The sequence below is a fragment of the Thiemannella venezuelensis genome (assembly GCF_014203605.1).
In the GTDB taxonomy this organism is placed as follows: Bacteria; Actinomycetota; Actinomycetes; order Streptosporangiales; family Streptosporangiaceae; genus Planomonospora_A; species Planomonospora_A venezuelensis.
Genome location: NZ_JACHJJ010000003.1, coordinates 1 through 230,686, shown reverse-complemented (window position 1 = coordinate 230,686; position 230,686 = coordinate 1). Strand labels below are relative to the sequence as shown.

Genomic DNA, 230,686 nt, shown 5'->3' with positions numbered 1-230,686 from the left:
CCGACGTGGAGCTGCGCAACCGCGGCCTCGACCCGGTCGAGACCCCGGAGGAGTACGACAAGGCCTGGCCCGAGGCGCTGGAGAGGGCCAAGGCGGCCGTCCAGGCCGAGCACGAGGAGGTCACCGACATCGGCGGCCTCTACGTCCTGGGCACCGAGCGGCACGAGTCGCGCCGCATCGACAACCAGCTCCGCGGCCGTTCCGGCCGTCAGGGAGACCCGGGCGAGTCGAGGTTCTACCTCTCGCTCGAGGACGACCTCATGCGCCTGTTCAACTCGGCCCGGGTCGAGATGATCATGACGCGGCTGAACATCCCGGACGACGTCCCGATCGAGTCGGGCATCGTCTCCAAGGCCATCGCCTCCGCCCAGCACCAGGTCGAGCAGCAGAACTTCGAGATCCGCAAGAACGTTCTGAAGTACGACGAGGTCATGAACCGGCAGCGCAAGGTGATCTACGCCGAGCGCCACCGGGTGCTGGAGGGCGCCGACCTGCACGAGCAGATCCGCGGCTTCGTCGGCGACGTCGTCGACGACTACGTCAAGGCCGCCACGGCCGAGGGCTTCTCCGAGGAGTGGGACCTCGACAAGCTGTGGAAGGCGCTGGGCCAGCTCTACCCGATCAGCGTCAGCATCGACGAGATCGTCAAGGAGGCGGGCGGCCGGGAGGAGCTCTCCGCCGCGCTCATCGACGAGCGGGTGAGGGCCGACGCGCTGGCCGCCTACGACCGCCGCGAGGAGGAGCTGGGCGCCGAGGCCATGCGGGAGCTGGAGCGCCGGGTCATCCTGTCGGTCCTGGACCGCAAGTGGCGCGAGCACCTCTACGAGATGGACTACCTCCAGGAGGGCATCGGCCTGCGCGCGATGGCGCAGCGCGACCCCCTGATCGAGTACCAGCGCGAGGGCTTCGACATGTTCTCCCAGATGCTCGACGGCATCAAGGAGGAGTCGGTCGGCTACCTGTTCAACCTCGAGGTCGAGGTGCAGACCAACCCGATCGTCGAGGAGAACGAGGCGGAGGAGGACGAGGCCACCGCCGAGGTGCGCTCGATCATCGCGCGCGGCCTGCGCGGCCCCCAGCGCCCCTCCGAGCTGCAGTACACCGCGCCCGGCGAGCGGGGCGAGGTGGAGCAGACGCGGGTCAGCACCCGCGAGGAGCGCGACGCCTACGGCAACGTCGAGCGCAACGCCCCGTGCCCCTGCGGCTCCGGCAAGAAGTACAAGCGCTGCCACGGAGACCCCAAGCACACCCAGGCCTGACCCGCCGCGCAGGGCCCGCACCCGTCACGGGTGCGGGCCCTGCGCGTCTCCGGCGTCAGGGCGTCGTCTCGAACTCGGTGCAGAGCCACTGCACGCCCCTGCGCTCAAGTCTGAGCGCCAGTCCGCGGTGCCGCTCGCCGCAGCGCACGAGCACGCACATCTCCACCACCCCGTCCCGGGGCTGGGACAGGTGCAGCCGTCCGGCCCGGGGCGGACGCGGGCAGTCGAAGACCTTCCCGGCGCGGACCAGCTCGGCCTGGGTCCGCTCGGTCGTGTGGCGGGACACGCTGGAGGGCGGGCGCCGGCCGGCCAGGATCTCGGCGAAGGCCTGCCCGAGTGCCCGCAGCCGCCGCTCGTCCGGGACCGCTCCCGGCGGCCCCCAGATCAGCGGCCGCCGGATGGGGGACTCGGCGGGCTCCGGCTCGCGGGCCAGGGCGAGCGTCCCCCGCACGTACGGCGGGGCGGCCTCGGCGCGGCCGGGCGGGCGCTCGTCGTCGTAGGGCGGCTCCGCCGAGGGGGAGGACACGATCCGGGGGAGCGGCACCGGCCGCAGGGGGCGTGGCATGGAGACTCCGGGTTCTCGTCTGTTGACCTGACGCATCTAGGAGTTTCCGGTCCGCCGCCCAGATACGTCCCGCGCCAACTTTCCGGGAACCGCAGCCGTTTCGTCCCTCCAGGGGGAGAAGATCCCCTGAAGCTGGAGCGGTGCCCTCCGGACGGAGCCGGGTTCCGGAACCGCTCACGCCCTCCGGCGGACAGCCGAAACGCCTCAGGCCGCGCCTGGCCCTGAGCCGGCCGTACCGGACGGCTCGCCGTCCTCGGGCCCGCGGCCCGGGGTGGCCAGGTTCAGCCTCCTGATCATCACCGTGAACAGCAGGTAGTAGACGACGAGGTAGACCAGGCCGAACCCGATGATCAGGCCGAGTCCGTGGGTGTTCGACTTGCCGGCGTTGAGGAGCATGTCGATGCCGCCCGCGGAGAAGGTGAACCCGAGCCGGGCCCCGAACTCGGCCATCAGGGCCATCGAGACGCCGGTGAGCAGGGCGTGCACCACGAACAGGGCCGGCGCGACGAAGACGAAGGCGAACTCGATCGGCTCGGTGATCCCGGTGAGGAACGCGGTGAGCCCGGCGGAGAGCATGATGCCGCCGACGGTCGCGCGCCGGTGCGGCGGGGCCGCCCGCCACATCGCGACGGCCGCTCCGAGCAGGCCGAACATCATGACGGGGAAGAAACCGGTCATGAAGATCCCCGCCCCGTCCTGGCCCGCGAAGTAGCAGTTCAGGTCGCCCGCGGCGCTCCGGGTGGCGCCGCCGTCCCCGGCCCGGCACTCGGGCAGGGTGAACCAGACGATCGTGTTGAGGAAGTGGTGCAGGCCGACCGGGATGAGCAGGCGGTTGGCCACGCCGTAGAGGCCGGCGCCCTCGGTGCCGTGGGCGGAGAGCCAGTCTCCCACGGTGACCAGCCAGTCGCCGACCGGGAGCCAGAGCAGGCCGAAGAGCACGCCGAGGAGGAGCGCGGCGACCGCGGTGGCGATCGGGACGAACCGGCGGCCGCCGAAGAAGGCGAGCCAGGCGGGGAGCCGGGTCCGGTAGTAGCGCTGCCAGAGCAGGGCCGCGGTGATGCCGATGACGATGCCGCCGAGGACGCCGGTGGGGTTCTGCGCTCCGAGGTTGAGCAGGGGAGCGGGCTGCCCGTCGGGGCCGGCGACGGTGAGCGCGACCTTCCGGTGCACCGCGGAGTCCGGTGCGGCGGCGAAGAACAGGGTCCTGGAGACCCGGTCGAAGACGAGGTAGCCGACGAGCGCGGCCAGGGCGGTGGAGCCGTCGGCCTTGCGGGCGAAGCCGATGGCCACGCCGATCGCGAACAGCAGCGGCAGGTTGTCGAAGAGCGCTCCGCCGGCGGCGGCGAAGACGCCCGCCACCCGGTCGAGGAAGGCGTTGTCGCTGCGGCCCAGCAGGTCGTCCTGGCCGAAGCGGAGCAGCAGCCCCGCCGCGGGCAGCACGGCGATGGGCATCATCAGGGAGCGCCCCACGCGCTGGAGGACCGAGAGGACGGACGACCATGCCGATGGCCCGCGTTCGACGGCTGCCGTGCCCATCCTGAACCCCCGCGTCCGTGGTGGCGTGCGGGGGGCACAGCCGGTATGTACCACTCGGGGCGCCGGACTACACGGGGCTCCGGGGCCGCGTCCCCGGAGGGAGGGGTCAGGCGGGCCTGGCGGGAGGGGGCGCCTCGCCGGACTCCGCGTCGGGCTCGGGTTCGCGGCCGGGGGTCATGATGTTCAGGCGTCTGATCAGGAAGCCGAACACGGCGTAGTAGACCACCGCGTAGACCAGGCCCATGGCGATGACGACCGGGATCCCCCGCGCGTTGGCGGCGGTGCCGTACAGGCCGAGGTCGATCAGGCCGGAGGAGAAGCTGAAGGCGAGTTTGGCGCCCAGCGCGGAGGCGACGGCGAGGGAGACGCCGGTCAGGACGATGTGCACCACGAACAGGACCGGCGCCACGAAGATGAAGGCGAACTCGATCGGCTCGGTGATCCCGGTGAGGAACGCGGTGAGCGCCGCGGAGACCATGATGGAGCCGACCGCGGTACGGCGGTGCGCCGGGGCGGCCCGCCAGATGGCGAGCGCCGCGGCGGGCAGGCCGAACATCAGGACCGGGTAGAACCCGGCCTCGAAGCCGCCGTAGCCCTGCACGCCGTTGTTGAAGCAGACCAGGTCGCCGGCGAGCCGCTTGCCGGTCTCCGTCACGCACTCGGGGACCTGGGTCCACACGACGTTGTTGACGATGTGGTGCAGGCCCAGGGGGAGCAGGGCGCGGTTGACCATGCCGTAGATCCCGGCGCCCAGGGTGCTGTTCTCCGCGAGCCAGGCGCCGAAGGCGCGGACCCAGCCGCCCAGGACCGGCCAGACGAAGCCGAAGAGCACGCCGAGCACCAGCCCGGCGAAGGCGGTGATGATCGGCACCAGGCGCCGGCCGCTGAAGAAGGCCAGGGCGGTCGGGAGCTTGGTGCGGTGGAAGCGCTGCCAGAGCAGGGCCGCGGTGATGCCGATGACGATGCCGCCGAGGACCCGGGTCGGATTCTGCGCGCCGGGGTCGAGCACCGCGGTGGGCGCGCCCGGGTTCGCCGGGTCGAAGACCTGGGTGGTGATCGACTTCTTCAGCTCGTCGTCGAACAGCGTGAAGAACATGTTCATGCTGACGGCGTGGAAGACGAGGTAGCCGACGAGCGCGGCCAGGGCGGTGGAGCCGTCGGCCTTGCGGGCGAAGCCGATGGCCACGCCGATCGCGAACAGCAGCGGCAGGTTGTCGAAGAGCGTGTCCCCGGCGGCGGCGAAGACGCCCGCCACCCGGTCGAGGAAGGCGTTGTCGCTGCGGCCCAGCAGGTCGTCCTGGCCGAGCCGGAGCAGCAGCCCCGCCGCGGGCAGGACCGCGATCGGGAGCATGAGGGAGCGGCCGAGGCGCTGGAGCACGCTCATCACGGCGGACCAGGCCGGGGCGGAGGCGGGCCGGCCCGCGTCCGCCGGGGTGGAGCTCATCGGACTTTCCTCCGGGGGGTGGGAGCTCAGAGGAGGTCAGCTGCGGCGCGCCGGCGTCTCCAGGATGGTGCGCAGCTGGTAGCGGTCGGCGCGGTAGGTGGAGATCCCGAGCTCGGCGCAGACGCCTCCGGCGAACGAGCGCTGCTGGAGCAGGAGCACGGCTCCGCCGCGCGGGAGCTTCAGCAGGTCGGCGTCGTCGGGGTCGGCGATCCCGGCGTCGATGGTGAGCTCGCCGGCGTCGAGCACCAGGCCGTAGTGGGTCTCCAGCATGGAGTACAGGGAGCGGCCGGTCAGGTCGTGCTCGCCGAGGTCGGGTGCGAGGGCGACCGGGATGTGGGAGCGCTCGATGCACATGGGCTCGTCGGCGGCGGTGCGCAGCCGCTCGATGAAGTGCACCTCGTCGCCGGGCTGGATGCCGAGCTCGCGTGCGAGGTGGGCGCTGGCCCGGACCACCCGGCGGTCCAGGTCGCGGGAGCCGGGCTCCATGCCCCGGGCGCGCATCTCGTCGCTGAACGAGGTCAGCCGGAGCGCCATCTCGATCTTGGGGCGGGCCACGAAGGTGCCCTTGCCCGCGACGCGCTGCAGACGGCCCTCGGAGACCAGGTGGTCGACCGCCTGCCGTACCGTCATCCGCGACAGCCCGAAGCGCTGGCAGAGCTCGCGCTCGGACGGGATCGCCGTGCCGATGGCCAGCTCGTGGCTCTCGATCAGGTCGAGCAGGATCTCCCGGAGCTGGAAGTACTTGGGTACCGGGCTGTCCGGATCGATCTGCGCCAAGGGGTCTCCTCCCCTCTCGATTCCACTATGTCCGATGAGCTATGGTTTGCACTGGTCTAGTCCGGACTAGACCACAGGCCGGAAAAGGGTGTCAACGTACGGACCGGCGACGGATCGATAACGGCCCGATCGCGCCTGTCCCAACCGAAGGATGAGCGCGAGATGACGACCAAGATGCGCAGCGAGATCGCCGAGCAGCCCGCTGCGCTGCAGGCCACGCTGGACGCCCTTCTCCCCAGGATCGGGGAGGTGGAACGGCTCGCGGGGCAGACGCGTCAGCTGCTGTTCATCGCCCGTGGCACCTCCGACAACGCCGCAGTCTACGGCCGTTACCTCGCCGAGGCACACGCGGGCCGCCTGTCCACCCTCGCCGCCCCCTCGATCGCCACCACCTACCGGCGCAGGCTGGACCTCGACGGCGTGCTGGCGGTCGGCCTGTCCCAGTCCGGCCGGACCGAGGAGATCGTCGAGACCCTGGCCTGGGCGAAGGACTGCGGAGCCAGGACCCTGGCGATCACCAACGGCGGCGAGCAGAGCCCGCTGGCCCAGGCCGCCGACCTCGCCCTGTGCACGCTCGCCGGCGAGGAGAAGGCCGTCCCGGCCACCAAGACCTACACCACGCAGCTCGCCGCGCTCGCCGTACTCGCCCTCGGCCTGGGCGCCGACGTCGACCCCGCCGACCTGCGGCGGGTCCCCGAGGCCGTGGAGAAGCTGGTCGGCGACCCGGGCGACCTGGACGCGGTCGTCGACGGCCTGGCCGACAAGCCGGGCGTCGTGGTCTCCGGCCGGGGCCTCGCCTTCTCCACCGCGCTGGAGACCGCGCTCAAGCTCAAGGAGGCCTGCTACCTGCACGCCATGGGCCTGTCCTACGCCGACCTGCTGCACGGCCCGATCGCCGTGGTCGACGCCGACACCCCGGCGATCCTGGTCGCGGCGGACCAGGGCCCGACCCTGGCCGGCACCGTGGCGCTCGCCGAGCGGGTCACCGGCGCCGGCGCCGCGGCCTTCACCGTCGGCGGCGGCACCGCGCTCGCCGCGGCGGGCACGGCCGCGCTGAACGGTCCGGACCTGCCGGAGTGGGTCGCCCCGCTCGGCCTCGTCGTCCCCGGGCAGCTGCTGACCGAGGCCCTCGCGCGCCGGCTGGGCATCGACCCCGACGCGCCGCGCGGCCTCAACAAGGTCACCCAGACGGACTGAGACGGTTGCGTCGTTTAGCCTGGTCATGGCCTTGGCCCCAGGACCGGCAACGCTAGGAGGGCGACATGGCGGCAGACGCCGACGCGATCATCGCGGGTCTCGGCGGTGCGGACAACATCATCGCGATCGAACCGTGCATCACCAGGCTCAGGACCGAGGTGCTCGACGCCTCCAAGGTCGACCAGGCCGCCCTCAAGGCGGCCGGAGTCCACGGCGTCATGGCCGCGGGGAACGTCGTCCAGGTGGTGGTGGGTCCCGAGGCCGACACGATCGCCAGTGACATCGAGGACGTCATCGGCTGACCGAGGCCGGGCCGCCCCCGCCGCGGCGGGGGCCGCGGAGGGGGTGTGATGACCACTGTTCTGGCTCCGGTCGCGGGGGCGGCCGTGGGCCTGGAGGCGGTGCCCGACCCGGTGTTCTCCGGAGGGCTGGTCGGCCCGGGGGCGGCGATCGACCCGGCCAGGGAGCCCGGTCGCGCGCTCTCCCCCATCGACGGGAAGATCGTCAAACTGCACCCGCACGCCTTCGTCGTCGTGGGGGACGACGGCCGGGGGATCCTCGTGCACCTCGGGATCGACACCGTGCAACTGCGGGGCGAGGGGTTCGAGCCGCTGGCCGCCGAGGGCGACCGGGTGCGCGCCGGCCAGCCCGTGGTGGCCTGGGACCCGGCCGCGGTCGAGGCGGGCGGCCGGTCGCCGGTCTGCCCGGTGGTGGCGCTGGACGCCTCCGAGGGATCCGTCACCGGGCTCGCGGAGGGAACCGTGGGCGCCGGCGACGAGTTGTTCGAGTGGAGATAGGGGGCCGGCGACCGCCGGGATTGCGCCCGGGGCGGCGGGTATGAGGTGCGTGGGCGTCGCGACCGCCCGCCTCTGCGCGGGTCCGGCGGCGGCAGGCCCGGCGGGAGCCGACCGGTCCCGCCGACCATACGAGCGACCGGCGGTCTAGACCGCCGGGCCGAGCCATTCAGGAGGACCCGTGGCAGAGCGCCAAGTCACCGTCAAGGCCGAGGTCGGCCTGCACGCCCGCCCCGCCGCGACGTTCGTGCAGACCGCGGCCAAGTCGTCCCTGGACGTCACCGTCGCCAAGGCCGGCGGGCAGCCGGTGAACGCCAAGAGCATCCTCGGGGTCCTCTCGCTCGACGTCCGCCAGGGCGACAGCGTGGTGATCAGGGCCGAGGGGGAGGGCGCCGAGGAGCTTCTCGACCGGCTCGCGGACATCGCCTCGGCTCCGTGAGCACGTTCACGGGCGTGGGGGTCAGCCCGGGCGTCGGCTTCGGAGCCGGCCACGTCGTCGTCCACGAGATCCCGGTGCCCCCGCCCGGTGCCCGGCACGGCGGGGACGCCGAGGCGGAGCGGGCCAGGGCCGCGGACGCGCTGGAGCAGGTCGCACGGGACCTGGAGCGGAGGGGAGCCCTGGCGGGAGGCGAGGGGCAGAAGGTCCTGGACGCCCAGGCCCTGATGGCCCGCGATCCCGGCCTGGCGGCAGAGGTGGCCGAGCTGGTCGGCGCGGGCGCGAGCGCCTCCCGCGCGGTCTACGAGGGGTTCGGGCGCTACCGGGAGATGCTCGCCGGGGCCGGGGGCTACCTGGGCGCGCGGGTCGCCGACCTCGACGACGTCAGGGACCGGACGATCGCCGTCCTCGACGGCCTGCCCGTGCCCGGCGTGCCGGACCGGACCGCGGAGCCGTACGTGCTCGTCGCCCGCGACCTGGCCCCGGCCGACACCGCGCTGCTCTCCCGGGACGTGGTGGCCGCCTTCGTCACGGAGGAGGGCGGGCCGACCAGCCACACCGCGATCATCGCCAGGGCGATGGGCGTGCCCGCCGTCGTGGCCTGCCCGGGCGCCACGGCCATCGCCGCGGGCACGCCGGTGCTCGTCGACGGAGCCTCCGGGCTGGTACGGCTCTCGCCGTCCGAACAGGAGGTGGAGGCCGCCCGCAGGGCCGCCGCGGCCCGCGAGGCCGTGCTCGCGGCGGGCAACGGGCTCGGGGCCACCGCGGACGGCCACCCGGTCCCGCTCCTGGCCAACATCGGGGGGCCGGGCGAGGTGGAGAGCGCGCTGGAGCACGGCGCCGAGGGCGTCGGGCTCTACCGGACCGAGTTCCTCTTCCTGGGCCGGGAGCAGGCGCCGTCGGCGCAGGAGCAGGAGGCGGCGTACGCGGAGGTGCTGAAGGCGTTCCCCGGGGGGCCGGTGGTGGTGCGGACGCTGGACGCGGGGGCGGACAAGCCGCTGGCCTTCCTGCCGGCGAAGGCGGCGGAGCCGAACCCGGCGCTGGGAGTGCGCGGATCACGGCTCTTCCAGGCGCATCCGGAGATGATGCGCGAGCAGCTGGAGGCCCTGGCGCGGGCCGCCGCCCAGGCCTCCGCCAGGGTCCAGGCGATGGCCCCGATGGTGGCGACCGCGGAGGAGGCGGCGCGGTTCGCGGCCGCCTGCCGGGAGGCCGGGCTGCCGTCCGCGGGCGTCATGGTCGAGATCCCCTCGGCCGCCCTGCGCGCCGCCGACCTGGCGGCCGAGGCCGACTTCTTCTCCGTCGGCACCAACGACCTGGCCCAGTACGCCTTCGCCGCCGACCGCCAGCTGGGCGCGCTGACCGCGCTCCAGGACGCCTGGCAGCCCGCCCTGCTCGACCTGGTCGCCATGGCCGCCGCCGGGGCCGCCGGGCAGGGCAAGCCGTGCGGGGTCTGCGGGGAGGCCGCCGGCGACCCGGTGCTCGCCTGCGTGCTGGTCGGCCTCGGCGTCACCTCGCTCTCGATGGCGGCCGCCTCGCTGCCCGCCGTACGGGCCGTGCTGGCGCGGCACACCCGGGAGCAGTGCACGCTCGCCGCCCAGGCGGCCAGGGCGGCCGTCTCCCCGGCCCCGGCGCGCGCCGCCGCCCGCTCGCACCTGCCGGGCCTGGCGGAGCTGGCCCTGTGAGGCGCCGGCCCCGAGTCCCGCGGCCGGCGCTCCGGTCGCTCCCTTCCGACACGCCGGTAACCGGAGCGTCCGGCCGCCGGCGCGGATAGCGTGGTCGGCATGGTTCGGAGCATGCGTACGGCGGGTCTTGCAGTGATCGCGGCGATGGTGGCCGCCGGGTGCGCGGCGGGATCGGGGGCGGCCACCGCGCCCGCCCCGGGGGCCACCGCGCCCACCGTGCCCACCGCGGCCTCCCGGACCCCCGGCACCTCCTCGCCCCCGGCGACGCCCGCCTCCGGGGTGGAGGCCGTGCTCGCGGGGATGAGCACCGGGGAGAAGGTCGGCCAGCTCTTCATGCCGGTCCTGTACGGCCCCGCGGCCGACACGGTCTCGGGGGAGAACCGGGCCCGCTTCGGCGTGGACACCCCGGCCGGGATGATCGCCAAGTACCGCCCCGGCGGCGTGATCCTGTTCCCCTGGGCGGAGAACGTCAAGAACGTCGGCCAGCTCGTCGCCCTGACCAACGGCCTGCAGCAGGCCTCTCCCGAGATCCCGCTGCTGATCGGCGCCGACCAGGAGAACGGCCAGGTGTCCCGGCTCGCGCCGCTGGTCACCAAGCTTCCCGGCGCCTCGGTGATCGGTTCCACCGGCGACCCGTCGCTGGCCCGCCGGGCGGCCGAGGCCACGGGCGCCGAGCTGCGGGCGCTCGGCGTCAACCTCGACTTCGCCCCGGTCGCCGACGTGAACGTCAACCCGCGCAACCCGGTGATCGGCCCGCGCGCCTACGGCTCGGACCCGAAGAAGGTCGCGCCGATGGTCGCCGCGGCGGTCCGGGGCTTCCACGACGCCGGGGTCGCCGCCACCGCCAAGCACTTCCCCGGCCACGGCGACACCAACGTGGACAGCCACTCCGGCCTCCCCGTGATCAGGCACTCCCGCTCCCAGTGGGAGAAGCTGGACGCGCCGCCGTTCGCCGCGGCCATCGGCGAGGACGTCGACATGATCATGAGCGCCCACGTGGTCATGCCCAGGCTCGACCCGTCCGGCGACCCGGCCACGCTCTCCAAGCCGATCCTGACCGGGCTGCTCCGGCAGAAGCTCGGCTTCGACGGGGTCGTCTCCACCGACGCGCTGGACATGGAGGGCGTGCGCAAGAAGTACGGCGACGGGGAGGTGGCCGTGCGGGCCGTGCTGGCCGGGGCGGACCTGCTGCTGATGCCGCCGGACTACCGCAAGGCGCACGCGGCGGTGCTGGCCGCCGTGGAGTCCGGCAGGATCTCCGCCGAGCGGCTCGACGAGTCCGTACGGCGGCTGCTGACGCTGAAGGCCGCCCGGGGCATTCTGCGGAAGGCGCCGGTCGCCGACCCCGCCGAGGCGGAGCGGACGCTGCGCTCGGCCGAGCACCGCGCACTCGCCTCCCTGATCAACCGCAGAGCCCGCTGACCCCGCTCCCGCCGCGTGGACCGGTAGCCGTACCCCGTTCCCGGCGCGGTGGGCGAGGGCCGCACCCCGCTCCCGCCGTCCGGGCGGCTGCGCCTACTCTGTAACAGGTTCCAACGAGGAGGCGAGATGCTCAAGGGTGTGCTGATCGACTGGGGTGGCGTGCTCACCACGGGCCTGCACGAGGCGATCGAGGCGTGGATCGTCGCCGAGCGCATCGACGCGATCCACTATCGCGACGTGATGCGCGAGCTGATCATGCACGCGTACGAGGGCTCGGTGAGCGGCGAGAACACGATCCACGCGCTGGAGCGGGGCGAGATCTCCGCCCTGGACTTCGAGCGCGACCTGGCCGAGCGGCTGCTCACCACGGACGGCGTGCCGCCGGTGGCCGAAGGGCTGCTGACCAGGATGTTCGCCGGGTTCCAGCCGGTCCAGCCGATGTACGACATGCTGGCCGCGGCCCGCGCCGCCGGGCTGAAGACCTGCCTGCTCTCCAACTCCTGGGCCAACGACTACCCCCGCGACAGCTGGGACGGGATCTTCGACGAGATCGTCATCTCCGGCGAGGTCGGCATGCGCAAGCCGGAGCCGCGGATCTTCGAGCACACCCTGGGCGTGGTCGGGCTCTCCGGCGCGGAGTGCGTGTTCATCGACGACATCGAGGCCAACATCACGGCCGCCCGCGCGCTGGGCATCGTCGGCGTGCACCACCGGGACCCGGAGACGACCATCACCGAGCTGGAGACCCTCCTCAGCATCCCGCTGCGGACCGCGCCCGCCCTGTGAGACCGCGGGCCGCGCCCGCCCTGTGGGATCCGGCGCCACCGCGCCGCGGGCTCCGTCCCCCGCCCGGATCCGGCTCGCCGGGCGGCGCCGTACCTCGCGACCGGGGTGCCGGGACTGGCAGACTCGGTGGATGATCGGCGCCGGACGGCGCCGCCGTCGCAGAGGACAGATCGAGGCAAGATGCGCGTCTACCTGCCGTGCACGCTCCCGGCGCTGGCCCGTGTGGCCACCGTGAAGGAGCTCGGCCCGGCCCCGCTGACCGGCTACGCGGTGACCCCCGCGCTGACCGAGTGGTACGCCTCGGGTGACACCGAGGAACTGGAGTACGTCGCCCTGACGGAGGCGGCCAGGGCATCCCTGCGGATGCTGGCCGCCGACCGGGCCGACGGGGTGGAGGTGGCCGCCCGCCGGGTGGTGATCGCCGCCGAGGTGCCGGACGACGACGTCGGCATGGGCACCGACCTGCGGGAGCGCGCGCGGGTGCGGCTCGCGCGCGCGGTCCCGATGGAGAAGATCGCCGCGGTGCACGTGGACGATCAGGCGGCGGCCGAGGACGTCGAGTCCGCCCTCGCCGCGCTGCCCGCGGCCGACGGCGGCGACGACGACGCCCGGTTCACCGTGGACGGCGCCGAGGCCCACGAACTGCTCTGGTACGCCACCCAGGAGATCCCCGACCTGGTCGGCTGAGAGGGTTGATCAGGTGCCTGAGCTGGGCTGATTAGGTAGAGTCACGGGCATATGAGACACATTGTTTGGGACTGGAACGGCACGCTCTTCCACGACATCGACGCCGTCGTGGCGGCGACCAACGCGGTCTTCGAGCCGTACGGCCTCGGCTCCTACGATGTCGACGGCTTCCGCGCGGTCTACACCCGCCCGATCTGGACGGCCTACGAGCGCATGCTCGGGCGCCCGCTGGAGGAGGGCGAGTGGGAGCGGATGGACGAGGGCTTCCACGAGCACTACCACCGGCTGATGCTGGAGTGCGGCCTCGCCGCCGACGCGGAGTCCACCCTGAGGAGCTGGGAGCGGGAGGGCGGCAGCCAGTCGCTGCTGTCCATGTGGCGGCACGAGATGCTGGTCGCCAAGATCGCCGAGTACGGCATCGACCGGCACTTCACCCGGGTCGACGGCCTGCTGAGCACCGCCTCCGGCGGGCACAAGGCGGAGTCCATGGTGGCTCACCTCGCTGAGCTGGGCGTCGCCCCGGAGAACGTGCTCGTGATCGGCGACAGCGTGGACGACGCGCACGCCGCCCGGCACGTCGGGGCCCGCGCGGTGCTCTACACCGGCGGCATGACCAGCCGCAGGGACCTGGAGGCGTTCGGGGTGCCGGTCGTGGACACCCTCGCGGACGCCCTCGACTACGCGTAATCGGATTACGTATAAATCGGATGATTTAGGCATCGGTGGCGGTCAGGGTGCGGCGGTGGCCGTACCCTGGCATCCCCGCCCAGTCCCGGAGGCCACGATCAACCGCCTCGTTCTCTGGAACGTCGACCTCACCCTGGTCGACGTGTCCATCGTCACCCGCGACGCGTACGCCGAGGCCTTCCGCCAGGTCACCGGCCGCCCCCTGGTGAAGCTCACCCAGCACAACGGCCGCCCCGACTCGGAGATCATCTTCGAGACGCTGGCGATCAACGGGATCGCCGCCGAGGACGAGCACCTGCCGAGGTTCCTGGACGCGCTGGCCACGGCCTTCGCGGCCCGCCGCGGCCGCCTGGCCAAGGAGGGCCGGGCGATGCCCGGGGCGAGGGAGGCGCTCAAGGCGGTCTCCCGGCTCGACGGCACCGTCCAGTCGGTGCTCACCGGGACGATCAAGAGCAACGCCGTGCACAAGCTGACCGCGTTCGGGCTGCACAAGCACCTGGACGTCGAGGTCGGCGGGTACGGCGAGGAGGTCTACCCCAAGGCCACCCTGCTCCAGGTGGCCCAGGGCCGGGCCAAGCGCGCGTACGGCGCCGTCTTCGACGGGAGCAACACCGTGCTCGTCGGCGACTCGGCCAGGGACGTCCAGGCCGCGAGGATCGCCGGGGCCGCGATGATCGCGGTGGCCACCGGGCGCTCCCTCCCGGCCGAACTGCACGAGGCCGGCGCCGACGTGGTCCTGCCCGACCTGTCGAACCCCTCCGAGGTGGTGGCCGCGGTGGCCGGGCTCACCTCACCCGCCCGCAAGGCCGGGTAGGGCCCCGGCCGTCAGCCGCGGGCCAGGTGCAGGCGGACCTGGGTGCCGTTCCGGCCGGTGCGGATCTCCAGCAGCTCGCAGAGCTGGCGCACCACCCACAGGCCGTGGCCGCGGTCGGCGAGCGGGTCGGGCGGCAGGTAGCCGGGGAACGGCGTGCTCAACCGCCCCGGGTCGGCGACGTCGCAGCCGATGCCGGCGGCGTCGGCCCACAGCAGGATCCGGCCGTGCCCGCCGCCGTGCTGGACGGCGTTGGCGGCGACCTCGTTGACGGCCAGCAGCAGCCGGTCGATCTGCCCGGCGGACAGACCGAGCGCCGCCGCACGGGCCGCCACCCGCTGCCGCATCCGGCCGAGGTCGGCGTCGAAGCGGATCTCCTCACCGGCCCCGGCGGGCGGCGGCAGCGGCAGGTGGTCGGAGGCGTGGGCGAACGCGGCCGGGTCGGTGTAGGCGTGGCTGTCGTGCTCGGCGGAGCCGGTCAGCAGCTTCGGATGGGTACGGCGGGCGTCGGCGACGATGCGCTCGGGCAGCGTCCGCTCGTCGTAGGGGCACACGATCCAGGCCGGGCTGCCGGCGAACGCGGCGTTGATCACCGATTCGTAGCGCGTCCACTCGGCCTCCTCCGCCGGGCTGCGCCCGTGCCAGACCGGCTCGCCGATGATGCGCACCCGCCGGTGGCGCACCTTGTGCGCGTCGACGTACCGGCCGTAGGCGGCCAGGGTCCGGCCCGGGGCGCCGTACCAGTCGTCGGCGGCGACGAACTCCACGCCTGCGGCGGCCGGGCCCAGGGCGTCCTCCAGCAGGCCGATGTTGGCCGGGGTGGTCACGGCCAGCACCCGGTCGCCGCCGGCCAGCCCGTCCCGGCAGAACCCGGTGGTGGCCGACAGGAACGCCTCGTCGCTGCCGTAGACCAGCGCGTGGTGGATCAGTTCCGGCGCCGCCGCGGCGGCCTGGCCGGTGACAGCGGTCATGCGGACGCCACCTCCGAGTCGATGACCAGGCCGCTGGTCCGGTCCCAGCCCACCATGCGGATGACCTTGTCCAGTGCCGGCGCGAGGCGGAGCACCCGGAGGCACCGCCCGTCCGGCAGGGCGGCGGCCGTACGGACCAGCACGCGAAGGCCGGCCACGTCGATGAACTCCAGCCCGCCCATGTCGACCCGGACGTCGCCGTCCTCGCCGACCGCGCTCTGCAGGGCCGCGTCCCAGGCCGCGGCGGTGTCCCGGTCGATCGCGCCGGAGACGCGCAGGACCGGTCTCCCCTCGGAGTCGAAGGCGGGCGTGACGCGCAGCGGGCCGTCCTGCAGCAACGCGTTCATCTGCACCTGCTCCGGGTGGCAGCCGGTCAGCGCGTCCAGCCGATCGGGGGGGAACACACGTGTGTCGTACTGGCAGATCGCCGCCGACATGCCCTCGTGGAACAGCGCGGTGATGCGCCGTTCGTACTCCTCCAGGCGCTCGGCACCGGCCACCCCCCGCAGGGCCCAGCCCATCTCGCCGCTGATCCGGAACCCGGAGAACCCGGCCGCCAGACTGCCGGCCACCTCGCCGCGCAGTGCGGTGATCATCGCGTCGGGGTCGAACCGGCCGGAGACCAGGTAGCCCTCCCGGGCCGGCCGCACTCCCAGCTGCCCGGCCGCCGTCACCGCCGCGACGTCGACGCCGGCCTCCTCCAACCAGTGCCGAACCCGGTCGGGCGTGGGATCGTCGGTGAGGTACAGCACCCGCTCGCCGCGCGCCAGGCCGGCGGTCACGAACGTGACCGACACCTCGCGCTGCTCGGCCTCGTGCGTGAACGCCAGGCACAGGTGGTCGCCCAACCGCACGTCCTTGACCTGGCGCATCACTCCACCTATCGCAACGTGCCGGGGGACGGTCCGGGGGATCCGGCAGGGCCCGCCTCTGTCACCCCAGTCTAGCGTCGCCGGGTCCGTTGGCCGCGGACGGGATCTCGCCGGTCGAGGACCGGAGCGCGACGAGGGAGGCCGGGGTCCACCGCACCCGCCAGGCCCGGTCGTGCCCGGCCAGGGGAGGGAGCCGTCGTAGGCCCGGTCCACCGGCCCCTCCAGCCGGGCGCGGAAGCGCACCTCGGCGCCCGCCTCGGCGCCGCCGCCGGTGATCCCGAAGTCGGCCCCCGGCAGCTTCGGGTCGGCCCGGAACCGCCGGTGCCGGCGCTCGAAAAGGATCGCATCGATGTCCGATGTTGATATTGACCATAAATTTATATCGAAAAGGATATAATTCCTGTTCATGGACCTGGTGAAGCATCTGCGCTACTTCACCGTCGTCGCGGAGGAACTGCACTTCGGCAACGCGGCCGCCCGGCTCGGCATGGCCCAGCCGCCGCTCAGCCAGCGCATCCGGCGGCTGGAGGAGGAGCTGGGCGTGCGGCTGTTCGACCGCTCCAGCCGCCAGGTGCGGCTGACCGGGGCGGGGCGGGCGATCCTGGCCGAGGCCGGGGAGATCCTCGTCCGGGTCGACCGGTTGCGCGTGCTCGCCGGGCGCGGGGAGGGCGCGGTGCTCCGGGTCGGAGTCCCGCCCGACCTGGGCTCGGCGGTGATCGCGGCGCTGATCGCCGGCTTCGAGGAGGCCGGCGACGACGTACGGCTCGCACCCGCGGAGCTGTGGAGCGCCGACCAGGCCGCCGCCCTCGCCTCCGGAGCCCTGGACGTGGGCGTGCTCCGCCACCCCGTCGCCGCCCCCGGCCTGAACCTCGGCCCGGTGCTCGTCCAGCGCCCCGGGGTCGTGCTGGCCGCGTCGGACCCGCTCGCCGCGGCGCCCTCGGTGCACCTGGCCGACCTGGCCGGACGGCGGCTGGTCCTGTTCCCCGGCGAGCCGGGGCTGCACGAGGAGACGCTCGCCGAGTGCCGCCGCCACGGGTTCGTCCCGGAGGAGGTGCACGAGGCCCAGACCCTCGGACTGGTCATGGCCGGTGCGGCCGTCGCCTTCGGGCCCCGGGTGGAGCTGCCGGGCCTACGCTGGAGGCCGCTGCTGGGCGCCCCGCTGGCCTGGCGGATCTCGACCGCCTGGCGTGGGGAGGCGAGCCCGGCGGCGGTGGCCTTCGGGGCGGTGGCCGTACGGGTGCTGAAGGAGAATGCCGGGATGACGGACGACGGCGCGGCGCCGGTGCGCCAGGTGCGGGCCAGGCCCTCCTCGGGGTTCCTGGCGTGACCGGTACGAACGGCGGGCCCGACTTCGCGGGGCTGTTCCGCGCGGCGGGCGTGACCGGTCTCCTGCACGCCGTGGACGTGGACACCGGGGCGGAGGTCTCCTGCGGCGCGGACGAGCCCGTGGTCCTGGCCTCGGTGTTCAAGATCGCTCTGATGGTGGAGTTCTTCCGCCAGGCGGACCGGGGACTGCTGGACCCGGCCGAGCGGGTCACGGTCATGGCGGACCGCCACACCCCCGGGCCCACCGGGGTGTCGGCGATGGCCGACGACGTGACGGTCTCCCTGCGCGACCTGGCCTACCTGATGATCGCGGTGAGCGACAACACCGCCGCCGACACCCTGGCCGGCCGGGTCGGCCTGGCGGCGGTCAACACCATGCTGGCCGGATTCGGCCTGGACGGGACGTGGGTGGAGCACGACTGCGCCGGGCTGTTCGCGAGCGTCGTGGCGGACTCCGGCCGGGAGGACATGCCGACGGACCCGGCGGTGATCTCCCGGCTGCGGGTCCTCGACCCCGCCCGCACCAACCGCAGCACGCCGCGCGAGACGGCCGCGCTGCTCGCCGCGATCTGGCGGGACGAGGCGGCCACGCCCGCCTCCTGCGCGTGGATGCGCCGCCTGCTGGGCCTGCAGGTCTGGCCGCACCGGCTCGCCTCGGGTTTCCCCTACGACGACGTCGCGGTCAGCGGCAAGACCGGCACGCTGCCCACGCTCCGCAACGAGGCCGGGGTCGTGGAGTACCCCGACGGCGGACGCTACGCCGTCGCGGTCTTCACCCGCTCGTACGGCACCGCCCAGAACCAGCCGCGCGCCGACGCGGTGATCGGCACCGCCGCCCGGGCCGCCGTGGAGCACCTGCGCTCTCCGGCCCTCTGACCGCGCCCTGGCCGCCTTCACCGGGCCTTCTCCGGCCGCGCCCTCCTGGCCGCGCCCCTTCTGACCAGGCGCCCTGCGACTCGGCTCGCCCGGCCGGGGCGCAGGGCGCGCGCCGGGCGGCTACGTGGGAGGCCCACACATCCCCGGCCGCCGCATGTGGGCCCCCGGGGATGACATCCGTACGGGTCCCGGCGAGGATGGGAGCATGGTTGAGGAAGGTACGCGGCTCTGGGAACCCACGCCGGAGATCATGCGGAACGCGAAGGTCGCCCGGTACATGGAGTGGCTCGGGCGGCCGGTCGACTACCAGGGTCTGTGGCAGTGGTCGGTGGACGCCCCGGCCGAGTTCTGGACCTCCGTCTGGGACTACTTCGAGGTGGCCGGAGCTCGTGGTGACGGGCCCGTCATATCTGGGACGATGCCCGGCGCCGAATGGTTCACCGGATCGACGCTGAACTACGCGGAGAACGCGCTGCGCCGTGCCGCGGCGGAGCCGGACCGGCTCGCGGTGGTCTCCCGCGACGAGTCGGGCGGGCGGCGCACGCTCACGCTCGGCGAGCTGGCCGGCGAGGTGGCGCGGGTCCGCGCGGGACTGGCCCAGCTGGGGGTGGGCAGGGGCGACCGGGTCGCCGCCTACGCCCCGAACGTGCCCGAGACGCTCGTCGCCTTCCTCGCCACCGCCTCCCTCGGGGCGATCTGGTCCTCCTGCTCCCCGGACTTCGGCGCGCCCAGCGTGATCGACCGCTTCACCCAGATCGAGCCCAAGGTGCTGATCACGGCGGACGGCTACGACTACAACGGCAGGCACTTCGACCGGGCCGAGGTGGCCGGCGACATCGCCGCCAGCCTGCCGAGCCTCGCCGCCCGGGTGCGCCTGCCCGCACAGGCGGCGGGTACGGCGGGCGCGGCCGGAGCGTCGGCGGCGGGCACGGCGGCGGGCGGGGCGGCGGACGCGCCCGCGGGCCCGCAGGACGACCCGGGCCACGCCGTCGTGGGCTGGGAGGAGCTGCGTTCGGCCGCCGAGCCCCTGGCCTTCGAGCCGGTCCCGTTCGGCCACCCGCTCTGGATCGTCTACTCCTCCGGCACCACCGGCCTGCCCAAGCCGATCGTGCACGGCCACGGCGGTGTGGTCCTGGAGCATCTCAAGGCGCTCTCCTTCCACCAGGACCTCGGCCCCGACGACGTGTTCTTCTGGTACACCACGACCGGCTGGATGATGTGGAACTACCTCATCGGCGGCCTGCTGGTCGGCTCGGCCGTGGTGCTCTACGACGGCTCGGCGACCCATCCCGGGACCGACGCGCTGTGGCGGCTGGCCGCCGAGGAGGGCGTCACCTACTTCGGCACCGGCGCGCCGTACATCGTCGCCTCGATGAAGGCGGGCCTGAAGCCCGAGGGGCTGGAGAGGCTGCGCGGCCTGGGCTCGACCGGCTCGCCGCTGCCCCCCGAGGGGTTCGCCTGGGTGCACGAGGCGCTGCCGGAGGTCCAGCTCGGCTCGTTCTCCGGCGGCACCGACGTGTGCACCGGCTTCGTCGGCGCGGTGCCGCTGCTCCCGGTCGACGCCGGGGTCATCCCGTGCCGCTGCCTGGGCGCGAAGGTGGAGTCGTTCGACCCGTCGGGCAAGGCCGTGACCGGAGAGGTGGGGGAGCTGGTGCTGACCCAGCCGATGCCCTCCATGCCGGTCATGTTCTGGAACGACCCCGACGGCTCCCGCTACCGGGAGAGCTACTTCGCCGACTACCCGGGCGTCTGGCGGCACGGCGACTGGATCAAGATCCTCCCCGACGGCGGCTGCGTGATCTACGGGCGTTCCGACTCGACGCTGAACCGCGGCGGGGTGCGGATGGGCACCAGCGAGTTCTACCGCGTGGTCGAGCGCTTCGAGGAGATCGCCGACAGCCTGGTGATCGACACCGGCCAGCTCGGCCAGGAGGGCCGCCTGCTGCTCTACGTCACCATGGCCGAGGACGCCGAACTCACCGACGACCTGGTGATGCGCCTGCGCAAGACCCTGCGGGAGGAGCTCTCGCCCCGGCACGTGCCCAACGAGATCACCGAGGTCCCCGGCATCCCGCGCACGCTGAGCGGCAAGAAGCTGGAGGTCCCGGTCCGCAAGATCCTCCTCGGCGTCCCCCCGGAGAAGGCCGCCAACCTCGACGCCATGGCCAACCCCGAGGTGCTGTACTGCTTCACCCCGGAGCCCTGACGCCGTCCCGCGCCGCCGGGTCACGGTCCGGCGGCGCGTGGCCCGGGGTACGGCCCGGCGGTTCGCGGGCGCCCGGCACGCCGCCGCGATCCCGCCAGCGGCGCTCGGCGATGACGACGGCGACCACGACGCCGAGCAGGATGCAGATCGTGTAGCCGCGGATCGGTATCGGCCCCGGGTACCAGACGCCCTCGGGCGGGCTGGGGATCGCGGCAAGCGGCAGAGCGGGCATCAGGGTCCGGTCAGGGGGAGGGGAGGTCCGCCGGGCGGATCACCGGCGGCCGGGGACGGTCATCCGCGCGGGGCGTACATGATGACCGCCACCCCCACCAGGCAGATGAGCGCGCCGATCACGTCCCACCGGTCGGGGCGGAAGCCGTCGGCGACGATTCCCCAGGCCAGGGATCCGGCGACGAACACGCCGCCGTAGGCGGCCAGGATCCGGCCGAAGTGGGCGTCGGGCTGGAAGGTGGCCACGAACCCGTAGGCGGCCAGGGCGAGGATCCCGGCGGCGATCCAGGCCGGGCCGCGGTGCTCGCGCCAGCCCTGCCAGATCAGCCAGGCGCCGCCGATCTCGAACACGGCGGACAGGGCGAACAGCACCAGCGAGCGGAGAAGCGTCATGACCGGCTATCCCAGCACAGGCCGCGAGCCGGACCAGGACCGGCCCGCGGCCGCGGCGCGGTGATGGCCGGTCAGCACCCGCAGCCGCCTCCACATCCGCAGCCGGTCCCGGAGGCGGCGGCCGTGCGGGCGGTGCGGCGCCGGTGCAGCCACCACATGCCCGCCGCGGCGGCCAGCAGCAGCCCGGCCACGGCCAGCAGGGCGTTCTCCACCAGCGCGGCGCCGGCGCCGGTCAGCAGCCCGCCCGCGATCAGCAACGGCAGCGCGCAGCAGGCCGCACACGCCGCCACCGCCAACGCGGCGGCGACCTTGCTGCGCCTCGGGGGTGCGCCGTCGCCCGGCGCACGGCCGTGATCGTGTGTCGGCCGTTCGGCGGCGGCCAGCGGCAGGGCGGGGCGGTTCTGGGGCGGCGTCATCGGGCATCTCCTTCGGCCAGCTCGGCGCTCAGCGCTCCGGGCACGTTGAGGGCGCCGGGGAGGTGCTCGGCCGCATAGGCGGCGGCCGGCAGGGCCTCGATCAGCGCCACCGCGCCGGCCTCCAGCAGGACGCGCAGCTGCTCGCGGGTGATCGTCTCCATCACACGCTCTTTCGGGCAGCAGCGGCATCGGCGGTGCCGAACACCGCGGTCACCAGCTCTCCGGCGGCCGGCGGTGCGGTCACGGCGAAGGTCATACCGCCGGGGCCGACGGTCAGGGTGAAGGTGAAAAACGAGCAGCAGGCGAACTCGGCGGCCGCCAGCCGGGCCAGCTCCGCGGCAAGGGCCTCGTCATGGGCGTAGGTCAACTGCAGCCCGCCCGCGATCGGTGTGCGCCCGGTGGCGGGGGCGAGTGCGGCCTGCCACTGGCTGACCCGCTCGCGCATCGCCTCGACGCCGCCGCCCAGGGTGCACACGATGTCCGGCCCGTCGGCCGCGACGTCGTCGGCGAGGGTCAGCGCGGCGCGGGCGACCGGGATCCGCGGGGTGGTGATCGCCGAGGCGGCGCTCAGGCACGCGCACTGCGCCTCGCAGGCCCCGGTGCGGGCCGGGGCGGCCAGGTGCTGGGCGGCGGCCTGCAACCGGGCGACCTGGCCGGTCAGCTCGGCCGTGGTGCTCTGCAGCGCGGCGACCGCTTGGCCGTCTGCTCCGGCGGCGCCGGCCTGGTGCTGCCGGAGCGCGGTGTGCTCGATCTGCTCGACCACGGCCTGCTCGGCCGCCTGCAGCCGCTCGGCCACCAGGGCGGCCAGGCGCTGCTGCACCGCGGCGCAGTCTCCGCCGTCGAACAGGTCGGCCAGCTCGGTGAGCGCCGGGCCGGCGATGCCCAGCTGCTCGGCGCCGGCCAGCAATCGCGCCCGCACCGCCGCGGCGCCGGTTGAGATGGTGGTTGAGGCGGGGGCGGGGGCGCAGCACGTGCACCCGCCACTCGTGCTCTGATCTGCCATGACGGTCTCCAGGTCGATGTCGTACTTCGACGGTAGGGCTGTACCGGGGTACAGGTTGCAAGTCCCCGTGGCCTCTGCTTCCGGAATGGCTCGTTTCCGGAAGCAGACGCCGAACGCGGCTTCCGGCCAGGAAGCGGCCCTTCGACGCCGCTTCCGGAAACACACGACCTGTCGGGCCGAGACCCGGTACGGGCTCCGCCAAGGCCCTGCTGCGGTCGCCGCCGGTGCCGCCGACGCGGCGGCCGCCACGGCGCCGGATTCTGGGGGGCCGACGACCCGAAGCTCGCGGCGCTCCTGCACGCGATCGTCGGCGGCACGCCTGCCTACGGCCGCCAGTTCGTCCGCAACGACGTCCCCCGGGGCCTGGCCGACTTCGACGACTGGGTCTGCCGTACGGTCCTCAACCCGCAGGTCCCCCTGTTTCGCGAAGCGCGGTATCTCCTCGCGGAGGAGGTCGAGGCGCGGGACCCAGGGCTCTACAACTCCGTTCTCGGCGCGATCGCCGCCGGGAACGCCACCAACGGCGGGATCGCCGCCTCCGTGGGCCGCAAGTCCGCGGAGATCGCCCATCCGCTCAATGTGCTGGTGGACTGCCAGCTGATCGTCAAGGACCACGACGTCATCCAGCGGAAGAAGCCCGTCTACCGCATCGCCGAGCCTCTCATCACCTTCTACCAGTCGGTCATGCGGCCGCGCTGGGCGGCACTCGAACTCGGCGAGGCCGAGCGGGTGTGGCGCGGGTCGCAGCCGCGTTTCCTCTCCCGGGTCGTGGGCCCGAACTTCGAGCGGATCTGCCGGGACTGGGCGATCCTCGCCGACGACTTCTTCGACGAACCCCCGGGCGAGGTCGGCTCCGCGCTCCTCGTCGACCACTCGAAGCGGGAGAACAACAAGATCGAGCTGGATGTCGTGGTGATGACGCCCGCACTTCTCGAGGAGAGGCAGCGGGTCCTCTCGATCGGTGAGGTCAAGTGGGACAAAGTGATGGGGCTGGGGCATCTGGACCGGCTCCGCCGGGCGCGCGAGCTCCTCACGGCCCAGGGGCACCGGGCGGACGATGCGGTGCTCACCTGCTACAGCGGGGCGGGCTTCGACGAGCAGCTCCAGGCCGAGGCGGGCGAGGACTCCCGCGTTCTCCTCGTGGATCTGCCCACCCTGTACGGCTGACGCCGGAGACGGGGCCGGGATGCGGAGTGTGGAGGACATTCCTCCCGGCTGACCGGGACGGTGACTCAAGAGAGCCGGGACGTTTGGTGGTTTTACTCCACTACATGATGAAAAATCCGGATTCATTCCGCAGGGTGGTCGCCGGAATCGCCCTGCTCGCCTGGCCCGCCTTCGAGTTCCTGGCCTTCTTCACCTCGCCCCCCGGGGCCGATCACACTCCCGGGATCTTCCGGGAGAACGCGACCGCCGTCCAGGTCAGCGCCCTGCTCTACATCTGGGCGACGCTCAGCCTCATCCCGGCCGTCCTGGGCATGGCGCACCTGCTGAAGTACCGCGCCCCCCGGACCGGCGCCGCGGGCGCCGCGCTCGGGCTGGTCGGCGCCGGGCACGGCCTGACCCTGTTCACCACCGACTTCTACGACCTGGCCCTGGCCCAGGTCCTGCGCGACGCCGAGGCCGAGAAGGTGATCGAGCGGGCGGGTGAGCTCTGGGGGTTCCTGTACGGCATGCTGCTGCCCGGCTTCCTGCTCCACATCGGCCTGTTCACCCTCCTCATCGGGCTCGCCGCGACCCGCCTGGCCCCGTGGTGGGTGCCGGTCGCGGCCGCGGTGGGGACGGTCGTGCCGTTCGTGACCATGGAGCAGCCGCCCGCCGTGCAGTCCACCGGCGCCCTGCTCCACCTGGCCTCCTACGGCTGGATCGCGCTCCGCGTGCTGCGGATGCCGCAGCGGGAGTGGCAGGGGGCGGAACTCACAGACCGGCCTCTCTCGCACGCATGATCGCCTGGGCCCGGTCCGCCACCTGGAGCTTGGTGAAGATCGCCGACACGTGGTTGCGCACGGTCTTCTGGCTCAGCCCGAGCCTGGCCGCGATCTGCGGGTTGGTGAGGTGCCCGGCGACCAGCCCGAGGATCTCCCGCTCCCGCCGCGTCAGCTCGGGCAGCGCCGCCCCGGGCGCGGGCCCGCCCCGCTCGCGCCCGGCGAAGTACTCCGCCATCCGGGCGGCGATGGCGGGGCCGAAGATGGCCTCGCCGTCGGCGACCGCCTGCACGGACCGGACCAGCTCCGCCTTGCGCGCGCCCTTGAGGACGTAGCCGCGCGCCCCGGCCCGCATGGCGGCGAACACCGAGTCGTCGTCGTCCGACATGCTCAGCACGATCACCCGGACGTGCGGGTGGTCGCGGACCAGCCGCTCGGTCGCCGCGATCCCGCCCATGCCGGGCATCGTCAGGTCCATCAGGACCACGTCCGGCTGCGCCCGGCCGACGAGGGCCAGCGCCTGCTCGCCGCTGGCCGCCTCGTCGGCGACCTCGACGCCCTCGACCGCCGAGAGCAGGGCCCGCAGCCCGGCGCGGAACCCGGCGTGATCGTCGACCAGCAGAACCCTGATCACGGATGCCCCCTCCGATACGCGCCGGGAGCATGATCCTGCCCGTCGGAGCGGCCCGCCGGCCGCCCCGGTGGCGCGGCCCGGTCACCGGCGCTGCCTTCCATGCGTGTCGGGAGCACGACCCGGACCCCGGTCCCGCCTCCGGCGCGCTCCTCGACCGTGCACGATCCTCCCAGCTCGGCGGCGCGCTCCCGCATCGACACCAGCCCGACCCCCTCCCGAGCCCCCTCCGCGGCGCTCCCGCCCGCCCCGGTTCCGCCCGGGCCGTCCGGATCCGCCTCCCGGCCGGCGGGCCGCATCCCGCGACCGCGGTCGAGGATCTCCACCACCAGCGCCGCCCCGGTCACCTCGACCCGCAGCTCCGCCTCGGCCGTGCCCGCGTGCCGGCGGACGTTGGCCAGAGCCTCCGCCGCGATGCGGTAGGCCGCGGCCTCGGTGGCGGCGGGCAGCGCGGGCAGCTCGTCCGGGGCGTGGACGGCGACGCGCAGGCTGGGGGCCTGCCGGATCGCGTGGGCGCGCAGCGCGCCGAGCAGCCCCAGGGCGTCGAGCGCCGGCGGGCGCAGCCCGTCCACGAGGGCCCGCACGTCGGCCGTGGCGGCCGCGGCGTCGTCGGCGATGTCGGCCAGCAGCCGCCGTACCTTCTCGTCCCCGGCCAGGTCGTAGGCGGTCTCGGCGCGCATGGTGAGCGCGGCCAGGGTGGGCCCGAGACCGTCGTGCAGGTCGTGCCGGATGCGGCGGCGCTCCTCCTCGCGGGCCATCACCAGCCGCTCCCGGGAGCGGCGCAGGTCGGCGGAGAGGCGCGCGGCGTGCACCGCCACGGCCACCTGCCGGGCCAGGTCGGTCAGGACGGCCAGGTCGCGCGGGCCGAACCTGCTCTCGCCCGTCCGCGGAGCCAGGATGAGATCGCCGACCCGCTCGCCGTCGTACACCAGCGGCAGCCGGAGCAGGCCGCCCTCGGACCGGGGCGGGCCGCCGTCCCCGGGGCCGCCGGCGCCGTGCTCCGCGGCCCACCCGCCCTCCGCGCCGCCTCCCGCGGGAAGGCCGGAGGCGTGCCGCACGCCCGCGGCCGTCTCCACCGCCGCGTACGGCAGGCGCAGCGCCTCGGCCACCGACCGCGCGACCCCGGACAGCACCGCGTCCGGCTCCTCGCTGGCCTCCAGCCGGCGGGCCAGCCGGGTGAGCGCCGCGTGCGGGTCGTCCCGCTCGCCGTACATCAGCAGGTTGACCCAGCCCTGCAGGCGCTGCCGGAGCGGGGCGAAGGCGAGGGCCACGAGCCCGGCGGCCAGCACGGAGGCCGGCAGGTCCGCGGAGGGCAGGAGCGCACCGAGGTAGCCGACGACGAGGACGTAGCCGCCGGTCACGCAGGCCGAGAGCAGCCCGTACACCAGCGTCCTGTTGATCACCAGGTCGATGTCGAACAGCCGGTGGCGCAGGATCGCGATGCAGATCGCGACGGGGATGAGCGCCGCGCCGAGCACGCCGGCGAGCTCCCAGCCCGAGTAGATCGGGGGATAGACGCGGTGCGGGTCGCCGTCGGTCAGCCCCGCCGCCAGCCGGGCGTGGGCGACCAGCAGGGCGAGCCCGACCGCGTAGGCCAGCCACTTGATCTGCGCGCGCTCCTGGCCGGTGCTGCGCCGTGCCCGCACCAGCAGGTTGAGCCCTCCCGCGGCGAAGACGGTCACCTGCACGGCCAGCGCCACCGCCTCCGCGGTCTGGGCGGGTCCCGCCAGGGCCGCGATCCCGAGCGGGTTCGGCACCCCCGGGCCGGTGCCGACCTGCTCGTTCTCCCCGGGGCGCAGGGAGCTCACCACCATGGCCGGAACGATCACCGCGGTCGCCGACCGGACGAACAACCGCCAGCGGGGCGAGGGCAGCGCGCCGCCGGGGAAGAACAGGGACACCAGGGTGAGGGCGAAGTTGGCCGGGATCCAGAGCCAGGCCTGCGGCCAGGCCATCGCCTCGGCGAAGGGCAGGGGCCCGGCGGGGAGCGGGGCACCCGGGCCCTCCGGGCCCGCCGCGTGGGTCAGCACGCCGTAGACGGCGTACTGGCCGCAGCACTCGTAGAGCGCGAAGCAGAACGCGCTGAGCGCGAGCAGCCGGCCCACCGGATGGCCCGGGCGGTGCGCCCCGATCAGCCCGCCCGCCAGCGCGCACGCCACCACGACCAGCTGGTGGCTCTGGACGATCAGGTGGTAGCCGTTGAACCGGGCCAGGACCACCGAGAGCACGACCAGGACCAGGGTCAGGGCGCATACCGCCCACGCGATGCGCGCCGCTGTGATCACTGCTCCTCCGGGTCCGGTCGCCACACCGTACCCGCACCCCCGTCCCGGCGGGCACGGGACGGTGTCCCGGGACAGGGCCGTGGGGACAGGGCCGTCGGGCGGGGGACAGGGCCGGCGGAGGCCCCGCGGAGCCGCCTACTCCGTAGGGCCGGCGCCGAACAGGGGCAGGCACGGCTCCAGGCCGTGGACCTCGAATCCCGGCGGCGTGGTCCAGTCGTCCCGGGACAGGCGCAGCCGCCGGGTCTCGGCGCGCCCGCCCCGGCGGGAGCGGACGTCGACGCCGTCGTCTCGGTAGCCGAGTTTGCGGGAGACCGCGAGGGAGGCGTGGTTGTCGGTGAACGCGCCCGAGGTCGCCGAGAGGGCGTCCAGGCCGTCGAAGGCGAGGTGGAGGACGGCGGTGCGCATCTCGGTCCCGATGCCCCGGCCGTGGAAGCGCCTGCCGAGCCAGGAGCCGCTGGAGACCTCCCGGGTGACCGCGAAGTCGGTGGCCGAGACCTCCTGGACCCCGGCGATCCGCCCGTCGCAGACCACGACGAAGGGGCAGGTCCACTCCTGCGGGGTCCAGGACGCCCACGTGCGGAAGTGGAAGCTGATCGCGCTCCAGGCCCGCCGGGCGGGCTCGGCGTCGGTCCAGGGGAACAGGAACGGCATGCTCTCCGGGTCGTGGATGCCCTCGACGGCCAGGTCCGCGAGGTCGTCCAGGTCGTCGAGCGAGGGGAGCCGCAGTTCCAGGCGCGGAGTGCTCACCCGGAGCCGGAAGACCGGAAAGTGCCGCATACCCATTGATCATGCCGACGAGGCCGGGAGGTGCGCAACGGGTTTCACCGGGTCGCTCCGGGACCGGGCCCCGGCCCGCCCCCGCCGTCCGGCACGGCTCCGGAGGTCCTCGCCGGCGGGGCCGGGGCGGCGGCTCAGATGCCCTGGGGAAGGCGGAAGAGGCGGCCGGGGTCGCGGGCGGCCTTGATGCGGGCGAGGCGGTCGGCATTGGCGCCGTAGTAGGCGCCGCGCCAGCCCCGCAGTTCCGGGTCGATGTAGTTGACGTAGGCGTGGTCGCCGAAGTGCGGGCGCATCGCGGCGTGCGCGTTCCTGGTCCACCCGGCCGCCCCGGCGCGGTGCGCGTAGTACTGCACGCTGTACAGCGCGGCCCGGTGCGGGAAGGCGGTGGCGTCCGGGCGGACGCGGCCGACCGCGCCGCCGAGGGCGTCCAGGAGCACGGTGTGGCTGCCGGGCCTGGCCACCTCGGCGACCAGCGCCCTGGCCCCGGCCTCGGAGACGGGGCGGTAGGCCAGGTGGGACTTGGCCGTGAAGCGGTCGCGCGGCAGCCGCCCGTCGCGGGTCCGGCCGGGCAGGGAGCCGCCCTGGTGGCACTGGGAGACGGAGAGGCCGGCGCAGCCCGCCATGGTCATCATGGCCTGCAGGTAGGACGTCTTCCGGACGGAGCTGGAGGAGACCGGTCCGATCCGGTCGGCCAGCCGGTCGAGCAGCCGCTCGCACTCCGCCTTCCCGCCCAGGTGGACCCCGACGAGCTGCAGGTCCGTCCCGCCCTCGCGGCTCAGGTGCAGGGTGGACCACATCTCGTCCGGCGCCGACGGCGCCCACGCCTGCCAGGCCCGTACGGCCCCGGCCGCCCTCGCCCACGGCCAGCGCAGGAAGAACACCGTGGCCTCCCGCGCGCGGTGGGTCCGGAAGCGGAACGAGACCGCCACCCCCAGGTTGCCGCCGCCCCCGCCGCGCGAGGCCCACAGCAGGTCGGGGTTGCGGTCCGCGTCGCACTCCAGCACCCGGCCGTCGGCCGTGACGATCCGTACCGACTCCATCACGTCGCAGGTCAGGCCGTACTTCCTGGCGACCACGCCGATCCCGCCGCCCAGCGCCAGCCCGCTGATCCCGACCGTGGGGCAGGAACCCGCGGGGATGCTCACCCCGTCCGCGGCCAGCCTGTCGTAGACGTCGACGAGCTTGGCCCCCGCCCCCACGGTCGCCCGGCCGGAGGAGTGGCTCACCGCGTTCATGGGGGAGACGTCGATGACCAGGCCGGTCCCGGTGGACCAGCCGGCGTAGGAGTGCCCCCCGGACCGTACGGCGGGCGGCACGCCCATCCGGCGGGCGAAGTTCACGCACTCGGCCACGTCGGACGGGTTGGCGCAGTAGGCCACGCCCGCCGGCCGTACCGCGTCGTGGGCGGGGTTGAACAGCCGGCGGGCGGCGTCGTAGGCGGCGTCGCCCGGGCGGATGAGCCTGCCGTCCAGCCCGCGTTCCAGCGCCCGCCAGTCCGACGGCCGGGGGCCGGTCCGCGCGGCCGTCCCCGTCTCCGCGGCGGCCCGGGTCCGCGCGGGAAGCCCCGCTCCCGCGGTGAGGGCGGCGATGCCGCCGATCCGCAGGAGCGTGCGCCTGTCCAGTGTCCGTCCGGCCGGAGCGGATTCCATGGTCTTCTCCCGATGGCTCTTGCAACCTGCCCGGTGAGACGTCTGCCCGAGCCGTCCGGTTGGTCACATTCGCGTCACGTCGGGAGTCCCGGTCAGGGGGCGGCGTGCTCCATGGACCGCGCCGGCGCGGCGGCGGGCGAGGGCCGGCCCCCCAGGGAGGAGACCAGGCCGCGGGTGACCCGGCGGGCGGCGAACCCGGCGCCGTGCACGAACCGCATGACCGGGCCGAAGGTGTCGGCCGCGGCCAGACCGACGGCGTACAGGCCGCTGACGGACGTCTCGAAGTTCTTCGACAGCCTCGGCGAGGTCCCGCTCCTGCGGATCGCGCGGGTGAGCCTCCCGTCGAGGATGCCGATCCGCCCGACGTCCACCACGTAGCCGGTGGCCGCGATCACGTGGTCGGTGCGGAGCGTGCCCCGCATGCCCGCACCGTCCCGCAGCGTCAGGCTCACACCGTCGCGGTGCGCCGCGGCCTCCAGGGTCCGCCCCAGGACCACCGGGACGTGCCCGTCGAAACGCCTGCGCAGCCACCACGACCCCGCCGGGCCGAGAGTCGTCCTGACGATGTGCCGGCGGGTGCCCGCGGGCAGGTGGCGCACCGTGCCCGGCAGCTCCGACCAGACCCAGGAACGCCAGCCCGTGCCCAGCCCGGAGACCGGGGCCAGGGCCCGGTCGAGGGCCGACCTGCGCCCGCCGGGCACGCTGTTCCAGCGCAGCGCGTCCCCCCGGGCCACCACCCGGGGCCGCGCTCCCTCCTCCAGCAGGAGCGCCGCGGTCTCCAGCGCGGACTGCCCGGCGCCCACCACCGTGACGTCGAGGCCGGCGAACCGCGACAGGTCGTGGTGCTCGGAGCTGTGCGTCGCCACCTCCGGGGGCAGCCCGGCGAGCGCGGCGGGCCGGTGGGCGAAGGGGAGGAACCCCAGGGCCAGGACGACCGCCCGGGCCGGGACGGTCTCGCCGGTCTCCAGCTCGACGGTGAACAGCTCGCCGTCCGCGCGGATCTTGGTCACCGGCGAGGAGTCGAGCGCGTCCCCGACGGCCTGCGACCGGAACCACCTGCCGTAGTCGACGAACGTCTCCACCGGGATGGGCTCGCCGTAGGCGCAGGGGAGCCCCCGCGGCCGGCAGTAGGCCTCCAGCCCGTAGCTCCCGCCCGGGTCGGCCAGGTTCGATGCGAACGGCTCCGACTTCAGCAGCATCCCGCGTGGCATGTGCCGCTCCCAGGCCTCCATCGGGCGGCCGTAGACGCGGGCGTCCAGCCCGGCCGCGGTGGCGTGGGCCGCCACGGAGAGGCCGTAAGGGCCCGCTCCGACAATGGCGACATCGATCATCGGCGCACGCATGAATTCTCCTTGGTCGTCAGGGGTGTCCAGAAAAGACAGGGGTGGCCCGGAAAAAGAGGATGCGGGCCCGTCGGATCGGTTCGGGCCGCGAAGCACCGCCGAAGCCTAACGCGACCCGGCCGGGGAATTCCGGTGGCGACGTGCGATGCGGGTAAAGCCTCGTTTCAGGGTCTGTCTCGTCATCGCCACAAAGGGTTTGAAGTCCTCGGCGGAGAACCAGGCGAACTCGTCGGCCTCCCGGACGGAGCGCAGCCAGCCCGCGTAGGTGAGTTCCCCGGTGCGCCGATCGTGGAATGCGGGGAAAGCGTCGTAGTTCTCGACCAGATAGGTGCGCCCGTACGCGGGCCGGCCCTCCGGCACGGCCCCGCCGGTGAGGTCGAGATGGAGCGCGCGGACGAGGTCCAGGCCGCCGTCGTCGGTGAACAGGCGGAACTGCGCCCCCAGCCGGGGGTTGAAGTCCAGCAGGTAGTAGACGTCCGCGGCGGCGTCGTGGCGGAAGTCGAGGTCGAGGACGCCCCGGTAGCCGAGGGCGGCGGCGATCCGGTGCGCCGCCGCCTCGACGCGGGGGTTGGGCAGCCACCGGCCCAGCGTCGTCAGGCCGGCGCGGGGCGGGTAGGCGCGCTCCTTGCGTCCGGCCCCGCCGAGCAGGCACGACGAGCCCGCGCCGAAGTAGCCCTGGAAGAACCAGTCGGAGCCGGGGGCGCCGGGTACGAAGCGCTGGAACAGCAGCTCGCTGCCGTGCCCGGCGGCCTGGGCGAAGATCCGCGCGGCCGCCTGCGGTGTGCGGACCGGGGCGGTGCTGCGCAGCCCGGACCCCGGCGGCAGCAGCCAGGGCTTGGCCCACTTGGCCATCAGCGGCAGCCCGAGGCCGGAGGCCGCGGCGGCGGCGTCGGCCTCGCTCCTGATCACGCGGGTCTCGGGCTGGGCGATGTCCAGGCTCGCGCACAGCTCGGCCAGCGCCGCCTTGTCGGCCAGCCGCCGGGGCAGCTCCGGGACCTGGTCGGGCAGCAGGAACGACGGGCGGAGCGCGGCGGCGTGCTCGGCGGTGAAGATGGCGCCCGCGTCGTCCATCGGGATGAGGAGCGCGCGGCGCCCGATGCGCGCCGCGATCGACTCCAGCGCGGCGACCAGCGCCTCGGGGGTCCTCGGCCCGTCCGGCCAGCGGTACATGCGGGTGAGGTGCCGGGAGCGGGCGGCCGGCGCGTGCGGTCCCTCCAGGACCGCGTGCACCTCCACTCCGGCTCGGCCCAGCGAGCGGACGGCCGCCAGCGTGCCGTGGTGGAAGAGGTTGTCGTCCAGGCGGAGCACCAGCGCCGGCGTGCCCGCGTCCATCCGGATCGGGCCCGCCCCCGTCCGGGTGGTTCCGCCGCGTGGCCCGCTGTTCTCCGCCGGTTCGGTCGCGTTCATTGAATGTGCCCGCCAGGTGCGTCAGGTGATCCGGACCTCGTTGTCGGCCGTTTATTATAGAAGTCCATTCTGCTATGGGGGTGCTATTGCGCCGGTGAGTCGCCGGGAAGTCGTCCTCCGGGGCCGGCCCTCCGTAAATTCTTGCCGATAGTGGCATTCCTCCCCGACTCGCGGCGAAAACGCGCCGTAATGCATATCCCAAGCGCAGGTCTATATCGTGGGCGGACGGCGTGTCCGGCGGGTCGCGGCCACCGGAGGGAACGGGCGGCAGGGGGATGAGAGGAAATGAGGATCGGAAAGGCTCACCTCCGCGGGCTGATCGCCGCGGCGGCCTTCCTGGGAGTGCTGGTGCTGCCCGCCACGATCACCGGCGGCGATCGGGGACCGTCGGGCCGGACCGCCTCCTTCGGCGTCTTCCTCGCCTCCGACGCGCGCGGCACCGAGCGCCTGCCCGCCTTCGAGTCCTGGCTCGGCGACCTGGAGACGACCGTCGGCCGGACCTACCTCCCCGGTGAGAACTGGCTCGCCCTGCGGGGACCGGACTTCATCCTGGACCCCTGGATCCGCTGGCGCGCGGAGAAGCCGGGACGGATCCTGGCGCTCAACGTCCCCATGATCGCGCCGAACGAGGGGAGCCTGCCCGACGCCGCGGTCGCGGCGCTCCTCGGCGCAGGCGCGAAGGGCGTGTTCGACCTCGTCTTCCGGACGCTGGCGGCCCGGCTGGTCGACGGCGGAGCCGCCGACACGATCATCGTCCTAGGCTGGGAGATGAACGGGACGACCTACTCCAGCCGCTGCGCCCCCGACCCCGGAGCGTGGAAGGCCTACTGGCGGCGGATCGTCGCCACGATGCGCGCGGTGCCCGGGCAGCGCTTCCGCTTCGACTTCGCGCCGAGCCGCGGCCCCGACGCCATCCCGTGGCCGGAGTGCTATCCCGGTGACGACGTGGTCGACATCATCGGCATGGACACCTACGACCAGCCGCCCGGGGAGACCTTCGCCGACTACGTGGGCCAGCCGTACGGCATGCGGTACCACGCGGACTTCGCGCGGGCGCACGGCAAACCGATCTCGTTCCCGGAGTGGGGGCTGTTCCGCAGGGGCGACCGCCCCGAGTACGTCCGGGGGATGCTGGAGTGGATCTCCTCCCACGACGTCGTCTACCACTCGATCTCCGACTACTGCCCGCACGGGGTCTGGCAGTGCCCCGCGAACCCGGAGTCGGCGGTGGTCTTCCGCCGCTACCTGGAGCGCCCGCCCGCGGAGCCGGGCACTCCGCCGGGGCCGGGGAGACCGGCGGCCCCGGCGGAGGAGCCGCCCTACCCGGCGGTCGCGCCGGTCGCACCCGCTCCGGCGCGGGCGACCCCGCCCATCTTCCCGATGATCCCGGACGTCAGCGCCGCCAGCCGGCCCAGCGAGACCCGGAGGTCGAAGTCCCCGGCCCGGCGGACGCCGGCCTCCCCCTCCTCCCGGGCGAGCGCGGGCTGACGGAGGCGTACGGCGACCGCCCGGGCGAGCGCGGCGGCGTCCTCCGGCGGGACGAGCGCGCCGACCTTGCGGGTGACCACCTCCGAGAGCCCCGGCACGTCGGAGGCGACCACCGCGAGGCCGCTCGCCAGCGCCTCCAGCGCCGTCAGCGGCAGCCCCTCCCAGCGGGAGGGGAGCACGACCAGGTCGGCCGCGGCGTACCAGGGGCGCACGTCGCCGACGGCGCCGGCGAACACCACCCCGGGCCCGGCCGACGCGCGCAGGGAGGGCAGGAGGTCGCCGTCGCCGACGACCGCGAGGAGGGCGTCCGGGCACTCCGCCGCGACCATGTCCCACGCCCCGGCGAGCACGTCCTGCCCCTTCTGCCGGGTGACCCGACCGGCGCACAGGGCCAGGGGAGCGTGCCCGGGGAGGCCGAGCAGCGCGCGGGCCTCCGCACGGGCCCCGGCTCCGGCCGGGCGGAACCGGCCGAGGTCCACCCCGTTGCGGACGACCGCGACCTCACCCCGCAGGCCCTGCCCGCGGGCGAGCGCCGCCTCCCCCTCACCCACGCACACGAGCAGACCGGTCCACCGGGCGGCCGCGCGCTCCCACGCCAGGGCGGCCCGCGCCGTCGCCCCCCGGGCGGCCAGCCAGGACCAGCCGTGCGGCTGGAAGAGCGTGGGGACCGCGCCGCGGAGCGCCAGCCGGCCCGCCAGCCCGGCCTTCGAGGAGTGCAGGTGGACGGCGTGCGGACAGGTCTGGCGGACCAGGGCGCGCAGCCGCCGGGCCTCGCCGGGCACGCCGGGGCCCGGCGATCTGCCCGCCTCCCACTCCAGCCAGCGGACGCCGAGCGCGGCCAGGTCGGCGGGCAGGCGCCCCCGCCCGGGGCAGGCGACGGCCACGTCCCAGCCGCGCCGCGCCTGGTCGGCCGCGGCGGCGGCCACGTAGCCCGCCACCCCGCCCTCCACGGGCTGGGCGACGTGCAGCACCGACGGGACGCCGCCACCCGCGGGGCCGCCCGTCGCGCTCTCCGCAGCACTCTCCGCGAGGGCGCTCGCGGAGCCTCCCGCAGGGCCGCTCACAGGGCGCCGCGCCCGGAGAGCGCGGGCCGAGGCCGCGTCAGGCTCCGCAGCAGCGGCAGGTCCCGGGCGGCGGGGATCGGGACCGGGGGCGCGAGGCAGGCCAGGCCGCCGATCAGGACGCCGCCCGCCGCGCCGACCGCGGCGGTGAGCACCGGCGGGGGAGTGGAGGGCGCGGCCGGGGGGAACGCCTTGGTGAAACCGACCAGGCGCACCCGGGTGGCGGCCGCATGATGGCCGGCATAGGAGATCAGGGCGTCCGCCACCGTGTTGACCTGCTCGGCGGCCGCCACCGGGTCGGCGGCGGACGCGCTCAGCTCCACCAGGGGGGCGTCGGGCGAGGCCGACGCCCGCACCCCGCGCCGGAGCCGTTCGGAGGCGGCCGCGGGAGACGCGCCGCCGCCCCCGGCCGCCGCCGCGTTGTGCGCCGCCACCGCCAGGATCTCCGGCTCCGTGGCGATCCGCGCGTAGGCCTGGGCGTAGTTCACCGCCGAGGCGGTCGCGGCCGGATCGGCGGGGACGACCGTGATGTAGGCGTCGGCGGTGTAGACGGGCCCTCTCCCCAGGGAGAAGGCCAGGCCCGCCAGAGCCCCCAGGAGCAGGGCGACCGGCAGCGGCCACCAGGGCCGGCGGCCGGCCGCCGGGCCGCTCACCGGAACTCCTTCTGCCTGGCGTGGCGCCCCGAGACCGGGGCGGTCCGCCCCAGCAGGCGCTCGTACAGGGCCTCCGTCCGGGCGGCGTGGCGGCGGATGTCGTAGTACGCGACGGCACGGGGCGGCGGGAGCCGCAGGGGGCCGGTGGCGGCGAGCGTGCGCAGCTCGGTGCGCAGATGGTCCGGGTCGGGGAGGATGCGCCGGGCCCCGGGCGCGGCGTCCGGCGGCAGCTCGTCCAGAGCGGGGCAGGCGGCGTAGAACACGGGCAGCCCGGAGGCGAGCCCCTCGATGACGGCCAGGCCGAACGTCTCCTCCTGGGACGGGGAGACGAGCACGTCCATGGCCGACAGCAGCGCCGGCACGTCCATCGACTCGCCGGTGAACACCACCCGGTGCGCCACGCCCAGTGTGCGGGCGAGCTCCTCCAGCTCCCTCCGCGCGGAGCCCTCCCCGGCCAGCAGGAGCACGGCCTCCACGAAGCCCGGCAGTGCCCGCAGCAGCACGTCGAAGCGCTTGCCGGCCTCCATCCGCCCCACGCCGCCGACCACGAACGCGCCCGGCGCGATGCCCAGCCGGGCCCGGGCCCGGCCGCCGAGCCGGGGGTCGTGGCGGAAGGCCTGGCCGTCGAGGCCGTTCGGGATCACCTCGATCCGGGAGCGCGGCACCCCCCACCCGGCGAGCCGGTCCGCCACGATCCGGGAGACCGCCACGGTCACGCCGCCCATGGATTCGGTGGCCCGGTACAGCGCGCGGACTCCGGCGCCCGCGCGGCGGCCCTCGATCCGGCCCTCTCCGATCGAGTGCTCGGTCGCGACGATTGCGGGCACGCCCGCGAGGCGCGCCGCCACCCTGCCGTACACGCAGGCCCGGTACAGGTGCGTGTGGACCACGTCGTAGCGGCCCGCCCGCATCAGGCGGGTCAGCCGGCCCACCGCGCGCAGGTCGAGGTTGCCCCGCATGCCGAGGCGGTGCACGGGGATGCCCTCCGCCTCGACGGCCTCGGCCACGGCGCCCGCCCCCGTGAGCACGGCGACCTCGCACCGGGCGGCCAGGTGCGGCAGCATCGTCCGCAACTGCTGCTCGGCGCCCCCCGCGGCGAGACCGGTGATGACGTGCAGGACCTTCATCGGGCACGCCCCCACCGCAGGTGGTGCCGGGCGCGCTTGGCCCGCAGCCGGAGCGGCCCGTCCTTGTCCCCGATGTAGGTGCGGGCCAGCGCGTGCCGCCCGCTGTGCTCGGAACGCCAGATGGCGCAGGCGTAGGAGTACCCCGCCGCGCGGACCGCGTCCACCTCCCGGGCGCCCGCCAGACCGTACGGGTAGGCGAAGCCGGTCACGTCCCGGTCGAGCACCTCCTCCAGGATCATCCGGCTCTCCTTGAGCTCGAGGTCCAGTTCGGTGTCGTCGGCCAGCTCCAGGAGCATGTGGTTGACGGTGTGCGAGGCGACCTCCATGCCCGCGCGGGCGACCTCCCGGAGCTCGTCGGCGGTCATCAGCGTCTTGCGCGGGCCGTCCCCGTCCCAGACGTTGTGGCCGCCCAGGTGCCCGGCGACCGCGAACACGGTCGCGGTGAAGCCGTACCTCGTCAGGACGGGCACCACCTCGGTGGCGAAGTCGGTGTACCCGTCGTCGAAGGTGAGCCCGACCATCCCCCGCGCCCGGCCGGACGCCTCGGCGGTGAGCAGGTCGCGCATCGACACCCCGCGCAGCCCCTGCCGCCGCAGCCAGGCCATCTGCGCGGTGAACCGGCGGGGGGAGACGGTGACGAGGAGCGGATCGCTCTCGTACTCCTGCACCGAGTGGTACATCAGGACGTACGGCATGGCTTCCGGCTTCCCGGTCATGGCCGCTCCCCTCCTGGTGTGAAGCCGATCATTCTCGCGACCTCCTTGGGTCCGGTGGCTGCCGCCACGACGACGAACACGAACCCGACCACGGCTGCGCCGAGGGTCAGGACGACGATGGCGGGAAAACCCGCGAGGAGAGGCCGGGCGGCCCAGCCGGCCCCGGCCGCCGCCGCGGCCGCGAGGGCCGGGCGGGCGAGGGCCGGCAGGACGGCGCGCACCGGCAGGGACGGCACCGGGCCGCCCCGCCGCAGGCCCGGCAGGAGCAGCGCCGCGGCGAGCGTGATGCCCGCGGCGTTGGCCGCGGTGATCCCCGCGGTTCCCCAGCGGGGCGCGGCGACGGAGGCCAGGGCGGCCGTGGCGGCCAGGCCGGCGGCCATCGCGGCCGCCGGGTACCAGGAGGGCCGCTCGGCGCAGAAGAACACCCGGCCCAGCACACCCGCCGCCGTGTGGCCGAGCAGCCCCAGGGAGTAGACGCGCACGATCAGCGCGGTCGCGGCCGTGTCCGCCTCGGTGAACGCCCCGTGCTGCAGGAGCAGCGCGACGATCTCTGGGGCGAACACGGCGACGAAGGCGGCACCGGCCAGCGCGATCGCGCCGGTCAGCGCGAGGTCGCCGGTGATCCGGCGGCGGGCCGCGCCGGCGTCCCCGGCGGCGATGCTCCGCACGAGCGCGGGGAAGGTCACCGTGGCGACGATGAGCGAGAGCGTCATCGGCACCTGCGCGATCTTCTGCGCGTAGTTCAGGTGGGAGATGGAGCCGGGCGGGAGGGAGGAGCCGAAGAAACGCTCGACGAAGACCTGCCCCTGGCGGAGCAGGGTGAACACGGCGATCGGCACGAACGGCCCCAGCAGGACCGCCGCCCCGGCCGGCCCGCGGAGGGGAGGCCCGATGTGCCGCAGGAAGGCGGGAGCCTGCACCGCCACCATGAGGGCGCTGCCGCACGCCACCCCCAGCGCGGCGCCGGTCACGCCCAGCGACCCGTGGAAGGCGACGACGGAGGCGACGATGGCCGTGTTGTAGGCGGCGTTGACCGCGGCGGGCGGGCCGAACACCTGGTGGGAGCGGAGCGCCGCACTCAGGTACCCGGCCAGCCCGAACATCAGGACGGTGACCGAGGCGATCCGCGTGCACCGCACGGCGAGCCCGGGGTCGGTGAGGCCGGGCGCCAGCGCCTGGACGAGCAGCGGCGCCCCGAGCGCCGTCGCCCCGGCGGCCAGGACGAGACCCGCCAGGACGCGCGGGAGCGTGGCGGAGACCACCTGCCGGACGTCGCCGCCCTGCTCGACCGCCCGGCTGAACACCGGGATGAGCAGGAACGCCAGCGCCCCCTCGATGAGCAGCGGCGCCACGGTCTCCGGAACGGTCCACGCCACCAGGAAGGCGTCCGTGCCCGGGGTCGCGCCGAAGAACCGCGCGAGCAGCAGGTCGCGGCCGAACCCGAGGGCGGCGCCGAGCGCGACGAGCGCCGCTGTGACGGCGGCGGCGCGCAGGAACGGGCCCTGGCGGGTGCTCCGGTGGGCGCCTTTGCGGGCGCCCCGCCGGGGGATGCGGTGGGCGCCCTGGTGCGAGGTCCGGCGAGGGCCCCGCATGAGGGCCCGGCGCGGGCGGACCGGCGACGCGGCCAGGGTCATCGGGAGCTCCCGGAGGAGGCGGGGGCGAGGGGGCCGTCATCGGAGGCGGGAACGGATCCGGCCGCGGAGGCGGGCGCGCCCGCGGCGGGGGAGCCGTCCGTGGCGGCCCACCACAGGGCGGTCCCCAGCATCACGGACATGACCAGCGTCGACGGGCCGCCGATGTCGGAGTAGGCGAAGTCGGTGAGCTGCCAGGTGAGGAAGCCCACCGCGACCAGGCCCACCGGGGTGGGGCCCGCCGCGACCGGGCCCGCCGGGACGGGGCCCGCCGCGCGGCCGCGGGAGGACCGGGCGCGCCGGATCGACCAGATCGTCACGCACCCGAAGAAGAGGCAGAAGGCGGTGATGCCCGCGAGTCCCTGCTCGCTGAGCACCAGGAGGTACATGTTGTGCGGGGAGAGCAGCGGCTGCCGCCGGAAGCCGTTGACCGGGTCGGCGGTGTCGCTGCCCGACGACAGGTGGACGGGGGCGCGGGAGTCGCGCAGGGCGGGGAACATCCTCGGACCGGCTCCGGTGACGGGGTGGTCCCGCCAGATCCCGGCGGCTGTCTCCCACAGGCCGTAGCGGTCGCGCACGGACCGGTCCGGGTCGGTGAACGACGAGCCGATCGAGGAGAACCGCTGCGTGAGGGTGTGCGATCCGGCGGGGCCCGGTCCGGAGACCGGTCCGAGGGCCGCGGCGGCGGCCAGCAGCGCGCAGGCGGCCGCGGCGAGCAGACCGGCGCGCGCCGCGGTCCGGGGGGCGCGCACGGCCGTCATGGCGAGCGCGGCGCACAGCACCGCCAGCCAGGTGCCCCGGCTCAGCGAGAAGACCAGCGCCGGCACCAGCAGGGCCGCGGCGGCCAGGGCCGCCGCCCGCCGCCGGCCGCGCAGGGCGAGGCCGAGTGCGAGCAGGACGATCAGCCCGTAGCCGGTGACTGTCGCCATGCCCATGACGCCGGTGGCGCCGAAGGTCCCGACCGCCCGGACGTTCTCCCCCGCGTAGGAGGCGCCCGTCCCGGTGAGGGCCTGCCAAGAGCCGACCGCCGCCTGGAGCAGGGCGGCCCCGGCGACCGCGCCGCCCACCAGCCGCAGGTCCGTCCGGTCCCGCAGCGCCGCGACGACGGCCAGCGGGATCAGCACGAAGACCTGGAGGTAGCGGGCCAGCCCGGGCAGGCCCGCCATGACGTCCTGCGAGGCGAGGGTGGCCACCACGGCGGCGGCCGCCACCGGGACGGTCACCCACACCCGTCCCGGCAGCCGCCGCCCGGAGGCGAGGAGCGCCAGCGCGGCCGTCGCCACCAGGGCGACCGAGGCGAGGTCGGCGGGGGTCACGTCGGAGGCGGTGGTCAGGTCGTCGCGTTCCTGGGGGACGCAGACGAGGAGCACCGTCGCGGCGGCGAACGCGCTCGGTCCCCGCGAGAGCAGGGGCGAGGCCCGGTGCGCGGTCACCGGGACGCCCGCACGGCTAGCTCCCACCGGGGCGGAGCACGGATCCGGCGGTACGGATGATGATCTTTATGTCGGACCGGAGGGACCAGGTGTCGATGTAGTGGTTGTCGAACCTCACGCGGTCCTCGATGGAGGTGTCCCCGCGCAGCCCGTGGATCTGGGCCCAGCCGGTGAGCCCCGCGGGGACGCGGTGGCGGCTGCCGTAGTGGGGCACGGCGGCGGAGAAGCGGTCGACGAAGAAGGGCCGCTCGGGCCGGGGCCCGACGATGCTCATGTCGCCCCGGAGGATGTTCCAGAGCTGGGGCAGTTCGTCGAGCGAGGTCCTGCGTAGCAGCCTGCCGGCCGTTCCGACGCGCCGGTCGTCGGCGATGCTCCAGCGGGTGGCGGACTCGTGCGAGTCGGAGGGCTTGAGGGTGCGCAGCTTGAGCAGTTCGAACCAGCGGCCGCCGAGCCCCACCCGGTGCTGCCGAAACAGCACGCCGGGCCCGCCCTCGCGGCGTACGGCCAGCGCGCAGACCGCCAGCACCGGGGCGGCAGCCAGCAGGCCGGCCAGGGCCAGGACGACGTCCATGAGCCGCTTCAGCGGCCAGGTCGGCCGGGACTGCGGAGCGGGCCGCATCCGCAGCACGGGGAAGCCCATGACGTGCTCGGACAGGGGGAGGAAGTCGGTGAGGGGGTCCCCCGGCTCCGGGGCGAGGAAGACCTCGCAGCCGAGGCTCCCGGCGACGCGGGCCACCGGGCAGGCCGCCGGCCCGGCGGCGGGGGAGGAGGTGATGACCACCGCGCGGACACGGTGGATCAGCAGGGTCTCGGCCAGCCGCCCGGTCCCGCCGAGCACCGGCAGGAACGCGGGCTCCCCGCCCGGCCGAGCGCCGGCGGAACCGGCCGGCGCGGGTTCCGCGTCCGCCCGGTCGTCGAGGAGGCCGATCGGCGCCAGCCCGTACTCCGGATGGTCCAGCATGGCCGCCGCGAGCCGCCGGCCGTGGCCGCCGGTCCCGACCAGGAGCGTGGGCCTGGCACCGCGTCCCAGCCACCGGCTCCGGGCGGCCGCACGGCCGGCGCCCCTGGCTCCGCAGGCGAGGACGGTGTAGAGCAGGCCGGCCGCGATCCAGCCGTGCAGCCCGCCTGCGGGCGGCACCCCCGCGCCGAGGGCCGTGGCGAGCGCCGCCGCGGCCGTCCCGCCCCCGGCCAGCGCCGGGAGATCGTCCAGGGCGGAGGCGGCGAGCCGCGGGCGGTACAGGCCGAGCACCCCGTTCAGCGCGGCCAGCACGACCGCCGACGCGGCGACGGCGGCGCCGTCCCCGCCGGTGAGGGCCACGGCGGCGGCCATGCAGGCGAGGTCGGCGCCGAGCAGGCCCGGAGAGGGGACGGACCGCAGGCCGCCCGGCGCCCGGCGCACGGTCCTCACCGCAGGCGCGCTCTCCCACGGGCTGCGGGCCCGCCTCGCGCTGGGGAGGACCACGGTCGTGGCGCCGCCCGCTCCCGTGCCGTCCGTGCCGTGGGAGGTGCGGCGGTCCCTGCTATCCCTGACGGTCGTGGTCATCGGACTCTCCATAGGTGAGCGCTGCTTTCGCGATCAACCCGAGTACGGTCAAGATTCCCCCATGTCGGCGATTCTCGTTGAGGCCGGGAATTGACCGGCGACCTCGCAAGAGGATCTTTTCCATCCCTGCTGGACGACTTTTTCAATAACGGGCCCTGTCGCTTCCACCGGTACGAAAGGGCTGGTCCCGGAGACTTTCCGATGCTAGCGAGGGCGGGTGCGGTAATCCTGGATCCCAGCAGGTGGTGGCAGGTCGCCGTAGGCGGGCGGGTATGACCTGTTTTTTTGCACGGGCATACCGGAACGGCCGCGGAACAAAGCGCGATCCCGGCGGGCGCAAGATTTCCCCCGGTATCGGAAAGCGGGCGGCGGTGTTCCGGGAGGCGCGGGGCGGGGCGGCGGCGGGGGCGGGGAGGGCGGGCCCGCCCCCGGTATGGTGACGGGCCGTCACATTGACGTTCCCCGGCTTTTCGGGTGGTATCAGGAGCGGTGCCGTATCCCGGTCAACGAGGACCGAACGGACGGCTGCTGGAGGTGCTGTGCCGCGGGGTCTGCCTGGAGGGCGGAGTTTCCACGACGAGGGGGTCCTGGTGTTCGACGGCCGCGAATCCCTTGTGTGGGATGCTTGTCCCACCGCCCCCTCCTGGCGAGGACCCACCGTCTGTGACCATGAAACCCCCGGTTCCCCGCGGGTGACGGCGGGCCGTCACGGGTCACACGACGATCCACGGCGGCTTGCCGAAGATTTGCCCGCCCGCGACGGGCTCGCCGTGCCGCCGATGACGCCCGGTGCGCGAGGCCGGGGCATCACCTTCTCCCCCGCGGGCACTACAGCCTGATGTAGGGCCCGGACAAAATGAGCACAACCCCTCACAAAGGAGTGAGAGCGACATGCCGCTCGACGAGGCCAAGGACGAGCTGCTGAGAGGTGCCGCGCAGATGTGCGCGCACACACCGGGCAGCGACCACAGGAACGCCGAGGAGGTGCTCGCCTTCCTCCGGCTCTACTACCGGCATGTCGCGCCAGAGGACCTGCTGGACCGCGACCCGGTCGACGTGTACGGTCCGGCCACGGCCCAGCGGCAGCTCGCCGAGAACCGCCCCCAGGGCCGGGCCCTGGTGCGGGCCTACACGCCCACCCTGGAGGAGCACGGCTGGGACCCCGGCGGCTCGGTCGTCGAGGTGGTCACCGACGACATGTCCTTCCTGGTCGACTCGGTGACGATGGAGCTCGACCGCCACGGCATCGGCGTCCACCTGGTGATCCACCCGCAGATGAGGGTGCGCCGGGACATGACCGGCAAGCTGCTCGGCCGGGACCAGGAGGACGTCACCGGCCAGATGATCGTCGAGTCCTGGATGCACTTCGAGATCGACCGCCAGTCCGACCCGGCCGTGCTCAGGCAGCTGGAGAGCGACCTCCGGCGGGTCCTGTCGGACGTGCGCTACACCGTCGAGGACTTCGTCAAGATGCGGGCCCTGGCCGTACAGACCGCGGAGGACGTCTCGGTCAACCCGCCCCCGCTGGACCTGGCCGGGGTGGAGGACAGCCTGGAGCTGATGCGCTGGCTGGCCGACGGGCACTTCACCTTCATCGGCTACCGCGAGTACCGCCTGGAGCGGGGAGAGCACGGCGACGAGCTGCACGCGGTGCCCGGGACCGGGCTGGGCATCCTCCGCCACGACAAGGTGGGCTCCGGCAGCTTCGCCGCGCTCCCGCCGGAGGTGCGCGCCAAGGCCCGCGAGAAGCAGAACATGCTGATCATCACCAAGGCCAACAGCCGCGCCACGGTGCACCGCCCCGCCTACCTGGACTACGTGGGCGTGAAGCTCTTCGACGCCGAGGGCGAGGTCGTCGGCGAACGGCGCTTCCTGGGGCTGTTCACCCACGCGGCCTACAACGAGTCGATCTCCCGCATCCCGGTGCTCCGCCGCAAGCTGGCTGCGGTCCTCGACCGGGCCGGGATCGCCCCCGACAGCCACGACGGCAAGGACCTCGTCGAGATCCTGGAGACCTTCCCCCGGGACGAGCTCTTCCAGACCTCGGTGGAGCAGCTCCAGCCGATCGCGCTCGGGGTGCTCCGGCTCCGCGAGCGCAAGCAGGTCAAGGTCTTCCTCCGCCCGGACGACTACGGCCGCTACATCTCGTGCCTGATCTACCTGCCGCGCGACCGCTACACCACCAAGGTCCGCGTCAAGATGCAGGAGATCCTCCTCAAGGCGCTGAAGGGCAAGTCGTCCGAGTACAGCGCGATGATCGGCGAGTCGGCGCTGGCCCGGCTCCAGGTGGTCGTGCGCGGCGAGCGGGGCAGGCCGCTGACGGCCGACGGAGTGGACCCGGAGGAGCTGGAGGGCAGGCTCGCCGCCACCACCCGCTCGTGGGAGGACGACCTGGCCGCGGCCATCACGGAGCTGAGCTCGGAGGAGGAGGCGCCCCGGCTCATCCGCCGGTACGCCACCGCGTTCCCCGAGGGCTACAAGGCCGACTTCCCGCCCCGGATGGCGGTCGCGGACCTGCGCCGCCTGGACGCGCTCGCCCGGTCGTCCGAGGAGATCGGGATGAACCTCTACGAGCCGTACGACGCGCCGGAGGGGGAGCGCCGGTTCAAGCTCTACCGGCTCGGCGGCCAGGTCTCGCTCTCGCACGTGCTCCCGCTGCTGCAGCGGATGGGCGTCGAGGTGGTCGACGAGCGCCCCTACGAGATCGACCGCGACGACAACCCGGAGACCAAGGACTCCTGGATCTACGACTTCGGCCTGCGCTACACCCCCTCGGGGGAGGTGGACAGGGACGAGTTCAAGCGGCTCTTCCAGGACGCGTTCGACGCGCTGTGGCGCGGCCGGGTGGAGAGCGACGGCTTCAACGGGCTCGTCCTGGCCGCCGGCCTGACCTGGGAGCAGGCCGAGATCCTGCGGGTCTACGCCAAGTACCTGCGCCAGGCCGGGACCACCTTCAGCCAGGACTACATCGAGCGCGTGCTGCTGGGCAACGTACGGCTGGCGCGGCTGCTGGTGCACCTGTTCGAGGCCAGGCTGGACCCGCGCCGTTCTGAGGAGGTCCGGGCGGAGCTGGCCGACGCGCTGCACGAGGAGATCCTCGGCGCGCTGGACGACGTCGCCTCCCTGGACGAGGACCGCATCCTCCGGGCCTACCTGGAGATGATCAACGCCACGCTGCGGACCAACTACTTCCAGACCACGGAGTCGGGCAAGGCGTCGTCCGGTGCGGGGGCGGCGGGCGGGGAGCGCAAGCCGTACATCTCGCTGAAGCTGGACTCGCCCTCGATCAGCGTGCTGCCGCTGCCCCGGCCCCGGTTCGAGGTCTTCGTCTACTCGCCGCGGGTCGAGGGCGTGCACCTGCGCTTCGGCAAGGTCGCCCGGGGCGGGCTGCGCTGGTCGGACCGGATGGAGGACTTCCGGACCGAGATCCTCGGGCTGGTGAAGGCGCAGATGGTGAAGAACACCGTCATCGTCCCCACCGGCTCCAAGGGCGGCTTCGTCGTGAAGAACCCGCCGAAGTCGGGCACGCGGGAGGACGTGCTGGCGGAGGGGATCGCCTGCTACCGGATGTTCATCTGCGGCCTGCTCGACATCACCGACAACCTCGTCGACGGCAAGGTGGTCCCGCCCGCCGACGTGGTCAGGCACGACGAGGACGACACCTACCTGGTGGTCGCCGCCGACAAGGGCACCGCGACCTTCTCCGACATCGCCAACGGCGTGGCCAAGGAGTACGGGTTCTGGCTGGGCGACGCCTTCGCCTCCGGCGGCTCGATCGGCTACGACCACAAGGCCATGGGCATCACCGCCAGGGGCGCCTGGGAGTCGGTCAAGTACCACTTCCGCACGATGGGCGTGGACATCCAGAGCACCGACTTCACCGTGGCCGGCATCGGCGACATGTCGGGCGACGTGTTCGGCAACGGCATGCTGCTCTCCCAGCACATCCGGCTGGTCGCGGCCTTCGACCACCGGCACGTCTTCATCGACCCCGACCCGGACGCGGCACGGAGCTACGCCGAGCGGGCCCGGCTGTTCGCGCTCCCGCGCAGTTCGTGGGAGGACTACTCGGCGGAGCTGATCTCCGCGGGCGGCGGGGTCTGGCCGCGCACCGCCAAGTCGATCCCGGTCTCGCCGCAGGTCCGCGCCGTGCTCGGCATCCCCGGCGGGATCACCGCGATGGCCCCCAACGACCTGATCAGCGCCATCCTCAGGGCCCCGGTGGACCTGCTGTGGAACGGCGGCATCGGCACCTACGCCAAGGCCTCGGTCGAGTCGCACGCCGACGTCGGCGACAAGGCCAACGACGGCCTGCGGGTCAACGCCGCCGAACTGCGCTGCAAGGTGATCGGCGAGGGCGGGAACCTGGGCTTCACCCAGCTCGCCCGGATCGAGTTCGCGCTGAACGGCGGGCTGGTCAACACCGACTTCATCGACAACTCGGCGGGCGTGGACACCTCCGACCACGAGGTGAACATCAAGATCCTGCTGGACCGGGTGGTGCGCGAGGGCGAGCTCACCGACAAGCAGCGCAACCAGCTCTTCCTCGACATGACGGACGAGGTGGCCCGGCTGGTCCTGCGGGACAACTACGACCAGAACGTGGTGCTGGCCGCGGCCCGCGCGCAGGCCCCGGAGATGCTGCACATCCACTCGCGCTACCTGCGCAGGCTGGAGCGGGCCGGGCTGGTCAACCGGGAGCTGGAGTTCCTGCCCTCGGACAAGACCCTCGCCGAGCGCCGGCAGGCCGGACTCGGGCTGACCGCGCCGGAGTTCTCGGTGCTGCTGGCCTACACCAAGCTGGTGGTGGACGCCGAGATCCTGGCCTCCGACCTGCCCGACGACCCCTACCTGGCCTCCTGGCTGGTGTCGTACTTCCCGTCGCCGCTGCGCGAGCGCTTCCGCGCCGCGATGGACGACCACCCGCTCCGCCGGGAGATCATCACCACCTGCGTGGTCAACGACCTGGTCAACTCCAGCGGCACCACCTTCATGTTCCGCGCCGGCGAGGAGAGCGGCGCCTCGACCCCGGACATCGCCCGCGCCTACCTCGTCGCCCGCGAGGTCTTCGACCTGCCGAGCTTCTGGCTGGCCGTCGAGGGGCTCGACAACAAGGTGGACACCGCCACCCAGATCGCCATGGAGCTGGAGGCCCGCAAGCTGTGCGAGCGCGCGGCCCGCTGGCTGCTCGGCAACCGACGGCCCCCGCTGGACCTCGCCTCCACGGTGAGCTTCTTCGCCAAGGGCATGAACGGCCTGCTGCAGCACCTGCCCAAGCTGCTCACCGGCTCCGACCTGCTGGCCTTCGAGGAGCGCCGGGACGTCTTCGTCGCCCGCGGGGTGCCCGGGGAACTGGCCGAGCGGGTCGCCGCCATGGTCCCGGCCTACTCGACGTTCGACCTGGTGGAGATCGCCCACGGCACCGGCCGCCCGGTGAACGAGGCGGCCGAGGTCTACTTCGACCTGGCCGACCGGCTCCAGCTCGCCGCGCTGCGCGAGCGGGTCATCGCACTGCCCCGGGACAACCGGTGGAACTCCATGGCCCGGGCCGCCCTCCGCGACGACCTCTACGCCGCGCACGCCGCGCTCACCCGTGACGTCCTGGTGCACAGCGAGCCCGGGCTGGCCCCGGAGGAGCGGCTCGCCCGCTGGGCCGACGCCAACTGGGCGGCCGTCGCGCGGGCCCGGCAGACGCTCTCGGAGATCTGGGAGAGCGACAACTTCGACCTGGCGACGCTCTCGGTGGCGCTGCGCGCGGTCCGCACCCTCGTGGCCTCCACCAGCCTCCCCCACGGGGAGGACTGATCCCGCTGCCCGCCGTACACCCGGCGGCCTTCGAGGAAGGCCGCCGGGTCGGCGATCCTACGGGGACCTTGGTACGGTCGCGCGGTGATCGTTTGGTGAGAAGCCGGCGCCGGACCGACCCCCCGGGCGCTGACTTCTCACCAAACGATCTCGGAGTGCTTCATCCGGAGGGCGAAGAACCGAGACTGGAGATGCTCGCCCGGCGCTACGCGGGCAACCCCGCCGTCATCGGCGCCGACCTGCACAACGAGCCGCACGCCGAGGGCACCAACCCCAACGCCACCGGCGCCTGCTGGGGCTGCGGCGACCCGGCCCCGGCTTCGGACCCGGCCGGTCGCGTACGGCGCGGCCGCCCGGGACACGCTTCACGGGTTGTCGATATGTCCCATATCCGCCATCAATTTTCTTATATATGATCTTTTATTACTAAACTTCCGCCCCGTGAATCACCGGAACCCCCCCACCGGCGCCGCGGTCTTCGTCGATCGCACGGGCAGACGCAGACGGCTCCTGAACGTCATCGGGATCGCATCCGGGACGCTGGTGTTCGGCTCGGCGGCGATCGTGGTGGGCGGCTTGTTCACCGGCACGCCGCTGCCGGCGGGCGGCTGGCCGGAAGACGGCCCCGCGGCGCCGGTGCCCGCCGCCACCGGGGCCGGGCAGGGAAGGCCCGCGAAGTCCTCGCCGAGCGCGGAGGCCACCGCGGCGCCGGCCTCGCGGCGTCCGGCTCCGGCCCCCTCCCGCACCTCCGTGCCGGCCTCCTCCCGTACCTCCGGGTCCGCGACCTCCCCGCGGCCCCGGGTGACGCCCCGGCCGTCGTCCCCGAAGGCCCCGCTCGCGCCCTCCCGGGTCCCCTCCGCCGCGCCCACCCCGTCACAGGAGCCGGCGGTACCGGAGCAACCGGTCGAACCGCCCCCGTCCGGGCAGCCGGCCGGGCCGGCGGCGTCCGGGCAGCCGACCGGGCGACCGGCCCCGACCGCGACGCCGCCCGGTCAGGACGCCGGAGGGAACCCGGCGACGAAGGGATGAGCGGGAAGGAGACCCCGGCGGTACGCGAGCGGCCTCCGCGCTCCGCAGCCGCGGCGGGAACCGCAGCGGCCGTCCGCCCGCGGAGAGGGACGCGCCCTCCGCGGAGGAGCCCGGACCCCGGGCGGCGTGCTGCCGTCCGGCGGCGGCGCCGGCTCCGGACCGACCCGCGAGGGCACTGGCTCGTGGTCGCGGCCGGCGCCGTGCTGACGGCGGGAGCACTGCTCCTCAACGGTTACACCACGAACGCGGTGGGCGAGACGCGTGCCGCGCCCGTCCCCGCCGACCGGCCCTCGGCGGAGCTCGACCGGGTACGGCGCGGCGGACCCGTGATCAACCTCACCGGCGGCGAGCCGGACAGCGTCCGCCTCCCGGCCCGTACGGTGGCCCTCACCTTCGACGACGGCCCGGATCCGCGGTGGACGCCGGAACTGCTCGCCGTGCTCGCCAAGCACGGTGCCAAGGCCACCTTCTTCGCCGTCGGCGCCCGGATCGCGGAGAACCCCGAGCTGACCCGGAGGATCATCGCCGGGGGGCACGAGATCGGCAACCACACCTACGCGCACGCCGATCCCGCCGCCGTGCCGGACTGGCGGCTCCGGCTGGAGCTGTCGCTGACCCAGAAGGCGCTGGCCGGCGCCGCGGGCGTGCACACCCGCCTGGTCCGCCCGCCGTACTTCTCCTCGCCGGCCGCCCTCACCGGCGCCCAGCTGCGGGCGATGCGTGTCATGGCGGAGGAGGGCTACCTCGTCGTGCTCACCGACCTGGACACCGAGGACTGGGCCAGGCCCGGCACCGGGCGGATCGTGCGATCGGCCCTCCCCCGCCGGGGCAGAGGAGCGGTGGTCATGATGCACGACTCCGGCGGCGACCGCGGCCAGACGGTCGCCGCGGTCGACCGGCTGCTCACCCGGCTCACCGCGCAGGGGTACCGGGCGGTGACGCTCACCTCCGCCATCGGCATGCCCTCCGCCCACACTCCGGCCGGTGACATGGAGCGCTTCGTCGGCACCGGGCTGGGGCTCGCCCAGCGCGCGGCGGGCGCCTTCGCCACGGCGATGGTGTGGGTCATGGCCGCCGCGGGGGCGCTCACCCTGCTGCGGCTGATGCTCTTCCTCGTCCTGGCCAGGATGCACGCCCGGCACGCAAGGGCCGGCAGGAGGCACGCCGGGCACACGCCGGCCTGGCCCGTACCGCCTCCCGTCACCGTGATCGTCCCCGCCTACAACGAGGAGGCCGGCATCGAGGCGACCGTGCGCTCGCTGGTGAGGACCGGCCACCCCGGCGGACTGGAGGTGATCGTCGTCGACGACGGCTCCTCCGACCGCACCGCCGCCATCACCGCCTCCCTCGGCCTGCCCGGAGTGCGGGTGATCCGCCGGGAGAACGGCGGCAAGCCCGCCGCGCTCAACACCGGCATCGCCTGCGCCTCGCACGACATCCTGGTCATGGTGGACGGCGACACCGTCTTCGAGCCCGCCACCATCGGCCACCTGGTCCGGCCGCTCGCGGACCCGGCCGTGGGAGCGGTCAGCGGCAACACGAAGGTGGGCAACCGCCGCGGTGTGATCGGACGCTGGCAGCACATCGAGTACGTCATCGGCTTCAACCTCGACCGCCGCGCCTTCGACATGCTGGGCTGCATGCCCACCGTGCCCGGGGCGATCGGGGCGTTCCGGCGCTCGGCGCTGCGGGAGGCCGGGGGAGTCAGCGCCGACACCCTGGCCGAGGACACCGACCTGACCATGGCGATCCGCCGGGCCGGCTGGCAGGTGGTCTACGAGGAGGGCGCGCTGGCCTGGACCGAGGCGCCGACCTCGCTCGGGCAGCTCTGGCGGCAGCGCTACCGGTGGTGCTACGGCACGCTGCAGGCGATGTGGAAGCACCGCCACGCGATCGCGGAGGGCCCGTTCGGCCGCCGGTGCCTGGGCTACCTGGCGCTCTTCCAGGTACTGCTGCCGCTGCTGGCGCCGGTCGTGGACATCATGGCCGCCTACCACGTGGCGGTGGGGGACCCGCTGCCGGTGGTGGCGGTATGGGCGGGATTCGTGCTGCTGCAGGCGTTCAGCGGCTGGTACGCGCTGCGGCTGGACCGGGAACGGGCCTCGGTGCTGTGGGCCCTGCCCCTGCAGCAGTTCGTCTACCGGCAGCTGATGTACCTGGTGGTCATCCAGTCGGTGGCGACCGCCGTGCTCGGGGTGCGCCTGGGCTGGCAGACGATCCGCAGGGAGGGCACCTTCGCGGCGCGCGGCTGAGAACCGTCCGTCCCGCACGCGGTGAGCGCGACGGGCGTCAGGAGCTGGTGACCTTGGTGATGCCGCCGGCGTAGCCGATGATCCGGGCGAGCTCGCGGCTGGTCTTCGGCGGGACCGTGCTCACGTACTGCTGCGTCTCCACGGTGCGGACCTCCTCCAGCGGGGCGGCGTCGGGCTCCCGGCCCTCGGGCACCTTCGCCCTGAGCTCCCCGCAGGGGTAGACCTTGGCCGTCCAGGTCGTCGTCCTGATCAGGGAGTACATGATCAGGGCGCCGCCGTCCGCGGTGCGCAGCGCGTGCACCGGGTAGCCGGCCGCGGCGAAGATCGAGCCGTAGCCGAGGCAGCCGCCCTTCTCCGCCGCGCGGGTGGCGGTGATCTCGGTCGCGTGCGCGGTGGTGTGCGGGCCTTCGGCGATCAGCCCGGCGGCGAACCCCGCCGAGCCCTCCTCCGCCGTGGTCGCGTGGAGCGGCGCCATCAGCCGCGGGCTGATCTGCACGCCGGGGTCGTCCTCGCCCAGGGCGGTGGCGTAGCCCTCGGCGTCCAGCGCGATCTCGGGGAGCGCGGAGTCCAGCAGGGAGAGGGAGCTGATCCGCCAGTCCTTCCCGCCCTGCCCGGTCACCGTCAGCACCGCGGAGCGGCTCTCCCCGTCGCCGTCGCGGCGGTCCACGACGGCGGCGAACCAGAGGGGGCCCCGCTCCAGCCGGGGGACCAGCAGCCGCGGCTCACCCCAGGTGTGGCCGGGCAGGTCCTCGCCGGACCTGCCCAGGGCGGCCTGGAGCAGGGCGAGGTGCCCGTCGGCGGCCTGCCTGAGCAGGTGGTTGCGGTCGGCGGGCAGCCGGGGGGAGGCGGAGCCCAGGACCTCGTCGGCGGACAGGACGTCCTTCAGCGCCGCGGCGGCCTCGGCGAGGGTGACCTGCGGGCGGGCGGCGGCCGGGACGGGGGTCGAACCGGCGGCCGCGGGGCTCCGCTCCGGGGCCGCGCCGTCCCCGGAGGAGCAGGCCGCGGCCGCGGCGGTCAGGGCGAGCGCGAGCGCGAGCAGACCCCGTCGCCCGTTTCCTCGCACCCTCGCCTCCCGATGGCCTCTCTCCCGGCGGTGCCCGCCGCGGCGCCAAGCCTAGCCACGGCGCGGGCCCGAGCCGTACACAACGGGGTGTGGCGGTCGCGTACCCTTTACAGACGTGGCACTCAACGATCCGGCAGAAGAGATCAACGAGCTTACCGGCACGCTGAACAGCATTCAGGACGTGCTGGACCTCGACGCCGTACGCAAGCAGATCGAGGAGCTGGAGGACCAGGCGGCCGCGCCCGACCTCTGGAACGACCAGGAGCGGGCCCAGAAGGTCACCAGCAAGCTCTCCTATCTGCAGGGCGAGGTCAACAGGATCGAGACCCTCGGGCAGCGGCTGGAGGACCTGTCCGTCCTCTACGAGCTCGCCGAGGCCGAGGACGATCCCGACACCCGCGAGGAGGCCGACCGGGAGCTGGCGGCCCTCAGGGGCGACATCGGCGCCCTGGAGGTCCGCACCCTGCTCTCGGGCGAGTACGACGCCCGGGAGGCGGTCGTCACGATCCAGTCCCAGGCCGGCGGCGTGGACGCCGCGGACTGGGCGCAGATGCTCCAGCGGATGTACATCCGCTGGGCCGAGCGCAAGGGCTACCCGACGGAGATCTACGAGACCTCCTACGCCGAGGAGGCCGGGATCAAGTCGACGACCTTCACGGTCAAGGCCCCCTACGCCTACGGCACCCTCCGCGGCGAGCACGGCACCCACCGGCTGGTCCGGATCAGCCCGTTCGACAACCAGGGCCGCCGCCAGACCTCCTTCGCGGGCGTGGACGTGGTCCCCGTCGTCGAGACGACCGACCACATCGACATCAACGAGGACGACCTGCGGGTCGACGTCTACCGGTCCTCGGGTCCCGGCGGCCAGGGCGTCAACACCACCGACTCGGCGGTCCGCCTCACCCACCTGCCCACCGGCATCGTGGTCTCCTGCCAGAACGAGCGCTCCCAGCTGCAGAACAAGGCGACCGCCATGGCGGTCCTGCAGTCCAAGCTGCTGGAGCGCAAGCGGCAGGAGGAGGCGGCGGCGCTGAGCGAGATCCGGGGTGAGGCCACCACCTCGTGGGGCACCCAGATCCGCAACTACGTGCTGCACCCGTACCAGATCGTGAAGGACCTGCGGACGGGCACCGAAGCGGGCAACCCGAGCGCGGTGCTGGACGGCGACCTCGACGAGTTCATCGAGGCCGAGATCCGCTGGACCCGCCGCCAGGAGGCGGGCGAGGGCGCCTGAAACCTTCCGGGGGCCCGCTCAGGTCCCCGTGAGGTGCTTGAGGGCCAGCGTGAGGAAGAACAGCGTGATAAGCGCCAGGGAGACGAGGGCGGGAGTCATCCCGCCCAGGCCGCCGTGGTGCATGCGGTCGCGGTTGGCCCGGCACAGGGGGCAGCGGCCCTCCGCGACGGGGTGCGCGCACCGCGCGCAGACCAGATCATCACAGCTCATCGTGTCCTCGCCTTCGGATTCGTAACCACTTTATGCGGTCGTTACCGGGCGCCGAATCGTTTTGTTTCCGTTATGGACCTTCCATGCCAGTCTTCCCCCTAGACTGGGCTCCGGCCAACCGGAACGTCGATCGAGGTAAAGATCGGCGCCCCCCGGCCGGCGAGAGGCGGGAAGTGGTCCTCTGCCACCACCGCGACCGTCCTAACCCCTAGACTGACATGCCGTGATGCGCCCGTGATCCATTTTGATAATGTCACCAAGGTCTACGCGAACCAGAACCGGCCCGCGTTGGACCACGTCAGCGTCGACGTCGACAAGGGCGAGTTCGTGTTTCTCGTCGGCCCCTCGGGGTCCGGGAAGTCGACCTTCCTCCGCCTGGTCCTCAAGGAGGAGCGCCCCAACTCGGGCGCGATCCATGTGGCCGGCAAGGATCTCGCCCGACTGTCCAACTTCAAGGTGCCGCACCTGCGTCGCCGGATCGGCTGCGTGTTCCAGGACTTCCGGCTCCTGCCGAACAAGAACGTCTACGAGAACGTGGCGTTCGCCCTGGAGGTCATCGGCAAGCCCCGGCGGTTCATCCGCAAGGTCGTGCCCGAGGTCGTCGAGCTCGTCGGCCTGGAGGGCAAGGCCCACCGGATGCCCGACGAGCTGTCCGGAGGCGAGCAGCAGCGGGTCGCGATGGCCCGCGCGTTCGTCAACCGGCCGATGATCCTGCTGGCCGACGAGCCGACCGGGAACATCGACCCGGCGACGAGCATCGGCATCATGAAGGTGCTCGACCGGATCAACCGGACGGGCACCACCGTCGTCATGGCCACGCACGACGCGGCCATCGTCGACTCCATGCGCAAGCGCGTAGTGGAACTGGAGGACGGAAAGATCGTCCGAGACCAGTCGCGTGGCGTGTACGGCCAGGCGTACTGAACCGGGATCGGCGAGAGCGACAGGAAGAACATGCGGGCAAACTTCATCTTCTCCGAGGTCTGGATCGGCCTCCGCCGTAACCTCACGATGACCATCGCGGTCATCGTGACGGTGGCGATCGGCATGGCGCTGCTGGGTATCGGTCTGATGGTCAGCTCTCAGATCTCCGGCATGAAGGACTACTGGGCGGACAAGGTCGAGGTCTCGGTCTTCCTGTGCAAGAAGAACGACCCGTTCCCCAAGTGCAAGGGCAGCGGCGGCGTCGACCAGGAGGAGCAGGCCGCGCTCAGGGCGCAGATCGAGGGCATGGAGCAGGTCGAGAAGGTCGAGTTCGAGGACGCGGCCAAGGCCTACGAGAACTTCAAGGTGCAGTACGCCAGCAACACCGTGCTGCTCGCGGCGATCCAGGTCGACGACATGCCCGAGTCGTTCCGGGTCAAGCTCAAGGATCCCGACACCTACGGTGCGGTGATCGAGTCCCTGGAGGGCGCCGCGGGGGTCTCCAACGTGGTCAACCAGAAGAAGCTCCTGGAGAACTTCTTCGGGCTGATGGAGAAGATCCGCGGGTTCGCCCTGGTGATCGCCGGCTTCCTGGTGATCGCCGCCACCCTGCTGATCGGCAACACGGTCCGGCTCTCGGCCTACAACCGGAGGCGTGAGACGGGCATCATGCGGCTGGTCGGCGCCTCGAACCTCTACATCCAGCTCCCGTTCGTGATGGAGGGCGTCATCGCCGGCCTGATCGGCGGCGTGATGGCGGCGGTCCTGCTGATCGTCACCAAGGTGTTCCTCTTCGACGGGATGCAGGGATACCTGGGCAACAGCCAGCTCACCTGGGAGACCGTCGCCTCGGTGATCAGTTTCACCATGGCCATCGGCGTCTTCATCTGTGTGCTCGCCTCGTTCGTCACGCTCCGCCGTTACCTGCGGGTGTGAGGCGTCCCGGTAGGCTCGAAGCATGCCACGTGAGACCGGGCGGAAGGTCATCGCCCAGAACAAGCGTGCCCGGCACGACTACCACATCGAGGACACCTACGAGGCCGGCCTCGTGCTGCAGGGCACGGAGGTCAAGTCGCTGCGACTGGGCCGCGCCTCGCTCGTCGACGGGTACGCCACGGTCAAGGACGGCGAGGCGTGGTTGATCAACATCCACATCCCCGAGTACACCATGGGGACGTGGACCAACCACGCGGCGCGGCGCACGCGCAAGCTGCTCCTGCACCGTAAGGAGATCGACAAGCTGGTCGCCAAGACCAAGGAGGGCGGCCTCACCCTGGTCCCGCTCTCGCTCTACTTCAAGGACGGCAAGGCCAAGGTCGAACTGGGCCTCGCCAAGGGGAAGAAGGACTGGGACAAGCGGCAGACGCTGGCCGAGAAGCAGGCCAAGCGGGAGATGGCCCGCGAGCTCAGGCATCGGAACAGGTGACCGTGACGGGGAGGGCTCGCCGCGCCGCCGCGGCGGCGCTCACGCTGGTGGCGACGGCCCCCATGCTGTCGGCGTGCTTCGAGGAGCCCTCGGCGCACGAGGCGGTCCGCGACTTCCTGGTGGGCTGGCAGACCGGTGACTACACCATGGCGGCCCGGCGCACCGACGGCGACGCGCAGAAGGTGCGCCAGTCCCTGGAGGACGCCAAGGTCCACCTCGACGCGGCCTCGTTCCGGTTCGCGCTCAAGGGGATCCGCCGTACGGGGGAGCAGGCGCAGGCCGACTTCGCCGCCGAGGTCGACCTCGGGGAGAACAACCCCCTGTGGGAGTACGACGGCAGGCTCCCGCTCCACCTGGTGGACGGGGAGTGGAAGGTGCGCTGGTCGCCCGGCGTGCTCCACCCCGAACTGCGCGAGGGCCAGCGTTTCGCGGTGAAGGTCGAACCCGAGGACCGCTACCCGATCGAGGCGCAGGACCGCGACCCGCTGCAGGAGCTCGCCAACCTGCACGTGGCCAGCGTCATCCCGGCCAGGCTGAACGACCCGGAGAAGGTCTGCGAGCAGCTGTCCAAGGTGACGGGCTTCCCGAAGGACCGGCTGCTGAGCCGGATCATGTCGGCCGTGCCCAACATGCAGGTGCCGCTGATCACCTTCGGCCGGACCCGGTTCGCCCAGCTCCGCCCGGAGCTGGAGGCCATCGAGGGCATCCAGTTCTCGATCCGCGAGCAGCCGGTCGCGCCCGCCTCGCCCAAGCAGATCGTCGGCACGGTCACCGCGGTCACGCCGGAGATCGAGCTGCTGCTCGGCGGCCCGCAGCGGGCCGGGGACACGTTCGGCAGGGACGGCCTGCAGAAGGCCTACCAGGAGTACCTGACCGGTTCGACCGAGACCAGCGTGGTCACCGTGGACCTCAAGACGCTGGAGACGGCGGCGGAGCTCGCCAAGTGGCGGCCGGGCCGTACGGCCGCGCCGGTGCGCACCACGCTCGACCGGCGCGTCCAGCAGGCCGCCGACTCCGCGCTGGCCACGGGCGCGCGCGGCATGCTGGTCGCGGTCCAGGGCTCGACCGGTGAGGTGCGGGCCGTGAGCAGCACCAGGGAGTACCACCAGGAGACGGACGTGCTCGCCGGGAAGTTCCCCGCGGGGACCACCTTCTCGATCATGGCGGTCGAGGGGCTGCTCAAGGCCCAGGTGGATCTCAAGCAGAAGATCGCCTGCCCGGCCGACCGGACCGTCGGCGGGTCCCGCTTCCGCCAGGTGGGGCCGCCGGCGGGGAGCGAGCCGACCCTCCGGGGCAACTTCGCCAGTGCCTGCGTGACCGCGCTGGCCTCCCTGGCCCGCCTGGTCGGTCCGGCCGAGCTGAGCGCCGGCGCGGAGAAGTTCGGCATCGGGGCGCCGTGGACGCTGCCGCTGAAGTCCTTCAGCGGCTCGATGCAGCCGCTGAACAACGACGCGGCCACCGCACGGGCGATCGCCGGGCAGAACGTCTCGGTCAGCCCGCTGTCCATGGCGCTGGTCGCCGGGGCGGTCTCCTCCGGCACCTGGCGCCCGCCGGTCCTGGTCATCGATCCGAAGACCCCGGACCTGTCGGCCGAGGCCGAGCAGCCGAGCAAACCGGTCCCCCCGGTCACGCTCGACGAGAAGACCGTCACCACCCTGCGCTCCCTCATGCGGACCGGCGTGACCTCCGGCTCCGCCCGGGCCGCGGCGGCCCCGGGTGATCCGGTGCACGGAATCACCGCCGCCGTGTCGCGGGAGGGCAAGCAGCTCTCCTGGTTCGTGGGCTGGCAGGGGGACGTGGCGGTGGCCGTGCTCGTGGAGGGCAGCGATCCGGGCGCCGGAGCGGCCGTCGCGGGCCGGTTCTTCCAGAACCTGCGGGCCGGGGTCTGATCGGGGACGCGACCCCGAGGTGACGCTGTGAAAAATTCTCATCACCCGGAGCAACCATGCGGCGCCTCTTCTGCGTCTTTCCAAGTGACTGAGCACCGCTCGGGGGGTTGCGGACTCAGTCGCCGTGATGAGATCAGGGCTTCATCTCGGGGGAGGCCCTGCCGTCCGGACCGGCTCGACCCTGCCGGTCGGCCCCGGGGACGCGTGCGACACGCCGCGTCCCCGGGGTTTCGGCATGTTCCGGTCCGTTGCCGGATTCTTTGCCTCCTGGACCTCTCCGCGGGAATGGAGTTGGCGCCGGAGCCGTTGTAACCGGTATCTTCGGATCGCCGGTCCTCCTCGCGGGGGGCGGGTTGACAACTCAACAGGGGGGTGACTGGTTTCGACTTTGGCTTTGCAAGTCAGGAGAAGCGGGTCGAGGACTGCGGACATAACCTCGTTAACACTGTGACCGCGACCAATAAGTGCCAATAAGACGCACTCCGAGGTCAGCCAGGGCAACCTGGCCCTCGCCGCCTAAGCAGCGAGAAACCTCTGCCGGCCCGGGAGCGCCTCCGGCCCGGATCCGGCATCGCTAGGAGGCTCAACCGCGAGACCCGGCCACGGGGTCGAGCGGGAAATCCAACAGTGGCTGAGCCCGTCGGCGTCTTGCCTGCGTGAACGCCGGGGCTGAGAAAAACACAGCAGGCTGCACCCGGAGAAGCCCTGTCTTGGAGTTGAAGGACGCGGGTTCGATTCCCGCCACCTCCACCCCCGTCCCGTGTTCGAAACGCGCGGGACAGATCGCCGAAGGGGCGGTCGAGCGGCACCTTGGCCGCCCGGCCGCCCCTTCGGCGTTGCTGCGGGCCCTCTCCCGCCGGTACGGCTGCGCCGTTACTCCAGCACGCTGGTGTCGAGGGCGAAGGAGAGCGGCGCGGGCAGGTCGAGGGGCTTGCCGAACTCGGTCTTGGCGGTATGGGTGTAGTGACCGTTCTCGGGCTCCCAGTGCACGGAGACCTCGCGGAACTCGCGGTCGACAAGGAGGTAGATGGGGATGGCGGCCTCGGCGTAGGCCTTCAGCTTCTCCACCCGGTCGACCTCCGGCTCGCTGGAGGTGACCTCGACCAGCATCACGACTCCGGCGGGATCCGCCCACTCCGGCTGCCCCCGGAAGTTTCCCCTGGGCGCCACGGTGCCGTCGGGGATAGCGCGACCGGCACGGTAGGCGGGGATGACCAGACCGCGGGCGCCTTGAGTGCGGAGGTCTGGATAGTGCGCCCGAACCTGGGCGTCGATCTCGGTGACGTCCTCGTCGTGGTCGCCGCCTGCGGGGGGAGTCACGATGATTCTTCCGTTGATCAGCTCCACGCGGAGATGCTCGGGAGCCGCACGGTCGAGAACCTCGAAGTCCTCGATCGTCACCTCGGCTTGAGTGGCGGACATATCCCCACTATAAGAGGGCCCCGCCTCGCGTGACGGCCTCTCGGAACGCCGGATGCTCGAGAAGGCGACCGCCCGGGGACGCTGGACGTCACTAGGCCGGTTGTGTCCGAAAACCGCTGCTCCTCGTACGGCGTGTGCTGATTTACTGATCGATATGACGACTCTTCATGACAAGGCGGTTCTGTTCGGTTCGCTGCACACGGGCGGCGAGCCGCTGGTCCTCGCCAACGCGTGGGACGTCGCCAGCGCGCTGCTGGTGGAGGAGGCGGGCGCGAAGGCGGTCGCGACCACCAGCGCCGGGGTGGCGTGGAGCCTCGGCGCGCCCGACGGAGACCGGCTCGACCGGGACCGGGCGCTCGGCCTCGTGGCCGGGGTCGCCGCCGCCGTGGACGTCCCCGTCACCGCCGACATCGAGAGCGGCTTCGGGGAGAAGCCCGAGGACGTCGCCGACACCGTCCGGGGCGTGCTGGAGGCGGGCGCGGTGGGCGTGAACATCGAGGACACGGTCCGCGGCGCGTCCCGGGGGCTGCGGCCGGTGGAGGAGCAGGCCGCCCGGCTCGCCGCGGCCCGCGCGGCCGCCGACGCGGCGGGGATCCCGCTCTACATCAACGCCCGGGTGGACGTCTACGGGCACCCGGGCGGCGACCCGGAGACCCGGCTCCGGGCGGCTCTGGACCGGGCCGCCGCCTACCTCGCCGCCGGGGCCAGCGGCATCTTCGTGCCTTTCGTCACCGACCCCGGGACGGTGGAGGCGCTGGTCCAGGGGGTGGGCGCGCCGCTGAACATCCTGGCCGGGCCGGGCGCCCCGGCCGTCGGGGAGCTGGCCGCCCTCGGTGTCGCCCGGGTCAGCACGGGCTCCTCCGTCGCGGTGGCCGCCTACGCCGTCGCCCGGCAGGCCGCCCGGGAGCTGTACGGCGCCGGCACCTACGGGGCCCTGTCCGGAGAGCTGACGTTCGGCGAGCTCAACGCCCTCATGTCCGACCGCGGCCAGTGAGCCGGTCCGGAGATCCTGTCGCAGATCGCAAGGACCGCGAGGCCGGACTACGTGACGACGGTGTTCGCCTGCCGGATCGTCGGCGGCGAGCCGGTGGCCGACGGGAGGGAGGCGGCCCGCACCGGGCTCCGGGCACCTGGTTCGGGCCGGCCTGACGGTCGGTCCCAAAGTTCGCTATAGTGCAAAATGCAATATAGCGAAAGGTATCACGATGGCGCGACGTCCCGATCTGGTCGGCCTCACCGTGCTGGCCATGCTCTCGGTGCGCGCCAGCCATCCCTACGAACTCCACCGCTTCATCGTCGATACGCACAAGGACTACGTGACGGGGTTACCCAGGAGCCTCTACCACGCGGTCGAGAAGCTCGCAGGCGAGGAGCTGATCGTGCCGGTCGAGACCGGCAGACAGGGCCGCCGGCCGGAGCGCACGGTCTACGAGATCACCGAAGAGGGTCGCGGGGAACTGTCGACCAGACTCCGCGCTCTCCTTGAGAATCCCGTCCCCGACCGCCGGACGTTCACCGCGGCCATCTCCCTCATCGGTGCCCTGCCGGTGCCCGAAGCGCTGCGAGCCCTGCGCACCAGAGCTGCGACGCTCGAAGGACTGCTGGCCGGGATGGACGCTCACCTGCGCGCCCTGGAGGACGGCGGCCTGCCTGACGTCCTGATGATCGAGGTCGACTACGAGCGTGCGATGAAGGGGACCGAACTGGCCTGGGTCCGGCGCATCATCGCCCGCCTGGAATCGGGAGAGCTCGACTGGCCGGGCACCGTCAGACAGGACCTGCTCTCGCAGGTGCTCGGCGAACCATGAGAAAGCGGCTGCCGGGGTGCGCCAACACCCCGGCAGCCGGACATCCGAACAAGGCGCCTGCCCTGTCTGGACCTGCAATCCCCAGGATAGGCGCCCCGACCAGAAGGAATCGCGCCATGTCCGTGCACACGGAGATCACCGGCCTGCTCACCCGCCTCGCCGAGGCGTGGAACGCGGGCGACGCCACCGCCTACGCCGCCCTCTTCACCGAGGACGCCGACTACATCACCTTCAACGGCATGCACAGCGAGGGGCGGGCGGCCATCGAGTCCTCGCACCGCCGGCTCTTCGACGGCCTGCTCAAAGGCTCCACCATGTCCGCCCCGGACGGCCGGGCCAAGGTCAAGCCGCTGGCCGACGGGGCGGTCCTGGTGGTCTCGGCAGGAGGCACCGAGCTGGCAGGCGAGCATCGTGCCTCGATCGTCTCCTTCACCGCAGTCGGCACACCCGAGGGCTGGCGGTTCGCCTCCTTCCAGAACACCAGGACGTCCCTCCCCGGCACCGGGGCGGCGCGGTGAGCGGGAAGAAACTGATCACCGAGGTCGCCGGGATCGTCGAGGCACCGCCCGCCGCGGTCTTCGACGACCTGGCCGGGGCGCTGCTGCCCGACGGGCGGCGCACCGGCCGGTTCACCGTCGAGGATCTGCCCGGTCATACCTCCGCCGTGGAGGTCGCCGGCCATACCATCTCCTTCCAGGGTGGCTGGTGGTACCGGGGTGAGTGGAGCGTCGAACCGCACTCTGAGGGCGCGCTGCTCGTGCACCGGGTCTTCAACGTCGCGCAGGGGACGCGGTGGGGTGTACTGCTGGCCAACCGCTTCTTCATCGGCTTCGCCGGCCGTACACGGCAGGGGTTCGCCGAGAGCCTCGTGCGGACGGGACGGCGCCTGCGGTGCGCGACCCGTCTGGTCCAGTGAGCTGGTCCTGAGTTGGAGCGCTGGTCCGGAGATCCTCGACAGGATCTCCGGACCAGCTCACTAGCCGCAGCTGGGCAGGCCGCATCTTCGGGGTCTCTCCTCGGTGGCATCTTCCGTCCGAGGCTCAGGGGGCGTTCTGGTCGGGGCCGTGGAGCGGTGGACGGCAGCGAGGAGGCCGCTGTTCAGAAGAGGAAAGTGTGTATCATATATGTTACGTCGAGTGGGGGGTGGGATCGATGTCCGGTCTCTTCTGGGAGGACCTGCAGCGGGATCTGGAGGATCCGGAGTTCCTGCGCGAGTACGTCGCCGAGACGGTCAAGATCACGGCGATTGACGAGATCGTCAATGCGCTTGAGGAGGCCCGGGTGTCGGCCGGGCTGTCCAAGGCCGACCTGGCCCGGGCGATCGGGGCCGAGCCGGCGACCGTGCGGAGGCTGTTCTCCTCGGGCAATGCCAACCCGACTCTCGGTACGCTCGCGGTGCTGGCCGCCGCGCTGGGGCTGCGCATCTCGATGGAGCCGCTGGCGGAGGCGGATCGGCAGGCTGTCACCGAGCCTCTCCGCTCGGGTTGTACGGCGGAGCAGGGGATCCGCCGGGTCGCCGAGATGCGCGGTGGCCGACGCTGGACGTCGATACCGGCATAGTGAGACTCAAGCGATCGAGCGTGGGTTGCGGGATAGGTATTCCTCGCCGAGGCGGCGCACCGCGGCATAGTCGGCGGGAGACAGGGCTGTGCGGTAAGGCTTGTCGAGCCCGGTGATCACGACGAGGAGCGGCCTGTCCGTCTCTTTTGCCTCGTAGTCCAGCAGGCAGTACAGGCGGTAATGATGACGGCCCTTCCCTCCTGCGGGCTTGGGCCCGTCGAGGCGAACTTCGAAGTAACCCGACACGTCGCCGTGCATGGCCTCCCAGTAGCCGCCCCCGGAAAAACGTGATGGCGGCGCCGTCGCGACGGCCACCAGAACCGCGGTGGACTTGGCGCGCACGCCGGTGGGGCATGCGGCGAGGAACTGCCTGGCGGGGATCGCTCCGGTGGGGTCGTCGTCGGAGTGCCTGTGGAAGAAAGTGACATCGTGAGGGTCGTCACGATGTGGGCGGGTACGCGGCGGCAGGGGAGTCACGTTAAGTGACTATATCGTTACGATGCGACCGAATATCGGGTTCTAGACATACCCAGAACCTCTTTCGGGCTGGATGACGGTTCGAAAACCTGAAATGCAGTGGTATGGCCCCTCTTCTGGGTGATGGCGTCAAGGTACACCGCGTCACCTGAGCGCCGTGTCTTCCACGGGGCCGGCTCTGGATCCCCGATCAGGGGGCGTTCTCGCCGGGGCCGTGGAGGTGGTGGAGGGCGGCGGCCAGGAGCGCCGCGGCGGCCCCGCCGACCAGGGGGGCGGACAGGAACAGCCAGAGCTGTTCGAGCCGTTCCCCGCCCGCCAGGAGGGCGGGACCGAGGGAGCGGGCGGGGTTGACCGAGGTGCCGGTGAGCGGGATGCCCACCAGGTGGACCGCGGCCAGCGCCAGGCCGACGGCCGGCGCGGCGGCCAGGCCGAGGGCCACGCGCTCGGTCACCAGCAGGTAGGTCAGCACGAGCGTCATGGTGAGCAGCGCCTCGACGAGGAACGCCCCGGTGCTGTTCACCGTCATGCCGAAGCCGTTAGAGCCCAGCGCCTTCGTCTGGTCGGTGATCTCCCCGAGGCTCAGGGTCAGCTTGAGCACGGACGCCCCCGCGACGCCGCCGAGCAGCTGGGAGAGGACGTAGCCGCCGGCCTCCCCCGCGGACATGCGCCCGGCGACCAGCATGCCCAGCGTCACCCCCGGGTTGACGTGGCAGCCGGAGACCGGCCCGATGCCGGCGGCGAGGGCCAGCAGCACCAGGCCGAAGGCGAGGGCCACCCCGACGGCACCGATCTTGTCGATGCCGAACACGGCGCTGCCCACGGCGAGGTAGACCAGGATGAACGTGCCGGCGAACTCGGCCGCGTATCGCTTCATGTGTCACCGCTTTTGGGACGGAGTGTCGATCGGTCGCCGGGGGGTTCGCGCGGGGAGGCCGGAGCTCACCCCGACGGGTTGGTGGGAAGCTCGCCCAGGGGGACGGTGACGGTGGTGGTGGAGCCGTCGGGACGCAGGAGCTCCACGGTGGCCTGCCCGCCGGGATCGAGGGAGGCCAGCAGCTCGGACAGGGCCTGGGTGGTCGGGACCCGGGTGCCGTCGACCGAGACGATCACGTCGCCGGGCTCGACGCCCGCCTTCTCCGCGCCGCCGCCCCGGGTCACCCCCACGACGCCGACCCCCGCGGGCCTGCCGTCGGGACCGGCCACCGTCTGCACGGTGACGCCGAGGGCGGCCCGGCGGGTGTTGGTGACCCGGCCGGTCTTGACGATCTGGCCGGCGATGTCGGTCGCGGTGTTGGAGGGGATCGCGAAGCCGATGCCGGGAGCCGCGCCGCCGCCCAGTTCGGGGACGGTGGCGGCGAGGGTCGGGATGCCGATGACCCGGCCCGAGAGATCGACCAGCGCGCCGCCGCTGTTGCCCGGGTTGATCGCGGCGGAGGTCTGGATGGCGCCGGTGATCGTGGCGCCCGGGGAACCGGCCTCCGCGGGCTCGGTCACCGTACGGCCCAGGGCCGAGACGATGCCGTTGGTCACGCTGCTGCCCAGGCCGAGGGGGTTGCCCATGGCCAGCACGATCTGGCCCACCCGCAGCTTGCCGGAGTCGCCGAACGTCGCGGGCCGCAGGCCCGACGGGTCGTCCACCTTGATCACGGCCAGGTCGCCGAGCGGGAAGGACTCGACCAGCCTGGCGCGGCGGGGAGCGCCGCCGGTGGCCAGGGTGACCTGGAAGTCGGTGGCCCGGCCCACCACGTGGGCGTTGGTCACGATGTGGCCGGAGGTGTCGTAGATGACACCGGAGCCCAGGCCGGTGCTGGTGTTGATCTGCACGATGGACGGCAGCACCGCGGAGATGACCCTCTCGTAGGCGGATTCCAGGGCGAGAGGGTCGTTCTCCGTGACGGGGGCGGGGGTGGTGGCGCCGGACGAGGCGGCGGCCGTACGGGACGTGTCCGGGCCCGCGACCGGGCTGCAGCCGGCCAGCGCCAGGACGGCGGCGGCGAGCAGCGTGAGAGGTGCCGGTGGTCTCTCCATGCGGGGAGACCTTCCCCGCTCATGGCGAAAGATACGTCTCGCGGAGGCCGGTGCGGCTCAGCTTGCCGGTGGGGGTGCGGGGGAGCTGCTCGCGGTACTCGACGACCCGGGGGTGCTTGAGCCGGGCGAGCCGGCCGGAGCAGTGCTCCAGCAGGGCGGCGGTGAGGTCCGGGCCGGGCTCGGCGCCCGGCGCGGGCTGGACGAGGGCGACGACCCGGTGGCCCCACTCGTCGTCCGGCACGCCGATCACCGCGACGTCGGCGACCGCGGGGTGCTCCAGGAGCACGGCCTCGATCTCGGCGGGGTAGATGTTCACCCCGCCGGAGATGATCAGGTCGGTACGGCGGTCGCAGAGGAACAGGTAACCGTCGGAGTCGAGGTAGCCGATGTCGCCGGGGGTGTAGAGCCGCCCGCGCATCGACGCGGCGGTCTTGGACGGGTCCCGGTGGTACTCGAAGCGGTTGATGCCGCCGATGTAGACCAGGCCGGGTTCCCCGGGCGGCAGTTCCTCGCCGTCGTCGCCGACGATGGTGAACTCCAGGCCGTCGATCGCCCGGCCCACCGTGCCGGGCCGGGCCAGCCACTCGGCGGAGGAGACCATCGTGGCCACGGCGGCCTCGGTCGAGCCGTAGTACTCCCAGAGCACCGGGCCGAGCCAGTCGATCATCGCCTGCTTGGTGGCGGGCGGGCAGGGCGCGGCGCCGTGGTAGAGGTGCGTCAGGGAGGACAGATCGTACTTTTTCTGGATCTCTTCGGGGAGCGCCAGCAGCCGGTGGAACATCGTCGGGACCATGAACGCGTTGTTCACCCGGTACCGCTCGACGAGCTCCAGGACCCCCTCGGCGTCGAACCGCTCGGTCGTCACCACCGCGTGGCCGTACTGCAGCGCCATCATGGCCTGGCCGTACGGGGCGGAGTGGTAGAGCTGGGAGAGCACCAGGTGCACGCCGTCCGGCGGGAGCGCGAAGTGCCGCCAGCTCTTGCGCATCAGGATCGGGTAGAGGTCCTCGGGGCTGAGCTCGATCAGCCGGCGGCGCACGCCCTTGGGCCTGCCGGTGGTGCCCGAGGTGTAGAGCATCATCGACCCGGCCCGGCGGCCGGGGGGCGGGGTGGCGGGGTGGTCCGCGGCGAGGGCGCCGACCTCCTCGAACCCGCCGGGCACGGCCCTGCCGTAGCGGGCGGAGCTGACCACCGCGCGCGCCTCGCAGTCGGCGATGATGTAGCCGATCTCCTCGGCGGTGTAGTGCCAGTTGACCGGGACGTGGTAGGCGCCGATCTGGTAGGTCGCGAGCATCATCGTGACCGCGTCGACACCGTTGGGCAGGACCGTCACCACGGTGTCGCCGGGGGTGACGCCCCGGGCGAGCAGGCCGTGGGAGACCCGGTTGACGCGGTCGTGCAACTCGCCGTAGGTCAGCGTGGCGCCGCTCGCGCCGGTGGTGAGGCCCTCGACGACGGCGGTGCGTCCGGGGTCGGCGGCGGCGATCTCGTAGAAGCCCCTCATGAGCGCGACCATACAGAACGACATTCTGTTCAGGGAAGGGGGGTATGCCGCGACCTGCGATAATGCCTCGGACCTGGAAGGAGTCCGAAGAGATGAGGTACACCGATCGCCGGGGTTCGCATAGCCTGACAGCCATGGCGGACGTCGGCGGCAACCCCTCCGGGCGCTCTGGTGACGGGCATGTTCCCTCCTACGACGCGCCCACGGCACCCATTCCCGTCGTCTCCGCCGAAGACGGCACGGTGATCACCCCCCGCGTGCCCCGCCGCTTCCCCGTCGGGGACGGTGAGGAGACCGTCCTCGTGCGCCGGCTCCCGTCCCCCGGCGGGCCGTCCGCGAAGGAGCCGGCCGCGGAAGAACCGGCCGCGCAGGAATCTCCCGTGGAGGAATCCTCCCCGGAGGAGCCTCCCGCGGAGGAGCCCCCCGCGGAGGAGCAGGTCGCGGACGGGTCGCCCGCGGATGAACCGGCCGCGGACGAGGCGACTGCGGACGAGGCGGCGGCGGAGGAGCAGGCCGCGGACGAGGCGGCTGCGACGTCCGCCGGGCGGACCGAGGCCTCTCCCGCTCCGGCCGGCGGTACGGCGGGAGGCCCGCCCGACGACGAGACCACTGGACCGTTCCGCCTCGGCGCCCCGCCGGTCCCGGCGGCGCCCCGGAGGCAGGGGCTCGGCGCCAGGCTGCTGACCCGGATCGGCGACATCCCGGTCAGGGCGGTCTACAGCGTCGGCGCCGCGCTCGGCACCGCCCTGGCGGTCTTCCTGATCTTCTCCCTGTTCTCCGGGGACACCCCCGCCGATCCCGTGCAGGTGCGGAGCACCGCCCCCGCCTCGCCGGGCACGCCGACGCCGGTCGCCGCCGAGATCACGCTGCCCGCGCTGCCCCGGGCGACCCCGCTCAAGGCGCTGCCCGGTACGGCGAGTCCGGTGCTCGGCACCGTGACCGACGCCAAGGCCGCGATCTCCTACGCGAAGCTGGGCGCGCCGTGGACGACCGCGGCGATGCCGCCGTTCTCCGCGGGGCAGCGGGCGGGCGGGACGCGCCTGCCGCGGGCGATGGCGGTCTCGGCCCTGCTGCCGGGGGAGAAGCCGAGGGCCGAGCTGGAGACCGACGCCGACTTCAAGAAGGCGGCGCTGACCGCGGTGGAGTGGACCGTCCGCCATCACCACCCGGCGGGCGCCGAGGTCGTCTGGACCGCCTCGCAGAAGCTCGCGACCGGCAAGGGCTGGGTGCTCGGCTACAAGGTCACCTATCTGGTGGGTGACAAGACCCGCACCTCGCAGGCGGCGCTCGCGCTGCTGGACATCGGCCAGCGCAAGCCGGCCATGTTCTTCGTGACCGTGCCGGACACCCGCAAGCAGCTCTGGGCGGACATCGCCCCCCTGATCGCGAGCGCCCGCGCGTTGTAACGGAAACACCTTCTAGAATATGGTTCTGCCACTGAACCGTTTCTGGAGGCTGTCATGGCGATCGGGTTGAGCGAGGAGCACGAGGCGCTCCGCGAGTCGGTGAGCGGCTGGGCCGAGCGCAACATTCCGTCCGAGGTCGTACGCGCCGCCATCGCGGCCGAGGGCGAGCAGCGGCCCGGCTTCTGGCCGGGCCTGGCCGAGCAGGGCCTGCTCGGCCTGCACATCCCCGAGGAGCACGGCGGCAGCGGGTACGGCCTGCTGGAGACGGCCGTCGCGGTCGAGGCGCTCGGCGAGCGGGTCGCCCCCGGCCCCTACGTCCCGACGGTGCTCGCCAGCGCCGCGATCCTGGCCTCCGACGGGAAGGCCCACGCCGAGCTGCTGCCCGGTCTCGCCGACGGCACGCTGACCGGCGCGGTCGCGCTCTCCGGCACGATCACCGGCACCCGGGGCGAGGACGGCGCCCTGACGGTCACCGGCACCGCCGAGACCGTGCTCGGCGGCGCGCTCGCCGACGTCCTGGTGCTCCCGGTGAGCACCGACCGGGGCGAGGAGTGGGTCGCGGTGGACGCCTCCGCGGCGACCGTGACCCCGGTCAAGTCGCTGGACATCACCCGCGGCGTCGCCAAGGTCGAGCTCGACGCGGCCGCCGTACCGGCCGGGCGGATCCTGGACGGCCTGCAGGGCCCGGCCGTGCTGAACCTGGCCGCGGTCATCCTGGGCGCCGAGGCCTCGGGCGTCGCCTCCTGGTGCGTGACCGCCGCCGCCGAGTACGCCAAGGTGCGCGTGCAGTTCGGCCGCCCGATCGGCCAGTTCCAGGGCGTCAAGCACAAGGCCTCGCGCATGCTCGTCGCGCTGGAGCAGGCCCGCGCCACGGTCTGGGACGCGACCCGGGCGGAAGGGCGGGAGCTGGACTACGCCGCGGCGATCGCGGGCGTGGTCGCGCCGGACGCCGCCGTGCAGTGCGCCAAGGACGCCGTCCAGATCTTCGGCGGCATCGGCTACACCTACGAGCACGACGCGCACCTGTACTACCGCCGCGCGCTCACCCTGCGCGCCCTGCTCGGTCCGGGCTCCGAGTGGGCGGAGTCCGTGGCCTCGCTCGCGCTGGACGGCGTCAGCCGGGAGATGGAGATCGACCTCCCCGAGGACGCCGCCGCGCTGCGCGAGTCGATCCGCGAGGAGGTCGCCGGGATCGCGAAGCTCTCGGGCCAGGAGCAGAAGCGGGCGCTGGCCGCCGGCGGGTTCGTCATGCCGCACCTGCCCCGGCCGTGGGGCCGCGACGCCAAGCCGCTGGAGCAGGTGCTCATCTTCCAGGAGCTCAAGGCCGCCAAGGTCAAGCTCCCCCAGATGATCATCGGCGCCTGGGTGGTGCCGTCGATCGCCATGTACGGCACGGCCGAGCAGCAGGAGCGCTTCCTGCCCAAGACGCTCAGCGGCGAGATGATGTGGTGCCAGCTCTTCTCCGAGCCGGGCGCCGGCTCCGACCTCGCCGCGCTGCAGATGAAGGCGGAGAAGGTCGAGGGCGGCTGGAAGCTCAACGGCCAGAAGATCTGGACCTCGGTGGCGCACGTCGCCGAGTGGGGCATCTGCATCGCCCGCAACTCCTCCGAGGGGTCCAAGCACGAGGGCATCACCTACTTCCTGGTGGACATGAAGGCGCCCGGCGTCACCGTCCGGCCGCTGACCGAGATGACCGGTGAGAACCTGTTCAACGAGGTCTTCCTCGACGACGTGTTCGTCCCGGACGAGCTGGTCGTCGGCGAGGTCGGCGAGGGCTGGAAGGTGGCCCGCAACACCCTGTCCAACGAGCGCGTCTCGCTCTCGTCGGGCTCGGGGGGGACCGGCGCCTCCGTTCCCGACCTGCTCGGCCTGGCCGGGCGGCTCGGTCGCGAGCTGACCCCGGCCGAGCGCCAGGAGCTGGCCCGGGTGGTCTGCGAGGGGCACTCGATCAACGCCCTCGGCCTGCGGGTGACGCTGAAGCAGCTGACCGGGGGCGAGCCCGGTGCGGACGCCTCGGTCCGCAAGCTGCTCTCCACCTCGCACGCCCAGCACGTCTCCGAGTGCGCGGTCGGGCTGCTCGGCGTCTCCGCCGTGGTCGCGGCCGACATGAAGCTCGGCGACCCGGGCTACTGGAACCGCGCCGTGCTGGCCACCCGCGCGATGACGATCTACGGCGGCACCACCGAGGTGCAGCTCAACATCATCGGCGAGCGCATGCTCGGCCTGCCCCGCGACCCCGAGCCGGGCAAGTAGCCCCGTAGGAGGCGGCAGCCCCGGGCCTCCCCCGGGGCTGCCGTAGTGTCTGGCGGTATGCGGACAGAACGGGCCAGAGCGCTGGCGCCCGCCGTACTGGGGCTGCTGCTCGGCGTGCTGGCCCTCGGGCCCGCGCTGGGGCCGGGGTTCGTGCTCCGCTACGACATGGTGTTCGTGCCGGACCCGCCGCTCACCCTCCCCGGGCAGGGCTTCCCCCGGGCGGTCCCCAGCGACCTGGTGGTCGCGCTGCTCTCGGCGGTCCTGCCCGAGCAGGCGGTGCAGAAGGCGATCCTGCTCGGCGTCTTCGTGCTGGCCGCGTCCGGGGCGGCCGCGCTCGTGCCCTCGGACCGGCTCGGCCCGCGCCTGGCCGCGGCGGCCTTCTACGCCTGGAACGCCTACCTGGCCCAGCGGCTCCTGCTCGGCCAGTGGGCGCTGCTGCTGGGCGTCGCCGGGCTGCCCTGGGCGGTGCGGGCGGCGGCGCTCGGCGGGCGGCTCCGGCTCGTGGCCGCCCTGCTCCCCGCCGCCGCCGGCGGCTTCCAGGCGATGCTGGTCTCCGTACCGGCCGTGCTCGCCACCGCCGCGACGGCGCCCCTCCCAGCGCCCCTCCCTGCGGCGCGCGTCCGCCGGGTGGGGGAGGCGGCGCTGATCCTGGGCGGGCTGAGCCTGCCCTGGCTGGTCCCCGCGCTGCTCAGCGCGGCCACGACCGATCCCGCCGGGGTGGACGCGTTCGCGGCCCGGGCCGACGGCCCGTTCGGCGTGCTCGGCAGCCTGCTCGGGCTGGGCGGGATCTGGAACGCGCACGCGACGGTGCCCGGGCAGGACTCCTGGTGGTCGGCCGGCGTCCGGCTGGTGCTCGCCGCGGTCGCGGTCCGGGGGTTCGTACGGCTCCGCGCCGGGGCGCGGGGGGCTCCGCCGTACTGGACCGGGCTGGCCGCGGCGGCGGGGGCGGGACTGGCGGTGGCGTGCCTGGGGCCCTTCGCGCCGGGGCCGCTGAAGGCGCTGATCGGCTGGTGGCCGGGGTTCGGCCCGCTCCGTGACGGCCAGCTCCACCTGGCCTCCTTCGCCCTCCTCCAGGCCGTGGGGCTGGGCGGTGTCGCAGCGGGGCCGGTGCCCGGTCCCGGCGCCGGCCCGGCTCCGTCCGCCGGCGGCCCGGCCTCGCGGGCCGTCGCGGCGGTCGCGGTGGCCGTGCCGGTGCTCGTGCTGCCCTCCTTCGCCCTGGGGGCGTTCGGCAGGCTCGCGGCGGTGGACTACCCGGACGAGTGGCGGCGGGTCCAGGCGATCGTGAACGCCGATCCGGCCCCGGGCGCGCTGCTCTCGCTGCCGTGGGGGGCGCACCGGGCCTTCGGGTGGAACGGCGGGCGGGTGATCCTCGATCCGGCGAGCAAGATGTTCGCGCGCAGGACGGTCTGGAACGACGAACTGCTCGTCGGGCTGCCGGACGGGGGCCGGATCACGGTCGCGGCGGAGGATCCGCTGGTCACGGAGGTGGAGACGGCGCTGGAAGGGCGGCCGGAGGACCGGGTCCGGGCGCTGGCGGCGCTCGGGGTGCGCTACGTCCTCGTGCATTCGGGTGATAACGCGTTCCACGGCGGCGCCACCGTGTTCCAGGGGGAGGAGCTGCGCCTCCTGCGCCTCGGCCACCCTCGCTGAGCTGGAGTTTCCCCAGTTCATCGCGGTACCCGACGGTAACTTACTTTGTCACGTTTTTACTAAGCCTATGGCTTATGAGGTGGATCACGTTCTACTCTCGGCACACTGTCCGAATCCAGGAGGGAGAGTCCAGTGATACGAGTGCTCGCAGCACTGGCCGTCGGGGCGGTTCTTGCGGTCGGCGCCTCCGTGGCAGTAGTCAACGTGGCCGCGCCCACGCCGGAGCCTCCCAACCGGCCGCTGTACAACTACGGCGACAAGTGATCCGGGGGGTCGGCTGACGGCCCCCCGGATGCTCCTCCACCGGTCGTGCCCGGCCGGATCTCGCTGATCGGCACCACCGAACACCACTGAACAGCACGGGGCAGGCTCCGCCATGCCCTGATCCAGGCATGCGCCGCCGTCGAAGCGAAGGAGAGATCGTGGCCTTAACCGGTGGGAAGGCGGACGCCGCACCGCACACGCCGGCCCCCCGGCCCCGGCTGAGCGTCGAGGCCGCGGGCGTGTCCGAGGCCCCGCTGCGCGGGGTCCGGGTGGCGGTGCTGAACTTCCGGGAGCCGCGGCAGTCGGTGGCGGGCGGCGCGGAGGAGTACGCCTGGCAGGTCAGCCGCTACCTCCTCGCCCAGGGCGCCACGGTGGACTTCGTGACCAGCAGGGAGCCGGGCCAGGCCGCCTCCGAGCGCCTCGACGGCATCGCGCTGCACCGGATGGGCAACCGCTACCTCGTCTACCTGCTGGTCCCGCTCTGGCTGCTCTTCCGCCGCCGCTCGTTCGACGTCGTCATCGACTCGATGAACGGCATCCCGTTCTTCTCCCCGCTCGTCGTGCGGCGCCGTACCCCGGTCATCTGCCTCGTGCACCACGTGCACGACCGCCAGTTCTACGCGTTCTTCCCCGCCTGGCTGGCCAGGATCGGCTGCTTCGTCGAGGGGCCGGTGGCCCGCCTGCTCTACCGCCGGTGCACGACGGTCACGGTCTCCGAGTCGTCCAGGAACGACCTGCGCGCCCGCCTGCGCTGGCTGGCGCCGATCCAGGTCGTGCCCAACGGCGGCTCCGCGGCCCGCCCGGTGGCCCGGCAGGCCGCCGACGGCGACCCCGCCGTGGTCTACCTGGGCCGGCTGGTCGGCCACAAGCGGGTCGAGCGGGTGATCGCGCTCGCCGCCGACCTGCGCGAGCGCCGTCCCGGCCTGCACGTGCACGTCGTCGGCCGGGGCCCGGAGTCGGAGTTCCTGGCCGCGTTCGCCGCGGGGTCCGGCGTCGCCGACCGCGTCCACCTGCACGGCTTCCTCTCCGAGCCGGAGAAGAACGCCGTGCTCGGCTCCGCCCTGCTGAACGTCACCGCCTCGGAGTTCGAGGGCTGGGGGCTGACGGTGATCGAGGCGGCGGCCTTCGGCGTGCCCACGGTCGCCTACGACGTGGCGGGGCTGCGCGACTCGGTCCGGGACGGGGTGACGGGCTGGCTGGTCCGCGAGGGCGAGTCGTTGTCGTGCACGGTGGACCGGGCGATCGGGGAACTGGCCGATCCGGTGCGGCGGGCGGAGATCCAGCAGGCCTGCCGGTCCTGGGCGGGTGAGTTCACGTGGGGACGAACCGGCGCTACGATAACCGGACTAATCACCGCAGAACTCACTGCGGTCGACCGTCGCCGCCAGCCCGCGAGCGCCTGTGGCTCGCTGACCCGGACCCCCGACCTCCGTCTCGCCGTGGGTGAGACCGACCCCACTTGAGCCTCGTTTTGACCCCTGACCGCACGGATACCGCCTCCACCCGGCTGCGGCATCGGCTGCGTCTGCTCGCTGGGTGCCTGCTGCTCGGGGCGATCGCGTTCAACACCTCGCCCGGCCAGGTCATCTCCGAGACCAAGGTCGACATGGCGCTCAACCCGCTGGGCTTCCTGTCCCGGGCGGCCCACCTCTGGGACGGGGCGTTCTTCGGTCACCTGCAGAACCAGGCGCACGGCTACTTCTTCCCGATGGGGCCGTTCTACGCCCTGTTCGAGGCGCTGGACATGCCCCCGTGGAGCGTCCAGCGGCTGTGGATGACGGCGGTGCTGTGCGCCGCCTTCGTCGGTGTGGAACGCCTGGCCCGCGCGATGGGCATCGGCACACCCGCCACCCGGCTCCTGGCCGGTCTCGCCTACGCGCTGGCGCCGCACGCGATCGCGCTGATCGGGATCAACTCCTCGGAGTTCCAGCCGAGCGCGGTGCTGCCGTGGATCCTGCTCCCGCTCGTGCGCGGTACCCGGGGGGACGCCGGCCCGCGCAGGGCGGCGGCGCTGTCGGCGCTGGCCTTCGTGTTCGCCGGCGGCATCAACGCGGTGGCCGAGCTGGCGGTGCTGGTCGTCCCCCTGCTGTACCTGCTCACCCGGAGGAAGGGACCGCGCAGGCGGAGGCTGCTGGCCTGGTGGCTCGGCTGCGTCGGAGCGGTCTCGATGTGGTGGCTGGCCCCGCTGCTCGTGATGGGCCAGTACATCTTCTCCTTCCTGCCGTTCATCGAGACCGCGAGCGCCACCACGCAGGTCACCTCGCTGCTCAACATCCTGCGCGGCACGTCGACCTGGATCTCGTTCCTGGCGGTGGACGGCCGCGCGTGGCTGCCCGCCGCGTTCGAGCAGGCGGCCGATCCCCGGCTGATCGCGGCGACCGCGCTCGCCGCAGGGCTCGGCGCCGCCGGCATCGCCGCCCGCGCCACCCCCGAGCGGGCCTTCCTCGCCGTCAGCGCCCTGGCCGGGATCGCGATCGTCTCCTTCGGCCACGCCGACGCGCTGGCCCACCCCTGGACCGAGCAGGTGCGGGCGCTGCTGGACGGCCCGCTCGCCCCCTTCCGCAACCTGCACAAGTTCGACGCCCTGGTACGGCTCCCGCTCGCGCTCGGCCTGGCCGCGCTCCCGCTGGCGGCGCCGGTCCGGCTGCGCAGGCCCGTCCTGGCCGCGGCCTCCGGCGCGGTCCTCCTCACCGCGACGCCGGTGGCCTTCGCCGGGGTCACGCCCACCGGGGGCTTCACCGAGCTGCCCGGCTACTGGCGGGAGGCGGCGGCCTGGCTCAACGAGCACACCGGCGACGGGATGGTGCTCGCCGCGCCCGGCTCGCGCCGCGGCGAGTACACGTGGGGGCGTCCGATGGACGAGCCCATGCAGTCGCTGCTGACCGTGCGCTGGGCCGCCCACAGCAACGTGCCGTGGGGCTCGCCCGGCCTCGCGCGCCTGCTGCAGGCGGTGGACGAGCGCTTCGCCGCCGGCCGGGGCTCGCCGGGCCTCACCTCCGCGCTGCGCCGCATCGGCGTCACCTACCTGCTCGTCCGCAACGACCTCGCCCGTGAGACGCTCGGCACGGCCTGGCCCGCGCGGGTGCACGAGACCCTCGACGAGTCCACCGGCCTGCGCCGGGTCGCCGCCTTCGGCCCGGAGGTCGGGTCCGCCTCCAGCCCCGCCGCCTCCGGCTGGTTCGACCAGCCGTATCCCGCCCTGGAGATCTACGCCGTCCCCGATCCCGCGCCGCAGGCCGCCACCGTCCCCCGGGAGGGCACGCTCCGGGTGACCGGGGCGCCGGAGGCCGTGCTCGCCCTGGCGGAGGAAGGGCTGCTGACCGACGACCGGGCCACCCTGCTCGGCGACGAGCCGGAGGCCGACGTCGTCTCACCCCGCAACACGGTGGTGACGGACACGCTGCGCCGCCGCGAGCTCGTCTTCGGCGACGTGCGCCGCTCCGCCTCGAACACGCTCACCGAGGACCAGCGCCTGGAGCGCGGCGCGCCCTCCGACCTGACCGACCCCGCCTGGGAACGCGCCACCGCGACGGCCGACTACTCCGGCATCCTGGACGTCGTCGCCTCCTCCGCGGAGTCGTCCGTCACGGCGCCGGCGGATCGGCGCGACCCCGGGCGGCAGCCGTACGCGGCGCTCGACGGCGATCTGCGCACGAGCTGGCGCTCCGACGGCTGGAGCGGCGCGGTCGGCCAGTGGCTGGAGGTGCGCTTCGTCGAGAGCATCGAGGTGCCGCGGATCACGGTGGCGTTCGAGCAGTCGGCCGGACCGCCGGTGTCGGAGGTCTCCTTGGAGACGGCGGCGGGAACGCGGCGGGTCGCGGTGAGCGAGACGATCGCTCCGCAGTCCGTCGCCCCGCCGGCGGGCAAGAGCTCCTGGCTGAGAATCCGGGTGACCAAGCTGGCGGGCGGCGCGAGGACGGCGTTCGGCAACCGCGTCGGGATCGCCGAGGTGACCGTCCCCGGGGTGAAGGCGGCCCGCCGGATCGTGGTCCCCGCCCAGGGCGAGTCCGACCCCGGCGCGGTGCTGCTCACCCGCCAGGGGACCGCGCCCGCCTGCGTGCACGGATCCCGGACGTGGACCTGCTCGCCGTACCTGGAGATCCAGGGGGAGGACGGGTTCGGGTTCGACCGCGAGTTCACCGTCAGGACCGGCGGAGCGCGCCTCATCACGGGGCGGGCCACGCTGACCGACCCGGTCTCGGCCCGGCGGCTCACCACCCTGCCGCGCGTCTTCCCGAAGATCGCGGCTTCCTCCACGGCCACCGACCATCCGGCGGTGATCGGCCGTTCGGCGATGGACGGCGACCTGGGCACGCTCTGGTACGCCAACACCGCCGACCCGAACCCCACCCTGACCGTCGAGCTCGGAAGGAGGACGACGGTCTCCCGGCTCCAGGTGATCTTCCCCGACTCCTACCTGGGCCAGCCGCCGGTCAGGGTGACCGTGCGGGGCGGCGGCCGTACCGTGCGGGGGTGGATCGGCCCGGACGACCGGATCGCCTTCACCCCCCTGCGGACCGACCGGCTGGAGATCACCTTCACCGCCTCCGCCTCGCGGCCGATCGAGGTGGCGGAGATCGGCATCCCGGGGGTCGAGCCGCTCGCTTCACTGGACTCGTACCCGCTCCGGCTGCCCTGCGGGTACGGGCCTTCGCTCGTCGTGAACGGCAACACCGTCCCCACCGAGATCGTGGACGGCACGCTGGGGGACGTGGTCGGCGGCCGCCCGCTCGGCTACCGCTCCTGCGAGCCGGTCGAGCTGGCGGCCGGCGCGGCACGGGTGGGCGCCGGCTTCCTCGACGCCTTCCGGATCGAGTCGATGCTGCTGCGCCCGCCGGCGGATCCGGCCGCCGGAGCGCGCGCCCTCCCGGCCCGCGCCGAGACGTGGGGGCCGGCGGAACGGCGGGTGCGGATCGCCACGTCGGAGCCCTCCTACCTGGTGGTCAACGAGAACCACAACCGCGGCTGGAAGGCCTACCTGAACGGCCGGGAGCTGATCCCGGCCCGGCTGGACGGCTGGCGGCAGGCCTGGGAGGTGCCGGCGGTGACGGGCCTCGTGACCTTGCGGTACGAGCCCGACTCCATGTACCGGGCGGCGCTGCTCGGCGGACTCGCCCTGGTGCTCCTGGTGGCTGCCGCGGCCTGCGTCCCCGCCCGCCGCACGGCGCGGCGCCCGGCGGGTACGGCTCCGGCCGCGATCCGCGCTGCCTGGGTCTGGCCGCTCGCCCCGGTGGCGGGGCTGTGGACCGGAGGTTTCGCAGGAGCCGCGATCGTGTGCGGGGCGCTGGCCCTGTACGCCTGGCTGGAGGCGGTCGCCCAGGCCCGGCACGCGCGCGGCGGCCTGCTCCCCGGCCTGGCGGGCGCGGTGACCGCGCCGTGGTCGTTCGCGGTCCCGCTCGGTCTGGCCGGGCTGGTGCCCCTGGCGGGCCGGACGCTCGGCCTTCCCGCGGGAAGCGCATCCGCCGAGATCGTCGTCCAGGTACTCTGCCTCGTCGCGGTCGCCGGGTTGCTGGCGGCGGTCCCCGGACGCGGGAGCACCCCCGCGGAGCCGGAGACCCCCGTCCTCGAACGGCGGCGGGAGATGGCGGCGGTGGCCCCGTGACCAGGCTCCGGATCCCCTGGGCGGCCGCCCTGGCGGCGGGCGTCTTCTTCCTCACCTTCGCGGGGCTGCTCCGCTTCCAGGTCTACGAGAGCGTCCTGGTGCTGCCGCTGGAGCAGAAGCGGACCCACCGCATGGCCACGGCGGCGGGCGCCTACTTCGACACCGGCACGCTCGTCTCCCGGACCGGCGTCCCGCTCGTGTCCACGACGACGCTCAGCGGTGACACCGCCGCGGGAGACGAGAACACCGCGGTGTGGGTGGAGTTCACCTCGCTCGCCACCGCCGAGGGCAGGCGGATCGACTACCACGAGCGGCGGACCGCCTTCGACCGCAGGACCGGGACGGCGGTCGGCTGCTGCGGGCAGTACGTCGACGAGAACCGCCACGCGTGGCAGTCGGGCCTGGCGTTCCGGCTGCCCTTCCGCGCCGAGCCGCGTGCCTATCCGATGTACGACACGGTGCTGCGCCGGGCGGCCCTCCTCCGGTTCGAGCGGGAGGAGGAGGTCGAGGGCGTCCGGACCTACCGCTACGGCTACACCGCGGGCCCGATCAAGGTCGAGGACGTGGCCGGGGAGTTCCCCGGGCGGGTCCTGGGACTGCCCGAGCGACGCACCGTCGGCGTCTCCCGGTACGCCGAGGTGACCCGCACGCTCTGGGTGGAGCCGGAGAGCGGCCTGACGGTGAAGACCGAGGAGCGGCACCGGCAGGTCCTGCGCACCGTCGACGGCGTGGAGCGCATGGTGAGCCTCCGGGCCGACCTGGTCATGTCCCGCGAGGACGTCGTGGTCAGGGCCGCCGAGGCACGGAGCTTCGCCCGGTGGGCGCTCGTCGTCCGGGACGTGATGCCGGGGGCGTTCCTCGTGCTGGGAGCCGCGCTGTGCCTGCTCGCCGTAAGGCAGCGCAGGGCGGGATCCGGGGGGCGGACGACGCCGGTGCCGGAGCCGGAGATGGAGATGGAGATGGAGGCCGTGTGAACGGCGGGCCGGTCGAGATCGAGCTGAGGCTGCCCAGGTGGACCGCGCACCCCGTCCTCAGGCGGAGCGGGGTCGTCGTCGCGGGGGTCGCCCTGATCGCCCTGGTGACCGTGCTCAAGGCCGTCGCGCTGGGGGAGTCGTACTTCTTCGAGGACGATCTGATCTTCACGGCGTTCGCCGCCGAGCGGCCGCTGGACTGGGACTTCCTCACCCGCGTGCACATCGGGCACCTGATGCCCGGCGGGTACGCCCTCGTGTGGGTGATCACGAGGATCCACGCCCACGGCTGGATGCTGGCGTCGGTCATGATCCTGCTGCTCCACGTGGGCGCGGGCCTTGCGTTCTTCCGGCTGATGCTGCTGCTGTTCGGGCGGCGCTGGCTGGTGCTCGTCCCGCTGGCCGTGTCGCTCTTCGCCCCCGCGACGATCCAGACGGTCACGTGGATGGCGGCGGCGATCAACATCGTCCCGCTTCAGATCGCGCTCTGCATGGCGCTGTGCTCGATGGTACGGCTGGCCGCGGGCCGGGGGGTCCGGCACGGGTTCGCCACTCTGGCCTGGACGCTGGCGGGTCTGGTCTTCTTCGAGAAGGCCGTGTTCATACCGGTGGTGCTCTTCGCGGTGACGGCCTGGTTCCTGATCGACAGGGGCTGGCTGACGGGCATCGGCGAGGCGCTGCGCCGCTTCTGGTGGCTCTGGGCGGCGCATCTGCTCCTTCTCGCGGGTTACAGCGCGTTCTACCTTTCGCTGCTGGGCGCCTCGGGGTCGATGGGGCTCGGGCTCCCCGGGCCCTCGGCGGCGGCCGACTACGGATTCTGGTTCCTCGTCCAGGCCGTTCCGCTGCTGGTCACCGGCAGTCCGGTCGGCTGGGCCGCCGGGGAGCCGATCGGGCCCGTGGTGGAGCCGTCGTTCGTCACGGTGGTGCTGGCGTGGGTGGTCATCGCCGCGGTGGTCGCGGTGACGATCCGCCACCGGCGGAGGGTCTGGCGGGCATGGGCGCTCGCCGCCGGGTTCGTGGTGTTCGCCGACGGGCTGATCACACTGCTGGCCCGGGCACGGGTCTACCCGGAGCACGCGTTCGAGAGCCGGTACATCGCCGACTCGGTCCCGGTCACGGCGCTCTGCCTGGCATTGGCCCTCATCCCGATGAGGGGGGAGGGCCTGCCGTGGCGGCGCCCTCCGTTCGCGGGGCACCAGGTGGTGGCCGCGGCGGCCGCCGCCTGCTACGTGGTCTCCGGGACAGGTTCGGCCGCGGCCTTCGTCGGGCTGGTCGGGGACGAGATCCCTCGCGGGTACTTCGCGAACGCCCGCACGGAGGTGGCGCGGCTGCGCGGAACCGCCCAGGTCTATCCGACCCTGGTCCCCGACCGGATCCTGTTCCCCTGGCACGGGGTGGAGATGCGGCTCAGTTCCTTCCTGGTGGCGCCCGGGGTGGAGGAGCGGGACCGGGAGGCGCTCCGGCGGCCGGGGCCGGCCTACCGGGGCGTCACCTTCGACGAGGAGGGACGGCTCCGGCCGTTGAGGATCTTCGGCGGGTTCGCGGTGCCCGAGGAGGGGTCCCGGTGCTTCCCCCTGGACGGCGGCCGGGCGCTCACCGTCGGCCTGCGCGCCGAAGGGCCGGGGAACGTGGTGAGGATCGACTACGAGGTCCGCGAGCCCGTCGGCGTCACCGTGCGGACCGGTTCGGCGGACACCCGGCTGGTCCTGGCTCCGGGACACCGGCAGGTGTTCTTCCCGGTCCCGGTCTACCGGGGGGACATGCGCGTCACGGTGGACCAGGGGGCGGTCCGGCCCTGCCTGCGGGCCGTCACGCTCGGCGTGGTCCTGCCGGAGGAGGTCAGCGGCGGCGCAGGATGAGCAGGAGGTTCCAGCTCACGATCTCGCGCACCCCCGGGACGCGGATGACCCAGGTGGCCCAGCGGGGGTGGTAGCGGGGCAGGGCGGCCAGGATCTCGACGTCCGGCCGCCGCCGCGCCCAGCGCAGCGCCGCTCCCACGGAGACGGGGTAGAGGCTGGTGCCGTACACGTTCTTGGGGGGCTTGCCGTACCGGCGGGTGTAGCGGGCGGCGGCCCGGTGGCCGCCGAGGTAGTGCCAGGGGGAGGTCTCGTGGCCGCCCCACGGGGAGAGCCAGTTGGTGAAGGACAGGTAGACCACGCCGCCGGGCCTGGTGACGCGGACCATCTCGTCGGCCATCCGCCACGGGTCCGGCACGTGCTCCAGGACGTTGGAGGAGAAGCAGACGTCCACCGACCCGGTGGACAGCGGGATGTCCAGGGCGCTGCCGAGCACCGCGCCCTCCGGGGCCGCGCCCTGGCGGGCCATCATCTCCCCGGCGTCGCAGTCCACGCAGACGGGCCGGGCGCCCACCGCCCGCAGCACGTCGGTGAAGTAGCCGGGGCCGCCGCCGACGTCCGCGACGAGCGCTCCGTCCAGCTCGGCGTGGACGGCGAGCTGGGCGACGGTGTCCCGGGCGAGCATGCCGTAGAAGAAGTCCGGGTCGCTCTGCTCCTTGCGGAAGGCGCCGAGCAGCCGGACCGACCGGGCCAGGGTGGCGCGGAACGGTGCCTGCGGAGTCTCCAAATGCTGCTCCTCGCCGCGATGAACGAATCGGGTGCGCCGGAGCATAACACCGTATTGCGGGCGATCTCGCCAGGCTCATAGGGTGATCTGCCGCATCATGGGAGATCAGAGGGGACCGCAGGTGGGGGCCACACAGGTTGAACGCTCGGAACCGCCGACACTGCGGATCACGTTGCCCGGCTGGGCCTCGGGTCTCCGGGAGCCGGTGGTGCGGGGAGCGGTACTGCTGATCGGGGCCTCGCTCGTCCTGCGCGTGCTGATCCTGCGGGACTCCTACTTCGTCGAGGACGACCTGCTCTTCGTCGGGAACGCCTACGAGAGCGATCTCTCCCTCGATTTCGTGACGCGCATCCACAAGGGGCACTTCATGCCCGGCGCGCTCGCGCTGACCTGGGTGCTCTCCCGCATCGCCCCGTACGACTGGCTGCTGGTGGCGACCGTCACGTTCCTCGCCCAGGCCCTGCTCGGGGTTCTGGCGCTGCGGCTGCTGCGGCTGCTGTTCGGCACCCGCCCGGCGATCCTGCTGCCGCTGGCGGTGCTGCTGTTCAGCCCGCTGACGATCCCGCCGTTCGGCTGGTGGGCGTCCGCGCTCAACGCGATCCCGCTCCAGCTCGCGATGGTGCTGGCGTTGACCGCCCAGATCCGGTTCGCGCGCGGTGAGGGGAGCCGGTACGGCCGGCACGCGATGGCGTGGTCCGTGACGGGCATGGCCTTCAGCACCAAGGGCGTCTTCGTCGTCTTCCTGCTCTTCGCGGTGACCACCGCCTTCCTGGGCGACCGGGAGGCCGGCTGGGTCCGGTCGATGATCGGGGAGCTCGGGCGGAACCGGCGGCTCTGGGGGGCGTACCTGGCGCTGATGGCCGCCTACACGGCGCTCTACCTCGCGCGCCGGGACACCGCGCCGGGGGAGGGCGCGGTGGTTCCCAAACCGGATGTGGCGGTGGACCTGGTCGGGCTCATGCTGGGCCGTACCTTTCCCACCGGGGCGGTCGGCGGCCCGCTGACCTGGAGCCCGGTCACGCCGACCGGCGGGATGTCCGGCCCGTCGGACGTCATGGTCGCGGTCTCCTGGCTGGTGCTGGCGGTCCTGGTGGCGGCCACGGTCGCCTACCGGCGCCGGGCGCTGAGGGCGTGGTCGATCCTGGCCGCCTACCTGGTCTTCGCCGACGCGGTCCCCACGGTCATCGCCCGGGGCAGCTTCACCGCGATGATCGGCGCCGAGACCCGCTACGTGGCCGACGCCGTGGTCGTCCTGGCGGTCGTCCTCGGGCTGGCGCTCATGCCGCTGCGGGGGGAGGCGGATCCCTACCGCCGCCCCCTGCCGCCCAGATCCTCGCTGGTCCTTACTGCCGGGCTGGCCGCCGGAGCCTATCTGGCGGCGTCACTGGCCTCGATCGAGGCCTACCGGGCCACCCTCAGTGGCGACCGGGTCCGCGCCTACCTGAACACGGTCGCCGCGGAGCTCGCCCGGGTGCCGGACGACGCCGTGATCTACCCGACCCCGGTGCCCGAGGACATCGTGCTGGCGGTGAACGGAGACCGGCGGCTCAGCACCCGCCTGCTCGCCCCGCTGGCACGTCCCGGGACACGGATCAGGATGGCCCACCCCGAGCCCAGCCACGAAGCCAGGGTCTTCAACGAGGACGGCCGGCTGGTGCGGATGAGCGTCTTCGGATTCTTCCAGCCGGCGCCGCAGGGCGAGCGCTGCATCCCGTCGGTGAACGGCGTGGTCACCCTGCCCGGCGTGGCGGCCTCCGGCGGGAAGCGGGACGGGGCGGGCGCGCTGTCCTACACGGCCGGACGAGCGGTCTCGGCGACCGTCGAGATCGGCGCGGAGAGGATCATGCTCAACCTGAGGGAGACGCAGAGCGGCCTGGTCCACTTCCCGGTGCGGGGCACCGGGCCGGACCTCCGGATCGTCATCGACGACCCGGCCGCGCAGGTCTGCCTGACGGGCGTGGCGCTGGGGGTCGCGGCCCCCGAGGGGTGGCGGCCCTCCTGACTCAGCGCCGCACCCAGGAGTTCACCCGCTGGAGGGGGTTCTCCAGCAGCAGGTAGGTCACGGTGGCGAGCGCGAGGGTGATCAGGGCGATGGGCACCAGGTTGCCGAGGAAGCCGCCGGAGAACGACTCCTGGCCGGTGAAGCCGTACCAGCCGTAGATCGCTACGAACTGCCAGAGGAACACGCCGTAGGAGACCTTGCCGAGGAAGCGCATCACCCGGTTGCCCAGCAGCCGCCGGACGGGGGAGTCTCCCGGCGGCAGCAGCGCGGCCGGGGCGAGCAGGCAGAAGGCCACCGCGGTGTAGAGCACCAGCTCGGACAGGTCCGCCCAGACGCCGTCGACGCCGAGGAACCGGGAGCCGGTCACCGGGGAGGCCGCGACGGCGTAGGCCATGGCGGCCACGAGCCACCAGGAGCCGGGGGAGGCGGCGACCCCGCGGCCGAAGCGTCCCGCGGGACCGTCCGGCCGGGCGCGCGCCCACGCCATGACCACGGCCAGGGCCATTCCGGCGGCGAAGTAGCCCGCCGCGCGCGGCGGCCAGAGGCTGAGCAGCGGCTGGTGCCGCGGGTAGTGGATCAGCAGCGTCCAGGCGTACGAGACCGCCGCGAACGCAGCCAGCCCCGCCAGGAGCCGTACGGCCCGCCGGTCGACGTCGTCGCCGGCCCGCCGGGCGAAGGCCGCCAGGGCGGCGGCGATCACCGGGAGCAGGACGTAGAACGCCGCCTCCACCGCCAGGCTCCACATCTGGGCCAGCCCCCGCGGGGCCAGGCCGGTCCACCAGGGGTCGAAGGCGTAGTTCTGGCCCAGGAGCAGGAGTGTGAGCCAGGTCCAGGCGTCGGAGATGTGGTCCCGCGACCACAGGAGCATGGCGACGACGACGACCAGCCAGTAACCGGGAAGGATGCGTACGGCCCGCCGCCACAGGTAGGCGGGGATCCGGGGGGACGGCCCCCCGGTCAGCGCCGCGGCCGCGAAGGGGCGGTAGAGCAGCACCCCGGAGAGGGCGAAGAAGATCGGCACGGCCACGTCCCCGCGGGAGAGCAGCGCCCCGGCGAACCCCTCCTGCATCATGGCGCCGGACTCGGCGGCCACGTGGAAGGCGAGCACCAGGAACGAGGCGACCGCCCGGACGCCGTCGAGGGCGTCCAGATGGCCGTCGGCCACCGGAGATTCTTCTCCGATGACCGGTGTCGGCCTAGAACTTGTTTCGGTCACTTTTCCGCATCCCTGAGTGACGTGGGTGATCGGCATCACTAACATACTGGCCAGTAGAACGTGATTTAAGTACATTTCACCCCCCATGACACCTGCTTAGCGGGAAGCTCCTCAGGAGGATCAATGCGCCGAGTAGTCGGAGTTGTTCTCTTAGCCGCCGGGGCCTTCCTCATCGTTCTGGCGCCGCTCGTGCGGTTCCAGATCGGTGGCAGCCTCATCGCGGCGCCCGCCGCGCAGTACGGGGTCAGCAAGCTGCAGGCCGAGGGCGCCCAGTACTTCAGCGCCAAGGACCTCAAGGTGATGACCGGCAACCTCGGCATCACGGTCACCACCCGCGGAGACGTCAGCCAGGCCGAGGGCGACCGGGTCGTCTGGGACGAGTTCACCGTCACCAACGACATCACGAACAACAACCCGGGCATCTCGATCACCGAGCGGCGCAGCGCCTTCAACAAGTTCACCGGCGAGGGCATCACCTGCTGCGCGGTGAACATCGACAAGAAGCCGATCAAGCTTGAGGGCCAGGTCTACAAGTGGCCCTTCGACGTCGAGCAGAAGACCTACAAGGTCTTCAACTCCACCACGGGCATGGCCTTCGACGCCAAGTTCGTCGGCGAGGAGCAGGTCAACGGCCTGCCGGCCTACAAGTTCGAGCAGACGATCCCGCCGACCAAGACCGAGACCCGGACCGTGCCCGCCTCGATCATGGGGCTGACCGGGACGACCGGCGACGTCCAGGTGGACCGCGTCTACGAGGGCAAGAACACGTTCTGGATCGAGCCCACGACCGGCTCTCCGGTCCGCCAGGAGCAGCAGCGCAACGAGGTCCTGAAGACCCAGGACGGCACCGGCACTCCTGTCACCGCCCTCATCGCCACCGCCAAGATGACCCCCGAGACGGTCAACGACCTGGTCCGCAACGCCACTGACAGCAAGAGCCAGATCACCATGATCAAGACCACGATCCCGGTGATCCTGCTCATCCTCGGCATCCTCCTGCTGGCCGCCGGGTTCTTCGTGGCCCGCGGGTCCTCCGCCAAGGCGTGACCGGCGAGGAGAACGTGATCGTACGGCCGCCGGCGGACCCGCCGGCGGCCGTACGCGCGGAGCGGCGATTCTCCCTCCCCGCCCTGGTCCGGGCCTGCCGCCCGCGCCAGTGGGTGAAGAACGCCCTGGTCTTCGCGGCCCCGGCGGCGGCCGGCGTGCTGGGCACGGCGGACGGGGTCCGGGGCGCCCTGCTCGCCTTCGCCGCCTTCTGCCTCGCGGCGAGCGGCACCTACCTGCTCAACGACGCCTCGGACGTCGAGGCCGACCGGCGCCACCCCCGCAAGCGGTTCCGGCCGGTCGCGGCGGGCCTGGTCCCGGTCATGGCGGCCCGGATCATCGGGGTCGCGCTGGTGCTGCTGGCGCCGGCCCTCGCCGCGCTGCCCGGGGACTGGCGGCTGCCCGCCGTGGTCGCCGGCTACCTCGCGCTGACCTTCTCCTACACCTTCTGGCTCAAGCACCAGCCGGTGGTGGACCTGGTCGCGGTGGCGGGATGCCACGTGATCCGCGCCTTCGCCGGGGCGGTGGCCGTGGACGTCCCGGTGACCAGCTGGTTCCTCGTGGTGGTCTCCCTGGGCTCGCTGCAGCTCGTGGCCGGAAAGCGGGAGGCCGAGCTGCGGGCCGCCCAGGGCAACTCCACCCGGGCCATCCTGGCCGCCTACAGCCCGGCCTACCTCGCGCAGGTCCGCACGATGGCGTCGGGCGCGATGATCGTCACCTACTGCCTGTGGGCGCTGAACGACCATCCCGGGCCGTTCTACGCGCTCAGCATCGTCCCGTTCCTGCTCATCGTGCTGAGGCACAACCTGCTGGTGGACCGGGGGATCGGTGAGGAACCGGAGGAGCTCGCCCTGCGCGACCGGCCCACCCAGCTGTTCGCCGCGGTCCTGCTGGCGCTGCTCGTCACCGGGATCTACCTGACGTGACCGCTGCCGTACCCTCGTCGCCATGACCTCCTTCCTGACCGGCTGGGGCCGTACCGCGCCGACCCCCGCCCGCCTGGCCAGGCCCGGCTCGGCCGAGCAGGTCGCCGAGCTGCTGCGCCGGGCGCCGGAGCGCGGCGTCGCGGCGCGGGGCCTCGGCCGCTCCTACGGCGACGCCGCGCAGAACGCCGGCGGGCTGGTCGTCGACTGCACCGGGCTGACCTCCTGGTCCCTGGACGAGACGACCGGCCTGGTCACCGCCGCCGCCGGAGTGAGCCTGCACGACCTGATGGCCGCGCTGGTGCCGCGGGGCTGGTTCGTCCCCGTCACGCCGGGCACCCGGCACGTGACCGTGGGCGGGGCCGTCGCGGCCGACGTGCACGGCAAGAACCACCACGTCGACTCCTCCTTCGGCGCGCACCTGCGCTCGCTGACCCTGGTCACGGCGGACGGCGAGTCCCGGACGCTGACCCCGGGCGACGAGCTGTTCTGGGCCACGGTCGGCGGCATGGGCCTGACCGGGATCATCACCGAGGCGGTGTTCCGGTGCGTCCCGATCGAGACCTCCCGGATCCGGGTGGACGTCGAGCGCACCCGCGACCTGGACCACACGCTGGAGACGATGACCGCCACCGACGACCGCTACCGCTACACGGTCGCCTGGATCGACCTGCTGGCGCGGGGCGGCCGGATGGGCCGCAGCGTGCTCACCCGGGGCGACCACGCCGCGCGCGAGGACCTGCCGCGCGGCGCGGACCCGCTGGCGTTCTCCCCGAGGTCCCTGCTCGCCGCGCCGCGCTGGGCGCCGGACGGCCTGCTCAACCCGGTGACCGTCCGGGCGTTCAACGAGGCCTGGTACCTCAAGTCGCGGCCCGGGAGCCTCGTGCAGGGCCTGGCGCCGTTCTTCCACCCGCTGGACTTCGTCGACGGCTGGAACCGCGTGTACGGCCCGCGCGGCTTCGTCCAGTACCAGTTCGTGGTCCCCTTCGGCCAGGAGGCGACGCTGCGGCGGATCGTGTCCCGGCTCTCGGCCGAGGGCGTGGTCTCCTTCCTCACCGTGCTCAAGCGGTTCGGCCCGGGCACACCGGGGATGCTCTCGTTCCCGCTGCCCGGCTGGACGCTGGCCCTGGACATCCCGGCGGGGCAGCGCGGCCTGGCCGGGCTGCTGCGCGCCTTCGACGAGCGGGTGGCCGAGGCCGGCGGGCGGGTCTACCTGGCCAAGGACTCGCGGATGTCCGCCGAGACGATGGCCGCGATGTACCCGAGGCTGGCGGAGTGGCGTAAGGTCCGCGACGGGGCGGACCCCGGCGGGGTGTTCCGCACCGACCTGGCGAGAAGGCTGCGGCTGTGAGCGGACGCGGGCGGCTGTGAAGCGCCGGGGGCCGGCGGGCCTCCGCGGACGTCGACTCTTCGAGGGGATCTGAGATTGTGAGGAACGCCCTGGGCTCGGTGGACACCGTGCTGCTGCTCGGCGGGCGGAGCGAGATCGGGCTGGCGATCGTCGAGCGGCTGGTCCGCGACGGCGTCCGCCGCGTGGTGCTCGCCGCCCGGGACGCCGCCGGCGGCGTCCCGCCGGTGATCGGGGCCGCCGAGGTCCACCTGCTGGACTTCGACGCGGCCCGCCCGGAGACGCACGGCGAGGTGATCGAGGCCGCGGTGAAGCTGGTCGGCGACCTCGACGTGGTGATCCCCGCCTTCGGGGTGCTGGGCAGCCAGGCGGCCTACGACGCCGACCCGGTGGCCGCCGCCGGGGCGGTCGCCGTCAACTACGGCGGGCACGTGTCCGTCGGGCTGCACGCCGCCCGGCGGCTGCGCGAGCAGGGGCACGGGACGCTCGTGGTGCTCTCCTCGGTGGCCGGGATCCGGGTGCGCAGGGCGAACTTCGTGTACGGCTCGGCCAAGGCGGGCCTGGACGGCTTCGCGCAGGGGCTCGGCGACGCGCTGCACGGGTCGGGGGCGCACGTGATGGTGGTGCGGCCCGGCTTCGTGATCGGGCGGATGACCGAGGGCATGTCCCCCGCCCCGCTGTCCTCGACCCCGGGTCAGGTCGCCGACGCGGTGATCGACGGGCTGCGGTCGGGCGCGGAGATCGTGTGGGTCCCCGGCCTGCTGCGGGCGATGTTCGCGGTGATGCGCGTACTGCCCAGGGCGGTCTGGCGCCGGATGCCTCGATGAAACGCGTTCTCGTTGTTGTTACCCGTGAGTACCGACGAAATGTTCTAGACTAGAACGCGTTGCAGTTTTGCTGTTGTGCGCCGTACGGTGAATGCATGCGGACACGTGTCACGGACATGCTCGGAATCGAATTTCCGATCTTCGCGTTCAGCCACTGCCGGGACGTCGTCGCCGCGGTCAGCCGCGCCGGCGGGATGGGCGTGCTCGGCGCCCTCTACTTCACCCCGGAAGAGCTCGAGATGGAGCTCAAGTGGATCGACGACCACGTCGACGGCAGGCCGTACGGCGTCGACGTGGTCATGCCCGCCTCCTACGCGGGAGCCGACCTCGGCGTCGACTCCCCCGAGGACCTGGTGGGACGCCTGGCGGGGATGATCCCCGAGGGGCACCGGAAGTTCGTCGACGAGCTGCTGGCCTCGCACGGGGTCCCGCCGCTGTCGGACGAGGCCGACGCGGGCAAGGTGCTGCTCGGCTGGACCGACGCCACCGCCCGGCCGCAGGTCGAGGTGGCGCTGAAGCACCCGATCGCGCTGCTCGCCAACGCCCTCGGCCCGCCCCCCGCCGACGTGGTCGAGCTCGCCCACGCGCGCGGGGTCAAGGTCGCGGCGCTGGCCTCCACCCCCCGGCACGCGGTCAAGCAGGTCGAGGTCGGCGTGGACATCGTCGTCGCGCAGGGCACCGAGGCGGGCGGGCACACCGGCGAGATCTCCACGATGGTGCTCATCCCGCAGGTCGTGGACGCCGTGGACGTGCCCGTGCTGGCCGCCGGGGGCATCGGCGACGGCCGCCAGATGGCGGCGGGCATGGCACTGGGCGCCGAGGGCGTGTGGACCGGGTCGATCTGGCTGACCGTGGAGGAGGCGGACACCCCCGAGATGGCCAGGCGGCGCATCCTGGAGGCCACCTCCCGCGACACCGTCCGCTCCCGCTCCTGGACCGGCAAGCCCGCCCGGCTGCTGAAGAACGAGTGGACCGACGCCTGGGAGGCGGCCGAGTCGCCGGGCACGCTGCCGATGCCGCTGCAGTTCATGCTGGTCTCGGACGCGCTGCGCAGGATCGGCCGCTCCGACGCCGCCGAGCTGGCCACCTTCCCGGCCGGTCAGATCATCGGGGCCATGAACCAGGTCAAGCCGGCCAGGGACGTGGTGTTCGGCATGGTCGAGCAGTACGTCGAGGCCATGGAACGGCTGGGCCGCCTGACCGGGGAGTAGCCTCCCGACTCCGGTGGGAGCCTCAGGGTTCCCGCCGGGATCGTGTCGGTGGTCATGGCCAGGCGGGGAATTCGAAGAAGACGGACTTGCCGTACGGCGTGCGCGTGTGCCCCAGTTGGCGGCGAGGGTCTGGACCAGGGTCAGGCCGCGGCCGGACTCGGCGGTCTCGTCGGGCGTCGTGACGACGGGGAAGAAAGAGCTGCCGTCGTAGACCTCGACCACCAGGTTCCCGGCTTCGCGGGCCGAGTCGCGGACGAACCGGCGGGCCGAGGCCACGCACTCGGGCCGGCGCGGGATACGTTTGTCGCCCAGCAGGATGACGAGGCGGTCGCGGCCCGGCTGGACTGAACCGCTCCGGCTTTCGTGGAGGCCCTGAAGCCAGCATGATCGTGCTGGCGGAAGGGAGAATGACGCACGATGCCAGCCCCCAGGAAGTACCCCGACGAACTGCGTGAGCGCGCGGTCCGGATGGTCTTCGAGACCCGTCGGCAGACCGGTGGCGCGCCCGGCGCCATCGCGCGGGTGGCCGACCAACTCGGCGTGCACCGCGAAGCCCTACGCGGCTGGGTCCGCCAGGCCGAGATCGACGACGGGCAGCGGCCCGGCACCTCCACCAGCGACGCTCAGACCTCAAGTAATCACGGCAGCTTGATCGACTAGCCCGTTCACATGCGAAAAGTGCCCCTGACCTGGGAAAATCAAGGCGACCAAGCACTTGATCCACCAGAACCGAGGAGCACTTTTCAAGTGTCCGACCCTACCGCGTGGTCCCGCGATCTCACAGCGGAAGTCGACGGCCACGGCATCGTCAACCACGCCGGATCCGCCGTCCTACGCCTCCTCGCCGACAACCTGGGCCTGACCCGGCGAATATCAACCGCATTGCGACGCCGACACTTCACCCCCACCCACGACCGCGGACGCGTCCTGACCGATACCGCCGTCATGATCACCGACGGCGGACGCGTCCTAGCCGACCTCGCCACCCTGCGCGACCAGGCAGAACTCTTCGGACCCATCGCCTCCGACTCCACCCTGCGCCGCGCCCTGACCGAGATCGACCCCCTGACCGCCGACCGCATCACCACCGCCCGCGCCGCTGTCCGCCGCAGCGCATGGCAGCTGATCGCCGCCCGGCACGGCGCCATCCCCGCCTCCCCCGTGGCCGACCGCGACCTGGGCAGACAGATCGTGATCCGACTGGACGCCACGATGATCCCCGCCCACTCCGACAAGGAAGGCGCCGCCGCCAACTTCAAGGGCTACGGCCACCACCCGCTCACCGCCTTCTGCGACAACACCGGCGAGGCCCTGGCCATCGAACTGCGCCCCGGCACGGCCAGCAGCAACACCGCACGCGACCACATCGACCTGCTCGACACCTCCATCGCCCAGGTCCCCTGGCCGCATCGGCGCAACCTGCTGATCACCACCGTCGGCGCGGGCGCCACCCACGACTTCCTCGACCACCTGCACGAGGTGGCCAGCCGGCGCGGACAGCACCTGGAGTACTCCATCGGCTGGGAACTGGGGGACCGCGAACAGGAGACGATCAAGCGCGTCCCCGGCGACGCCTGGCAGCACGTCATCGACGCACACGGCAAAGCACGGGACCTCGGCGACGCGGGCGTCGTCGAACTCACCGGCCTGCTGCGCCACTCGGCCGGCGGCGACCGGCTCGCGCTGTGGCCGGCCGGGATGCGGGTGATCTGCCGCCGGGAACGCCCCGGTTCCGGCGCTCAGCTGTCACTGCTGGAAGAAGCCGACGGATGGCGCTACAGCTTGTTCGCCACCAACACTCCCGTCCGGCAGCCCGGCCGTCAGCTCGACTTCCTGGAGGCCCGCCACCGCGTCCACGCCCGCGTCGAAGACCGCATCCGATGCGCCAAATCCACCGGTCTCGGTCACCTGCCCAGCAAGTCCATGCAGGTCAACGCCTCCTGGTGCCTCGCCGCGGCGATCGCCATCGACCTGTTGTGCTGGCTGCGGCTGCTTTGCCTGACCGGCGCACTGGCCGACGCCGAGCCCAAGACGCTGCGCTACCGCCTGCTGCACACCGCCGTCCGGCTCGTGCGGGGCCAGCGAAGGCGCCGAATCAAGATTCCCCGGACCTGGCCGTGGGCTGATGCCCTGGCCGCTTGCTTCACCCTCGCCCTGGCGCTGGCACCGCCCGGTTGACCAGCGCGAACCGCCCACCCGACCGCAACCCCGGAGGAAACCCGCCTCGGCCCGTGGAACCGACGCCGCCCGGCGCGACAGCCGGGCGGACAGGCTGCCCCGCAGCTTGACAACAAGATCGAGATGATGGTGTGGAACGGCCCGACCCGGCTGAGTGATCACCCATCGATCATCCGTGACCGATCAAGGTCGACGACTCACCATCTGCTACGAACGCTACTCCGGCAACTATCTGGCCTTTCCCGACCTGGCCGCAGCCCTATGCTGCTACAAGCGGCTCGTCCGACTCACCACATAGGACACGGTCTAAGAGGCGGATGACGGGAGACTGTCACGTCCGGTTCTGTAGGAGCCGGGAGGTGGGATTCCTGACGGCCATCCGACCAGGGATCATCTATACAGGGGGCATAAAATAATTCGCTATTTCGGGCCCGGGTCAACGCAAATGAATAAAATATTCTCCAATCCGGTCCCTATTCCTTCAATTACCTTCACTATCTTTTCTGAGTATATCCCGACATTCAGATGATTGTATGTATTTACACTTACGTAAACATCACTCCATTCAATTGATTTCATTATTAGCCATTCGGGAGATTTTGAAACCTTTTCCCATCCACGCCCGGCGAGGAGATGCTCGGCCCTACTGAGCGCGTCTTGCGCGCTATTGCCACCGACATCCATCACGAGCTCATTCTGGACTTCGGTCGTTCCCTCCCAGGTCCCTTCAGTGACGTCTTCACCTAAAACTTTTCCGATGCTGCGCACGCTATCAACAGCCGCAGGATCGGCTTTGGATGTCACTTGAAGGAGTCCGCACCCCGAAGTGAGGAGGCGGAAACCGATAAGGAGTATGCAAAAATTAAGGGAATGGCTTATTTTTCGCAAGCACCTACCTCTAATCATTGAGATTCTATGAAAGAGTGCGCGCATTTTTGCACTGCAGGGCAACCTAGCGCCTTGCAAGTTCACGTGAATCAAAGACTTACGCGTAGGGAGTAAAAGCCAATACCACATAGGCGGCAGACTGGATCGAATCGTCTTCTAATGCTTTCACTACCTGCGGGTCTTGGGTAACACCGTATCCTTCAAGCGACTCTATGGGCTTGATTAGCAAACTAGTTTTCTTCCATCTAGCCGACTTCATGTGAATCGAATCAATACCCCTCCCCTTCTCTATCCAACCATGTTGATACAGTCGGCCATGCGTCAAATTGGCTGCTTCCTGAAAGCTCGAAGCCCCAACGTCCAAAATCAAGATACTTATATTTTGAGTAACATCTTCATATATTAGTGACGTTGTAGTTTCTGCTACCTTCCTACCAACACCGCGAACTTCACTAATGGCAGCCGGGTCGACGTCAATCGTTTCTGAAATCCATCGCACTCCACAGCCCGCAGCCATAACTAAAATAAGAAGGAAGGCAAGCGGTCGATTTATCCTCATAACCCCCCACTCAAAGACGATGGAAAATGGCATGGGAATTTATATTATTTCCATAAATATTTAATTTTCTCCCGTCATCTACAATCGCTGTAAACGCAATTCCAGTGTAACTGCTCAGGTAGTCGGGTTTTCTGCTGATCGTCCGAGTTGCTCGATGGCCGGTCTGCCACGAACATGAGTGTTCGTGTCCGAGATCGCGCAGCTGAGAGCCGAGCTGGCGGAGCTGCGCGCGGGGCTGGCCGAGGCGCACGAGATGATCCGCGATCTGCGGCGGGTCATCGTGGCCAAGGATGAGCGGATCGCGCTGCTGGAGGCCGAGAACACGTCGCTTCGCGAGGACAACGCCCAGCTCCGGACCCGGGTCGCCGACCTGGAACAGCAGCTGAAGATGAACTCGCGCAACTCCTCGCTGCCGCCGAGCTCGGACCAGATGGGCCGGGCGAAGCCGAAGTCGCTGCGGGAGAAGACCGGCCGCAAGCCGGGCAAGGCCGCCGGTGAGGGCGGATCGGCGCTGGCGATGACGGTTCCCGATGTCGAGCACGACTGGTATCCGCGCGCCTGTCGCGGCTGCGGCGCGGGCCTGGCCGGTGCCGCCGAGGCCGGGCTGGTCCGCCGCCAGGTGCACGAACTGCCCGAACCGGCGATCGTGGTGACCGAGCATCGGATGCACAAGCGCCGCTGCGCGTGCGGATGCGTGACCGTCGCGGCCTCGCCGGCCGGGGTGGACGCCCCGGTCTCCTACGGCCCGGCGCTGCGCGCGTTCGCGGTCTATCTGGTGGTCTTCCAGCTGCTGCCGGTCGCTCGCACGGCCGAGCTGATCAGCGATCTGACCGGCGCGACCGTGTCGGAAGGCTGGATCATGAACGTGCTGGCCGAGGCCCACGACGGCCTGGCCGACGTCGATGCGGCCATCAAGACGCTGATCACCTTGTCGTATGTGGTGCACGCCGACGAGACCTCGATGAAGCTGTCGCCGCTGGGCGTCTCGGGGGGCAAGGGCTGGCTGCATGTGGCCGCCACCACGACGCTGACCTCCTACCACGTGCACCTCAGCCGCGGTCTGAAGGCGGTGCGCGAGCATGGGGTGCTCCCCGCGTTCGCCGGGGTGCTGGTGCACGACGGCCTGTCGATGTACGACTCGGCCAGGCTCGCCGACCCCGCCGGTGAGCGGCCGCCGGTCTTCACCCACGCCTTGTGCGGGGCGCATCTCGCCCGGGAACTGGTCGCCGCCGCCGAACGCCACCCCGGCCGGAACTGGCCGCTGCAGGCCAAACGCGCCCTGTACGCGCTGAATGACGCCGCGCATGAGGCCCGCGGGCAGGGGCGCGACCACATCCCGCCGGAGATTCTCGGTGAACAGGTCACGCTGTTCCGGCACGCTGTCCGGATCGGGCTGGCCGCCCATCGGCGCGATCACACCCGGCGCGAGCAGAGCAAGACCCGCAACCTCCTGGAACGCCTGCGCGACCGGGAGGCCGACGTGCTGCGCTACGCCCGTGACCTGGCCGTGCCCTTCACCAACAATCGCGCGGAGGGCGACCTCAGGATGGCCAAGACCAAGGTCAAGGTGTCGGGTGCCATGCGCACGCTGGCCGGCCTGAAGCAGTTCGCCCGCATCCGCGGCTACCTCTCCTCCGCGCGCAAGAACGGCGTCACCGCCTGGAATGCCGGCTCTTCGAAGTTAAGCGGGGTCGAGGTGTCCGCGGCTCTTGCGGGTAGTGGCGCAGCGGGTGCGTAGGCGCTGGTTGACCGGGTTGCGGAAGCCGTACGCGTCCCGGGCGATCGTCTTGATCACCCGATTGGTGCCCTCCGAGCCCGCATTGGTGATCCCGGTCCGGAGAAACGCGCAGATCTCCGGCCACCACGCCTCGACCGTGCCGGCCAGGCGCTCCAGCTCGGGCAGGCCGGAGGCGGCGCACCGGTCGTAGAAGCGAAACAGCCGCTCGGCGATAACGTGCCGGTCCGCATCGGTGCGCGCCAGCGCGAGCAGGTCCAGCAAATCCTCCTTGGCGTTCCACGCGGTCAGGATCGGCACCCCGATCCGCGTGGGCAGGGCCATCAGGTCATCGATCATCGGATCCAGCTGGGTGCCGTGCATCCGCGCCGCCGAGCGCGTCAGCCGGTTGCGCAGCTCCCACTCCCGGTTGCCCTTACGGCCGCGCCGGCCGCGCACCTGCACGGTGACGCGGCGCCGGACCTCGGTGACGGCGGCATTGGCCAGCTGCACGATGTGGAAATGGTCGACCACCAGCGTCGCGTGCGGCAGCGCGGCCCGCACGGCCGCTTTGAAGATCGTGCACATGTCGATCGCGACGTAGGCCACCTGCTCCTTCCAGTCCGGACCGCGCGCGTCCAGCCAGTCGATGACCACGCGGGCGGTCCGGCCCTCCACCTGACCCAGCAGGCCCTGACCGGCCGACAGATCAACGAACCCGACATGCCAGCGGTCCACCACCGCCGTCCACGCGCAGGCCACCTCGTCCCAGGCCCAGCGGGGACGGCCCCGCCGGATCTCATCGATCCCCAGCACGGCCACGGGGGCAGGCTGATCCGGCAAGACGGCGCCGGCATGGACGGTGAACGCCGCGGCCACCACCGGCCACGACAGGCCGTGATCTCGCGCCGACTGCACGATGGTGCGGCCCGCATCGGCGACCGCCGCCCCCGCCGCCCGGCGCAACCGCCTCGTCAGACGCGCTCGCGCCGGGATCTGCGGCACCTGCTCGGTGAACGTGCCGCGCGGGCACGTCTTCTGGCGGCAGATCCAGCGGCGCTTGCGCCAGCGCAGCTCACACCACCGTCCCGCGACCGGCAGATCCCGCGGCCGGGTGGTGACCCATTCCTTCATCCGGGTGGCCACCGCTCCGCACACCGGACAGGAGCGCGCCCGCTCATCCAGCGTCGTCAGGTGAATGACCGGTCCTTGACCAGCGTGTTCGTCTCCTGCGATGACCTCGGCAACGGCCAGGCCCTCCAGTCCCAGCAGTCGCGTCGTATCGTTGACCATGCTCGCGGCTCTTCTGTTGTGAATCTTGCTTCGACAACAGGAATCATCAACGAGAGCCGCGAGCTCCCTCAAGAGCTGCGCTCAGCCGCACCGGGCCTCGACCGGCCCCACCCCGATCAAGTTCGAAGAGCCGGAATGCCCTGTGCGGGCTGTTCCTCGGCACTCCCTGGCACCCCGGCCCGGCTCACGCCACCGGATGATCAAGAAGAAGCTGAGCAGTTACTACAAATAACCTTGAAGTGGCCATCGGCGGCTAATGTTCGACAGACACTTCCACCTCCTTCCCATAAGGAGAATCTCTCAACGTGGCAACCAGCACTTGGCCACTGAATTCCTTTTTCATTACGAAATCAGCATAGTAGGAAGCCATTTCTCCCTTAGGGAGCAACTCCCAACGATCCACCTTCATGCTTTCGGAAATTTCAACAAGCGACCCAGCATCTTTAGCTAGATAGACAATGACCGACGGACCGTCAAATGAATCACAGCCTGAGAATTCTCCATACGTTGCACCCCACTCTCTTTGAAATGAATTTTCGGTTGCCTCCCGTATCATGGCAAAATTCTTCTTCGCATCAGATTCGCATGCAGCAGCACATCCTCCAGAAGCAACTATTGCCACAGCGACAACCGGCAGCATCTTAACGAAGCAAGAAAACCTCTTATACCCCACGCCACACCACCCTTCCCCCCTGCCAGATTTCCCAAATCTTGGTAGTATTATTTTTTACCACCTTCGCAAAATCATCATTATCATACTTTCTGTGTGCTATGCCCCAGAGGTGGTTCACCAGATGAGAGATCCCCTGGCCGATCGGTGCCGACCAGTACTCCCAAAGAAGGTCGGACTTATTGTCACGTGCATATCTTAAAGATACCTCATTATTTAGCTGATCACGCACACTGTCATGTTGCATACTTTTCCCAGTTCCAGCTTCGTGAGCTTCGGCAACATCCCTCGCAACCCTCTCTCCTGTCACTATCGCCATCGCCACCATCCAAGTGAAATGGCGGACGGCATTCTCTCTATTGCTGTCATTATTTATCTTTGACGCAAGAGTCATGGAATGTGCAGATATCAAAGCCACCTGGCCACAGACAACCAGCCCATGCTTTCCACATACGCCGACCGTCCTCAACCATTGAAGCCAATCATTATCGTCCTTGCTTTTCGGGGGGGCGGCGATCCGCTTCCTGCTGTTTTTTCCCGCGCACGCCACACACCGTGCCGCACGAGCACCTCCGTCAGAAGTACTCCCCGTAGACCTATTGCCCTGATTTAGTTCTTCATTAATCCTCTTGAGGGTTGACCAATTCTTGGCCAGCTGTGCGTCGCTTTTATATATGCTATACATGGCCAGATAGGCATCGCGGACCTCATGAGACTCGCTCCAATAACCCTTCGGCGCTTCGCGGCCATTCACCATATAATTAATTCTTCTCGCTTCCTCCTCGTCGATTAAGGGCTGCCGTTCCAGATACTCCGGGGACTGGACATATGCGCTCCACCATTGTGCGTGGACGTCGGTCTCGTGGCATATGCCGTCAATGCCACAGACGGATCCCGCGGTGCCGTCGTTGATCGGGTTGATGGTTTCGTGGCCGGTGGGGTCGGTTCCGGTCAGCGGGGAGGCGTTGCCGTAGGTGTAGCGGTTGGCCTGGACCGACGGGTTGGGGTCGAGGGTCCAGTCGTCGCGGGAGGTGAAGGCACCGGTGCCGGGCTGGTACCAGCGGGCGTGCATGTTGACCTTGCCGGTGTCCGGGTCGGTGTACTCGCCCTGATAGCCGAGGGAGCGTTTGGTGCCGGAGGTGTGGGTGACCTGGCCGAACGGGTCGTAGGCGGTGGAGTCGACCAGGGCGGTGCCGGTGAAGGTACCGACCACGTCGCCGTGCAGGTCGTTCATCACCGCCAGGGCGGGGCTGTCGCCTTCGTGCATGCTGAGCAGCCCGCCTGCGACATCGCGGCCGTACCTGGCCTGGATGGCGCCGGAGCCGTCAGCGATGACGCTGATGTCATTGCTCAGGCCGGAGTAGGTGAACCGCTGCTGGCTGATGCCCTTGGTGCGCGAGGTCATCCGGCCCAGGGCGTCGTAGCCGTAGCTGGTCTCGCCGTCGGTGATGAGCCGGTCGAAGGCGTCGAAGACGAGGTTCTTGGTGGTGCCATCCTTGGTCTCGGTGGCCAGGGTGCCGCGCGGGCTGTAGGTGTAGTCGACGCCGCCACCCGAGGTCAGGCGGTTGCGCTCGTCGTAGGTGAAGGTCTGATCGCCGGCCTTGATGCGGTTACCGGAGTCGTCCCAGGCGTAGTCGACGGTCTTGTTGTCGGGGCCGGTCCAGGAGGTCAGGCGTCCGGCGTGGTCGTAGCCGTAGCTGTTGCTGCCGGCGCCTGCCGTACCGGAGGTGGTCTTGGAGGTGAGGTTGTCGTCCTTGTCCCACCCGTAGACGATCTTCGCCAGCTCTGCGCCGCTGCTGCTGGTCAGCGTCTGGGAGACAGGGCGGTCGATGGCGTCATAGGTGAAGGACTGGGCGTTGACAGGGTTGGCGGAGGTCTGGCTGGTGAGCCGGTCGGCGTTGTCGTAGCCGTAGGTGAAGGTGCGGCCGGTGACCGGGTCGGTGGCGGTCTTCAGGCGGCTGGCGTTGTCCCAGGTGAAGGTCGATGTTCCGGTGGGGTCGACGCGCTGGGTCGGGTTGCCCAGGGCGTCGTAGCTGTAGGCGGCGACCTGAGCGGTGGCCTTGGTCAGCTTGGTCAAAAGGCCCCGGTCGTTGTATTCGAGGCCGTAGTCGCCGATCGCACTCGGCCTACCGGCCGCATCGTAGGTGTAGCTGCGCTCGGGCGTCTCGACCGCGGCGCCAGTACCGGTCTCCTTGGTCATGCGGCCGAGGTGGTCGAAGGTCCGGTCGATGCGGACCCCGCCCGGCTGCAGGGTGGAGACGTTGTTGCCGGCCGCGTCGTACACCTGCGTCCAGGTGCGGTCGGCGGCCTCCGGGTGCGCGGCCGTGACGGGTTCGATGACGGATTCGGCCAGGCCGAGGCTGTTGTAGCTGGTCCAGGTGGCGTGGCCGCGACCGTCGGTCAGGCGGGTGCGTGCGCCGGTGGCGTCGTAGCCGAACGTGGTCGTGATCGACTTATCCGCGGAGACGGGCTCGATCAGTGAGGTCATCCGGCCCAGGGCGTCGAACTCCCGCCGGGTGACGTGGCCCTCGGCCGAGGTGGTGCGGGTGGGATTGCCGGCCGGGTCGTAGCCGAAGCCGAAACTGCGCACGACCGCGCCGGTGCCATCCAGGTCCTTGGCGGCGATCTTCCGGCCGGCCAGGTCGTAGGTGGCCTCGGTGGCGTTGCCCAGGGCGTCGGTGACCTTCGACTCCCGGCCGAAGGGGTCGTAGGCGAGGGTGGTGGTGTTGTTGTTGGGGTCGGTGACCGCCGTGACCTGCCCGGCGGCGTTGACCGTGTAGCGGGTGGTCTTGCTGCCCGGCGCGACGCTCTGGGTGAGGTTGCCCGCGGTGTCGTAGGTCAGCTTGGTGGTCAGCGCCGCAGTGGTCGGCTTGCGCTCGATCACGGTCTGGGTGATCGTGCGGCCGAGGTCGTCGTAGGTGGCCTCGCTGCGGGCGCCGGTCGGGTCGATCACGGCGAGCTGCTCGCCCAGCAGGTCGAACTCCGCCACCCGCACCCCGCCCGGACCCGACGGGCCCGGTTCGGTCATTCGGACCGGACGGCCCAGCGCGTCGTACTCGGTCGTGGTCACATACCCGCGCGGGTCGGTGACACTGGTCTGGCGACCGGCCGCGTCATAGCCGACGCTGGTCTTCGGCGTGATGGCCTGGCCGCCCGGCGGCGTGTAGGCCGGGGCGGTGGTCGACGTCAGCCGGCCCGCCTTGTCGAAGGCCGAGGTGACGGTGCGGCCCTCGGCATCGGTCGCGTGGGTCTGCAGCCCGGCGGTGTCATAGCCGAAGCGCACCGTAGGAGTGCCGTCGGCGGCCGAACCGTTCTTCTCGATCTTCACCTTCGGCGCCGTGGCCTCCACCAGCCGGCCCAGCGCGTCGTAGCGCATCGTGGTGGTGAAGTCCGAAGCCGTAGCGCCGTCGGCATTGCCACGGGGGTCGGTCTGCTTGACCAGCAGACCGCGCTCGTCGTAGGTCCAGGTGGACACCAGATCCGTGTCACCGTTCTCCACGGTCTGCCGGGTCGTCTGCCCGGCTGCGTTGTAGGCGTATTCGACCGACTCGCTCCGGTCGCCGCCCGCGCCGGTGGACGTCTTCTTGGTGACGTTGTTGCCGTTGTCGTAGGTGAAGGCCGTGGTGCGCTTGAGCCCTGCGGGGTCGAATGTGGTGGAGGTCAGGCGACTGGCCGCGTCGTAGACGTTGTCGGTGCGCACCTTGCCGCCGCCGCTCACCTGGCGGGTGAGGTTGCCGGCCGCGTCGTAGGTGTTGGCCTCCATCACCACGTCCGCTGCCGTGGTGGAGCCGTTCAGCCGCACGTCGTCGGCGATCACCTGGGAGAGAAGGTTGTCGGCGAAGTAGGTGTAGGAGGTCTTGCGGCCCATCGCGTCGACCTGGGTGGCCAGGCGGCCTCCCGGGTCGTAGGCACGTGACTCCAGCACCACGTCCCTGGCCGCCTGCGGCGCGACCGGGCTGCCGGTCCAGTTCTTCAGCGTCGTGGAGGTCAGCTCGCCGCGCTTGGTGTAGGCGTAGGTGACGACCGTACCCATCGGATCCGTCGACGAGGTCCGGGCACCCGTGGCGTCCCAGCTCGTACGGCTCACGCCGCCTTCGGGGTCGGTCACCGTCTCGACCCGGCCGGCCGTGTCGTAGGTGTAGGTGACCTTCCGCTCCGCATCACCGCCGGTCAGGTCGGCGACGGTCTCGGTGAGCTTGTTGCCATCGGCGTCATAGGTGAAGCGCGTCTGAGCGGTGTGCACCACACCTGTGACCTCGTTCTTCACCCCGGGAGCGGTACCGGTCAGCAACCGGCCCAGGCTGTCGTAGGCGAACCGGGTGCTCACCCCGTCCGGATGCGCGGCCGAGATCTCCGTGCGCGAGATCACCCGGCCCAGCGGATCGCGCTCGTACCTGATCTTCAGACCGGACCGGGTGGTCTCTTCGGCCAGGTCACCGTCGGCGGTGTAGCGGTAGGTTTCTTCCTCGCCCAGCGGATGGTGGCGCAGCTTCACCAGCCCCGCCGGGGTGGTGCCGCCGCCGACAGCGGGTTCGCTGCCGGTGGTGTACTCATACGCGATCCCCCACCACTCCCCGCCGACGCTCTTGGGCCAGGTCTCCAGGGTCAGCTGGCCCTTGTCGTCGTACCACCAGCGCTTGGAGTACGTGTCGTCCATAAAACTTGCCGAACGCGCGTCCAGGTGGGCCCGTATCTGGTCATTGCGCGGGTCGAACGGTTTGTCGAGGTGCTCCTCGTAGTTGAACCACTCCCAGAAGCAGGTTGAAGCGTCCCGGCATCGGTTACGGCCGATCAGGTTGCCGCGCTTGTCATTGATCATCGTGGTGGCGTTGCCGTTGCGGTCGACGACCTTCGACAGGAACCCACCGGTGTCGTACTCGTACGTCGTGCTCTTGCCGAGCTGGTCGGTCTCGGAGATGATCCGGTACCCGCGCCAGGCGTCGTGCACATACGTCAGCGTGCCGTTCTTCGGGTCGGTGACGACGACCGTCGATCTGCCCGTCGACGCGTCGTACTGCGGTGCGCCGATCTTCCAGACGCCGCCGTGGGCGTCGGTGTGGCCGGCGATCCGGTCGGTCGCCGCGTCGTAGGCGTTGCTCGCCCAGACCCGGCCCGACGGCAGCGTGATCTTCGTGAGCTTGTACGGCACCGCCGCCCGCGCCGCATAGTGGCCCTGCACCTCCGCAGCCGTCAGCGGCTTGGCGTACAGCGCCACCTCGTCGATCTGCCCGTTGAACGGGAACGCGCCCGAGGCCGGGGCCGACGGCCAGGTGCCGGAGATCGTGCCGGTGCCGACCACAGCGGTGTTCGGCCAGCCGGTGGCCGGGGTGCCGGTCAGCACGCCCGCCTGCTGGCCGTCCAGGAACATCTTCTGCTCGGTCCCGGTCAGCGTGAGCACCACGTGGTGCCAGGTGCCGTCGTTGACCACACCGGCAGAGGTGATCGGCGCGATCGGCGTCGAGCCCTGGACCCTGCGCAGCTGGCCGCGCAATTTGCCGTCATTACCCACATACAGCAGGCCAGCACCACTGCCGACCGACAGCACGGTGCCCGGTGAGGTGGTCTTGAACCAGGTCTCGAACGACGCGGCGCCCTGCAGCCGGGCCAGGCTGTCGGGCGGGAGCGTCAGCTTGCCGCCACCGCTGAACTTCGCCGAGGTGTCTGCGGTGCCCGCCAGCGCGCCCGGCTGGGCCAGCGTCGCCGAGCGGTAGGTCGCCGCGCCCGTTCCCCAGCCGGAGTCGGCCGCCGTGGTGCCGCTGGTCTCGTTCAGCCGCCAGTAGCCCAGCGCGTCCGAGTCCAGCACCCCGCTGCGGTACAGCGAGCCGTCGCCGTAGGCGATGGCGGTGCAGTTCGGCGCCGCCACCGGCGCGCACACCCCGGTCAGCTGGTCACCCTGGTAGTGATACGTCCACGTCAGCGCCTTGCCGTCCACCGGCGGGGTGGAGACCGACGCCACGTGCGCCCCGTCCCAGGTGAAGGTCAGGAACCGGCCGTCCGATCCGCCGACCTTGCTCAGCCTGCCGTCGGCCGCGTGCTCCAGCTCCACGCTCCGGCCATACAGGTCGGTGATCTTCGTCAACCGGCCCTGGGCGTCGAACAGGTAGACGGTGGAGGACTTGTCCATCAGCTTCCACCCGCCGCCGGACACCTCGGCGAGCGTGGCGTACATCCCCGGCGGCGGTTGGAAGCTGCCGTCGCCGTTGGCGGCGAAGCGCACCTGGCGCCCGTCGGGGTAGGTCACCAGCAGCGTGTTCACCGTCCCGGCCGTCTCGGTGCGGATCTTCATGTCGAACCGGGTCGACCAGCCCGCACCGAACAGCCCGTCCTTGCGCGGGTCCATGCTGTTGTAGGAGCGCACGATCGACAGCGGCGGCCCGGCACTGGCCACCGTCGCGTCCGTGGACGTCGTGGTGTAGTTTCCCGCGACCTGCCCGAACTCCTGACCGTCCACCCCGCGTGTGGCCAACTGCGAGGTGATCGCGGGCTGACGCACCCCGGTGGTGAAGCTGTGCACCGGCGAGGTGGTGGACAGGCCGTTGCCGGTGTCCTTGACCGTCACCGTCCACCAGTACTGCTTGCTCCACGCCAGCTTCTTGGCCTCCGGAACCCGCCAGTCGTTGACGTCGTTGCCGAGCTCACCGGAGGAGGAACAACCGTCTCCGGACATCGCCTCCGTGTCACACACCTTGAAGGTGTAACGGAGCGCGTAGCCGCCCTGGGTGCTGTAGGCACCCGCTACCAGCAACGGGGTGCGGGAGTCCACCAGCATGTGGGGCGTCGGGAATATTTCGTACAGCGCCGGAGGCGTCGGGGTGGGAATGGGAGGCGGAGGAGGAGAGCCGGTGTCACACCAGCCCATATCCGCCCAGCGTGAGTCATCACCGGGACGGACGTAGGGCATCACATCCTGCTGCGCCTGCCACAGCTTCGGCGCTGCCGACCGTCCGTTGGAGACGACGACGCTCCCGGCGTAGTAGCGCCGGGTCTCGTCGTAGGCCGGGAAATCCGAGCAGTACGGTCCCGCCGCCGAGAACGCGGCAGTGCCGGCGGCCTCACTGCTCTCAGCCTGCGGCTTCGACGTATCGCCGCTTTTCAAGGTGGCGGGCATGCGCTTCTCGGTGAAACGATCCTCAGCCTTCAGCGCCCCCTTGCGCTGCCGGGGATCCTGCTCGAAGTCCTTGGCCTTCACCGGGGTCGTCGTCGCCGCGGAGTCGACCAGCGGTGCAAGGCCGTTCGCCGAACCGGACAACTGGTCGGGCGTGTCCGGCGGCGGGGCCGATGCCTGCGGGGCCGAACCTGTGACAGCGGTCGCGGGAAGCGCCGGAAGCGCCAGCAGGCCCGGCAACATCACCGCTGCCAATGCCGCGGCCATTCCTGCCCTGCGGCCAGCCGAACGCGACCACGACGAACTCCGGCGCATACGCCGTCACCCTCCGAACCAGCCAGCGCGGCGGCCGACGCCACCGCGCTACCCCCCCGCCGGTTCCTTCAGGTAGAGACAGGCTCGACGGTTCGGAGTGATCAACACAGCAAACGATCAGAAGGTACACATAGGCTACATTCCTCCACAAGACCTATATAAAGGAAGAATAAGTCACAGTAAGTGACTATTCGGGAAATCGGGATTTTCCGATAATCTGTTACTCAGAGTAAGAAGGTGGGTGGGGCGAGGCTGTCGGGAGTGTGCAGGTGTGAGGGGCGGGCCTTCACATCCGGCAGAAGAGGGCTTACTCGCCCCGGTAGACGGCCGGGCGCTTCTCCCTGAAGGCGCGGGAGCCCTCCTTGGCGTCCTCGGAGCCGATCACCGGCCAGCCGATGGCGTCGGAGACCTTCAGTGCCTCGGGCTCGGGCAGGCCCACGGTCTCGCGGTAGGTGCGCAGGATCGCCTGTACGGCCAGCGGCCCGCACTCGGCGATCTGGGCGGCGATCTCCAGGGCGGTGGTGAGGGCCTGGCCGTCCGGGACGACCCGGTTGACCAGGCCCATGGCCAGCGCCTCCTGCGCGCTGACGGACCGGCCGGTCAGCAGCAGGTCCATGGCGAAGGCGTAGGGGATCTGGCGGGGGAGCCGGATCGCCGAGCCGCCCATCGGGAAGAGCGCGCGGCGCGCCTCGAACAGGCCGAGGGTGGCCGACTCGGCGACCACGCGCAGGTCGGTGCCGACGAGCAGCTCGGTGCCCCCGGCCACGGCGTAGCCCTCGACCGCGCAGACGATCGGCTTGCTCGGCAGCGCGTCCGGGTCGCGGAGCAGGCCCTTCCAGTGGAAGTCGGGGATCTGCGCGGCGCGCTCCCGGACGCGGGCGTCGGCCGAGGGGGTGCCCATGGCCTTCAGGTCGGCGCCCGCGCAGAAGGTGCCGTCGGCGCCGGTCAGCACGGCGACGCGGACCTCCGGCTCGGCGGAGACGTAGGCCCACGCCTCGGCCAGGCCGATGAGCATGTCCGAGGAGAGGGCGTTCTTCGCCTCGGGCCGGTCCATGGTGACGACGACGACGTGGCCGTCGCGCTCGATCCGGCAGTGCGGCGTACTGATCGGCAGCAGTTCCACGGACGACCTCCGCTGTTTTAGACAAGCGCTTGTTAGGTCATCCTAGATCCGGTACGGCTCACGCCGCCAGACGGACGCGGTACCGGGCCCTACGGCTCACGCCGCCAGATGGGCGTAGACGATGACGTTGTCCTCGTAGTGCCCGGTCGCCGGGTCGAAGGCGCCGCCGCAGGTGACCAGCCGCAGCTCGGGCACGCCGGTCTCGCCGTACACCTTGGCGGTCGGGAACTCGTCCTTGTCGACCCGCTCCACCCCGTCCACGGTGAAGGCGGCCACCTTGCCGTCCTCGCGCTTCACCTTGATGGTGTCGCCCCGCTTCAGGGCGTGCGCCCGGGAGAAGACCGCCGGCTCGCCGTACGCGTCCACGTGCCCGAGGAGCACGGCCGGGCCCTTCTCGCCCGGCGTGGCGCGGTGCCGGTACCAGCCGACCAGCTCCGGCCGCTCCAGCGGGGGGACCTCGACGGTCCGGTCGGAGTTCAGGCCCACCGGGTCGATCGGCGCGCCCTTCACCCCGATGGCCGGGATGTCCAGGCGGACCGGCTCCGACTCCGGCATCGCCTTGGCGGGGACCACGGCGAAGGACGGCTTGCCCTGACCCGAGGCGCCCGCGGAGACGTCCCCGGAGACGGCGGGGGCGTCGGCGGCGGACCCGTCCGACAGCGCGGATCCTGCGGCGAGGACGCCGCAGAAGACGGCCAGGGCCGCCCCGGTGGTGAGGGCGATGCGGCTTACGGATGCTGTACGGCCGGGCATGACCGGGTCAGCTCTCCCGGCCGCGGCGGCCGTACAGCGCCAGACCGGATCCGCCGGCGAGCAGGACGCCGCCGAGGGCCAGGACGCCGGAGCCGGAGGGGGTCCCGAAACCGAAGGGCCGTGCGAGGCCGCCGCCGGTCTGCGCGCCGCCCCGGGGGGTGAGGTCGCCGCTGGGCCGGACCGGCGCCTTGACGGTCAGCCGGGCCGCCGCCTTCTGGCCGGAGGGCAGCTTGGCGGTGAACCAGTAGGCGCCGGGCGCGGTGCTGGAGGGGACGTGCAGCCGCGTGCCGCCCACGCCGTTCCGGTCGATCTTGACCGTGAACGGCCTGCCGCCCGGGTCGAGGATGGTGACCCGGGTGCCCGGGGCCACGAACCTGGTGGAGACGACGGCGGTGAAGTCGCCGCCGGCCGTGATCGTGTGCGGGTTCAGCGCGAGGGCGAGCCTGGGGGCCGGGGCGGGCTTCGGGGGAGCGACGACGGTCAGCTTCTCGGAGTCGTGCAGGCCGCTGCCGGGCAGGTAGGCCACGACCTTGTAGGCGCCGGGGTCGGCGTCCTTCGGCACGGTCAGCATGATCCGCCCGGTGCCCCAGCGGTCGAGCTGGGCGGGGTAGCGCCTGCCGCTGGGGTCCTCGACGGTGATCACGGTGCCGGGCTCGATGTTCCTGGACGTGACACCGGCGTAGAAGCTCTGCCCGGGCCGGACCGTACGCGGCTCCAGCTCCAGGTCCAGGCTGCTGACGGGGACCGGCTTGACGACGGGCCTGGCCTTGATGAACAGGCGGGTCTGCGCGGTGCCGACGACCCTCTCGCCGAGCAGGATCTCGACGGTGACCGGGTACTCGCCGGGCTTGAGGTGGTCGGCGGTCACGGCGGTGCCGGTGGCCTTGCCGCCGGACAGCGTGACGGGCTGCGCGCCGGAGAACGCGGGGGAGCTGATCCGGGCGCCGGTGGCGCGCGCGTCGGCGGTGACCCTGTAGCCGGCCTTCTCGCCGGCGTGGACGGTGCCCGGGGTCACGGTGACGGAGGGGGCGGCGAACGGCGCCTCCTCGACGGGTGCGGCCGTGATGTTCAGGTGCGTCTCGGCCGAGCCGAGGAACCTCTCGCCGAGGAAGATCTCGACGGTGACCGGATACCGGCCGGGCTTGACGTCGTCCCGGGTCACGGCGGTGCCGACGGCCTTGCCGCCGTACAACGTGACGGGGTGCACGCCGGAGAACGCGGGGGAGCTGATCCGGGCGCCGGTGGCGCGGGTCTCGTGGGCGGCGACCTCGTAGCCGACCTTCTCGCCGGAGTGGGCGGTCTTCGAGGTGAGCTCGAAGGACCGCACCCCCTTGAGCGGAGCCTCATCCGCCTCGGGCTTGAGCTCGGGCTTGGTCTCCGCCTCGGGCTTGGCCTCGGGCTTGAGCTCCGCCTCGGGCTTGGCCTCGGGCTTGGCCTCGGGCTTGAGCTCCGCCTCGGGCTTGAGCTTGGGCTCCGCCTCGGGCCCGGGCTCCGGCTCGGTCTCGGCAAGGGTCTCGGCCGGGGCCTCGGACCCCGCTCCGGTGTCGGGTGCGCCGCCGTCGTTCCGGACCTCGGGCGCGGTGGCCGAGAAGCCGGCCACCGTCTCCTCGGTGTCGTCGGCGAGCGCCGGTGAGGCGGTCAGCACGGCGAGGCCGAGGGCGCCGGCGGCGGCCAGGGACTTGGTGAAACGCATGATCTTCCCCCAGAGAGGAGACAGCGGAGGGCCAACACGAGCCCAACTCGGGAACGCTGTCTCACGTAGCAATCCTGACTTAGCAAAGCCGTGGTTTAGGACATTTAGCTACATTCGTGACGAAACTTGACTTTTTTCTTACTCTTCATGAGCTATGCGTAACGGCCGCGACGCCGATGGTGATGAGAAGGTAAAGCCGCTACCTGCGATTCTCTCTGTAATCAAGCGCTTGCTCGGTAGCACCTCCCGGGGTTAGTCTGCCCCTGCGAACGAGAACGGGTTCCCGTTCGACACCTTCCGCGCTGCCGGAGTCCTGTCGCGTTTCGAGGGGCGTGCCTCACTCCGGCGGCCCGGCCCTTTCGAGCTGAAGGGATCTTCCGATGGGCACGCTCGGTTTCTGGCGGCTGGCGCAGGCGGATCCGGACTGGATCGCCGCCGTGGACCCGGACGGCACCGAACACCGGGCGGGTGACCTGCTCGCCCGGGCCAACCGCCTCGTACACGCCCTGCGCGGCCTCGGCCTGCGGCCCGGCGACGGCATCAGCGGCCTGGTCCCCAACGGCGCCGACGGCCTTGTGCTCTACCTGGCCGCCCTGCAGGCCGGGTGGTACTACACGCCGATCAACTGGCACCTCACCGGCCCGGAGATCGGCTACATCGTCGCCGACAGCGAGGCCAAGGCGTTCTTCCTGGACCGGCGGCACGCGGAGGAGGGGCTGCGCGGCGTCGCGGAGTCGGGCATCTCCGCCGACCGCGTCTTCGCGTTCGGCCGGGTGGACGGCGTGCGCCCCGTCTCGGAGCTGACCGAGGGGTGGCCGGACACCCTCCCGGAGGACCGTACGGCCGGAGCCACCATGCACTACACCTCCGGCACCACCGGCAGGCCCAAGGGCGTGCGCCGCCCGCTCAACGGCCTGGATCCCGACGACGCGGCCGAGCTGATGACGTTCCTGCTCGCCATGTTCGGCATCACGCCGGGCAAGGAGAACGCCCACCTGATCACCTCGCCGAACTACCACACCGCCGTCACCCAGTTCGGCGGTACGGCCCTGCACATGGGCCACACCCTCGTCTACATGGACAAGTGGGACGCCGAAGAGCTTCTCCGGCTCTGCGCGAAGTACCGGGTCACCAACTCCCACATGGTCCCCACCCACTTCAAGCGCCTGCTCGCCCTCCCCGACGACGTCAAGCGCAGGTACGACCTCTCCTCGCTGAAGTGGATGATCCACGCCGCCGCCCCCTGCCCGGTCCCGGTCAAGTGGGCGATGTTCGAGTGGTGGGGCGACTGCATCTACGAGTACTACGCGGCGACCGAGGGCGGCGGCACGCTCGCCACCCCCGAGGGCTGGAAGAAGCACCCCGGCACCGTCGGCACCGCCTGGCCGATCAGCGAGCTGCTCATCGTGGACGAGGAGCTCCAGCCCGTCCCCACCGGCACCCCCGGCACGATCTACATGAAGATGGCCGGCGCCACCTTCGAGTACAAGGGCGACCGGGCCAAGACCGAGGAGAACCGGCTCAAGGACCACTTCACCGTCGGCGACATCGGCTACCTCGACGCGGAGGGCTTCCTCTTTCTCTGCGACCGCAAGGCCGACATGATCATCTCGGGTGGGGTCAACATCTACCCGGCCGAGATCGAGAACGAGCTGATGGTCCACCCGAAGATCGCCGACGTGGCGGTGTTCGGCATCCCGGACGAGGAGTGGGGCGAGCAGATCAAGGCCGTGGTCGAGCCCGCCCCCGGGGTGGAGCCCTCGCCCGAGCTGGCCGCGGAGATCCTCGACTCGCTCAAGGGCCGCCTGGCGAAGATGAAGTGGCCGCGGTCCGTCGACTTCATCGGGGAGATGCCGCGCGAGCCCAACGGCAAGCTCCTCAAACGCAAGCTCCGCGACCCCTACTGGGAGGGCCACGACCGTGCCATCTGACGCGACAGCCGCGGGTACGACAGCCGCCGGCGCGGCCGCCGTACCGGAGGGAGAGGCCAGGAGCCTGGTCGCCGGACACGTCCTGGAGTTCCCCGGCGGCTACACCCGCACGACCGGGCCGGTGATCGGGCGCTTCCTCACCGAGCTGCGGGACGGGCGCATCGTCGGGGTCCGCACGGCCGGCGGCCGTACGCTCGTCCCCCCTCTGGAGTACGACCCGGACACCGGGGAGGCGGTCACCGGCGAGTTCGCCGAGGTCGGCCCGGCCGGGACGGTCGAGAGCTGGTCCTGGGTGAGCGAGCCCCGCCCCGCCCACCCGCTGGAGCGCCCGTTCGCCTGGGCGCTGATCCGGCTGGACGGCGCGGACACCGCGCTGGTCCACGCGGTCGACGCGGGCGACGCCCGGGCCATGCGCCAGGGCTTGCGCGTCCGCCCCCGCTGGAAGGCCGCGCGCACCGGGCACATCACCGACATCGAGAGCTTCGTCCCCGAGGTCACGAGGATCGTCTCCCCGGTCCGCACCGAGTACCGCGTCAGACCCGGCAAGGCGCTCGCCCGCTTCCTCGACGGCGTCGCGCGCGGGGTGTTCATCGGCTGCCGGTGCGGCTCCTGCGGCAAGGTCTACGTGCCCTACCGCCTGTCGTGCCCGGAGTGCGGAGTCGCGATCACCGAGGAGGTCGAGGTCCCGGACACCGGCACGATCACCACCTTCGCGATCAACAACCTCCCCGACCCGCGGGCCCCCGAGGTCCCGTTCGTCTCGGCCTACATCCTCCTCGACGGCTCCGACATCCCGATGATCGCCCTGGTCGGCGGCGTCCCCGCGCACGAGGTGCGGCAGGGCATGCGGGTGCGCGCCGTCTGGGTCCCCGAGGAGGAGCGGACCGCGTCCATGTCCAACATCAAGTGGTTCGCCCCCACCGGCGAGCCCGACGCAGAGCTGTAGGAGCAGCCGATGAGAGACGTGGCCGTCGTGGCCTTCGCGCAGACCCGGCACAGCGCGACCGACGAGGGGCTCGGCGAGTCCGAGCTGATCCTGCCGGTGCTCGACGAGGTCAGAGACGCCTCGGGACTGCGCACGTTCGGCTTCACCTGCTCGGGGAGCTGCGACTACCTCGCCGGGGCGCCGTTCTCGTTCGTCTCCGCGCTCGACGCGCTCGGCGCCTGGCCGCCGATCTCCGAGAGCCACGTGGAGATGGACGCCGCCTGGGCGCTCTACGAGGCGTGGGTACGGCTCCAGCACGGAGACGTCGACACGGCGCTGGTCTACGGCTTCGGCAAGTCCTCCCAGGGGGACCTGCGGGAGATCATGACCCTCCAGCTCGACCCCTACTACCTGGCGCCGCTCGGCCTGGACCAGGTCTCCTACGCCGCCCTGCAGGCCTCGGCGAGGGGGGCGGACCGGGCCGAGCTCGACGAGATCGTACGGCGCAGCCGCGCCGCCGGCCGGGACAACCCCTGCGCCCTCGACCTGCCGGATCCCGAAGGCGACGGCTACGAGGTCCAGCCGCTGAGGCCGTACGACGTCGCGCCGATGACCGACGGCGCCGCCGCGGTGGTGCTGGCCGCCGGGGACCTGGCACGGGAGCTGTGCGAGCGCCCCGCCTGGATCACCGGCATCGCCCACCGCATAGAACCCCACTATCTGGGAATGAGAGACCTCGCCCGGTCGGCCTCCGCCGCCGAAGCCGCACGTGCGGCGGGGGTCGGCAAGGGTCATGTCGACGTGGCCGAACTGCACGCCCAGTTCAGCCACGAGGAGGTCATCCTCCGCGAGGCGCTGGAACTGCCCGCCTCCACCGCGGTCAACCCGAGCGGCGGCCCGCTGGCCGCCAATCCCGTCATGGCGACCGGCCTCATCCGGATCGGCGAGGCGGCCCGGCGGATCACCGACGGCACCGCGAGCCGCGCCGTCGGGCACGCCGCCAGCGGCCCCTGCCTGCAGCACAACCTCGTGACCGTGATGGAGGCGTGAGCCATGGGTAACCGCTGTGCGGTCATCGGGGTGGGGCAGACGCACTACACGACCAAGCGCCGGGACGTCTCCATCGCCGGGCTGGTCCGCGAGGCCGCCGCCCGCGCGCTGGAGGACGCCGGGCTGGCCTGGAAGGACATCGACGCCGTCGTCATCGGCAAGGCGCCCGACCTGTTCGAGGGCGTGATGATGCCGGAGGCGTACCTCGCCGACGCGCTCGGCGCCGCGGGCAAGCCGATGATGCGCGTGCACACCGCGGGCTCGGTCGGCGGCTCCACCGCGCTGGTCGGGGCCTCCCTCGTCCAGGGCGGCGTGCACGACCGGGTGCTGGTGGTCGCCTTCGAGAAGCAGTCGGAGTCCAACGCCACCTGGGCGCTGTCCACGCACCTGCCGTTCAGCGCCTCGCTGGTGGTCGGCGCGGGCGGCTACTTCGCCCCGCACATCCGCGAGTACATGCGCAGGTCGGGGGCGCCGGAGCACATCGGCACGCTGGTCGCCGTCAAGGACCGGCTCAACGCCCTGAAGAACCCCTACGCCCACCTGAGGATCCCCGGCATCAGCCGGCAGATGGTCGAGTCGACCCCGATGCTCTGGGAGCCGATCCGCTACCTGGAGACCTGCCCGTCCAGCGACGGCGCGTGCGCGATGGTCCTGTCCTCGGAGAAGGCCGTCACCGGGACCCCGGCCTGGGTGCTGGGCACGGCGATGCGCTCCGAGCCCATCTTCCGCGCCGGGCGCGACACGGTGAACCCCCAGGGCGGCAAGGACTGCGCGGCGGACGTCTACCGGCAGGCCGGCATCACCGACCCGCGCCGGGAGATCGACGTGGCCGAGGTCTACGTGCCGTTCTCCTGGTACGAGCCGATGTGGCTGGAGAACCTCGGGTTCGCCGCCGAGGGGGAGGGCTGGAAGCTCACCGAGTCGGGGGCCACCGCCCTGGACGGCGACATCCCGTGGAACGCCTCCGGCGGCGTGCTCTCCAGCAACCCGATCGGCGCCTCCGGGCTGATCCGGTTCGCCGAGGCGGCGCTCCAGGTCCGGGGGATGGCGGGCGAGCACCAGGTGGACGGGGCCCGGCGGGCCCTCGGGCACGCCTACGGGGGAGGCGCGCAGTTCTTCGCGATGTGGATGGTCGGCAGCGACAAACCGTAGAACCCCTCCGGCGCCCGGAGCGTCCGGAGCCCCCTTGCGAGACAGGAGTCCCCCGATGGAGTTCAACCACGCAGATCTGTTCGAAGGGCTCGCGGACGCGATCGGGGACCGCGTCGCCGTCGTCTGCGGCGAGCACCGCGTGACCTACGCGGAGCTGGACGCCCACGCCAACCGGCTCGCCCACCACCTCGCGGCGCACGGCGTCGGGCCGGGCGACCATGTCGGCATCCACCTCTACAACGGCGTCGAGTACATCGCCGGGATGCTGGCGGCGCTCAAGCTCCGGGCCGTGCCGGTCAACGTCAACTACCGCTACGTCGAGGCCGAGCTGCTCTACCTCTACCAGGACTCCGACATCGCGGCACTGATCTTCGACGTGGAGTTCGACGACCGGGTGGCGGCGGTCGCGCCGCAGGCCCCCGAGCTGCGGCACCTGATCGCGGTGGGCGGGCCGTCGAAGGTCGCCGGGGCGGTGCCGTACACCGAGGCGCTGGCCGGGCAGCCGGAGACGCGCGGGTTCCCCGAGCGGTCGGGCGACGACCTCTACATCATCTACACCGGCGGCACCACCGGCATGCCCAAGGGCGTGATGTGGCGGACCGAGGACCTCTTCTTCGCCTTCGGCGGCGGGAACCCGTACGGAGACCCGCTCCCGAGCCCCGAGGCGGTCGTCGAGCAGGCACGGAACTCCGGACCGCTGATCATGCTGGCGGCGGCCCCGCTGATGCACGGCGCGTCCCAGATGAGCACCTTCATCACCTGGTGGATGGGGGGCACCATGGTCTACGTCCGCAAGTTCGGCGCGGCCGAGGTGCTGCGGGCGATCGAGCGGGAGAAGGCCTTCACGATCAACGTCATCGGTGACGCGATGGCCCGCCCGATCGCCGAGGAACTGGCCGCCGGCTCCTACGACGTCTCGTCGCTGGGCGTGCTCAGCTCCGCCGGAGCGATCCTGACCGGCGCGGTCCGCGACCGACTCCAGGAGCTGCTGCCGAACACCATGATCCTGGACAACTTCGGCTCCACCGAGTCCGGCTACACCGCCTCCGCCGTCCCCGGCTCCACGCCGGAGTCGGGCTCGCGATTCCAGCCCAACGCCGCCTCCGGCCTGGTGGTGCTCAACGGGACCCTGGAGCAGGTCAAACCCGGGTCCGGCGAGGTGGGCACGGTCGCCAAGAGCGGCCGGATGCCGCTGGGCTACTACAAGGACGAGGACAAGACCCGGCGCACCTTCGTGACCGACGCGGCCGGAACCCGCTGGCTGCTCACCGGCGACATGGCCACGGTCGAGGAGGACGGCGCGATCGCGGTCCTCGGCCGCGGCGCGGCCTGCATCAACACCGGCGGCGAGAAGGTCTACCCCGAGGAGGTCGAGGCGGTCCTCAAGGGTCATCCGGCGGTCTTCGACGCGGTCGTCACCGGTGTGCCCGACGAGCGCTGGGGCAGCAAGGTGGCCGCGGTGGTCGAGCCGCGCCCCGGCACGTCCCCGTCGCCGGAGGAGCTGGAGGCGCACTGCCGTACGAAGCTGTCCGGCTACAAGATCCCCCGGGCCTTCGCCTTCGTCGGCGAGATGGTCCGCTCCCCGGCCGGCAAGGCCGACTACCGCTGGGCCCGCGAGACCGTCCAGGCCGCCTCGGGCTCCGGAGCGGAATGATCACAGCTTGATGATCTCAACGCCGGGCATGCCGTCGTAGTCGGCGTCCTGGGTCACCACAGGGATGCCGTAGGTGAGGGCGGTCGCCGCTATCCAGCTGTCGTTGATCGGCGCTTTACGGCCTGCCGCTCGCAACCGGGAGACGAGGAGCGCCCACGCCTCGGAAACGGCCTCGTCCACCGGTAGTGGTTCGAAGCGCTGGGCCAGTTGGTAGGTCGACAACCGCCGGGCGGCTGATTCGGGGTCCCGTGCCTGCAACACGCCCAGGCGCAGTTCGCCCAGGGTGATCGCCGACACGCCCCATTCGTAGCCGGAGAACCGTTCACTGTCGAACCGGGCGGCCTCCAGACCTATGAAGACGGATGTGTCGGCCAGGGCACGCCGAGGAGTCACCATGGCAGATCGTCGGTCGTTCCGGACAGCGTCTCACGTAGTTCCGCATCCCATCCGGTGGTGTCCGGGCCGAGACGGACGAGTTCCCCTCCGATCTCGGCGGCGGACAGCCAGCGGCTCCGGCGTGGGAAGGGAATGATCTTCGCTACCGGACGATTGTCGCGCAGGACCTCGATCTCTTCCCCTGCCTCGACGCGCCGAAGTACTTCGGCGGTGTTGTTGCGCAGCTCGCGCGCCGGAATTGCTGTCATGGACCAATCGTAGAACTCTTGCTACGACTGTAGCAATGGCGTGTATGGAAACGGAGAGCGGTCACGCCATCGGGGCCCGGCGAACGCCGCGGTGCCGTCGATCCCGTCCAGGATCCAGCGCCGTGAACCCCGCCCGTGCTCGCCGGTCTCCTCGCTCGGGAACACGTTCCGCGGTCGGGCCTCCATCGGCGCACAGCGGACTTCGTGCTCCACCACTTCAGTACCCGGTGGAGCCGTCGATCCGTTCCCGGAGCAGGTCGGCGTGGCCGTTGTGCCGGGCGTACTCGGCGATGAGCTTGACCAGGATGACCCGGAGCGAGATCGGCCGCCCGTCCGACCGCTGGACGCCCGTCTGGTCCAGTGAGGAGGCGGCGGCGACGATCTCACGGGAGCGCTCGCACTCGGCGTGCCACACCGCCAGCGCCTGCGAGACGTCGCCGCCCAGGGACTCGAAGTCCTGGTCGGGGTCGTCGTCGGAGTAGTAGAGCAGCGGCAGGTCCTCGCCGGCGAACTGCAGCCGGAACCACCACCGCTCCACCCCGGCCAGGTGGCGGAGCAGGCCGTGCAGGCTCAGGCCCGAGGGCGGGACGCCCTTCTCGGAGAGCCGCTCCGCCGGGACGCCCGAGCACTTGAGCTCGAAGGTCCGGCGGTGCCAGTCGAGGAAGGCGGTCAGCACCTCGCGCTCGTCGCCGACGAGGGGGAGCGCGGGCCGGGCGCCGGCGTCCATGGGCCGGGAGTAGTTCTCCGCTGGGATCTCGGTCACGGCGCAAGCCTGCCAGGAGGCACCGACAGATCGCCTCGACCTCGGGGCGCGGGCCGAGCGGCTGGGATCCGCCCGGCCGCAGGTCCGGGCTGATCGGCTCCTTCCGGCCGCCGCGCCACCCATTGACAAAACTGCTTTTTATGAAAAAGACTGTTTTTGAGATGAGAGACGTCCTGTACCTGGAAGAGATCGAGCAGGCCGAGGCCCTGCTCAAGCCGCAGCGCATCGAGGTGCTGCGGTGTCTGGCCGAGCCCCGCACCTGCACCGAGGTCGCCGCGCTGCTCGGCCAGACACCGCAGCGGGTCTACTACCACGTCAAGCGCCTGGTCGAGGCGGGGCTGGCCGAGCAGGTGGCCGAGCGCAGGGTGCGCGGCATCAACGAGGGCATCTACCGGGCCGGGGCACGCTCCTACTGGCTCTCGCCCCGCCTGGTCGGCCGGATCGGCCTGCGCCGGGCGCGGGACGAGCTGAGCCTGGGCTACCTGCTGGACCTCGTGGAGGAGGTCCAGGCCGACATCGCCGCGCTCGACCGGAGCAGGCCGGAGCTGCCCTCGATCGGGGTCTCCGGCCGGATCCGGGTGCCGCCGGAGCAGCGCCAGCAGTTCCTCGGCGAGCTGCGGACCGTGCTGCAGGACCTCTTCACCCGCTACGGCGGCGCCGAAGGAGACGCGTTCAAGCTCGCCGTGGCCTGTTATCCCGACGACCCAGAGGGAGAGTCCGATGAGTGAACCGATGATGATCCGCATCCGCGCGGGCGCGCCGGCCAAGGCCGTGTACCACGCGCTGACCGACCCCGAGGCGATGCGCGTCTGGCTGGACGAGCACGCCGAGGTGGACCTGCCGCACCGCTACGCCTTCTGGGGCCCGCACACCATCGAGGGCGACGCGCCCCGTCAGCGCCTGCTCCACGCCGACGACCGCACGCTGCGCTTCGCGTGGCCGCTCGGCGGCGAGGAGAGCGTCGTCGAGATCCGGCTGGAGGAGCGGGGGCCGGAGGAGACCGAGCTGACGCTGACGCAGACCGGCATCCCCTCCTTCGCGGAGCTGGTGGCCGAGACCGGCGCCCTGAGCCTGGCGCACACCTTCTGGGCGGTGGCGGTCGCCAACCTCGTCGACTACGTCGAGGGCCGGGAACCCACGCCGAAGTGCGATTTCACCTCTCCGGTGATGCGCGCGGAGGTGTTCGTCGGGGCCCCGCCGCAGGCGGTGTACGACTCGATCGTCGATCCCGGGACGTTCGCCAGGTGGTTCGGGGCGAAGGTCGAGATCGAGCCGCACGTCGGCGGGCGCTGGGCCATGGGGAGCTTCGAGACGGAGCCGTCCCCCGCCAGGATCACCGAGCTGGAGCCCGGGCGCAGGATGACCCTGCTGTGGGAGGAGGGCCTGGTCGCCTCCTGGGAGCTGGAGGAGTCCGACGGCGGGACGCGGCTCACCCTCGTCCAGAGCGGCTTCGACGAGGACCGCCCGCCGTACGGCGCGTGGATGGGCTGGCTCAGCGGCATCGCCGAGCTGCGCCGCTTCCACGAGCTGCGCCCCTGGCGCCCGATCTGGCTGGCGGTCCACGTGGAGGGGATGCCCCAGGGGCTCCTCACCATCGAGGAGAACGCGCGGGCCGCGGAGGGCTGAGAGTTCGCCCGGCCCACGCGGGGAGCCGCGCCTCACCAGGTGGGGCGCGGCTTCCCGGTTCGTGAACGGCCCCGGCGCACGCGGCCGGTTCCGGCGCGGCCGAGACCCGTGGAACCGGCTGGGCGCCGCCTCTTCCGGTGCGGGAAATATCCCTTTATAGGTGCTGTAGATGTTTTAAGGGCACTATCGACGTTTTAAGGGAGGCTGTGCGAGCATTTCAGCACGATCATGGTCGCCGGCGTCTGGTTTCAGGCGCCCGCCCGGAAATGGAGTGGGCAGATGGCTGGGGAGCACACCCTTGACGCGGAAGGGCTGGCGGGGCTCCTCGCCGGCGCCGTCGACGCGGAGCCGACGCCCGAGGGCGTCATCCCCCTCAGGCTGGCCCGGCGGAGCAGGGGGCAGGAGCCCACCCACTCCGCCATGTGGGTCGCCTCCGCCGCCGCCGGGGTGCACCTGCGGATGCTGACCGGGGCCTCCCGGATCACGCTGGCAGTCAAGATCACCCGCGCCCTCCCCGAGGGACTCGACTCCCGGGAGCACCCGGCGAGCTTCGTCGCGGTCGCCGGCGGCGAGGCCGTCTGCCGCGCCGACGTGGACGAGGGGGACGTCGTCCGGCTGGTGGACGACGGGATGCGGGTCGAGGCCGGGGAGGCGTCGGCCGTACGGCTCGACCTCGGGGAGCCGGAGGGCGGGCAGGAGCGTGTGGTGGAGATCTGGCTGCCGCACACCGCCCAGGTCGAGCTCCGGAGCGTGACCTCCGACGCCCCGCTCACCCCGGCGCCGTCCCGGGCCACGCACTGGCTCCACTACGGCAGCTCGATCAGCCACTGCCTGGAGGCGGACGGCCCGCTCGGCCCCTGGCCGCAGACCGCCGCCCGCAACCTGGGCCTGAGGCTGACCAGCATGGGACTGGCCGGGAACGCCATGCTCGACCCCTTCGCCGCCCGGACCATCAGGGACATCGAGGCCGACGTCATCTCCCTCAAGGTCGGCATCAACATCGTCAACGCCGACAGCATGCGCGCCCGCACCTTCATGCCCGCCGTCCACGGGTTCCTCGACACCGTCCGGGACGGCCACCCGGACACCCCGATCGTCCTCGTCTCGGCCGTCGCCTGCCCCATCCACGAGGACACGCCCGGGCCGACGGTCCACGACGGGACCCGGTTCCGCGCGGCCCTGCGGAGCCTCGACTCCGACCCCGGGGCGCTCACCCTCGGCATGACCCGGCGCCTGCTGGAGCAGGTCGCCGCCGAGCGCGCGGCGACGGACCCCCGCCTGTACTTCGTCGACGGGCTGGAACTGCTCGGGCCGTCGGACGCCGGGCGGCTCTACGACGACCTCCACCCGGACCAGAAGGGCTACGACCTGATGGCCGGGCGCTTCACCGCGCTCGTCCGCGGACGGCCGGACCTGGCCGCGGCCTTCGGCCTGTGACGGCTCGCCCCGGCTCCGCGGGCGCCCCGCCGCGAGCCGGGGACGCCGGGTCCGGGGGCGGGCCGCTCCTCAGGCCCCGGCCGCGGCGCCGGAGGCCGGCATGGCACCGCCGGACGCGGTGTGTTCGCCGGTGAGCGCGGCGGCGGCGCCCAGGCCGAGGTAGACGACGCCGCTGGCGACGTCCAGCCGGCGGCGGGCGCGGGCGGAGCGGCGCAGGCGGCCGGCCAGGGCGGAGGCGAGCAGGGCGAAGGCGCCGTCGCTGGCCATGCCGAGGACGATCCAGATCACGCCGAGCAGCACGATCTGCGGGGCGATCGGGCCGGCGCCCGGGTCGGCGAACTGGGGGAGGAAGGCCAGGAAGAAGATCGCGGTCTTCGGGTTCAGCACGTTCACCGCGAAACCCTCCCAGAACATCCGGGTACGGCTCGCGACCGGCGGCTCGGCGGCCTCGGCCCCGTTCCGTCCGTGCATCAGCTTGCGGACGCCCAGCCAGACCAGGTAGGCGGCGCCGAGGTACTTGACGACCGTGAACGCGGTCGCCGAGGCGGCGAGCAGGGCGCTGATGCCGAGCGCGGCGGCGGCCACGTGGACCACGGAGCCGAGGTGGATGCCGAGGACCGAGACGAGCCCCGCGCTCCTGCCCTGGGCGACGCTGCGGGTCACGATGTAGACGACCGCGGGGCCCGGCACGAGCAGCAGGGCCAGGGTCGCGGCGGAGAAGAGGACGAGGGTCGCGAGATCCGGCATACGGGGATCGTAGACACGGCGGCCCCCGGGCCGCCTCGGATTTTCGGCGGACGCCCGTCCTCGCGGGGCCGGGTTCCGGCGCCCGGGCGGCTTCGGAGGCGTCCTCAGACGCGCCAGGGCATGTGCTGGAGGGTCCAGGTGTTGCCGTCCGGGTCGGCGAAGTGGGCGTACAGGACACCGCCCAGGTCCTCGACCGGACCCACGTCCGCGCCGCGCTCGATGAGCGCCGCGCGGGCCTGCTCGATGTCGCTCACCACCAGGTGCAGGCCGCGCAGCGTGCCGGCCGGCATGTCGAGCGACGGGACGCCCTCGGCCAGAGTGATCGAGCAGGCGGAGCCCGGCGGGGTGAGCTGGACGATCCGCACGCCGTCCGCGGGCCGTACGTCGACGTCCACGTGGAAGCCGAGGCGGTCGGCGTAGAAGGCCCTGGCCCGGTCGATGTCCGTGACGGGCACCGGGACGAGTTCGAGGAGGAACGCGCCGGGCGGGACGGGAGGCGCGGCGGGGTCGGCCGGGACGTCGGCGGCGTCGGCGGGGATCTCGGTCTGCGTGGGCCGGATGTCGGTCATCGCGGTTCGCCCTTCCAGGTCGTCGGCGGCCATGTTCATAACCTTATGGTTTTGTAACCAGTTGGTTTTTATCGCGGCCGGTTCGGCCCTGTCAAGACTCCGGAATCCCGTGCACGGCGGCTCTCCGGGCGCGTCGGGGCCCTCCGGGCGGCACCGTCCGGCGACATCGCGGAGGCCGCCGGAACCGCCTCCCGGGAACGCCCGATCGGCGCGGACGGGAGGAAGCGCTCAGGCCACCGCCATGAGGGCGGACAGCAGGGCGGCGGTGGCGGGCGGGTCGGGGGGCTCGCCGTAGACGGCGGCGTAGACGTGGCGGGTCGAGCCGGCGATCTCGACCGTGTCGACACCGGGGTGGCGGTGGGCCTGCAGCGCGAGGCCGGGCAGGGCGGTCACCCCCATCCCGGCGGCGACCAGGGCCTGGACGGCCACGATGTCGTCGCTGGTGAAGGCGATCCTCGGCTCGAATCCGCGCTGCGCGCACAGGTCGAGCAGGTGGCTCCGGCACCGGTCGCAGCCGGCGATCCACCGGGCGTCGCGGTGGGAGAGCAGGGCGTCCTCCGGCTCCCCGGCGGCGGGGGCGCCCCCCGCTTCCCCGGACCGCCGGGCGGCGGGGTCCCCGGCGGGCTCCGCGCCGGGCGGGGGAGCGGCCGTCCCCGCGGTGACCAGGTGACTGGGGTCGTCCAGCAGGTGGACGAGGCGGATGCCGTTCTCCTCCGGGGCGGTGTCGTCGTAGCGGAAGATGACGGCCGCGTCCACGTAACCCGCGCGGAGCATGCGCAGGGCCTCCGGCGGCTCGGTCTCGGTCAGGCCCAGCTCCAGGCCGGGGTGCTCGCGGGCGAGCAGCGCCGCGGCCCCCGGCACGAACGTGCCCAGGGCCGAGGGGAAGGCGGCCAGCCGTACCCGGCCCGCGCGCAGGCCCACATGGGCGGAGAGCTCGGCGGAGGCGGAGTCGACGCGGCCGATGATCTCGGTGGCCCGCTCGGCCAGGAGCCGCCCCGCCTCGGTCAGCCGGATGCCCCGGCCCACCCGCTGGATGAGCCTGGCTCCGGTCTCGGCCTCCAGCTTGGCGAGGTGGTGGCTGACCGAGGGCTGCGAGTAGTGCAGCTCCCTGGCGGCCCTGGTGACCGAGCCGTGCCGGGCGACGGCGGCGAGCACGCGGAGCCGCACGATGTCGAGCATGTATCAACATTATCTATCGATCATCAGAAAGATAGGCATTGGACCTTATATATCGGCCGGGCGCACGCTTGAGACATGGAGACCACGACTCTCGCCCGCCCCGGCCTGGCGGAACTGGTGGAGGGGGTCCGGGAACTCGCGTACCGGCCCGCGGAGCCGCGCGCCACGGCCTTCGCCGTCGCGGACGTGCTGCGCGACCGGCTGCCCGCGCCCGGGATCCTCACCGCCGGCGAACGGGCCGGCGATCCGGACACCTACGTCAGGCACACCCTCCACACGGAGAAGGGCTTCTCGGTCGTCGCGGTCGTCTGGCGGCCCGGGCAGCGGACCCGGCCCCACGACCACATCGCCTGGTGCGTCTTCGGCGTGCTGCAGGGGATCGAGTACGAGACGCTCTACCGCGACGAGGGCGACCACCTGGTCGAGATCGGCCGGGTCGCCAACCGGACCGGCGACGTCAGCGGTTTCGCCCCGCCCGGGGACATCCACAAGGTGCACAACGTCGGCGACACCACCGCGGTCTCCCTGCACATCTACGGGGCCGACCTCGGTGCGGAGCCCACGAGCGTGCGCCGTACCTACGACCTGCCGGTGCGCGGGAGGTAGCGGGCCGTACGGGGTCCGCCGCGGCGCCGGGCCTGCGGCGCACGGACGCCGTACGGCCGGCTACCCGGCCACCCGGCCGCGCAGGAGGTCGACGAGCGTGGCGTGCACCCGCTCGATCGGGCGGTCCGGGTGCAGTGCCCGGCGCTCGATCGCCACGGTCAGCACCATGCCGAACACGGCGGTCGCCGCGGTCTCCACGTCCAGGTCCTCGCGGACCGCGCCCTCGGCCACCGCCCGGCGCAGCACGTCCGCGTAGACGCCGAGCGCGTCCGCGCGCAGCCGGGCCACCGCCTCCTGCCAGGCGGTGCGCCACATCTCGGCGAGCAGCACCCGGGCGAACGCGCCGTACTCCTCGAAGAACCGCAACTGCGCCATGACCACCGAGTCGAGGGCGTCCAGCGCCGTCTCCCCGGCCGTCCCCCCGGCCGCCGCCCCGGACAGGGCATCGGCCAGCAGGCCGATCCCGTGGTCGAGCAGACCGGTGAAGAGCGCCTCCTTGGTGCCGAAGTTGTAGAACACCGTGCCCTTGGCCACCCCGGCGCGCTCGGCGATCGCGTCGACCGTGGTCGCGGCGTACCCCTGCTCCGCGATCAGCTCCGCCGCCGCCGCGAACAGCCTGAGCCTCGTCCCGGCCCGCCGGCCGCTCGCCTTCATGCCGCCAACGGTAGTCACAGTGCGAGCTCGGGGTGGAGCCGCCGCATCGACCAGGTCCGTCCCTTGTGCACGGCGTAGCAGCTCAGCGCCAGTCCCAGCGCGGTGAACAGGGCCAGCACCCCGCAGGCCTGCCAGACCACGGCCGGGTCGCCGCCGCTGATCAGACGCCGCAGCGCGCTGACGACCCAGCTCATCGGGAGCCACGGTGAGATCGCCTGGAAGAAGCCCGGCGAGGTCTCGATCGGGTAGGTTCCGGCGGCGGAGGTGAGCTGGAGCATCAGCAGCGCCAGCACCGCGACCCGGCCGGGCGCGCCGAGCAGGGCGTTGACCGCCTGCACGATCGCCAGGAACGCCGCGGTGGCCAGCAGCAGGAGTCCGGCCGTCCCGGCCCAGTGCGCGGCCTCCAGCCCGAGCCCGAACCTGAGCACCGCCAGCAGCACCCCGGTCTGGGCGGCGCCCAGGGCCAGGCCGGGCAGCCACCCGGCCACCGCGATCCGCCACGCGGGAGCCGTACCGGCCAGCAGGCGCGGGTTGAGCGGGCGCAGGACCATGTAGGCCACCATCGCGCCGACCCACAGCGCCAGCGGGACGAAGAACGGCGCGAAGCCGGTGCCGTAGTTGGGCACCTCGTTGACGGTCCGGCCGGCCAGCGTGACCGGCTCGCTCATCATCCCGGTACGGCTCGCACGCTCCTGCGCGCCGTAGTCGGGGATCTCCTCCGCCCCTTCGCCGAGCTTCTCGCTCAGCTCCCGGGAGCCGTCGACCAGCGTGCCGAGCCCGCCGGAGAGCCGGTCGAGGCCGTCATCGAGCTTCCCCGCCCCCTCGTGCAGTCTGCCGACCCCGCTGTCCACCCGGGCGGCGCCGTCGCCCAGCTCGGTGATGCCGCCGTCGAGCCGGGTCAGCCCGCCGGAGAGCCGGGCGGCGCCGTCGCCCAGCTCGGTGATGCCGCCGTCGAGCCGGGCCAGCCCGCCGGAGAGCTGGGCCGAGCCGTCGCCCAGTTTGGCGATGCCCGCAGTGAGCTGCGTGTTCGCGGTAGCGGCCGAGCCGAGGCCCGCGTGGACCTTGGCCGATCCGTCGGCCAGCTTGCCGAGCCCCTCGTCGAGCTGGCTGACCTTGTCCCGGGCCTGATCGAGTATGCGTCCGGCATCCGGCGCGAGCGCCGCCATGCGGCCCGAGACCTCCGAGATCCGCCGTGCGTCCTGCTGGAGCTGGGCGAGGGCCGGGCCGCCGCCCGCGGACGCACTCGCCATCCCGTCCTCGACCTGCCGGGTGGACCGGATGAGCTCCTCGGCGGCGGCGCGCAGGCCGGGATCGGCATCGGGGTCGTTCTCCAGCATGGCGAGCAGCCGCTCCGCCTGCTGACGGGCCTGCCCGGCTCCCTGGCCGAGCCCGGCGGGCAGCCTGCCGGTACCCTGGGCGACCAGGTCCGCGCCCTTCTCGACGGCCCGCGCGAGAGTCTGGAGCCGCGTGCCGTTGGCCTCCAGCGCCGGGACGAACTCGTCGGCCAGCTGGTTGAGCCTGGTCGTCTGGGCGTGGACCTGCTGGTACGCCTGGGCGTTGCCGTCGGCGACCTGCCGGGCGCCGCCCTCTAGCGTGGCCAGCCCCTCGCCCAGCTTCCGGGAACCTTTCTCCGCGTCCCCCAGCCCCTTGGCCAGGGTCTTCGCACCGGCCGACAACTCCGCGGCGGCCGCGTCCGCCTCTCCGAGTTTCTCGGTCAGGGTGCTCGCGCCGGCCGACAGCTTCGCGGTGGCGGTGTCCGCTTCGTTCAGGCCCACGGTGAGCCGGCGGGTGCCGTCCCTGGCCTGGCCGAGCCCGGTATTGAGGGTGGTCGCGCCGTCAGCCAGCCTGCCGGTGTTGTCGCGGGCCTTGAGGTTGCCGTCGTAGAGCTTCTCCGCGCCGTCGGCGGCCTTGGCGGTGGCGTCGTGCAGCTCGCCGAAGGAGACGAAGACGCTGTCCCAGTAGTCCTTGATCGCGGTACGGCCCGCGGCCTCCTTGACCTCGGCGAACACCGCGTCGGAGATCGTCCCCATGATGTAGCTCCGGCCGGTGTCCACCATGACGCCGAGTTCGGCGGGGGTGGGCGTGCCGTCACCGGAGGGCGAGGCGAGCCGGGCGCTGAAGTCGGCGGGGATCGTCAGGGAGAGGTAGAAGCTCCCGTCGTTGACGCCGTCGGCGGCCTCCCGGGCGCCGACCCGGTGCCAGGAGAACACCTCGCGTTCCCGGAGCTCCTCGACCAGCTCCCGCCCCGCGTCGATCGTCCGGTCGCCCGCCTTCGCGGGGCGGTCCTCCATGACGAGCGCCACCGGGATGTTCTCCAGGTTCCCCTGCGGGTCCCAGAACGACCACAGGTACAGCCCGGCGTAGAGCAGCGGCAGCATCACCACGCCCGCCAGCGCCGCCCGGGTCAGCCGCGACCGGGTGAACCGCCGCAGCTCCAGCCTGCCCAGCCGCAACGGCCTCATCGCTCCCGCTCCCCGCTCTCCCCGGCCCGTACGGCGTGCGCCGCGGTCCCGTCGTCCCCGGTCTCCGCCGCCGGGAGGCGCACCGTCCGGGCCGCAGGGCTCTCGGTGCAGGAGGCGATCACCGTCAGCCCCTGCCCGGCCAGCTCCTCCAGCGTCGCCCAGAGCGCGTCCCGCCGGTCGGCGGGCAGGCCGTGGTCCACGTTGTCGAGGACCAGCAGGCCGGGTCCGTCGAGCAGGGCCAGCGCGATCCCCAGGCGCACCCGCTGCTCGCGGCCGAGGTCGCGGATCAGCGTCCGGTCCTCGGGGGACAGCCCCAGCCCCGCCCGCTCCATGGCCGCGGCGGCGTGCCGGGCGCTCCCGGCGTTCCAGAACAGCCCGCGCGACCGTTCGCGCACGTGCTCGCGGACGGTCAGCGCCTTCTCCAGGTCGTTGACCCCGTCGACCAGGCCGAGCGCGGCGACCCGCCGGATCGCCCGCGGCCCGGTGCGCCCGGCGACGGTGAGGGTGCCCCCGGTCGGCCTCATCCGGCCGGCCAGCGTGAGCAGCAGGCTGGTGCGCCCGCTGCCCGCCTGCCCGGCGACGGCGGTCAGGCCGCCCGGTCCGGCCTCCAGGCCGACGTCACGGTAGACCCAGCCGTGCCCGCTCCTGAGGGACAGTTCGCACGCCTGCACCGCGGCCCCCTGGGGCATCGGGCACCTCCTTTAGAACTGACTGGTCAGTACAAAAGCTATCACGTGGAAAAGCCCCACCCCGGAAGGGGGTGGGGCTTCACGCCCCGCGTCAGCCGGTGGTCGCGGTGCCGTACTCCTGGAGGAAGAGCGCCTCGGAGAGGATCGTACGGCGGAGCTCCTCGACGACGACCCGCTCGTTGGGCGCGTGGATCGCGGCGCCGTCGTCCTCGGCGCCGAAGAGGAGGATCTCGGCGGCCGGGAACTGCCTGACGAACGTGGAGACCAGCGGGATCGAGCCGCCGGCCCCCACGTCGCGCGGCGGGCGGCCGTAGGCGCGCTCCATGGACCGGTTCAGCGCGGAGCGGGCGGTGCCGCCGGTGTCGGAGAGGAATCCCGAGCCGAGCACGTAGTCGGTGAAGCTCACCTTGACGCCCCACGGGGCGACCTGGTCGAGGAAGTCGACCACCGCCTCGATCGTCGTCTTGGGGTCGCCCGCCGGGGGGACCCGCACCGTGACGCGGGCGCGGGCGACCGCCTGGACCGCGTTGATCGCACCGGAGACGGTCGGCACGTCCAGGCCGGTGACGGTGATGGCGTAGGAGGCCCAGAGCCGGTCGGCCAGCGAGCCTGACCCCACCAGCGAGACGCCGTCCAGCACGCCCGCGGTCTCGCGGAACTCCTCCTCGGAGGGGCCGGTGCCCAGGAAGGTGCCGCGCGGCAGGCCGGGCACGCGGATGTCGCCGTGGTCGTCGTGCAGGGCGGCCAGCATCCGGATCAGCGCCGCCAGGGCGTCCGGGGCCGCGCCGCCGAACGAGCCGCTGTGCAGCGACTCCTCCAGGGTGCGCACCTCCACGGTGAACGCGCCCATGCCGCGCAGCGAGGTGGTCACCGACGGGTCGCCCACCCGGGGGTTGCCGGTGTCGGCGACGATGATCGCGTCGGCCCTCACCAGTTCGGGGTTGCGCTCGACGAACGCCTCCAGGCGCTCCCCGGCGTACTCCTCCTGGCCCTCGATGATGACCTTGATCCCGACCGGGAACCGGCCCTCGAAGGTGCGCAGCGCCGCGACGTGGGAGATGACGCCCGACTTGTCGTCGGCGGCGCCGCGGCCGTGGATCGCGCCGTCGACCTCGGTCGGCTCGAAGGCCGGGGTGCGCCAGAGCGCCGGGTCGCCCGCGGGCTGGACGTCGTAGTGCGCGTAGAGCAGCACGGTCGGGGCGCCGGGAGGCGCCGGGGCCTCGGCGTAGACGGCCGGGAAGCTCCCGTCCACCGGGATCTGCCGGACCTCCGGGAGCCCGGCGCTGCGCAGCAGCTCCTCGGTGGCCGCCGCGGCCGCGTGCACGGGCTCATCCGGGTGGCCGGGGAAGGCCACGGAGGGGATGGAGACGAGCCGCTTGAGGTCTTCGATCGCCCGGGGCAGGCCTGCGTCGACGGCGCCTTCGATCTCGTCAGGAGTCACGACGTTCCCTCGCATCTCAGTATGTGGTCTGCGCCTATTGCAGCACAGGCGGCGGGCGGCCGTGCCCACCCGGCGGGCGGGTGCGTCCGCCTCCCTCTCCTGCCCCGTGGTTCCGCCCGGCGGAACCGTGCCGTCCGGGGCCGCTCCACCGCTGGTCGGTGAGCGCGGATTTCGTCGTTGTTACATGAGCGTTTTGCGGATTCCGAGGTTCTTACACCATGAACCCACGCTTTCACTTGGCAAAAGGGCCTCCGGCATGCACACTGTGGGAAGCCCAGCTCACTGAGGGAAGATAGCGATGACGTACCCCGAGAACACCGACGTGGCTTCGGTCATGAAGGCCGCGCAGGACAACCTGTGGATGCACTTCACCCGGCACGGCTCCTACGCGGACGCCGAGGTCCCGATGATCGTTCGGGGTGAGGGCGCCTACGTCTACGACATCCACGGCAAGCGCTACCTCGACGGTCTGGCCGGCCTGTTCGTCGTCCAGGCCGGGCACGGCCGCAGCGAGCTCGCCGAGGCCGCCGCCAAGCAGGCCCAGGAACTGGCGTTCTTCCCGCTGTGGTCGTACGCGCACCCCAAGGCCGCCGAGCTCGCCCAGCGCCTGGCCGAGCAGACCCCCGGCGACCTCAACCGGGTCTTCTTCACCACCGGCGGCGGCGAGGCCGTCGAGACCGCGTGGAAGCTCGCCAAGCAGTACTACAAGATGACCGGCAAGCCGCTCAAGCACAAGGTCATCAGCCGCCAGATCGCCTACCACGGCACCCCGCAGGGCGCCCTGTCGATCACCGGCATCCCGCTCTTCAAGCAGATGTTCGAGCCGCTGGTGCCGGGCTCGGTCCGGGTGCCGAACACCAACCACTACCGCGCCGACGAGATCACCGGCGTGGCCGGAATGACCCCGGAGCAGTACGGCTACTGGGCCGCCGAGCGCGTCGCCCGCGCCATCGAGATGGAGGGCCCGGACACCGTGGCCGCCGTCTTCGTCGAGCCGGTGCAGAACGCCGGCGGCTGCTTCCCGCCCCCGCCCGGCTACTTCCAGCGCCTGCGCGAGATCTGCGACGAGTACGACGTGCTGCTCGTCTCCGACGAGGTCATCTGCGCCTTCGGCCGCCTGGGCACCATGTTCGGCGGGCAGAAGTTCGACTACGTCCCCGACATCATCACCTGCGCCAAGGGCATGACCAGCGGCTACTCGCCGATCGGCGCGATGATCGCCTCCGAGCGCCTCTTCGAGCCGTTCAAGAACGGCACCGAGATGTTCGCCCACGGCTACACCTTCGGCGGCCACCCCGTCTCCGCGGCGGTGGCGCTGGCCAACCTCGACCTCTTCGAGCGCGAGGACCTGCTCGGCCACGTGACCCGTAACGAGCCGGTCTTCCGCGCCACCCTCGAGCGTCTCCACGACCTGCCGATCGTCGGCGACGTGCGCGGCTCCGGATTCTTCTGGGGCATCGAGCTCGTCAAGGACAAGGCGACCAAGGAGACCTTCAGCGCGGACGAGTCCGAGCGCATGCTCCGCGGCTTCCTCTCCAAGGCCCTCTTCGACGCGGGCCTGTACTGCCGCGCCGACGACCGCGGCGACCCCGTGGTCCAGCTCGCGCCCCCGCTCATCTGCGGCCCCAAGGAGTTCGACGAGATCGAGTCGATCCTCCGCTCCGTGCTCACCGAGGCATGGAACCGGCTCTGAACGGCTCCGCCCTCCTCTTCCGTCGCAACTCCTGAAAGGAAACCCCTGTGAAGATCGGTGTCCCCACCGAGGTCAAGAACCACGAGTACCGTGTCGCGGCCACCCCGGCGGGCGTGCACGAGCTGGTCCGGCACGGCCACGAGGTGGTCATCCAGCGCGGCGCCGGCCTCGGCTCGCACCTGCCCGACGAGGACTACCTCGCGGCCGGTGCCAAGATCCTCGACACCGCCGACGCGGTGTGGGGCGAGGCCGACATGATCCTCAAGGTCAAGGAGCCCATCGCGGAGGAGTACCACCGCATGCGCCCCGGCCAGGTGCTCTTCACCTACCTGCACCTGGCGGCCGGCAAGGCGTGCGCCGAGGCCCTGCTGGAGCGGCAGGTCACCGGCATCGCCTACGAGACCGTCCAGGTCGGCAACACCCTGCCGCTGCTCGCCCCGATGTCGGAGGTCGCGGGCCGCCTCGCCCCGCAGGTCGGCGCCTACAACCTGATGCGCTTCAACGGCGGGCGCGGCGTGCTGCCCGGCGGCGTGCCCGGCGTGGCCCCGGCCAAGGTCGTCGTCATCGGCGCCGGCGTCTCCGGCCTCAACGCCGCGCAGATCGCCGTCGGCATGGGCGCGGACGTCACCGTCCTCGACCTCAACATCGACCGCCTGCGCTCCATCGACGCCATCTACCAGGGCCGGCTGAAGACCCTCGTCTCGACCTCGTACGCGATCGAGAAGGAGGTCCTGGACGCCGACCTGGTCATCGGCGCGGTGCTGATCCCGGGCGCCAAGGCTCCGACCCTCGTCTCCAACGACCTGGTCTCCCGGATGAAGCCGGGCTCCGTGCTCGTCGACATCGCGATCGACCAGGGCGGCTGCTTCGAGGACTCCCGCCCGACCACGCACGCCGAGCCGACCTACACGGTCCACAACTCGATCTTCTACTGCGTGGCCAACATGCCGGGCTCGGTGGCCAACACCTCCACCTACGCGCTGACCAACGCGACCCTGCCGTACGCGGTCAAGCTCGCGAACCTGGGCTGGAAGGCCGCCCTGGCGCAGGACGCCGCCCTCGCCCCGGGCCTCAACACCCACGCCGGCCTGCTCACCAACGAGCCGGTCGCGGTCGCGCTCGGCCTGCCGTTCACCCCGGTCTCCGAGGTCCTCTCCGCCTGATCTCCGGGCCGCCCCGGACCGGCGTCGCCCGGTGCGGGGCGGCCGGTGCGGGGCGTGCGCCGTTCAGCGGAGGCCGAGCCGGGTCCGCAGGTCGCGGGCCGTGACCAGGACGTGCTCGACCTCGGCCGGTGTCGGCCAGGGGGCGCTGCCCGGCCGGAGCAGCGTCGCCCGGACCGAGCCCAGGTGCTCGATCGCCTCCGGGTGCAGCCCGCTCCGCGTGGTCAGCCAGCTCACGGCGCCGGCGTGGTCGCGCAGCGGCCGGGTCACCAGATCCCAGGTGCAGAGGATCTCCGTCAGGTCCCCGGCCCTGAGCGGGAGCCCGCCCCGCTGGGCCACCGCGGCGGCCGCCAGCTCCGCGCGGGCGACGAGCTCGGGTTCGGCGATCCGGCCCCAGACCGGGGCCGGCGACCCGGTCTCGTCCGCGGGAGATCCCGCCCCGGCCGCGAGGGGTCCCGGCAGGTCGCGGGCGCTGTACGGGGACCCGGTCGTCGCGAGCAGGGAGGCGAGCTCGGCCGCGGCCCGCCGGTGCCCGGCCCGTGCCGCCTGACGGAACCAGTGCTCCCCGCCCTGCAGGTCGCCCTGCTCCGCGATGAGCAGCAGGCCGAGGTCGAAGGCCGCCTCCGGGTCGCCGGAGGCCGCGGCCCGGCCGAACCAGTGGCCGGCCGCCTGGGCGTCGCCCAGTTCCACGCACACGAACCCGGCCGTCCGCTGGTCGTCCGCCCGCCCGGCGCAGGCGGCCCGCTCGAACCAGGCGCGGGCGGTGCGCAGGTCGCCCCGGGTGAGCGCGATCCCGCCGAGCTGCGAGGCGGCCCCGGGGTGCTCGCTGCCCGCGGCGAGCCGGTAGAACGCCTCGGCGCCCTCCGGGTCGCGGTTGGCCGCCAGGAGCAGGCCGAGATGGTAGGCGGCGTCGGCGTGCCCGCCCCGGGCGGCCAGCTCCCACCAGCGCAGCGTCTCCTCCTCCTCGCCGGAGGCGTAGGAGAGGAAGCCCAGGTCGTGCCCGGAGGCCAGGTCGCCGTCCAGGGCGGCCCGCCGGTGCCACTCCCCGGCGGTCTTCAGATCGCCGTCGTCCTCGTGGATCAGCGCCAGCCGGCGGGCCGCGCTCCGCGAGCCCGAGAGGGCCGCGGTCTCGAACCACCGCCGGGCGGCGGCCAGCTCGCCGAGCTGCTCCATCAGCAGCGTCGCCAGGTTCAGCGCGGCCTCGGTGTCGCCGGTGCCCGCGGCCCGTTCGTACCAGCGCACGGCCTCGCCGAGGCTGCCGTGCTTCTCGTGCCAGACGCCGAGGTTGTAGGCGCTGTCGGTGCTGCCCGCGGCGGCCGCCCGCTCCCACCAGTGCCGCGCCGCCGAACGGTCCCCGCGCTGCGCGTGGTGCCGCCCGAGCAGGTGCGCGGCACGCGCGTCACCCGCCTGCGCCGCCACCAGCAGGACGGCCGGATCGTCGCCGCCGGGCTCGTGTCCCTGCTCGTGCCGGGCGCCCCGGGGGGCGGGCACCCGGACCGCGGTCGTCTCCGGCTCACCCGGCCACCAACCCATGTCATCCTCCTGCCTGACAGTCCACAGGATCGCATGTAATCGATCGTAAGCGGAGCGTAATCAGAACCTCCGTGCCGGGGAACGTTCAGGAGAAGACGACGAAGCCCGCGTACATCCCCATCGAGCAGCTGTAGCGGAGCGTCCCCGCGGGTCGCGGGCCGAGCCGCACGACGGCGGGGAGCGGCACGTCGCGGCCCTCGACGGTGAGCGTCCGCGCGCAGCCCGGGTCGCCCGCGACGCGGAAGACCAGTTCGACGGGCACGCCCGCGCGCGCCGCCACGATGCCGGGGCGGTACCCGCGGTCCGTCGCCCAGAGGTCGATCCGCTGCACGCCGCCGGCGAGGACCGGCCGCGGCGCGGTGTCCGCCGCCGCGGCCGGGGCGGCCGGACCGGGGAGCCAGCCGCCCAGGCGCAGCCCCGAGGTGACGGTCCACACCCCGGCGGCCAGCGCCAGCACTCCCGCCAGGGCCGCCAGCCGGGTGGACGCCGCCCGGCGCAACGCGAGCCCGAGCAGCGCGAACGCGGGGGCGGTGCCCGCGGCGAAGCCCGCCATGACCGCGGCCCCGCCCAGCGCGGAGCCGCTGGAGACCGCGACCGTCTCGGCGCTGAGCGTGACCCCGCAGGGCAGCAGCACCGTCGCCGCCCCGAGCAGCACGGCCCGTCCGGCGCCCGGCGGCACTCCCGCACGGCCGGCGGAACCGGGCGGCGCCGGGCTGGACTCGGAGGGACCGCGCGCCGCGGCGCCGGGTCCGGCGGATCCGCGGGCGGGTGCGGCGGGTTCCGGCCCGGCCCCCCGGCGGGCGGGCGCGCGGGCGAAGGCCCGGAGCCCGAACCCGATGACCGCGAGTCCTGCCGCGACCAGCAGCACCGCCCGCGCTCCCGGGGAGAGCCGTACGGCCGAGCCCAGCAACCCGAGAAGCGTCCCGGCCGCGAGGTGGGAGGTGAGGCGCCCGGTGAGGAAGAGGGCGACGGCTCCCGTGCCGGACAGGCCGGAGGAGGCCTGGCAGCAGCCGCTCCGCGCCGGTGGTGCCCCGGTGGCCAGCCCCGCGAGCAGGCCGCCCTGCACGGCCGTACACGAGGCGGTGCCCGCCACCAGACCGGTGGCGAGCCCCCCGACGAACAGCGCGACCGGCTCCACGCTCAGCGGGCGGCCGTGGTCGTGATGCAGATCCCCACGGATCGAACGCTAACCGCGGCAAGCCGAGGCGAACAGTAACACTTTGCTCACCCATCGTCATCGTCATCATCATCGGCGGTGCGGGCGCCGGGCCTCTCCGAGGGCCCTGGCGAAGACCGGGGTGCCGAGGGTGAAGCCGACCGGCCCGGGATCGCGAACGCCTGATCGGATCGCGAGGACTCAGGACCAGCCGGGGCGGACCAGGCCGGTCTCGTAGGCGATGACGACGAGCTGGGCGCGGTCCCGGGCGTGCAGCTTCATCATGGTCCGGCTGACGTGGGTCTTGGCGGTGGCCGGGCTCATGAAGAGCTTCCCGGCGATCTCGTCGTTGGTCATGCCGGTGCCGACGAGGGCGAGGACCTCGCGCTCCCGGTCGGTGAGCGGGGACAGGTCCAGCGAGGAGTCGGGCCGCTTGGCGCGGCTGGCGTACTCGGCGATGAGGCGGCGGGTCACGCCGGGGGAGAGCAGGGCGTCTCCGGCGGCGACGACGCGGACGGCCTGGATCAGCTCGGCGGGCTCGGTGTCCTTGACCAGGAAGCCGCTGGCGCCGTTGCGCAGGGCCTCGAAGACGTACTCGTCCAGCTCGAACGTGGTCAGGATGACGATCTTCGGTCCCGGGGGCATCCGCCGGGTGGCCTCCAGGCCGTCCATGCCGGGCATCCGGACGTCCATCAGGACCACGTCCGGCCGGTGCTCGGCGGCCAGGGCCAGGGCCTCGGCCCCGTCGGCGGCCTCGGCCACCACGGTCATCCCGGGCTGGGCGTCGAGCAGCGCCCGGAACCCGGCCCTGACCAGGGCCTGGTCGTCGGCGAGAAGGATGCTGATCACGGTGTCTCCTCCGGTGTCCGGGATGTCTCCTCCGAGGGGCGCGGCGCCTCCTCCGGGATCGGCAGACGGGCCTCGACGCGGAAGCCGCGCCCGTGGCGCCCGGCGGCCAGCGTCCCTCCCAGGGCAGCGGCCCGCTCCTTCATGCCGGGGATGCCGTTGCCTCCGCCCAGGCTCTCGGCGGGGGTCCCGTCACCGGAGTCGGTGACCCGGACCAGCAGCTCGCGGGCGCCGTACTCCAGCAGGACCTCGACCGCGGAGCCGGGGGCGTGCCGGACGACGTTGGTGAGGGACTCCTGCACGATGCGGTATCCGGCCAGGTCCACCCCGGACGGCAGCGGCCTGGCCCGGCCGGTGACGCGCCGGGTGACGTCGAGGCCGCTCCGCCCGGCCAGCTCCTCCAGGCCGTCCAGCCCGGCCGTCGGGGAGCGTGGCGCGTCGTCGCGGAGCACGCCGATCAGCGAGCGCATCTCGGTCAGCACGTCCTTGGACGCCTGCTTGATCGCGGTGAGCGCGGTGCGGGCCTGCTCGGGGTGGTCGTCGATCAGGTGCAGCGCGGTGGAGGCCTGCACGTGGATGAGCGAGATGTTGTGGGCGAGCACGTCGTGCAGCTCCTGGGCCATGGTCAGCCGCTCCTCGCTGACCTGCCGCCGCGACTCCTCCGCGACCACCCGCGCACGCTCGGCCGCCCGCTCCGTCCTGGCCCTGGCGAACTCCCCCACGGCCAGGACGGTCCCCAGGACGGCCGCTATCCCGAGGTCGTGCCAGAGACCGGGGCTGGGGACGGGCGCCAGCCAGGTCGTGTAGGCGACGAGGAACGCGTAGGCCACCGCCGAGGCGGCCCAGGCGGTGCGCCGGTGGCCGAGGACGACGGTGAAATGGAGCGCGATGAGGGGACTGAAGAAGATCGGGCCGTAGGCGTGGCCGCGGGCGACGAAGGCGAAGGTCGAGGCGAGCGTGACGGCCAGGGCGAGCACCGGGTGGCTGCGCCGCGCGGCCAGGGCGAGCGGCCCGACCAGCAGCAGGGCGGTGCCGAGGAGGTCCACCGGGAGGCGGCCGGGCTGGTTGGCCTGCGCCCCGTAGTTGGACGCGACCTGGACGGCTCCCACGACCAGCGGGAGCATCCGGTCGGTCAATCGGGGTCGGGTGCGCACGCCCAGCACCCTATGTCCCCCGGCCTGACCTGCGCGTCCGCCCTGCGGGGCAGGGGACGGTACATCCCCGGAGGTACAGGGCTGACAACACCGGCGAGCTGGGTAAAGCTGTCCGCAGGAGGTCATGATGATCGCTCGTCGCATCGCCGTACCGCTCGCCGGGATCCTGGCCGGGAGCTCCGTTCTGCTCACCCAGCCCGCCACGGCGGGGGTGTCGCCGCCGGTGGAGAAGAGACCCGTGGCCGAGGGGTACGGCGGGGCGGTCTCGACCGTCGACCCGGACGCGAGCAGGGCGGCGCTGGAGGTGCTGCGCCGCGGCGGCAACGCCGTGGACGCGGCGGTCGCGGGAGCGGCCGTGCTCGGTGTCACCGAGCCCTACTCGGCAGGGCTCGCCGGAGGCGGGTTCATCGTCTACTACGACGCCCGGCGGAAGAAGGTCCACACGATCGACGGCCGGGAGACGGCACCGCGGGCGATGACCTCGGCCTCGCTGGAGGGCGTCCCGCTCGACGAGGCCGTCACCAGCGGGCTCTCGGCCGGGGTCCCGGGCAGCGTGGCCCAGTGGGAGCTGGCGCTGCGCCGGTTCGGCACGCTCTCGCTCCGGCAGGCGCTGCAGCCCGCGATCAGGGTGGCGCGCGAGGGCTTCACGGTCGACCGGACCTTCCACGACCAGACCGCCGCCAACGCCGCCAGGTTCGCCGACTTCACCTCCACCGCCCGGCTCTTCCTGCCCGGCGGCGCGCCGCCCCCGGTCGGCTCCACCTTCCGCAACCCCGAGCTGGCCGAGACCTACCGCCTGCTCGGCCGGTACGGCGGGCGCTGGCTGTACGGCGGCGGCCTCGGCGCCGAGATCGTGAAGACCGTCAAGAACCCGCCGGTCGCCCCCGGGTCCGCCAGGAACGTCCGGCCCGGCCTGATGGAGCTGCCCGACCTGAGGGCCTACCGGGCCCTGGAGCGCCCGCCGACCAGGACGACCTACAAGGGCATGGACGTGTACGGCATGGCGCCCCCGTCCTCGGGCGGCTCGACGGTCGGCGAGGCGCTCAACATCCTGGAGGCGCTGCCCGAGGCCGGGATGCACGAGTACCTGGAGGCGTCCAGGCTCGCCTTCGCCGACCGGGGCAGGTACGTCGGCGACGTCCCCGGGGTGCCGCTGGAGGAGCTGCTGTCCGACGGGTTCGCCAAGGAGCGGGCCTGCCTGGTCGGCGAGCGGGCGATGCCGCACCCGGCCCCGCCGGGGAACCCCGACGGCGCCTACGAGCCCTGTCCGGCGGCGGACCCGGCGCCCCCGACGGCGGAGACGCCCGCCGAGGGGCCGGAGACCACCCACCTGGTCGTGGCGGACCGGTGGGGGAACGTCGTCGCCTACAACATCACCATCGAGTCCACCGGCGGCAACGGCATCGTCGTCCCCGGCCGCGGCTTCCTGCTCAACAACGAGCTGACCGACTTCACCTTCGGTCCCGCCCCGGGCGACCCCAACCTGCCCGGACCGGGCAAGCGGCCCCGCTCGTCCATGGCCCCGACGATCGTGCTCGCCGACGGCCGGCCGCTGCTCGCCCTCGGCTCGCCCGGCGGGTCGACGATCATCACGACCGTGCTGCAGATCCTCGTCAACCGCTGGGAGCTCGGCATGCCCCTGCCCGAGGCCCTGGCGGCGCCCCGGGCCACCCAGCGCAACACCGCCCAGACCCAGGCCGAGCAGGGGTTCATCGACCGCTACGGCGCCGAGCTCACCGCCCGGGGACACGCTTTCACGCTCAACCCGGAGATCGGCGCCGCCACCGCCGTCGAGTTCCTCGGCCGGGGCAGGCTCCAGGCCGTCGCCGAGCCGTCCCGGAGAGGAGGGGGCAGCGCCCTGGTCATGATCCCGGCCCGTTAGCTAGCTGTTCTGTCCCGTGAGGTCCCGTCCGAGGCCACCACCGCGGCGTGTCGATCTCGGGCGGGCCGAAATGACCGGTGCAGGGGAAACGCGAGTGAGAGCGCGGTCGGGTGTCGGTGGACCGCCGGAATTCTTGGGGCCTTTGCACGGGTGCGCGTCTTCCCCGGATTCATCCCGAGATATAGCGTTCCATCACATACGACGCTGATCGACGGTGGTCATGAGCCCGACGGTGGCCACGGGGTGACGAGGGGGAGATGTGCCGGATCGCTCAGTCGACCCCAAGGCGATCGCTGATGTGCTGCTGGGTATTCCCGAGCTGCGGTTCGATGTTCTGGTGAACATGATCAACGATGAGTTGAGGCCCCGGAGAATACTCATCGATGAGATGGAGCATCCGAAAACACGTATGTATCGGATTGTTACCGAATGTCTCAAGGGTGAGAAGGAGCGGAGGGCGCTCGTCTCCGCTCTCGGCTTTCTCTGTGAGGGTTCCACAGAGGCGGAGAAGGCCCGGAGAATGGTCAGTCTGGCAAGCCCCCTTATGACGCAGAATGACGAGCTGCGCGTCGAGGAGCTCCTGCGGGGATGCAGCGTGGACAATCTGAGCGCTCTCTACCGCGCGGCGGTCGGGCGGGCGGTCCGTCCGTATCCGCATGGGCTCACCGGGCCGGGGGAGATCTTCGTCTATCTCCTCGACTCCAACACCCGGCCTGGAAGACTCTCCCCCCACCTGCGGTTCCTCGCTCTTCTCGTGCAGGTCCTCCCGAGGCAGAAACCGGCCGTCGGTCTCGACCTGGTGAGCGGGTTACGCCGCTGGCTGTACCAGCAGCGTGATCTCCTGCGCGCGGACGGAAACGAGGAGGCGGCCGCGGAACTCGAACTCCTGCTGACTCGGCCGTATCCGTTTCCCGAACGGACCGACTTTCCGATCTGCTTGACTATCGAGATCGACCGGCTGCCCGTTCCGAACGACGCGCGGGACTTGCACATCGTCAGCCACTGGCGGCAGTTCGACCACGTCCAGTGGTGTCCGGTGCGGGGAGAGGACAGGGAGGTGCCGCTGGCAGAGGTCGTCACCCATGTGCTCGACCTGGTAATGGAGGCGGAGACCGGGTGGGGATACGGCATCAGGGCACCTCTGCTGCTGGAGTTCGTGCTCCCGCCCGACCTGATCAACCTCGAGGTGGACCGGTGGCTCCGGCCGACCCCCAACGGCCTGCCGCCGCGGACACTGGGCATGGACTACGAGGTCGTGATCCGTAGTGACACGCGCCTGCGGCCCCGCGACAGGCACCGACTCTGGTGGGACCGGTGGGAACGGTTCATGAGCGAGAACGGCGGAACCTACCTCGTCCCGCTGGAGGAGCCCGCGAATCTGGTGAGGCTCCGGCAGGAACTGGACGAAGGAGAGCATCTGGTGGTCTGTGTGCTGTCCACCCCGCCCGATCGTGAGCCCGGTCACTCGGAGCTGGGCGTGGCCGTTGACGCCGGGATACCGATCATCCTGTGGTGCCGGAACGCCGAGAGCAACGACGACTTCCGTGACGTGGTGGCGGAGGCCGTGCAACCCGCGCGACTCAAGAAGCTGCCCAAGAGCATCATGGGTATCCGCAGGTCGGTCGGGAGGTCCGCGTCACGCGCCCACTGGAATATCGGAATGCTTTGGGACGATCCGACCCGGGACATTCCCCCTGCGGATCCGCTGAAAGCACCGGCGTGATGTCTTCGGGAAGCCTATGCACGGGAAACCCAAAAATCCGGGGATCCCTCTGTTCGCAGAGGGCCTTGCACCCCTGTCGGTGGGAGGGGATCCTGCGAGGAAGACAGTTCCCCCGATGTAAACGCACGCCCCAGTAGAGGACGTTCGCAGATGAGCGCCGAAAGGTCAAACGAAGCTGACGGTCCCCGAGTCATTCCCAAGGGCTGGTTCATCTACCGGGGCACAGGAGTTCCCCGGGACGAAAGAAAAGACGTCCCGCTGCGTAAGGCGCTTCCTCCGCCTCCGCCCTGGCGTGACTTCACGGGCGGGCCGGTCCTGTCGCCGCCCGCCGAGGACCTGGCAGAGCTGGACCGGAGACTGGGACCGGTTGACTTCCTGCCCCCGCGCAGAGCCGACCCGAAGGAGGTCGCCGCAGTCAACGCCGCGCTCTGCCTGCGCCGCCCGTTGCTGGTCACCGGCAACCCCGGCGTGGGCAAGTCCACACTCGCCTATCAGATCAGCCGCGAGCTGCACCTCGGCCCGGTGCTGCGCTGGCCGGTCAACAGCCGCACCACGCTCCGCTCCGGGCTGTACGAGTACGACGCGATCGGCAGAGTCCAGGACGCCCGCACACGCGCCGGGAACGAGGAGCCGGAGCAGGGAACGGACATCGGTGAGTACCTGCGGCTCGGCCCTCTCGGCACAGCGCTGCTCCCCTACAGGCTCCCGCGCGTCCTGCTGATCGACGAGTTCGACAAGAGTGACGCAGATCTGGCCAACGACCTGCTCGACGTGCTGGAGGAGGGCAGCTACCAGGTCCCGGAGCTGTTCCGGATCCGTTCTCGCACCCCCGAGGTCGCCGTCCACATCTCCGATCCCGAGCAGAGCGCGGTCATCACGAAGGGTGCGGTGTGCTGTCGTGCCTTCCCGTTCATCGTCATCACCAGCAACGGCGAGCGGGAGTTCCCGCCCGCCTTCCTCCGGCGCTGCGTTCAGCTCCACATGGTGGAACCCGGCCAGGAACGACTCGCCGAACTGGTGACGGCACGCTTCTCTAGCGCGGCCGAGCCGTACAAGGATCGGCTCATCCAGGAGTTCCTGGCCTACCGTAGGCGACACCCGGTCGCGGCGGACCAGCTCCTGAACGCCCTCTACCTGGCGATCCACGGTCAGGGCGGTCAGGACCCGATGGACGACCAAACCTGGAAACAGGTCCTCGACGTGGTGTTGCAACGGCTCGATGCGGCGGGCGCGGGGTGACCCGGCCGGAGGACCCGCCGGCACGAGGCTTCCACGCCGGGATGGGCTGGCGGGAAGTGAGCGATCTGCTCTGGCTCGCCGCCCAGGTGACGGGGTGGTCCGGTCTGGCGGACGAGCCTCCGCCGCCGACCGGTCCTCCGGCCTCGGACGAGCCGGAGACCACACTGCCCGGGGATCGTCCGCAGCTGGAGCCGCTCCCCGCAGCCCCCCGGGATGCCGTCTCCGGAGTCATCGCCGCCACCTCGGCGTCTCCCGCCGAACCGGTCGCGACCACCGGCGTCGGCATGGTGGCCGGGACCCCGCCGACTGTCCGCCGTCGCGGGCTCGCCGCGGCCCTGCGCTCTCTGCGCCGTACCGTCCCCTCTGCGCATGTTCCCGCGGAGCTCGACGAGGAGGCGACCGCCGAGCGGGCCGCCCACGATGGCCTCTGGCTGCCTGTCTTCCATCAGCCCGGTGAGCGCCTCATCGACCTGGACGTGGTTATCGACAACGGGCGGTTCACCTTGCTCCACCGGGCGGAGGCTCTGGGCTTCGTCGGGGTGCTCGCCGACTCAGGGGCCTTCCGCAGGGTACGCGTGCACCTGCTCGACACCGACCAGGAGACGGAAGACGACCTGCTGTTACGGAGTAGTGATGCGGGCCCACCTGCCCCGGCAGCCAGACTCGCGCTGCCCAGGAGGACGCGACGCCGGCTGATCGTCCTGATCACCGACGGGGTGGGCGACGCCTGGCACGGCAGGGCCGTCCACCGTCTCCTAGCCCGCTGGGGGGAGTCCTCCACCGTCTGCGTCGTGCAGCTGCTGCCTCCACGGCTCTGGAAACGCACCGGCATCGACGCCGACCGGGCCGAGCTGCGCAACCGGGAGCCCGCCGCTCCCAACATCCGGTACAGCCTCGCCCGGCGGCCACCGGGCGGGGTGCCGGTCCCCGTGCTGGTGTCCGACACCGGCCAGCTCCGGTCCTGGGCGGAGTTCGTGATGGCTGCACCCGGCCGGTGGCGGGGCGCGGCCATAGTCTGCACCTCCGGCGAACGGGCGTCTGACGTGCCCGAGGTCGAGCGGGAGCTCTCGGCCGAACAGCGGGTCGAACGCTTCCGGCTGGGCGTCTCACCGACGGCCTTCCGACTGGCCGTGCACCTGGCCGCGGCCCCGCTCACTCCGCCGCTGATGCGCCTGGTGCAGCGGAAGCTGGTGCCAGGGGCCACCGGTGCGCACCTGGCCGAGCTGCTGGGCAGCGGTCTGATCCGGCTCACCGACCAGCGCAGCAGGGATCTGCCCGTCGCGGGCGGCCTGCCGTACGACTTCGTGCCCGGTGTGCGGGAGGAGCTGCTGCTATCGGGGCGGCGTTCGGACACCGCTCAGGTGGTGGCCGTCGTCGCCGACCATCTGGGGGAGGAGGTCGAGGAGCTGCGCGGGCTCCGCGAAGTGATCATCTCCCCGGGGAGCGCTGATCCGCCCGAACTTCCCGAAGATCTCTTCCCACTGGTCGAGCCCGCGGTGTCCGCGCTCGAGGCGATGGCGGGTCCCTATACGAGACCCGCGCGCCTGCTGAAGGATGCCATCACCGGTGATTCCGGAGACGATGACGACAAGCGTGAGCCGGTGGGGGCGGGGTACACCTCCGACCGTGATCCCGCCCGGCCGGAGGACAGCGTCTACCAGCACGTCGCAAAGGAACCCCTTGATCCTTTCGGAGTGGCCGTCAACATGAGCGCAGTACCTCTCGCACCGAAACGTGAGCCGGACCAGCCGACGCCGGTATGGAACATCCCGCAGCGCAATCCCAGCTTCACGGGGCGGGAGGAAATGCTGGAGCTCCTCCACGAGCGGCTCTCCGCCGGGACGACGGCGGTGCTGCCGGAGGCCCTGCACGGGCTGGGCGGCGTGGGCAAGTCGCAGATCGCGATCGAGTACTGCTACCGCCACCAGAACGACTACGACCTCATCTGGTGGATTCCCTCCGAGCGCATGCCCGTGGTGCGCCAGGCGTTCGTTGACCTGGCCGTCCATCTGGAGCTCAACGTCAGCGAGCCGAGCGTGGCCGTGCCCGCGGTCCGGGAGGCGCTCCGGCTCGGCCGGCCGCACGCAGACTGGCTGCTGATCTTCGACAACGCGGAGGACGTTGAGGAGATCCGGCGTTTCTTTCCGACCAACGGGCCCGGGAAGATTATGATCACCTCTCGTTCCCGTGACTGGTTCTCCCATGCCGCGCCGCTGGAGGTGGACGTCTTCACCCGGGAGGAGGGCCGGGAACTGCTCCGATTGCGCGGACCGGAGCTGAGCCTCGATGCGGCCGACGAGCTCTGCGAGCGGCTGGGTTATCTGCCGCTGGCGATCGAGCAGGCGGCGGTCTGGCTCTCCGAGAGTGGGATGCCGATCGAGGAGTATTTCCGGCTCTTCGACGAGAAGCGTAATGAACTCCTGGAGATCGAGGGCTCCGCGGTGCCGGTGGCGGTGGCGTGGAACGTCTCCTTCGACCGGCTGCGCCAGAGCCATCCCGCCGCGCTTCAGCTCCTGCAGGTCTGCGCGTTCTTCGCGCCCGAGCCGATCCCGAGGTCCCTGCTCACCGGCGGTCGAGATCTGGAGGGCCCGCCGGAGCTGCTGAAAGTGCTGCGCGATCCGATCGAGCTCGGCCGAACCATCCGGGCCATCGGCCAGTACGCGCTGGCCAAGGTGAACTACCGGGACAACACGATCTCCCTGCACCGGCTGGTGCAGCGTGTGGTGACCAGTCGGCTCACCGGGGACGAGGAGGAACTGTTTCGGCACTGCGGGCACCTGCTGCTGGCCAACGCCGACCCCAAGGCACCCGGCGACCGTGCCCAGTGGGCGAAGTACCAGGCGCTCTACCCGCACGTTTACACCTCCAGACTGGAGGACTGCGACGACTCATGGGCCAGGGACCTCTGCCTCAATATGATCGACTTTCTCTACCTGTGGGGAGATAACGAGGCATACCGAGCGACGGCCCGCCGTGTAACGGAGACATGGGCCGCGGTGCTGGGACCCGAGCACGACGCCACCCTCGCCGTGGAACTGCGGCTGGGCCGTTCACTGCGGCTCTTCGCCGACTTCGTTCCGGCCTACCGGCACCACCTGCACGTCAGAGACGTGCTGCGTGACCGGCTCAGTCCCGATCACGAGCGCACTCTGGAGGCCCAGGGCTATCTGGGGGCCGACCTGCGTTATCTGGGCCGTTTCGAGGAGGCGCTGGAGACCGACGAGCATGCCTACACGACTCTCCGCCGCCGCTTCGGTCCCGACGACCCGCTCACCCTGGAGCAGGGGCATCTCTTCGCCATCGACCTGCGGCTCAATGGCGATCCAGTACGTGCCAGAGAACTGGACCGGGAGATCTTCGGCCGGAAGGAGGAGGTGCTGGGCCCCGACCACCTCAGCACGTTCAGCTCACGCGCCGCTCTGGCGATCGACGAGATGGAGTGCGGCGACTATCTGAAGGCCCACCGATTGCAGGAGCGGCACACCAACGAGATGCGACGGCGGTATCAGAACTCCCATCCCGCCGCCATGGACGCCATCGCTCTGCTCTCGGTGATGAGCCGCAAGGCAGGCCTGCATGACGAGTCGCTGAAACTCTCCGAAGAGGCGATGTCGCTGTTCCAGGCCCGGTATGGGGAAAGGTATCAGAATACGGTAGCGATCTCCCTCAACCACGCGGTGAACCTGCGGCATACCGGTGACCTCGCCACCTCGGTGGAGATCGGGAACAAGGCTAGGCAGGACTATGAGGGCATCTTCGGTACGGAGCATCCCAACACGCCGACCGCCGATGTCAACGTGGCGGTCAGCCTGCGCCTGATGGGGCAGGTGGAGAAAGCGTACGAGCTGGACCGGAGAGCGCTGGATACCTTCACCCGCCTGCTCGGCCCGGATCACCCCCGCACTTTGGTCTGTGCGGTCAATCTGGCCAGTGATCTGTTCGAGCAGGAGAAGTACGACCAGGCTCTGGCTCGCGACCGTGACACCTTGCAGCGGCTCCAGCGGACCTCGGAAAATCACCCGACAACCCTCGCCTGCGCACTCAATCTCAGTCTCGACCTGCGGGCTCTCGGGCAGGAGAGCGAGGCTGCGACCCTTCTCGCCGAGACACTTGCCGGATATCGACGTGTGCTGGGCGAGGGCCATCCCGCCACTGTAGCCGCGGCAATGGGAGAGCGGGCAAATTGCGATATATATCCAATCCCGCTGTAAAAATACCAGTAAAAGATTTTTTTAATTGCATAACCATCGAGCCGTGAGACGGACGACGTTGTCTATCTGCTGGCAGGTTCCCCCAGGCGGACCCGGAGTCGAACAACGTGATCAACAGGGCAGAGCTCGCGCAGGCCGCGTGGAAGAAAAGCGCGCAGAGTGATCAGCAGGGTGGCTGTGTCAGTGTGGCGAACCTGGGCACACACTGCGCAATCAGGGACAGTAAGAACCCTGGCCGATGGTTCCTGGTCTCACTGCCGTCCTGGCGGGCCTTTGTCGCGGGGGTGAAGCGGGGGGAGTTCGCCCCGGAGGGCAGCCGGGAGACCTCCCGGGAGGGCTGATCGGCCGGTTCTGCCGGAGCACAGAGTCTGGCTCTTCCGCGCCCCGGCCGGGTCGGACCGGGTCAGACCGAGCGCGATTTGATCGCCTCGGTGAACGCCGACCAGGACTCTCTGGTGAATATCAGGTGAGGGCCACTCGCGTTCTTCGAGTCACGGACGCCCAGAAGATCGCCAAGCTCGGCGACCTCGACGCAGGTGCCGAACTCCTGTTCGGTACTGTAACTGCTCTTGCGCCATACGGGACCGCGCGACCCTCTATTCTCCATCAGAACCCCTTTCTTCTTTTTTGGTGAAGAACCTACATGAAAAGGATCTACTGTGACCGAGAATTGCACACAGTAATCAGTCGACTACTCTAGCGGCAGGCTCTTCGGTCCAAGTGCCGGGGCCGGCTGGGCGGGGTAATTGTGGAATATCGGTCAGAGGGCTGTGTCGGCCGAAGGTCAGGTCCGTCCCGCGGGGCTACGATCTGCGCATGGAGCAGATCAAGCCCTCGGCCGATGCGTTCGACCTCGATGCGGCTGACTGGATGACCGGAGCGACTGACCAGGCCATCGCGGACCCTGTCCAGATCGCCTTCTGTGGGGAGTCGATCCTCATGCGGAGCGGGGCCGGTGAGGGCAGCCCCGTCCTGGTCTTCACCCAGGCCGAGTGGGACGCCTTCGTGGCGGGGGTGCTGGACGGTGAGTTCGATTACGAGGACTGACCGTCCAGGAACAGTTCGATCGCGATGGCGAGGTCGCGCACCGGAAGCGAGCCCTCTCCCTCCAAGCCGGTGAGCACCGTGATGAGCTCGTCGAACCCCGACCCGTGGTCCTTGCAGATGTGGGCGAGACTGTACAGTGCGGGACGGTTGCGGGGGTCGCGGGCCACCCGGTTCCTGATGGACGGGCGCATCATCTGAAGCACGATGTCGCGGTCGCCCGGCGTCTGGAGCGATGAGACGCCTTCCATCACGTTCACGAGGTCGAGCAGTTTCGGAGTATGCACGGCCGTCCCGGAAGCAGCCGACTCCTGCCAGCCGTCGTCGGGTCCGCTCGCGGCAGAGTGAGACTCCGCCCCGCCCAGGGCGTCCAGCAGTGCCCGGAGGTACGAGGCGGCGGCCAGTGCGGAGTACGGCTGCCAGCGATCCGTTTTGCAGGAGTCGCCGTAGTCGCTGATCCCCCGGATGACAAGGCACTGCCGTCCGTTCAGCGCGCTGCTGACGGCGACGCCCGCGGCCTCCATCTCGATCGCCACCAGCTTCGGGTGGTTGCGGATGATCTCGTTCCGTCGGGCTTCGCTGCGCAGCAGCTCGTCCCCGCTGCCGATTCGGCCGTAGACGACGAGAGGCTTCCGCTGCCCCTTCCGGGCGTGCGGATCCGTGGCGGCCGGTGGGCGCCGGTACATGGGGGCGGGAAGCGACCGGAGCCACTGCTCCCACGGGCGCTCACCGCGCTCCTGTGCCTCCTGGATCCGTCTCACGCCACGAAGGAGGAGGGGTGAGGCGGCGAGCGGGTCGCCACGCGGGGCGGTGCCGTCGTCGGTGACCCGGACATGGCCGTAGTGGACCACCCCTTCGCTTCCCACCGCGATGTCACCGAGCCGTATGTCCTGTTCGGGATCGCCGTCGCAGGGCGCACCCAGTGCGATGCCACACATCACGATTGCGCGTACACCGGGGAAGCTCCGTGTCAGATGGGTGCATGCGTCGGCGGCGGCGGGGTTGCCGGTGGTAACCAGACTGGTCGCCACGACCGGGCCGCAGCCGAGGACGGCGGTGACGTAGCTGGTCGGGTCGCCGGGGGCGGACTGTTCCGTCACCTCGCCGAGGACGTGTCGTACGGCCGCGGCCTCGATCGGGAGGGCGGTGATCACACCGATGACGGGGGAGAGGGAGCCGGTCATCCATCACTCCGCGGGGATAGGGCGGGGACGAGATCTCGACTCCACTCTAGATCGGAACAGGAGGCCTGAGCGGAATATCGCATAACGCGTCGTACAGCGATATTTCATATAAGGAGAGTGCCCGTACCCCGCCACGGCTCGGGAGTAGCCCATGCAGGAAATGATCATCGGAGTGGTCAGCTCGCTGGTGGCCGCCGCGCTCGTCGTCATGGCGGGCTGGCTCGGCGCGTCCAGGCCCCGGCGGCTCCTCATCCACCTGCTGTCGAAGATGACCGGCATGGGAGTCGAGCGTTCCTACCCGGACCAGAAGGCCGCCAACGCCGATCTGGCGGCGGATCTCCGGGAGGCCCGCTGGGTACGGGTGCTGGCGGGACGGGGTAACGAGTTGACCCGCGACAGTTTCCAGGCCCTCTGGCGGCCGGGGCGCGAGCGCCTGGAGTCGGTCGAGGTGCTGCTGCCCGACCCGGATGACACCGGGGGCTGGTTGCGGGCGCGAGGGGAGGAGATCCGGCGGAGCGACCCCGGGTTCGACGCCGGTGTCCTGGCAGAGCAGATCTCGGCCAACATCACCTATCTGTCGACCGTGTCGGGCCGCAACCCCGCGGTACGGCTGCGCCTGTTCGACGCCCCGCACAGCTGCCGTGTCATCGCCACCGACCAGGTCGTCTACTTCACTCCGTACCTGCCCGGCGCGCACGGGCGCAACTCGCCCTGCCTGGTCTTCCGCAGCGATGGGGTCATGTACGAATATGCACTGCAGATCTTCGCCCGCCTGTGGCGGGCGGCCACCCCTGTGCCGTGAGGGCCGGGATGCGGACCGGCCGATCCGCCGGGCCCGGTGGGTCGAACTCAATGGATGAGCTCGTAGGCCCCGGGCTGCACCTTCCGGGTCCGCGCCCAGTACTCGAAGGTGAACCCGGGCCAGGTCGTGCGGTTGACGCCGTGCTCGTCGAGGTACCAGCTCCGGCAGCCGCCCTCGCTCCAGATCAGGGCGTTCAGCCGCTCCTGCAGGCGGTCGTTGTAGGCCCGCTGCGCCTCGGGGCGGACGTCCAGCGCCCGTGCCCGGCTCTTCGAGAGCAGCCGGAGGCAGTCGATCACGTACCTGACCTGGGACTCGATCATGAAGACGACCGAGTTGTGGCCCAGGCCGGTGTTCGGGCCGAGCAGGAAGAACAGGTTGGGGAAACCGGCGGTGGTGATGCCGTAGTAGGCCTCGATGCCGTTCTGCCAGGCCTCCTGGATCTTCAGGCCGTTCCTGCCGATGATCCGCTGCTCGTTCAGCGCGTCGGTGACCTTGAACCCGGTGCCGTAGACGATGGCGTCGACCTCGGTCTCCCGGCCGGTGGCGTCGACGATCGAGTTCTCCCGGATCTCGGTCACCGCGTCGGTGACCAGCTCGACACCGTCCCTGGTCAGCGCGGGATAGTAGTCGTTGGAGAGCAGGATGCGCTTGCAGCCGATCGTGTAGTCCGGGGTCAGCTTGGCGCGCAGTTCCGGGTCGGCGACCTGCCGCTCCAGGTGGCGGCGGGCCACCACCTCCTGGAGCTTCATCAGGCGCGGGTCGATCGTGAATCCGAGCGCCCGCGCCTCCAGCACCCAGTAGATCGAGTTGCGCAGCGCGCGGGCGGCCCCGGGCAGGGAGAGGACGCGCCTGGCCCGGGAGGAGAGCTCGAAGTCCGGCTTGGGCTGGATCCACGGGGGCGTGCGCTGGAAGACCGTGAGCCGGGCGGCCTGCTCGGCGAGCCGGGGGACGAACTGGACGGCGGAGGCGCCCGTGCCGATCACCGCGACCCGCTTGCCGGCCAGGTCGACGGAGTGGTCCCACTCGGCCGAGTGGAAGGCCGGGCCCCGGAACCGCTCGCGGCCCGGGATCTGCGGGAGGGACGGCACGTGCAGCGCGCCGATGCCGGAGACGACCGCGTTGGTGGTGAACGCCTCGCCGTCGCCGGTGGCGACGCGCCACTCGTGGGCCGCGTCGTCGTACTCCAGCGCGGTGACCTCCTTGCCGAACCGGAAGTGCGGGGCCAGGCCGTACTTCGCCACGCAGCCGCGCATGTAGTCCCAGATCTCGGACTGCGGGGAGAACATCCGGGACCAGCCGGGGTTGAGCTCGAAGGAGAAGGAGTACATGTGCGAGGGGACGTCGCAGGCACAGCCGGGATAGGTGTTGTCCCGCCAGGTGCCGCCGAGGTCGGGGGCCTTCTCCAGGATGACGAAGTCGTGGTAGCCGGCCTCCTTCAGCTTGATCGCCATGCCGATCCCGGCGAAGCCGGAGCCGATGATGGTTATCCCGGGGCGAGTGCTCATCCGCTCTCCTTATTGGACTTAGAGTCCAATGTAGTTGGCGCGGCTCGGGGTCGTCCATACCTGGCTTGCAGTGAAGCACGTCACACCGACCGGTCGGTACGGCCGGGGCGCGAAAAACGCCCGGGAGCGGAGAGCGGACCTCCGGGCAACGCGAAAAGCGCCGAGGGCGTGGCCTTCGGCGCTGGCGGCGGCTCGTCCTCCCGGAAACGTACGGCCCGCGGGGGCGTCCGGCCGGGAGGGGTTCTCAGATGACGAAGTAGGCGGCGACCGCGGCGATGAGGATCACCGCGACCACGGCAACAGCGATCAGCAGGGCGGGCGAGCGCTTCTCCGGCGCGGCCTCCGGCTCGTTCCGCTGCGCGAAGGCGCGGAACTGCTGGGTGTTCCCTGCCGGATCGATCTGCGGTTCAGACATGGGTCGACTTTAGCGATATGAGACGACTTTTCAATATGGCGCGCGGCACTCCACCCGCCATCCATGCCGAACCGGATGGGAAGCGGGACGGAGTGCAGCGCGGCGCGGACGCGGCGTGAACCCGGACGCGGTCCTGGGGGCGGGACCGCGGGTGCGGGCGGATAGCGTGGTGTCATGCTCCGGATCCTGTTCTCTCCCCGCGTGGCGGTGCTCCACCTGCTCGCGGTCGGAGCGCTCGTCGTGTGCGGGCTCCTCGGCCGCTGGCAGCTCGGCGTCTTCGAGGACTCCGGCAGGCCCCAGGCGGCCGTGGACCCGGCCCCGGTGGCGGTGGGCACGCTCTCCGCCCCCGGCCGCCACCTGACGGCCGACGCGGTCCGCCGCCAGGTGACGGCGGAGGGGGCCTTCACCGCCGACCGGCAGCTCCTGGTGGCCGGGCGGGACGACGGCCTGTGGATCCTGACCGCGCTCGACCTCGGCGACGGCACGTCGATCCCGGTCGTGCGCGGCTGGGTGGCCGCGGAGGGCGACCCGGCGACGGCCGTACCGGAGGGGAAGGTGACCGTGACCGGCCGCCTCCAGGCCTCCGAGCCGACCGACAGCGTGCGGCGCGTCCGGGTGCCGCAGGGGCAGGTGCTGACCGTGTCCTCGGCCGAGCTGATCAACCTGTGGCGGGGCGTCAGGCTCCGCGACGGCTTCGTGATCGCCACCGCCCAGTCCCCGGCCCCGGCCGTCGCGGCGAAGCCGGTCCCCGTCGAGCCGCCGACCTCCGAGGGCGTGCTCACCTGGCGCAACCTCGCCTACGCGGCCCAGTGGTGGATCTTCGGCCTGTTCGCGGTCTTCATGTGGTGGCACTTCGTGCGCGACGCCGTCCGCAGGGGCACGGCCGCGCCGGAGACGGAACCCGCCCCGGCGGCCGGGCCCGCGCCGGATCCGGAGCCCGGTCCCGGGGCGGCGGCGGACTCCGGGGCCCCGGCCGGCCGCGAGACCGACCCCGAGTCCAGACCGGCCGCCGTCTGACTCCGCATATCGTTGACCGTCCGAACCCCAGACCGAGGTAGACAACCGTGGAATCCGCCCTCAAGCCCTTCCGAGTCCTGGCCTACGTCGTCGGCGTGATGCTGCTGGTCCTGACCGTGTGCATCGTGCTCCGCTACGGCTTCGGCATCGAAGGCCCGTCGAAGATCGTCTCCCCGATCCACGGCTTCCTCTACATGCTCTACCTGGTGGCGACCATGAACCTGGGCATGAAGGCCCGCTGGTCGTGGCAGTACATCCTGGGCGTGATGCTCGCGGGCACCGTGCCGCTGCTCTCGTTCGTGTTCGAGCGCAAGGTCACCCAGCGGGTCGAGAGCGAGCTCGCCGCCGCGGCGGCCTGAGGACCGCGCCGCCCGGGTCCGGCCCGTACGGCCTGCGTCGCCGTACGGGCCGGGCCCGCCGCACGGGCCGGAGCCCGCGCAGGCTCCCCGCCGCGAGGGGAGCGCGCCCGCCGGAGCGGGCCCCCGCCGCGGCCGGGGAGGCCGTGCGGCCGGTCAGCGGCCGATACCGCGCCTGCGCACGCGCTTGAGCCGCTGGCGCTGGGACGGGTCGAGCATCAGGTAGCCGACGACCGGGGCGGCGACGACGCCCAGGAAGACCAGCATCGCGATCCAGTTCGGCAGGAAGATCCAGGTGAGCAGGACGGCCGCCCCGGCCCCGACCGCGTACTTCTGAACGGGTGACATTCTCGACATCCTCCGAACGCGGAGCCCGCGCCCCGCCTGCTGCCATTCTGCGTCGTCCATCCAACGTACGGGCCCACCGCCCCGGTTCCATTCGAGATATATCTCAGCTTTCGCGAGGTCGCCGGCGGTCCGGAGGGCGGCGTTCCCTCCGGCCGCTCAGCCCTGCCGGCTGAGGACGTCGAGGATCCATCGAGCGATCTTGAGCCCGCCGTCCCGGGTCGTGCCGCCGGGGTCTTCGGAGCCGTTGCGCGAGTACTGCACGACGATCACCGCGTTGCGCGCACGGAAGGTCACCGTGGTGAGGTAGGTGAGCCCGTTCGTGACCTCTCCGGTGAAGGCCTCGTCGCCGATTCCGGGAACCGCCTCCGGAGGCCGTACGACGGTGAGCGGGAGCCCCTGGCCGGAGGTGGTGCGCTCGGCGGTCTGTTCCCGGAACCGGATGTAGTTCTCTTTCGCGACCTTCTCCGAGGAGAGGCGGAAGGCGTCGAGTTCGAGCGTGTAGACGAGGTTCTGGGGAACGCCGGAGGTCCAGAGCCATTTGCACTTCTTCTTGCTGTGCTCGGACGGGGTGGACGCCAGTTGCAGCTCGGTCCTCTGCTCTTCCGAGATGAGGGAGCAGGGATCGGGCAGCTCGGCGAAGGACGCGGGGAGCGTGACGGGGGCGGCGGTGGGACCGGTGGAGCCGGTGGAGCCGGGCCGGAGCCAGACCAGGACGCCGGTCAGGAGGACGACGGCGACGGCCGCGGCGGAGGCGCCGACGAGGAGGGGCCTGCGGCGGGAGGGGGCCGGGCGGGGGGAGAGGCCCTCCAGGGCCAGGCGGACGGAGGTGGCGTCGGGGCGGTGGGCCGGGTTCTCCGCGAGCAGGCCGTCGAGGAGCGGGGCCAGGGGGCCGGAGCCGGTGGAGCCGGTCTCCGGGGAGGCCAGCGGGGTGCCGTCGGCCGTGCGGACGCTGGAACCGGTCCCCGGCAGGCGGCCCTCGACCGCGGTGAACAGGGCGGCGCCGAGGGTGCGCAGGTCGTCGGCGGGGGCCGGGGCGGCGACGCCGGTCAGGACGACGCGGCCGTCCGGGGCGAGCAGGATGCTGTCCGGGGTCGCGGTGAGGCGCAGGCCGCGCTCCTGGGCGGCGGTCAGGGCGTCCAGGACCTTCAGGCCGACCTCGGCCGCCCGCGCGGTGGGCAGCGGGCCCTCGGCGCGGACGGTCTGCATCAGCGAGCGCCCCTCCGCGGCCTCCAGGACCAGCCAGACCCGGTCCGGAGCCGTGATCACGTCGTGCAGCGCGACGACGCCGGGGTGCCGGAGGTCGGCCGCCGCGCGGATCTGACCCATCAGCCAGTCGCGGTGCGGGCCCGGAGGCGGGAGCCGTACCTCGGAGATCGTGACGTCGCGGTGGAGGGCCTCGTCGCGGGCGCGCCAGCTCGCGCCGGTGTGGTCGCGGCGCTCCAGCAGGCGGTAGCGCCCGGCGAGCAGGCTCGGATCGCTCATCGAATCCCCTCGAAGCGTGGAGACCCCGCCTTCAGAGGTGGGGAGGGAGTCAACCTCGCCGCTCCAGTCCCCGGGCGACGAGCTTCGCGGCGCGCAGGGCGCCCCGGCGCAGGGCGGCGGTGGGCGGCTTTTTCTCCACCGAGAGATCCACCGTGACCAGCAGGTTGCTGGAGCGGAAGCGGACGGTGCCGGAGGAGATGGAGTCCACGGCGTTCACCTCGTAGGCGAACGCCTCGTCGCCGACGCCTGCGACGTCCCTGGGCGGGCCGGCCGAACCGAACGCGCCGCTCCCGGCGTCGGCTTCGGTCCTGCCGCGTTCGGCGGCGAAGAACTCGTGCGCGACCTCGGGACCGGTCTTCCCCCGGACGGGGGCGTGCGCGGTCAGGGAGACGCGGATCTGCGGGGCGCCGTCGGCGCCCTCCCAGAGGCAGGAAGCCTCCAGTTCGAGCTGGTGGTTGGCCGGCATCGGGGCCGGAGAGGCGCCGGGGACGAGGCTCCGGGCCTGCTCGTCGGTCAGCAGGGAGCACAGCTCGGGCGCGGCGGGGAAGCGTCCCGCCCGCGGGTCGGGGCCGGTGGGGGCCGGGTCGGGCGTCCGGGCGCCGTTCATGGTGAGGAGCACCGCGGCCGCGGCCCCCGCCGCGACCGCGGCCAGTCCCGCCCCGGCGATCAGCCCGGTACGGCGCCGCCTCGGCGGCGGCCGCTCCGGCGACTCGGCGGGAGGGGAGAGCGGTCCGGCGGGCAGGCCGAGGGCGACCTGGCGCAGGGCGGCGCGGAGCGCGGTCTCGCCGGGCCGCTCGCGCGGGTCCTTGGCCAGCACGGCCAGCAGCACCGGGGCGAGACCGCCGGCCCGGCCGGGATAGGGGGTCTCCTGGGTGAGCACCGCGCCCAGGGTGGCGACGGGCGTGCCGCGGTGGAACGGCCCCCTGCCCTCGACGGCGGCGTACAGCGTCGCCCCCAGGGACCACAGGTCCGCGGCCGGGCCGTCGCCGGTGCCGCGCAGCCGCTCCGGGGCGATGTAGCCGGGCGAGCCGACCAGGGCGTCCGGGGAGGTGAGCTGGGCGTCCCCTTCGAGGGTGGCGATGCCGAAGTCGGTCAGCAGCACGCCGCCGTCCTGGCTGAGCATGATGTTGGCGGGCTTGACGTCGCGGTGCATGATGCCCCGCCCGTGCGCGAGGGAGAGCGCGTCGAGCATGGCCGCGCCGATCGCGGCCACCTGCTGCGGCGGGAGCGGCCCGCCGGAGCGGATCGCCTCGTCCAGGGAGTGCCCCCGGACCAGGTCCATCACGATCCAGGGCCGGTCGTCCTGGGCGATCACGTCGTGCACCGCCACGATCGCCGGGTGGCTCAGCCGGGCGGCGGCCCTGGCCTCGCGGAGGGTGCGCTCGCGCATCTCGGCGCGGTGCGCCGCGGGAAGGTGCGAGCCGAGCCGGACCTCCTTGATCGCGACCTCGCGGTGGAGCAGCTCGTCGCGGGCGCGCCAGACCGTGCCCATCCCGCCCTCGCCGAGCTTCTCGACCGCCCGGTAGCGGCCCGCGAGCACGGGGAACGCGCCGTCGCCCATCAATCGCCTCCAACGTGGGGGACCCCGGTCCCCGGGGACCCTGAGCCGGCCGCCCCGCGGACGACCGCACCGGAGCGGAGAAGCACGGGCGCGTCAGCCATGGTCCTTCAGGGCCTCGGTGACCCAGCGGGCGACCTTCCCGGCGTTTCCCGCGATCTTGCCGTCGGGGTCCCCCTTGACGCCGCCCCGCTCGTACTCGACCTCGGCGATCAGGTTGCTGACCCGGACGACCACGGTCACCTTGTAGGACCCGCCGTAGAGGTTGAACGGGCTGTGCGAGGCGGAGATGAACGCCTCGTCGCCGACGCCGGCCATGTCCTGCGGCGGCAGGGGCTTGGGCGTGGCGAGCCGCCCCTTGTCGACGGTGTCCTTCTTCTTGCCCGCCAGGTACTCCTTCGCCCGGGTGATCCCCGAGGCGTCCTGCTTCTGGGCGACCAGCCGGACCCGCAGGTCGTACTTCTCGACGTTGGGCTTGCGCCAGTCGCTGGTGAGCCAGTTGCACTCGGCGACCTCGACCTCGGAGCTCCGGAAGGCGGGCACGACCTCGCCCGCCTGCTGGTCGGTGAGCAGGCCGCAGGCGCGCGGTGCGGCGGCGAAGCGCGCCGCGGTCCCGGCGGTGGGACCGGGGGCGGCCTCCTCCTCGCCGGAGCCGGCCAGGACCGGGGCGAGCAGCACGCCGATGGTGACCGCCATGCCGGCGAGCAGCACGCCGGTCAGCGCCACGACCGAGCGGGGCACCAGCACGCCCTTGCGGATCACCGAGCGCTCGGTCGGAGCGGTGGAGTCGACCGGTGCGCCCGGGGGGGAGGCGTCCCGGAGGCCGGGCGAGGAGAGCGGGACGAGATCCCGCGAGGCCGGAGCACCCGCACTCGCAGCACCCGCACTCGCAGCATCCGCGGTACCGGGAGCCGTGACACCGGGAGCCGTGACGCCGGGATCCCCGGAGCCGGGACCCGCCGGGCTGGGGTCCGCGGGGCTGGGGTCCGCGGGGCTGGGGTCCGCGGGGCTGGGGTCCGCGGGGCTGGGGTGCGCGGGGCTGGGGTGCGCGGGGCCTTCCTGCGATACGGGCGCCGGAGCCCGGAACGGCGCCGTCTGCCGGTGGGCGTCCGGCGGTGCGGCCTCCCCGGACGTGAAGGGCTGTGAGGCGACCAGCGTCGCGTCGGGTGGGAACGCCGCGGGCTGTGAGGCGACCGGCGTCGCCCCCGGCGGGAGCGCGACGGGCTGCGGCGGGACCGGGGCGGGGGAGGGCCGGGAGACCTCCAGCAGCTCCCTGCGGAGGGTGGCGGGATCGGGCCGGAGCGCCGGGTCACCGGAGAGCAGCCGGAACAGCACCGGGGCGATCGGCCCGGCGTTGCGGATCGGGGCGCCGGGAACGGGCGGCTGCCCCTCGACGGCGGTGTAGAGCGTCGCGCCCAGGGCCCACAGGTCGGAGGCCGGGCTCGCGATGGCGTCGGGGGCCGTGTAGGCGGGGGACCTGAGCGACGGATCCGCGAGGAGCACCTGGTCGTGCGGGCCGATCAGCACCGAGCCCGGCCGCACGTCCCTGTGCAGGATCCCGTAGCTGTGCAGTCTCCCGAGCTGCTCCAGTACCGCCAGTCCGATCGCGGCGGCCCTGGCGGGCGGCACCGGCCCGTCCCGCCCGATCAGGACCTCCAGCGACGTCTGCCCGCCGTGCCCCCCTCCGGGTGCGCCGGAGCCCCCGCCGGAGGCGTCCGGGGCCGTGCCGGAGGAGCCGGGTCCGGGAGCTCCGAAGCCCTCCTGGCCGGACGGGGGGCCGGCGTGCCTGCCCTGCCGCCGGGGCGCGTCTGCCTGACTCATCCCGCCGCCTTCTGCTTGTTCAACGCCTCCGCGACCCAGGTCGCGGCCGTGCGGGCGCCGCTCTGGATCGCGGGGCCGTCCTTGGTGCCGTCCACCACGGTGTAGCCGACCTCGACGACCAGATTGTCCACGCGGAGCGTCACGTAGGTCTGTTCGAGCCTGCCGGTTCTGCGGTTCTCGTAGACGTCGTAGCCGAACGACTCCTCCCCCGCGGACCGCACCGCCACGGGGCCGGTGCTCCTGGCGGATCGGGATCCGGCCGAGATCTCCGGCCAGCTCCAGGCGATCTGGCCGTTGGGGATGGCGGCGTTGCGCTGGTTGACGAAGAGCTCGTGGGCCTGGCGGGGGCTCTTGCCCCACTGCCCGTCCGAGCCGGCGGGCTGGACGGAGAGCCCCTTGCCGGAGGTCGTCCACTCGCAGCCGCCCTTGTTGGTGGGCTTTCCCGCGCCGGTCAGGGCGGGCAGGAGCTGCTTGACCCGTTCCGCGGGGAGCAGCGCGCACAGGTCGACCGGGGTGGCGAAGGCGCCGGGCTTCTCGCTGAGCCTGACCGGTACGGCCTCCGCCGGGCGGTCGCCGGTGAGGTTGACCACGGCCGCGGTGGCCCCGATGACCGCGGCGACCGCGGCCACCTCGGCGGCGGCCCAGAGCAGCGCCCGGCCCCTGCGCGGGCCCGGGTCCCGGCGGGCGGGGCGGCCCGGCGGGAAGGTACGGCCCGGCCCGGTGGAGGCCGCGGGCGACGGGCCGGGGAGGTCCGCCGGCGCGGGGAACGCGGCGGCCGGGCGGTCGAGGGCGATCTCCTTGAGCGCCTCGGCGACCTCCTCGAAGGACGGCCGGGCCACGGGCAGGGGGTCCAGCATCCGCATCAGCACCGGCCCCAGCGCGCCCGCGAGCCCGGGGGGCCGGGGCGGCTCGGTGAGCACCTTGCTGAGCGCCGAGATGGGAGTCTCGGCCGGATGCGGGGGCACTCCCTCGACGGCGAAGTACAGGGTGGCGCCGAGCGACCACAGGTCGGAGTAGGGGCCGCCGCGCTCGCCGCGCAGCCGCTCCGGGGCGATGTAGTTGGGGGAGCCGATCAGGCGGCTGGTCTGCCCCGAGGTGGCGTCGCCCTCGGCGACGGCGATGCCGAAGTCGGTGAGGACGGCCTTGCCGGTCCGGGTGAGGAAGATGTTGCCGGGTTTGACGTCCCGGTGCAGGACTCCGGCGGCGTGCGCGGCGACCAGCGCGCTGAGGATGCCCACGCCGACCCGGGCCGCCTGGATCGGCGGGAGCGGGCGCCGCTCGGTGACGGTCCGCTCCAGGGACTCCCCGGTGAGCAGTTCCATGACGATCCACGGGCGGTCGTCCTCGACGACCACGTCGTGGATGGTGATGATCGACGGGTGCTTGAGCCGGGCGGCCAGGTTGGCCTCGCGGAGCGCGGCGGCGAAGACGTCCTGCCGCTGGAGCGGGGGGAGATCCGGCGGGAGCCGTACCTCCTTGACCGCCACGTCGCGGCGGAGCATCTCGTCGGCGGCGAGCCACACCGTGCCCATGCCGCCCTCGGCGAGCGGGTTGAGCAGGCGGTAGCGGCCCGCCAGCACCTGCGTGTCGATCCTGCTCACCTCGTTCGCCGTCGTGTCGCGCACAGAAAGATAGTCACTTAGCAGGATATGGACCAATGGAAAGGCCTTTGTCAGTTCATGGAGGTTCCCTGGTGCGGCCGCCTCCCCGCGGTACTCCCTTGAAGCCGGAGTCCGTGATCGGTAGCCTGGTGCCCCCTTCGAGGCACGAGGAGGTGAGGAGCAAGATGTCCACCCTGATGACGCGCTCCCACGCCGGGCGGCAGACCGCCTGAGACCGGAGAGCGCACCCGCTCTTACGGAGTTCTTCTTGTCCGATCTGGTTTTCCGCCCCATCGAAGCGGGCGAGCTCGACCTGTTCCACAGCTACGCCACCCCGCCGACCTCCGGCGTGGGCGCCCGCAGCCTCCCCTTCGAGAAGCTCGGCTACCGGCACGACCGGCTCTGGGTCGCCCTGCGCGGCGACGAGGTGGTCGCCCGGGCCGGATTCTGGGGACCGCCGGACCACGCGCACCCGTTCAGCCTCGACCTGTTCGACCCGGGCGCCGGTCCCGACGGGATCGAGGCGGGCGCGGCCCTGCTCAGGGCCGCCTACGCCGCCCTGGTCACGCCCGACTACTCCTCTCCCTCCGGCGACCGCCCGGACTACCACCTGTTCCTGCCCGCCGACTGGCGGGAGCGGCCCGACGCCCTGGCCGACGCCGAGGCCCGGATCGCCGCCGCCGAGCGGGCCGGGCTCCGGCGGCGGGTGGAGCGGCTGAACCTGCGCTGGACCCCCGAGGACGGCCTGCCGCCCCGGTCCACCCGGCTCACCTTCACCCCGGCGGACGACGACGCGGTGATCCTGGACCTGCTGGCCCGGATCCTGGTCGGCAGCCTCGACGACTGGGACCGGCGCACCCTGCAGGAGAAGGGGCCGCAGGAGACCGCGCGGGAGGCGCTGGAGGAGCTGCTCGACTTCCCCGGCGGCCGCGGCCGCTGGCGGTTCGCCCACGACGCCTCGGGCGAGCTGGTCGGGATGGTGATGCCCACCCGCAACTCCTTCTCCGCGACGATCGGCTACATCGGCGTGGACCCCGCCCACCGCGGGCACCGCTACGCCGACGACCTGGCCGCCGAGGCGCTGCACATCTTCAGCGCCGAGGGCGAGCCCCAGGTCAGCGACAACACCGACGTCGGCAACGCGCCGATGGCGGCCTCGTTCGCCCGGCTCGGCTACCGGGTCGTCGGCCGCCGGATGATCCTCGCCTGACGGGACGCGGCCGGGCGGCTCCGGCGGGATCCGGTCCCGGGGTCCTGTCCGGTGCCCGACGGGCGGCCACCGCGGACGGCCTGCGCGGAATCTTCACAATTCCGTGCAAGCCGTCTGCACAGACCGGTCCTAAGCTCGCGGCATGGCGACTCCCCAGCAACGACGCGTCCTCGTGGTCGAGGACGACGAGACGATCGCGCGGGCCGTACGGAACCGGCTCGTCGCGGAGGGCTTCGACGTGCGCGTCGCCGGGGACGGGGAGGAGGCGCTCGCGGCGTACGCGAAGGCCGAGCCCGACGTGGTGGTCCTCGACCGCCTGCTCCCCGGCCTCGACGGACTGGAGGTCTGCCGCCGCATGCAGGCGGCCCGGCCGGTTCCGGTGCTCATGCTCACCGCGCTCGGGGAGGAGACCGACCTGCTCGTGGGGCTCGGGGTCGGCGCCGACGACTACATGACCAAGCCGTTCAGCATGCGCGAGCTCGTCGCCCGGGTGCACGCGCTGCTGCGCCGGGTGGAGCGCGCCTCCCAGCTGGCCGTGGACGACACGGTCCTGCGGGTGGGGGAGGTCGAGATCGACACCGCCGAGCGCCGGGTCTACGTGCGGGGCGCGGAGGTCCAGCTCACCCGGACCGAGTTCGACCTGCTGCACCGGCTGGCGGAGCGGCCGGGGCAGGTGTTCGAGCGGGAGAGGCTGCTCTCCGACGTCTGGGGCTTCTCCGAGGCCGCGGCCACCAGGACGGTCGACAGCCATGTGCGGGCACTGCGCCGCAAGCTCGGCTCCGGGGTCGTCCGCACGGTCCACGGGGTCGGCTACGCCCTCGTCCGGCGGTGACCGCCGGAGGTGACCATCGACAGCGACCATCGACAGCGACCATCGACAGCGACCGCACCGTGACCGTGCCGCCGGGCCGTCCCGCGCTCCCCGGCAGGAGGTCCGCGCGTCCCGGCGGCACCGGGGCGAACCGATCCCCCTCCCCGCCACTCGAACAGTGAGATGCGCAGACAATTGAGACCTCTCGACTTCCTGGGCCGGATCAAGATCAAGATCGGCCTCGTCATCCTGCTGGCCGTGGTGGTGGCGTTCGTCGTCAACGAGGTCGGCATCAACGCCGGCTACACCAGGGATGTGCGCGTCGCGGTGGCGGTGGCGCTCGCGCTGGTCATGGTGCAGCTCCTCGCCCGGGGCATGACCAAGCCGCTGCGTGAGATGGCCGCCGCCGCGCAGACCATCGCCAAGGGCCGGTACGGCCTGCGGGTCACGGCCACCTCCCGCGACGAGGTCGGCGAGCTCGCCCGCGCCTTCAACGCGATGGCCGCCGACCTGGGCGAGGTGGACCGGCAGCGCCGGGAACTGGTCGCCAATGTCAGCCACGAGCTCCGCACACCGATCACCGCACTCCGCGCGGTGCTGGAAAACGTGGTGGACGGGGTCTCCGAACCCGACCCGGTGACGCTCGGGACGGCGCTGGCCCAGACCGAGCGGCTCGGCCGGCTCGTCGCCCAGTTGCTCGACCTGTCCCGGCTGGAGTCCGGGGCCCGCCTGATCGAGCCGGAGACCGTCGAGCTCGGCCCGCTCTGCGAGCAGGCGCTGCGCGAGGCGGTGCTCGCCAGGGACGGGGTGGCGGCCCGCTGCGAGGTGCCCGCCGGGCTGAGCGTCCGCGCCGACGCCGACCTGCTGGCCCAGGTGCTGGCCAACCTGCTCGACAACGCGGTACGGCACAGCCCGGAGGGCGGGGTCGTGGTGCTCGCGGCCGAGGCCGGGGGCGAGGGCGTGCGACTGCGCGTGACCGACCAGGGGCCCGGCATCCCGGCGGAGGACCGGGCCAGGGCGTTCGAGCGCTTCTCCCGCCTGGACGCGGGCCGCGCGGCCGACAGCGGGGGCGCCGGGCTCGGCCTCGCCATCACCAAGGAGATCGTCGAGCTCCACGGCGGCTCCATCCGTGTCGAAGACGGCGTCGGCTGCCGCATCGCGGTCGACCTCCCCGAAAGGATCACGATGGACACCCAGCCTCCCGAGGATCCGCCCGTACCGCCCGCGGACCCCCTCACCCCCTCCGGCCCCGAGGTCTCCACGGGTTCGGAGACCCCCGCGGACGCCACCGCCTCCCGACCCGCGGATCCCGCGGCTCCGCAGGCCGAGGCCCCCGCGGACCCGTCCGGGTCCCCGGCCTCCGACGGCTCCCCCGCGGCCTCCGGAGCCCCGGCCCCTGCGGACCCCGCCGCCGAGCAGGAGGACCGCCCCGGCGATCAGGATTCCCCCGGGTCCTCCGCGGAGACCCTCTCCGCGCTCGCGGCGCTCTCCGCGCTCGCCTCCTCCGCGTCCTCGCTCCCCGCGGGCCCCGCCCCGGGTCCCGCGCCCGCCGAGCCGTTCGCCCCGGTGCTCACGCGGCCCGCGCCGGACGCCGGGCACGGGCAGCCGGTCCGGAGCTGGTGGGGGGCCGTCGCCGGGCTCTTCATCGGAGGGTTCGTCGGCCTGTGCGTCGGCGTGCTCCTCGGTCTCGCGGTGGGGGCCGTGGAGCTCAGGCTGGGCCTCGCCCTGGGCGTCCTCGCCCCGGCGGTCGGGGCGTTCATCGGCACCGTCATCGGGGCCACCACGCCGCCCAGCGGGATCTGGAGCGGCCACCAGCCGGCCGGGCACGGCACGGCGGCGCCCGTCCCGCCGCGTCCCTCCGTGCCGGGGCCGGAGAAGCGGCCCCCGGGTCCCGGGCCGGAAGGCGCGGGCGCGGCGGACAGGCCACCGTTCTCCGGCGGGACGCGCGCGGCGGGGAGCGGCCCGGTGCGGGACGGCGCCTCTCCGGGGGAGCCCGGGGAGGCGTACCGGTACCGGATGCCGCCGGCGCACCGCAGTGCGCCGGCGGGTCATCCGGGACACGAGGGGCATCGGGGATATGAGGGACCCCGGGGATACCAGGGGCACGAAGGGCCGCCGGGAGGGTACGTGGCGCCGTCGGTGTTCCCCCGGCCGGAACTCCCGGACACCCCGAAGTGGCTGCTCGCGGTCTGCGCGGCCGTGGGCCTGCTCGCGGCGGTCGTCCTGCCGTACAGCTCGGTGGGGCTGGGGTTCGTCCTGGTGGCGGCGGCCATGGGGGCGGCGGCGCTGCCGGCCGTACGCAGGCGGCTCACCCTCTGGTCGGCCGCGATGGGGGCGATCGCGTACGGGCTGGTCGTGGTCGCGGTCTTCAGGGACGCCGACTGGCTCGTCGGACTGCTCCTGCTGGCCGGGTTCCTGATGGCCGCGCTCGCCCTGTCGGGGGCCGGGAGCGGCTGGCTCGGGGTGCTCAGGGGCGGGGCCTCGGTGCTGCTCGGCCTGCTGCCGGTGCCGTGGTTCCTGGCCGCGCCGCTGAAGGGGATGCCGGTCCGCCGCCGGCTGGTTCCCACGCTGGCCGGGGCCGGGCTGACCGTGGTCCTGGTCGCGATCTTCGGTGCGCTGTTCGCCTCGGCCGACGCGGTGTTCGCCAAGGCCGTGGAGCGGGTGTTCACCGGCCAGGACTGGGCGGAGTCCCTGCCGCTGCGGATCCTGACCTTCGCGGTGTTCGCGGTCGTCGCCGCCTCGGCCGTGCTGGTCGGCCTGCGGCCGGTCGCCGAGCCCAAGGGGCCGGACCTGCGGCTGCGGGTCGGCCGCGGCCTCTGGCTGACCCCGCTGGTCGCCCTCAACCTGCTGTTCGTCACGTTCGTGGCGATGCAGCTGACGGCGCTGTTCGGCAGCGCCCGCTGGCTGGTGGCGGCCACCGACCTCACCTACGCCGAGTACGCCCGCTCGGGCTTCTTCCAGCTCGTCGTCGTCAGCGTGTTCGTGCTGGCGATCGTGGCCCTCGCCTCGGGAGCGGTCGAGCTCCACGGGCGCGACCGGTGGCTGATGGCCGGGCTGCTCGGCCTGCTGTGCGCGCTGACGGTGGTGATCCTGGTCTCCGCCATGTACCGGCTCGACCTGTACGTCGACGCCTACGGCTACACCCGGCTCCGCGCGTCGGTGGGGGCGGCCATCTGGTGGCTGGGCGGGATCTTCGCGCTGGTCCTCGTCGCGGGCGGGGTACGGCTCACCCGGCGCACCGCCGGGTGGCTGCCGAGGAGCGTGGTCGTGATGACGGGGGCCGGCCTGCTGGCCTTCGCCGTATGGAACCCGGACCTGCGGGTCGCCGAGTCCCAGCTCAGCGTCCGGGGCGTGGACCGGCTCGACCAGGCGTACCTGGGCGACCTCGGGGCGGAGGCCGTGCCCGCGCTGGACCGGCTGCCCGAGCCGACCCGCAGCTGCGTGCTCCGGGAGGTGGTCCAGGCCAACCGGCTCGACCGCCCCGACCCGTGGAACGGCTGGAACCTGGCCAGGCAGCAGGCCAGGGAACTGCTCGCCGGGCGGCTCGCCGGGGAGGGGGACCCCTGCTCGGGAGAGTCGTTCCGCGACGATCTCATCCCCGACCAGGACTGACGGCCCGCCCCGGACCGCGACCGGCGGCCGGACCGGCCCGCCCTCCGCGGGAGGCCGGGCGCCGGCACGGTTCCCCGCGGGGGCGGGAGCCGTGCCGGCGGGAGCGCGTCCGCCCCTGGGGATAGGGTCCCTCGCAGGGAGTCCGGCGACGGCCGCCGGGCGGACGGAGGGGCGCAGTGAAGGGGATCATGGATCCCGGCAGGGTCGTCGGCGAGTCGCTGTTCGGCGGGGCGTTCACCTTCCCGGTGATGGTCGCGCACCAAAGCGCGCTGCGGCACAACATCGCCACGCTCGCGGCCTTCGCGCGCGAGTACGGGCTGACGCTCGTCCCGCACGCCAAGACGACCATGTCGCCCGAGATCGTCCGGGCCCAGCTGGAGGCGGGGGCCTGGGGGCTCACCGCCGCCACCCCCAGCCAGGCGCTGACCCTGTGCGAGTTCGGCGTCTCCCGGATCCTGCTCGCCAACCAGATCTTCGATCCCGCCGCGCTGGACGCCTTCGCGGCCCGGCTCGCCGGGGACCCGTCGTTCGAGTTCCTCTGCTTCGTCGACTCGGCGGCCGGGGTCGAGGCGCTGGCGAAGCACGCCGGGCCCCGGCCGTTCCGGGTGCTGGCCGAGCTCGGGCACGAGGGCGGGCGGGCCGGGAGCCGCAGCCTGGAGGACCTCCTGGAGGTCGCCGCCGCGGCCCAGGCCGCGCCCGGGGTGGAGCTCGCGGGCGTGGCCGGGTACGAGGGCTCGCTGAAGTCCGCCGGCGAGGTCCGGAGATACCTGCACCGGCTGATGGAGGCCGTGGAGCACCTGCGGGTGCGGAATCCGGTCCTGTCGGTGGGCGGCAGCCAGTGGTTCGACGTGATCGGCCGCGAGCTGGCCGCCTGCCAGGCCGTGGTCATGCTGCGCAGCGGCGCCTACGTCTCCCACGACGACGGCTACTACCGCGAGCGCACGCCGTACACCCGGATCGAGGGGGAGCTCCGCCCGGCGCTGGAGATCTGGGCGCACGTGCTGTCCGTGCCCGAGCCCGGCCTGGCCGTCGTCGGGTTCGGCAAGCGGGACGCCCCCTTCGACGAGGGGCTGCCGGTTCCGCGCGGCGTCGTCGGGGGCGCTACCGTTCTCAAGGTCCAGGACCAGCACGCGGTCCTGCGGCTCGCGCCGGACTCCCCGGTGCGGCCGGGTGACCTGGTGTCGTTCGGGATCTCCCACCCGTGCACCGCCTTCGACAAGTGGCGGGCCATGCCGGTGGTGGACGACGACTACACCGTCGTGGACCTGATCACCACGTTTTTCTAGCTAAGGACGGACAGATGAGCGGCAAGGTTGAGCTGCGGACCGACGACGGCGCCGCGCCGGTCGGGGCCTACTCCCAGGGCGTCGTGATCGGCGACTTCGTCTACACCTCGGGCATGGGCCCGCTGGACCCCGCGACCGGCGAGGTCGTCGGCGCCGACGTGGCCGAGCAGACCCACCAGACGATGCGCAACCTCGGCGCGATCCTCGCCGCGCACGGGCTGGGCTTCGACGACGTGGTGAAGTCGACGGTGCACCTGCAGCACCTCAAGCGCGACTTCGCGGCCTACAACGAGGTCTACAAGTCCTACTTCACCACGCCCTACCCGGTCCGCACGACCGTCGGCTCCGACCTGATGGACATCCTGGTCGAGATCGACTTCGTGGCGTACAAGGGACGTTAGAGTCTGACCGACAGCGGGGGAGGACGGCGGCTTGGACAGCTCGGTGTACGTCTACGTCGAGGACGTGCGGGGCGAGGGACCGGACGCGGTCCTCGACCGCGTCGCCGGGTACGGCGTGACCGGCGTGACCGTGGCCGCCGCCTACCACCGCACCCGCGACGTCACCCCGCACGGCTCGTCCCGGGTGACGATCCGCAGGGACGGGGTGCACTTCGCCCCGCCCGAGGACCTGTTCGGCGGGCTCCGCCTGGTCCCGCCCGTGCAGCCGGGAGCCGGGGAGGAGCCGCTGGCCGCGCTCCGCCGGGCCACCGCCGAGCGGGGGCTCAAGCTGCACGGCTGGACCGTCTTCCTGCACAGCGTCACCATCGGCGACGCCTTCCCCGACGTGACCGTGCGCAACTGCTTCGGCGACCGGGGCTCGCTCGCCGACCTGTGCCCCGCCCACCCCGACGTCCGCCTCTACGCGGTCGCGCTGGCGCGGGCCGTGGCCAGGCAGGGCGTCGACAGCGTGGTCGCCGAGGGGCTGCACTTCGGCACCTTCGGGCACGGCTACCACCACGAGCGGAGCTTCGTCCCGCTCGGCCCGATGGACCTGTTCCTGATCGGGCTCTGCTTCTGCGAGCACTGCATGGGCCGGGCCGTCGACCTCGGCGTCGACGCCAAGACGGCGCGCCAGGAGTGCGCCAGGGTGGTGGGCGGCGTGCTGGACGGGGACCCGCCCGCCCAGGGCGAGGTGACCCGGGCGGCGCTGACCGCCTACGCCGGGCCGGAGGTGGTCGCCTACGCGCGGGCCCGTTCCGAGACGGTGACGTCCCTGGTCTCCGAGACCGCCGCGGCCGTCGAGCGGGAGGGGTCCCGGCTGGTCTTCCTGGACGGCACCGGCGCGGTGAAGGGCTACGCCGACGGGCTGCCCTCGCCGATCCTGGCCGCGCACGACTCCTGGCAGGCCGGCGTGGACCTGGTCGCCCTCGGCGACCTGGTGCCCTCGCTGGGCGTCCTCGCCTACGCCCGTGACGCGGCACGGGTCGCCGACGACGTGGGCGCCTACCGCCGCTCGACGGGCAAGGACAGGGAACTGCGGGTCGTGCTCCGTCCGGGGCCGCCCGACACCGACTCGGCCGACCGGCTCGCCGCCAAGGTCCGCGCCGTCCGGGCCGCCGGGGCGGACGCGGTCGACTTCTACGCCTACGGGCTCATGCCGTACCCGATCCTCGACCGGATCCCGGGCGCGCTGCCGGGCTGACCCCGGCCGGGCCCCGGCGCCCGGGGCGCCGCGGATGCCCGGGCCTCACGGTGCTTCGGCCGCGCCGTCCAGGACGGCCCGGACCGCCTCGGCGGCGAAGCCGTCGTCGAGGGGGAGGCCGCGGAAGACCGTCCGCAACCACACCGCGCCCCCCAGCAGGTCCATGATCAGCATGGGGTCGGCGTCCTCGCGGAGCTCCCCGCGCCGCCTGGCCCGCTCGAAGACCTGCTCCTCGCGGGCGAGCCGGTCGGCGAAGAAGCGCCGGGCGGCCCCGGCGAGCTCGGGGTGGTGGGCGGCGGCGCCGAGCGCGGCCACCGCGACGTCCGCCGCCGGGGCCCGGGTGAGCAGCGCGGCGATCCCCCGGACCAGGGACTCCAGATCACCCCTGAGACTCCCGGTGTCCGGGGGCTCCACGGCCAGCACGTCGGCCTCGACCAGCGCGGCGGCCAGCAGCGCGGCCTTGGAGGGCCACCACCGGTAGATCGTGGTCTTGTTGACCCCCGACCGCTCGGCGACCCCTTCGACGGTCAGGCCCTCGTAGCCCTTCTCGGCGAGCAGACCGAGGGTCGCCCGGAAGATGTCCTGCTGCTTGCGCGGTGCCATGGTGATCAGGGTAGCGTATATTGCAACGCAACGGTGCGTTGCACTCTTCGGTCAGGAGGCCGTCATGCTGCCGATCGTCTTCGTCCACGGGATCCGGGTCAGCGCGACCATGTGGGGCCCGGTCATGTCACGTCTGGACAGGCCGTCCATCGCCGTGGACCTGCCGGGGCACGGGGCCGGGCGGGGGGAGCCGTTCACGATGGACGCGGCGGTCTCGGCGGTGGCCGGGGCGATCGACGGGGCCGGCGGGCGGGCGTTCGTGGCCGGGCTCTCGCTCGGCGGATACGTCGGGATCGCGGCGGCCGAGCGGTTCCCCGGGAAGGTGGCCGGGCTGGTCGCGATGGGATGCACGGCACTACCCGACCGCTATGCCGGGATATATCGCTTCATCGCCTCACTGGCGGCCCGGAATCCGCCCCTCGCCGACCGGCTCAGCTCGTACGGCCTGCGCCGCGCCCTGCCCGGCCCGGCGGGAGAGGCCATGGTGGCGGGAGGACTGTCCTGCGAGGTGATGCCCCAGGCCGTCGAGGCCGTCGCCGGGCACGGCCAGCTCGCGGCGCTGGCGGCCTATCCGGGGCGGGTGTGGCTGGTCAACGGCGCCCGCGACCCGTTCCGCGCCGACGAGCGCGCCTTCCTGCGCGCCTGCCGGGACGGCCGGCTGATCCTGGCCCCCGGGCGCGGGCACCTGGGGATGCTGGCCGCCCCCGGCGTGCTGGCCCGCCTGGTGGGCGACCTGTGCGACCAGGTGGACGGTCCGGGAGCGGGGAGCGCCGCCCGGCGCGGACCCGGGGCGGGTGCGGGTGCCCCGGCGGGGCGGACGGGAGGCGCGGCCGGCGATCAGGCGGAGCGGCCGGAGAGCGCGGTCGCCACACCGAGGCCCAGGTAGACGAGGCCGCTGAAGAATCCGAGCTGCCTGGCCCTGTCCCGCAGCCGCCTGCCGAGCGCGCCCGCGCCCGCGGCGTAGACCATGTCGGAGACCAGGCCCAGGAGCAGCAGCGTTCCGCCCAGGATGACGATCTGCAGCGGCACCGCCCCGGCCTCCGGCTCCACGAACTGGGGCAGGAACGCCAGGAAGAACAGGATCACCTTGGGGTTCAGGACGTTGACGACGACCCCTTCGAGGAAGATCGCGCGCAGCGGTTGCGGCTCGGCCTCCCGGATGCCCGGATCCTGCCTGCTGGTCAGCGCCCGGACGCCCAGATAGACCAGATACGCGACTCCCGCCCATTTGATCAGGTTGAACAGGGTCGCCGACCGGGCGACCACGTAGGAGAGCCCGGCCGCCGCCGCGGCGATGTGCAGCAGTGTCCCGGTCTCCACCCCGAACGCGCTCGCCATCGCCGCGGCCCGGCCCTGGGCGATGCCGCGGGCGGCGATGTAGAGGTGGTTGGGACCGGGAACCAGGACCAGCGCCAGGGACGCCACAGAGAACACCAGGAAAGTGGACATCGAGACCATGCCTCCGACCATAGGAGGACTCCGGTCCCCGGGGCGAAGGCCAATCCGGAGGCGCTCCGGAGGGCCAATCCGGAAGCGCTCCGGAGGGCCGATCCGGGGGCCGTCCGGGAGGCCGGTCGGACCCGCGGGAAGGGCGGTGCGGGGCGTCGTTGCAGGTCTATGGTTATTTGTACCGGTTCGTCGTCGGTGGTCCATGGCATACTCGCCGACGTGGGGTCACAGAAGGTGCAGAGCACTCTGGTCGGGCGGTTGCTGGAACTCGATCGCCTGGTCGCCGTGCTGGACTCCGCGGCAGGGGGGACGGCCGGGGTCGCCCTCGTGGGCGGCGACGCGGGCATCGGCAAGACCCGGCTGGTCACGGAGCTGGCCGAGCGGGCCAGGGAGGCCGGCTTCGCCGTACTCACCGGGCAGTGCGCCGAACTCGGCGACGCGCTGCCGTACCTCCCGCTGGCCGACGCCCTGCGCGGCGCGGAGGGCGAGCTGCGCGCCGCACTCGACGCGCGCCCGGTCCTCGGCAGGCTGCTGCCCGGCAGCGCCGACGGCGGGCCGGAGAGCGCCTCCGGCCTCACCCAGCAGCAGCTGTTCGGCTCGATGCTCGGCTTCCTGGCCGTCCGGCCGGTGCTGCTGATCCTGGAGGACCTGCACTGGGCCGACCAGTCCACCCGCGACCTGGTGGTCTTCCTCAGCCGGATGCTCCAGGGCGAGCACGTCTGCGTGGTCGGCACCTACCGGACCGACGACCTCCACCGCCGCCACCCGCTCCGCCGGGTCCTCGCCGAGCTCAAGCGGCTGCCCTCGGTGACCTCCGTCGAACTGGGCCCGCTCGACCGCGGTGAGATGACCGACTACGTCGCCGTGCTCGGCGGCACCGACGCCCGGGTGATCGACCAGGTGGTCGGGCGCGCCGAGGGCAACCCGTTCTACGCCGAGGAACTGCTGGAGGCCGCGCTCGGCGGCTGCTCGATGCCCGACGGCCTGGCCGACCTGCTGCTCTCCCGCGCCGAGCTGCTCTCCGACTCCGCCCAGAGGGTGCTGCGCGGCGCGGCCGTCGCCGGGCGGAAGGTCGCCCACGACCTGCTCCAGGAGGCCTCCGGCCTGGACGACCTGGACTTCGAGGAGTCCATGAGGGAGATCGTCTCCCGCGGGCTCCTGCGCCCCTCCGGTGACGGCTACACCTTCCGGCACGCCCTGCTCCAGGAGGCCGTCTACACCGACCTGCTCCCCGGCGAGCGGACCCGCCTGCACGCCGAGTTCGCCCGGCTGCTGACCGCACGGGAGGGCGCCGCCGCCGAGCTCGCCCACCACTACCTGGCCGGCCACGACCTCGCCGGGGCCCTGGCGGCCTCGGTGGAGGCCGGCCGCCGGGCCGAGCGCCTCGGCGCCCCCGCCGAGGCCCACCGCCACTTCGAGCAGGCCCTCGGACTCTGGGACCGCGTCGCCGACGCCGAGCGGCTCGCCGGGAGCGACCACGGCCGCCTCGCCATGCGCAGCGCCGCCGCGGCGGCCGACAGCGGCGACAACCACCGGGCCGTCGCCCAGCTCCGGAGGCTGCCCGCCTCGGCCGAGGTGAACGAGCGGCTGGCCTACTGCCTCATCGACGCCGACGACGAGGAGGGGGCGATCGCCGCCGCCCAGGCGGCCGTCGAGGCGGCGGACGAACCGCCCGTGCTCGCCCGCGCCCTGGCGACCTACGCCCGCGCGCTCTACTGGACCGAGCGGCACGACGAGGTGGAGGCGCTCGCCGTCCGCGCGCTGGAGACCGCCCGCGCCAGCGGCGCCACCGACGCGGAGACCAGCGCGCTGATCACCCTGGGATCCCTGGCCGCACTCGCCGCCGACATTCCCAGGGCCAAGGAGCTGCTCGGCTGCGCCGCCGCGGAGCGCTCCGGCGACCTGGCCATCGACCTGCGGGCGATCTTCCAGTACGCCCGGGTCCAGTACGAGAGCGGCGACCTGGCCGAGGCCTCCGTCACCGTGGACCGGGGACTGCGGCTGGCGCACGAGACCGGCCTCGACTGGAGCACCTTCGGCACCGACCTGCGCTTCCTCCGCCTCCTGATCCACTACGTGGCGGGGGAGTGGGACGCGGCGGAGAAGGTCGCCGCCGGGTTCGGCATCCGCGCGGGCACGTCGGCCGAGGCCACGCTCTCGTCCTTCGCGCTCTTCGTCGAGGTGGCCCGGGGCCTGCCCGCCGTGGAGGAGCGCCTCTCCTGGATGGAGCCCTTCTGGTCCGACGACGTGCTCGTCTCCTACATGGGGCACGGCCTGGCCGCCGAGCACGCGCTCTGGCACGGTGACCCCGAGGGTGCGCTCGGCCACGTCCACGCGGCCCTCGACGCGCTCTACCCGCACGATCCCGGCGTCGTCCGGCTCGGCGCGACCGGCCTGTGGGCGCTGGCGGACCTGGGGCGCGCCGCCGAAGCCGACGCGATGCTGGAACGGGCCAGGGTGCCCACCGTCGTCGGTCCGGGCTCGGGCATCCGGGGGCCGATGGGACCCGAGGGGATGGCCTGGCTGGCACGGGCGGAGGCCGAGTGGCACCGCGCCCACGGCCGTTCCGGCACCGATGCCTGGCGCGCGGTGGTGGAGGCGTTCGACTTCGGCTTCGTCTACGAGGTGGCGCGCTCGCGCTGGCGGCTGGCCGAGGCGCTGCTGGCGGACGGGGACCGCGAGGGCGCGAGGCGGGAGTGGGAGCGGGCTGTCGAGACCGCCGGGTCACTGGGGGCCAGGCCGCTGGGCGAGGCGCTGGCGGAGCTGGGACGCCGGGCGCGGTTCACGGCGGCCCAGCCGGGGCTGCTGACCGGCCGCGAGCAGGAGGTGCTCGCGCTGGTGGCCGAGGGGCTGCCCAACCGCGAGATCGGCGAGCGGCTGTTCATCGCGCAGAAGACGGTGAGCGTGCACGTCTCCAACATCCTGGGCAAGCTCGGCGTCTCCTCACGGACCCAGGCCGCCGCCGTCGCCCGCAGGGAAGGGCTGCTCTGAGACGCCGGTGCGGGCCGGCTCCGAGACGCCCGTGCGGGCCGAGACCGCGAGGTCGCGGACGACCTGGATGAGCTCGGCCGGGTCGAACGGCTTGGTGAGGTAGGCGTCCGCCCCGATGCCGAGCCCGCGCCGCTTGTCGTCCTCCTGCGCGCGGGCGCTGATCAGGACGACCTTGATGTGGCTGGTGCTGTCGTCGCTCCGCAGCCGGCTGGCCGTCATCCAGCCGTCCATCCGGGGCATCATGACGTCGAGGGTGATCACGTCGGGTTGCACGTCCAGCACCCGGTCCAGGCAGTTCTGCCCGTCGAAGGCGGTCTCCACCTGGAACCCCTCCAGGGTCAGGTTGACCGCGATGAGCTGCCGGATGATCTCGTCGTCATCCACCACCAGAACCTTGCCCAGAAGCTCTCCCACGGCCGCCAAGCTAACTCTTCGGCGTCGATCACGCGCGGGTTTCTCCGGATGTGTACGGGGAGTTGTCCACAGGCGACAGGTTTTCCCCAGAACCGGACTCGGCTCCGCGCCGGTCGCCCCGTTCCGCCGATCCTGAGGCCTCGATCATCCGCCGAGCCCGGGAGGCCCAAAAGTGATCACCGTCTTCGTCGCAGCAGCCGTCCTCGCCACGGCGGCCCCGGACGGGGCCCGCGCCCTGACCCTTCCGGACGGGGCCCGCGCCGCCCAGGCGCATCGATCCTGCTCGTGGGTGCTCGCCCGGTTGCCGGAGCACCTCTGGCGCTGGATCCCCGAGAGCGTGCACACCCTGATCGTCACGGGCTGCGGGACGGGACGACCGCGAAACGGCGGCTTGCGGCCGGAGGAGCCTCCCGGCGGCGCCCGCACGCCCCACCCGGCGCCCCGGCCGGGAGCGGAGGGCGCGGCGGGACCCGCGCAGCCGCCTGCGGGCCCCGGGGCGGGGCCGCGGCCGGACCCCGGGCCCGCACGCCCGGGGTCCGGCCCCCGCCCCGGCCGGCGGGACGCGGAGGAGCGCACGCGGCCGGGCCGCCCCTCACCCGGCCGGATCGCGGTGGCCGCCGCGCTCCGCCACCTCGGCACGCCGTACGTCTGGGGCGGCGGTTCGAGCACCGGGCCGACGCGGGGCGGCTTCGACTGCTCGGGTCTCGCCCTGCACGCCTGGTCCAAGGCCGGGGCCGTGCTCACCCACTACACCGGCGACCAGTTCCGGCAGGGCCGCCGCGTGCCGTTCTCCCGGCTCCGCGCCGGGGACCTCGTCTTCTTCGGCGGCGGCACCGGCGCCCCCACCCACGTGGGCCTCTACGTGAAGGACGGCGTCATGGTCCACGCCCCCAAGACCGGAGACGTCGTCAAGACCACCGACTTCGCGGCCTCCTCCTACTACCGGGCCCGCTACAGAGGAGCGGTCCGCCCGTCCCCCCGATGACCCCCGCCGCCACGGCAGATCACTCACTTCCGATACCGAGTGTCGGTTCCCCTCCGGATGCTGGTAATCTAATCACTCGTTGGCCCCCTTAGCTCAGGGGATAGAGCACCGGCCTCCGGAGCCGGGAGCGCAAGTTCGAATCTTGCAGGGGGCACCAACCCGGACCAGCTCACACATTGTGTGAGCTGGTCTTTTGCGTTTCCGGGGCCTGAGTGGTTCCGCCGTCCTGCGACGCTGTTCGACGCCCGGCGACGGGCTCTGCGGGCAGGGCGCGGGCAGAGATCATGACGGCAACTTGATCAGCGAGGTGGCACCGGCAGAATCACGGGCTCGGGATGCCCGTCCCAGGTGACCTCGATCTCATCAGGAACCGCATGCGCCAAGCTGCCGGCCATCATGAAGCTCACCGACGCCCCAGGCCGTACCGCCGCGCCATCCGGAAGCTGAGAAGCTATCCGGACCACGCCTTCCCCGCCCACTTTCACGCCGGTTGCGATGGCTGTTCCCACGTTCCGGAGGATGAACCGGTCCTTCGACCGGTCGAGTGTCCACCTCACTTCTTCCTCGCGCCGTTCGTTCGACAAGTCGATGACCGTCTCCCCTTGGGAGAGCTGCCGGCTGTGGGCCAGTTCCGTTAAGGCCGCAGGGCTGAGAGGGCTCCTTCCAGATCAGCCGCACCGAAGGTCGTCACGCTCTGCGTAATGACCATTACTCTGGGTGGTGTGATGGTGGGGAGGCTTGAAGGGGCGCGAGAGCCGTACGGCTTCGAGATCGAACCCGAAGTCCGCGAATGGCTGGACACTCTCAGCGACAGTGACTTCAAGCGGGTCGATAGTGACCTCAAGCGGGTCGATGAGGTGGCCGGTCTTCTTGCGGAGAAGGGGACCGAACTCGGTGGGCCGTGGTCGGACCATCTGGAAGGCCCTGTGTGGGAGCTGCGGGTACGGCTTCGTGATGTTGCGGCTCGGGTAGCGTACTGGTGTACTCCAGGAAGGGTCATCGTGTTGCTCACGGTCTTCCGCAAGACCGGGCAGCATGATCAGCGGCAGATCGACCGGGCGGTCCGGGCGCAGAAGGTCTGCGAGCGTGATCACTGGGGGCCGGTGACCGAGACCTATGAAAGGCGGGTGTGATGGCCGGCTACCACACCCGCTGGGTGCGCCCTGAAACGCAGATCGAAGATCCCGAGCGGGTGGCGATCCGTGAGGCGCTTGCTTTCGGCAAGGCGCTGTACGACCGGCGTACGGCCCTCGGTCTGAGCGTGGCCGAACTGGCCGAACGGGCGGATATGACCGAGGACGAGATCGAGTGCATCGAGGAGGGCGGAACGACGCCCACCGTCGCGTTGCTGCGGCATCTGGCCGCCGCTCTCGACGCGGACGTTCGCATCACCTCTGGTGACGATCTGGGTTCCCTCTGGTTCGAAGCCCACGCCGCCTGATCGATGCGCTGAGGACGCGGTGTCTGTCCCGGCCTTTCGCTTGCTTCGGTGGAGACCCGGTCTGCCGTCCCGCGACGGCCGGAGACGCCGGATGACGAACGCTGCGGGACGGTCGCGGGACCCGATCACCACGTCGGCGCCGTGCATCCCGCGGATCGCGGCGTCCGCGCTCCTCACGGCAGGCCCACGGCAAGGTGCACGGACATCAGGCTAGGTACCTGCCGAATCGGTGCTCCATGAGGTCCCAGAACGACCGGTAACGGACCTCGCCAGGATGCCAGCTCGCGAAGTCCCATGCCTCCCACTCGCCGTCCTCCCCGACGACATGCGGGTTGAGCAGCCACACCTGTCCCTCGATCTCCTCGGAGATGCAGAGGCCGGCAGATACGGACTCTTGGTGGAGATACCACTCGTCCTGCGGGTCGGCACCGTCCAGGCCATCCCAGATCCGGGCGATCATCGGCTCGACATCACGAGTCCAGCCGACTTCGGCCAGGGTCAAGAGGCGGAGACTTGAATGGCTGTACTCGTCCCAGCCATTGGTGGTCTGGGGGAACTCCCGGTAGCTCGGCGGCAGGCGCATGCCGAGCCGCTCCTCGTGCCGCACGATCTCGGCTTCACCGGCACCGGCTGCGCCGAGCCGGGCCGCGCGGCCGAATCCGTCGTCCGACTGCGCCGGCAGTCGCGCCAGACGGTCCCTGTACTGCGCGAAGTACTCCTGGGCCGCGCTGTTCACGGTGTGGAGGAGCTCGTTCCAGGGATGGCGGGGGGTGTCGGAAGCGGCCATGGCGGGGACCTTACCGGCCGCGCCCGACGGCCGGTCAGATCGGGACGGAGTACAGCCGCCGTGTGGCGTCGAGGTACTGCTCGTCGATGAGACGCCCTGAGACGCGGCCCGCCAGGATGAGCCAGTTCTCCAGCCACAGCCCCAGACTGCCCACCGGCTCGGCCGGGCCTGCGGAGAACACGTCGATCAGATCGGGACGTCTTGGCACGAGGCCTTCGGTGTACTCGTGGAAGGGCCAGCCGGGGTCGGCGATGTCGACCGGACTGCAACGCCCGGCCGCGGTCCCGTCCGAGTAGTACAGGTCGTGCACACCCAGGCCGTGGGGTTCCCACACCACCTGGACGAATCGGCGTCCGGCGGCGGCCAGCAGGTCGGTGCGCAGGCGCGGTCCGGCGATGGTGACGGCGTGGATCCAGCCGGAGGAGTGCTCGCCGAGCCAGACGAGTTCCCTGAAGGCGTACGGCTCGTACTCCCGCATCGCCTCCTCCAGGCCGCAGGGCGCCGCCGTCGCCGGATCGGAGCCCAGAAGGCGGGCGATCTCGTCGGGGTCGTCGCTCTCGATCCAGGTTCCGGCGAACATGTCGTGGAACCCGCGTGCCGCGAGCAGCGGCCACTGCTTTCCGTGCGTCATGAGGTCCTCGCTGCAGGGACCCGGCACAGGGTCCGTCGTTCGGCGAGCCAGTCCCGGTCGATGAACCGTCCGGTGACCCGTCCGACGGCGATCAAGTGGGGATCGAGGTCGTCCTCGCCGCCCCGGTCGTCGTTGAGATCCAGGTCATCGAGCCCTTCCTCACCGCAGAGGCCGGAGACACCGTAGAACTCGTCGATCTCCCGCGCGTAGCAGAAGTCGAAGGTCCGCCGGTCCGGCAGGCTCAGATCGGATGACGAACCGGCGAGCACCAGCGCGAACGTCCACCCAGGCGAGTGCCCGCCCATCCACAGGACGAGAGTGCGTGGGTCCATGCTGCTCCACCGCAGTGCGGTGGCCAGGTCGCATTCGAGCGTCGCGGTCGGGTCGATCTTCAACTCGGCGGTGATCGCGTCGATGTCGTCGCCTTCGATCCACACGGCCTGGAAGTCCTCCCGCAACCCCGCGGTGGTCAGTAACTCCCACTGGCTTTCCTCGGGAAGAAGTTTCACCCGGCACCTCGATCCAGAAACAGGGGAAGGCATCGTATCTTGAGCCCTCCTCGGCCGGGTGGATCCGGAGTCCGTCACCGGCTACGGCCCGGAGGCTGGCCTCCCTCGGCATGATCCTGCACGGTATGGACGAATTTCCGGTCCATGGGCCGGTGTCCTCGGCCCATGAGGTACGGCGGCAGCGCCTCGCCGAAGGCCCGGCGCCCGGCCGCCGACGGCGGTCCGCCGGGCCCCGGGACCGGGACCCGGCGGACCGGAGGCGGGCGGTCAGGCGAAGGACCAGGTGAAGATGTGCATCCGGCCCTCGTCCACCGGCGAGAAGCTCAGGGACTTGAGCGTCTTCCCCGGATCCAGGGTGATGGGCTGGGAGGCGTACACGTGGGTGCTGATGGGCTGAAGCAGCCAGGAGCCCCAGAACTGCCGGTAGGGGGCGGTGGCCACGATCGCGTTGCCGTACTGGGGGGTGTCGTTGCCGAAGTCCAGGATCCAGTCGCTGAAGCCCAGCCGGGCCGTGCCGGTGGTCCCGTCGGTGTAGGTGAGCGTCACGGTGGTCTGCGGGTGGCCGTGGGTGCCGGCGCCGAGGAAGGAGAGCCTGCTCGCGCCGGCCGGGGCCGCCACGTCGACGGGAGCGGCGCCGACGCGGAGGTTGTCCCACTCGCCCTTCTTCGTGTCGGGCCAGGTGAAGCGGAACTCCTTCCAGGTCACCGGCTCGCCGGGACGCAGGCCCGCCTCGGCCAGAGCCTGGGCGGAGTAGCTGAAGCCGGGACCGTCGAGGTTGGACTCGCCGGGCGCGGTGATGTCACCGATGCCGGCGTTGTTGCGGTGCCACTCGGGGGTGCCGCGTCCGGCGACGTTGAGCCGGACGCCGGCGGTCGCGTCGCCCACCGTGATCGGCAAGGTGCGGAAGCCGTGTGCGGTGTCCGCCGACACCGAGATCCTGAGCTTCACCTGCGCCTTCCCCGACGCCGGTACGGACAGCGTGCCGCTGGACGGCGTCACCGTGACGCCCGCGGGCGGCTGCGCCCGCCAGGCGAGGGTCGCCGGCCGGCCCAGGGAGCGGACGGCCAGGTCCGTCTCGAAGACGCCGCCCGGCTCCACCGGGCCGCTGCCGCGGGTCAGGCCCGCCAGGTACGGCTTCGAGCCCTGGCCGAAGGAGGGCGGGAAGTCGCGCGGGTTGCCGCCGAACCACGGGTTCGGGGTGGAGCCGAGGGTGAAGTCCAGCCGCCCGCCGCCCGTGGCGAACGACTCCGGCAGCCATGCCCGGCCGGTCCCCGTGCCGTCGACCTTCAGCCCGCGGATGTACGGAGCGGCGGCGCCGGGCGCGTTGATCACGATGTCGCCCGCGGGCCGGTCGACCACCACGCGGTCGAACAGCGGCGTACTGACCAGCAGTTCGGCGCGGCCGGGGATGGCGGGGTACAGGCCGATCGCCGACCAGACGTACCAGGCGCCCATGGTGCCCAGGTCGTCGTTGCCGACCAGCCCGTCGGGCCCGGGGCCGAACAGTTCCTTCTGCACCCGGCGCACCAGCGCCTGCGTCTTGTACGCCTGCCCGGTCCACGCGTACAGCCACGGCGCGGGCAGCGCGGGCTCGTTGCCCAGGTAGGCGTAGGGCCGCGCCGGGCCGGCGTTGAGCTCGGTGAAGTACTCGTCCAGGCGGGCGGCGGCCTTGTCGCGCCCGCCCATCGCCGTGAACAGCCCCTGCACGTTGTGCGGCACGAGCCAGTGGTACTGGGCGCCGTTGCCCTCCATGTAGACGTCGGGGTCGCCGGGGTCGAACGGCGACGTGAACGAGCCCTCGCCCATGCGGGGCTGGATCCATTCGTTGCCGGCGTTGAAGAGGTTCTGCCACGCCTGCGCCCGTTCCATGAACTCGGCGGCCGTGGCCCGGTCGCCGAGGCGGGTGGCGAGCTGGGCGATCCCGAAGTCGGCCATGCCGTACTCGAGGGTGGAGGAGGGGTCGTTCGGGACGTAGCCCTGCTTCATGAAGGCGTCGTTGCCGGGGCGCTCGTCGTAGCCGAGCTGCGGGTGGCCGATGTCCATCGGGCCGACCCGGCGGGCCGCCTCCGCCATGGCCCGCAGAGCGGCGGTGTGCTCGAAGCCGCGGGCGCCGAAGGCGTACACGGTGGACAGGATCACGTGGAACGGGTCGCCGACCATGACGCCGGTGACCGCGTTCTGGTGGGACCAGCGGTCCCAGACGTTGCCGAGGGCCTGGGCGTTGGCGTACATGGACTGGGCGATGTCGGCGGCCGCGTCGGGCGCGAGGAGGGCCAGGAGCTGCACCTCGCTGCGGTAGATGTCCCAGCCGGAGAAGGTCGCGTAGTGGTGGTGGCCGGGGCGGACCTTGCGGATCTTGCCGTCCGTGCCGGTGTAGGAGCCGTCCGCGTCGTCGAAGACGTAAGGCTGGAGGAAGGCGTGGTAGAGGCTGCTGTAGAACGTCCGGCGCTGGTCCGTGGTGCCGCCGCCGACGGCCACCGTGCGCAGGCGGTCGTTCCACACGGCGCCGGCCTCCTGCTTCACCTGGTCGAGGCCCTTGCCGCCGATCTCCGCCGCCAGGTTCCGCTCGGCGCCGTCGATGCTGACGTACGACAGGCCGACCCGCATCTGGACCGGCCGGGACGGGTCGAACTGCAGGTAGGCCCCCGAGCCGGGCCCGTTCACCGTGACGTCGCCCGGCACCACCAGATCGCCTCTGACCTTGGCCTCGCCGGCGTTGCCGACCGTGGTCGCACCGGGGCGCACCTCGTCGTCCTTCCAGGTGCCGTGGCCGGTGACCGGGCGGTCGAACTCGGCGTGGAAGTACACCTTGTAGCGCATCGGCGGGCCGCAGAAGCCGCCGGTCTGGACCCACCCCCGGACCGTGTTGCCGCTGATCCTGGTCTCGCCGTCGTCCACGCCGTTGACCGAGCCGCTGGTGTTCAGCAGGATCGTCCCGGGCTTGCCCTGCGGGAACGTGAAGCGGGCCACGCCGGCCCGCATGTTCACCGAGATCTCCGTCTTGATCCCGGTGTCCAGGACGCTGCTGTAGAAGCCGGGGGAGGCCTTCTCGTTCTCGTGCTTGAAGGTCTGCACGTAGTCCTCGCCGTGGGTGGCCGGGGAGCGGCCGACCTGCCCGGAGAAGGGCAGCACGGGGAAGTCCTGCGCGCCTGTGCAGCCGGGCCCCGAGATGTGCGTCATCGAGAACCCGCGCAGCCGGTTGTCCTCCCACCGGTAGCCGCCGCCGGCGTTGGCGACCGTGTCGGGGCTCCACTGCAGCATGCCGAACGGCAGCACGGCGCCGGGGAACGTCATGCCCCCGCCCCCGCCGTGGCCGAAGTCGGCCGCCGCCTCCTTGGTCCCGTGGAAGACGTTGACCAGGGAGGCGGGGTCGCGTTCGAGCGCCACGTCCGAGGCGGCCGCAGCCGATCCGGGCGGTATCAGGGTGGCCGCGACGAGGACGGCGACCATCGGTAGGGACCATTGAGACACGGCAGTCCTCCAGGGATGAGATCTTTATCACCGCACCTCGCGCCGCTGGTCACGGTCAACGGGCAGGAGGGGCGGTCACAACCTGCCGCCGGGGTAGGGGTCGACGGGTGCGGGATCCGGTCGTCACATTCGCAGTTACCTGTGTCGAGCCGGCGTGAGGAAAGCAGCGATGACTGTCGTGTCCACGGGTTCCGTCGAAAGCCCCGCAGCGCCCGCCGCCGATCCCCGTGATCCCGCGGTCAGGATCGCCCTGCTCCTCGACCCGGACTCGGCCGTCCCGCTCGACGGCGCGGACGGGAGCGGCGTGACGGCCGTGCACGGGCTGGTCGGCGGGGCTCCCGTCGTCGCCTACTGCACCGACGCCCGCACGATGGGCGGCGCGCTGGGCGCGGCCGGGGCCATGCGCGTCGTGGAGGCCGTCGAGGCCGCCGTGCGCCAGGGCTGCCCGGTGATCGGCCTGTGGCACTCCGGAGGCGCCCGGCTGGCCGACGGCGTGGAGTCCATGGACGGCGTGGGCCGCATGTTCGCCGCCATGACCTGGGCCTCGGGCGTGGTGCCGCAGATCTCGGTCATCCTCGGGCCCGCGGCGGGCGCGGCGGCGTACGGGCCGGCGCTCACCGACCTGGTCGTCATGGCGCCCGCCGGACGGGTCTTCGTGACCGGCCCGGACATCGTCCGCAGCGTCACCGGCGAGGTCATCGACATGGACGGGCTCGGCGGCCCCGACGCGCACGCCCGCAGGTCCGGCGTGACCCACGTGGTGGCCGCCGACGAGCAGGACGCGATCCGCCGCGCCCGCCTGCTGACCGGCTTCTTCACCTGCCGGGACGCGTTCGACCTGGCCGCGCTGCGCGAGCCCCGCGACCTGCGCGCGCTGCTGCCCGAGTCGCCGCGCCGCGCCTACGACGTGCGCCCGCTGGTGCGCGGGCTGCTGGACGCCGACGGCGGGTTCGAGGAACTGCAGCCCCGGTGGGCGGCCAACATCCTGGTCGGCCTCGGCCGGCTCGGCGGCCGGTCGGTCGGTGTGCTGGCCAACAACCCCCGGCACAAGGGCGGCTGCCTCGACGCGCTGTCGGCGGAGAAGGCCGCCCGGTTCGTCCGCATGTGCGATGCCCACGGGGTACCGCTCGTCGTGCTGGTGGACGTGCCCGGCTACCTGCCGGGCGTCGGCCAGGAATGGGACGGCGTGGTACGGCGGGGCGCCAAGCTGCTGCACGCCTTCGCCGAGTCGGTCGTGCCGCGGGTCACGCTGATCACCCGGAAGGCGTACGGCGGGGCGTACATCGCGATGAACTCCCGCTCGCTCGGCGCGACCGCCACGTTCGCCTGGCCCGGCGCCGAGGTCGCGGTCATGGGCGCGGAGTCGGCCGTCGGCGTGCTGCACCGCAAGGCCCTCGCGGCCGCTCCCGAGGAGGAGCGCGAGGGGCTGCGCGCCCGGCTGGCCGAGGAGCACCGCAGGGTCGCGGGCGGTGTGGAGCGGGCCGTGGCCATCGGCGTCGTCGACGAGGTGATCGCGCCCGAGAACACCCGCCTGCGGATCGCCGAGGCGCTCGCCCGCGCCCCGCGCACCCGCGGACGCCACTCCAACATCCCCTTGTGAGGAACCAGGAGGCAATCATGTCCCAGTTCACAGCCGTGCTGGTGGGCGGGCCCGCCCACCTGCCCGCCGAGCGGCGGATCCAGAGCGTGGGCTCCCCGGACGAGACGCTCAAGCTGCTCCACGGCGCGGGTTACGAGCACTTCCGGCACCAGGGCGAGTCCACCGTGATCGACGGCGGACCGGCCCTGGTCTTCTCCTGGGTCATGCACACGGCCGTCGCGGAGTGACTCACAGGCGCTCACCGACCAGCCGGGACGGCAGGTCGGTGCGGCGGGACACGTTGAGCTTGCGGTAGACCCGCGTCAGGTGCTGCTCCACGGTACTGACCGTGATGTGTAGCTTGGCGGAGATGTCCCGGTTGGAGTAGCCGTCGGCGGCCAGCGCGGCCACCCGCCGCTCGGCGTCGCTGAGGATCGGCTGCACGCCCGGCGCCTCGCCGTCGTGGTCGTCCGGGGACAGCGCCTGGCTCAGCCCGTCCGCATGGCACTCCTGCGCCAGCGCCTTCGCCCGCCGCGCCAGCATCCCGCCGCGCCGGTACTCGCCGATGGCGTGGTAGGCCTCCACGAGGTCGAACAGCGCCCTGGCCAGCTCATACTTGTCGCCGCCCGCCTGGAGCAGGTCGGCCGCGCGGCGCAGCAGGTTCACCCGGTGCCTGGCCTCCCCGGTGGCGGCCAGCACCCGCATCGCCATGCCGTGCACCCGAGGGGAGCGCCCCTGGCCGCGGTGCAGCTCCTCCTCGACCAGGCGCCGCCCCTCGTCGGGGTCCCCGAGGCGGACCAGGCACTCGGCGGCGTCCACCCGCCAGGGGATGAACTCCGGGCCGTCCAGACCCCACCGGCCCGTCAGCTCCCCGCACAGCCGCAGGTCCCGCAGCGCCTGCTCGGCCTGCCCCGCCATGAACGTGAAGCGGGCCTTGCCGTACAGGTAGAGCAGGCCGAAGCGGGTCTCCAGCATGGCCTCCGGCACGGGCTGGGTGGCGTGCGGCAGGCACGCCTCGTGGCGGGACATGGCCGCGCCGGCCCACAGCAGCGAGCCCAGCGGGGCGCCGACGGCCACGCCCCAGCTGCCCGGAGGGATGATCTCCAGGGCGCGGCGGGCGTCGCGGGCGGCCGCGGCCAGGTCGCCGCGGCGCAGCCCGATCTCGGCGCGGATGGCCGACAGCCGTGCCTGCCTGCTGGGCGCATGGCGGCGTACGGCCTCCTCGATGAAGGCGTCGCACCACGGCGCGGCCCGGTCGGCGCGGCCCACGTAGGTGAGGGTCAGCAGCGCGCTCTCGACCGTGTCCATGGACATCTCGTCCAGTTGCGAGCTGCGCAGGACGTGTTCTGCGGTCGCCGTGGTCTCCGCGCTCGGGCCCTCCGCCAGGGCCTTGACCAGCATGTTCGCCGACTCGATGCGGCGGGCCGCGGTGAGCGAGTGCGCGGCGCAGGCGGCCTCGCGGGCGTCCGGCTCGGGCAGGTGCGGCAGGAACGACGGGCAGGCGCCGCGGAACCAGGCGCGGGCCACGGCCAGCTCCGTCATGCCCTCCCGGTCCAGCTCGCCCAGGTCCCTGAGGTGGTTCAGGACGTCCTCGGTGTCGGCCACGTGGCCGTGCCACAGCAGCGCCTTGGCCAGCACCACGGCGTCGCCGCCGCCCAGATGGCCCTTGTGCAGGGCCTCGGTCAGCTCGGCCAGCTGCCCGGCCGGGGTGCTGGGGTTGATGCGCCACTTGGCGCGGACGAGTTTCGTGGCGATCCTGGCCCGCCACCGCTTGTCGGTGCAGCCCTGCCAGGCCAGCTTCAGGTACTCGATGGCCGGCTCCACGCGGCCGTCGCGCAGCGCGTGGCCCGCGGCCTCCTCCAGCACCGACACGTTCCACGGTTCGCCGGCGCGGCCGGCCAGCAGCAGGTGGTCGGCCACGACCGTCGCCGCCGCACCGTCCTGGTACGTCAGCTCGGCGGCGCGGTGGTGCAGGCCGGCGCGGTCGGCGGCGTCGATCGCGGCCAGCACCGCCGACCGGGCGGCGTCGTGCCGGAAGCGGCCCCCGGCCAGCAGCCCGGCGCGGGTCAGCGCCTGGACCGCCTGGGCGGTGTCGGCCTCGCTCTCGCCCAGCAGGCGGTCGGCGGGGCCCGGCTCTCCCAGGACGGCCAGCGCGCGGGCCACCCGCAGCAGGTCCGGGTCGGCGCCGTGCAGGCAGGTCAGCACGGCCTCGCCGTACCGGTCGCCGGGGGCGCCCGTCTCCCGGAAGTCCTCGGCGAGCGCGTCCACCAGGAGGCGGTTGCCGCCGCTCAGCTCGTGGCAGCGCGCCGCGTAGCGGTCGGCCGTCTCCCGGCCCGCCCGCTCGGCCACCCGCTCGGCCGCCTCCTCCGGCGACAGATGGGTGAGCCTGACCTGGCGGCAGTGGGGCAGGCGCGGCAGGTCGGCGTGGAGCAGGAACGGCTGGTGCGCGTGCTGGTCGGTGCCGCCGAAGACCAGCATGATCCTGGCGTACTTGACCCGGCGGGCCAGGTAGGACAGGCAGAGCTGGGAGCCGTGGTCGGCGTGGTGGGCGTCGTCCACCACGATCAGCAGCGGGCAGCGCTCGGACAGCTCCAGCAGGACCGTGCAGAGCGCGTCCACGATCTGCGCGTCCACGTGGTCGAGGGTCTCGCCCGCGAGCCGGCTGCGGGCGCCCTCCTGCAGGAGGCTCAGCGTGGTCGCGCGGTGCTCCTCCAGCATCGGCGTGTTGTGCACGAGCTGCGACAGCACGCCGAGGGGCAGCTCCCGTTCCGCGCGCGAGCCGGTCGCGGTGAGCGGGAGGGCGCCGTGGTCGAACGCGTGCTCGGCGAGGCCGTCCAGCAACCGGCTCTTGCCGGCGGCGATGGGGCCCGTCACCATCGCGATGCAGCCCCGCCCGGTCACCGCCTCGTCCAGGAGGTCCCGCAGGAGGGCCATCCTCTGTACCTGGTCGTGCTCGGCCATGACGGCCCTCCTTGGTCGGTTCAGTACGGCAGGTCGCGTCCTGACGGGGTGCGGAGGTCGAGCCGGTGGACGCGTCTGCGCCGAGGCCTCTCCCTCACCCTCCGGATCCGGGGCATCGTGGTCTCCTTCCGTGCCGGCGGCCGTCGGTCGGCCGCGTGCTCGTCATCCCGCGGCGGCGAGGGGCCGGGGAAGGGGGAGGGGGGACGGCGCGGGGCGCGCCGCCGGGCGGGTCCGCAGCGCCGCGCGGACGGCCGAGAAGGCGGAGGCGGCCACGTCGGCGTGCACGCCCGCGCCCCAGGACGTTCCCCCGCCCGCCGCGCACTCCGCGTAGATCACGACCTCGCCGGGGGAGCGGCCGCCGGGCGGCTCCCGCTCCAGGTGCGTGTCGTGCAGCGGCGGCTCGGTGGTGTGGACCGCGAGGACCCGGATCCCCCAGGGGCCGAGCACCGGGGCCAGGTCCCCGGCGCCGGCCGCGCCCGGCTCCGCGCCTCCGTCGATGTGGAGCGTGACCTCGACCGGCTCACGGCTCAGCGGCAGCGGGCGGGAGGGATCGCCGTGGTAGAGGTACTCCTCGCGGAACAGCGCGCCGATGCGCTCCGGCGACAGCTCGCCGCCGGAGGCGTCGGCCTGCGCCTGCACACGGGAGGCCAGGTCCGCCTGGAGGCCGCGCGGCAGGTTGAGCCCGTGCCAGGCGCTCATCACGTATGCCACGCCGCCCTTGCCGGACTGGCTGTTGACCCGGACCACCGCCTCGTACGTGCGGCCCACGTCCCTGGGGTCGACCGGCAGGTACGGCATCTCCCACGGCAGCTCGTCCACCGGCGTCCCGGTCGCGGCCGAGCGCCGTTCGCGCTCGTCGAAGCCCTTCTTGATGGCGTCCTGGTGGGAGCCGGAGAAGGCCGTGTAGACCAGGTCGCCGCCGTAGGGGTGACGCGGGTGGACCGGGAGCTGGTTGCACAGCTCGACGGTGCGGCGCACGGCGCCGATGTCGGAGAAGTCGATGCCCGGGTCGACGCCCTGGACGTACATGTTCATGCCCAGGGTCACCAGGCAGACGTTCCCCGCGCGCTCGCCGTTGCCGAACAGGCAGCCCTCGATCCGCTCGGCCCCCGCGAGCAGCGCCAGCTCGGCGGAGGCCACGCCGGTGCCGCGGTCGTTGTGCGGGTGGATCGACAGGCAGACGTGCTCGCGGCGGGACAGGTTGCGGTCGAGCCACTCGATCTGGTCGGCGAAGACGTTGGGCAGCGAGCGCTCGACGGTCGTGGGGAAGTTCAGGATGATGCCCCGGCCCGCCTCCGGCTGCCAGGCGTCCATGACGGCCTCGCAGACCTCCAGCGAGAAGTCGGGCTCGGTCTCGTTGAACAGCTCGGGGGAGTACTGGTAGCCGAGGTCGCAGTCGCCGAGCACGCGTTCGGCGTGGTCCATCATGACCTGTGTGGCGCGCACGGCCAGGTCGCGGCAGCCGTCCCGGTCGATGTCGAAGACCAGCCGGCGGAACAGCGGGGACGTGGCGTTGTAGATGTGGACCAGCGCGCGCGGGGCGCCCTTGAGCATGTCGAGGGTGTCCCTGATCAGCTCTTCGCGTGCCTGCGTCAGCACGGTGATGCGGACGTCGTCGGGAATGCGGTCCTGCTCGATGAGCAGGCGCAGGAAGTCGCGGTCGTCCTGGCTGGCGACGGGGAAGCCGACCTCGATCTCCCGGTACCCCATGCGCACGAGCAGCTCGAACATCGCCAGCTTGCGCTCGGGGGACATCGGGCGGGCCAGCGACTGGTTGCCGTCGCGCAGGTCGGTGGACAGCCAGCGCGGGGCCTTGCGGATGCACCTGCCGGGCCACGTGCGGTCCGTCAGGTCGATCGGCCGGAATTCTCGGTAGCGTTCGGCACCCGGCATCCTCGGACTTCCTTTCCCTGAATCAGGTGGGTCGCGGCGGTCCTTTGAATTCCCGCTGTCACAGCGGTTTTTCGCGAGCGCGACGCGCGGCATAAGGGAGAACGGAACGACCCGCGTTTCTTCTGCGAATCCGCTCCGGCTCTGCAAAGATCTTGACTGGGTGTTCCCGAAGCTATAGGGGGTGCGGGCCGCCTACAAGACAGGGGGTCAGGAGTTCGCCCCCGGTATCCGGGGGGAGCATTCCAGGGGTATCGAAAGGTGTACCCCCCTGCTGCTTTCGGCTCACGCCACTTACCGGGGCCCCGACGGTGGTCAACACTCCAGTCATGGCGGCTATCGCTCTCGGGCTCCGGGCCGTGCCGGCCCTTCCCCGCATCCTCGCCCTGTGCCTCGCCGAGGCCCGCCCGCTCGTCCTGGCGGTCTCGCTCCTGCGCTTCCTGTCCGGCGTCGCCCTGGCCCTGCCGGTGGCCGCGGCGCCCGACCCGCCGGCGGTTCTGAGGGGGGCGGCCGCCTGGGTGCTGTCCATCTTCGCCGTCTACCTGTTCAACGGCGTCACCGACGTCACCGAGGACCGGATCAACGGCTCCGGCAGGCCGATCGCCCGCGGCGACCTGACCCCGAGAACCGCCGCCGCCGTCGCGGCCGCGGGCGCCGGCCTGGCGATGCTGGCCACCGTGGGGCTTCCGGAGCCCATGGCCTGGATCGTCGCGGGCAACCTGGTGCTGGGCTACCTGTACTCGGGGCCGCCGCTGCAGCTCAAGGGCAGCGCGGGCGGCACGGTGGCCGTGCTGTGCCTGTCGGGACTGCTGTCGTACCTGGGCGGGTTCGTCGTGGTGACGGCCGGCGGCACGGGGGTCGCGGTGCCGCCGGGTCTGGCGGTCTTCGCCGCGGCCGCGATCGGGTGGATGGTCCTGGTCGGCGTGCCCGCAAAAGACCTTTCGGACATCGAGGGTGACGCCGCCGCCGGGCGGCGCACGTTCGGCGTGCTCGTCGGGGAGCGCGGGGCGAGGCTGGCGATGGCGGCGGCCTCCCTGGCCCTGTGCGTCGCGCTCGGCGCGGCCGTCTGGTGGCTCGGGGCGCCCCTGCTGGGCGTCTTCGTGGCCATGGCCGCGGGGAGCGCCGGCGTCGTCGCCGCGGCCCGCCGCCGGCGGGCGGAGAAGGGGCGCAGATCGCTGCGACGTCCGTACGGTGTGTTTATGGGAACGCAACATGTCGTTCACCTGACCGCCGTTGTGTGCGCTATATGAATATGACCGGAAATGTTGCATTATTGTCTGCGGTAAGGGATAGTTAGGGGGCGCTCGAACACTAGTCCCGCGGCAGAGGGGGGACATTGGAGGTGCACGGGCAGTCGGGGGATCCGGCGAGATTAGTTGAAACGTGTCGCAATGAAATCCTCGCCGAGTTCGAGTCGGTCCTGCAGGCCGCCGGGAGTATGGTCTTCGCGGATGCGCAAGCGCGTGACCAGGCCCTTTCGACCGCCCGATACGTCCTGGGTGATGTGGCGGCTACGCTACGCGCTGGAAAGGTACAGGTAAGTGAACTGTACAAATTCCATGCCTGGGAGGTTGGAAACGCGCGGGCGGCCGCGGGCGTTCACCCGAAGGCCTCACTTGAGGCGGGCTCACTTTTTTTCCGTACGGCGCTGCGCCACCTGGTCAGGGAAATCACCGCGGGGGCGGACTGCGGCACGGCCGCGGAGCTGATCACTCTGGCGGTCGCCGGTCTGGAGGAGAGCCTGTCCCGGCGGGTGCGCGAGTCCGCCGACAGCTACCACAGCTTCCTGCTCGACCTGGTGCACGAGGCGCAGGAGGAGGAGCGCCGCCGCATCGCCCGCGAGCTGCACGACCGCATCGGCCACGGCCTCAGCGTGGCCCATCAGCAGCTGGCGCTGTCGGAGGCGTACCGCGCGTCCGACGCGGCCCGCGCCTCCGCCAAGATCGGCGTGGTGCAGCAGGCCATCCAGGAGACCATGGAGAACCTGCGGCAGCTCACCTCCGAGCTGCACCCGCGGACGCCGGTCAAGAGCCTGGAGAAGTCGCTGATCGGCTTCCTGGAGGAGGTGGAGGACGATGACGTCTCCGTCGTGCTCGACGTCAGCGGCGACGAGTCGTGGGCCGAGCCGTGGGTGCGCGACGAGGCCTTCCTCATCGTGCGCGAGGCCGTACGCAACGCCCTCACCCACGGGAGTCCGCCCATGGTCCTGGTACGCGTGAACATCGCCCCCCACGAGCTGTCGGCATCGGTGCTGGACAACGGGCGCGGTTTCGACCCGGGGGCCGTGCGCGGCCACGGGGTCGGCATGACGTCCATGCGCGAGCGCGCCGAGCTGCTCGACGGCCAGGTCCTCATCACCAGCGAGGCGGGGAAGGGCTGCCTCGTCGAGCTGTTCATCCCGCTGAAGAGGCGATCCCGTGGTCGCAGAGACGTCTAGCGGCGCCATCTCCGTGGTGCTGGTCGACGACCACGCGCTGTTCCGCGAGGGGCTGCGCGAGATCCTCGAGTGCGACGGCGGCATCCGCATCGTCGGCGAGGCCGGCGACTCCGAGACGGCCGTGGCCGTGGTCACGAAGACCCGCCCCGACGTGGTGCTGCTCGACGTCGAGATCCCCGGCGACGAGGTCACCGAGACCGTCGCCAACATCAGGAAGCTGTCGCCCGACACCCGGATCATCATCCTCAGCATGTACGACGGCCCGCAGCTCCTCACCCGGCTGCTGTCCGCCGGCATCCGCGGCTACCTGCTCAAGAGCGTGCACCGGCACGAGCTGATCGCGGCGGTGCACAGCGTGCACGAGGACGCCTCCAGGGTCGTGCTGGCCGTCTCGCGCCACAGCCTGGCCAGGGTGGAGTCGCCGAGCACCGGGATGCTGTCGGAGAAGGAGCTGGAGGTGCTGCAGCTGGCGGCGCAGGCGCTGAGCAACGTGCAGATCGCGCGGCGGCTCGGGCTGGCCGAGGCCACCGTGAAGCGGCACATGCGCAACATCTTCGTCAAGCTCAACGCGGTCTCGCGGATCGACGCGGTGAACAAGGCGCTGGCCACGGCCCTGATCTCCCCCCAGAACAGGGGAGAGGCCGACTGACCCCGGCCGGCGGCCGCTCACAGCAGCGGTGACGCCGACCGGGCGTGGCGGGCGGCGGGGAACAGGTCGTCCAGCTTGCCGAGGGTCTCGGGAGGCAGCTCGACCGAGGAGGCGGCCAGGTTCATCTCCAGGTGCACCGGGTCGCGGGTGCTCGGCACGGGGACGACGTGCTCGCCCTGCGCGAACAGCCAGCTCAGCGCGACCCGTCCGGCCCCCAGGTCGAGCTGCGCCGCCACCGACTCGAGCTCCTGGAGCCGCGGGCAGCTGCTGCGCCGGTGGTCGGGGTGGAAGCGGGGGTCGGCGCGCCGCCAGTCGTCCGGCTCGAACCCGGCCTGCGGCCGGACCCGGCCGGTGAGGAAGCCGCGGCCGAGCGGGCGGGCGGCGATCACGGCGATGCCCAGCTCGCGGGCGGTGGCCAGCAACTCGGGGGAGGGGCGCGGCCCCCACAGGGAGTACTCGACGCCGATCGCGCTCACCGCGTGGACGGCGTGCGCGCGGCGCACCTGCTCGGCCGTGCCGCCGGACAGCCCCAGACGGCGGATCTTGCCCGCGCGCACCAGCTCGGCCAGCCCCGCCACGCTCCTCTCCACGGGAACCCGGGTGTCCTGGCAGTGGAGGGAGAACAGGTCGACGCAGTCGGTGCGCAGGCGCCTGAGCGAGGCGTGCAAGGACCGCTCCAGCTCGTGCGGGCGGCCGTCGAACACGAATGGCCCGCCGGGCCCGCCCGCGCGCGCCCCGCCGCGGGTGCACACCACCACCTCGCCGGCCCGTCCGGCGAGCACCCGCCCGATCAGGCTCTCCACCTGCCCGTCCGCGTAGAAGCCCGCCGTGTCGAGCAGCGTCACCCCGGCGTCGAGCGCTCTGCGCACCAGCCGGTCGGCCTCGCGGGGACCGACCGGCCCGTACGCGCCGCTCAGGGCGAGCGTGCCGAGCCCGGCGGAGACGACCGGCCCCCCCGGACCCAACCTGGTGTAACGCACGAAATCCCCTTCGCGCAGTGGCCATTACCCTTGACAGGGTAAGTCAAGGGACCGGTATTCCCGCTGTCAATCCGGGTGCCTCATAAATCGGTGCGCGGATATCGCAGCGACCCCTCAGGTGATGGTAGGCATACGGGCGGACAATCGAGGGGGCGGTCGGGCGCATTGGACCCCTAGCGGTACCCCTATTCTCCGGACCGCGGCCCACTGATACCCCGCGCGGCCCTTTTCGGGAAATGCCGTGCCTGGTTACTGTGCGGTGGAGGACGGACGTGAGGAGGCGCGGGGTGATCGAGGAGATCCTTCCCGACACTGTCATGGCCTTCCACGCCTTCACCGACCCGCCCGGCCTCGTGCTCTTCCCCGAGGAAGCCGGCCTGGTCCGCAACGCCGTGGAGAAGCGCCGCAGGGAGTTCACCACCGCCCGCCACTGCGTGCACCGCGCCATGGAACTCCTGGGCGTGCCCCCCGCCCCCGTGCTGTCCGACGCCCACGGCGGGCCCGTCTGGCCCCCCGGCGTGGCCGGCAGCATCACCCACTGCGCCGGCTACCGCGCCGCCGCGGTCGGCGCGGCGCCCGCCGCCATCGGCATCGACGCCGAGCCCGACGGGCCGCTGCCGCCCGGGGTGCTGGAGGCCGTCTCGCTCCCCCAGGAGCGCCAGATGCTGCGCCGGCTGGCCGCCGACCATCCGGACACGAGCTGGGACCGCATCCTGTTCAGCGCCAAGGAGTCGGTCTACAAGGCGTGGTACCCGCTGGCCCGGCGCTGGCTGGACTTCCAGGACGCGGTGATCGTCCTGGACCCGCTGCGGGGCACGTTCGAGGCCCGGCTGCTGGTGGCCGGGCTGCGCTGGCAGGGAAGGCCGCTGAGCGGGTTCGCGGGGCGCTGGACGTCCGGCAACGGACTGGTGCTCACCGCGATCGCCGTGACCACCGCCCGGGCCGGGGGGCCCGCGGAAGGAGCGGCGGCATGACCAGGTTCGGGGTGGTCCTCATCGCCGAGGAGGCCTCCGGGGACGCGTGGGCGGCCCGCTGCCGCCGCGCCGAGGCGCTCGGCTACGACGTCATCGCGGTGCCCGACCACCTCAACCTGCTCGCGCCCTTCCCGACGGCGCTGCTGGCGGCCGAGGCCACCGAGCGCGCCACGATCGGCACGTACGTGCTGAACGCCAGCTTCCACCACCGCACCCTGCTGGCCAGGGAGGTCACGACCACCGCCGCGCTCATCGGCGACCGGCTGGAGCTGGGGCTCGGCGCCGGCTACGTGGCGTCCGAGTTCGCCGCGGCCGGACTGCCCTTCGACCCGGCCGTCCGCGCCGCGCGGCTGGAGGAGCTGGTCGACGGGCTGGAGGAGGGCCTGGGCGGCAGGCGTCCGCCCCTCCTGATCGGCGGCCACGGGGACCGGGTGCTGCGGCTGGCCGCCCGCCGCGCCGACATCGTCAGCTTCACGGGCGCCCCGTACCGGCCCGAGTACGGCAGGACCGCGCTCGTCACCGCGGACGAGCTGCTGCGCCGCGTGGAGTACGTGAGGACCGCGGCGGGGGAGCGGAGACCGGAGCTGAACGTGCTCTCCAAGTCCACGGTGCTGACCCGGGACCGGCGCGCGGGCGTGGAGAGCCTGCGGCGCTACGCCCCCGACCTGACCGCCGAGGAGCTGCTGGAGGTGCCGACCCTCTTCGCCGGCACGCCCTCGCAGATCGCCGAGCAGGTCCGCCGGAACGAGGAGCGCTTCGGGTTCTCGTACGTCACGGTGACGGACTCGGCGATGGAGGACTTCGGGAAGGTCATCGAACACCTCCGGTGACCGGCCGCGGCGGCGCGACGTGGGCGAGCCCGTGCAGGCAGGCGTTCAGCGTGCGGGCCTGCACGTTCAGGTAGTAGCTGTGCCGCAGCAGCTCGTCGAGCTGGTGCAGGGCGAGCCAGCGGAAGGCCGGGTGGCCGGGCAGCGGGTCCTCGTCCACCTCGGCCAGCAGGTAGCGGTTGCGGGCGTGGTAGAAGCGGCCGCCCTCCTCCGACAGCACGGTGTCGAACAGCATCCGCTCCGGCGGCGCGTCCAGCACGTCGGCCAGCAGCGGCGGCCGGGCCCCCGGCGGCAGGTGGTCGTAGTTGCCCGGCGTGCACTGCACGGTCGGGGCCAGCTCGACCACATCGGTGTAGCCGGGCTCGACGCGGGCGTGCACCAGCGCGTGCACCACGCCCTCGACACGGCGCACCAGGAACGCCACCACACCCGTCCCGACGGGCGCGATCATCGGCTGGCTCCAGGCGTCCACCTCGCGGCCGCCGGCATCCACGCGTACGCCGATCACGTCGAAGAAGCGGCCCGTCTCGTGCGAGATGCGGCCCTCGGCCCGCCGCCACCCGCTCACCCGGTTCAGCGGCACCGGCCGGGCGTGCACGTCGGTCGTGGACCGGACGCCGCTGAGCCAGCTCAGGATCTCCGGCGTGCCGTGCAGCGCCCCCCGGCGGCGGTCGCGCGAGCGCGCCACCGCCGTACCGAACCCGCCCTCGCCCTCGTCGGCGCCCTCCTGGACGGGCAGGCAGGCCAGCACCGTGCGGGCGTCCATGTTGACCAGGTCGGGCACGGACAGCAGCTCGCGCACGCGGCGCAGCGGCAGCCACCGGAAACCCGCCGCCGCCTCGACCTCCCCGTCCACCTCCACGACCATGTTCCTGTTGCGCTTGCGGTAGAACCACGCGCCCTGCTCCGACTGCCGCACGTCGGCCAGCACCCGCCCCCGCGGCCCGCGGAAGTGCTCCAGGTACGGCACCGCCCGCCCGTTGTGCACCCGCGTGTAGTTGCTCCTGGTGGCCTGCACGGTCGGGGAGAGCTGCGGCCCCCCGGGATTGCCCGGTTCGTTCTTGGCCTGCATGAGCACGTACGGGACGCCGCCCACACGGCGCAGCAGGATGCCGAGGATGCCCGCCTCCGGCTGGTTGATGATCGGCTGGCTCCAGGCCGGCACCGCCCAGCCCGGGCGGCTCACCTCCAGCCCCTCGACCGTGAAGAACCCGCCGCGGGCGTGGTGCAGGTTGCCCGTGGCCGGGTCCTCCCGCCAGCCGGACAGCTCCTCCAGCGGCAGCCGGGCCGTCCGCATGAACGTGTGCCCGGCGATCTCCCCCAGCCAGTCGTGGACGTCGATGACGGACTCCATGCGGTGCTCCGATCCGTCGATCAAGTACGGCGGTCCGATGCCGCCGAACCTGTCACGGGCCGGGCGCGCGCTCAACCCCTAGCCGGAACGGCTCCGGCCCCTGTCACCTGCTTAGGGGTTCTGCGGTTGGGCGGCCGTTCATAGCCTTCTACTGTGGACGCCATGACCGATCATCGGGAAGTGCGGGCGAGCGACCGCGACCGCGAGAGGGTGGCCGAGATGCTCCGCGTCGCGGTCGCCGAGGGACGCATCGACCTGGAGGAGCTGGAGGAGCGGGTCGGCCGCGCCTACACCGCCAGGACGCTGGGCGAGCTGGACGACGTGATCACCGACCTGCCGCGCTTCGACGAGCCGGTCCCGTCCGTGCCGTCGTCCGGCGCGGCCGAGCTCCAGCTCCACACCGGCAGCGGCCGCGTCGAGCAGGTGGGGCGGTGGCTCGTGCCGCGGGTCATCAGCGCCAAGGCGGGCCGGTGGGGGAAGGCGCGGGTCGACTTCACCCGCGCGGACTGCCCGCACCGCGAGGTCGTGCTCGACGTCGAGATCACCTCGTGGTTCGGCGACGTCACCGTGCTGGTCCCCCGGGGGTGGCGGGTCCGCGACGACGAGGTCGTACGCCGCTGGCTGGGCGCCGTCCACAACCGCCCGCCCGAGCCGCTCGCGCCCGACGGCGTCACCGTGCGCCTGACCGGCTACGTGCAGACGGGCGACGTGTGGGTGAGGTACCGCCGGGCCGCAACCTGAGGAGGATCGCAATGGCGTGCCGGATCTGTTCGGGTCGTCTCCGACCGTTCGCCGACTTCGGGAGGCAGCCGCTCTCCGACGCCTTCGTCGTCCCGGGCGACCCGGGCGAGGAGTTCTTCTTCCGCCTGGCCGTCGGCGTCTGCGAGAGCTGCTCGATGGTGCAGCTGCTGGAGGAGGTGCCGCGCGAGCGCATGTTCCACGCGGGCTACCCGTACCTGTCGTCAGGGTCGTCGGTGATGCGCGAGCACTTCGGGAGCCTGGCCAAGCGGCTGCTGGCCACCGAGCTGTCCGGTCCCGACCCGTTCGTGGTGGAGCTGGGGTGCAACGACGGCGCCATGCTGTCGGTCGTCGCCGACGCGGGCGTGCGGCACCTGGGCGTGGAGCCGTCCGGCGGGGTCGCCGACCTGGCCGCGGCCAGGGGCGTGCGCGTGCGCAAGGACTTCTTCGAGGCCGCCACGGCCGCCGCCGTCCTGGCCGAGGACGGGCCCGCCGACGTGGTCTACGCGGCCAACACGCTGTGCCACATCCCCTACCTGGACTCGATCATGGCGGGCGTGGACACGCTGCTGAAGCCCGGCGGCGTGTTCGTCTTCGAGGACCCGTACCTCGGCGACATCGTCGAGCGCGCCTCCTTCGACCAGATCTACGACGAGCACTTCTACTTCTTCGCCGCCGCCTCCGTCCGCGCCATGGCGCGGCGGCACGGCTTCGAGCTCGTGGACGTGGAGCGGCTGCCCGTGCACGGCGGCGAGGTCCGCTACACACTGGCGCGGCGCGGTGCCCGCACGCCGGCGCCCGCCGTGGCCGAACTGCTGGCCGCCGAGGAGGCCGCGGCGCTCTCCGAGCCGGCGACGCTGCGCCGCTTCGCGGCCCGCGTGGCGCACAACCGCGACCGCCTGGTGACGCTCCTCACCTCGCTGCGCGAGCAGGGCGCCCGCGTGTACGGCTACGGCGCCACCGCCAAGAGCGCCACCGTGCTCAACTACTGCGGCATCGGCCCCGGCCTGGTGCCCCTCGTCACCGACACCACCCCGGCCAAGCAGGGCAGGCTCACGCCCGGCTCGCACATCCCCGTGCGCGGTCCCGAGGCGTTCGCCGATCCGTACCCCGACTACGCCCTGCTGCTCGCGTGGAACCACGCCGAGGAGATCATGGCCAAGGAGACCGGCTTCGGCCGGGCGGGCGGCACGTGGATCCTGTACGTGCCCGAGGTCCATCTGGTGCGGGCCTGACATGGAGTACCGCGAGCTGGCGGTGACGGGCGCGTACGCGTTCGCCCCCGAGGTCTTCCCCGACGCCCGCGGCGACTTCGCCTCCCCGTACCAGGAGGGCGCGTTCGCCGCGGCGGTGGGGCGGCCGCTGTTCCCCGTGGCGCAGGCCAGCAGGAGCGTGTCCCGGCGCGGCGTGGTACGCGGCGTCCACTACACGCTGACGCCGCCCGGCACCGCCAAGTACGTCTACTGCGCCGCGGGGCGGGCCGTGGACGTCGCCGTGGACCTGCGGGCGGGCTCGCCCACGTTCGGGCGGTGGGAGGCGGTGGAGCTGAGCGGCGGCGGCGGGGAGGCGGTCTACCTGCCGCCCGGGGTCGGGCACGCGTTCGCGGCGCTGGAGGACGGCACGGTGATGTGCTACCTGCTGTCGGAGGAGTACCGGCAGGAGAACGAGCTCACGCTGTCGTACTTCGACCGCGAGCTGGGGCTGCCCCTGCCGGTCGGCTCCCCGCTGCTGTCGGAGCGCGACCGGCGGGCGCCCACGCTGGCCGAGGCGGCGGCCCGCGGCCTGCTGCCCCGCTACTGACTCACAGGACGCCGCGCAGCACGGCGATGATCTTCTCCTGGAGCCCGGCGGGGAGCGACGGGTACATCGGCAGCGAGAAGATCTCCCCGGCCAGGGCCTCGGTCACCGGCAGGCTGCCCGGGCCCAGGCCCAGGTGGGCGAAGCCGGACATGGTGTGCACCGGCCACGGATAGCTGATGTTGAGATGGACGTCGTGGGCGCGCAGCGCCTCGATGATCGCGTCCCTGCGGGGGTGGCGGACCACGTACAGGTAGTGGACGTGCTCGTTGCCGTCCGCGGTCGCGGGGAGCACGAGGTCGGTGCCGGCCAGGGCCTCGGCGTAGCGGGCGGCCACGGCGCGGCGGTCGGCGACGTACCGGTCGAGGCGGGTGAGCTTGCGGCGCAGGATCTCCGCCTGCACCTCGTCCAGGCGCGCGTTGTGCCCGGGCGTCCGCACGACGTAGTACGTCTCCTCCATGCCGTAGTAGCGCAGCCGCCGCAGCGCCCGGTCCACCTCGTCGTCGGAGGTGAGCACCGCGCCGCCGTCGCCGTACGCGCCCAGCACCTTGGTGGGGTAGAACGAGAAGGCCGCCGCGTGGCCCATCGACCCGGCGACCCGGCCGTGGTGGCGGGCGCCGTGGGCCTGCGCGCAGTCCTCCAGGATCACCAGGCCGTGCGCCTCGGCCAGCCGCTCCAGGGGGGCCATGTCCACGCACTGGCCGTACAGGTGGACCGGGAGCAGGCAGCGGGTGCGCGGCGTGATCGCGGCCTCGACCTGCGACACGTCCATCAGGTACGTGTCGGGGTGCACGTCGGTGAAGACCGGGGTGGCGCCCACGGCGTCGATGGCCACCACGGTCGGCGCGGCCGTGTTCGACACGGTGACCACCTCGTCGCCCGGCCCGACGCCCAGGGCCTGCAGGGCGAGCTTGATGGCGTTGGTGCCGTTGTCCACGCCCGTGCAGTGGCGCACGCCGTGGTAGGCGGCGAACTCCTCCTCGAAGGAGTGCACGCTCGGGCCGAGGACGAGCCGGCCGGAGCGGAACACGGTCTCCACGGCGTCCATGATGTCGGCGCGTTCGGTCGCGTATTCGGGAAGATAGTCCCAGACATGAGTGGGCATGGCCCCGAGTAAAACGCGGTCTCCTGCGGAGGCGGAACCCCTAGAAAAGGCGGCGGGGTTGAGGGGACGGATAGGGGATGACGTCCGGTGCGCGTCCTCCCTACCGTGGGCGGTGAGTGGCAGTGCTAATGAACCGAAAGAATTGAACATGGCGGGGCATTGTCTTTTCATGTGCCATCCCGACCACGGCCACGTCATTCCCACGCTGGCCGTGGTCGCCGAATTGACGCGACGGGGTGGTCGCGTCACCTATCTCACGGCGGAGAGCACCGCCGCCCTCGTGCGCGAGGCGGGGGCGGCGGCCGTCACGTACGACTCGCCGTACGCGCGGATCGGCTCGCGCGAACGGGAGGACGACCCCCTGCGCCTGCTCTCGCTCCTGCTGGAGGAGAGCGAGGCCATGCTCGGAGCGCTCGACCGCCTGCCGGAGCGGCCCGACGTGATCGCGTACGACATCTCCGTCCTGCACGCCGGCCGCATCCTGGCCAGGCGCGAGAGGATCCCCGCCGCGCAGCTCATCCCGATATTCGCCTCGAACGCCCACTACTCCGTCCTGACCTCCATGTACGAGGGCGAGGACGGCGGCCGGTCCGGCCGGGAGCCGCCCGGCTGGGTCGACGGCATGCTCGACCGCATCGGCGCGCTGGCCCGCCGGTACGGCGTCCGCGACGACCCCGCCGAGCTGTGGTGGGAGGTTCAGGACTGCAACGTGGTGACGCTGCCGCGCTCGTTCCAGTTCGCGGGGGAGACCTTCGACGACCGGTTCGCCTTCGTCGGGCCCTGCCTGGGGGAGCGGCGGTTCCTGGCCGAGTGGGAGCCGCCGGGCGACGGGCTGCCGGTGGCGCTGCTGTCGTTCGGGAGCGTGGCCACCACCCGGCCCGAGCTGCTCCGCGCCTGCGCGCAGGGGCTCGCCGAGCTGCCCTGGCGCACCGTGGTCACGCTGGCCGACGGCCTCGACCCGGCCGACCTCGGGCCGCTGCCGCCCACCGTCGAGCCGCGCCGCCGGGTGTCGCACCTGAGCGTGCTGCGGCACGCGTCCGTGGCGGTCACCCACGGCGGCATGGGCACCTCCATGGAGGCGCTGTCCCAGGGCTGCCCGCTGGTCGTGGTGCCGACCACCGCCATGGACGGGCCGCCCGCCCGGCGGATCGGGGAACTCGGCCTGGGCGTCGCCCTGGACCCCGCGCGGCTGACCCCCGCGCTGGTGGCCGAGCAGGTGCTCGCCGTCGCGGGCGATCCCGCCGTACGCCGGGCCGCCGACGCCATGCGCGCCGGGATCCGCGCCTCCGGCGGCGCGTCACGGGCCGCCGACGTGCTCGAACGCCTCCTGGAGAGGAAGCCGGTGTGATGGACGGCTCCGCTTTCGAGTTCCGCGTGCTCGGCCCGGTCAAGGTGATCAGGGACGGCGCCGAGCTGCCCATGAGCGCCAACCGGGAGCTGGTCATCCTGGCCTGCCTGCTGCTCAACGCCAACCGGGTGATGAGCGTGGAACGGCTGATCGAGGCCGTGTGGGCCGGGTCCGCGCCGCCCAGCGCGTGGCGGCAGGTGGCCATCTGCGTGTCGCGGCTGCGCCGTACGCTGGGGGCCGGGATCATCAAGACCTCCAGCCCGGGCTACCTGCTGCGGGCCGCGCCCGACAGCATCGACTGGCTCAGGTTCACCTCCATGGTCGACAGGTCGCGCACGCTGGCCGACCCGGGTTCGGCGGAGGCGGCCGTCCTGCTGCTGCGGGAGGCGCTGGCGCTGTGGCGGGGCAGGCCGTTCGAGGACATCCGGGGGCTGCGGTACGACGTGGCGCGGATGGAGGAGTCACGGCTGGAGGCGCTGGAGACCTGCCTGGAGCTGGAGATCGAGCTGGGACGCCACCACCAGGTGATCCCCGAGCTCGTGGCGCTGGTGGCCGAGTCGCCGTTCCGCGAGCGGGTGCGGGCCCAGCTCATGCTGGCCCAGTACCGCGCGGGGCAGCGGGCCGAGGCGCTGCGCACGTACCAGGAGACGCGCCGCTACCTGCGGGAGCAGATCGGCCTCGAACCGGGGCCGGCGCTGCGGCGGCTGCACGAGCAGATCCTCAGGGACGAGTCCGCGCTGATGCGGCCCCGCGCCTCCGCCCCCCGGCCCGTCGCGGTGACGCCCTGCCAGCTGCCGCCGCAGGTCCTGCCGTTCGTGGGGCGGGAGGAGGAGCTGGCCGCGCTGGACTCCGCCCTGCTCGGGGACGCCGGGCCGGCCACCGCGGTCATCAGCGGACGCGGCGGCGTGGGGAAGACCACGCTGGCGGTGCGCTGGGCCCACGCCCGGCTGGACGCCTTCCCCGACGGGCAGCTCCACGCCGACCTGACCGGCGCCGACCCGGACGCCGTGCTCGACCGGTTCCTGCGCGCGCTGGGCGTGCCCGCCCAGGACCTCCCCGGTGACCCCGACGAGAAGCTCGCGCTCTACCGGAGCTGCACCGCCCGGCGGAGGGTGCTGGTGGTGCTGGACAACGCCCGTGACGGCGACCAGGTGCTCGCCCTGCTGCCGGGCGGCGCGCACTGCCGCGTGCTCGTCACCGCCGGGGACCCCCTGGACGACCTGGTGGCCCGGCAGGGCGCGCACCGCGTGTTCCTGCGGCCGCTGCCCGAGGACGCGGCGCGGGAGCTCGTCGGCCTGCTGGTCGGGGCCGCGCCCGCGCAGGAGGTGCGCGAGCTCGTGGCCACCTCCCGCGGCAACCCCCTCTCGCTGCGGCTGGCGGCCGCCCGCCTCCGCTCCCACGCCGTGCTCCCGGCCCAGGACGGCCGGTCGGGGAGGGCGGGACAGCCCGCCGCGTGACCCCCTTCAGCGGGGCTTGGCGAGGACGGTGGCGAGGACCGCCTCCAGGGTGCCGGGAGAGGGGGCGTCCTCGCGGACGCGCCAGGCCGTGTGGCCGTCGGGGCGGATGAGGACCGCGCCGCGCGGGCCGAGGCCGTACTCCTTCGCCCAGGTGGGGGAGGTGAGGGCGGCGGCCCCGTCCGCCTCGGCGATCTCCACCGCGCGCACGGGGAGGCCGGCCGACGCCCGGAGCCAGCCGCTGCCCGCCGGCGTCAGCAGGGTGAAGTGCGGGCCGAGGAGGTCGAGGGTGGAGATCCGGCCGTTCCCGCCGGCCAGCCACACGTGAGGGGCGCGGTGGCCGGGGCGGGCCGTGGGGACGTAGTCGCGGTAGGGGTCCTCCGCCGCCGGGGGCGGCGTGCCGTCGGGGACGACGGCGTCCGAGTCGTAGTGGTGGCCCAGGACCAGGCCCTCCGAGCTGCGCCGGTCCGCCTGCCGCCGGATGGCCTCGGCCATGGACAGGCGGCCCTCCATCATCTGCCAGGTGATCCAGGCGTTGGTCAGGCTCTCGTCCACCGTGCGGGCGGCGATCGGGCGGCGTTCGGCCTCGTAGGTGTCCAGCAGCCCCTCGCCCGCCTCCCCGCGCAGGACGGCGGCCAGCTTCCAGGCCAGGTTGTGGGCGTCCTGGATGCCGCAGTTCATGCCGAAACCGCCCTGCGGGGTCGCGACGTGGGCGGCGTCGCCGGCCAGGAAGACCGGGCCCGCGCGGAAGGCGGTGGCGACGTTGGCCTGCTGCAGCCACGGCATGACGCCCAGGAGCGTGACCGGCAGGTCGGGCACCCCCACGGCGGCCCGTACGGCGCGCAGGCACACCTCCTCGGTGAAGTCCTCGGGGCTGCCGCCCTCCGCGGGGTCGTAACCCGTCTGCACCATCCAGCGCAGCCGGTGGTCCACGGCCTCCACGGCGCACGGCGGGTCGGTCAGGAACGACAGGGCGGCCCGGCGGTCGGCGGGCAGGAAGCCCAGGTCGGCCTCGAACATGATGCTGATCATGTGGCCGAGCGGGGGCGGGCCCTCGGTGGCTATGCCCAGCGACCGGCGGATCCCGCTGCGGCTGCCGTCGGCGGCCACCAGGTAGCGGCAGCGCACCAGCACCGGCTCCACGCCCTCGACCAGCGCCTCGACGCCGGACCCCGTCACCGCCATGCGGGTCATGGCGGCGCCGAAGCGCACGTCGGCCAGCGACCCGGCGAGCCGGCGCAGGATCACCTCCAGCACGTCCTGCGCGCACAGGTGGGTGTACGTCGGGCTCTGCGGCGCGTCGCGGTCCAGCTCGGCCGAGGCGCGGACGAAGTCGCCGGCCGTGAGCGAGCTGCCCACGCCCACCGCGAGATACCCCTCGCGCGGCATCCCCGCGCTCTCCACCTCGTCCTGGACGCCCCACGCGCGGAAGAGCTCCATGGTCCTGGTGGTGATGAGTCGCGCCTTGGGGAAAACCGACGTGCCGGAGTGGCGTTCCACGAGCAGGGCCGATATTCCGTGGCGGGAGAGTTCAATGGCGGCGCAGAGCCCCACCGGGCCGCCGCCGACCACCAGAACATCCGCATCGAGCTCTTTCATGACAGCAAGCGTTATGCAGACCCATTGTTCGGTCAATGCGGGGATAACCGCGTGATACAGGCGTGATACACCGCCTCAGTAGCTTTGTTCATGGAAGATCCAGATAAGTCGATCCGGCGATTCTCGAATTCCTGGAGACCGTGATGCTGTTTGCGCAGGGCGCCGTGGCGCTGGTGACCGGCGGGTCGCGCGGAATCGGCCGGGCCGTCGCGCTCGACCTGGCCCGCGAGGGCGCCACCGTCATCGTCAACTACGCCCGCTCCGAGCACGACGCCAAGGAGGTCGTCGCGCGGATCGAGGAGGAGGGCGGCCGCGCGACGGCCGTCCAGGCGGACGTCACCGACGAGGAGGCCGTACGCGCCATGTTCCGCGCCGTACGCGCCGACCACGGGCGCCTCGACGTGCTGGTGACCAGCGCCGGCATCACCTCCGACCGCTACCTGGTGGCGATGGGGCTGGAGCAGTTCCGCGCGCCGGTCGAGACCAACCTGGTCGGCACCTTCCTGGTCTGCCGGGAGGCGCTCCGGCTGATGCAGCACCAGCGCAGCGGCTCGATCGTGACGCTGTCGTCCTCCAGCGGGCTCGACGGGGGCTTCCCCGGCCAGACCAACTACGTGGCGTCCAAGGGCGCGATCATCGCCTTCACCCACGCGCTGTCGAACGAGGCGGCCCCCCACGGCGTGCGGGCCAACGTCGTGTGCCCCGGGTTCGTGGCCACCGACATGACGCGCAAGGTCCCCGCAGACCTCAAGAAGCAGTACGAGTCCCGCATCCGCCTGGGCCGCATGGGCCGCCCCGAGGAGATCGCCTCCATCGTGAGCTTCCTGGCCTCGGCCAAGGCGTCGTACATGTCCGGTTCCGTGGTGGTCGCGCACGGCGGCGGCCTCGGCTGAGGAAGACAAGGAACAACTATGACCATGGACGAACTTCGCGCCAGGGCCGCGGCTCGGCAGCAGACGTGCTCCCAGATCAAGAAGATGATCGTCTCCCGGCTCGACCTGGAGATCGATCCCGACTGGATCACCGACGACCAGCCGCTGTTCGGCCGCGGGCTCGAACTGGACAGCCTCGACGTGCTCGAACTGTACGTGGCCATCGAGGCCGAGTTCGGCGTGGCGCTCTACGACAGCGACATGGCGGTGTTCGGCTCGGTGTCGCGCCTGGCCGAAGAGGTCGACCCGGCGCTGCGGGCGGTCTCCGCATGACGGCCACAGAGGCGGCCCCGCCGGTCGCGGAGGCGGCCCCGCCGGGAAGGGCGCCGGCCGCCGTGCAGCTCTCCCACGACCAGGTGCGGCAGGTGCTGCCGCACCGGTGGCCGATGCTGCTGCTCGACCGGGTCGGCTCCGTGGTGCCCGGCGTCAAGGGCACGGCCACCAAGAACGTGGCCGGGACCGAGCTGTGGTTCCAGGGGCACTTCCCCTCCGAGGCGGTGCTGCCCGGCGTCGTGATCGTCGAGGCCATGGCGCAGCTCAGCGGGGTGGTCTTCGCCCTGGCCGGGGCCAGTGAGATCAGCTACCTGGCGGGAGTCAGGTCGATGCGGTTCCGCCGTCCGATCGTCCCCGGCGACCAGGTCACCCTGACCGCCGAGCGGACCGCGGGCGGCCGCGGGTTCGCCGAGTTCCGCGTGTCGGCGCGGGTGGACGGCCAGGTCGCCGCCGAAGGAAACCTCACGATCGCCGATCCGGCGTCACAACGTACCGTGCGAAAGGTGTGATCATGGCAAGCGTCCTCGCGACCGAGCATCCGGAGGACACGGCGTACGGCGAGGTGGGCGACGCCACCGTGCCGCTGCGTTTCTCCTCACTCGCGGAGGAGTACCGCGTGCTCAGAGACCGCGCCGCGGTCCTGGACCTCGGAGGGCACGGCCTCATCCAGATCACTGGATCCGGCGGCGTGGACTTCGCGCAGCGCGTGCTGGCCCGAGACGTGGAGTACCTCACCTCGGACCGATGCATGATGAGCCTCGTCCTGGACGAGTCCGGGCAGGTCGTGGACCAGGTCCTCGCCTTCGGCCGGGAGGACGGGCTGCTGCTGGAGAGCTCCTGCGGCGCGGGCGCCCGGCTCCTTGAGCACCTGCTGGCCCGCGTGGCGGACGACGACGTCCAGATCACCGACCGCTCCGGCGACCTGACCGTCATCGGGCTGGAGGGCCCCTACGCGTGGGGCGTGGTGGGGCGGCTGATCGACGCGGAGCTGGCCTCGCTGCCGTTCGAGTCGGTGGTGGACACCACCTGGGACGACGTGGAGATCGTCTTCGCCCGCACCGGCCTGACCGGCGAGTACGGCTACCAGATGATCGTCCCCGTCGAGTCCGCCGCCGCCATGTGGCGCAGGTCGCTGGAGCACGCGCAGGCGGCGGGGCTGGAGGCGCTGGAGCTGGCCATGCTGGAGGTGCGCCAGCCCATCCCGCGCCACGAGGTCACCCCCGGCGCGTCGGTCATCGAGATCGGCGCCAACTGGCTGGTGGACATCACCAAGGACGCCTTCGTCGGCAAGGACGCGGTCGTCGAGGCGTTCGAGGCCGGCGGCGGGCGGCGCACGGTCGGCTTCACCGGCTGCCCCGACGTCCCCGCCCTGGGCACCCGCGTGCAGGCGGCCGGACAGGACATCGGCGAGGTGGTGTACGCCGTGCGCAGCGTCGGCCTCGACGCCACCCTCGGCCTGGCCCGCGTGACGGGGGAGCTGGCCGCGGCGGGACTGGAGCTCAGCGTCGGCGGCCTGCCCGTGACCACGCTGACCAGCCCCTACGTCGTGCCCAAGAGCTGGAGCATCCCGATCATCTGATCGGGCCGGTGCCGAGTTAAGGAGAGCAAGCATGGCGCTGCGGCCCGTCGTGGTCACCGGCCTGGGCATCATCTGCGCGGCCGGTCGCGACCCCGCCGAGTTCTGGCGGCGGCTCACCGCCGGCCAGGGCGGACTCACCCCCATCGAGGACGAGGCGTTCGCCGTGTTCACGGCCCGGTACGCGGGCCAGGTGCCGGACGCGTGGATCGACGACCGGCTCCCTGCGGAGGACCGCGGCGTCGACCGTACGGCCAGGCTCGCGCTGGTCGCCGCCCGCCAGGCCGTCGAACAGGCCGGCCTCGCCGCCCGCGGTCCCGGACCGGGCCGCGCGGGCGGCCCCGGCCCCGGGCGGTTCGGGATCATCCTCGGCAAGTGCCAGGCGACGCCCGACGCGGAGGGCCGCTACCAGCCCATGCACCGCACGGCCGACGCGGTGGCCGACCGGCTGGGGCTGCGCGGGCCGCGCATCCTGGTCTCCACCGCCTGCGCGGCCGGAGGCAACGCGGTCGGCCTGGCCAGGGACAAGATCCTCACCGGCGAGGCGGACGCGGTGCTGGCGGGCGGCGTCGACCCGCTGCTGTTCGGCACCTACGCGGGCTTCGCCGGGCTGCAGGCGCTGAGCACCGGCCCCTGCCGCCCGTACAGCAGCTCCGACGGGCTCAACCTGGGCGAGGGCGCGGCGTTCCTGCTGCTGGAACCGCTGGACCTGGCCCTGGCCAGGGGCGCGACCCCGCTGGCCGAGGTGGCCGGCTACGGCCTGTCCGCCGACGCCTACCACGCCACCGCCCCCGACCCCACCGGCCGGGGCGGGGCCAGCGCGGTGCGGCGCGCCCTGGCCGACGCCGGTCTCACCCCCGCCGACGTGCACTACGTCAGCGGCCACGGCACCGGCACCCCCGCCAACGACGCCATGGAGGCCAAGGTCATGCGCCTGGTCTTCGGCGAGCGCGCCGGGCGGGTGCCCACCAGCGGCATCAAGTCGTTCGTCGGCCACACGCTGGGCGCGGCGGGCGCGGTGGAGGCGGTGGCGAGCGTGCTGGCGCTCCAGCACGGCGTCGCCCCGCCCACGATCGGCTTCGAGGACGAACCGGCCGCGACCGACCTGGACTTCGTGCCCAACGAGGCGCGGCCGATGGCGATCGACACGGTCGTCTCCAACAACTACGCCTTCGGCGGCAACAACGTCTCGCTCGTGCTGACCCGGCCCCGCGGCCCGCGCCCGTACGACGGACTGCCGCGCCGCGCCGCCGTGATCACCGGTCTCGGGCCGGTGACCGGGGTCGGCGCCGGGATCACCGAGGTCGCCGAGGCCGTCGCCGCGGGCCGCCAGGAGCCCGGGAGGCCGCCGTCGCTGGACGGGCGCACCTACGCCCCGCGCTCGTTGTGGCGGCACATGAACCACCTGTCCCGCATGGCCATCGCCGCCTCCCGCCTGGCCTGGGAGGACGCCGGGCTGAAGCTCCCCAGGAAGGCGCTGGACGACGTGGGGCTCGTGTTCGCCACCGCGGCGGGGTCGGCGGAGAGCACCGGCGGGTTCGACGAGAGCATCGCGCTCAACCCGAACAAGCCCGCCGTGCTGAGCTTCTCCAACGTCGTGCTGAACGCCACCGGGGGTGCGGTCTGCCAGACGCTCGGCCTGCGCGGGCCCACGACGACGATCTGCAACGGCGGAGCGTCGGCCTCGATCGCCCTCGACTGCGCGCTGGAGATGATCCGGGCGGGCAAGGCCGAGGTGGTCCTGGTCGTCGCCGCCGACGAGACGACCGCCCCCGCCCCGCCGCCGGACCCGCCGGTGCCGTACGGCGAGGGGTCGGCCGCTCCCGTGCCCGGGTCGGCGGCCGTGGCCTTCGTGGTCGAGTCCGCCGAGCACTGCGCGGGGCGGGGAGGAAGGGCGTACGCGAGGGTGGCCGGGACCGCGCACACCACCGGCGCCGGAACCGAGGCGGTCCTGCGCGAACCGCCGGTGGCCGGGCCGGTGGAGCTGGTGGTCGGGGCCGGGGCCGGGGGGCCGGAGGACGGGCAGGAGGCCGCCGCGGTGCTCGACTGCGCGCCGGGCGCGCTGCTGACCGCCTCGGCCGGGCTGACCGGCGACTGCCAGGCGGCCACCGGCGCCATGAACCTCGTCCTGGCCGCCCTGGCGCTGCGCGAACGGCTCGCGCCCGCGCTGACCGGGCTCATCGCTCCGCGCGCCGGGACCATCGGCTCGTACGTGACCAAACCGGACCTGCCCGCACCCGTGCGCCGCGCGCTGGCGCTGACCGCCGCCCACGGCTCGGTACGCGGTGCGGTGCTGCTGGAGGCCGTATGAGCGCGCCCCCGTTCGACGTGGCCGAGACGGACCGGCTGCTGACCACCACCCGGTCCGTACGCCGCCGCCTCGACCTGGACCGGCCCGTCCCCCGCCAGGTCGTCGAGGAGTGCCTGGAGATCGCCGTCCAGGCGCCCACCGCCAACAACCACCAGAACTGGCGCTGGCTGGTCGTCACCGAACCCGCCGCCAAGGAGCGGCTGGCCGAGATGATCCGCTCGTCGTGGCAGTTCCACCTCAACGACATCTGGACGAGGGCGGGCCGGCGCCGCCACCACCGGCAGGCCCGCCGCAACCACGACTCGGCGCAGGCGCTCACCGAGACGATCGCCAGGGTCCCCGCGCTGGTCATCCCGTGCGTGCTCGGCCGCCCGCCGGACGTCGCGGCCGTCAACGCCGCCTGGCGCGAGCGCATGTCGGACAAGGCCGCCGAGGACCCCGGCCACCAGGTCCAGCACGGCGAGACGCGGGCCAGCATCTTCTACGGCTCGATCTTCCCGGCGATCTGGTCCTTCCAGCTCGCCCTGCGCAGCCGGGGCCTGGGCAGCACGATCACCTGCCTGCACGTCCCGCACGAACGCGCGGTGGGGCGGCTGCTCGGCATCCCCTCCGGGGTCACGCAGGTGTGCATGATCCCGGTCGCCTACACGGTCGGCACCGACTTCCGCCCCGCCGACCGTCACAGCGCCAAGGAACGCACGTACTGGGAGAGGTGGGGGACGTGACCCGACGACCCGAACAGCCCGACGTCGTGATCGTCGGCGGCGGCATCTCCGGCGCGTCGGCGGCCTGCAGGCTGGCCGCGGGCGGACTGTCGGTGGTGCTGCTGGAGAAGCAGGACGCCTACCGCGACCTGGTGCGCGGCGAGTGGCTGGCGCCGTGGGGCATCAGGGAGGCCCAGCGGCTCGGCGTGTACGACTGCTTCTCCGCCGGCGGCGGCTGGGAGATCCGCGAGTGGATGACCTGGGACGAGGCCGTCACGGAAGACGAGGTCGAGGCCGTGGACATGACCCGGTTCATCCCGGGCATCGGCGGCCCGCTGTCCTTCCCCCACCACAGCGTGTGCGAGCTGATGGCCGAGCAGGCCGTGGCCTCCGGCGCCCGCCTGGTCATGGACGCCGCCAAGATCGGGGTCACCGCCGGGCCGCGGCCGGTGGTGACGTACCGCACGCCCGAGGGCGCGCACGAACTGCGGCCCCGCATCGTGCTCGGCGCGACCGGGCGCGGCAACACCGTCGGACGCCAGATCGGCGTCACCATGCGCAACTCCATGCACCACTGGGGCGGCGGCATGATGGTCGAGGGCCTGGACTCCTGGCCGGCGGACGTGCAGGCCATGGGCACCGAGGGCGACGTGATGTTCATGGTCTTCCCCCAGGGGTACGGCCGCGCCCGCCTCTACCTGAACTTCCCCACCGTCAACAAGCACCGCTACCGGGGGCCGGGCGGCGTGGAGCGGTTCCTGGCCGCGTTCGAGCTCGACTGCCTGCCCGACCGGGGCAAGGCGGTCACCGAGGCCGTGCCGGCCGGGCCGCTGTCGGTGTGGCCGTCGGTGTCCAGCGTCCCCGAGGGGCCGCCCGTGGTCGAGGGCGTGGTGCTGATCGGTGACGAGGCGGGCAACGCCGACACCGTGCTCGGCACCGGCCTGTCCTGCGCGATGCGCGACTCGCGCACCGTCTGCGACATCCTGCTGGCCTCCGGCGACTGGTCGCCCGGGGCGTTCACCCCGTACGTGGAGGAGCGGAACCTCCGCCTGGAGCGGCTGGACTTCGGCGCCTCCATCATCAGCAGGCTGCACGTCGAGTTCGGCCCGGCCGCCGTCGAGCGGCGGCGGCGGGTGCGCAGGCTCATGGCGAAGAACTTCGCCGCACAGGTGACCGGGCTGCTCAACATGGTCGCCCCCGAAGACGTACCGGAGTTCGGTTTCAGCGAGTTCTTCGCCGAGCGGCTGTTCAGGGAGACGGCATGACCGAGAAGAAGTTCGTCCGCGTCAACGACGTGGAGCTGGCCTACGTGGACGAGGGCGAGGGCGACGCCGTCATCCTGCTGCACGGCTTCCCCGACTCCTCCTACCTGTGGCGGCACCAGATCCCCGCCCTGGTCGAGGGCGGATTCCGGGTGATCGCGCCGGACCTGCGCGGATTCGGCGACTCCGGCAAGCCGCAGGAGGCCGAGGCGTACGGCATGCAGACCATCGTCAACGACGTCGTCGCCCTGACCATGAAGCTCGGCGTCAAACGGCCCCACCTGGTGGGCCACGACTGGGGCGCGGCCATCGCCTGGATGTACGCCTTCCTCATGCCGCGGCGCATCGACCACCTGGCGGTGCTGTCGGTCGGGCACCCCGGCGTGTTCGCCAACCCGTCGCTGGAGCAGCGCGCGGCCTCCTGGTACATGCTCTTCTACCAGTTCCCCGGCGTGAGCGAGGAACTGCTGCGGCGCAACGGGTGGCGGCTGTTCAAGGAGATCATGGGCCGGGACGGCGACTACGACCGCTACCTGCGCGACCTGGCCAGGCCCGGCGCGCTGACGGCCGGGCTCAACTGGTACCGCGCCAACCGCTCGCCCGCCGCCGAGCTGCGCCCCGCCCGCCCCTTCCCGCCCGTGCTCGCGCCGACGCTCGGCATCTGGGGCGCGGGGGACAAGGCGCTGCTGGAGGAGGGCATGGCCGCCTCCGGCAAGTTCGTCAAGGGCCCCTGGCGGTACGAGCGCGTCGAAGACGCCGGCCACTGGCTGCCCCTCGACGCCCCCGACGAGGTCAACAAGCTGCTGCTCGGCTTCCTCGGCACCGAGCGGCCCGCGCACGAGGAACGGCGTCCGCGCCGTCGCCTCTGAAAGGTGTTCACCACATGCTCGGCTATCTCTTTCCCGGTCAGGGGACCGTCCGCATCGGCATGGGCGCGTGGCTGCGCCGCCGTCCCGCCGCGCGGGAGCGGCTGGACCGGTTCGACGCGCTGCTGACGCGGCCGATCTCGCCGCTGTGCGCCCGCGGGCCCATGGAGCGGCTGGTCGCCACCGAGCACGCCCAGGTGGCGGTGACGGCCTGCAACCTGGCCGCGCTGACCGTCCTGGAGGAGGAGGGGTACGAGCCCGCCGTCGTGGCCGGGCACAGCGTCGGCGAGCTGAGCGCCCTGCACGCGGCCGGGGTGCTGACCTTCGACGACACGGTGCGGCTGGTCGGGATCCGCGCGCGGCTCATGGCCGGGGTGGGGGAGACCGGCGGCATGCGGGCCGTGATGGGGCTGCCGGTCGAGCAGGTGGAGGACCTGGCCGAGGCCGCCTGCGCGCCCGGGGAGCCGGTCGTGGTGGGGCTGGAGAACGCGCCGGGACACGTGGTGGTCTCGGGGGCGCTGCCCGCCCTCGACCGGCTGGCCGCGCTCGCCACCGCCGCAACCAAGATCGTGGCGTTGCGGGTGGGGAACGCCTTCCACTCGCCGCTGATGGCGGCCGCCGTGCCGGGGTGGGCCGAGGCCGTACGGGAGGCGCCGATGCGGGAGCCGCGCGTGCCCGTCGTGCCGAACGTCACCGGTGAGCCGACCACCGACCTCGGCACGTTGCGGGAGGCCCTGATCGCCCAGCTCACCGGCAGGGTGCTGTGGACGCGTACGGTCACCGCGATCGACGCCGTCGCGCCCGGCGTGGAGGTCGGCGACAGCAAGGTGCTCGCCGGCCTGTCCCGCCGCGCCGAGGCCCGCTGCCTCAGCATGGCCGACCCGGGCACCCTCCGCCGCCTCGCCAAGACGGTGGCGGCATGAGCGCGGGCGCGGGCGGCGGCGCGTCCGGCGGCCGGGGAAGCGGCGCGGGCGGAGGCGGGCCGAACCGCTGGGGGAGCGCCGTCGTCGGGTACGCGGGGCTCGCGCGGGCGCAGGCGCTGGTCGGAGCGATGCCGCTGGAGGAGGTCTTCACGCCCGCCGAGCGGGTCAGGTCCGCCGGCGGGCGCACCCTCCAGCACTGGGCGGGGCGGCTGGCCGCCAAGCGCGCGGTGCTGCGCCTGCTCGGCGTGCCGCCCACGGCCGAGCGCCTGGGCCAGGTGGAGGTGCTGCCCGAGCCCACCCCGGCCTGCCGGGGCGATGCCGCCTGCCTCGACGGGCACCCCCCGGCCGTCCGCCTCACCGGCCGGCTGGCCGGGCTCGACGGCCCCGGGGGCCGCATCCGCGTCTCGCTCAGCCACACCGCCCAGCGCGCCCTCGCCGTCGCCCTCCGCGCCGGCCGACTCCCGGAGGACGCGGCCGGCTCCGCCGTCCGCCTCCCGGACACTGCCCGCTCTCCCGAGATCGAGGAGGACCGGTGACGGACGCCAGGAAGATCGCGGAGGAGCACCTGCGGGCCTGGAGCGACGGTGCGCCCGAGGCCGTCGCCGCCGCGGTCGCCTCCTTCTCCGACCCCGACTCCGGCGGGCCGGTGGCCGCCACGGCGCTGGCCGCGTACGCCGCCGCCGTGCTGGGACGCTTCCGCAACCTGCGCTTCGAGGTCGAGCGCGTGGTCGGGGACGCCGGCGCGGCCGTCGCCTCCTGGACGCTCACGGCCGACCACCGGGACACCTATCTGGGCATCCCCGCCACGGGCGGCGCCGTCACCGTCCGCGGCACCGACCTGGTGACCGTGGACGCGGACGGCGCGCACGTACGGCGCGGCTTCGACCGGCTGGCGCTGGCCGGGGCGCTCGGCTACGGCGCGCGGTTCGTGCCCGAGTCCGACGGGACGCGCGAGTTCGGCGTGAGCGCCCGCGCCGCCACCGGTCGCACCGGGCGCCCCGGCGCGCTCGTCCTGACCTGGCTGGAGGTACGCGACGACGCCGAGGCCGCCGACGTGGACCTGCTCAGCGTGGAGATCGTCAAGTCCCTGCGCGCGGCCCGCGGTTTCCTCGGCGTGACCACGTTCGACATCGGCGACCGCAAGTACACGCTGAGCGCCTTCGACCGGCCCGAGTCCGTACGCGCCGTCCACGCCCGCCCCCACCAGCGCGCCGTGCGCCGCTTCTTCAAGAGCGGCCTGTGCACCCGCGTCCACACCAGCGTGTGGCGGCCGGTCCGCGCCCGCGACTACGCCCGCTGCCCGGACTGCGCCGCGGTCGTCGCGACCGGCGCGGACGCGGCCTGCCCGTGCGGCTGGACACCCGGCGACGCCCCGACCCTGTGAGACCCGCCCAGCGATCTGGAGACCCCGATGTTGGAATTCACCGCCGAGTACCGGCCCGGTGACGGCAGGCCGGCCGTGGTGTTCATGTCCGCGCTGTTCGCCGGCGGCTGGATCTGGGACCACCCGTTCCCTCGGTTGTCGGCGGAGGGGTGGCCGGTGCTGCGTACGAACGAGGCCATCTGCGCCCTCGACCGCCAGGTCGCCGGGTCGATCGAACGGCTCGGAGACGCGCTGCTGCGGGTCTGCGACGACGCCGGTGTCGAGGACGCCGTGGTGTGCGCCAACTCGCTGGGCGGACTGGTGGCCATCGATCTGGCGGGACGCCGTCCCGACCGGGTGCGGGGGATCGTCGTGAGCGGCGCCCCCGGCCTCACCCCCGACCCCGACGTGGGGCTGGGCTTCGACCGGCGCGGCAGCGTGCGGCCCTTCGGGGACGACTTCGGCGAGCGCATGGTGGCCGCGCTGTTCCACAGCGGGCGCAGCCACTTCGCTCCCGAGCGCATGGCCGAGGCGGGCGCCCTGCTGGAGCGGCCGGAGGCGATGGTGAGCATGGCGCGCAGCATCAAGGCCACCCGCAGGTACCAGGTCAGGCCCGCGCTGGAGCGCGTCCGCTGCCCCTCCCTGTACGTCTGGGGCCGCCACGACCGGATGACCCCGGTCGCGCCCTGGCTGGAGGTGCTGGCCGGCCACCCGGACGCGGAGGTCCTGGTCGTCGAGGACAGCGGCCACATCCCCATGGTCGAGTGCGCCGAGGGATACACCGCGGCCCTGGAGCGCTTCGTCACCCGCTGCGCCGGAGCCCTCACATGAGCACCCCCGCGCACGCGGTCCTCCCCGCCGCCCCCGCCGCCGGTCCGGGGGATCCGGCCGTGCTGATGGGGGTGGACATCGTGGAGCGCGATCGGCTGGCGCGGGCGGCGGCCCGCGGCGGAGAGGTGTTCACCCGTCACATCACCACCCCGGCCGAGCGGGCGCTGGGGCCCGGCGTGGCGGCGTTCTCCGTCAAGGAGAGCCTGATCAAGGCCGTCGGCGTCCGCCCGGAGGGCTTCACCTGGCACGACTTCGAGGCGCTGGCCGATCCGGCGCCCGCCTGGGCCGCGGCCCTGCTGGAGGAGGCGGCGGCCGAACTGGCGGCCTCCACGGGAGTGCTCCTGGCCGACGGGGCCGCCTACGCCGTCCGCGGCGCCAGTGCCCGGGCCGCCCTCACCCGCCTCGGGGCCGGCACGCCCCTGGGGGCCGCCCGGTGGGGGGAGAGCCAGGGGTTGTTCGTGGCGCTGGCGATCGTCTACGTCGAGGAGGAAGGGGTGCCGTCATGAGGAGAACCGTCCAGCGGGGAGAGTCGGTCCAGCGTGCGCTGGACGAGGCGGGTCCCGGGGCGCACGTCACCCTGGCGGAGGGGGTCTTCGCCGAGAGCGTGTGGATCAGGCACTCGGGCGTGACCCTCAGCGGCGCGGGCCCGGGCAGGACGACGCTGGAGCCCGGCGAGGCCGTACCGTCCGGGGTGCCGCGGCTGCACGACGCCGCCGAGGACGTGGTCAGCGGGGTCACCGTCTACGGCGGCGACCTGGCGGGGGTGCGGATCGAGGAGCTGACGGTGCGCGGGTTCTCCGGGGCGGGCGTGTACGCGCACTCCGTCGCCGGCGTCACCGTACGCCGGGTCGAGGCCGTGGACAACGCCGTCTGGGGCGTCTACCTGCGCGAGTCCACCGGGTGCCGGATCGTGGACTGCCGTGCCTCCGGCAGCCAGTACGCGGGCGCCGCGCTCAGCTTCTGCCCCCTGTCCGACCACCTGGTGGCGGGCAACGAGTGCCACACCAACGCGTTCGGCGTGTTCGTCGACAACTCCTCGGGTGTCAGGGCGCTGCGCAACACCTGCCACGGCAACGCGGTCGGCATGCTCCTGCTCAACCAGGTCTACGAGGGCGAGCCGCCGGGCGGCGTCACCGACTGCCTGGTGGCGGGCAACGACCTGTACGGCAACGGCCTGGCCGCCGGCGCCGAGCCGGACGGCCTGGGCGCGGCCGGCCCGCCGATGTCCGGCGTCGGCCTCGGGCTGATCGGCGTCCGGCGGGTCAGCGTCGTGGACAACCACATCCACGGCAACCACCCGGGCGGCGAGTCGGTCATGGGCGCGGCCTTCGTCATGGGCTCCTCCAAGGACTGGGGCGGAGACGACGTGCTGGACACACACGTGCTGTGGAACCGCGTGCACGGCAACACCCCGCTGGACTACCAGCTCGGCGTGGACCCGGACCGCCAGGTGTTCGCCGCCAACACCGCCGACAAGGGAGACCCGGCCGACGCACGGGGGTGGACCCGATGACCGCGCCTGACCCGATGACCGTGCCTTTCACCCCGCCCGCGCCTTCCACGCCACCCGGGCCGGCGCCCGCGCCCTCCCCGCCCGCCCTCTCCTGCCGCGGCCTGGGCAAGCGCTACGGCGACGTCCACGCTGTCCAGGACGTCGGCTTCGACGTCGCGCCCGGCGAGGCGTACGGGCTGCTCGGCCCCAACGGCGCGGGCAAGACCACCACGATCTCCATGCTCGTGGGCCTGCTCCGCCCCGACAGCGGCCACGTGCGCGTGTGCGGCGTGGACCTGGCCGCCGACCCGATGCGCGCCAAGGCCAGGATCGGGTACGTCCCGCAGGAGATCGCCCTCTACCCGGAGCTGACCGGCCGCGAGAACCTGCGCTTCTTCGGCCGCCTGTTCGGCCTGCCCCGCCGCGAGCTGGCCGGGCGCATCGAGGAGGTGCTCGACCTGGTGGGGCTGATGGGCCGCGCCGACAGCAGGGTCAAGACGTACTCGGGAGGCATGAAGCGGCGCATCAACATCGGCACCGCGCTCCTGCACCGGCCCGACGTGCTCATCCTGGACGAGCCCACCGTGGGCGTGGACCCGCAGAGCCGCAAGGCGATCCTGGACGGTGTCGAACACCTGGTCGGAGAGGGCATGTCGCTGCTGTACACCTCCCACTACATGGAGGAGGTGGAGCGCGTCTGCGACCGGGTGGCGATCATCGACCACGGCCGGATCATCGCCGAGGGCACCCGCCGCGAGCTGATCGCGCTGGTCGGCAGCGCCGACAAGGTGGAGCTGTCACTGGACGGCGACGTGGAGACGGCGCTGGCCAAGCTGCGCGCGGTCGAGGGCGTGATCGAGGCGGCGATGACCGGCGCCACGTCGATCCGGCTGCTCACCGAGGGCGGACGCCACCTGCTGCCCGCGCTCATCACCGCGGTGGACGGCTGCGCCACCGTGACGGCCACCCAGGTCATCGAACCCGACCTGGAGGCCACGTTCCTGCACCTGACCGGCTCCACCCTGCGGGACTGACCATGTGGAGAGCACTTGCCGCGGTGGGCGCGCTGGAGCTGCGGACCAGGCTGCGTGACGGCACCGCCCTGGTGATCGCGCTGATCGTCCCGGTCACGCTGGCCACGCTGTTCAGCGTGGCGCTCGGCGGCGACGATCCGCCGCTGCGGGCCACGGTGGGGTTCGTGGACCTGGACGGCGGTGAGTTCCCCGCGAGCGTGCGCCGGGAGGTGGTGGGCTCGCAGGAGCTGAAGGGCAGCGTGACGCTGCGCGACCTGCCGGGCCGGGAGGAGGCGCGGCGGGCTCTGGACGCCGACGAGGTCGGCGCGGCGATCGTCTTCCCCGCCGGGTTCAGCCGCAGCGTGGGGGAGGGACGCGGCGGCGACGTGGCCGTCCTGACCTCGCCGGAGTCTCCCCTGGCCGGAGTGGTGGCGCGGGCGATCGTGGACCGGATCTCGGCGCTGGTGGACGCCAGGACCCTGGCGGTGCGGGCCGTGCTGAAGGCCGGAGTGCCCGGCGACGAGGTCAAGGAAATGGTGGAGCGCAACGGCGCGGCGGGACCGTCGCCGGCGCTGGAGGACGACCCGCTGTCCGGCGGCAAGGTGGATCTGTCGGTCCACTACGGCTCCGGCATGGCGGCGCTGTTCGCGTTCTTCGTGGTCGGGGCGTCCTTCCGCGGCCTGCTCACCGAGCGCAAACTCGGCACGCTCGACCGGATGCGCGCCGGGCCGCTGGCGGTGTGGGTGCCGTTCGCGGGCAAGGCCGCGGTGGGGTTCGCGCTGGCGCTGGTCAGCGTGTGCGTCACCTGGGCGGCGTCCGTGCTGGTGTCCGGGGCGACGTGGGGGGACCCGCCGGCCGTGTTCGTGGTGCTGCTGGCGCACGTGCTGGCCGCCGCGGCGATCACGATGCTGGTGACGAGCCGGGTGAAGACCGACGCCCAGGCCGACGGAGTGATCATGGTGGTGTCGTTCGTCATGGCCTTCCTGGGCGGCAGCCTCGTGCCGATGCACAGCCTGCCCGGCGTGCTGCAGGCGGCCGCGCTGCTCACCCCCAACGGCTGGACCTCCACGGCGCTGACCGAGCTGGCCGGCTCCGGCGCGGGCCTGGCCGCCGTCGCCGGTCCCGTCGCCGTGCTGTGCGCGATCACGACGGTCGCCGGCGGCCTGGCCGTGCTCGGGATGAAGAAGGGAACGCTGCTGTGAGCCCACGCCCTGTCCTGGCCCTGGTGGCCGCCAACCTGCGGCGGCACGCCCGCGACCGGGTCGGCCTGTTCTTCATGGTGATCATGCCGTTCGTGTCCATCGTGTTCGTCGGCATGGCCATCGGCAACGGCACCGGGCGCCTGCCCGTCGGCGTGGTCGCGCACGGCTCCGACCCCGTCACCGCCGCCCTCCTGGACGAGCTGGGCCGCCGCCCCGACCTGGAGATCACCCGCGTGGGGTCGGCCGGCGACCTGCGCTCCGGCGTACGGTCCGGCGAACTGGCCGCCGGGCTGGTCATCCCGGGCGACCCCGCCCGCCTCCAGCTCGTCGTCACCCGGACCAACGGCAGCGGCCTGGCCGCCCGCAGCGCCATCGACGTGGCCGTCGGCCGCGTGGCCGCCGTGCAGGAGGCCACCAGGGCCGCCGTCACCGCGGGCGCCGCGCCCGCCCAGGCCGCCGTGTACGTCCGGCAGGCCCAGGAGGAGTCCGGCCGCGTGGCCGTCACCGGCGGGTCCGCGGGCGCCGCCGACCCGCGCGGCTTCGCCTACACCGCCCCGGCCAACCTGCTGCTGTTCACCTTCATCAACTCCATGGCCGTGGCCGCCGCCCTGGTCGAGAGCCGCCGGCTCGGCATGCTCCAGAGGGCGCTCACCGCCCCCGTCCGGCGGGCCTCGGTACTGCTCGGCGAGGCGCTGAGCCGCTTCCTCGTGGCGCTCGCCCAGGCCGTGCTGATCGTCGTGGTGAGCGCGCTGGTGTTCGGCGTGACGTGGGGAGACCCGCTCGGCGTGGCGGCGGTCGTGGCGCTGTTCGCGCTGGTCGCCACCGGTGCGGCGCTCCTGGTCGGCACCCTGCTGAACGCGCCCGACCAGGCCCCCGCCATCGGCCCGCCGCTCGGCGTGGTCCTGGGCATGCTCGGCGGCTGCCTGTGGCCGCGCGAGGCGTCCGGCGAGGTGATCAACGCCATCGGCCACCTGTTCCCGCACGCCTGGGGGATGGACGCGCTGCTCACACTGGCCCGGCCGGGCACGGGCCTGACGGCGGTGCTGCCCCAGCTCGCCGTACTGGCCGGGATGGCCGCCCTGCTGCTGGGCGCCGCCCTGGCCCTGTTCCGCCGCCGCGCGCTGACCACCGTCTGAGAAAGGAGCGCACGGGATGAAGGGCGTCCTGCTCGCCGGAGGGAGAGGCACCCGGCTGCTGCCCGTCACGCTCGCCGTCTCCAAGCAACTGCTCCCGGTCAACGACAAGCCGCTGGTGTACTTCCCGCTCTCGGTGCTCATGCTGGCCGGGATCCGGGACATCCTGATCATCACCACGCCCGCGGACCTGCCGCAGCTCGAAAGGCTGCTCGGCGACGGCTCCCACCTCGGCCTGTCCGTCACGTACGCCGAGCAGCCCGAGCCGAACGGCATCGCCGAGGCGCTGATCATCGGCGCCGGGCACATCGGCGGCGGCCCGGTCGCGCTCATCCTCGGCGACAACGTCTTCCACGGACACAACTTCCAGGAGCTCCTCCGCCGGGAGTGCCGCCAGGTGGACGGCTGCGTGCTGTTCGGCCACCCCGTCCGCGACCCCCACCGGTACGGCATCGCCGAGGCCGGCCGCGACGGCCGCCTGCTGTCCATCGAGGAGAAACCCGCCCACCCCCGCTCCAACCAGGCGATCGTCGGCCTCTACCTCTACGACGGGGACGCCGTGGACATCGCCAAGAACCTCACCCCGTCCGCCCGCGGCGAGCTGGAGATCACCGACGTCAACCGCGTCTACCTGGAACGCGGCAAGGCGAAGCTGGTCGGCCTGGGCCGCGGCTTCGCCTGGCTGGACGCGGGCACGCCGGAGTCCCTGCTCCAGGCCTCGCAGTACGTTCAGCTCCTCGAACAGCGGCAGGGCGTGCGGATCGCCTGCCTGGAGGAGATCGCCCTGCGCATGGGCTACATCGGCGCCGACGACTGCCACCGGCTCGGCGCCGCCCTCGGCACCTCCGCCTACGGCCAGTACGTGGTCGCTGTGGCCGAGCAGTTCGGGAACACACAGCAGGAGGAAAGACCATGACGTTGATGTCGTTCACCCGGGACCATGTGATGGACGTATACCGCTACGCCGAGCGCAAGGGCGCGATCGAGGCCATCGAGATGGCGGCGGCCGACCTCGGCATCGGCGTGGGGGAGATGCGGGAGGCGGTGCGCCACCTGGTGGACAGCCGCCTGCTGCGGCCGGACGACGGCGCCGGCGAGCGGTACGCGCCGGTCGACCCTGAGCTGGCCGCCGCCTCGCTGGTGTCCACCGTGGAGCGTGAGATCTACCGGCGGCGGGAGCTGATCGACCAGATCAAGGAGCGCGTCGGCCTGGCGGAGCCGTCGCCGGGCGCGTCCCGCGGCACCGTGGACTACCTGGTGGGGACCATGGAGGTGCGCGGCTTCCTCAAGACGGCCGGCGACGCCTGCCGCGACGAGGTCCTGGTGCTCCAGGCAGGCGGCGTGGTCGAGGACCTGTCGGAGACCTACCTCGCCCTGGTGACCAGGGGTGTGACCGTCCGCATCATCTGCCAGCACCGCAACCGGGCCGACATCGGCACCCGGATGCGGATGAAGCGGCTCACCGACGCGGGCGCCTCCGTCTACACCGTCAGCCACGTGCCGCGGTCGGCCATCGTCTTCGACCGCTCGCTGGTCGTGCTGTTCGGCGTGGCCGACGCCGAGGCCAACGTCGCCCGCGTGCACAACCAGGGCATCGCCCAGTTCTTCCTCGACCTGTTCGACCACCTGTGGGAGATGGCCACGCCGCTGGAGGGCATCGACTTCGGCTACTCGGGCGTGGCCGACGACCTCCAGCAGTCGATCGCCGTGCTGATGGCGAAGGGCTACACCGACGAGGTGGTGGCCAGGAAGCTCGGCATGTCGGTGCGGAGCTGCCGCCGGCACATCGCCACCATGATGCGCGATCTCGACGCCACCAGCCGCTTCCAGGCCGGAGTGCAGGCCGCCAGGAAGTACCTCACAACGGGGTGACCTCCTCGACGCCGGCCGGCGCGACGCCGGCCGGCAGGGCGACGCCGGCCAGCGCGCGGGCCCGCTCCACGACCGTCTCGACGCCGGCCACCAGGTCCTCGAACGGCATCCGCGGGTCCAGGCACAGCCGGACCGAGCTGTTGGCGTCCTCGGCGGCGAGGCCGATGGCGGTCAGGACGTAGGAGGGCTCCTGGGAGCCGGAGTTGCACGCCGAGCCGGTGGACAGCGCCACCGACCGCAGGCTGGAGACGAGGCTCTCGCCGCGCACGCCGGGCAGCACCACGTTCAGCACGTGCGGCACGCTCACGTCCGGGTCGCCGTTGACGCGCACGCCGGGGAACCCGGCGGTCAGCACGTCCAGGGCCGTGGCGCGGAGCCCGAGCACCCGCCGCCACTCGGCGTCCCGGCGCTCGGCGGCCAGCTCGCACGCCCTGCCGAGGCCGACGACCAGGTGGGTGGGGACGGTGCCGCTGCGGAGCGCGTGCTGGCCGCCGCCGTACATGATCGGGCGCAGCCGGTGGCGGATCCCCTGCCGCACGTACAGCGCGCCGACGCCCTTCGGGCCGCGGATCTTGTGGGCGGACAGGGAGAGGGTGTCCAGCTCCGTGCCGCGTACGTCCACGGGGACGCGGCCGGCCGCCTGCGCGCCGTCCACGTGCAGCAGCGCGCCCGCCTCGTGGCAGAGCGCGGCCATGGCCCGCACCGGCTGCACGGCGCCGATCTCGCTGTTGACCCAGGCCGCCGTGGCCACGCGGGTGCCGAGGTCCAGCAGCCCGGCCAGGTGGCCGAGGTCGACCTGGCCGCTCGGGTGCACCCGCATGGTCCTGGTCTCGACGCCGCGGGCGGCCAGCGCCTGGCCGACGGCCAGCGACGACTTGTGGTCGGTGGGGCAGAAGACGCCGTTGACCGGGGCGGCGTCGCCGTGGGCGAACACGCCGAGCAGGGCGATGTTGTTGCTCTCGGTCGCGCCGGAGGTGAACACGATCTCGCCGGGGTCGGCGCCGATCAGCCGGGCCACGGACTCGGCGGCGGCGTCCACCGCGCGTCGCGCCCGCTTGCCCATGGCGTGCGGGGACGAGGGGTTCCCGTACTCGTCCCGCAGGTACGGGAGCATGGCCTCCAGCACCTCGTCGTCGACGCGGGTGGTGGCGCAGCCGTCCAGGTAGACGGTCCTCATCGCGGTTCGCGCCGGAAGGTGCTGACGGTGACGAGCTTGTCGTAGATCTCGTCGTGGGTCATCTCGCCGCTGCCGCCGGGGTCCGCCACGACCACGCGCATGCCGGGCAGGTCGTACAGGCCGAGCGCGATGTCCACGCCGGTCTCCACCGGGCGCAGGCACTCGCCCGGCGCGAAGATCAGCAGGTTGCGGTGCCCGGCCCGGTACACCTCCGAGACCATCTCGGTGATCTCGCCCGCGCAGCCGGTGACGCCGCAGCTGATCAGCGTCCGGTAGTCGCCGTCGGCGTCCAGGAAGGCCACTTCGGTGTCGCGCCGGTCGGCGTCGAGGTAGCGCTTCTCCAGGCGGCCCGCCTTGACGAGGCGGTCGGCGGCCTTCTGGAAGCGGTACTTGAGCCAGGTCTCGGGGAAGGCCAGGGGGTGCCTGCGGCTGGGCAGCACGCTGTCCTCGGTGAGCCCGGCGTCGCGCAGCGCCTTCTCGTACGAGGACGGCAGCGCGGACATCCCGGCGAAGAACTCCGCGCGCAGCTCGCTCGCCGGGCGGCCGCCGGCGGGCACGTACTGCCAGTCGTTGATCAGCAGCAGGAGCCGCACGTCGGCGCCCGCCGCGGCGCGGCTCCGGAGCAGCCCGACCGACATCCGCCAGGTGTAGCCGGGGAAGACGCCCACGCGGCCGGCGATGCGGCGGCGCATGGTCTCCTCGCGCTGCTCCTCGATGACGCCCGGCGTCAGCCGGCCCGTCTCCGGGTCCTCGAACAGCATGAAGTGGCCACCCATGATGACCAGGTCGCCGAGGCCGGCGGCGGGCAGCTCGCGGTCGATGGCCTCGAGCAGCTCCTGCTCCGAGGCGACCAGGCGGCGGCTTTTGACCACCTGGCCGTTGAGGGTCTGGGTCATGATGTTCGCTCCCTGTTGCTGGGAATCCTGGTGGTGGAGGTCCGCGGGGCGGGGACCAGGCGGGCGGCCAGCGCGGCCAGCGGCGCGGGACCGGCGAGCTGCTGGAGGGTGAGTCCCTGCCAGCCGCGCCCGCCCAGCTCCGCCAGCACCCGCGGGATGCGCAGGGCCCGGCCTCCGGCCAGCGTGTAGCTGTCGGACGGGTCGACGCGGGAGAGCCCGTGCGCGTCCCGCACGGCCGCCAGCAGCGCCTGTACGGCCTCGCGGCCCGCTCCGGCCCGGCGCTCCTGCTCGGGGGGGCCGGCGGGTCCGGGGAGTACGGCGGGCGCCGGGGCGAAGGACGCGGAGGACGCCAGGTCGGTGAGCCGCGGGTCGTCGCCGGCCGCCAGCACCAGGCGCTCCATGCCGCGCAGGAACCGCTCGACGGCGTCGGCGTCCATGACCGGCGACGCGGCGTGCAGGGAGAGGGCGACCGCGTCGCGCCACTCGTCGATCCGCAGGTACGTGTCCAGCCCGCAGTGCGCCCACGACTCCGGGACCGGGTTCCAGGTGAAGGCGGTGCGCCGGCCGCCGTACTCCTTGGTGCGCTGCTTGATGAAGTTGACCTCCGACCCCAGCCGCACCGGGCCGCCGCGCCGCGACCCCTCGCGCGAGACCATCTCGACGACCTCGTCGTAGGGGACGTAGGAGTGCTCGCGCGCCCGCTCGAAACTCCCGGCCACGCGGCCGAGCAGCTCGCCGAAGGACGGGTCGCCCGTGCAGTCCACCCGGACGAGCGTCGGGGAGAACATGCAGGCCATCACGTCGGGGAAGGGATGCGTCTCGCGGTTGCTGACGAACGACAGGAACCCCACCGCGTCGCCGCCGGTGTAGACCGCGGTCATGGCCGCGTACGCGGCGACGTGCACCAGCGACGGCCACACCCCGTGCCGCTCCGCCGCCTCCCGCACGGCCTCCGGAAGCGCGGGCGAGACCAGCGTCGCGTGCCGCGCCGAGGGGGCGCCGCGTTCCGCCCGCCGGCGGGCGAAGGGGTCGCGGGGGAGGCGGGCCACCTCCTCCTGCCAGTACGCCATCGCCCGCGCCCCCGCGATCGCCGCGTCCGCCGACGCCTCGTGGCGGGACAGGTCGGCCGGCCGGTGCCGGACGGGGGACAGCGCGGCCGGGCGGCGCGCGGCCATCCCGGCGGCCTGCGTGCGCAGTTCCCGCTTGATCTCCCCCAGCGTCCAGACGTCCACGGCCAGGTGGTTGAACACCAGCACGCAGGACTTCGGCACGCCTCCGGTGGTGATCAGGCAGGCCCGGATCGGCCACTCCCCGGCCAGGTCGAACGGCCTGCGGGTCAGCTCCTCGATCGTCTCGGCGGGTCCGGGCGCGCCGTCCCGCTCCGTGGCGACCACCTGGACCGGCAGCGGGCGCGGCGGGTCCACGTGCTGCTCGGGTTCGGGGCCCGGCCGGTACGTCGTCCGCAGGATCTCGTGGCGCCGGGTCAGATGGGTGAGGATGGCCTTCGCCTGGGCGACGGTGATCCCCGCGGGCACCTCGAAACGCAGCACCACGTGCGTTTCGTGCTGGTGCTCCGGAGGAAGCTGATGGATGCGCAGCCACATGTAGCGCTGTCCCCAGCACAGGCCCGCGGATTTCATGAGACGTTCACCTCGGCGGATTCCATGAAACCGGACCCCTTGAGGATTGACTTTTCCCGCGTGCCCGGCAATGGTCGCGCGATGGCCGGTTCGGCGGAGAAGAACCTGCCAGCAGGGGCTGCTTGACCGGGGTCCCCGTCCTCCAGGAGCCTCTTTTCAAGGGGATGATTCCGTGAGATGGGGGTACATCGCCATGCTGGAAATACCCGACGGATTCAAGAGCCTTTTAAGGGCGCATCTGCCGTACGCGGACGCGGAGCGGCTGACCTCGCAGGACGAGCTGGGCGCGCTCGGGCTCGACTCGATGGGCGTGGTGCGGCTGCTCGTGGACGTGGAGAACACCTACGGGGTGGAGCTGCCCGACGAGCTGCTGAACGAGTCCACGTTCAGCACGGTCGGCTCCCTGTGGGACACCCTGTCGTCCCGCCTGTGGCCTCCGCTCCGCTGACGCCCTGCCCGCCCGCGCCGCCACCCCGCCGGGTGGCGGCGCCTCAGGCGCCCAGGGCGGCGGCGGTGGCGCGGCGGTCGACCTTGCCGTTGGTGTTCAGCGGCAGCTCGTCCAGGACCGTGACCGAGCGCGGCACCATGTAGCCGGGCAGCACCCCCGCCACTCCCTTGACCAGCGCCACCGGGTCCAGCCCCGTCCCCGTGCAGGCCGCCTCCAGGCACAGCTCGCCGTCCTGCCCCCGCACCGCCAGCACGACCGCCTCCACCACGCCCGGCTGGTCCCGCAGCGCGGCCTCGACCTCGCCCGGCTCCACCCGGTGCCCGGAGATCTTGACCTGCTGGTCCAGCCGTCCCAGGTGCACCAGCACGCCGTCGCGCCAGGCCACCCGGTCGCCGGTCCGGTACCACAGGTCCGGCGCGACCGCCTCGCCGGCCGCCGCCGCGTCGCGCGCCGCCGCGCCGTCGAAGCGGGCGAACCGGCCCGGGTTCACTCCGGGGTCGGCGTACCCGGGGAAGCGCTGCACGCCGCGCAGGAGCAGCTCGCCCTCGGCGGCCGGACGGCCCTCGCCGTCCACCACCAGGTGCTCGACCCGCGGGTACGGCGTCCCGATCGGCACCGTCCCGTTGGCGGTCTCCGGCCAGCGCGCCGGGTCGGCCGGCAGGCGGTACTGGGTGCAGCTGACGGTCAGCTCCGTCGGGCCGTACAGGTTCTCCAGGACGCTTCCCGGCGCGGCCAGCCGCCACGCCCTGGCCTGGGGCAGCGTCAGCGGCTCGCCGCAGAACAGGCTCCACCGCAGCGACGGCATCGCGCCCGGCGCCAGCCGCCGCAGCCGCATGGCCAGCGACACCACCGACGGCACGCTGAACCAGTGCGTCAGCTCCTCGCGGGCCACGAAGGCGACGGGCTTGAGCAGGTCGTACGGGGCCGGCACGACCAGCGTCGCCCCGCTGCCCCAGGCGGCGAACATGTCGAACACCGACAGGTCGAACGTCAGGTCGAACGTCTGCGACAGCCGGCAGCCCGGCCCCAGCCCGTAGCGGGGGACCACGTGCGACAGGTACGCGTCCACGCTGCGGTGGCGCAGCGGCACGCCCTTCGGCACGCCGGTCGATCCCGACGTGAACAGCACGTACGCCAGGTCGTCCGGGCCGGCCGGGAGGGCGTCGGGCACGGCGCGCGGCGGGGCGTCCAGCCGGTCCAGGCGCACCGCCAGCGTGGCGGCGGGCAGTACGGGCGGCTGGAGACCGGCGTCGGCGAGCACGAGGTCGAGCCCGGCCGCCGCCGCCACGGCGCGGTTGCGGGCGGCGGGCGCGGACGGGTTCAGCGGCACCGCGGTGGCGCCGAGCCGCTGGATCGCCAGGTAGCCGGCGTAGGCCGGGAGGCTGCGGGCCGCGTACAGACCGACCCTGGAGGGCGGCCCGACGCAGGCCGCGGCGATCTCGGCGGCCAGCCGCCGGGACAGCGCCTCCAGCTCGGCGTAGGTGTGGCGGCCGCCGCCCACCTCCAACGCGACCCGCTCGCCGTGGCGGGCGGCGGAGTCGGCGAACCACTGGTAAAGGGTGCGTTCCATGGCCTTCTCCGGAACTCAGCGGGGCGGCTCTGGCGGCTCGTGCGGGAACAGCGACGGCGGCAGGCCGCCGCGCACGCTCCACAGGTCCTTCAGCGCGCGCCCCGGATCGGTCGCCGCCAGCCGTACGCCGGCGGCGATCGTCCGCATGATGTCGGTCATCGCCCCGGCCGGCAGCACGTCGGGGTCGGCCAGCATCAGCACGCTGGTACGCCCGCCGCGCACCTCCACCCGCACCCGGAACGCCTGGCCGTACTGCTGGGCGAGCGGTGTCCAGGCCAGCTCGGCCGGGGCGGGGTCGCGGGGGTCGCTGGGGCGGCGGTCCACCTGGATGTAGTTGAACCAGGCGCGGAACAGGTGGTTGACCCAGCAGTCGTGCCCCGGCCGCTCACCGTGCCCGGCCGCCACCTCGGCGATCCTGTCGAAGTCGTAGCAGGAGTGCCGGTACGCCTTCGCGCTCGCCCAGTGGAGCCGCCTGACGTGCTCGGCGATCGTGGAACGCGGATCCACGGCCGTGACGAACGGGATGAGCTGGTTCATCGTGCCCACGTTGTGCTGGTCCTCCGGCGCGAACCGGTTGGAGGACATCAGGCTCATCGTCACCCGGTCCACGTCCAGGTGGCGGGCCAGGCCCGCGGCCACGAACGCCATCACCACGGCGGGGGCGGTCACCCCGTGCCGCCTGCCGGCCTCCGCCGCCAGCCCGCCCAGGCTGCGCGACCGCAGCGTCAGCTCCAGCCGGTTGCGCTCGACCCTGGCGGGCAGCGTGGGCAGGACGTCCATCAGGCCGTCGTCCAGCACGCTCCGCCAGTACCGCTCGGAACCCTCCTGCCGGGGCCGCCACGACTCCTCCCGCTGCCGCCGCGCCAGCTCGCGCGGCGGGGTCCCCGCCGGCGCGGTCGCCCGCGGGTCGGCCGCCAGCGCCTTGAACTGGTCCTGCAGGTGGTGGATCGACCACAGGTCCATGATCAGGTGGGAGAACGACAGGCACAGGTACACCGGTGCGCCCTGCGAGCTGATCAGCCGGCCGCGCCAGTTCAGCGCGTCGCTCATCGCGAACGGCACCGTGACCAGCTCGGCCTTCGTCCGCTCGTGCTCGGTGGGGTCGGTGACGATCCGGTCGATCCGCTCGATCGGCGGCTCGACGTCCTCGTGGACGTGCTGCACCGGCCGGCCGCCCCCGCCCCGGTAGGTGGTGCGCAGCACCTCGTGCCGGTCCACCAGCCGCCGCAGCGCCTCGTCCACCCGCTCGCCGGAGAGGCCGCGCAGATCCCAGGTGGTCGGCAGGTTGGCCTCCGCCAGCCAGCCCTGCGGATACCGCTCTATTTCCCGCCAGCTGAAGAGCTGGCCATGACTGAGAGGCGCCTCGACGGACATGTGATCTCCTCCGCAGCTTTCTCCGTCCGCCATTCTTCGCGGACGCGGACGACCGGGGTCAAGAGCGGAGCCGGTGGCCTGCGGTGGCCAGAAACGGTGGCAACTATATGTCGGCGGACCGGGCGTGTGCCGGGGCGGAACGCCACCTTAAAGTCGCAACTGACTAAGTCATAGCCGCGTTCCAGTTCGGCTGTCGAGTAATTCTTCAGAGCCGTTCCCGACAAGGCGTCGATATCTGACGCTCCCCGAGGCGTGAGGCTTGAGGTGGCGCATTGATGGCTGGTGAGTCGACACAGCGGGCCATGGACGAGGGGCCGGTCGCCGTCGCCGTCGTCGGCATGGCGTGCAGGCTTCCAGGGGCCGCCGATCCCGGGCGGTTCTGGCGGCTGCTGCGCGAGAGCGTGGACGCCGTCACCGAGGCGCCCGAGGGGCGGGCGGCGGAGGGGACCGCGTACCGGCGCGGCGGGTTCCTGGAGGACGTGGACGGCTTCGACGCCGCCTTCTTCGGCATCTCGCCCAACGAGGCCGCGGCGATGGACCCCCACCAGCGCCTGGTGCTCGAACTCGCCTGGGAGGCGCTGGAGAACGCCCGCGCCGTGCCGGCCTCGCTGCGCGGCAGCGCCACCGGGGTGTTCCTGGGCGCCATCTCCAACGACTGGGCGGCCCTGCAGGACCGGCTCGGCGGCGCCGGACGCCACGCCTACACCGGCGCCAACCGCGCCATGATCGCCAACCGGGTGTCGTACGTGCTCGGCCTGCGCGGCCCCTCGCTCACCCTCGACACGGGCCAGTCGTCGTCGCTGGTGGCCGTCTGGATGGCGGCCGAGAGCCTGCGCCGCGGCGAGAGCGACGTGGTGTTGGCCGGCGGCGCGAACCTGAACCTGCTGCCGGAGACCACCGACGCCATCGGCGCCTTCGGCGCGTTGTCACCCGACGGCCGCTGCCACGTCTTCGACCGCCGCGCCAACGGGTACGTGCGCGGCGAGGGCGGCGCGCTGGTCGTGCTCAAACGCCTCCCCGACGCGCTCGCCGCCGGTGACACCGTGCACGCGGTGATCCTGGGCGGAGCGGTCAACAACGACGGCGGCGGCGAGGGCCTCACCGTGCCCAGCCGCCGCGCCCAGCAGGACGTCATCACGCTGGCCTGCGACCGCGCCGGGGTGCGGCCCGCCCAGGTCCGGTACGTGGAGCTCCACGGCACCGGCACCAAGGTCGGCGACCCCGTGGAGGCCGCGGCGCTCGGGGCGGCCTACGGGACCGCCCGGCCGGCCGGAGACCCCCTGCTCGTGGGCTCGGTCAAGACCAACATCGGCCACCTGGAAGGCGCGGCCGGCATCGCCGGGCTGCTCAAGGTCGTGCTGTCGCTCGAGCAGGGCGAACTGCCCCCCAGCCTCCACTTCGAGTCCGCGCCCCCGGAGATCCCCCTCGACGACCTGCGCCTCCGCGTCGTCACCGAGGCCCGGTCCCTGCCCGGCCCCGCGGTCGCCGCCGTCAGCTCCTTCGGCATGGGCGGCACCAACTGCCACCTGATCCTCGCCTCGCCTCCCGCGCCGGCGGTCCCCTCCGCCCCCGTCCCCCGTACCGAGGACGTGCCCTGGGCGCTGTCGGCGCGGGGGGAGGGGGCGCTGCGGGAGTGGGCCGCGCGCCTCACGGCACCGGCCGCGGACCCCGGCGCCGGCCCGGCGGACGTGGCGCTGAGCCTCGTCCGCACCCGCGCCGCCTTCGAACGCCGTGCCGTGGTCCTCGCCCCCGACCGCGGCACCCGCCTGTCCGCGCTCCGGGCCCTGGCCGCGGGGGAACCGCACGACGCCCTCGTGACCGGCACGGAAACCGCCGGCGCGCGTGCTTTCGTCTTCCCCGGCCAGGGGTCGCAGTGGCCCGCCATGGCACGCGAGCTGATGGAGGCCTCGCCCGTGTTCGCCGGGCGGCTGGCCGGGTGCGCGGACGCGCTGGCCCCGTTCACCGGCTTCGACCTCCTGGACGTCCTCCGCGAGCGCCCCGGCGCGCCCGGCCTGGACCGGGTGGACGTGGTGCAGCCCGCGCTCTGGGCGGTCATGGTGAGCCTGGCCGAGGTGTGGAGGTCCCACGGCGTCGAACCCGACGCGGTGATCGGCCACTCCCAGGGTGAGATCGCCGCCGCCACCGTCGTCGGCGCGCTGACCCTGGACGACGCGGCCCGGGTCGTCGCGCTGCGCAGCCGGGCCATCGCGGGCATCGAGGGCTCCGGCGGCATGATGTCCGTGGCCGCCGGCCTCGACGCGGTGGAGCGGGCGATCGCGGACCTGGCCGCGCCGGTCGCCGTGGCCGCCGTCAACGGCCCGCGCTCGGTCGTCGTCTCCGGCCCCCGCGAGGCGCTGTCCGCCCTCGCCGGCCGCCTCGCCGACGTCTCCACCAAGGTCATCCCGGTCACGTACGCGTCCCACTCCCCGGAGGTCGAGCAGGTGCGGGAGGAGGTCCTGCGGGACCTCGCCCCCATCCGCCCGCGGAGCAGCACCATCACGTTCGTCTCCACGCTCACCGGCGAGCCGATGGACACCGCAGGCCTGGACGCCGGCTACTGGTACCGCAGCCTGCGCCGGCCCGTCCGCTTCGCCGAGGCGGTGGAGGCGGCGCTGGAGGGACCGGGCTGCGCGGTGTTCGTCGAGTGCAGCCCGCACCCCGTGCTGGTGACCGCCGTGGAGGAGACCGCGGAGGCCGCGGGGCGGGAGGCGGCCGCGGTGGGAACCCTGCGCCGCGGTGAGGGCGGGCGCGACCGCCTGCTGCGGTCGCTCGCGCAGGCGTACGCGTGGGGCGCCCCCGTGGACTGGTCCGGACCGTGCGGCGAGGCCCGGCTCGTGGACCTGCCGTCCTACCCCTTCCAGCGCCGTCACCCCGCCCCCGCCCCCGCCCGCGCCGCGCGGCGTGCGGCGGCCTGGACCCCGCCCGCCGAGGAGGCCGCGGCCGAGCCGGTCGGGCCCGCCCGGTCCGAGGGCGAGCTGCGCGACCTGGTGCTGTCCACGACCGCGCGCCTGCTCGGCTACGCCGGCGCGGCGGACATGGAGCCCGGCCGCACGTTCAAGGACCTGGGGCTGGAGTCGGCGGCGGCCGTCGAACTGCGCGACCGGCTGCGCGCCGCGACCGGGCTGCGGCTCCCGACCGGCCTCCTGTACGACCACCCGACTCCCGAGCGCCTCGCCGTCCACCTCCACAGGCTGCTGACCGGCGGCGCGGCCGAGCCGGCGGCCGAAACCCGCGACGGCGGCGGCGACGACCCGATCGCGGTGGTCGGCATGGGCTGCCGCTACCCCGGCGGGGTCGCCTCCCCCGAGGACCTGTGGCGGCTGGTCGCCGGCGGCGCCGACGCGATCGGCGAGTTCCCCCGCAACCGCGGCTGGGACCTCGACACGCTGTTCGCCACCGGGCCGGACCGCTCGGGGACCAGCGACACCCGGCACGGCGGCTTCGTCTACGACGCCGACCTGTTCGACGCCGCGTTCTTCGGCATCAGCCCGCGCGAGGCCACGGCGATGGACCCGCAGCAGCGGCTGCTCCTGGAGATCTGCTGGGAGGCCGTGGAAGGGGCCGGGATCGATCCGGCCGGGCTGCGCGGCTCGCCCACCGGCGTGTTCATCGGCGCCATGGCTCCCGACTACGGCCCCCGGCTGCACCAGTCCACGGGCACCGCGGACGGCCATCTGCTCACCGGCACCGCGCTCAGCGTCGTGTCCGGCCGCGTCTCCTACACCCTGGGGCTGCGGGGACCGGCCATCACCACCGACACGGCCTGCTCGTCCTCACTGGTCTCGATCGTGCTCGCCACGCAGGCGCTGCGGCGCGGGGAGTGCTCGCTGGCGCTGGCCGGCGGCGTCACGGTGATGTCGAGCCCCGGCATGTTCGTCGAGTTCAGCCGGCAGGGCGGGCTGTCCCCCGACGGCCGGTGCAAGGCGTTCGCCGCCACGGCCGACGGGACCGGCTGGGCCGAGGGCGCGGGCGTGGTGGTGCTCGAACGCCTCTCCGACGCCCGTCGCCACGGACACCCCGTCCTCGCCGTGATCCGCGGCGGAGCCGTCAACCAGGACGGCGCCAGCAACGGCCTCACCGCGCCCAGCGGCCAGGCCCAGCAGGACGTCATCCGCCAAGCGCTGGCCGACGCCCGGCTCGACACCCGCGACATCGACGTGGTCGAGGCCCACGGCACCGGCACCAGACTGGGCGACCCGATCGAGGCGGAAGCCCTGCTGGCCACCTACGGAACCCGCCGTCCGGCCGGCCGGCCGGTGTGGCTGGGGTCGGTCAAGTCGAACATCGGTCACACGCAGGCCGCGGCGGGGGTGGCGGGTGTGATCAAGATGGTGGAGGCGTTGCGGCGGCGGGTGCTGCCGCCGACCTTGCATGTGAGCGAGCCGACGCCGCATGTGGACTGGTCGGCGGGTGAGGTGCGGTTGCTGAGGGGGCCGGTGGAGTTGCCGGGTTCGGGTCCGGTGCGGGCGGGGGTCTCCTCCTTCGGGGTGTCGGGGACGAATGCGCACGTGATCGTGGAGAGTCCGCCGGTCGAGGGGTCGGTTCCGGTCGGGGGATCCGTGCCGGTCGAGGGGTCCGAGCCGGGGTCGGTCGAGGGGGCCGTGCCGGGGTCGGTGGTCGGGTCGGGGCCGGTCGAGGGGTCGGTTCCGGTTCCGGTGGGGGGGTCGGTTCCGGTTGGGGCGTCGGGTCTGGTGTCCGGGGGTGGGTTGTTGGTGTGGGTGGTGTCGGGGAAGAGCGCGGGGGCGTTGCGGGCGCAGGCGGGGCG

At 72.6% G+C, this 230,686-nt stretch carries 193 protein-coding genes, 1 tRNA gene, 1 other RNA gene and 2 pseudogenes (1 of these 197 cut by a window edge); 113 read left to right on the top strand and 84 right to left on the bottom strand.

All coding sequences use genetic code 11. The annotated features are described in order from the left end of the window. On the top strand, positions 1-1,259 hold the final stretch of the coding sequence (gene secA / locus FHS22_RS06690) for a preprotein translocase subunit SecA (RefSeq protein ID WP_184939356.1). It extends 1,540 nt beyond the left edge of the window; 1,259 of the gene's 2,799 nt are visible here — the last part of the coding sequence; its start codon lies beyond the left edge, outside the window; its stop codon occupies positions 1,257-1,259. A 55-nt stretch (positions 1,260-1,314) separates the two neighbouring features. Here the strand turns inward: secA and FHS22_RS06685 are convergent, their stop codons facing one another. The 4 genes from FHS22_RS06685 to FHS22_RS06670 form a co-directional block, all read right to left on the bottom strand. Continuing rightward, entirely contained in the window at positions 1,315-1,824 is a 510-nt protein-coding gene (locus FHS22_RS06685; protein ID WP_184939355.1) for an Rv3235 family protein, read from the bottom strand. Between the two features lie 204 nt (positions 1,825-2,028). Beyond that, positions 2,029-3,360 carry a PTS transporter subunit EIIC gene (locus FHS22_RS06680; protein ID WP_184939353.1) on the bottom strand — a complete coding sequence of 444 codons (1,332 nt, stop codon included), beginning with the start codon at positions 3,358-3,360 and terminating at the stop codon, positions 2,029-2,031. Between the two features lie 106 nt (positions 3,361-3,466). Next, complete coding sequence (locus FHS22_RS06675; protein WP_184939351.1) at positions 3,467-4,804, bottom strand: PTS transporter subunit EIIC; 1,338 nt, start codon at positions 4,802-4,804, stop codon at positions 3,467-3,469. 36 nt (positions 4,805-4,840) lie between these two features. Next, positions 4,841-5,581: a GntR family transcriptional regulator gene (locus FHS22_RS06670; RefSeq protein ID WP_184939350.1), complete on the bottom strand. Its 741-nt coding sequence runs from the start codon at positions 5,579-5,581 to the stop codon at positions 4,841-4,843. Positions 5,582-5,743: 162 nt separating this feature from the next. Here FHS22_RS06670 and FHS22_RS06665 point away from each other — a divergent pair, with 162 nt between their 5' ends. The 10 genes from FHS22_RS06665 to FHS22_RS06620 all read left to right on the top strand — a co-directional run bounded on the left by FHS22_RS06665 (position 5,744) and on the right by FHS22_RS06620 (position 14,086). Then, positions 5,744-6,778 carry an SIS domain-containing protein gene (locus FHS22_RS06665; protein ID WP_184939349.1) on the top strand — a complete coding sequence of 345 codons (1,035 nt, stop codon included), beginning with the start codon at positions 5,744-5,746 and terminating at the stop codon, positions 6,776-6,778. 65 nt (positions 6,779-6,843) lie between these two features. Further along, the gene (locus FHS22_RS06660) at positions 6,844-7,080 is read left to right on the top strand and encodes a PTS sugar transporter subunit IIB (RefSeq protein WP_184939348.1); all 237 of its coding nucleotides are present in this window, start codon (positions 6,844-6,846) and stop codon (positions 7,078-7,080) included. Positions 7,081-7,128: 48 nt separating this feature from the next. Next, on the top strand, positions 7,129-7,575 hold the full coding sequence (locus FHS22_RS06655; protein WP_184939346.1) for a PTS sugar transporter subunit IIA: 447 nt from the start codon (positions 7,129-7,131) through the stop codon (positions 7,573-7,575). A gap of 178 nt (positions 7,576-7,753) precedes the next feature. Then, positions 7,754-8,011 carry an HPr family phosphocarrier protein gene (locus tag FHS22_RS06650; RefSeq protein ID WP_184939344.1) on the top strand — a complete coding sequence of 86 codons (258 nt, stop codon included), beginning with the start codon at positions 7,754-7,756 and terminating at the stop codon, positions 8,009-8,011. Beyond that, a complete protein-coding gene (gene ptsP, locus FHS22_RS06645; RefSeq protein WP_184939343.1) occupies positions 8,008-9,690 on the top strand; it encodes a phosphoenolpyruvate--protein phosphotransferase in 1,683 nt (560 codons plus the stop codon). Before FHS22_RS06650 ends, ptsP begins: the two co-directional genes overlap by 4 nt. Before the next feature lie 99 nt (positions 9,691-9,789). Then, a complete protein-coding gene (locus tag FHS22_RS06640) occupies positions 9,790-11,112 on the top strand; it encodes a glycoside hydrolase family 3 protein (protein ID WP_260407720.1) in 1,323 nt (440 codons plus the stop codon). Between the two features lie 126 nt (positions 11,113-11,238). Then, positions 11,239-11,898 (top strand): HAD family hydrolase, encoded by a 660-nt coding sequence (locus FHS22_RS06635; RefSeq protein ID WP_184939342.1) that lies wholly within the window; start codon positions 11,239-11,241, stop codon positions 11,896-11,898. Between the two features lie 180 nt (positions 11,899-12,078). Next, positions 12,079-12,585: a DUF6912 family protein gene (locus tag FHS22_RS06630; RefSeq protein ID WP_184939340.1), complete on the top strand. Its 507-nt coding sequence runs from the start codon at positions 12,079-12,081 to the stop codon at positions 12,583-12,585. 51 nt (positions 12,586-12,636) lie between these two features. Continuing rightward, complete coding sequence (locus FHS22_RS06625) at positions 12,637-13,272, top strand: HAD family hydrolase (protein ID WP_184939339.1); 636 nt, start codon at positions 12,637-12,639, stop codon at positions 13,270-13,272. A 55-nt stretch (positions 13,273-13,327) separates the two neighbouring features. Beyond that, positions 13,328-14,086 (top strand): HAD family hydrolase, encoded by a 759-nt coding sequence (locus tag FHS22_RS06620; protein ID WP_338047626.1) that lies wholly within the window; start codon positions 13,328-13,330, stop codon positions 14,084-14,086. Positions 14,087-14,097: 11 nt separating this feature from the next. On the opposite strand, the gene FHS22_RS06615 is transcribed toward FHS22_RS06620, so the two are convergent. Both FHS22_RS06615 and FHS22_RS06610 read right to left on the bottom strand, forming a co-directional pair. Beyond that, a complete protein-coding gene (locus FHS22_RS06615) occupies positions 14,098-15,054 on the bottom strand; it encodes an anti-sigma factor RsbA family regulatory protein (RefSeq protein ID WP_184939337.1) in 957 nt (318 codons plus the stop codon). Continuing rightward, positions 15,051-15,926, bottom strand: a complete 876-nt coding sequence (locus FHS22_RS06610; RefSeq protein ID WP_184939336.1) for an MEDS domain-containing protein — start codon at positions 15,924-15,926, stop codon at positions 15,051-15,053. The genes FHS22_RS06615 and FHS22_RS06610 overlap by 4 nt, the downstream gene beginning before the upstream one ends. Positions 15,927-16,332: 406 nt before the next feature. Here FHS22_RS06610 and FHS22_RS06605 point away from each other — a divergent pair, with 406 nt between their 5' ends. The 3 genes from FHS22_RS06605 to FHS22_RS06595 all read left to right on the top strand — a co-directional run bounded on the left by FHS22_RS06605 (position 16,333) and on the right by FHS22_RS06595 (position 20,334). Further along, positions 16,333-17,253 (top strand): LysR substrate-binding domain-containing protein, encoded by a 921-nt coding sequence (locus tag FHS22_RS06605; protein ID WP_184939334.1) that lies wholly within the window; start codon positions 16,333-16,335, stop codon positions 17,251-17,253. Then, a complete protein-coding gene (locus FHS22_RS06600; protein ID WP_184939332.1) occupies positions 17,250-18,128 on the top strand; it encodes a serine hydrolase in 879 nt (292 codons plus the stop codon). Before FHS22_RS06605 ends, FHS22_RS06600 begins: the two co-directional genes overlap by 4 nt. A gap of 205 nt (positions 18,129-18,333) precedes the next feature. Beyond that, positions 18,334-20,334 carry an acetoacetate--CoA ligase gene (locus FHS22_RS06595; RefSeq protein ID WP_184939331.1) on the top strand — a complete coding sequence of 667 codons (2,001 nt, stop codon included), beginning with the start codon at positions 18,334-18,336 and terminating at the stop codon, positions 20,332-20,334. On the opposite strand, the gene FHS22_RS06590 is transcribed toward FHS22_RS06595, so the two are convergent. From FHS22_RS06590 to FHS22_RS06570, 5 genes are all read right to left on the bottom strand, one after another. After that, positions 20,318-20,566, bottom strand: a complete 249-nt coding sequence (locus tag FHS22_RS06590) for a hypothetical protein (protein WP_184939330.1) — start codon at positions 20,564-20,566, stop codon at positions 20,318-20,320. The two genes, FHS22_RS06595 and FHS22_RS06590, sit on opposite strands and share 17 nt — an antisense overlap. Before the next feature lie 59 nt (positions 20,567-20,625). After that, positions 20,626-20,958 (bottom strand): YnfA family protein, encoded by a 333-nt coding sequence (locus FHS22_RS06585; RefSeq protein ID WP_184939328.1) that lies wholly within the window; start codon positions 20,956-20,958, stop codon positions 20,626-20,628. 71 nt (positions 20,959-21,029) lie between these two features. Next, positions 21,030-21,374 (bottom strand): hypothetical protein, encoded by a 345-nt coding sequence (locus FHS22_RS06580; RefSeq protein ID WP_184939326.1) that lies wholly within the window; start codon positions 21,372-21,374, stop codon positions 21,030-21,032. Beyond that, complete coding sequence (locus FHS22_RS06575) at positions 21,371-21,535, bottom strand: rhodanese-like domain-containing protein (RefSeq protein ID WP_184939324.1); 165 nt, start codon at positions 21,533-21,535, stop codon at positions 21,371-21,373. The genes FHS22_RS06580 and FHS22_RS06575 overlap by 4 nt, the downstream gene beginning before the upstream one ends. Next, complete coding sequence (locus FHS22_RS06570; protein WP_184939322.1) at positions 21,535-22,377, bottom strand: hypothetical protein; 843 nt, start codon at positions 22,375-22,377, stop codon at positions 21,535-21,537. Before FHS22_RS06570 ends, FHS22_RS06575 begins: the two co-directional genes overlap by 1 nt. A 540-nt stretch (positions 22,378-22,917) precedes the next feature. Between FHS22_RS06570 and FHS22_RS06565 the strand changes: the two genes are divergently transcribed. Beyond that, positions 22,918-23,544, top strand: coding sequence for a hypothetical protein (locus FHS22_RS06565; protein ID WP_184939320.1), 627 nt, complete (start codon positions 22,918-22,920; stop codon positions 23,542-23,544). Between the two features lie 134 nt (positions 23,545-23,678). Continuing rightward, a complete protein-coding gene (locus tag FHS22_RS06560) occupies positions 23,679-24,323 on the top strand; it encodes a hypothetical protein (protein ID WP_184939319.1) in 645 nt (214 codons plus the stop codon). Here the strand turns inward: FHS22_RS06560 and FHS22_RS06555 are convergent. The 6 genes from FHS22_RS06555 to FHS22_RS06530 all read right to left on the bottom strand — a co-directional run bounded on the left by FHS22_RS06555 (position 24,295) and on the right by FHS22_RS06530 (position 32,394). Then, on the bottom strand, positions 24,295-24,936 hold the full coding sequence (locus tag FHS22_RS06555) for a response regulator transcription factor (RefSeq protein ID WP_184939317.1): 642 nt from the start codon (positions 24,934-24,936) through the stop codon (positions 24,295-24,297). The two genes, FHS22_RS06560 and FHS22_RS06555, sit on opposite strands and share 29 nt — an antisense overlap. Further along, positions 24,933-27,218 (bottom strand): sensor histidine kinase, encoded by a 2,286-nt coding sequence (locus FHS22_RS39155; protein ID WP_184939316.1) that lies wholly within the window; start codon positions 27,216-27,218, stop codon positions 24,933-24,935. The genes FHS22_RS06555 and FHS22_RS39155 overlap by 4 nt, the downstream gene beginning before the upstream one ends. Positions 27,219-27,353: 135 nt before the next feature. Then, positions 27,354-27,995 carry a GNAT family N-acetyltransferase gene (locus tag FHS22_RS06545; protein ID WP_338047625.1) on the bottom strand — a complete coding sequence of 214 codons (642 nt, stop codon included), beginning with the start codon at positions 27,993-27,995 and terminating at the stop codon, positions 27,354-27,356. 134 nt (positions 27,996-28,129) lie between these two features. Beyond that, positions 28,130-29,644, bottom strand: a complete 1,515-nt coding sequence (locus FHS22_RS06540; protein WP_184939313.1) for an FAD-binding oxidoreductase — start codon at positions 29,642-29,644, stop codon at positions 28,130-28,132. A gap of 92 nt (positions 29,645-29,736) precedes the next feature. Next, positions 29,737-30,987: an NAD(P)-binding domain-containing protein gene (locus FHS22_RS06535; protein WP_221473304.1), complete on the bottom strand. Its 1,251-nt coding sequence runs from the start codon at positions 30,985-30,987 to the stop codon at positions 29,737-29,739. A 105-nt stretch (positions 30,988-31,092) separates the two neighbouring features. Further along, the gene (locus FHS22_RS06530; protein WP_184939311.1) at positions 31,093-32,394 is read right to left on the bottom strand and encodes a carboxylate--amine ligase; all 1,302 of its coding nucleotides are present in this window, start codon (positions 32,392-32,394) and stop codon (positions 31,093-31,095) included. A 285-nt stretch (positions 32,395-32,679) separates the two neighbouring features. On the opposite strand from FHS22_RS06530, the pseudogene FHS22_RS39555 reads away from it, so the two are divergent. Next, a pseudogene (locus FHS22_RS39555) lies at positions 32,680-33,363 on the top strand (glycoside hydrolase family 26 protein); the annotation flags it as partial. Positions 33,364-33,713: 350 nt separating this feature from the next. On the opposite strand, the gene FHS22_RS06520 reads toward FHS22_RS39555, so the two are convergent. Genes FHS22_RS06520 through FHS22_RS06490 form a run of 7 tightly spaced genes read right to left on the bottom strand, consistent with a single transcriptional unit; the run spans position 33,714 to position 42,046 of the window. Continuing rightward, a complete protein-coding gene (locus tag FHS22_RS06520) occupies positions 33,714-34,946 on the bottom strand; it encodes a glycosyltransferase (RefSeq protein WP_184939310.1) in 1,233 nt (410 codons plus the stop codon). Next, positions 34,943-35,596 (bottom strand): lipopolysaccharide biosynthesis protein, encoded by a 654-nt coding sequence (locus tag FHS22_RS06515; protein WP_184939308.1) that lies wholly within the window; start codon positions 35,594-35,596, stop codon positions 34,943-34,945. Before FHS22_RS06515 ends, FHS22_RS06520 begins: the two co-directional genes overlap by 4 nt. Beyond that, positions 35,593-36,723: a glycosyltransferase gene (locus FHS22_RS06510; protein WP_184939306.1), complete on the bottom strand. Its 1,131-nt coding sequence runs from the start codon at positions 36,721-36,723 to the stop codon at positions 35,593-35,595. Before FHS22_RS06510 ends, FHS22_RS06515 begins: the two co-directional genes overlap by 4 nt. Beyond that, complete coding sequence (locus FHS22_RS06505; RefSeq protein WP_260407718.1) at positions 36,720-37,439, bottom strand: polysaccharide deacetylase family protein; 720 nt, start codon at positions 37,437-37,439, stop codon at positions 36,720-36,722. The genes FHS22_RS06510 and FHS22_RS06505 overlap by 4 nt, the downstream gene beginning before the upstream one ends. Next, on the bottom strand, positions 37,436-39,073 hold the full coding sequence (locus FHS22_RS06500) for a lipid II flippase MurJ (protein WP_184939305.1): 1,638 nt from the start codon (positions 39,071-39,073) through the stop codon (positions 37,436-37,438). Before FHS22_RS06500 ends, FHS22_RS06505 begins: the two co-directional genes overlap by 4 nt. Then, positions 39,070-40,530, bottom strand: a complete 1,461-nt coding sequence (locus FHS22_RS39150; RefSeq protein WP_184939303.1) for an O-antigen ligase family protein — start codon at positions 40,528-40,530, stop codon at positions 39,070-39,072. Before FHS22_RS39150 ends, FHS22_RS06500 begins: the two co-directional genes overlap by 4 nt. Then, complete coding sequence (locus tag FHS22_RS06490) at positions 40,520-42,046, bottom strand: exopolysaccharide biosynthesis polyprenyl glycosylphosphotransferase (RefSeq protein ID WP_184939301.1); 1,527 nt, start codon at positions 42,044-42,046, stop codon at positions 40,520-40,522. Before FHS22_RS06490 ends, FHS22_RS39150 begins: the two co-directional genes overlap by 11 nt. 891 nt (positions 42,047-42,937) lie before the next feature. On the opposite strand from FHS22_RS06490, the gene FHS22_RS06485 reads away from it, so the two are divergent. After that, a complete protein-coding gene (locus FHS22_RS06485) occupies positions 42,938-47,851 on the top strand; it encodes an NAD-glutamate dehydrogenase (protein ID WP_184939300.1) in 4,914 nt (1,637 codons plus the stop codon). A 155-nt stretch (positions 47,852-48,006) separates the two neighbouring features. Beyond that, complete coding sequence (locus FHS22_RS06480) at positions 48,007-48,267, top strand: hypothetical protein (protein WP_184939683.1); 261 nt, start codon at positions 48,007-48,009, stop codon at positions 48,265-48,267. 30 nt (positions 48,268-48,297) lie between these two features. On the opposite strand, the gene FHS22_RS06475 is transcribed toward FHS22_RS06480, so the two are convergent. Then, on the bottom strand, positions 48,298-48,720 hold the full coding sequence (locus FHS22_RS06475) for a hypothetical protein (protein ID WP_184939298.1): 423 nt from the start codon (positions 48,718-48,720) through the stop codon (positions 48,298-48,300). 342 nt (positions 48,721-49,062) lie between these two features. Between FHS22_RS06475 and FHS22_RS06470 the strand changes: the two genes are divergently transcribed. Then, positions 49,063-51,132 (top strand): bifunctional polysaccharide deacetylase/glycosyltransferase family 2 protein, encoded by a 2,070-nt coding sequence (locus tag FHS22_RS06470; protein ID WP_338047623.1) that lies wholly within the window; start codon positions 49,063-49,065, stop codon positions 51,130-51,132. Between the two features lie 37 nt (positions 51,133-51,169). Here FHS22_RS06470 and FHS22_RS06465 read toward each other — a convergent pair whose 3' ends face one another. Beyond that, positions 51,170-52,195 carry a DUF8094 domain-containing protein gene (locus FHS22_RS06465; protein WP_184939294.1) on the bottom strand — a complete coding sequence of 342 codons (1,026 nt, stop codon included), beginning with the start codon at positions 52,193-52,195 and terminating at the stop codon, positions 51,170-51,172. A 115-nt stretch (positions 52,196-52,310) separates the two neighbouring features. Between FHS22_RS06465 and prfB the strand changes: the two genes are divergently transcribed. Further along, positions 52,311-53,429 carry a peptide chain release factor 2 gene (prfB, locus tag FHS22_RS06460; protein WP_184939292.1) on the top strand — a complete coding sequence of 373 codons (1,119 nt, stop codon included), beginning with the start codon at positions 52,311-52,313 and terminating at the stop codon, positions 53,427-53,429. A gap of 18 nt (positions 53,430-53,447) precedes the next feature. Here prfB and FHS22_RS06455 read toward each other — a convergent pair whose 3' ends face one another. Beyond that, positions 53,448-53,639, bottom strand: coding sequence for a hypothetical protein (locus FHS22_RS06455; RefSeq protein WP_184939290.1), 192 nt, complete (start codon positions 53,637-53,639; stop codon positions 53,448-53,450). Between the two features lie 234 nt (positions 53,640-53,873). On the opposite strand from FHS22_RS06455, the gene ftsE reads away from it, so the two are divergent. From ftsE to ssrA, 5 genes are all read left to right on the top strand, one after another. Further along, positions 53,874-54,563, top strand: coding sequence for a cell division ATP-binding protein FtsE (gene ftsE, locus FHS22_RS06450; protein WP_184939289.1), 690 nt, complete (start codon positions 53,874-53,876; stop codon positions 54,561-54,563). Between the two features lie 30 nt (positions 54,564-54,593). Then, positions 54,594-55,499 (top strand): permease-like cell division protein FtsX, encoded by a 906-nt coding sequence (ftsX, locus tag FHS22_RS06445; protein ID WP_184939287.1) that lies wholly within the window; start codon positions 54,594-54,596, stop codon positions 55,497-55,499. Between the two features lie 22 nt (positions 55,500-55,521). Continuing rightward, the gene (gene smpB, locus FHS22_RS06440) at positions 55,522-55,989 is read left to right on the top strand and encodes an SsrA-binding protein SmpB (RefSeq protein ID WP_184939285.1); all 468 of its coding nucleotides are present in this window, start codon (positions 55,522-55,524) and stop codon (positions 55,987-55,989) included. Positions 55,990-55,991: 2 nt separating this feature from the next. After that, positions 55,992-57,878 carry a penicillin-binding transpeptidase domain-containing protein gene (locus FHS22_RS06435; RefSeq protein WP_184939283.1) on the top strand — a complete coding sequence of 629 codons (1,887 nt, stop codon included), beginning with the start codon at positions 55,992-55,994 and terminating at the stop codon, positions 57,876-57,878. A 368-nt stretch (positions 57,879-58,246) separates the two neighbouring features. Next, positions 58,247-58,631, top strand: a transfer-messenger RNA (tmRNA) gene (gene ssrA / locus FHS22_RS06430). 120 nt (positions 58,632-58,751) lie between these two features. On the opposite strand, the gene FHS22_RS06425 is transcribed toward ssrA, so the two are convergent. Continuing rightward, a complete protein-coding gene (locus FHS22_RS06425) occupies positions 58,752-59,300 on the bottom strand; it encodes a Uma2 family endonuclease (RefSeq protein WP_184939282.1) in 549 nt (182 codons plus the stop codon). 154 nt (positions 59,301-59,454) lie between these two features. Here FHS22_RS06425 and FHS22_RS06420 point away from each other — a divergent pair, with 154 nt between their 5' ends. From FHS22_RS06420 to FHS22_RS06400, 5 genes are all read left to right on the top strand, one after another. Continuing rightward, the gene (locus FHS22_RS06420) at positions 59,455-60,294 is read left to right on the top strand and encodes an isocitrate lyase/PEP mutase family protein (protein ID WP_184939280.1); all 840 of its coding nucleotides are present in this window, start codon (positions 59,455-59,457) and stop codon (positions 60,292-60,294) included. A gap of 211 nt (positions 60,295-60,505) precedes the next feature. Next, a complete protein-coding gene (locus FHS22_RS06415; RefSeq protein WP_184939279.1) occupies positions 60,506-61,108 on the top strand; it encodes a PadR family transcriptional regulator in 603 nt (200 codons plus the stop codon). A gap of 116 nt (positions 61,109-61,224) precedes the next feature. Further along, positions 61,225-61,626, top strand: coding sequence for an SgcJ/EcaC family oxidoreductase (locus FHS22_RS06410; RefSeq protein WP_184939277.1), 402 nt, complete (start codon positions 61,225-61,227; stop codon positions 61,624-61,626). After that, on the top strand, positions 61,623-62,024 hold the full coding sequence (locus tag FHS22_RS06405) for a hypothetical protein (RefSeq protein WP_184939275.1): 402 nt from the start codon (positions 61,623-61,625) through the stop codon (positions 62,022-62,024). The genes FHS22_RS06410 and FHS22_RS06405 overlap by 4 nt, the downstream gene beginning before the upstream one ends. Before the next feature lie 236 nt (positions 62,025-62,260). Next, entirely contained in the window at positions 62,261-62,668 is a 408-nt protein-coding gene (locus FHS22_RS06400) for a helix-turn-helix domain-containing protein (RefSeq protein ID WP_184939273.1), read from the top strand. A 6-nt stretch (positions 62,669-62,674) separates the two neighbouring features. Here the strand turns inward: FHS22_RS06400 and FHS22_RS06395 are convergent, their stop codons facing one another. The 4 genes from FHS22_RS06395 to FHS22_RS06380 all read right to left on the bottom strand — a co-directional run bounded on the left by FHS22_RS06395 (position 62,675) and on the right by FHS22_RS06380 (position 66,677). Further along, positions 62,675-63,145 (bottom strand): hypothetical protein, encoded by a 471-nt coding sequence (locus tag FHS22_RS06395; protein WP_221473303.1) that lies wholly within the window; start codon positions 63,143-63,145, stop codon positions 62,675-62,677. Between the two features lie 190 nt (positions 63,146-63,335). Next, positions 63,336-64,019 (bottom strand): aquaporin, encoded by a 684-nt coding sequence (locus tag FHS22_RS06390; protein WP_184939271.1) that lies wholly within the window; start codon positions 64,017-64,019, stop codon positions 63,336-63,338. 65 nt (positions 64,020-64,084) lie between these two features. Further along, positions 64,085-65,173 carry a S1C family serine protease gene (locus FHS22_RS06385; protein WP_184939270.1) on the bottom strand — a complete coding sequence of 363 codons (1,089 nt, stop codon included), beginning with the start codon at positions 65,171-65,173 and terminating at the stop codon, positions 64,085-64,087. Between the two features lie 19 nt (positions 65,174-65,192). Next, a complete protein-coding gene (locus tag FHS22_RS06380; protein WP_184939268.1) occupies positions 65,193-66,677 on the bottom strand; it encodes an AMP-binding protein in 1,485 nt (494 codons plus the stop codon). 134 nt (positions 66,678-66,811) lie between these two features. On the opposite strand from FHS22_RS06380, the gene FHS22_RS06375 reads away from it, so the two are divergent. The 8 genes from FHS22_RS06375 (at position 66,812) to FHS22_RS06345 (ending at position 80,682) form a co-directional block, all read left to right on the top strand. Further along, on the top strand, positions 66,812-68,083 hold the full coding sequence (locus FHS22_RS06375; protein WP_184939267.1) for a hypothetical protein: 1,272 nt from the start codon (positions 66,812-66,814) through the stop codon (positions 68,081-68,083). 54 nt (positions 68,084-68,137) lie between these two features. Then, positions 68,138-70,336, top strand: a complete 2,199-nt coding sequence (locus FHS22_RS06370; protein WP_184939265.1) for an acyl-CoA dehydrogenase family protein — start codon at positions 68,138-68,140, stop codon at positions 70,334-70,336. Between the two features lie 57 nt (positions 70,337-70,393). Then, a complete protein-coding gene (locus FHS22_RS06365; RefSeq protein WP_184939263.1) occupies positions 70,394-71,986 on the top strand; it encodes an MmpA family trehalose lipid delivery protein in 1,593 nt (530 codons plus the stop codon). A gap of 132 nt (positions 71,987-72,118) precedes the next feature. After that, positions 72,119-72,250, top strand: coding sequence for a hypothetical protein (locus FHS22_RS37825; protein WP_255529966.1), 132 nt, complete (start codon positions 72,119-72,121; stop codon positions 72,248-72,250). A gap of 158 nt (positions 72,251-72,408) precedes the next feature. Further along, entirely contained in the window at positions 72,409-73,713 is a 1,305-nt protein-coding gene (locus FHS22_RS06360) for a glycosyltransferase family 4 protein (protein WP_338047622.1), read from the top strand. 8 nt (positions 73,714-73,721) lie between these two features. Beyond that, positions 73,722-77,852 (top strand): alpha-(1->3)-arabinofuranosyltransferase, encoded by a 4,131-nt coding sequence (locus tag FHS22_RS06355; RefSeq protein ID WP_260407717.1) that lies wholly within the window; start codon positions 73,722-73,724, stop codon positions 77,850-77,852. Next, complete coding sequence (pgfA, locus tag FHS22_RS06350; protein WP_184939258.1) at positions 77,849-78,826, top strand: cell envelope lipid trafficking protein PgfA; 978 nt, start codon at positions 77,849-77,851, stop codon at positions 78,824-78,826. Before FHS22_RS06355 ends, pgfA (FHS22_RS06350) begins: the two co-directional genes overlap by 4 nt. After that, a complete protein-coding gene (locus FHS22_RS06345; protein WP_184939256.1) occupies positions 78,823-80,682 on the top strand; it encodes a hypothetical protein in 1,860 nt (619 codons plus the stop codon). The genes pgfA (FHS22_RS06350) and FHS22_RS06345 overlap by 4 nt, the downstream gene beginning before the upstream one ends. On the opposite strand, the gene FHS22_RS06340 is transcribed toward FHS22_RS06345, so the two are convergent. Next, positions 80,663-81,406, bottom strand: coding sequence for a class I SAM-dependent methyltransferase (locus FHS22_RS06340; RefSeq protein WP_260407716.1), 744 nt, complete (start codon positions 81,404-81,406; stop codon positions 80,663-80,665). The genes FHS22_RS06345 and FHS22_RS06340 overlap by 20 nt on opposite strands. Positions 81,407-81,614: 208 nt before the next feature. Here FHS22_RS06340 and FHS22_RS06335 point away from each other — a divergent pair, with 208 nt between their 5' ends. Next, positions 81,615-83,408, top strand: a complete 1,794-nt coding sequence (locus tag FHS22_RS06335) for a hypothetical protein (RefSeq protein ID WP_184939253.1) — start codon at positions 81,615-81,617, stop codon at positions 83,406-83,408. A gap of 1 nt (position 83,409) precedes the next feature. On the opposite strand, the gene FHS22_RS06330 is transcribed toward FHS22_RS06335, so the two are convergent. Then, positions 83,410-84,573: an acyltransferase family protein gene (locus tag FHS22_RS06330; protein WP_338047621.1), complete on the bottom strand. Its 1,164-nt coding sequence runs from the start codon at positions 84,571-84,573 to the stop codon at positions 83,410-83,412. Between the two features lie 174 nt (positions 84,574-84,747). Between FHS22_RS06330 and pgfA (FHS22_RS06325) the strand changes: the two genes are divergently transcribed. From pgfA (FHS22_RS06325) to FHS22_RS06295, 7 genes are all read left to right on the top strand, one after another. Next, positions 84,748-85,671: a cell envelope lipid trafficking protein PgfA gene (pgfA, locus tag FHS22_RS06325; RefSeq protein WP_184939250.1), complete on the top strand. Its 924-nt coding sequence runs from the start codon at positions 84,748-84,750 to the stop codon at positions 85,669-85,671. A 14-nt stretch (positions 85,672-85,685) separates the two neighbouring features. Beyond that, positions 85,686-86,594: a decaprenyl-phosphate phosphoribosyltransferase gene (locus tag FHS22_RS06320; protein ID WP_184939249.1), complete on the top strand. Its 909-nt coding sequence runs from the start codon at positions 85,686-85,688 to the stop codon at positions 86,592-86,594. Positions 86,595-86,616: 22 nt separating this feature from the next. Beyond that, the gene (locus tag FHS22_RS06315; protein WP_184939247.1) at positions 86,617-87,942 is read left to right on the top strand and encodes an FAD-binding oxidoreductase; all 1,326 of its coding nucleotides are present in this window, start codon (positions 86,617-86,619) and stop codon (positions 87,940-87,942) included. 77 nt (positions 87,943-88,019) lie between these two features. After that, positions 88,020-88,766, top strand: a complete 747-nt coding sequence (locus tag FHS22_RS06310) for a decaprenylphospho-beta-D-erythro-pentofuranosid-2-ulose 2-reductase (protein ID WP_184939245.1) — start codon at positions 88,020-88,022, stop codon at positions 88,764-88,766. A gap of 95 nt (positions 88,767-88,861) precedes the next feature. Next, positions 88,862-89,977: an NAD(P)H-dependent flavin oxidoreductase gene (locus FHS22_RS06305; RefSeq protein ID WP_184939243.1), complete on the top strand. Its 1,116-nt coding sequence runs from the start codon at positions 88,862-88,864 to the stop codon at positions 89,975-89,977. Between the two features lie 417 nt (positions 89,978-90,394). Continuing rightward, positions 90,395-90,637, top strand: coding sequence for a transposase (locus FHS22_RS06300; RefSeq protein WP_184939242.1), 243 nt, complete (start codon positions 90,395-90,397; stop codon positions 90,635-90,637). An 87-nt stretch (positions 90,638-90,724) separates the two neighbouring features. Next, positions 90,725-92,155, top strand: a complete 1,431-nt coding sequence (locus FHS22_RS06295; RefSeq protein ID WP_184939240.1) for an IS1380 family transposase — start codon at positions 90,725-90,727, stop codon at positions 92,153-92,155. Between the two features lie 420 nt (positions 92,156-92,575). On the opposite strand, the gene FHS22_RS06285 is transcribed toward FHS22_RS06295, so the two are convergent. Continuing rightward, the gene (locus tag FHS22_RS06285; RefSeq protein WP_184939239.1) at positions 92,576-92,959 is read right to left on the bottom strand and encodes a hypothetical protein; all 384 of its coding nucleotides are present in this window, start codon (positions 92,957-92,959) and stop codon (positions 92,576-92,578) included. A 181-nt stretch (positions 92,960-93,140) separates the two neighbouring features. Next, a complete protein-coding gene (locus tag FHS22_RS06280; RefSeq protein WP_184939237.1) occupies positions 93,141-93,635 on the bottom strand; it encodes a hypothetical protein in 495 nt (164 codons plus the stop codon). Between the two features lie 151 nt (positions 93,636-93,786). Here FHS22_RS06280 and tnpC point away from each other — a divergent pair, with 151 nt between their 5' ends. Continuing rightward, entirely contained in the window at positions 93,787-95,340 is a 1,554-nt protein-coding gene (gene tnpC, locus FHS22_RS06275; RefSeq protein WP_184939236.1) for an IS66 family transposase, read from the top strand. Here the strand turns inward: tnpC and FHS22_RS06270 are convergent. The 6 genes from FHS22_RS06270 to FHS22_RS06245 form a co-directional block, all read right to left on the bottom strand. Further along, positions 95,284-96,609, bottom strand: coding sequence for an ISL3 family transposase (locus tag FHS22_RS06270; RefSeq protein WP_184939234.1), 1,326 nt, complete (start codon positions 96,607-96,609; stop codon positions 95,284-95,286). The two genes, tnpC and FHS22_RS06270, sit on opposite strands and share 57 nt — an antisense overlap. A 253-nt stretch (positions 96,610-96,862) precedes the next feature. After that, entirely contained in the window at positions 96,863-97,282 is a 420-nt protein-coding gene (locus FHS22_RS06265) for a hypothetical protein (protein ID WP_184939232.1), read from the bottom strand. Beyond that, on the bottom strand, positions 97,272-104,630 hold the full coding sequence (locus tag FHS22_RS06260; protein WP_338047646.1) for a LamG-like jellyroll fold domain-containing protein: 7,359 nt from the start codon (positions 104,628-104,630) through the stop codon (positions 97,272-97,274). Before FHS22_RS06260 ends, FHS22_RS06265 begins: the two co-directional genes overlap by 11 nt. A 376-nt stretch (positions 104,631-105,006) precedes the next feature. Beyond that, complete coding sequence (locus FHS22_RS06255; RefSeq protein ID WP_184939228.1) at positions 105,007-105,822, bottom strand: crotonase/enoyl-CoA hydratase family protein; 816 nt, start codon at positions 105,820-105,822, stop codon at positions 105,007-105,009. A 96-nt stretch (positions 105,823-105,918) separates the two neighbouring features. Continuing rightward, positions 105,919-106,575: a class F sortase gene (locus tag FHS22_RS06250; RefSeq protein ID WP_221473302.1), complete on the bottom strand. Its 657-nt coding sequence runs from the start codon at positions 106,573-106,575 to the stop codon at positions 105,919-105,921. Between the two features lie 7 nt (positions 106,576-106,582). Then, a complete protein-coding gene (locus tag FHS22_RS06245; protein ID WP_184939226.1) occupies positions 106,583-108,268 on the bottom strand; it encodes a hypothetical protein in 1,686 nt (561 codons plus the stop codon). Positions 108,269-108,648: 380 nt separating this feature from the next. On the opposite strand from FHS22_RS06245, the gene FHS22_RS06240 reads away from it, so the two are divergent. The 5 genes from FHS22_RS06240 (at position 108,649) to FHS22_RS06220 (ending at position 114,980) form a co-directional block, all read left to right on the top strand. Then, positions 108,649-110,199, top strand: coding sequence for an acyl-CoA synthetase (locus tag FHS22_RS06240; protein WP_184939225.1), 1,551 nt, complete (start codon positions 108,649-108,651; stop codon positions 110,197-110,199). Between the two features lie 121 nt (positions 110,200-110,320). After that, positions 110,321-111,145 carry a Zn-ribbon domain-containing OB-fold protein gene (locus tag FHS22_RS06235; protein ID WP_184939627.1) on the top strand — a complete coding sequence of 275 codons (825 nt, stop codon included), beginning with the start codon at positions 110,321-110,323 and terminating at the stop codon, positions 111,143-111,145. A 9-nt stretch (positions 111,146-111,154) separates the two neighbouring features. Further along, complete coding sequence (locus tag FHS22_RS06230; protein WP_184939224.1) at positions 111,155-112,174, top strand: thiolase domain-containing protein; 1,020 nt, start codon at positions 111,155-111,157, stop codon at positions 112,172-112,174. Positions 112,175-112,177: 3 nt separating this feature from the next. Further along, positions 112,178-113,326, top strand: coding sequence for a thiolase domain-containing protein (locus tag FHS22_RS06225; protein WP_184939223.1), 1,149 nt, complete (start codon positions 112,178-112,180; stop codon positions 113,324-113,326). Positions 113,327-113,381: 55 nt separating this feature from the next. Then, entirely contained in the window at positions 113,382-114,980 is a 1,599-nt protein-coding gene (locus FHS22_RS06220) for an acyl-CoA synthetase (RefSeq protein ID WP_184939221.1), read from the top strand. Here FHS22_RS06220 and FHS22_RS06215 read toward each other — a convergent pair whose 3' ends face one another. From FHS22_RS06215 to FHS22_RS06205, 3 genes are all read right to left on the bottom strand, one after another. Continuing rightward, on the bottom strand, positions 114,981-115,373 hold the full coding sequence (locus tag FHS22_RS06215; protein ID WP_184939220.1) for a PIN domain-containing protein: 393 nt from the start codon (positions 115,371-115,373) through the stop codon (positions 114,981-114,983). After that, on the bottom strand, positions 115,370-115,624 hold the full coding sequence (locus tag FHS22_RS06210) for a type II toxin-antitoxin system Phd/YefM family antitoxin (protein WP_184939219.1): 255 nt from the start codon (positions 115,622-115,624) through the stop codon (positions 115,370-115,372). The genes FHS22_RS06215 and FHS22_RS06210 overlap by 4 nt, the downstream gene beginning before the upstream one ends. Before the next feature lie 217 nt (positions 115,625-115,841). Next, positions 115,842-116,387, bottom strand: coding sequence for a DinB family protein (locus tag FHS22_RS06205; RefSeq protein WP_338047619.1), 546 nt, complete (start codon positions 116,385-116,387; stop codon positions 115,842-115,844). Between the two features lie 161 nt (positions 116,388-116,548). On the opposite strand from FHS22_RS06205, the gene FHS22_RS06200 reads away from it, so the two are divergent. From FHS22_RS06200 to FHS22_RS06190, 3 genes are all read left to right on the top strand, one after another. Then, positions 116,549-117,115, top strand: a complete 567-nt coding sequence (locus tag FHS22_RS06200; RefSeq protein WP_184939218.1) for a winged helix-turn-helix domain-containing protein — start codon at positions 116,549-116,551, stop codon at positions 117,113-117,115. Further along, the gene (locus FHS22_RS06195) at positions 117,108-118,013 is read left to right on the top strand and encodes an SRPBCC family protein (protein WP_184939217.1); all 906 of its coding nucleotides are present in this window, start codon (positions 117,108-117,110) and stop codon (positions 118,011-118,013) included. Before FHS22_RS06200 ends, FHS22_RS06195 begins: the two co-directional genes overlap by 8 nt. A 279-nt stretch (positions 118,014-118,292) precedes the next feature. Next, positions 118,293-119,450 carry a GDSL-type esterase/lipase family protein gene (locus FHS22_RS06190; protein WP_184939216.1) on the top strand — a complete coding sequence of 386 codons (1,158 nt, stop codon included), beginning with the start codon at positions 118,293-118,295 and terminating at the stop codon, positions 119,448-119,450. A 69-nt stretch (positions 119,451-119,519) separates the two neighbouring features. Here the strand turns inward: FHS22_RS06190 and FHS22_RS06185 are convergent, their stop codons facing one another. From FHS22_RS06185 to FHS22_RS06175, 3 genes are all read right to left on the bottom strand, one after another. Further along, on the bottom strand, positions 119,520-120,197 hold the full coding sequence (locus FHS22_RS06185) for a LysE family translocator (protein WP_184939215.1): 678 nt from the start codon (positions 120,195-120,197) through the stop codon (positions 119,520-119,522). A 104-nt stretch (positions 120,198-120,301) separates the two neighbouring features. Beyond that, a complete protein-coding gene (locus FHS22_RS06180; protein WP_260407714.1) occupies positions 120,302-120,799 on the bottom strand; it encodes a VOC family protein in 498 nt (165 codons plus the stop codon). Between the two features lie 195 nt (positions 120,800-120,994). Continuing rightward, positions 120,995-121,945, bottom strand: coding sequence for a LysR family transcriptional regulator (locus FHS22_RS06175; RefSeq protein ID WP_184939214.1), 951 nt, complete (start codon positions 121,943-121,945; stop codon positions 120,995-120,997). 75 nt (positions 121,946-122,020) lie between these two features. Here FHS22_RS06175 and FHS22_RS06170 point away from each other — a divergent pair, with 75 nt between their 5' ends. Next, positions 122,021-122,551 (top strand): cysteine dioxygenase family protein, encoded by a 531-nt coding sequence (locus tag FHS22_RS06170; protein ID WP_184939213.1) that lies wholly within the window; start codon positions 122,021-122,023, stop codon positions 122,549-122,551. 60 nt (positions 122,552-122,611) lie between these two features. Here FHS22_RS06170 and FHS22_RS06165 read toward each other — a convergent pair whose 3' ends face one another. From FHS22_RS06165 to FHS22_RS06150, 4 genes are all read right to left on the bottom strand, one after another. Beyond that, complete coding sequence (locus FHS22_RS06165) at positions 122,612-123,205, bottom strand: TetR/AcrR family transcriptional regulator (RefSeq protein ID WP_184939211.1); 594 nt, start codon at positions 123,203-123,205, stop codon at positions 122,612-122,614. Between the two features lie 14 nt (positions 123,206-123,219). After that, on the bottom strand, positions 123,220-125,667 hold the full coding sequence (locus tag FHS22_RS06160) for a YhgE/Pip domain-containing protein (protein WP_184939209.1): 2,448 nt from the start codon (positions 125,665-125,667) through the stop codon (positions 123,220-123,222). Next, complete coding sequence (locus FHS22_RS06155) at positions 125,664-126,356, bottom strand: ABC transporter ATP-binding protein (protein ID WP_184939207.1); 693 nt, start codon at positions 126,354-126,356, stop codon at positions 125,664-125,666. Before FHS22_RS06155 ends, FHS22_RS06160 begins: the two co-directional genes overlap by 4 nt. 91 nt (positions 126,357-126,447) lie before the next feature. Next, on the bottom strand, positions 126,448-127,797 hold the full coding sequence (locus tag FHS22_RS06150) for a M20/M25/M40 family metallo-hydrolase (protein ID WP_184939205.1): 1,350 nt from the start codon (positions 127,795-127,797) through the stop codon (positions 126,448-126,450). A 298-nt stretch (positions 127,798-128,095) separates the two neighbouring features. Here FHS22_RS06150 and FHS22_RS06145 point away from each other — a divergent pair, with 298 nt between their 5' ends. Together FHS22_RS06145 and ald are read left to right on the top strand one after the other, a co-directional pair. After that, positions 128,096-129,490 (top strand): aspartate aminotransferase family protein, encoded by a 1,395-nt coding sequence (locus tag FHS22_RS06145; RefSeq protein ID WP_184939204.1) that lies wholly within the window; start codon positions 128,096-128,098, stop codon positions 129,488-129,490. A 47-nt stretch (positions 129,491-129,537) separates the two neighbouring features. Beyond that, the gene (gene ald, locus FHS22_RS06140; RefSeq protein WP_184939202.1) at positions 129,538-130,653 is read left to right on the top strand and encodes an alanine dehydrogenase; all 1,116 of its coding nucleotides are present in this window, start codon (positions 129,538-129,540) and stop codon (positions 130,651-130,653) included. Between the two features lie 63 nt (positions 130,654-130,716). On the opposite strand, the gene FHS22_RS06135 is transcribed toward ald, so the two are convergent. From FHS22_RS06135 to FHS22_RS06120, 4 genes are all read right to left on the bottom strand, one after another. Continuing rightward, the gene (locus FHS22_RS06135) at positions 130,717-132,183 is read right to left on the bottom strand and encodes a tetratricopeptide repeat protein (protein ID WP_184939200.1); all 1,467 of its coding nucleotides are present in this window, start codon (positions 132,181-132,183) and stop codon (positions 130,717-130,719) included. Between the two features lie 85 nt (positions 132,184-132,268). Continuing rightward, the gene (locus FHS22_RS06130; protein ID WP_184939199.1) at positions 132,269-133,321 is read right to left on the bottom strand and encodes a sulfite exporter TauE/SafE family protein; all 1,053 of its coding nucleotides are present in this window, start codon (positions 133,319-133,321) and stop codon (positions 132,269-132,271) included. 219 nt (positions 133,322-133,540) lie between these two features. Further along, positions 133,541-134,188, bottom strand: a complete 648-nt coding sequence (locus FHS22_RS06125) for a response regulator (protein ID WP_184939197.1) — start codon at positions 134,186-134,188, stop codon at positions 133,541-133,543. Continuing rightward, entirely contained in the window at positions 134,185-135,339 is a 1,155-nt protein-coding gene (locus FHS22_RS06120; RefSeq protein WP_184939195.1) for a sensor histidine kinase, read from the bottom strand. Before FHS22_RS06120 ends, FHS22_RS06125 begins: the two co-directional genes overlap by 4 nt. Before the next feature lie 124 nt (positions 135,340-135,463). Between FHS22_RS06120 and FHS22_RS06115 the strand changes: the two genes are divergently transcribed. The 5 genes from FHS22_RS06115 to FHS22_RS06095 all read left to right on the top strand — a co-directional run bounded on the left by FHS22_RS06115 (position 135,464) and on the right by FHS22_RS06095 (position 144,735). Further along, positions 135,464-137,221 carry a gamma-glutamyltransferase gene (locus tag FHS22_RS06115; RefSeq protein ID WP_338047618.1) on the top strand — a complete coding sequence of 586 codons (1,758 nt, stop codon included), beginning with the start codon at positions 135,464-135,466 and terminating at the stop codon, positions 137,219-137,221. A gap of 259 nt (positions 137,222-137,480) precedes the next feature. Next, entirely contained in the window at positions 137,481-138,944 is a 1,464-nt protein-coding gene (locus FHS22_RS06110) for a VMAP-C domain-containing protein (protein ID WP_184939192.1), read from the top strand. A gap of 150 nt (positions 138,945-139,094) precedes the next feature. Beyond that, positions 139,095-140,183, top strand: coding sequence for an AAA family ATPase (locus tag FHS22_RS06105; RefSeq protein ID WP_184939191.1), 1,089 nt, complete (start codon positions 139,095-139,097; stop codon positions 140,181-140,183). Between the two features lie 56 nt (positions 140,184-140,239). Then, positions 140,240-144,394 carry an FxSxx-COOH system tetratricopeptide repeat protein gene (fxsT, locus tag FHS22_RS06100; RefSeq protein ID WP_184939189.1) on the top strand — a complete coding sequence of 1,385 codons (4,155 nt, stop codon included), beginning with the start codon at positions 140,240-140,242 and terminating at the stop codon, positions 144,392-144,394. Between the two features lie 107 nt (positions 144,395-144,501). Next, on the top strand, positions 144,502-144,735 hold the full coding sequence (locus FHS22_RS06095; RefSeq protein WP_338047617.1) for a DUF397 domain-containing protein: 234 nt from the start codon (positions 144,502-144,504) through the stop codon (positions 144,733-144,735). 62 nt (positions 144,736-144,797) lie between these two features. Here the strand turns inward: FHS22_RS06095 and FHS22_RS06090 are convergent, their stop codons facing one another. Beyond that, a complete protein-coding gene (locus tag FHS22_RS06090; RefSeq protein ID WP_184939621.1) occupies positions 144,798-145,001 on the bottom strand; it encodes a DUF397 domain-containing protein in 204 nt (67 codons plus the stop codon). 209 nt (positions 145,002-145,210) lie between these two features. Between FHS22_RS06090 and FHS22_RS06085 the strand changes: the two genes are divergently transcribed. After that, positions 145,211-145,441, top strand: a complete 231-nt coding sequence (locus FHS22_RS06085) for a DUF397 domain-containing protein (protein ID WP_260407712.1) — start codon at positions 145,211-145,213, stop codon at positions 145,439-145,441. On the opposite strand, the gene FHS22_RS06080 is transcribed toward FHS22_RS06085, so the two are convergent. Next, positions 145,429-146,622, bottom strand: coding sequence for a 5'-methylthioadenosine/S-adenosylhomocysteine nucleosidase family protein (locus FHS22_RS06080; RefSeq protein ID WP_184939188.1), 1,194 nt, complete (start codon positions 146,620-146,622; stop codon positions 145,429-145,431). The two genes, FHS22_RS06085 and FHS22_RS06080, sit on opposite strands and share 13 nt — an antisense overlap. Before the next feature lie 151 nt (positions 146,623-146,773). Here FHS22_RS06080 and FHS22_RS06075 point away from each other — a divergent pair, with 151 nt between their 5' ends. Next, a complete protein-coding gene (locus tag FHS22_RS06075) occupies positions 146,774-147,424 on the top strand; it encodes a hypothetical protein (RefSeq protein WP_184939186.1) in 651 nt (216 codons plus the stop codon). Between the two features lie 47 nt (positions 147,425-147,471). On the opposite strand, the gene FHS22_RS06070 is transcribed toward FHS22_RS06075, so the two are convergent. Both FHS22_RS06070 and FHS22_RS06065 read right to left on the bottom strand, forming a co-directional pair. Continuing rightward, positions 147,472-148,929 (bottom strand): flavin-containing monooxygenase, encoded by a 1,458-nt coding sequence (locus tag FHS22_RS06070; protein WP_184939185.1) that lies wholly within the window; start codon positions 148,927-148,929, stop codon positions 147,472-147,474. A 244-nt stretch (positions 148,930-149,173) separates the two neighbouring features. Next, positions 149,174-149,344 (bottom strand): hypothetical protein, encoded by a 171-nt coding sequence (locus FHS22_RS06065; protein WP_184939183.1) that lies wholly within the window; start codon positions 149,342-149,344, stop codon positions 149,174-149,176. Between the two features lie 174 nt (positions 149,345-149,518). Between FHS22_RS06065 and FHS22_RS06060 the strand changes: the two genes are divergently transcribed. Together FHS22_RS06060 and FHS22_RS06055 are read left to right on the top strand one after the other, a co-directional pair. After that, positions 149,519-150,361, top strand: a complete 843-nt coding sequence (locus tag FHS22_RS06060; protein ID WP_184939182.1) for an SURF1 family protein — start codon at positions 149,519-149,521, stop codon at positions 150,359-150,361. A 47-nt stretch (positions 150,362-150,408) separates the two neighbouring features. Further along, positions 150,409-150,720, top strand: a complete 312-nt coding sequence (locus FHS22_RS06055) for a DUF3817 domain-containing protein (RefSeq protein ID WP_184939180.1) — start codon at positions 150,409-150,411, stop codon at positions 150,718-150,720. A 153-nt stretch (positions 150,721-150,873) separates the two neighbouring features. Here FHS22_RS06055 and FHS22_RS06050 read toward each other — a convergent pair whose 3' ends face one another. The 5 genes from FHS22_RS06050 to FHS22_RS06030 all read right to left on the bottom strand — a co-directional run bounded on the left by FHS22_RS06050 (position 150,874) and on the right by FHS22_RS06030 (position 157,551). Beyond that, complete coding sequence (locus FHS22_RS06050; protein WP_184939179.1) at positions 150,874-151,065, bottom strand: hypothetical protein; 192 nt, start codon at positions 151,063-151,065, stop codon at positions 150,874-150,876. A gap of 156 nt (positions 151,066-151,221) precedes the next feature. Further along, complete coding sequence (locus FHS22_RS06045) at positions 151,222-152,547, bottom strand: protein kinase family protein (protein WP_184939177.1); 1,326 nt, start codon at positions 152,545-152,547, stop codon at positions 151,222-151,224. 49 nt (positions 152,548-152,596) lie between these two features. After that, positions 152,597-154,108 (bottom strand): serine/threonine-protein kinase, encoded by a 1,512-nt coding sequence (locus tag FHS22_RS06040; RefSeq protein ID WP_184939176.1) that lies wholly within the window; start codon positions 154,106-154,108, stop codon positions 152,597-152,599. A gap of 93 nt (positions 154,109-154,201) precedes the next feature. Continuing rightward, a complete protein-coding gene (locus FHS22_RS06035) occupies positions 154,202-155,926 on the bottom strand; it encodes a serine/threonine protein kinase (RefSeq protein WP_184939681.1) in 1,725 nt (574 codons plus the stop codon). Further along, a complete protein-coding gene (locus tag FHS22_RS06030) occupies positions 155,923-157,551 on the bottom strand; it encodes a protein kinase domain-containing protein (protein ID WP_184939174.1) in 1,629 nt (542 codons plus the stop codon). Before FHS22_RS06030 ends, FHS22_RS06035 begins: the two co-directional genes overlap by 4 nt. 244 nt (positions 157,552-157,795) lie before the next feature. Between FHS22_RS06030 and FHS22_RS06025 the strand changes: the two genes are divergently transcribed. The 6 genes from FHS22_RS06025 (at position 157,796) to FHS22_RS06000 (ending at position 166,090) form a co-directional block, all read left to right on the top strand. Next, positions 157,796-158,737, top strand: coding sequence for a GNAT family N-acetyltransferase (locus FHS22_RS06025; protein WP_184939172.1), 942 nt, complete (start codon positions 157,796-157,798; stop codon positions 158,735-158,737). 142 nt (positions 158,738-158,879) lie between these two features. Beyond that, entirely contained in the window at positions 158,880-159,569 is a 690-nt protein-coding gene (locus FHS22_RS06020; RefSeq protein ID WP_184939171.1) for a response regulator transcription factor, read from the top strand. Between the two features lie 174 nt (positions 159,570-159,743). Next, positions 159,744-163,160 (top strand): DUF4153 domain-containing protein, encoded by a 3,417-nt coding sequence (locus FHS22_RS06015; protein ID WP_260407710.1) that lies wholly within the window; start codon positions 159,744-159,746, stop codon positions 163,158-163,160. A 176-nt stretch (positions 163,161-163,336) separates the two neighbouring features. After that, entirely contained in the window at positions 163,337-164,446 is a 1,110-nt protein-coding gene (locus FHS22_RS06010; RefSeq protein ID WP_184939168.1) for an alanine racemase, read from the top strand. 14 nt (positions 164,447-164,460) lie between these two features. Beyond that, a complete protein-coding gene (locus FHS22_RS06005) occupies positions 164,461-164,847 on the top strand; it encodes a Rid family detoxifying hydrolase (protein ID WP_184939166.1) in 387 nt (128 codons plus the stop codon). Positions 164,848-164,878: 31 nt separating this feature from the next. Next, positions 164,879-166,090: a hypothetical protein gene (locus FHS22_RS06000; protein WP_184939164.1), complete on the top strand. Its 1,212-nt coding sequence runs from the start codon at positions 164,879-164,881 to the stop codon at positions 166,088-166,090. A gap of 45 nt (positions 166,091-166,135) precedes the next feature. Here FHS22_RS06000 and FHS22_RS05995 read toward each other — a convergent pair whose 3' ends face one another. Continuing rightward, positions 166,136-166,693 (bottom strand): TetR/AcrR family transcriptional regulator, encoded by a 558-nt coding sequence (locus FHS22_RS05995; RefSeq protein ID WP_184939163.1) that lies wholly within the window; start codon positions 166,691-166,693, stop codon positions 166,136-166,138. 64 nt (positions 166,694-166,757) lie between these two features. Between FHS22_RS05995 and FHS22_RS05990 the strand changes: the two genes are divergently transcribed. Next, positions 166,758-167,579: an alpha/beta fold hydrolase gene (locus FHS22_RS05990; RefSeq protein ID WP_184939161.1), complete on the top strand. Its 822-nt coding sequence runs from the start codon at positions 166,758-166,760 to the stop codon at positions 167,577-167,579. Here the strand turns inward: FHS22_RS05990 and FHS22_RS05985 are convergent. Then, positions 167,531-168,151 (bottom strand): LysE family translocator, encoded by a 621-nt coding sequence (locus tag FHS22_RS05985; RefSeq protein WP_184939160.1) that lies wholly within the window; start codon positions 168,149-168,151, stop codon positions 167,531-167,533. The two genes, FHS22_RS05990 and FHS22_RS05985, sit on opposite strands and share 49 nt — an antisense overlap. Before the next feature lie 210 nt (positions 168,152-168,361). Between FHS22_RS05985 and FHS22_RS38920 the strand changes: the two genes are divergently transcribed. After that, on the top strand, positions 168,362-171,133 hold the full coding sequence (locus FHS22_RS38920; RefSeq protein WP_338047616.1) for an ATP-binding protein: 2,772 nt from the start codon (positions 168,362-168,364) through the stop codon (positions 171,131-171,133). 39 nt (positions 171,134-171,172) lie between these two features. On the opposite strand, the pseudogene FHS22_RS05975 reads toward FHS22_RS38920, so the two are convergent. Beyond that, a pseudogene (locus tag FHS22_RS05975) lies at positions 171,173-171,535 on the bottom strand (response regulator transcription factor); the annotation flags it as partial. Positions 171,536-171,719: 184 nt separating this feature from the next. On the opposite strand from FHS22_RS05975, the gene FHS22_RS05970 reads away from it, so the two are divergent. Together FHS22_RS05970 and FHS22_RS05965 are read left to right on the top strand one after the other, a co-directional pair. Then, positions 171,720-172,532 (top strand): C40 family peptidase, encoded by an 813-nt coding sequence (locus FHS22_RS05970; RefSeq protein ID WP_184939157.1) that lies wholly within the window; start codon positions 171,720-171,722, stop codon positions 172,530-172,532. An 82-nt stretch (positions 172,533-172,614) separates the two neighbouring features. Beyond that, positions 172,615-172,689 (top strand) — tRNA-Arg (locus tag FHS22_RS05965). A 142-nt stretch (positions 172,690-172,831) separates the two neighbouring features. Here FHS22_RS05965 and FHS22_RS05960 read toward each other — a convergent pair. Continuing rightward, positions 172,832-173,116 (bottom strand): hypothetical protein, encoded by a 285-nt coding sequence (locus FHS22_RS05960; protein WP_184939156.1) that lies wholly within the window; start codon positions 173,114-173,116, stop codon positions 172,832-172,834. Between the two features lie 117 nt (positions 173,117-173,233). Between FHS22_RS05960 and FHS22_RS05955 the strand changes: the two genes are divergently transcribed. Next, on the top strand, positions 173,234-173,665 hold the full coding sequence (locus FHS22_RS05955) for a type II toxin-antitoxin system RelE/ParE family toxin (RefSeq protein WP_260407709.1): 432 nt from the start codon (positions 173,234-173,236) through the stop codon (positions 173,663-173,665). After that, positions 173,665-173,973 carry a helix-turn-helix domain-containing protein gene (locus FHS22_RS05950; RefSeq protein ID WP_184939155.1) on the top strand — a complete coding sequence of 103 codons (309 nt, stop codon included), beginning with the start codon at positions 173,665-173,667 and terminating at the stop codon, positions 173,971-173,973. Before FHS22_RS05955 ends, FHS22_RS05950 begins: the two co-directional genes overlap by 1 nt. Positions 173,974-174,178: 205 nt before the next feature. Here the strand turns inward: FHS22_RS05950 and FHS22_RS05945 are convergent, their stop codons facing one another. The 4 genes from FHS22_RS05945 to FHS22_RS05930 form a co-directional block, all read right to left on the bottom strand. Then, a complete protein-coding gene (locus tag FHS22_RS05945) occupies positions 174,179-174,760 on the bottom strand; it encodes an SMI1/KNR4 family protein (protein ID WP_184939153.1) in 582 nt (193 codons plus the stop codon). A 34-nt stretch (positions 174,761-174,794) separates the two neighbouring features. After that, positions 174,795-175,391: a hypothetical protein gene (locus tag FHS22_RS05940; RefSeq protein ID WP_184939151.1), complete on the bottom strand. Its 597-nt coding sequence runs from the start codon at positions 175,389-175,391 to the stop codon at positions 174,795-174,797. Next, the gene (locus FHS22_RS05935; RefSeq protein WP_184939150.1) at positions 175,388-175,900 is read right to left on the bottom strand and encodes a hypothetical protein; all 513 of its coding nucleotides are present in this window, start codon (positions 175,898-175,900) and stop codon (positions 175,388-175,390) included. Before FHS22_RS05935 ends, FHS22_RS05940 begins: the two co-directional genes overlap by 4 nt. Before the next feature lie 267 nt (positions 175,901-176,167). Then, entirely contained in the window at positions 176,168-179,371 is a 3,204-nt protein-coding gene (locus FHS22_RS05930; protein WP_338047615.1) for a GH92 family glycosyl hydrolase, read from the bottom strand. 169 nt (positions 179,372-179,540) lie between these two features. On the opposite strand from FHS22_RS05930, the gene FHS22_RS05925 reads away from it, so the two are divergent. Both FHS22_RS05925 and FHS22_RS05920 read left to right on the top strand, forming a co-directional pair. Continuing rightward, positions 179,541-180,971, top strand: a complete 1,431-nt coding sequence (locus FHS22_RS05925) for an acyl-CoA carboxylase subunit beta (RefSeq protein ID WP_184939148.1) — start codon at positions 179,541-179,543, stop codon at positions 180,969-180,971. A 17-nt stretch (positions 180,972-180,988) separates the two neighbouring features. Continuing rightward, positions 180,989-181,198: a DUF5988 family protein gene (locus FHS22_RS05920; protein WP_184939147.1), complete on the top strand. Its 210-nt coding sequence runs from the start codon at positions 180,989-180,991 to the stop codon at positions 181,196-181,198. 1 nt (position 181,199) lies between these two features. On the opposite strand, the gene FHS22_RS05915 is transcribed toward FHS22_RS05920, so the two are convergent. Next, on the bottom strand, positions 181,200-183,911 hold the full coding sequence (locus tag FHS22_RS05915) for an AAA family ATPase (RefSeq protein WP_184939145.1): 2,712 nt from the start codon (positions 183,909-183,911) through the stop codon (positions 181,200-181,202). A gap of 162 nt (positions 183,912-184,073) precedes the next feature. Further along, the gene (locus tag FHS22_RS05910; RefSeq protein WP_184939144.1) at positions 184,074-185,804 is read right to left on the bottom strand and encodes a 2-isopropylmalate synthase; all 1,731 of its coding nucleotides are present in this window, start codon (positions 185,802-185,804) and stop codon (positions 184,074-184,076) included. A 326-nt stretch (positions 185,805-186,130) separates the two neighbouring features. Between FHS22_RS05910 and FHS22_RS05905 the strand changes: the two genes are divergently transcribed. The 3 genes from FHS22_RS05905 (at position 186,131) to FHS22_RS05895 (ending at position 188,887) form a co-directional block, all read left to right on the top strand. Continuing rightward, complete coding sequence (locus FHS22_RS05905; protein WP_184939142.1) at positions 186,131-187,051, top strand: UbiA family prenyltransferase; 921 nt, start codon at positions 186,131-186,133, stop codon at positions 187,049-187,051. 503 nt (positions 187,052-187,554) lie between these two features. Next, positions 187,555-188,238 carry a histidine kinase gene (locus FHS22_RS05900; protein WP_184939141.1) on the top strand — a complete coding sequence of 228 codons (684 nt, stop codon included), beginning with the start codon at positions 187,555-187,557 and terminating at the stop codon, positions 188,236-188,238. Then, the gene (locus tag FHS22_RS05895) at positions 188,219-188,887 is read left to right on the top strand and encodes a response regulator (RefSeq protein WP_184939139.1); all 669 of its coding nucleotides are present in this window, start codon (positions 188,219-188,221) and stop codon (positions 188,885-188,887) included. The genes FHS22_RS05900 and FHS22_RS05895 overlap by 20 nt, the downstream gene beginning before the upstream one ends. Positions 188,888-188,904: 17 nt before the next feature. Here the strand turns inward: FHS22_RS05895 and FHS22_RS05890 are convergent, their stop codons facing one another. Continuing rightward, positions 188,905-189,867, bottom strand: a complete 963-nt coding sequence (locus tag FHS22_RS05890) for an aldo/keto reductase (RefSeq protein ID WP_184939138.1) — start codon at positions 189,865-189,867, stop codon at positions 188,905-188,907. 287 nt (positions 189,868-190,154) lie between these two features. Between FHS22_RS05890 and FHS22_RS05885 the strand changes: the two genes are divergently transcribed. Both FHS22_RS05885 and FHS22_RS05880 read left to right on the top strand, forming a co-directional pair. Next, a complete protein-coding gene (locus FHS22_RS05885) occupies positions 190,155-190,841 on the top strand; it encodes a 4'-phosphopantetheinyl transferase family protein (protein ID WP_338047614.1) in 687 nt (228 codons plus the stop codon). After that, positions 190,838-191,671 carry a TIGR03621 family F420-dependent LLM class oxidoreductase gene (locus tag FHS22_RS05880; RefSeq protein ID WP_184939135.1) on the top strand — a complete coding sequence of 278 codons (834 nt, stop codon included), beginning with the start codon at positions 190,838-190,840 and terminating at the stop codon, positions 191,669-191,671. Before FHS22_RS05885 ends, FHS22_RS05880 begins: the two co-directional genes overlap by 4 nt. Here FHS22_RS05880 and FHS22_RS05875 read toward each other — a convergent pair. After that, positions 191,652-193,022, bottom strand: coding sequence for an NDP-hexose 2,3-dehydratase family protein (locus FHS22_RS05875; protein ID WP_184939133.1), 1,371 nt, complete (start codon positions 193,020-193,022; stop codon positions 191,652-191,654). The genes FHS22_RS05880 and FHS22_RS05875 overlap by 20 nt on opposite strands. A 162-nt stretch (positions 193,023-193,184) precedes the next feature. On the opposite strand from FHS22_RS05875, the gene FHS22_RS05870 reads away from it, so the two are divergent. From FHS22_RS05870 to FHS22_RS05860, 3 genes are read left to right on the top strand one after another with little or no spacing between them, the layout of a single operon-like run. Next, positions 193,185-193,763 (top strand): DUF1707 SHOCT-like domain-containing protein, encoded by a 579-nt coding sequence (locus tag FHS22_RS05870; protein ID WP_184939132.1) that lies wholly within the window; start codon positions 193,185-193,187, stop codon positions 193,761-193,763. Positions 193,764-193,774: 11 nt separating this feature from the next. Then, on the top strand, positions 193,775-194,995 hold the full coding sequence (locus FHS22_RS05865; RefSeq protein WP_184939131.1) for a class I SAM-dependent methyltransferase: 1,221 nt from the start codon (positions 193,775-193,777) through the stop codon (positions 194,993-194,995). 1 nt (position 194,996) lies between these two features. Next, positions 194,997-195,560 (top strand): dTDP-4-dehydrorhamnose 3,5-epimerase family protein, encoded by a 564-nt coding sequence (locus FHS22_RS05860; RefSeq protein ID WP_184939129.1) that lies wholly within the window; start codon positions 194,997-194,999, stop codon positions 195,558-195,560. A gap of 1 nt (position 195,561) precedes the next feature. Here the strand turns inward: FHS22_RS05860 and FHS22_RS05855 are convergent, their stop codons facing one another. Continuing rightward, the gene (locus tag FHS22_RS05855; protein WP_184939128.1) at positions 195,562-196,662 is read right to left on the bottom strand and encodes a DegT/DnrJ/EryC1/StrS family aminotransferase; all 1,101 of its coding nucleotides are present in this window, start codon (positions 196,660-196,662) and stop codon (positions 195,562-195,564) included. A gap of 169 nt (positions 196,663-196,831) precedes the next feature. Here FHS22_RS05855 and FHS22_RS05850 point away from each other — a divergent pair, with 169 nt between their 5' ends. Both FHS22_RS05850 and FHS22_RS05845 read left to right on the top strand, forming a co-directional pair. Next, a complete protein-coding gene (locus tag FHS22_RS05850) occupies positions 196,832-198,010 on the top strand; it encodes a macrolide family glycosyltransferase (protein WP_221473299.1) in 1,179 nt (392 codons plus the stop codon). Continuing rightward, entirely contained in the window at positions 198,010-199,467 is a 1,458-nt protein-coding gene (locus FHS22_RS05845) for an AfsR/SARP family transcriptional regulator (protein ID WP_184939125.1), read from the top strand. The genes FHS22_RS05850 and FHS22_RS05845 overlap by 1 nt, the downstream gene beginning before the upstream one ends. Positions 199,468-199,473: 6 nt before the next feature. Here FHS22_RS05845 and FHS22_RS05840 read toward each other — a convergent pair whose 3' ends face one another. Continuing rightward, positions 199,474-201,063 (bottom strand): FAD-dependent monooxygenase, encoded by a 1,590-nt coding sequence (locus FHS22_RS05840; RefSeq protein ID WP_184939124.1) that lies wholly within the window; start codon positions 201,061-201,063, stop codon positions 199,474-199,476. 143 nt (positions 201,064-201,206) lie between these two features. Here FHS22_RS05840 and fabG point away from each other — a divergent pair, with 143 nt between their 5' ends. Genes fabG through FHS22_RS05745 form a run of 19 tightly spaced genes read left to right on the top strand, consistent with a single transcriptional unit; the run spans position 201,207 to position 218,816 of the window. Next, the gene (gene fabG, locus FHS22_RS05835; protein ID WP_184939122.1) at positions 201,207-201,956 is read left to right on the top strand and encodes a 3-oxoacyl-ACP reductase FabG; all 750 of its coding nucleotides are present in this window, start codon (positions 201,207-201,209) and stop codon (positions 201,954-201,956) included. Positions 201,957-201,980: 24 nt separating this feature from the next. Beyond that, positions 201,981-202,268 (top strand): acyl carrier protein, encoded by a 288-nt coding sequence (locus FHS22_RS05830; protein ID WP_260407707.1) that lies wholly within the window; start codon positions 201,981-201,983, stop codon positions 202,266-202,268. Continuing rightward, complete coding sequence (fabZ, locus tag FHS22_RS05825) at positions 202,265-202,777, top strand: 3-hydroxyacyl-ACP dehydratase FabZ (RefSeq protein ID WP_260407706.1); 513 nt, start codon at positions 202,265-202,267, stop codon at positions 202,775-202,777. Before FHS22_RS05830 ends, fabZ begins: the two co-directional genes overlap by 4 nt. 2 nt (positions 202,778-202,779) lie before the next feature. Further along, positions 202,780-203,847, top strand: a complete 1,068-nt coding sequence (locus FHS22_RS05820) for an aminomethyl transferase family protein (protein WP_184939119.1) — start codon at positions 202,780-202,782, stop codon at positions 203,845-203,847. Positions 203,848-203,878: 31 nt separating this feature from the next. Further along, entirely contained in the window at positions 203,879-206,155 is a 2,277-nt protein-coding gene (locus FHS22_RS05815; protein ID WP_184939118.1) for a beta-ketoacyl-[acyl-carrier-protein] synthase family protein, read from the top strand. Further along, the gene (locus FHS22_RS05810; protein ID WP_184939117.1) at positions 206,152-206,880 is read left to right on the top strand and encodes a nitroreductase family protein; all 729 of its coding nucleotides are present in this window, start codon (positions 206,152-206,154) and stop codon (positions 206,878-206,880) included. Before FHS22_RS05815 ends, FHS22_RS05810 begins: the two co-directional genes overlap by 4 nt. After that, on the top strand, positions 206,877-208,124 hold the full coding sequence (locus tag FHS22_RS05805; RefSeq protein WP_338047613.1) for an FAD-dependent oxidoreductase: 1,248 nt from the start codon (positions 206,877-206,879) through the stop codon (positions 208,122-208,124). Before FHS22_RS05810 ends, FHS22_RS05805 begins: the two co-directional genes overlap by 4 nt. Beyond that, the gene (locus tag FHS22_RS05800; protein ID WP_184939114.1) at positions 208,121-208,990 is read left to right on the top strand and encodes an alpha/beta fold hydrolase; all 870 of its coding nucleotides are present in this window, start codon (positions 208,121-208,123) and stop codon (positions 208,988-208,990) included. The genes FHS22_RS05805 and FHS22_RS05800 overlap by 4 nt, the downstream gene beginning before the upstream one ends. 14 nt (positions 208,991-209,004) lie before the next feature. Continuing rightward, positions 209,005-209,910 carry an ACP S-malonyltransferase gene (locus FHS22_RS05795; RefSeq protein WP_184939112.1) on the top strand — a complete coding sequence of 302 codons (906 nt, stop codon included), beginning with the start codon at positions 209,005-209,007 and terminating at the stop codon, positions 209,908-209,910. Then, complete coding sequence (locus tag FHS22_RS05790) at positions 209,907-210,446, top strand: holo-ACP synthase (RefSeq protein ID WP_221473298.1); 540 nt, start codon at positions 209,907-209,909, stop codon at positions 210,444-210,446. Before FHS22_RS05795 ends, FHS22_RS05790 begins: the two co-directional genes overlap by 4 nt. Further along, entirely contained in the window at positions 210,443-211,294 is an 852-nt protein-coding gene (locus tag FHS22_RS05785) for an ester cyclase (protein ID WP_184939111.1), read from the top strand. Before FHS22_RS05790 ends, FHS22_RS05785 begins: the two co-directional genes overlap by 4 nt. Before the next feature lie 27 nt (positions 211,295-211,321). Beyond that, the gene (locus FHS22_RS05780; protein ID WP_184939110.1) at positions 211,322-212,104 is read left to right on the top strand and encodes an alpha/beta fold hydrolase; all 783 of its coding nucleotides are present in this window, start codon (positions 211,322-211,324) and stop codon (positions 212,102-212,104) included. After that, positions 212,101-212,610: a 4'-phosphopantetheinyl transferase family protein gene (locus FHS22_RS05775; RefSeq protein ID WP_184939108.1), complete on the top strand. Its 510-nt coding sequence runs from the start codon at positions 212,101-212,103 to the stop codon at positions 212,608-212,610. The genes FHS22_RS05780 and FHS22_RS05775 overlap by 4 nt, the downstream gene beginning before the upstream one ends. Beyond that, entirely contained in the window at positions 212,607-213,617 is a 1,011-nt protein-coding gene (locus tag FHS22_RS05770; RefSeq protein WP_184939107.1) for a right-handed parallel beta-helix repeat-containing protein, read from the top strand. The genes FHS22_RS05775 and FHS22_RS05770 overlap by 4 nt, the downstream gene beginning before the upstream one ends. Then, positions 213,614-214,630 (top strand): ABC transporter ATP-binding protein, encoded by a 1,017-nt coding sequence (locus tag FHS22_RS05765; RefSeq protein WP_184939106.1) that lies wholly within the window; start codon positions 213,614-213,616, stop codon positions 214,628-214,630. The genes FHS22_RS05770 and FHS22_RS05765 overlap by 4 nt, the downstream gene beginning before the upstream one ends. Positions 214,631-214,632: 2 nt before the next feature. Next, the gene (locus FHS22_RS05760) at positions 214,633-215,811 is read left to right on the top strand and encodes an ABC transporter permease (RefSeq protein ID WP_184939104.1); all 1,179 of its coding nucleotides are present in this window, start codon (positions 214,633-214,635) and stop codon (positions 215,809-215,811) included. After that, positions 215,808-216,947 carry an ABC transporter permease gene (locus FHS22_RS05755; RefSeq protein WP_184939103.1) on the top strand — a complete coding sequence of 380 codons (1,140 nt, stop codon included), beginning with the start codon at positions 215,808-215,810 and terminating at the stop codon, positions 216,945-216,947. Before FHS22_RS05760 ends, FHS22_RS05755 begins: the two co-directional genes overlap by 4 nt. Before the next feature lie 16 nt (positions 216,948-216,963). Continuing rightward, on the top strand, positions 216,964-217,860 hold the full coding sequence (rfbA, locus tag FHS22_RS05750; RefSeq protein WP_184939102.1) for a glucose-1-phosphate thymidylyltransferase RfbA: 897 nt from the start codon (positions 216,964-216,966) through the stop codon (positions 217,858-217,860). Then, positions 217,857-218,816 (top strand): hypothetical protein, encoded by a 960-nt coding sequence (locus FHS22_RS05745; RefSeq protein ID WP_184939100.1) that lies wholly within the window; start codon positions 217,857-217,859, stop codon positions 218,814-218,816. Before rfbA ends, FHS22_RS05745 begins: the two co-directional genes overlap by 4 nt. On the opposite strand, the gene FHS22_RS05740 is transcribed toward FHS22_RS05745, so the two are convergent. Genes FHS22_RS05740 through FHS22_RS05730 form a run of 3 tightly spaced genes read right to left on the bottom strand, consistent with a single transcriptional unit; the run spans position 218,803 to position 222,529 of the window. Continuing rightward, positions 218,803-219,993 carry a cysteine desulfurase family protein gene (locus FHS22_RS05740; protein WP_184939098.1) on the bottom strand — a complete coding sequence of 397 codons (1,191 nt, stop codon included), beginning with the start codon at positions 219,991-219,993 and terminating at the stop codon, positions 218,803-218,805. The two genes, FHS22_RS05745 and FHS22_RS05740, sit on opposite strands and share 14 nt — an antisense overlap. Next, positions 219,990-220,889: an LPD16 domain-containing protein gene (locus tag FHS22_RS05735; RefSeq protein WP_184939097.1), complete on the bottom strand. Its 900-nt coding sequence runs from the start codon at positions 220,887-220,889 to the stop codon at positions 219,990-219,992. Before FHS22_RS05735 ends, FHS22_RS05740 begins: the two co-directional genes overlap by 4 nt. Then, positions 220,886-222,529, bottom strand: coding sequence for a condensation domain-containing protein (locus tag FHS22_RS05730; RefSeq protein WP_184939096.1), 1,644 nt, complete (start codon positions 222,527-222,529; stop codon positions 220,886-220,888). The genes FHS22_RS05735 and FHS22_RS05730 overlap by 4 nt, the downstream gene beginning before the upstream one ends. A gap of 172 nt (positions 222,530-222,701) precedes the next feature. On the opposite strand from FHS22_RS05730, the gene FHS22_RS05725 reads away from it, so the two are divergent. Beyond that, positions 222,702-222,977 carry a phosphopantetheine-binding protein gene (locus tag FHS22_RS05725; protein WP_221473297.1) on the top strand — a complete coding sequence of 92 codons (276 nt, stop codon included), beginning with the start codon at positions 222,702-222,704 and terminating at the stop codon, positions 222,975-222,977. Positions 222,978-223,020: 43 nt separating this feature from the next. Here the strand turns inward: FHS22_RS05725 and FHS22_RS05720 are convergent, their stop codons facing one another. Both FHS22_RS05720 and FHS22_RS05715 read right to left on the bottom strand, forming a co-directional pair. Next, positions 223,021-224,547 (bottom strand): amino acid adenylation domain-containing protein, encoded by a 1,527-nt coding sequence (locus tag FHS22_RS05720; RefSeq protein ID WP_184939094.1) that lies wholly within the window; start codon positions 224,545-224,547, stop codon positions 223,021-223,023. Positions 224,548-224,562: 15 nt separating this feature from the next. Then, positions 224,563-225,921 carry a condensation domain-containing protein gene (locus FHS22_RS05715; protein ID WP_184939092.1) on the bottom strand — a complete coding sequence of 453 codons (1,359 nt, stop codon included), beginning with the start codon at positions 225,919-225,921 and terminating at the stop codon, positions 224,563-224,565. 275 nt (positions 225,922-226,196) lie between these two features. Here FHS22_RS05715 and FHS22_RS05710 point away from each other — a divergent pair. Beyond that, the coding region (locus tag FHS22_RS05710) for a type I polyketide synthase (protein ID WP_221473296.1) at positions 226,197-230,686 on the top strand (4,490 nt) is incomplete at its 3' end.

Coding starts and splice junctions, on each gene's coding strand:
- FHS22_RS06605 (WP_184939334.1), top strand. CDS start 16,333: ATGGACCTGGTGAAGCATCTGCGCTACTTCACCGTCGTCGCGGAGGAA.
- FHS22_RS06665 (WP_184939349.1), top strand. CDS start 5,744: ATGACGACCAAGATGCGCAGCGAGATCGCCGAGCAGCCCGCTGCGCTG.
- FHS22_RS05875 (WP_184939133.1), bottom strand. CDS start 193,022: ATGGAGTCCGTCATCGACGTCCACGACTGGCTGGGGGAGATCGCCGGG.
- FHS22_RS05845 (WP_184939125.1), top strand. CDS start 198,010: ATGGACGGCTCCGCTTTCGAGTTCCGCGTGCTCGGCCCGGTCAAGGTG.
- FHS22_RS06145 (WP_184939204.1), top strand. CDS start 128,096: ATGACGTACCCCGAGAACACCGACGTGGCTTCGGTCATGAAGGCCGCG.
- FHS22_RS06270 (WP_184939234.1), bottom strand. CDS start 96,609: ATGGTCAACGATACGACGCGACTGCTGGGACTGGAGGGCCTGGCCGTT.
- FHS22_RS06675 (WP_184939351.1), bottom strand. CDS start 4,804: ATGAGCTCCACCCCGGCGGACGCGGGCCGGCCCGCCTCCGCCCCGGCC.
- FHS22_RS05910 (WP_184939144.1), bottom strand. CDS start 185,804: ATGCCGGGTGCCGAACGCTACCGAGAATTCCGGCCGATCGACCTGACG.
- FHS22_RS06660 (WP_184939348.1), top strand. CDS start 6,844: ATGGCGGCAGACGCCGACGCGATCATCGCGGGTCTCGGCGGTGCGGAC.
- FHS22_RS06070 (WP_184939185.1), bottom strand. CDS start 148,929: ATGAGCACTCGCCCCGGGATAACCATCATCGGCTCCGGCTTCGCCGGG.
- FHS22_RS06220 (WP_184939221.1), top strand. CDS start 113,382: ATGGAGTTCAACCACGCAGATCTGTTCGAAGGGCTCGCGGACGCGATC.
- FHS22_RS06135 (WP_184939200.1), bottom strand. CDS start 132,183: ATGGGTTGGTGGCCGGGTGAGCCGGAGACGACCGCGGTCCGGGTGCCC.
- FHS22_RS05870 (WP_184939132.1), top strand. CDS start 193,185: ATGACCGATCATCGGGAAGTGCGGGCGAGCGACCGCGACCGCGAGAGG.
- FHS22_RS06575 (WP_184939324.1), bottom strand. CDS start 21,535: ATGGAGACGATCACCCGCGAGCAGCTGCGCGTCCTGCTGGAGGCCGGC.
- FHS22_RS06365 (WP_184939263.1), top strand. CDS start 70,394: ATGCGGACAGAACGGGCCAGAGCGCTGGCGCCCGCCGTACTGGGGCTG.
- FHS22_RS06415 (WP_184939279.1), top strand. CDS start 60,506: ATGGCGCGACGTCCCGATCTGGTCGGCCTCACCGTGCTGGCCATGCTC.
- FHS22_RS06390 (WP_184939271.1), bottom strand. CDS start 64,019: ATGAAGCGATACGCGGCCGAGTTCGCCGGCACGTTCATCCTGGTCTAC.
- FHS22_RS06590 (WP_184939330.1), bottom strand. CDS start 20,566: ATGCCCGCTCTGCCGCTTGCCGCGATCCCCAGCCCGCCCGAGGGCGTC.
- FHS22_RS05850 (WP_221473299.1), top strand. CDS start 196,832: ATGTGCCATCCCGACCACGGCCACGTCATTCCCACGCTGGCCGTGGTC.
- FHS22_RS06085 (WP_260407712.1), top strand. CDS start 145,211: ATGGAGCAGATCAAGCCCTCGGCCGATGCGTTCGACCTCGATGCGGCT.
- FHS22_RS05795 (WP_184939112.1), top strand. CDS start 209,005: ATGCTCGGCTATCTCTTTCCCGGTCAGGGGACCGTCCGCATCGGCATG.
- FHS22_RS05860 (WP_184939129.1), top strand. CDS start 194,997: ATGGAGTACCGCGAGCTGGCGGTGACGGGCGCGTACGCGTTCGCCCCC.
- FHS22_RS05990 (WP_184939161.1), top strand. CDS start 166,758: ATGCTGCCGATCGTCTTCGTCCACGGGATCCGGGTCAGCGCGACCATG.
- FHS22_RS06185 (WP_184939215.1), bottom strand. CDS start 120,197: ATGCCGGATCTCGCGACCCTCGTCCTCTTCTCCGCCGCGACCCTGGCC.
- FHS22_RS06230 (WP_184939224.1), top strand. CDS start 111,155: ATGAGAGACGTGGCCGTCGTGGCCTTCGCGCAGACCCGGCACAGCGCG.
- FHS22_RS06595 (WP_184939331.1), top strand. CDS start 18,334: ATGGTTGAGGAAGGTACGCGGCTCTGGGAACCCACGCCGGAGATCATG.
- FHS22_RS06160 (WP_184939209.1), bottom strand. CDS start 125,667: ATGAGGCCGTTGCGGCTGGGCAGGCTGGAGCTGCGGCGGTTCACCCGG.
- FHS22_RS05810 (WP_184939117.1), top strand. CDS start 206,152: ATGAGCGCGCCCCCGTTCGACGTGGCCGAGACGGACCGGCTGCTGACC.
- FHS22_RS06300 (WP_184939242.1), top strand. CDS start 90,395: ATGCCAGCCCCCAGGAAGTACCCCGACGAACTGCGTGAGCGCGCGGTC.
- smpB (WP_184939285.1), top strand. CDS start 55,522: ATGCCACGTGAGACCGGGCGGAAGGTCATCGCCCAGAACAAGCGTGCC.
- FHS22_RS06580 (WP_184939326.1), bottom strand. CDS start 21,374: ATGACGCCGCCCCAGAACCGCCCCGCCCTGCCGCTGGCCGCCGCCGAA.
- FHS22_RS05840 (WP_184939124.1), bottom strand. CDS start 201,063: ATGAAAGAGCTCGATGCGGATGTTCTGGTGGTCGGCGGCGGCCCGGTG.
- FHS22_RS05880 (WP_184939135.1), top strand. CDS start 190,838: ATGACCAGGTTCGGGGTGGTCCTCATCGCCGAGGAGGCCTCCGGGGAC.
- FHS22_RS06610 (WP_184939336.1), bottom strand. CDS start 15,926: ATGCGCCAGGTCAAGGACGTGCGGTTGGGCGACCACCTGTGCCTGGCG.
- FHS22_RS06625 (WP_184939339.1), top strand. CDS start 12,637: ATGAGACACATTGTTTGGGACTGGAACGGCACGCTCTTCCACGACATC.
- FHS22_RS05760 (WP_184939104.1), top strand. CDS start 214,633: ATGTGGAGAGCACTTGCCGCGGTGGGCGCGCTGGAGCTGCGGACCAGG.
- FHS22_RS06050 (WP_184939179.1), bottom strand. CDS start 151,065: ATGTCACCCGTTCAGAAGTACGCGGTCGGGGCCGGGGCGGCCGTCCTG.
- FHS22_RS05985 (WP_184939160.1), bottom strand. CDS start 168,151: ATGGTCTCGATGTCCACTTTCCTGGTGTTCTCTGTGGCGTCCCTGGCG.
- FHS22_RS06020 (WP_184939171.1), top strand. CDS start 158,880: ATGGCGACTCCCCAGCAACGACGCGTCCTCGTGGTCGAGGACGACGAG.
- FHS22_RS05830 (WP_260407707.1), top strand. CDS start 201,981: ATGGACGAACTTCGCGCCAGGGCCGCGGCTCGGCAGCAGACGTGCTCC.
- FHS22_RS05800 (WP_184939114.1), top strand. CDS start 208,121: ATGACCGAGAAGAAGTTCGTCCGCGTCAACGACGTGGAGCTGGCCTAC.
- FHS22_RS06115 (WP_338047618.1), top strand. CDS start 135,464: ATGATGATCGCTCGTCGCATCGCCGTACCGCTCGCCGGGATCCTGGCC.
- FHS22_RS05780 (WP_184939110.1), top strand. CDS start 211,322: ATGTTGGAATTCACCGCCGAGTACCGGCCCGGTGACGGCAGGCCGGCC.
- FHS22_RS06035 (WP_184939681.1), bottom strand. CDS start 155,926: ATGAGTCAGGCAGACGCGCCCCGGCGGCAGGGCAGGCACGCCGGCCCC.
- FHS22_RS06585 (WP_184939328.1), bottom strand. CDS start 20,958: ATGACGCTTCTCCGCTCGCTGGTGCTGTTCGCCCTGTCCGCCGTGTTC.
- FHS22_RS06570 (WP_184939322.1), bottom strand. CDS start 22,377: ATGGCAGATCAGAGCACGAGTGGCGGGTGCACGTGCTGCGCCCCCGCC.
- FHS22_RS05775 (WP_184939108.1), top strand. CDS start 212,101: ATGAGCACCCCCGCGCACGCGGTCCTCCCCGCCGCCCCCGCCGCCGGT.
- FHS22_RS06155 (WP_184939207.1), bottom strand. CDS start 126,356: ATGCCCCAGGGGGCCGCGGTGCAGGCGTGCGAACTGTCCCTCAGGAGC.
- FHS22_RS05865 (WP_184939131.1), top strand. CDS start 193,775: ATGGCGTGCCGGATCTGTTCGGGTCGTCTCCGACCGTTCGCCGACTTC.
- FHS22_RS05945 (WP_184939153.1), bottom strand. CDS start 174,760: ATGGCCGCTTCCGACACCCCCCGCCATCCCTGGAACGAGCTCCTCCAC.
- FHS22_RS06195 (WP_184939217.1), top strand. CDS start 117,108: ATGAGTGAACCGATGATGATCCGCATCCGCGCGGGCGCGCCGGCCAAG.
- FHS22_RS06370 (WP_184939265.1), top strand. CDS start 68,138: ATGGCGATCGGGTTGAGCGAGGAGCACGAGGCGCTCCGCGAGTCGGTG.
- FHS22_RS05745 (WP_184939100.1), top strand. CDS start 217,857: ATGACGTTGATGTCGTTCACCCGGGACCATGTGATGGACGTATACCGC.
- FHS22_RS05740 (WP_184939098.1), bottom strand. CDS start 219,993: ATGAGGACCGTCTACCTGGACGGCTGCGCCACCACCCGCGTCGACGAC.
- FHS22_RS06240 (WP_184939225.1), top strand. CDS start 108,649: ATGGGCACGCTCGGTTTCTGGCGGCTGGCGCAGGCGGATCCGGACTGG.
- FHS22_RS06175 (WP_184939214.1), bottom strand. CDS start 121,945: ATGCTCGACATCGTGCGGCTCCGCGTGCTCGCCGCCGTCGCCCGGCAC.
- FHS22_RS06190 (WP_184939216.1), top strand. CDS start 118,293: ATGGCTGGGGAGCACACCCTTGACGCGGAAGGGCTGGCGGGGCTCCTC.
- FHS22_RS06425 (WP_184939282.1), bottom strand. CDS start 59,300: ATGTCCGCCACTCAAGCCGAGGTGACGATCGAGGACTTCGAGGTTCTC.
- FHS22_RS06545 (WP_338047625.1), bottom strand. CDS start 27,995: ATGCGGCACTTTCCGGTCTTCCGGCTCCGGGTGAGCACTCCGCGCCTG.
- FHS22_RS06630 (WP_184939340.1), top strand. CDS start 12,079: ATGCGCGTCTACCTGCCGTGCACGCTCCCGGCGCTGGCCCGTGTGGCC.
- ftsX (WP_184939287.1), top strand. CDS start 54,594: ATGCGGGCAAACTTCATCTTCTCCGAGGTCTGGATCGGCCTCCGCCGT.
- FHS22_RS06510 (WP_184939306.1), bottom strand. CDS start 36,723: ATGAAGGTCCTGCACGTCATCACCGGTCTCGCCGCGGGGGGCGCCGAG.
- fabG (WP_184939122.1), top strand. CDS start 201,207: ATGCTGTTTGCGCAGGGCGCCGTGGCGCTGGTGACCGGCGGGTCGCGC.
- FHS22_RS06080 (WP_184939188.1), bottom strand. CDS start 146,622: ATGACCGGCTCCCTCTCCCCCGTCATCGGTGTGATCACCGCCCTCCCG.
- FHS22_RS05715 (WP_184939092.1), bottom strand. CDS start 225,921: ATGTCCGTCGAGGCGCCTCTCAGTCATGGCCAGCTCTTCAGCTGGCGG.
- FHS22_RS06535 (WP_221473304.1), bottom strand. CDS start 30,987: ATGCGTGCGCCGATGATCGATGTCGCCATTGTCGGAGCGGGCCCTTAC.
- FHS22_RS06225 (WP_184939223.1), top strand. CDS start 112,178: ATGGGTAACCGCTGTGCGGTCATCGGGGTGGGGCAGACGCACTACACG.
- FHS22_RS06615 (WP_184939337.1), bottom strand. CDS start 15,054: ATGACCGCTGTCACCGGCCAGGCCGCCGCGGCGGCGCCGGAACTGATC.
- FHS22_RS05720 (WP_184939094.1), bottom strand. CDS start 224,547: ATGGAACGCACCCTTTACCAGTGGTTCGCCGACTCCGCCGCCCGCCAC.
- FHS22_RS06165 (WP_184939211.1), bottom strand. CDS start 123,205: ATGAAGGCGAGCGGCCGGCGGGCCGGGACGAGGCTCAGGCTGTTCGCG.
- FHS22_RS05915 (WP_184939145.1), bottom strand. CDS start 183,911: ATGGCCGAGCACGACCAGGTACAGAGGATGGCCCTCCTGCGGGACCTC.
- FHS22_RS06250 (WP_221473302.1), bottom strand. CDS start 106,575: ATGCCCGGCCGTACAGCATCCGTAAGCCGCATCGCCCTCACCACCGGG.
- FHS22_RS06530 (WP_184939311.1), bottom strand. CDS start 32,394: ATGAACGCGACCGAACCGGCGGAGAACAGCGGGCCACGCGGCGGAACC.
- FHS22_RS05735 (WP_184939097.1), bottom strand. CDS start 220,889: ATGACCCAGACCCTCAACGGCCAGGTGGTCAAAAGCCGCCGCCTGGTC.
- FHS22_RS06485 (WP_184939300.1), top strand. CDS start 42,938: ATGCCGCTCGACGAGGCCAAGGACGAGCTGCTGAGAGGTGCCGCGCAG.
- FHS22_RS06400 (WP_184939273.1), top strand. CDS start 62,261: ATGTCCGGTCTCTTCTGGGAGGACCTGCAGCGGGATCTGGAGGATCCG.
- FHS22_RS06385 (WP_184939270.1), bottom strand. CDS start 65,173: ATGGAGAGACCACCGGCACCTCTCACGCTGCTCGCCGCCGCCGTCCTG.
- FHS22_RS06640 (WP_260407720.1), top strand. CDS start 9,790: ATGGTTCGGAGCATGCGTACGGCGGGTCTTGCAGTGATCGCGGCGATG.
- FHS22_RS06045 (WP_184939177.1), bottom strand. CDS start 152,547: ATGAGCGATCCGAGCCTGCTCGCCGGGCGCTACCGCCTGCTGGAGCGC.
- FHS22_RS06410 (WP_184939277.1), top strand. CDS start 61,225: ATGTCCGTGCACACGGAGATCACCGGCCTGCTCACCCGCCTCGCCGAG.
- FHS22_RS06490 (WP_184939301.1), bottom strand. CDS start 42,046: ATGACCACGACCGTCAGGGATAGCAGGGACCGCCGCACCTCCCACGGC.
- FHS22_RS05925 (WP_184939148.1), top strand. CDS start 179,541: ATGACTGTCGTGTCCACGGGTTCCGTCGAAAGCCCCGCAGCGCCCGCC.
- rfbA (WP_184939102.1), top strand. CDS start 216,964: ATGAAGGGCGTCCTGCTCGCCGGAGGGAGAGGCACCCGGCTGCTGCCC.
- FHS22_RS05950 (WP_184939155.1), top strand. CDS start 173,665: ATGGCCGGCTACCACACCCGCTGGGTGCGCCCTGAAACGCAGATCGAA.
- FHS22_RS05855 (WP_184939128.1), bottom strand. CDS start 196,662: ATGCCCACTCATGTCTGGGACTATCTTCCCGAATACGCGACCGAACGC.
- FHS22_RS06090 (WP_184939621.1), bottom strand. CDS start 145,001: ATGGAGAATAGAGGGTCGCGCGGTCCCGTATGGCGCAAGAGCAGTTAC.
- FHS22_RS05765 (WP_184939106.1), top strand. CDS start 213,614: ATGACCGCGCCTGACCCGATGACCGTGCCTTTCACCCCGCCCGCGCCT.
- FHS22_RS06210 (WP_184939219.1), bottom strand. CDS start 115,624: ATGACAGCAATTCCGGCGCGCGAGCTGCGCAACAACACCGCCGAAGTA.
- FHS22_RS06380 (WP_184939268.1), bottom strand. CDS start 66,677: ATGAGGGGCTTCTACGAGATCGCCGCCGCCGACCCCGGACGCACCGCC.
- FHS22_RS06505 (WP_260407718.1), bottom strand. CDS start 37,439: ATGACCGGGAAGCCGGAAGCCATGCCGTACGTCCTGATGTACCACTCG.
- FHS22_RS06500 (WP_184939305.1), bottom strand. CDS start 39,073: ATGACCCTGGCCGCGTCGCCGGTCCGCCCGCGCCGGGCCCTCATGCGG.
- FHS22_RS06420 (WP_184939280.1), top strand. CDS start 59,455: ATGACGACTCTTCATGACAAGGCGGTTCTGTTCGGTTCGCTGCACACG.
- FHS22_RS06200 (WP_184939218.1), top strand. CDS start 116,549: ATGAGAGACGTCCTGTACCTGGAAGAGATCGAGCAGGCCGAGGCCCTG.
- FHS22_RS06655 (WP_184939346.1), top strand. CDS start 7,129: ATGACCACTGTTCTGGCTCCGGTCGCGGGGGCGGCCGTGGGCCTGGAG.
- fabZ (WP_260407706.1), top strand. CDS start 202,265: ATGACGGCCACAGAGGCGGCCCCGCCGGTCGCGGAGGCGGCCCCGCCG.
- FHS22_RS05940 (WP_184939151.1), bottom strand. CDS start 175,391: ATGACGCACGGAAAGCAGTGGCCGCTGCTCGCGGCACGCGGGTTCCAC.
- FHS22_RS06315 (WP_184939247.1), top strand. CDS start 86,617: ATGACCTCCTTCCTGACCGGCTGGGGCCGTACCGCGCCGACCCCCGCC.
- FHS22_RS06540 (WP_184939313.1), bottom strand. CDS start 29,644: ATGGAATCCGCTCCGGCCGGACGGACACTGGACAGGCGCACGCTCCTG.
- FHS22_RS06040 (WP_184939176.1), bottom strand. CDS start 154,108: ATGGGCGACGGCGCGTTCCCCGTGCTCGCGGGCCGCTACCGGGCGGTC.
- FHS22_RS05790 (WP_221473298.1), top strand. CDS start 209,907: ATGAGCGCGGGCGCGGGCGGCGGCGCGTCCGGCGGCCGGGGAAGCGGC.
- FHS22_RS05905 (WP_184939142.1), top strand. CDS start 186,131: ATGGCGGCTATCGCTCTCGGGCTCCGGGCCGTGCCGGCCCTTCCCCGC.
- FHS22_RS05770 (WP_184939107.1), top strand. CDS start 212,607: ATGAGGAGAACCGTCCAGCGGGGAGAGTCGGTCCAGCGTGCGCTGGAC.
- FHS22_RS06170 (WP_184939213.1), top strand. CDS start 122,021: ATGGAGACCACGACTCTCGCCCGCCCCGGCCTGGCGGAACTGGTGGAG.
- FHS22_RS06180 (WP_260407714.1), bottom strand. CDS start 120,799: ATGGCCGCCGACGACCTGGAAGGGCGAACCGCGATGACCGACATCCGG.
- FHS22_RS05815 (WP_184939118.1), top strand. CDS start 203,879: ATGGCGCTGCGGCCCGTCGTGGTCACCGGCCTGGGCATCATCTGCGCG.
- FHS22_RS05955 (WP_260407709.1), top strand. CDS start 173,234: ATGACCATTACTCTGGGTGGTGTGATGGTGGGGAGGCTTGAAGGGGCG.
- FHS22_RS06005 (WP_184939166.1), top strand. CDS start 164,461: ATGAGCGGCAAGGTTGAGCTGCGGACCGACGACGGCGCCGCGCCGGTC.
- FHS22_RS06635 (WP_184939342.1), top strand. CDS start 11,239: ATGCTCAAGGGTGTGCTGATCGACTGGGGTGGCGTGCTCACCACGGGC.
- FHS22_RS05920 (WP_184939147.1), top strand. CDS start 180,989: ATGTCCCAGTTCACAGCCGTGCTGGTGGGCGGGCCCGCCCACCTGCCC.
- FHS22_RS05820 (WP_184939119.1), top strand. CDS start 202,780: ATGGCAAGCGTCCTCGCGACCGAGCATCCGGAGGACACGGCGTACGGC.
- FHS22_RS06245 (WP_184939226.1), bottom strand. CDS start 108,268: ATGCGTTTCACCAAGTCCCTGGCCGCCGCCGGCGCCCTCGGCCTCGCC.
- FHS22_RS06060 (WP_184939182.1), top strand. CDS start 149,519: ATGCTCCGGATCCTGTTCTCTCCCCGCGTGGCGGTGCTCCACCTGCTC.
- FHS22_RS05995 (WP_184939163.1), bottom strand. CDS start 166,693: ATGGCACCGCGCAAGCAGCAGGACATCTTCCGGGCGACCCTCGGTCTG.
- FHS22_RS06375 (WP_184939267.1), top strand. CDS start 66,812: ATGGCGGACGTCGGCGGCAACCCCTCCGGGCGCTCTGGTGACGGGCAT.
- FHS22_RS06280 (WP_184939237.1), bottom strand. CDS start 93,635: ATGCCATTTTCCATCGTCTTTGAGTGGGGGGTTATGAGGATAAATCGA.
- FHS22_RS06105 (WP_184939191.1), top strand. CDS start 139,095: ATGAGCGCCGAAAGGTCAAACGAAGCTGACGGTCCCCGAGTCATTCCC.
- FHS22_RS06075 (WP_184939186.1), top strand. CDS start 146,774: ATGCAGGAAATGATCATCGGAGTGGTCAGCTCGCTGGTGGCCGCCGCG.
- FHS22_RS05730 (WP_184939096.1), bottom strand. CDS start 222,529: ATGAAATCCGCGGGCCTGTGCTGGGGACAGCGCTACATGTGGCTGCGC.
- FHS22_RS06455 (WP_184939290.1), bottom strand. CDS start 53,639: ATGAGCTGTGATGATCTGGTCTGCGCGCGGTGCGCGCACCCCGTCGCG.
- FHS22_RS06305 (WP_184939243.1), top strand. CDS start 88,862: ATGCGGACACGTGTCACGGACATGCTCGGAATCGAATTTCCGATCTTC.
- FHS22_RS06685 (WP_184939355.1), bottom strand. CDS start 1,824: ATGCCACGCCCCCTGCGGCCGGTGCCGCTCCCCCGGATCGTGTCCTCC.
- FHS22_RS06680 (WP_184939353.1), bottom strand. CDS start 3,360: ATGGGCACGGCAGCCGTCGAACGCGGGCCATCGGCATGGTCGTCCGTC.
- pgfA (WP_184939250.1), top strand. CDS start 84,748: ATGCGCCGAGTAGTCGGAGTTGTTCTCTTAGCCGCCGGGGCCTTCCTC.
- FHS22_RS06065 (WP_184939183.1), bottom strand. CDS start 149,344: ATGTCTGAACCGCAGATCGATCCGGCAGGGAACACCCAGCAGTTCCGC.